This is a genomic window from Variovorax sp. GW823-FHT02B07 (genome assembly GCF_058797695.1).
Genome location: NZ_JBXAJX010000002.1, coordinates 780311 through 942031, shown reverse-complemented (window position 1 = coordinate 942031; position 161721 = coordinate 780311). Strand labels below are relative to the sequence as shown.

Below are 161721 nucleotides of genomic sequence, written 5' to 3'. Positions count from 1 at the left end.
CCGATTTCCTTTTTTCGAAGCTCTGGATCTTTGAGGTACTGAAAGATCTTTCCAAACTCGCGGATGTTCTTTTTGGACGTGGCCATGCTGCAAGCGGTCAAGAGTGGGGTTGAGGAAAGGAACAGCGCAGGAAGCGCAGTCAGAACGGATCGACGATTCATTGAGTAGGAGATCACTTGGGTCTGATTGCATCGAGCGGCGGTGGATATCCCATGGCGGGAAAGTGCTCGGCCAGGAAATACCAATCCGGCACCTCCCCCTTCTCTCCTGCAACACGACCAAGACCGGCCATCGTTCTCCCTGCGTTCGTGCTCACCACACTGATCGGGAAAACCCACGGATCTGTGCATTGCATGTCCTTGACCCAGTCTTCGTCTTCCTTCATCGGTTCTGGCTTTCGCAGACCCACCTCGCAAAAAGTCGCCTGGATGCGCCGAAATGCCGAATCGGCCGGCTTGCCCACCACACCTGTTGCAAAGGCTCTTGAGAGTGCCGCCATCCCTTCGTTGCTGACTGTCGCGCTGCCGGGAGAGCCTGGTTTGTCCAGATTGGTGTCAACGCGGTGCCATTTCTTGAGGCCGCTTCTTTCGTCGCCCTCAAACACCCACAGCGTCAAGCTTGCAATGCAGTTGAGCTTTTTCATCTGTCGACTCAGTCGAAGCGGAATCTGCGTGTTACCCATCGCGAACTGAGGAATATCGCCAAACTCAAGCGGCTTATCGATGTTGCCCTTCGCCGGCAGGCCGCTCATCACGTGCAGGTAGTCCAGCGCCACGCACAGCCTTGGCTTCTCGTTGTACGCCTTGCCGTCTTCGATGCGGCAGCGGTAGGTGCTGACCTGGCTGATATTGCCCGTGGCCGGCTCCAGCAAAGTGCCCGCAGGTGGCCGCCCTGTCCATGCGCTGAGCTCACCATCCAGGTTCTGATAGCCAATCGGGCCACCGCAACTGCTGACGATCAGGGCCGTCTGCGTATCGGCGGGCACGGTCTGCACCTTGTGAATCCCCGGGTCCGTGGCCGATACGACCTGGATGTAGGGCTTGGTATCCGGCCCGTCGCTTTGCCACTCGACCTGATAGACGCCGCTGCGATGGCTATGGCCTGACAAATGCCAGTCGACCTGTGCACCGCCCTTGGGTCTGCGCCGGCCCGCGCGCACGTAGTGTTCAAAGTAGTGGGCAAGCCCTCGCTCGCAGGTCCCCACATTGACGTGGTTGAAACCCGCGGGCTCATCTGGCAGGCCGGTAGCGCTGTTGTGCGGCCACAAGCGCGCTTTGACCAACTTCTTCTTCACATTGCTGTACGGCTGTGGCTCATCAAAGCTCACGATGGTGAAGTGGCTGGCTACCGTAAGGCTTGTTTTGCTGCCGGCAGCCTTGTACTTTTGAGCCTGGGAGAGCAACTCGAATTGCGCTGTGCTCCACGACTCTGTGGCGCGCGGCAAGATGCCCGCGCCTTGCCTGTCAACACCACCGAAGTCCTCCATATGTGGCAATTTGGCGGGATCGACCAGTTCGCCCAGATTCTTGAAGTTTTCGTCGGTGCCCCAACCCATCGGCGCAATGACCTGGAGGGTTCCTGCCGCACTGTCATCGTCGCTCTGGGCACCATAGGCGACCACCACATCGGCCAACGGCGTGAACAGCGCGTAGAACCAATCGAACTGACCACTGTGGAAATTGAATCCCGTCAGAGCCTGCCCGTAGGTTGGACCATATGCCAGGCAGGCTTCGTAGATGGTCATGTTGTGGTCACGACTCATCCCTTCATTGGCTTTGCCGCGGGTCCAGTCGCTGGCCGCTTCGATCTGCTTGCGGTGCTCTGCAAGTTCGCTGCCGTCCAGGGTGCCGCGTGCCGTCTTGAGCGCCTTCGAGAGACCTTCGTTGAGGCCACCCAGCCTGTCCTCGGCAGCGCGGGCGACCTGCTCGACACCTTCTACGCCCCGACCTGCCGCCTCGCTTGGAGAAACGCCGGTGGCTGACTTGAACCAGCCAGATACCTTGTCGACGACGGTCCCCGCTCGATCGCGCAAGGCACCGCCACTGCCAGTGACCGCGGCCCTGGCAATCTCGCTGCGTTTCGCGGGGTCGGCCGCGGTTTCCAGCACGCCGAGCTTGAATGCCCAGTTGGCCATGTCTCCGGCCTCCACCCGCGCACTGATGCCGTAGGGCACCTGGTACGCCTCATGGTTGCCGCTGGTCATGAAGATGGGCAGGCTGTACTTGCGGTACATCTCACGGACCAGGCTGAACACGAGCATGTCGTCCAGCCCGCGCGGGTACAGCCTCTTGCCGTTGGCCGGGTCATCGATGTTCGCCAGCAGGTTGAAGCTTTTCCATTGCTCGCCGATGGCCTTGTTGCCCGTCGCTTTTCCTGCAGCGACCTGCGCCGGGTTGAGGTTGCGGTTGAAATCGATCAGGTCGCCGGTGAGCAGCACCGCATCGGCCTTCTCGATCTTGTCGCCACCCAAAGCCATCTTCTCGAACAACGCGCGCAGCGCATCGAAGCTGTTGCACACCTTGGTGCCGACTGGCGTGTTCCATTTCACGTCGGCCACATCGCCTTCGAGCACCTGAGCCATGCTCTTGCCCATCGCGGTATGGCGAACATTCACGTGCACGTCGGACAGGTGGCCCAGCTTCAACGGACGCGCGGGCATGTACTTCACGGGGTGCCAGCTTTGCAGGCGTTTGCCTGCACCGGTTTTTTGCGGCGGCAACTGGTTGGCCGTGGTGCGGGCGCCCTTGGACAGGTCGAACTCGTGGAGGTTCGCGAAGTGAAAAGGGTCCTTGGTGGATTGCTCGCGCAGGAACTTGGCAATCATCAGGTCCTGCGGCTCGGCGTGCGTGGCGTTGGGCAGGAGCTGCTTGCCGGCGTCGTTGAGCTTGACCATCCAGGCAAAGCTCATGAAGCTGCCCGAATTGATGCCCTGGAACGGCGCGGCCTTCAGATCGATCTCGATCTCGTAGATGTCCCCGCCTTGCAGATCCTTGTAGACCTGGGCCGCCATCGGTGCGATGGTGGCAAAAGGCCGCCGATGGCGATCCTTGATGAGCACCCCCGCTCCGAAGAGGCCGACCCGCCAGGCCTTGATGTGCTGCGGAGCCGTTGCACAGGTATTGCCATCGCCAAACAGCGTGCCGGTGGTCGTGTCGGTCTGGGTGCCCTTCTCCTTGATGGAGTAAAGCCGCAAATGCCGGTCGACGAATACATGCAGGTTGGGTGCAGGCGCGGGGATGAGGCCGCCTGCACCCGAGGCCGCCTTCAAGCTCGACTCGCCGACGATGAAGATGCTGCACTTGGTCTGCCCTTCTTTGAGCAGCAACGGCGTTCCCAGGCTCGGATAAAGGATGAGCGCCGATTTGTCGACCGGGTCACTGCAATCACAAACGCCCGGGATGCGATTCTTGGCGGATTGCGCGTTGGCAGCGCTGCTGCCGAGGTTGGGAACGGTGGCCATGATTCAGCGAACTTCGGTGCGCGGGATGTGAAAGGGGTGTGCGGATACGGCAGCGAGACGTCGTTGACGCAGGGGTTCGAGCAGTGCGTGCGAATGCAGCGCAAGCACCTGCGGCGCCTCTTCGACCAGGTCTTGCCACACCGTGTTGTCGATGTCCGCGATGGCTGCACCGAGGCCTCGCTCGCCAGTGACCGCAGCGGCAAGGATGGGTTGCAGTGCCTGTGCATCGGCAATGTCGGGGTGCAGGCGCAACCCCATGGCCAGCAACATGTATTGATCGGCCCAGTCGTCCAAGCCAAGGCGCCGGGCATCGTCACGCAACTGATGCGCCAGGCGGTGTTGCAACGCCGGCGCCATGTGATCGAGTTCACCGGGCTCGATGTCGTTTTCACGCACGGAAGCGAGCATGGTTTCTGCCGTGTTGAGTTGGTCGAGTGCCAGCAGCAGCGTCTGGTCAAGCGGCAGCGGCTCGGCGCGCGGGGCTGCCCTGTTGAAACTGGGCCCCTGCATCAAGCGCGGTGAGAAATCGGCACGCCAGGCGGCCCACCAACGAAATGCCTGCATGAATTGCTGGCGATCCGCTGCGGGCCAGCAGCCGGGCATGTCCAGCCCGATGCGTGGGTCGAACCAGCGCAGCACCGCACCGCAGGGTTCATCGCCCTCGATCATCGGGTCCGGCGGAATCAGGCCCTCCAGCCAGCTTCTCATGTGGCTCGCCAGATCGCCCAAAGCGAGGGGTGAGGCCACCATGCTCAACGCATGATGAACGCCTGCATGCAGGGCCAGCGTCTCCAGCAGAGTGCCCGCAGGCTGTGCCGGAAACCGGATCAACCACGGCCCCTGATCGGCCAGTTCGGATTCGGGCGTGCCTTCGAACAAGCGCTCCACCTCCAGCCCATGCGTTTGGACACCGAGGGCAATGGCCCCGCGATCGGCCATCTCGCACTGGCCGAGTTCGACCAACGCATAGCGCGGCATGCTCGCACTGCAGGCCAGCAGCACCCCCATGTCATGCACCAGTGTCTGCGCGACTTCCTTGTTGAACACCACGGGCTCGTGCGGCTGCAGACCGCCGTCGACCGGCATCGCTTGTTGGGTTGGATACGCTGACACGGTCACTGTCGAGGTGCCACTGCGGCAGCGCGCGCTGCAGCCTTTGCCATGCACTCTTTGCACACGGCTTGAGGTAAACGCATCTCCGGCACCGGCAGGTTCTTAGGGCCCGTCGTGATGTGGGAAGCCGCGTGCTCGCGCCAGATGCCCGTGGTGCCGTTCTCGATGCCTGCTCCGTTCCAATGGGTGTAGCTGGCACCGCCGTTGATGATCACTTCTTCCTTGGCCGTGATCGTGATCTTGTTGGCTTCGGCCTTGACGTCCAGTTTGGCCAGGATGTTGATGTTGTCCTTCAGGGCCTGGATGTCGATGTCGGAATTGGCGGCGATGAGCCGCATGCCTTTCTCGAAGGCTGCGATGCGCACCGCGTCCTTGGCACTGACCAGCAAGCTCTTGCCCGCCGCAATGCTGGTGTGCGCCCCACTGGTGATCGCATGGTGCTCGGTGCTCACCAGGTGAATCGATCCGCCCGTGGTGGCCTCGATCCCCGAAGGGCTGGCCAGCACCACATGCGGCTCGTTGAGTTCGGGGAACTCGCCCTCGGCCTTGTTGCCCCCGCCAGAACCCTTGATCGCATCGTTCTGCGCCTTCAGGCTTTGGGTCACCTCGTCCTGGTCGCCGGCCTCGTGCGCCTTGGCCTGCTGCGCCGCTTCACTCAAGCCCTCGTGCAGTTCCCGCCCCTGGGTCAGGCGCTGCACCGTCTCGCCCATGTCGGTGATGTGGGCCTGCGCATTGGCGCGCGCCTCGGTGCTGATCAGGAGCCCGTCCTGGGCCCGGATGGCGCCGTGGCCGTCCGTGCGCAGCTCGAAGCCCTGGCCCCGGGCGTCCTTGCGCCCGGCGTTGTCTTCGACGCGCGTGATGTGCCCCAGGCTCAGGGAACTGCTGTCGTGGTCGCTCTTGAGCTGTGCCTGGATCTTGCCTTCGGTGTCGTCCAGCAGCAGGTGGTTGCTCTTGCCGCCGGCCTCGTTGCCGCTGGCGCCCGCGAGTTCACGGCTTCTGAGGCCCATGAGGGCCTTTTGCTCGGGCAGCTTCCACGGCGGCATGCGCTGCGCGTTGTAGACCACCCCCATGACGATCGGGTGGTCGGGGTTGCCGTCCAGGCATTGCACGATGACTTCCGAGCCGACGCGGGGCGTGGAGACGGCGCCCGTCTCTCCACCCGCCCAGGGGCTCATCACACGTACCCAGGCGGAGCTGCGTTCGTCGCTCTGGCCTTCGCGGTCCCAGTGAAATTGCACCCGGATGCGCCCGTACTCGTCCGTGTGGATGCTGCCCTCGGCAGACGGTCCCACCACGGTCGCCGTCTGTGGCGCCATGACGCGCTGCTCCACGCTGTGAAAGCCTCGACCGGGGCGCCAGGGAACGAAGCGGCGGCTGCAGACGAAACTGTTCCTGTACTCGGCCCGCGACCCCTTGGGTTTGCCCTCCGCGGTGGAGGGCTTCTGCAGGTAGTTGTTGCTCGCGCGATGCTCCACCGAAAGGACGAGGAATTCGCTTTCAGAGCTTTCGCCTTGCGTGCGTCCGAAGTGGTCGGTCAGCCGGAACCAGCGCCCGGGCAGCACGAATCGATTGTTGCCCTGCGCCTCAAAGCGCTTGGCCTTCGCCTCGATCTCGCCGATGCGCCGACGTGCCACACCTTCGCCTTCGAGCGACGTCTTGAAGTGACGCGCGCCACCGTACTCATGCACCTCCAACTGAGGCACGTCGCCCTGCTGGTTGTTGCTGGGCATAGAGGCATGCTGCGGACGCGCGTTCTTGAAGTCGAAGGCGCTGACGGCCGCTTGCGCCGAGACCAGCTCGCGCACGGCACTCCATTGGCCGATGCCATCTTCTTCTTGCGCACCACCTTCGTTCTGGAACCGGATCTCCGGCACCGAACCGTCCACGGCCTTGGCAAGCGTGCTGTCGTCGCACACATGCAGGGTGTGCCCTTCGGTCGAGTGCTCGTACCAATAGCTGTAGCCCGCCGCCTCCCAGCGCCGGTGCAGGTAGTTGTGGTCAGTCTCGCCGCCAGCCCCGCCGCCCTGCACGGCCATCGTGTGAGGTGTGTCGTCGCCGCGGACGAGCCACTCCCATCGGGGTAGCACGCCGTAGTCGCCGAAGATGGCCTCGGTCTGTGCGCGCAGCGTCTGGCGATGGAACAGGCGATTGTTCGCACGCAGCCGCAGGTACTTCAACCACGGGCCGAGCCGGGCTTCATAGAAGGCCAGGTTGCCGTCCGTGCGCACGAGCCGGAACTCGAAGACGATGCCGGTGAAATAGCGAAGCGTTCCGTCGGGGCGTACCAACTCGACGCAAAGCATCTTGCCCTGCAGGTCCTTGAGTGCCAGATCGGCATTGCTGCTCAGGAGCCCGACCGTGAAATCGAAGTCGCGCGACAGGCCTTCGGACGCAGAGAGTGTGTTGACCACGAGGTCGCCACCTGCGGGCTCCCCGCCCTGGGGGAACGACAGTCGCAGCAGCCGGTCGTGCTGCCGGTCGGCGACAAGCTCCGCGAGATGAGGGCTCGACGGGTCGCTCATCGGATGCGACCGTGCAAGAACAATCTCGCCACGATGTGGTTCACGCGGACTCCCCCTTTGATTCTTGTTTTCAAGAAAGGCGCGCAATCACCGCCTTTCGCAATTGCATCCAAATACATCAGGCACGCTCCCTACCTGATCATGTGAAGGTTAATTTTCTTTCTATTTGATCTCTATTTTCTCACGCGTGCCAGAGGAGTTTTCACAGGAGAACTGAGAGTAATCCATTCGTTTTCCAATCGAGCAACGGGCTGCCTCCGATTTAAATGACGCCTTGTTAAGGTGTGAGATCAAACCGGTGGCAATTCATGGGAGTGAAAAATAAATTGAGCCAAAAGTTCAAACTTTCTAATTCGCCGAATTTGTAAAAGCGGGGCGTGTTGGTAGCGACAGCTGTACACGACCTCGATGCGCACGAGAACGTGTTGCGCAAGGGGGCGCTCCACACTTTCAACGCGTTTTGCAATGCGAACTGCTGCCAGTGGCGCGCCGGCAAGCACGCAGGGGAAGGCCACCGAATACCCAGAACAGGTGAGTGTGCTTGTTTACATTTGTCGTAAGAATGAATACTTTCAATTCCCAGTAGCCGAAGAGCCGCAGAGCTTGGTCAGGGTGGGATCTGGACAGCATGGTCACTCTGACAAATGTCGTCGACTCATTCGGTTTCCGCCTGCCCCTGCCACCTTCAGGACATGGACCGCCAGCCGCGCAGAGGGTGGATGCGCCTGCTGCCCTGGCTGCGCCTGTACCGCTGCTCGAGCTGCAGCAGGATGCGGCTCCTGTCCAAGCAGAAGGTGGACAGCGCCCGCCTCCTGCACGCGGCCCAGGTGCGCGCACGCGGGGGCTGAGGGCGTCGGCCCCGATTTCCCTGCTATCATTTTTTCGTTCGCGCGCCCTGTGCGAACCGGGCCGAGGACGACCTCGGTCTTGCACCTCCACCTTGCAAGGGACGGCCCTTTCCTGACTTCTCGCGAAGTTTCGACATGGCCGCACTGCTCCCTTCCTGGCGCCTCGCTGCGCAACGCTTCTTCTCCCGTTTCCGCCTTCCTCGCGCTCGCGCCACCGTGCCGGATGCCTTCCGGTTGACGCTCGGCGCCGTGCGCCTGCACGTGCGCACGGGCGCGACCCGGCTGTCCTACCGCGCCGAATGCCCGCGCGCACCCACCGCATCGGGGGCCGCGCGATGAACGGTCTTGATCTGCACTGGCCCGCGCTGACCATGGCGGTGGCGCTGGCCTACGCTGCCTGGCATGCGCGCCGCGAAGGCTGCGAACCCCGCGACGTGAAGGCCCTGTGGGCCGCGAGCGGGCTGAGCCTCGCTGGCAGCGGCCTGCTGGCCCTGGCTTCCCTCTTGATGTCGGAGTGACAACGCCCATGACAACAACACCCTCCTCCACCCGCCTCGTGCCGCCCGCCACCTGGGCCCTGATCGCCGCCGCCTGGCTCGTGGTCGGCCTCTTCGTCGCCTTCGGTGACCGCTGGCTGGCCGCGCCGATCAGCCCCGTGGTGGCCGGCTGCGTGTTCCTGGCGCTGTTCGTCACCATCCTGGCCGCATCGTTCGGCGTGGTGCGCGAGGCAGACCACCTGGCGCACCAGCTGGGCGAGCCGTACGGCACGCTGATCCTGACGCTCTCGATCGTGTCGATCGAGGTGATCCTCATCGCCTCGGTGCTGCTGGGCCCGGGCGAGTTTCCGACCATCGGGCGCGACTCGATCTTCGCCGTGATGATGATCATCCTGAACCTCGTCATCGGCATCTGCCTGATCGCGGGCGCGGCGCGCCACGGCGACCAGGAATACAACGCGCAGGGCGCCGGCGCCTACCTGTCGATGATCGTGCTGCTGACCGGCACGGCGCTGGTGCTGCCCAACCACAGCTCGGGCGCGGGCGAGTTCACGCCGGTGCAGGCGATCGGCATGTCGGTGCTCACCGCCGTGCTGTACGGCGCGTTTCTCTGGATGCAGATGCGCAGCCACCAGCGCTTCTTCATCCAGCCGGCGCCGGGGCGGATGTCGGTGCGGGCGACCTCGCCCTCGCCTGCCGCGCAGGCGGAGCACGCCCGTCTGGACAAGCGCGCCGTGGTCGTTCGCTCGCTGCTGTTGCTCGCGATGATCCTGCCCATCGTGCTGCTCGCGCACTACCTCGCGGTGGTCACCGACTACGGCATTGCCGCGGCCGGCGCGCCCGCGGCCGTGGGCGGCGTGCTCATCGCCATCATCGTGTTCACGCCCGAGTCGATCACCGCCGTGCGCGCCGCGATGAACAACGAGATGCAGCGTGCCATCAACCTGTGCCTGGGCGCCTTCGTCTCCACCGTCGGGCTCACGGTGCCGGCCGTGCTGGTCATCGGGCTGGTCACGGGCAAGCAGGTGCTCATGGGCATCTCGGGCGCCGAAACCCTGCTGTTCGCGGTGACGGCGGTGCTGAGCCTGCTGAGCTTCAACGGGCAGCGCACGTCGCCGATCCAGGGGCTCATGCACCTGATGCTGTTTGCGGTGTACGGAATGCTGCTGTTCCTGCCCTGAGGCCGCGCAACGGGGTTACCCCGCGGCCTGCGCCTTCGCCAAGGCAGGCGGACGCCCCGTTGAGGTACCTCGCCCTCTCCGAGGCCTCCCCAACCGGCACCATGCTCTCTCGCCGCCCTGTGCAGCGGCCTCATTTATCCGCATGCAATCCAATGCAAATATAGTTACCAAATGTCAATGGAACGAGATTTCAATTGCATCTGAACACCAAAGTAGTAATGTGAACTCGTCACACGTTGTGGTCTCAGGCAAGAAAAATGTATTCCAAACTGTCACTGCCGAGCGCTCCCGCCCGTACCGCGATCCCTCGCGGTGCCTGACATGGTCCATGCACAGGATGCATCCCCATGCGAGTTCGCGGCTCCGCCCCCAGCATCGACGCCAGCCTGGCGGCGGATGCGCTCATGGTGGGACGCATGCGGCTCGTGCTGTCGATTTCGGCCCTGCTGGCGATCACGGTCGACGCCGCCGATAGCCGGCAGCAGGTCCCCGCAGCGGTCTGGCTGGCCTTCTTCGGTTACATCCTTCACAGCCTGCTGATCCACGTCTGCACGGCGATGGGGCGGCCCTACTTCCAGGGCCGAACCATCCACTGGTCCGACGTGCTGTGGTTCACGCTGATCATGGCGGTGACCGACGGCACCCACAGCCTGTTCTTCCTTTTCTACTTCTTCGCCATCCTCACATCGTCGTTCCGCTGGGGCTTCGAGGAAGGCGCCCGCGTGACGATCGCCTCGGTCGCCTCCTTCGCCGCCTGCGGACTGGCCACGGGCACGGACGACACGCCGCAGCTGCTGATGCGCACCGCCTTCCTCCTGGCGCTGGGGCACATGATCGTGTACTGGGGCGGCTCCAAGCTGGCGCTGCAACGACGCCTGGCGCTGCTGGGCGAGGTGAGCCAGCTGTCGAACCCGCGCTTCGGCGCCGGACGCACCATCGCCCGCACGATGGAGCGCACGCTGGCCTTCTTCCGGGCCAGCCACTGCATCCTGCTGACGCGCGACCGCGCCACCGGCACCTGGCTGTTGCGCACGCTGCGCGAGGACGACACCTGCGAGCAGGTGAGCATCGAGACCATCGGCCGCCTCGCGGAATCGCCGCTCATGGCCCTGGCGCCCGACAGCGTCGTGCTGAGCAACCGCCTGCCCTGGCCGCTGAACCACCTGCGCGCGCAGCACCGTGTCTTCGAAGCGGGCACTACCGCCTGGCGCAGCGCCGACGAAGCAGGCGCTGCGCACTGCACCACCATCGCCGCCCTGCTGGAGGCGCGGGCCTTCATCAGCGCGCCGCTGCCGATGCGCCTGGGCGAAGGCCGGGTGTTCATCTCGTCGCGCGACGGGCGGCTGGGCAAGTCCGACGCGCTGTTCCTCGCCCACCTCATGGAACAGATCTTCCCGGTCATCGAGACCATCGAGGTGCTCGATCGCATGGCCTCCGAAGCCGCGTCGACGGAGCGCCTGAAGATCGCGCTCGACCTGCACGACACCGCCATCCAGCCCTACATCGGCCTGCGCATGGGCCTGTGCGCGCTGCGCAAGCGGGCCGCCGCCGACAACCCGCTGCGCGAAGACCTGGACAAGCTCGCGGACGTGGCCGACGGCGTGATCGCCGACCTGCGCCGCTACGCCGGCGAAGTCAGGCACGGTGCGAACGACGACCCCGGCGGGCTGGTGCGGCCCCACCTGGAACGCCAGGCCGCGCGGATCAAGGGCCTGTACGGCATCGACATCGACATCGTGATGGCCGTCGACGGCCCGCTGCACCTGGACGACCGCGTGACCGCGGAGCTGCTGCAGATGGTGAGCGAAGGGCTGAACAACATCTGCAAGCACACCCATGCGCGCCACGGCAGCGTGCGCATCGACTGCAAGAACGGCCAGCTGGCGTTGTGCATCGAGAACGACCCCTGCCAGGAAAGCTTCACCGCCTTCCACCCCCGCTCCCTCACCGAGCGCGCCGCGGCCCTGGGTGGCCAGGCGCATGTCGACCGATGCGCGAATGGCGGCACGGCGGTGCGGATCGAAATCCCGATCTGACCGTACGCCGCAGACACAGGAAGGAGTCCGTCATGCAAACCCTCGACCATCCCGACCATCCCATTGCCGTGCTGCTCGTGGACGACCACAAGACCATGCTGTGGGGCCTGTCGAAGCTGATCGACGGCGAACAGCCGCGCATGAAGGTGGTCGGCACGGCCAGCTGTTGCGACGAAGCAGTGGCCACGGCGCAAAGCCTCGCACCCGATGTCATCGTGCTCGACCTCGACCTGGACGGCCACAGCGCGCTGGACATCCTGCCCCGGCTGCTGACCAACGAGGTGTCGCGCGTGATGGTGCTGACGGCCGAGAAAGAACAACGCACGCTCGACCTGGCCATACTGCGCGGCGCGCGCGGCGTGGTGGGCAAGGACGCGTCGGCGCAGCAGCTGCTCGACGCCATCGAGCGCGTTTTCCGTGGCGAACTGTGCGTCGACGCGCAGACCATGGGCCGCGTCTTCTCCGAACTCACGTCGGCCAGGAAGCCGCCGAAGGCCGACCCCGACACGGCGCGCCAGGCCACGCTGACGCACAAGGAGCGCGAGATCATCCGGATCGTCGCGACGGGCTGCGGCGCCTCCAACAAGGCGCTTGCCGAGCGCGCCTTCGTCACCGAGCACACGCTGCGCAATCACCTGTGCGCGATCTACCAGAAGCTGGGCGTCACGAACCGGCTCGAGCTGTACATCTACGCGATCAAGCACCAGCTCGACACGCTGGCGGCCTGATCCGCTGCAGCGGCGCACGCGGTGCGCCGCGTGCGCGCCCTCTCAAAGCTGCCCGCCGCTCAGCATCGGCCCGATCATCCGGACCACGCGGATCACCGCCGGCGTGAGGATCACGAGCGAGATGCACGGGAAGATGCACAGCACCAGCGGCAGCAGCATCTTGGTCGGCACCTTCGCCGCCAGCTCCTCGGCGCGCACCTGGCGCTTGTGGCGCAGGTCGTCCGAAAACACGCGCAGCGACTCTCCGATGCTGGTGCCGAAGCGGTCCGCCTGGGTCAGCATGGTGGCGAAGGTGCCTATTTCTTCCACGCCGGTGCGCAGCGCCAGGTTGCGCAACGACTTCTCGCGCGTGCCGCCGGCGCGCATTTCCAGGTTGGTCCAGTGCAGCTCCTGCGCGAGCGCCTGGCTCTTGATCTTGATTTCCTCGGTGACCTTGGCCAGCCCGGCGTCCAGCCCGAGCCCCGCCTCCACACACACCAGCATGAGGTCGGCGGCGTCGGGAAAGTTCTCGAAGATCTCGCGGCGCCGAGCGCGGATGCGCATGCGCAGCACCAGGTTGGGCAGGTAGCAGCCGGCCAGCGCGGCCAGCGCAAGCCACAGCAGCATCGTCATGCCGCCCTCCGACCCCGTCGCTTGCAACATGAGGAACGCGACGGCCGCAAAGCCCAGCGGCAGCAGCGTCTTCAGGCCGAAGTACATGAGGTACGCATCCGGATGGCGGATGCCGGCGTTCAGGAAGCGCACGCGCAGCGGCGACAGGTCGGCGTCGCCGGTCGGGGACGACAACTGCGCGAACGGGCCGACGAGCTTGACGGCCGTCTCGGTCCAGGCCGACTTGCCGGACGACGGCGCCACCGCCTGCAGCCGCTGCGCGGTGCGCGTCGGGGACAGCCACGCCGCCAGGCCGATGACCGCCAGCGACACGGACAGAAAAACCAGGATGGGAAACAGCATGGCCATGGCGCTTCTCCTTCAGACGTGGATCTTCACGATCTTGCGCAAGAGCACGATGCCCACCAGCATCAGCACCAGCATGTAACGCAGCACCGTCTGGCCGATCGGGTCGGTCCACAGCGGCGCCATGAATTCGGGATTGAAGATGTTCATGAGCCCCGCCAGGGCGAACGGCATGAGGCCCAGGATCCAGGCCGACAGCCGCCCTTCGGACGACAGCACCCGCACCCGCGCGAGCAGCTTGAAGCGCGCGCGGATGAGCCGGCTCAGGTTGCCCAGCACCTCCGTCAGGTTGCCGCCCGAATCGCGCTGGATCAGCACCGACACCACGAAGTAGCGCAGGTCGGTGAGCGGCACGCGCTCGCTGAGGTTGGTCAGCGCCTGCTGCAGCGAGACGCCGAAATTCACCTCGTCGGCCACCAGGCGGAACTCGCTGGCGATCGGCTCGGGCATTTCCTCGCCGATCATCTGCACGCCGCTGGCAAAGGAGTGGCCCGCGCGCAGCGCGCGCGTCACGAGATCCAGCGCGTCCGGCAGCTGCTTCTCGAGGCGCTCCAGCCGACGGCTGCGCTGATGCTGCAGGTACAGGACGGGAAGCACCGCCGCCACGGCCCCGGCCAGCAGCGCCAGCCACACGGGCTGGTGTGCGAGCCACACGGCGAAGAACGCGAACACGCCGAGCGCACCGCAGGCCAGCAAAAAGCTGGACACCGTCCAGTCCAGCCCTGCCTGCAGGATGAAGCGGTCCAGCCGGTGCGCCCGCGGCAGCGCCAGCAACTGGCGCTGCATCCAGGGCACGTCGCTGAGCATGCGTTCCTTGGCGAGATGGGCCTGCGGCGTGCGGTCGACCGCGGCGGACATCGCCTGCAGCCGCTTCTCGATCTTGCGCGCGTCGGGCCCCTTGTAGGACCGCCACAGCAGGTAGAGCCCCTCGATCATGAGCAGCGCGGTCACGAAGACCAGCACCGTGACCGTGATCAGCGTGTCACCACCCAGGTTGTCGAACATGGCGAGCTCCTATTCGTAGTGCTTTTCAGGATCGAAGATGCTGTCGGGCATCTCCACGCCGTACGCATGCAGCCGCTCCATGAACTTCGGCCGGACACCGGTCGCGTGGAAATGGCCGCGCACCTGGCCGTCGGGACCCATGCCCGTCTGGTGGAAGGTGAAGATCTCCTGCATGGTGACGATCTCGCCCTCCATGCCGGTGATCTCCTGGATGCTGGTGACCTTGCGCCGCCCGTCGACCAGCCGCAACACCTGGACCACCACCGTGATCGCCGAGGCGATCTGCTGGCGCACGGTGCGGTGCGGCAGGTTCAGGTTCGCCATGCCGATCATGTTTTCCAGCCGCGCCAGCGCATCGCGCGGCGAGTTGGCGTGGATGGTGGTCAGCGAGCCTTCGTGGCCCGTGTTCATGGCCTGCAGCATGTCGACCGCCTCGGCGCCGCGCACCTCGCCGATCACGATGCGGTCGGGCCGCATGCGCAGCGCATTGCGCACCAGCGCGCGCTGCGTGATCTCTCCCTTGCCTTCGATGTTCATCGGCCGCGTCTCCATGCGCGCGACGTGCGGCTGCTGCAGCTGGAGTTCGGCCGCATCCTCGATGGTGATGATGCGTTCGGTCTCCGGAATGAAGCCCGAGAGAATGTTCAGCAGCGTGGTCTTCCCTGCCCCGGTGCCGCCCGAGATCAGCATGTTGACCTTGGCCTGGGCCAGGCCCTCGAGCATCTGCGCCATCGGCGGCGTGAGCGACTTGAGATCGCCCACCAGGTTGGCCATGCGCAGCGGGATCTTTGCGAAGCGACGGATCGACATCATCGGCCCGTCGAGCGCTACCGGCGCGATGACGGCGTTGACCCGTGAACCGTCGGGAAGCCGCGCATCGACCATCGGGCTGGACTCGTCGATGCGACGCCCCACCAGCGAGACGATCTTGTCGATGATCCGCAGCAGGTGCTTCTCGTCGGTGAAGCTCACGTTGGTCAGCTCCAGCCGGCCGCGACGCTCCACGTAGATCTGGTCCGGCGAATTGACCAGGATGTCCGACACGGTCGGGTCGGCCATCAGCAGTTCGATCGGCCCGAAGCCCAGCATCTCGTGCTGGATGTCGCGGATCAGCGTGCGCCGCTCGATGTCGTTGAGCGCCTCGGGCTCTTCCTGCAGCAGCCGCCCGACCATGGTCGAGATTTCCTGCCGCAGGGCGTCGGGCTGGAGGGTTTCGAGCGCCGCCAGGTCGAAGCGGTCCAGCAGCTTCAGGTGCATGCGCTCCTTCAGCAGCTTGTAGGTGTCCGAGGCGAAAGGCGACGTGGTCAGCTCGAGGACCGGCCCCGCTGGCCCCGCCGGCCGCGCACCGGCATCGCTGTCGATCGCATTGAGTTGTTCCCTGAATGACATGTTGGCACCTCCGCCTGGGTATTGATGGGAATCCGCCCTGTCTCAGGCACGGCGGAACAGCCGCCCCATGAAGCCGGGCGTCGCCTCCGGCCGCGGGCTGAGCGTGTGGGCGATCTCGTCGAGGCGCTTGGCGAGTGCGCTGCCGCGCGACATCTCCGCCAGCGGCACACCGCGGTTGATGGAGGCGTCGACGTCCTTGCCGCCGTCCGGCACCGTCGTGAATGTCGCGCCGGGCAGCGACCGGCGCATGTCCGACAACCCGATCTCGCCGCCGCCGGTGCTGCGGTTCACCAGCAGCTCGACCTTGCCGGCGGCGTAGCCGAGCGACTTGAACACCTGCATCAGGCGCGTCACGTTGCGGATGTGCGGCAGGCTGGTCTGCATCACGGGAAAGATGCGCTCCGCGCGGTCGAGCACGCGCAGCGTGAGCGTGTCGATGCGCGTGCCGAGATCGAAGATCACGAAGTCGTACTGCGCGAGCGCCACCTGCAGGATCGCGTCGATGTGCTCGGCCTTGACGTCCATCGCGCGCGCCAGGTCTTCGGGCGCGGGCAGGATGCTGTAGCTGGGCGACACGCGCACCACGCTCGCCGCCAGCAGCGAGGCGTCGAGGCGCCCGATGTCGCGCGCCACGTCGGCCATCGTCGCTGTCGGGCGCAGGTCGCTCACATACGACAGCGCATCGCCGAACTGCAGGTTCAGGTCGATCAGCAGCACCGAGCGCTCGCGCGACAGCTGGTGCGCGACGTTGGTCGCGAGAAAGGTCGCCCCGCTGCCGCCCTTGCAGGGCATGAACGCCACCACCCGCCCGGGGCTGCGCGCCTGCGAGCCGGCCATCTTGAGCGCGATGCGATCGACGGCGGCCTCGAGCGCGGCGGTGTCGGCGGGCGACGGCAGCACCTCGCGCACGCCCGCGCGCATCGCGTGGATCAGGAACTCGGGCGTCTGCATCGCGCACAGCAGCACCACCGCCACCGTCGGATGCCTCAAGGTCAGGGCCTCCACCAGCGAGAGTTCCTGCGGGTCGCAGCACATGCCGTCGACCAGCAGCAGGTCGGGCGCGACCTTCTCGACGACCGCCTGCATCCGGCTCTTGCCGCCTTCGAAGAGCGACACGGCATGGCCGCGCGGCTCCAGCACCTTGCGCATGTCCTGCAGGTGGTTCGGATTGGGGGAAACGATGGCGATCTTCATGGTCGTGTCCGGTGTGCTGTTAGGAACAGATGGCCGCGCTGTTCGGATCCCTGCGCATGACCTCGCGCGGCAGATACGTGGAGAACCCAGGCATGGGGATCAGCGGCGCCGCGGCGCCCACGATGGGAGAAATCCACTGGTAGTTCAGGCCGGTGATGCCGACCGTGACACCCTGGCACGTGGCCGCCGTGCAGCCCGAAGGCTCCCACGTCACCGACACCGTGTTGATCTGTGGCAGCAGCGCCTGCATCCGAGCGAGCACCTGGGCCTGGTAGGCGGTGTCGTCGCACACCACCGCATACCGGGCTCCCGCGCGCGTTGCCTCCTGGGCCGCGCTCCACATGAACAGCATGCGCGAGAAGTCGACGATACCGAGCACGAGCATCAGGAAGATGAGCAGACCCAAGGCGAATTCGACGGTGGTCGCGCCCTTGACGTGGTGTCTCATGACGGAGCCCTCATGGTGGCGGTGATGTCGCTGAAGACGATGTTGCCGTTCGCTCCGGTGAGAACGACGCCCATCACCGAAGGGAACAGCGAATGAAAGGCGTAGCTGCTGACGCGCACCGTGACCGTGGTGATGATCGGGTTGGCTCCTGCTGCCTGCCAGGTGCAGCAGCTTCCGGCGGGCACGTTCGAAAGGCTCAGCCCGCGTGCCAGCGGTGTTCCGGTGCCGGCGATGTTGCCGTACACGATCAGGTTGCGCGCCTCGGCGATGTGCGTGCCGGGCGTCTGCACCGACAGGTAGCGCACCGCATCGCGGGTCGACTTGACGACCGTGTTGTACTCGTACACCGCACGGCCGAACTCTGTGGTGATGAAGGTCAGCAGCAGCAGCAGCGGCGTGATGAGCGCCAGCTCGATCAGCGCGGCGCCATGCTGGGTGCGATGGGAATTTTTCATGATGGTCACCTCACCAGGACCGGAACCAGCGGGCCTGCCGATCCACCGGCCAGCCCGCTGGTGGTGCAGGGGCTTGCGGCGGCTCCCGCGTTGCCGAGGAATTCCAGTTGCGTGTCGGTCATCGGAATGCTCAGCGGCTGCAACATCAGCATGCAGAGGTAGTCGATCACGTGGTTGCCGCCGTCGATGACCGGCACCGTGACGAAGCGGCGGTCCATGCCGTACTGCATGTGGCCTCCGGCCACGTTGCCGGGCGTGGCCAGCTTCTGGAAGCTGTTGAGCGACAACCCGGTGATCGACTCGCAGCTGTTCGCACCCTTCACCTTGGTGCCGGTGTCCGCGCAGGACGCGAAAGCGGCTCGCTTGGTCACAAAGTTCTGGGCGGTCGGGTCTGCGCCACCGCCTGGCGCGCCGGTGTAGGCATTGAACTGCGCGGGCCAGTTGAGCGAGGTGTAGGCATAGCCGGTGTAGTCGGGCCGATCCACGCTCGGATCGCCGCTGTTCTTGTAGATGCCGAAGCGGTAGTTCCAGGTGTCGGCCACCGAGGTCTGCACACCGGGGGTGCCGATCGTGTCGCCCACCCTGGCGCCGCAGCGACCGTTGAGTTCGGCTTCGGTTTCCGAGGCGCTGTTGCTGCCGTCGAGGTTGGCCCAGCCGATCTGGCCGCCCACGGCAGCGTTCTGCGCCATGATGAGCGTCACCCATTCGCCGACGACAAAGCCGTAGTTCGGCGCCGTGCCGCCCGGCTTCGGCTTCGCCGCGACCGGAATGGGGCATGCGGTCTGTGCGCTCGCCCGGGTGGCGACGGCGCTCGCCGCCACGCTGCGTGTCGCGGGGTTGCCGGCGGTGTCGCCCGAGAAGGCGCCGATGGCCTGCATCAGCCACATTCTGATGTTGGGCTGGCTGTGCGCGCACTGTGCGTAGACGGCCGCGGTGGGAACGCTCGTGGGCGCATAGGAAGCGTCGCGGAACGTGACTTCAGCGGCTGTGATCTGGCCCTGCCCGCCCCAGGTGGCCGACTGCATGTTCACCCCGTTCGCGTTGCCGGCCGTCTGGCCGGCGCTCTTGCCCCGCGTGATCGCCGAGCTCGTCTTGTCGAGCTCGCGCGCCGCGGCCAGCGCGCAACTGTCCACAGCTGTCTGCAGCTCGGTCCTGACGACGAACAAATGGCCGAAATCGAGCGCAATGCCCATGAAGCCGAGCAGGAACAACAGGAACAGCGCGGCCGTGACGATCATCGCGCCGCGCTGGCGGCGAGGGGTGCGGCGGGCTTTCATGATCGGACCTCTTGTTGGACGATGGAGAAGACGTTTCTGCCCTACACGCAGCCGGAGCCGCTCAGGCAGACGACGATCCGGGCGACGAGGGTTCCCAAATCCGCTGCGGTCACCAACGGCTGCAGCGCGAGCACCAATGCAATAGAGACGATGGCGATGATCAGCGCGTACTCCACGACATGGGCACCGCTTTCGTCCTTCAGGAATTTCTTGAACATGGTGATGACCTCGGCTCTTGTGAAGAAACAGTCGCGTGGAAACGGGTGAGAAGGTGGAGCGAAACGAGCCGGAGGGGCCCTCCCCGCTCCCCTCCCCGAACGCCACTTAGACGCAGGGGCCCGGCCCGTTCAGACACGTGTTGACGCGACCGATGAAGTTCGTGAAGGGCGCCCCGCTGGCAAGCAACTGCAGCGCAACAACCAGCGCAATGGAAACGACGGCGATGATCAGCGCGTACTCCACGACCTGAGCACCGCTTTCGTCTTTCAGAAATCTTTTGAACATGGTGATGACCTCGATTTGTGGTGAAAAAAGAGTCAGGTGGAAGCGCATGAACGGATGGAATGAAGCAGGCCGGAGGACCGGCCCCGCTCCCTCCCTGAACGCCATTTAGACGCAGGGGCCCGGCCCGTTCAGGCACGTGTTGACGCGACCGATGAAGTTCGTGAAGGTGGCCCCTGTGGTGAGCAACCTCAACGCGATGACCAGCGCGATCGAGACGACCGCGATGATCAGCGCGTACTCGACGACCTGTGCGCCTTCTTCCTCGAGCATGAAGCCGCGTGTCGATTGGCCGATGGCCTTAAGAAAGTTTTTCATGGTTCTTTCCTTTCAAGGTTTGAACAGTTGGAAATCGGGTTTGAAAAAGAGTGGTGGTGGAAAAATGTCATTGCAATTCGTCGCGTTCTCCTTTCCATGTGAAGACTCGAGTGGAATGAACCCGCCTCACGCGGCCTGTCACTTTCCCGAGCCGCCGCTCTGGCTGCCGATGCCGCCGCCGATGTTGATGACGTTGGTCACCGGCGGTGGCGTCTTGTAGGACTCCTGGTACTGCACCATCGCCTCGCGCGACGCACGGCCGTCCATGCCCGTGACCGGGTCGCCGTTCTTGCCGGCGTTCGGGTTCAGCGTCATCTTCTTTCTGGCATCGCGCACGGCTTCGCCGAAGCGCGCGTCGTAGTGGGGCGTGACGCTCGAGCAGCCTGCTGCCAGGAGGCATGCGAGCACGAGGGGGGTCGATCGGATGAACATGGCGGGGCTCCTCACGGGGTTTCGCTGGCCGGGGCGGCCGGGGCCGGGGTGCTGCTTTCGAGGGCGCCGTTGAGGTAGATCTCGGCGCGGCTGGGAAGCACGTGGTTATCGGTCGGCACACGCGGCGACTCGGCCAGCGGGCGCACCAGGCGCGGCGTGATGACGAACATCAGCTCGGTCTGCTCGTTCTGGAACTCGGTGCTGCGGAACAGCGCGCCCATCACCGGCACTTCGCCCAGGCCCGGATAGCGCTTGATCGCCTCCGTCGCGTTGCTCTTGATGAGCCCGGCAATGACGAAGCTCTGTCCGTCGTTGAGCTGCACCGTGGTGTCGGCGCGCCGCACCGTGAGCGAAGGCACGACGGACGTCACGCCCCCGACCGTGGTGAAGGGCGAGCCGGTCTGCGACAGGTCCGACACCTCGGACACCATCTTGAGATTGATGCGGTCGCCGTTGAGCACCGTCGGCATGAACTTCACGCCGATGCCGAACTCTTTTTCTTCCAGCGTGATGGTGCTCCCGATGCCGCTGCCACCGCTTTGCGCCACCGGGATGAAGATCTTTCCGCCCGACAGGAAGCTGGCCTGCTGGCCGCTGATGGCCATGATGTTGGGCTCGGCCAGGATGCGCACCAGGCCGTCGTCCTTCTGGCCGTCGATGGTCACCACGCCGCGGCCGATGCGCAGCGCCTCGACCAGGCCGCCGCCCGTGCTCAGGAAATTGGAGATCAGCGAGTAGTTGTGCAGGCCGCCGCCGCTCGTGCGCGAGTAGCCCACGCGCGAACCCAGCCGGTCGAGCAGCGTCTTGCTCACCTCGGCGATCTTCACCTCGAGCATCACCTGCTGGGGCGTCCCCACGCGCAGCAGGTTCACCACCTTCTTGCCGTCGGCGCCGTAGGCCGCGGCCAGGGCCATCACGTCGTCCAGCTTCAGCGCGTCGCTGATCTCGCCGGTGAGCACGATGGAGCGCTCGGCGCTGCGCACGCGGATGCGGCGCTCTTCGGGCATCAGCTCGGCCAGCTTGGCCTGCAGCGCCCCGGGATCGATGGTGACGATCACGTCCTTGATGTAGCAGGTGCCGTCGGCGCTTTGCAGCACGACGTTCATCGAGCCGGCCTGGCGGCCGCGGAAGAACAGGTCGGTCGGGCTCAGCAGCGTGACCTCGATGTCACCGACGCCATCGCTGCGGGGCTGGGGGGGCGCCGCCATGGCTGCCGCACCCTGCGCCGGCGCCACCGGCGCGGCCGCCTGGTTCTGGGGCTGGCCGCTGACCACGATGCGCACCACGCGCGCCTTCAACGGAATGACCACCGACTTGCCGAGCACGGCATAGGTCGGGTCGGAGTCCGGAATGATGGCGGTGCAGCGCCGGCTGGCCGGGGCCGCGGGTGCTGCCGCAACCGTTGCAGCTGCCGCAGCAGGCGCAGGCATGGCGGCGGCCGTGGTGGGGGCGGCTGCCACGACCTCCGCGGCCATGGCGGGGGTCGCCACTGTCGCGAGGGTCGCCAGCAGACGGGCGATGGTTGTTGTAAGTGGGCGCACTTGGTGTTCCTCCTGATGGACGATCAGAAACAGGTGAGCGAGCGGCCTGTGTGCTGGATCACTTCCACGCACTCGGAGGCTCGCGGCGTGGCGGGACCTGCCAGCCGCACCCGCGGGCGGGCCGGAGCCGCCGCGGTGGAGACCGGCACGATGTCCTTCTTCTCGCCGAACAGCTGCCCCTTGGTGATGCCCAGGGTGGCGACCGTGGTCTTGTCCATCTGGTTGCGCAGCACGAGCGACAGGGTGCCCACGCTGCGTGCCAGGTCGAGCTTCTCGGAGTCTTCGAGCGAAAGCTCGAGCGTCACCGCGCTCACGACCTTCGGCTTGGTGTCGTCGCGGTTGGCCTCCTGGGCCACCGCCAGCACCAGCACCTTCTCGAGCACGGTCTTGCTGATCTGCAGCGCGTCTTCGCCGCGCCCTTTGTCCTGCTGGGCGTTGACCATCACGTCGACGTAGTTGCCCGGCAGCGCGAAGCCCGCCACGCCGACCACGTCGTTGACGCGCACCGTCATGGCCCGCTTGCCGCTGGCGATCACTGCCGACAGCCCGCCCTGCGTGCCCACCGGCGCCAGCTTGCCCTCGATGAGCGCTTCGCCGCGCAGCACGCCGACCTTCACCACGCGGTCGTTCAGCGCCTTGATGTCGCTGAAGGAGCCGTTGGGCACCGAGCCGCTGGGCCAGTCGACCGTGGACAGCATCTGCGCGTTGACGCGGCTGCCCAGGTCGATGTCGACGGCGGCCACCACGACCTTGTTGGACGCGATGCCGCCTTGTCGCGAGATCCAGCCGGTCGCGTAGACCGCGGCCGCCAGCCCGAACAGCAGGGCCAGAAAGATCAGCCCGATCGCCTTGATGTTCTTCATACGAACCTCCGCCAGGGGTGAAACATGTAGGAGCTAGACAAAGCCCAGCTGGTGCGCCAGCACTTGGACCACCGTGCCCGCCGCAATGCAGACGCCGTAGGGCAACTTGCCCACAGACTGGCCCGCCTGCAGGCGCCCGTCGGGCCGCATGCCCGCGATGCTGGAAATGACCATGCCCTGCGCCGTGGCCTTGACGTTGCCAAGCATGTGGACCAGGCGGCGGCGATGGATCGCGAAGGCCAGCGCCGCGACGCCGCCCGCGATGAAAGTGAAGAGCAAGGCCATCAGCGTCTGCTGGGGCCCCAGGAAGGCCCCGGTCATCGCCATCAGCTTGACGTCGCCGGCGCCCATGATCCCGAGCGCATAGAACGGCAGCATCGCGGCGAAGCCCACGGCCAGGCCACCGAATGCACTCGCCGCGCCCGACGCCGGCGTGCGTGCCGCCATCGTTCCGTAGATGAGGGCGAAGCACGCGCCGCCGAAGGTCAGCCAGTTGGGAATGCGATAAGAGCGCCAGTCGCTGACAGCCGCCACGCCGAGCAGCGCGAAGAGCGCCAGCATGCGGATGTCGGTGGCCAGCATCGCGAGCAGTTCGAGAACAGCGTTGAATTCCTGCATGGCGGGCTCCCCGTGTTCAGGCACTGCGCCGCAGGGCGAGCACCAGCAAAATGGCCACGACCATCACCAGCGCACCGATCAGCGCAACCTCCATGAACGACATGCCGGCGTCTTCGCGCAGCAGGCTCAGGGCGGTTCTCGGCAGAACTTCGAGCGGTTCCATGCGGTGTCCCCGGTGATCGTGGCCGGCCGAAGCCGCTGGCCTTCCCGGCGTGGGAAGAAGCGTTCGGCATGGGGATGACTGTAGGAATCGCACCGCTTTCGCACATGAGCGGAGCGCCCTTTTCTGGGGGAGTCAGGTGTCCCGCGACGGCACGGGGACAGGCATGACAAAACGCCTACCCCGCAGGACAGGCGAAAGCGCGGGCGCGCTTCAGATCACCTGCGCGTCGCGCAGCGCCGCGAGCTGTGCCTCGCCCAGGCCCAGCCCGCCATACACCTCGGCGTTGTGCTGCCCCGTGCGCGGCCCCGTGGCGGCTGGCCGTACGCCTTCGCGCCCCACGAAGCGCGGCACCGCCGCCGGTGCCGGCACGGTGCCGAACTGTTCGTCGGGCACGTCGATGAAGGCGCCGCGTGCCTGCATGTGCGGGTCGGCCCGCAGGTCGGCGATCGAATACACCTTGCTGTAGGGCACGTCTTCGCGGTCCAGCCGCGCGGCCAGTTCCGCGAACGGCAGGCTGGCGCACCAGTCGGCAATGATGCGGTCCAGCGCCTCGAGGTGACGGATGCGCGCGGCGTTGTCGGCAAAACGCACGTCGGTGAGCAGGTCTTCTCGGTCGATCGCGCGGCAGATGCGCGCGAAGATCGGCCCGCCCGTGCCCACCAGCGTGAACCACACGCCGTCGGCCGCGCGGAACACGTTGGACGGCGCGGTGTAGGTGGCGCGCGAACCGGTTCGTTCGCGCACCACGCCTCCGATGCGATGCTCGGCCGCCAGCGGATCGAGCAGGCGCGACATCGCCTCCGTGGCCGACAGGTCGATCTCGGCGCCCCGTTGCTGCGCGAGCGGCAGCGCATTGCGCTCGGCCAGCGCGGTGCTGATAGCGAACGCACCAAAGAGGCCCGCCACCACGTCGCCCAGCGGATAGTTCATGTGCTGCGGCGGACCGCCGGGCTCGCCGGTCAGGTGCGTGAAGCCGCTCATCGCTTCGAAGATGCGCGCAAAGCCCGGCCGGCGCGCATACGGGCCGGTCTGGCCGAAGCCCGTGAGGCGCAGCACGATGAGGCGCGGGTTGGCCGCGTGCAGCGTGGCGATGTCCAGGCCCCACGCATCCAGCGTGCCGGTTCGGAAGTTTTCCACCAGCACGTCGAAGCCGGCGATGAGCCGCAGGAACAGCACGCGGCCCTCGGGCTTGCGCACGTCCAGCGAGATGCCCTTCTTGCCGCGGTTCGCGGTCTTCCAGAACAGCGGATGGCCCTCGTGCACCGGCGTGAGCCCGCGCAGCGGATCGCCGCCGCCCGGCAGTTCGAGCTTGACGACGTCGGCGCCCATGTCGCCGCACAGCGTGGCCGAGAACGGCGCCGCGAGCACGGTCGCCATGTCGAGAATGCGCACCCCGTGCAGGGGCGCGTGGTCGGCAGGCTGGCCCATCAGTTGCCCTTCAGGTCGACGCGCTTGAGCACCGGGTCCCACAGCTTGCGGTCGGCGGCGATGCGCTGGCCGTAGGCGGGCAGCGACGGATCGAGCGCGGCCGCGCCCAGCTTGGCCAGCTTGTCCTTCACCGCGGGCAAGGCCTTGGCCAGCGCTGCTCGCAGCGGACGCATGACAGCATCGGGCGTGCCCTTGGGCGCGACGATGCCCACCCACAGGCCGCTGTCGAAGCCCTGCAGGCCCAGCTCGGCGAAGGTGGGTACGTCGGGCGCCGAGGGCGAGCGCGTGCGGCCGGTCTGCGCCAGGATGCGGATCTGCCCGCTGCTCATGTAGGGCAGCGTGCCGCCGAGGTTGTTGCACATCACCGGGATGTGGCCCGCGATCAGGTCGTTCACCGCCGGCGCGTTCCCCTTGTAGGGCACGTGCTGCATCTTGATGCCCGCCTGGTGGTTGATCATTTCGCACACCAGGTGCGACGGCGTGCTCGGGCCTGCGGAGCCGAAGGCGAGCTGGCCCGGCTTGGCCTTGTCGGCGGCGATGAGCTCGGGCAGCTTCTGGTACGGCGTCTTCGCGTTGACCGCGATCACGTTGGGCAAGTCGGCCACCAGGCCCACGGGCACGAAGTCGTCCACCGGGTTCCAGGTGAGGCCCTTGTGCACGTAGGGCAGGAAGATGTTGGTCAGGCCCGCCATGAGCAGCGTGTAGCCGTCGGGCGCCGACTTGACCACGAGCTCCGAGCCGATGAGGCTGCCGGCGCCGGGCTTGTTCTCCACGATGACCGGCTGGCCCAGCGCGTGGCCCAGTTCCAGCGCCACCTCGCGCGCCACCAGGTCGGTGCTGCCGCCGGCGGGGAAAGGCACGACCAGCTTCACGGGGCGATCGGGGAAGGCAGCCATCGCCAGCGATCCGGCCAGGCCGAATGCAAGGCCGGCAGCCAGGTGTGAAATTTTCTTGATCAAGGACGTCATCGTCAGTCTCCAGTTTCTCTGTGTGTTCAGCGTGTCAGTGCGTGAGGAAGCGGCGCCCGAGCGTGGCGCGGTGCAGCTCGGAGGCGCCGTCGTAGATGCGAAACGGCCGCAGCTCGCGCACGATGAGGGCAATGGGCGCGTCTTCCGACATGCCCAGCGCACCGCACATCTGCGCCGCGCGGTCGGCCACGCGGTTCAGGGCTTCGGACACGAAGACCTTCGTCATCGCCGACTCGGTCTTCACCGACAGGCCCTCGTCCATGCGGCGCGCGCAGTCCAGGCTCATGAGCCGGCTGGCATGCAGGTCGATGTGGCAGTCGGCCACCATCGCCTGGACCTGCTGCAGGTCGGCCAACCGCTCGCCGAACGACGTGCGCTCGCACACGTAGGCCTGCGCGATCTCGAGCGCGCGCCGCGCGCGGCCCATGAGCCGCAGGCAGTGTGACAACCGCGCGGGCTCCAGCCGCTGCTGCGCCGCCACGAAGCCCGAGCCCACCTCGCCCAGCACCGCGTCGGCGCCCACGCGGCAGGCCGTGAAGCGCAGCTCGCCATGGCCGCCCACGGCGAAGGGGTCGATGGCGCGGATGGCACGCACCAGCGAAAGGCCCGGGTGGTCCATGCTCACGATGAACTGCGTGGGCCCCTCTTCCGTCTGCCCCAGCACGATGCAGAAGGCCGCGCCCACCGCACCGGTGATGAACCACTTGTGGCCGTCGATGACCCAGCCGTCCCCCTCGCGCCGCGCGGTGGTGCGCAGCATCGACGGGTCGGAGCCCGCGCCGGGCGCCGGCTCGGTCATCGCGAAGCACGAGCGGATGCGGCCCTCGGCCAAGGGCCTCAGGTAGCGCTGCTTCTGTGCGGGCGTGCCCTGGCGCAGCAGGCTGATCATGTTGGGCTGGTCGGGCGCCGCGCAGTTGAGCGCGGCCGGGCCCAGGTAGCTGCGACCGGCCTCCTCGAACACCGCCGCGCGCTCGACCCACGACAGGCCCAGCCCGCCCTCCTCCACCGGCATCTGCGGCAGGTACAGGCCCCGCTCGCGCGCAACCGGGCGCAGCTGCGACAGCGCCGCGTCCATCGCCCGCGGGTCGTGCACGTGGACCGTCGATTCGAGCGGGATGCAATGCCGCTCGACGAAGTCGCGCACCCGTGCCACAAGGTCCGTGCGCACGTTCATCGCGCGCCCGCCTCGCGCAGCGCCAGCTTGGCGATGTTGAGCTGGTGGATCTGGCTCGTGCCCTCGTACAGGCGGAACAGGCGCACGTCGCGGTAGTAGCGCTCGATGGGGCTGAAGTCGGCCACGTAGCCCGAGCCGCCGAACATCTGCACCGCGCGGTCGGCCACGCGGCCGCACATCTCCGATGCGAAGTACTTGCACATCGAAGCCGACATCGCCACGTCTTCGCCGCGATCGCGTGCACGCGCCGCCTCGAGGATCATCGAACGCGCCGCGTAGATCTCGGTGCGGCTGTCGGCGATCATGGCCTGCACCAGCTGGAAGTCGGCCACCGCCTGGCCGAACTGATGGCGGCTGCTGGTGTGCGCCATGGCCAGGTCCAGCATGCGGATCGCCGGGCCCGTGCACAGCGCCGCCAGGTGCAGGCGCTGCTTGTTGAGCACCTTCATCACCGTCTGGAAGCCCATGCCCTCGCGCCCGCCGATGAGCTGGTCGGCGTGCACGCGGCATTCGTCGAAATGCACGTCCGACACGAAGGAGCCGGCCTGGCCCATCATTCGGTAGGGCGCGCCTGTGGTCAGTCCCGGCCCGCGCTCGACCAGGAACGCCGACACGCCCTTGCTGCCCTTCGAGCCGTCTTCGGTGCGGGCGATGACGGTGAACACATCGGCCACCGGCGCGTTGGTGATGAAGCGCTTGCTGCCGTTGAGCACGTAGTGCTCGCCCTCGCGGCGCGCGGTGGTCTGCACGTTGCTCGCCTCCGAGCCCGCCTCGAGCTCCGTCAGCGCCAGGCAGCCGGTGAGCTCGCCCGTCGCCATGCGCGGCAGCCAGCGCTGCTTCTGCGCCTCGGTGCCGTCGGCCACCAGCGCTTCGGAGCCGATGCCCGTGTTGGTGCCCACACGGGCGCGCAGCGCCACCGACGACTGCGACAGCTCCATCGCGCACAGCACCAGCTCTTCGGTCGTGAGGCCCTGGCCGCCGTAGGCCTCGGGAATGCTCCAGCCGAAGTAGCCCTTGCGCCGCAGCTCGTCGACCACGTCGGGCGGGATGTCGTTGTCGCGGCTGACCTGGTCTTCCAGCGGATGCCAGCGTTCGCGAACGAAGGCGCGGATGTCGGCCCGCAGGGCCTCGAAGTGGGGGGTGTCTCGGATCATGGTGGCCGCGACTGTAGGAAGCAGGTCCACAATTGCCGGCACTGAATTTCAATTATTGAAACTGCGATTCACATCCATGCCCCGCCCTGTCCAGAATCGCCGCCAGCCCATGAAGCATTCCGACGACCTGCGCCGGGTGCGGGACGAAGACCCGTACATCGCCGGCACCCTGGCCAAGGGCCTGCTCATCCTGCAGACCTTTGTCGGCGACCCGCGCGCGCACGCCAACAGCGAGTTCGCGGCCAAGCTCGGCCTGTCGCGCCCCACCGTCTCGCGCCTGTGCCGCACCCTGCTCACCATGGGTTTCCTGGACCACGACGAACGCCTGGACCGCTACTTCATCGGCCCCGCCGCCGTGGCGCTGTGCTACCCCTACGTCATCAACACGCCGATGCTGGCCCTGCTGCGCCCGGCCATGCAGCAGCTGGCCGACCGCGTCGAGGGCGCGGTGTCGGTCGGCGTGACCAGCGACCTCGACGTGGTCTACCTGGAAACCTGCGCCCACGAGGGCGGCACCCTCAAGCGCCCCGGCGTGGGCGCCGTGCGCGGCATCGTCGAGACCGCCATGGGCCGCGCGTGGCTCGCGCAGCTGCCCGCGGGCGAACGCCAGGAGTTCCTTGCGCATGTGAAGCGCGAGCGGCCCGACGAGCACGCGCGTTGCCTCGAAGGCGTGCGCGAGAGCGTGGCGCACTACGGCAAGCGCGGCTTCGCCATCAACCTGGGCGATTCAGGCTTCGGCGTGCTCGCCGCGGGCGCCGCCGCACGCATCCGCTACGGGCCGCGCCGGTTGCTGTTCAACTGCGCGGTGCCAGGGTTTCGCTGGAAGAAGGCGCAGCTGCTGGACACGATCGGGCCGGGGTTGATGCAGCTGGTGGAGGCGGCGGATCGGCAGTCGGGGTTGCGGTGAGGGAGGCAGATTGCGGATCTCGGGATCGTGCGAGGGGGTTAATGTTCGGGGTTGACGGGGCGAGCCTGTAACGCTCTTCGTGTCGGAAAGGCATTGACGACCACCGCCTAGCAAGAGAACCTCCCCTTGTCACGCGCCGAGTTGCGCCTTAGGTCAGCTCAGCGGCGGACACTCGCATCTACGGCAGAACCGCACCGTGGCTCGACTAACCACACACGCCTCACCTGCTTGCCGTCTTTGCTTTCGTCAAGCACAGCCACCATATCAGCACCGCATCCAAGCATTCGCCGGACAACGCACACCCCTCGACGGAGTTACTCTGATTGAGGAACGGATGAATTGGCTGGACGCCTACCTCGAGGCGTTCCTACACCAGTGCTGTTTTGGCTCTACGGCGACGTGTGAGAACGGCTGCTACTGCTCTTGCTATATCTCGAGCGCGATGCTGATTGACCTCGGAAAGCACGGCCACCAGCGTCGATAACCGACCGCCACGCATTTCGAGCCTCTCGACAAGAGCACGCCTTTCGATGTCGGCCAGTTCGTTTAGGCGAAGGCCACGAACGGTTCGACGACCTTGCAGAGTACGGCCAGCAAATACCCAACCGCGCGCCAGTTCAATGTGGGTAGAGTAACCGTGAACGTACGGATTGACCCATCTAAAGTCGGCAGGAGAAGTAGGAAATGGAGCTCCCGCGTTCAACTGAAAATTCAGCGTCGGGGTCTGCGTAGTCGCAGGGTCCTTTGTCAACTTCTTGTAGCGCGTAGTCCAAGTGGAAAAATAGCCATTCTTTCTTATATTGCAGGTGCCACACGATAGCGCCAAGTTTCGGATTTCGAACCTGTGGTCCGCATGGGAAGCTTGGTCAACGAAATGCTCGAGATGCACTGCATAGTCGTCAAAAAGGAGACGCCGGCAGAAGCAGCAACGCCCCATCTGGCACGTGCGGAGCGCAATTTTGAGTTCGCTCTTGAAGGTCGTGACGACTTTCTTTCCAGAGTTCCAAGGCAATCCACGCAGTAAGACTGCCGTAGTGCCCGCTGGATATCCAGGGACTGGGTAAATGCGCTCAAACCCTACGTTCATCGAACCAACTCCTCCCCGAGTAGTGCGTCGATAACATCTATCAATGGATCGGTATCTGTGAGCGCATCTCGGATACTTCGAAGTTCTGGGATGAGCGCCTCGAAATCAGCGCTTTCGAAGTCGCCACGTTCGACAAGCGACACAGCATGCTGCACCGTGTCGACAACGACCTTGTTTCGACTAGAGCCGACTCCAAATTGATTTAACAAAAGTTCGTCAGAAGATGCTCCGTACGAAACGACACTGAGTTGTGGTACCTCACTGGTCATATCTACGACCGTGCTGCCCTGAAGGGCAGAGCCGACGATTAGCGGAGAGTGCGTGGAGATGATGACATGGCCTTCATTCATTACTTGTGAACACGCATCAAACACTGACCCCATTAGGTCTCGCTGCCATTGTGGATGTAGGCTGTTCTCAGGCTCATCCATGAGAAGGACTGAATCGTCATCTACCCCGAATCCAATCGCCAGAATGGTCGAGAACATATGGTATTCGCCGGAACTCAACTCAAGAGCCGAGAAATCCACGGCATATCGAACTGAGCGAACCTGAACTTCTTGTAACCGCAGAATACCCAGAAGCAGGCCGAGCCTAAGAACATTGGGCGCCGCATCCTTGCTGGTTGCACCGCTGTCTGAGAGAACAACGTCCATTCGACGGGTTCTCATAAGGAGATTTTGGAAGGCCTGAAAATCTTCAACAGAAAACTCTTTCAACAGCCACTGAGCCATCGCAAACGAGACATAAGGGAACTGTCTCTTGTTGTTGCGCACAGTGTCGGACTCGGGAGTAACGCGATTGAGCTGCATCCGCAAGTCTTGAAGCATAACCAGAGATTCGTTGCGCACCTCTCGGTAGATAAGTGTGTATCTTGACGAAGGAAAAACGCCCGCGTAGGCGTGAGCATCGGCGAAGAATCGCCACCGACAACGCTCAGCAGCTCTTGGCATCAAAGCGAACTCGAGCATCGTCTCAAGCGGCGCTTTACGGCTTAAAAGGTTGTTTGCCACCCGCTGACCGACATAGGTGTAGTGCGGCACATCGAATGGGCTGTGGCTTCCACCCGGAAGCTTCTTTTGCGGAAATCGGTCAGCAGCAGAACCTGAAAGACAAAAAACTTGATGGTGGAGCTGGTGGTTCCGCCCCACGCTGTCCTCAGACATATCTTTGAATAAATCCGGCGCCGGCGGCGAGACCAGAGTAGCGACAAGTTGCTTGAGGAGAGAACTCTTGTGTGAGCCATTTTGACCAGTAATTAGAGTAGTCTCATAGCGATCCATTGGGGGTCTATCCGGATGAAGCAACTCGACTCTTCCAAAACGGCGGTACGGGTCCTCAAAGTTCACCGCTTCAACTACTGCCATGCCATCCCTCCTCCAACGATCATGAATCGCTCTGCATTTTTTCAGAGGCTCACTGACGTGAGTCAGACCGACGTGGCCTGCTGCTCAAGAACGAGATAGTAGTTGGCCTTTAGTTCGGCCGAAAGATCTCGGTGACAGCAGCCGCTTGTTGTTCAGGGCTCTAATGTCGGCATCTAGCCCGAAACGGCGCGCAGGCAATTGACATGGAGGGGGCGAGTCCTTTCGATCCGTCCCTTCAACACGCGCTCTTGGAAATATCCACCCCCTCACTCCTTCTTCAGTTCCATCTGCCGCGCAATCTCTCCAAACCGCGCCAGGTCCGCCCGCGCCCGATCCACCGCCTCCCCAGGTGAACTGCCCATCGGCATCCACCCCGCATCAATCAACCTCTTCCGCGTCTCAGGCTGCGCCATGCCCTGAACGATCACCGCATGGAGCCTGTCGATGACGGCCTGCGGCGTGCCCTTGGGCGCGGCCAGTCCGAACCACCCCGAAGTCACGAACCCCGGCAACCCCGCCTCCTGCGCCGTGGGCACACCAGGCAGCGATTCGCTGCGCTCGCGCGTGGTGACGAACAGCGCGCGCACCTTGCCGGCCTGCACGTTCGCAACCTGCGCGGCGGCGTTGTCGATCATGGCGTCGATGTGCCCGCCGAGCAGGTCGGCGATGGCGCCCGTGCCGCCCTTGTAGGGAACGACGTTGGCCGAGATGCCGGCCTCCTTCATGAACATCATCTGCGTCAGGTGGGCCTGCGTGCCCACGCCTGCATTCGCGAACGAGACCTTGCCCGGGTTCGCCTTGGCATGGGCGATGAATTCCTTGAGGGTGCGTGCGGGAAAGTCCGGCCTTGTCACGACCACGAAGGGAATGTCGACCAGGATCGTGATGGGCGCCAGGTCTTCCACCGGCTTGTACTTCAGGTCGTACAGGTACGGATTGACCGCCATCGTTCCGCTGGCCATGAGCACCAGCGTGTGCCCGTCCGGGTTGGCGCGCACGGCCTGCTGCAGCGCCATCGATCCACCGGCGCCCGGCTTCGCGTCGACGATGACCGGCTGGCCGAGCGCCTTGGCCATGAGGTCGGCGATCTGGCGCGTCATGGCGTCGGTGGCGCCGCCGGCCGCGTAGGGAAAGACGATGGTGATCGGCTTGCTGGGATAAACCGGGCCGGCCGCTCGCACCGCGGTGGCAAGCGATACCGCACACACAGACACGGCAGCATTCAACACGAAAGTTCGGCGATGGATCGTCATGCGGGCATCTCAACGTATCTGAGCGGAAGAAGCAAGGATGTGGCCTGTTCGGCGACGCGCATCAGCGCGGGCACCATGTCGGGCTGGTACCAGTGTTCCTCGTGCAGCAGGTTCAACGAACCGAGGGTGCAGCCGTCGTGCCGGATCGGCACATTGATGGCAGACCGGCAGCCCAGCGCGTCGATCAGCGCATGGTCCGGGAACGCGCGACGGCAGTCTTCCTGATCAACGCAGATGCGCGCCCGGCCGCCCTGCACCACCTCGCGAAAGAAGTCGTTGTCATGGTGCAGTGGCTTGGTACCGCCGCACGGATAGGCCACCGGGTCGCTCGTGTACAGGCGCCGGGACGCCGCAAGGCCGGGGTCGACCACCAGCACGGTGAACAGCCGGTGCCCCGGAAACCGCCGCAGCGCGTGGTCCAGCGCCTCGAAAGAAACCTGCGCCATGTCACTCACTGTGCAATGCCCAGCCGATCGATGATGGGCCCCCAGGCGGCCGACTCGCGCTGCGTGAACTTCAAGACATCGGCCGGGGTCGACTTGACGCCGATCAGCATCTGGCCGGCCAGGCGTTCCTTCATCTCGGGCGTGTCCAGGGCCTTGTTGATCTCGGCGTTGAGCCGCGCGACCGCGTCGCCGGGTGCGCCTGCGCGCGCCACCAGGGAGTACCAGCCGGGCACTTCCATGTCGATGCCCAGCTCCTTGAACGTGGGCACGTCGGGCAGTTGCGGCAGTCGCCGCTCGCCGGTCACCGCCAGCGGCACCAGCTTGCCGCTCTTGACCAGCGGCACGACGCCGACGGGGACGGTCGTCATCACCGGCGTGTCGCCCGCCATCACGCTGGTCAGCGCGTTGGGGCCGCCGGCGCCGCTGATGGGCACGTGCTGCATCTGGATGCCGGTGCGCGACTTCAGCAGCTCGCTCGCGAGATGGGTGGAGTTGCCGATGCCAGCCGATGCAAAGCTGAGCCGCTGCGGCTCGGCCTTGGCCATCTTGATGAGGTCGGGCAGTGTTTTCACGCCCAGGCTCGGCGCCACGACGGTCACGAACGGCGTGTTGGCAATGACGGCGACACCAGTGAAGTCGCGCGCCGGCTGGTGCCCCAGCGACTTGTACAGGTGCGGGTTCCACGACATGTTCGAGACGCCGGCCAGGAACAGCGTGTAGCCGTCCGCGGGCTGCGAGAGCACATAGGCCGCAGCCAGCGTGCCGTTGGCGCCGGGCCGGTTCTCCACCACGACGCTCTGCCCGATGCTCTTGGCGAGCACATCGGCCAGCGTGCGCGCCAACGTGTCCGGCCCCGAGCCGGCCGGCTGCGGGACCACGAACTTGATCGGTTTGGAAGGAAAGCCCTGCGCGAAGGCGGGTGCGGCGAGCAGCGAAGCTGCAACAGCCAACGCGGAAAGCATGGTGCGGCGGGTGGTCATGGTGAAGTCAAGGTCGGTGGTTGCGAAAGGTGTGAGGCGTCTCAACCGACGGTGGCGTAGTCGAGCGACTTGGGCGTGGCGGTGAGCACGCGCGGCGTCGCGCCCACCACGACCGTGTCGTCGATGCGAAAGCCCCCCACGCCGTAGACGTACAGGCCGGGCTCGGCCGAATAGACCTCGTTGTCGCGCAGCGGACGCTGGCTGAAGGCCATGTCCTCCGGGTACTCGTGGTGCACGATGCCGATGGCGTGGCCCGTGCGATGGCGGATGCAGTCGGCAAAGCCGGCGCGCTCGATCACCGCCCGCGCCGCGGCGTCGATCGCGCACACGGGCCGGCCTGTCACGGCCGCGCCGATGGCCGCATCGGTCGCGTCGCGCGCGGCCGTCCACAGCGCCTGCTTCTGCTCGTCGGGGCGCCCGCAGAACCAGGTGCGCTCGTTCTCGATCGTCAGGCCGTTGAGCCGGGGAATCACGATGTTGACCAGCACGTCGCCTTCGCGGATGCGCGCGCCGCAGGAGGCACCGTCGCCATGCGGCGAGGCCGATGCCGGGCCGCTGAGCGTCCAGCAGCGCACGACCTCGAACTGCTCACCGGGGAAGCGCTCGGCAGCCTCCTGCACGAACAGGCTGGCCATGGCGCAGTCCATCTCCTGAACCAGGCGGCCGGGCTTGATCGCTTCGCGGTAGCGGTCCTGCAGCCAGTCCGTCAGCCCGGCCATGGCCTGCATGACGGCCAGCTCCTCGGCGTGCTTCTGCCAGCGCAGGCTGCGCACTTCCGCGGTGGCGACGCGCACGTCCAGGTCGGGCAGCAGGCGCTGCACGGCCGCCATCACGCCGCTGCCGGCATCCAGCGCGATGCGCGAGCGGCGCAGGCCGGCGCGGCTCAGGCGCTCGGCGAGGATCTCGGGGAGCTGCGACACGAGCGGCAGGCGGTTGCTCACCATCGGATGCTCGGCATAAAACGTCACGTCCGTGATCCACACCTTGTGCGCTTCCATCGAGAAGCGCATGTGGTTCGTCGACAGCTCGTTCATGACCAGGAAGCCCTCGCCCTGGCGCGGCACCACCGCGAAGATCGGCCGCTCCCAGGGCTGCACGTCGGTGTGGAAGTTGGTGGCGAACTGAAAGAAATCGGCGGTGGTGAACACCAGCGCATCGACGGCGAGTTCGTCCATCAACCGGACCATCTGGTCGTGGCGGTACCGCCAGACGGCTTGCGTCAGCTTGGGCATGTGTCGTTTCCTTGAAGGAGCCGGAGGCATCCGGCGGGTTGTCTGAACAGCTCGGGGGTGCGGGCTACAGCGCGCCGAACTCGACCACGCCGGCCTTCATCACCAGGGGAATGCGCTCGCCCTGCCCCAGCAGGCAATCGAGATTGCGCATCGGATCGCCATCGACCAGCAGCAGGTCGGCCAGCGCGCCCGGGATCAGCCGGCCGAGCCGGTCGCTCATGCCCAACACCTCTGCGCCGACGAGCGTGGCGCTGGCGATGATCTCGGCCGGCGACAGCACCTGCGCGCGCAGGCGGAACTCGTCGCTCTGCAGCCGATGCGACTCGCCCAGCAGGTCGGTGCCGAAGCCCATCTTCACGCCGGCCGACTTGTAGATCTCGAGCGAGCGCAGCCCGGCGCCGCGCACGTCTTCCACCTTGGCCACGCTGGCGGGTGGCAGCCCCAGCGCCGCGCCTTCGTTGGCGAGGGCGTCGTAGGTCACCAGCGTGGGCACCACATAGGCGCCGTGCTCGGCCATGAGCGCGGCGGTGGGTGCATCGACCAGATTGCCGTGCTCGATCGTGCGCACGCCGCAGCGCACCACGCGCTGGATTGCGGCCGGGGTGTAGGCGTGGGCCAGTACGTAGGTGTTGCGGGCCGCGGCCTCCCCGACGATGGCGCGGATCTCGTCCTCGCTGTAGCCCAGGGCATCGACCGGGTCGGTGGGCGACGCCACGCCGCCGCCGGCCATGATCTTGATCTGGTCCGCGCCCATCTGCAGTTCTTCGCGCACGGCCTTGCGCACGGCGTCCACGCCGTCGGCCACGCGGGCCAGCATGCCCACACGGGCGCAGTTGGGGCACACGGCGTTGGCCACCAGATAGTCGGAGCGCGCGCGGCCGTCGCCATGGCCGCCGGTCTGGCTCAGCGCGCGGCCCGAGACGAACAGGCGCGGCCCCTGCGCCAGCCCCGACTGCACTGCCTGCTTGAAGGCATCGCCCGCGCCGGCGGCGTCGCGAACGGTCGTGAAGCCGCGGCGCAGCATGCCGCGCAGGATCGGCAGACTGCGCAGCGTCGCCAACACATTGGGCATCAGCGCCTGGCGCTGCAGGTTCAGGTCGACGGCCACCACGTGCACGTGCAGGTCGATCAGGCCGGGCATCACGGTCTTGCCGGCGGCGTCGATGACCCGCGCATCGCGCGCCACGATCGGCCGGTCGGACACCTCGCGGATGGTGTCGCCCTCGATCAGGATGTCATGGCGGTCCTGCAGCTCGGGCTTCAGCGGATCGAGCAGACGGGCGTTCTTGACGAGGAGGGTCTGGGTCATGGGGTTTGTCTGCCGGGTTCCGGGGCATGGACGGTGAGGAATGACGGGATCGTAGGATCGCGTCACAATTCCGAAAAATTTATATGATGAATCCACTCCATTGACGGTGTGAATGGTTTCAGTAGCCTCCTCTTCTGCCCATGAACTACCGCAACGCCGATCTCAACCTGCTGAAGGTCTTCGAAGCCCTCATGAACGAAGGCAACGTGACGCGTGCCGCGTCCAAGCTGTCGCTCACGCAGCCCACGGTCAGCAACGCGTTGCGCCGGCTGCGCGAAACCTACGGCGACCCTCTGTTCGTGCGCAACGGCGCGGGCATCCGCCCGACGCGGCGCGCCACGGAGTTGTGGGCACCGCTGGCGCGGTCGCTGCGCACCATCCGGGGCACGCTCGAGGGCGAGAGCTTCGATGCCTCCCAAAGCGACGCACGCCTGACAGTCTCGATGACCGACTACGTGGCCTGCATCGTCGCCCCCCGCCTGCTCGAGCGGCTCGGCGAGCTCGCGCCAGGCATGCGCTTGCACACCCACCCCGGCACGGTGGTGGACTTCGGGCAGTCGCTGGACGACAACCGCGCCGACTTCGCCATCGGCGCCTACAACGACGACGTGCAGCGCCCCGGCTTCATGCGCTCACGCCGGCTGTGGTCGGTGGACTTCGCCTGCTTCATGCGCAACGACCATCCGCTGGCCAAGCTCGACAAAATTCCGCTGAAAAAATTCCTGGCCGCCCGCCACCTCGACGTGAGCCTGGCGGGCCGTGTCGGTGGCATCTACGACCGCGTGCTGCAAAGCCGCGGCCTGCAGCGCAACCTGGTCTCTACGGTGAGCCACTACTCCGCAGCCTACGAAGCCGTGCGCCGCTCCGACCTGATCGCCGTGCTGCCCTGGTCCGAGGGCCTGGAGACGATGCGCATGACGGGCCTGAAGCGCGTGGCCCCACCGCTGGCGGCGCCGCCGCGCACCGTCGAACTGGTCTGGCATGAACGGCACGAGACCTCGGCGCTGCACCAGTGGTTCATTGCCCTGGTGGTCGAGATGCTGGCGCGGGAACCGGCTGCGCGCCCTGCGCGGGCTAAGCCCGGAACCAGATCCTGAGCGTCACGTACATCGCATAGCCCAGGCCCAGGACGCACCACGCCAGGAAGAACAGGTTGGCCCAGTAGTCGCCCGCATGCGCCGCCAGCGTGTAGACCTGCCCCACGCAGCCCTTTCCGACGCAGGGCACCTCGCCCCGGACCAGGGCGCGCAGCATCGCGAAGAAGAGGTAGCAGGTCACGCCAGCGGTCAGCAGGAATCCGACGGGCCCGACGAGCCCCTGGGTGAGTTCGCCCTTCTCATCGCGATAGCCTTTGCGCAGCAGCTTCTGTCCGTACCGGTACCATGCATATCCGAGCAGGAGCATCAGGGCGTAGTAGAGGAAGGCGCGCATGGGTCCTGTGATCGTCGGGGTGTGGCGGGGGTGAGTGCTTCGGCAAGGATCGTAGCCGAGCAACTCACGCGCGCCACCCGCGCCCACTACCGCGCGCTGGCCACGATGGCGATGCCGCGAATCTGCCCGGCGCCGGGCGCGTCCACCGGCTTCGCGTAGCGCGACGGCGCAAAGCGGTGCAGCAGCTCGGCCTCGCGCAGGCGCGCCGCGTCCAGGTTCGCCAGCTTCACATGGCCGAAGCCGCGCACCGACAGCGGCAGTGCCGCGATGCGTGCGGCGGTCGGCTGGTTGTCGGGGGTCAGCGCGGTGGCCATCTCCTGCAGCAGGCGGTCGAAGTGATCGATCAGTGCGCGCTCGGTGCGGCGCTCCGCCGTGTGGCCGAACAGGTCGAAGGGCGTGCCGCGCAGGCGCTTGCCGTGGGCCAGCCACTTCATGGCCGGCAGCATCCATCCACCGAGGCGCACCTTGGCGGGCGCCTGCCCGCGCGCGGGGCGCGAGAGCAACGGCGGCGCCATGTGGAATTCGAGCTTCAGGTCGCCTTCGAACTGGTCCTTCAGCTTCTGCAGGAACGCGCCATCGGTGTACAGGCGCGCGACCTCGTACTCGTCCTTGTAGCTCATGAGCTTCAAGAGGCTGCGCGCCGCGTTGCGCGTGAAGGGCAGGCTCGCATCGCCATCCGGCATTGCGGATTCGACCGCCTGCAGTGCGCGAATGCGCTGCTCGAAGCGCGCGGCCCACGCGGCGTTCTGGTAGCCGGTGAGATGGCGGCGCGCATCAGCCAGCAGCGTTTCCAGCGGGCGGTCGTCGACCTGGTGCGCCGCCGCCTCGACCGGTGCCGCGCGCAGCTGGTCGAGCGCCGCCGGGTCGCCGGCCGCGAGCCGCCCCAGCGAGAACGCCGACTGGTTGGCCGCCACGGCCACGCCGTTGAGTTCGATCGCGTGCATGAGCGCTTCGAGGCTCAGCGGCACGAGGCCGCGCTGCCACGCATAGCCGGTGGCCACGATGTTCGCGGCCAGCGTGTCGCCCAGGAACTCCTCGGCCAGGCTCTGCGCATCGAAGGTCTCGACCTGTTCCTCGCCCGCGACGAAGCGCATCTTCTCCAGCAGCAGGTCGACATGCAGGTCGGCATCGGGGTTGCGCAGCGACTCGGCCACCGGAATCTCGTGGATGTTGGCGAGCACGCGCGTGCGCCCGTGCCGCACGGTCTGCAGCGCGTCGGCCGAGGCGCCCACCACCACGTCGCACGCGAGGATGGCGTCGGCCTGCTGCGTGTCGATGCGCACCTGGTTCAGCCGCTCGGGCGTGTCGGCCAGCCGCACGAAGCTCAACACCGAGCCGCCCTTCTGCGCGAAGCCCATGAAGTCGAGCACGCTGGCCGACTTGGCCTCGAGGTGCGCGGCCATCGCGATGACCGCGCCCACCGTCACCACGCCCGTGCCGCCCACGCCGGTCACGAGCAGGTCGTACGGGCCGGTCCATGCGTGCGGCGCGGGATGCGCGAGCGCGCCCACGCGGTGCAGGAAGGCATCGCGCCCGGCCGCGAGCGCCCCGCTCTTGCGGCGCAGCTTGCCGCCGGTGACGCCCACGAAGCTGGGGCAGAAGCCCTTGGCGCAGGAGTAGTCCTTGTTGCAGCTGGTCTGGTCGATCTTGCGCTTGCGGCCCATCGGCGTCTCGTGCGGCAGCACGGCCACGCAGTTGCTCTGCACGGTGCAGTCGCCGCAGCCTTCGCACACGGCCTCGTTGATGAACAGGCGCTTGGGCGGATCGGCCAGCTCGCCCTTCTTGCGGCGGCGGCGCTTCTCGGCGGCGCAGGTCTGCTCGTAGATGAGCACGGTCACGCCGGGCATCTCGCGCAGGCGGCGCTGTACCTCGTCGAGCGCGGCGCGGTCGTGGAACTCGGTGCCCGCCGGAAACTTGTTCTTGATGGCGTCGTAGTGATGGATGGCATCGCTCACGACCACCACCTTGGTGACACCCTCCGATTCCACCTGCCGCGCAATGGCGTCCACGCTGATGACGCCGTCGACCGGCTGGCCGCCGGTCATCGCGACCGCGTCGTTGAACAGGATCTTGTAGGTGAGCGTGGCCTTGGCCGCCACGGCCTGGCGGATCGCGAGGTAGCCCGAGTGGTAGTAGGTGCCGTCGCCCAGGTTCTGGAACACGTGCGGCGTCTTCGTGAACATCGCGTGCGAGATCCAGTCGACGCCCTCGCCGCCCATCTGGATCAGGCCCGCCGTGCTGCGGTCCATCCAGTTGGCCATGAAGTGGCAGCCGATACCCGCGCGCGCCGTCGAGCCTTCAGGCACCTTGGTGCTGGTGTTGTGCGGGCAGCCGGCGCAGAAGTACGGCAGGCGCTTGACCGCATCGCTCGCGTTGGCCAGCAGCTCGGGCGGCGTGAAGTCGCGCACATGCTGCAGGTGATCACCCAGGTCGTGGTTCTCCGGAAAGTGCGCGGCCAGCCAGTGTGCGACCAGCTCGATGAGGCGCGACGGCCGCAGCTCGCCGAGCGCCGACACCAGCGGCTGGCCCGCGTGGTCGTGCTTGCCCACGAGCACGGGGCGTGCCTCGAGCGGCGCGTTGTAGAAGATGTCGCGCAGCTGCGTCTCGACCACCGCGCCCTTCTCTTCCACGATGAGGATCTCGCCGAGCCCGCGCGCGAACTCCTTGAGGCGCGTCTGCTCGACCGGAAAGCTCAGGCCCACCTTGTACAGCCGCACACCGGCGCGCGCGAGCTGATCGGGCGAGAGTTCGAGCCGTCGCAGCACCTCCATCAGGTCGTGGTGCGCCTTGCCGCAGGTGACGATGCCCACCTTGGCATGCGGGCTCACGATGACGTGGCGGTCGATGCTGTTGCGTTGTGTGAAGGCGGCCACGGCCGCGAGCTTGTCTTCCAGCCGCGACTCGATGCGCAGCGACGGCAGGTCGGGCCAGCGGTAGTGCAGGCCGTCGGGCGGCGCGGCGTGGCCGGTGGCGGCGCGCACGGCGTCGGCGTCTTCCCAGGCGGCCACGCGCGCATTCACCGCATCGAGGTCGACCGTGCCCGCGCTCTCCACGATCTCGGACAGCGCCGCCATGCCGACCCACGCACCCGAGTAGCGCGACAGCTCGTAGCCGTACAGGCCGAACTCCAGGTACTCGGCCACGCTGGCGGGCTGCATCACGGGCATGCGCCAGGCCATGAAGGCGTGGTCGCTCTGGTGCGGCATCGACGACGACACGCAGCCGTGGTCGTCGCCCGCCACCACCAGCACGCCGCCGCGCGGCGACGAGCCATACGCATTGCCGTGCTTGAGCGCGTCGCCCGCGCGGTCCACGCCCGGGCCCTTGCCGTACCACATGGCGTACACGCCATCGACGGTGCGCTCGGGGTCCGATTCGACACGCTGCGTGCCCAGCACCTGCGTGGCGGCCAGTTCCTCGTTCACGGCGGGCACGAAGCGGATGCCGGTCTTCTTGAAGCGCTCGCCGGCCTTCCAGATGGCCTGGTCGACCATGCCCAGCGGCGAGCCGCGGTAGCCGCTGACGAAGCCCTGCGTGTGCAGGCCGCGTGCCGCGTCGCGCTGGCCCTGCATCGCCAGGATGCGGATCAACGCCTGCGTGCCGGTGAGGAAGACCGAGCCGGCATCGGCCCAGAGGTTGTCGGAAAGTTGGTAGTCGGGCCGTCGGAGTGCGGTCGCTTCAAGTGGGGCGTTCATGCCCGGAATTGTTCTGCGCCCCCCCAAGTAAGTGTTTCTTCAATACACTGGCGCAGACCCTTGTTTGAAGAAGAATTCACTCAAAAACCACGATGAACGTCGGTTCTGTTTCTCTTGACGAGCATTGCCTCAAGATTCTTTCTGCACTGCAGCATGACGGGCGGCAGACCGTGCAGCAGATTTCCGAGGCCGTGGGCCTGTCGCCCACGCCCTGCTGGAAGCGCATCAAGGACATGGAGGCGGCCGGCGTCATCCGCGGCTACACCGCGCTCGTCGATCCCGAACACGTGGGCCTGCACGTGTCGGCCGTGGCCGAGGTGAACCTCGACCGCCACAGCGAGGCGATGGTGCAACGCTTCGAAGAAGTCGTGGCCGCAAGCCCGCAGATCATCCGCTGCGTGTCGGCGACCGGGCCCGCGGACTACATCCTCAACGTGACCGTGCCCGACATGAAGCACTACGAGCGCTTCCTGCACGAGGTGCTGTTCAGCCTGCCCGGCGTGACGCACGTGCGCTCGAGCATCGTGCTGCGCGAGATCAAGTCGGAAACGGCATTGCCGCTGGGGCACCTGCTGGATGCGAAGGCCGGGCTGGCGGGGTCACGGCGGTCTCCGTGAGGCGTGGCGCAGCGCGCCTCTAGCGTTTGCGCCGGATGACGTACGCGTTCTGCGCCAGCTCGAAGCTGAGCGTCGGGTAGTAAGACATCGCGTCGGGCGCCGAGAGAAGGATCAGCGACACCTCGTCGCCGATGATCGCCTGCGTGCGCTGCACGAGTTTCCGGCCGATGCCATGGCCCTGGTACTTCTTGTCCACCGCCAGGTCCGACAGGTAGCAGCAGTACGCGTGGTCGGTCAGCGACCGCGACAGCCCCACCAGTTCGTTGTCGACCCAGGCAGACAGCAGGAGGCTGGGCGCGGCGAACATCCGCGCGATCCGGGCGAGATCGTTCGTGGGGCGCTTGATGCCGGAGCGGTCGAAGACGCGGGCGACGTCGACCGGGTCCAGGGGCACGTCCTGACGGTAGTCGATGGTGATGTGGTTCATGTGTTTCCTGGGTAGCGCCTGCGCCAGCGTCATTCCGTCTCGGAAGACCCGAGCTTCTTGAGTTCAGCGAACTTGGCCGCCATCGTCGGGTTGCCGCGCGTCAGCTTCTTGATCGTCACGTCCTGCGCCTTGTCGTTCGCAAGGCGAAGATTCCGGTCGGTGCCGAGCAGCGCTTCCTTCGTCTTCTGCAGGTGGTCGATCGACTTGTCGATCTCCGCGATCGCCTTCTGGAAGTGGCCGTGGGCCAGGTCGTAGTTCCTGCCGAAGGCGGCCTTGAAGGTCTCCAGCTCGGTCTCGAACTTCGTGATGTCGATGTTCTGCGCCTTGACCAGCGCCAGCTCCGACTTGTACTTGAGCGAGTTCATCGCCGCATTGCGCAGCAGCGTGATGATGGGCAGGAAGAACTGCGGACGCACGACATACATCTTCGGGTAGCGATGGAACACGTCGACGATCCCGGTGTTGTAGAGCTCGTTGTCGGGCTCGAGCAGCGACACCAGCACCGCGTACTCGCAGCCCTTCTCGGTGCGGTCCTTGTCGAGTTCCTTCAGGAAGTCTTCGTTCCTGTTCTTCGTGGCCGTGCGGTCGTTCTCGTTCTTCATCTCGAACATGATCGAGACGATCTCGGTGCCGGCCTCGTCCGCGTCGCGGAAGATGTAGTCGCCCTTGCTGCCCGTGCGCGCGTCGTTGTCCTTCTCGAAGTAGGCGCGGGGAAACGCCATCGACCGGATGCGGTTGAACTCGGTCTCGCAGTGCTGCTCCAGAGTTTCGCCCACCATCTTGGTCGACAGACGCGCCTTCATGTCGCGCAGCCGCTCGATCGCGTCGTCGCGGTCCTTGATCTGCGTTTCGTACTTGTCCTTGAGCGACTTCTCGGCGAGCTGCTTCTCGAGCTCCGCCCGCTCGAGGCCGCTCTTCCACTGGTCCCGCTCCTTCTCGACCACGCTGACGGCCTCGCTGATCGCGAGCTTCTTCGCCACCTCGATGGCATCGAGCCGGGCCTTCAGTTCCTGGATTTCCACGTCCTTCGCGGCGGCGCTCTTCTGCAGCTCGCCCACGTGCCGTGCTTCGGCAAGCGCGGTGGCGGCCAGCTTGTCCTGCTTGGCCTTTTCGAGCTCGTTCGCGAGCGCGTCGCGCTCCCGCTCCACGGCGCCCAGGGCCTCGCTCACGGCGAGCTTGCGCGCGACATCGCCGGCTTCGAGCTTCGCCCTGAGTTCCTGGATCTCGCCGTCCTTGGCGGCGGCGGCCTTCTGCAATTCGCCGGCGGCCCGGGTCTGGGCAAGTTCGACGGCGGCGCGCTTGTCGCGCTCGGCCAGTTCCAGCCGCTCGTGCAGCTGCTTCTCGAAATCGCCGTCGCGCACCTGCTTCAGGATGTCCGCGTAACCGGCTTCATCGATCTTGAATGCCTTGCTGCAATGGGGGCAGATGATTTCGTGCATGGCTATGTGCGCTCCACCGTCAGGGTGGGCGTCGACAGGAGAGGGAGTGCAGCGAAGCGCCGCGCCGTTCGGGCGAGATCGCGGGGAGTGATGCTGTTCATAGGGTCAGGGACATGGAGCCATCCGACTGTAGCCGGACAGGAAGCGCCGGCGAGCGGCAGGCGCTTGAAGACCGAGGCCGACGTCTGCGAGCGGGCGATCCGTTCTCGATCACGTTGCTAGAATCGCCGCTGCAAAAATCGACTCTGACCTGTTCAGAGCTCCATCCAGCCGTAAGCGTTTACGTCAACCAACGCATCACCAGTGGCACCCGCATGCCGACTGGCGGTGCGCGTGGGTCGCTTCGGTGCTCATCGTCCCGCCCATTCGACCGGCTGGTGCCGCCTTTGAAAACTCAAGGAGCGGCGCTCGATGACGAACGTCCAAACAAATTCTTCTTCCCTGCGCACGTTGGTCTGGATGACCCTCGCGCTTTTCCTCGCTTACCTGTCTGTCGCCATGTCGATGCCGGCCGTGACGCTCCACGTGTCACAGACATTGGGCATGGGCAACGTCGCGTCTGGCCTGGGCGTCGGCATTGCTTTCTTGTCCACCATCCTGAGTCGCGGCTGGGCGGGTCGGCTCGCTGACGAACGCGGCGGCAAGTTCGCCATGTTTTGGGGCCTTGTCCTTTATGCGGCGGCTTCGCTCCTGTGCTGGGCGTCCTCGCTGCCCGTGCTGGGCCATGGCGTCGGCGCGTACCTGGTTCTTCTGGTGGGGCGTCTCGTGCTGGGCCTCGGCGAAAGCTTCGCGCTCGTCGGCATGCTGGGCTGGGCCATGGCGGCCATGGGCCCCGCGCGGTCCGGGCAGGTCATGGCGCTCGTCGGCACCGGCATGTACGGCGCTTTCGCGGTAGGCGGCCCGCTGGGCCTCTGGCTGTTGGAACGGCTCGGCTTCGCCGGCCTGATGGCGGGCAGCATCGCCTTGCCGCTGGTCAGCGGCGCGATGCTGTGGTCCATCGCGCCCGCCATGTCGGCACAGGGGCGCCGCGCGCCGTTCTCCGATGTGCTGGGCCTCATCTGGAAGCAAGGCGCGGTCGTGGGCCTGCAAGGCGTCGGCTTCGCCGCCTTGGGCGCGTTCTTTCCCCTCTACTTCCTGGCCCATGGCTGGCAAGGTGCCGGCTACGGACTGACGTGCTTCGGCCTGGGCTTCGTTCTGGTGCGACTGCTGGCAGGTCGCTTGCCCGACCGCATCGGCGGCACCAAGGTCGCGCTGGTCTCCCTCGCGATCGAAGCCGTGGGTCAAGCGCTCCTGTGGCTGGCGCCCCATCCCGTCGTGGCGATGGTGGGCGCACTGCTGACCGGCATGGGGTGCTCGATGGTCTTCCCCGCCATGGGACTGGAGGCCGTCAAGCGCGTACCCGCCCACCTGCGCGGAACGGCCATCGGCGGCTTCGCGGCGTTCCAGGATCTGGCATACGGCGTCACAGGCCCGATGGCGGGGCTGATTGCCGACCACTACGGTCACTCGAGTGTGTTCCTGGTGGGGTTGATCGCGACGGTTGTGGGGATCGGGATGACGTGGCGGCTTGCGAGGGTGTCTCTCGCTGAGCGCGTATCGACCCCGGCCTGAGGCGGCAAGAGAGAGCCGCTTGGCTCCCTCTTCGGCAGTGGCGTCCGTCACCTGCGCACGAGTCGTTCAATCTGCGACGCGACGTCGTCCGGCGCAGCGTCGCTGCCGAAACGGGCACACGGCATCGCCATGAACTTTGGGAATCGCTCCCGTATCCGCCGCTCCTCGCTCGCGCTGTCACCGCGCAAATACGGCAGAGAAAGCTGGCGTCGCACGATCGCCTCCACGCATGCCTCGAGTTCGAAGGCTGGCAGCAGCAGCGAGGTCAGCGCGTCGGTCTCGATGGCGCAACGCAACGTGGGATACCCCTCCTCCACGTCTTCCGGATACGTGAGGAATCCGGACGAAAGCGCGAGAACGGTGGGACTGGTCAACGCAGATCGAACCTCCCGATAGACGGCCACGTTCCGCCTCGCATAGCCCAAGTAGCCAGACGCCTCGATGACGGCGTCGATGTTCCCTTCGCGGGACATGAAGTGCTGGTCGAGATCGACGAACGCCCAGCCCAGTCGGCGAGCCAGATACGGACCCACAGTGGTTTTCCCCGCCCCGCCGGGTCCGATGAGATGAAGGATCGTTGTCATGCGCCCCCGAGGTCGCTCTTCAAGCAAAGGACCGTCGATATTTGACGAGCCCACGCTTGATCGAGGCATCGAAGCCGCAGCGCTCGAAGAACCGATGGGCGTCCTCACGCTCCACCGAACTCAGCAACATGATCTTCGAGCAATCGCTCGCCGCGCAGAACGCCTCGACCTCCCGCATCAGCGCGGCCCCGACCCCTCGGTTGCGAGCGGCCGCGTCGACGACGATGTTCTCCACGACAGCGAATGGCTGTCGCCCGTACATCGCGTCTTCGCACAGCGAGACCAGCACCGTGGCGCACACCTGGCCATCGATCTCCGCAACAAGAAGCGCCGTCCTCGGGTCTTCGGACAACGCCTGCAGGCGTTCGGGCAGCACGCAGCGCGCCGTGTCTGCGACCAGTTGGCCGTAGAGCGCATCGATGCGCGCGGCGTCGTCGGACACCGCACGACGGACGCTGAGGGACGGGATGGGCATGCAGGCGGTCTCCGCAAAATGACGTCGGGTTCGGGCGAGGCCCGCTTCTGACTGGATTCTCCCGCAGCCCTACGCCTGCGAAGCGCGCGACGCCCACATAGACTGTGGAAATGTCCCAGCCCACCGCCGCCTTCAGCACGTCGTCCACCACCAACAACTACGCCGAGAAAACCGCCCGCCTGGTGCCAGGCCTGCAGGACCTGCAGACGATGGCAGCCCTGCTCGTCGCCGAGCGCGCGCCCGATTCGGCGAACGTGCTGGTCATCGGCGCCGGCGGCGGCATGGAGTTGAAGGTGCTCGCGCAGGCGCATCCCCGATGGCATTTCGTCGGTGTCGATCCGTCGCAGCCCATGCTCGACCTCGCCGCGGAAACGCTCGGTGCGCTCGCCGAGCGAGTCTCGCTGCACCATGGCTACACAGACACCGCGCCCGAAGGCCCGTTCGATGCGGCGACCTGTCTGTTGACGATGCACTTCCTGACGCTCGATGAACGCAGGTCGACGCTGATGGAAATTCGTCGCCGCCTGAAGCCCGGTGCGCCGTTCGTCATGGCGCATCTCAGTTTTCCCCAGTCCGATGAAGAACGAGAGCTGTGGCTCTCGCGCTATGTCGCCTTCGCGGCAGCTTCCGGCGTCGATCCGGACAACGCACGCAAGGCGGCCTCCGCGATCGGCTCGACGTTGACGCTGCTCAGCCCGGCGCAGGAAGAGGCACTGCTGGAGGAGACAGGCTTCACCAACGTCCGCCTGTTCTATGCGGGCATGGCATTCAGAGGCTGGGTCGTGCAAGCCGCCGCCTGACGGACTTCGGTCTTCTTACCGGGGATCGTTCTTGTACTTGAGCAGGATGCCGCGCAGGTCCCGCTGCACGTCCTTGAAGGCATTACCGACGACCCGTGCCATCTCCTTGGTCAGGTACGCCTGCAGCGCCACGTTCGTCTCCGCGGACACTGCGTTGTAGCGTCGGCCGGCCGTCGAAGCAAAGAAGGCGAGGGATGCCTCGAGTTCTTCCTCGGACAGCTTGGCCGCGTACTGCTCCGCAAAGAAGGCAGCGTACTTGTCGGCCGACACGGAATGACAGGCTTGCGCCTGGTACCTGGCATACAGCGCCACCACTTCGGGCCAATAGGCCGATTGGGGCGAGACGCCGCCGAAGAAGCCGGGCTCCGCTGAAAAGATCCGCTGCGGGTCCAAGTAGGAGCCCTCTGGCTTGCTGCAATGCGAGAGATAGTCTTCGGCGATCCGCCGTATCTGCATGAGCGTGGTGAGCTCCGTGGCCAGCGCGAGTTTCCGATCGCCTGGCGCCGAATGCGCGCCCGAGGGCAGGAGGATGGCGAGCGCAAGAAAGGCGGGGCCGAGTGGCTTCAGGAATGGGTGCATGACATCGCGGTGTTCTGTTGGCTGGGACACGGCAAGGAAAGCCCGTGTCTGCGACCGAATGTAGCCGCCCGCCGCATCGCTGCGCCGGCCGTGTGGCTCGCACTATCCCGTCGCCCGTCAGCGCGGCAGGTCCCGATCCCCTCGCGAAGCAGAAGCCCCCTCCTCCCCCACCTGCCGCCACGCAGGCGCCAACGCCTTGCGCGCCGCATTGAGCTCGGCCATCGAGATGTGCAGCTCCGCCATGGTCTGGACCAGCAGCTCGAGCAGCGCGGCGCGCTGGCGCAGTCGCACGGTCTCGGCGCGGCGCGCGCGTTGGGCCTGGCGCGCCGCGGCCTGGATGGCGCGGCCCGTGGGCGAGTCGTGCGAGGGATGGTGGTGGTCGTCCACGGACAGGCCGGATGCGGCGCGCATGGGCAGTGGCATCACGCGGCGGCGGGCACACCCTGGACGGCGGCGGTGGCAGCAGCAGCAGCGTCGGCATTCGCCGCGTCGCCGCGCGTCTCGGCGGCGGGGCCGTAGTTGCGCAGGTGCAGGAAGAACTCGCCCATCATCTGCATCCACAGGCGCACGGCAAACGCCAGGTAGGCGGGGCTGACGCCGCCGGCCACCACCACGTCCATCTCGAGCACGACGAAGTCGCCGTGCTGCGCCACGCGCGCAAAGCGCTTGCTGCGGTGCCAGGCGGCGAGCACGGCCTCGGGCAGTGTGCCGCCCTGCACGCGCAGCGGGCAGCTCAGGGTGAAGTCGGTGTACTGGGTGGTGGTGACGGCATTGCCCCACAGCACCTGGAAGCCGATGCCGTGGCTGGCGCTGTGCAGGCGCACCACGCCATCCTGTTCGATGGCGGTGACGGCGCCGCCGGCGGCCTTGATGGCGTCCGACACCTGCTCGGGCGTGACGGCGTCGAGCATGTCGAAAGGTACCGGCGTGGCGGCCTGGTCGTCGGCTTGCGGGGTCGTGGCGGTGGTGTTCATGGTGTGCTTCTTCTTTCTGAAAAGGGGGAATGGGTTCAGTTGGTTTTCTTGAGCGCGGCGTCGAGCGCGGCGCTGTCGATGCTCAGTTGCGCCGGCGGCGCCAGCTGGGCCATGTAGGCCTGCACCAGCTGCTGCTGCCGCTGCTGGCGCAGCGCGGCCTGCAGCTGCGGCTTCATCTCCTCCAGGGTGGCGGTGCGCGCGGGCTGGGTGTCGAGCAGCTTGACGATGTGAAAGCCGGCCTCGGCCTGCACCGGTTCGCTGACCTGGCCCTGCTTGAGCCTGGCCACGGTGTCGCGCAGCTCGGGCAGGATGCGCGCGAGCGGCAGCGTGTCGACCTCGCCGCCGCGCTCGGCGCTGCGGCGGTCCTGCGAGCTGGCGCGCGCCACGGCGGCGAAGTCGCCGCTGCGGGCCTGCTTGGCGAGGCGGTTGGCTTCGTCGCGCACCTTGGCGATGGCGGCCGGGTCGCGTTCGGGCGTGGCCAGGTAGATCTGCGCCACGCGGTAGGCGGCCGGCAGGTTGAAGCCGGTCTTGCCCTGGTCGTAGGCGGTCTTCACCTCGGCGTCCGACGGAAAGCCCGCGGGCACCTGGCTCACGGATTCGAGGTAGCTGGTGGCGACAATGCGCGCGGTGATCTCGCGCGTGGCGGCGTCGATCTTCGCCTTCACGTCGGGCCGGTCGGCCCAGCCCTTGGCGCGGGCGTCGCGCAGCAGCGCTTCGCTCACGAGGCGCTGGCGCAGCCAGCCGTCGAGGCCCGCGCGGTCGGCCTTGACGGCAGCGCGTTCGGCCTCGGGCAGGGTCTGCAGCAGCTTCTCGACCTCGTCGGGGCCGATGGTTACTTCGCCGATGCGCGCGACGACGGCGGGGCCGGGTGCAGCGGGTTGCTGCGCGGCGGCGACGCCGACCGACGAGACGAGCAGCACGCCGGCTGCCGCGCGCAGGCGGCGGCCGAGCCCGGCTGCGGGGGTGGCTTGTGCGGGGTTCATTGGGGCTTTCCTTCCGTGGCGGATGCAGCAGCCGCAGGCGCCGGCGCGCTCACGGCGCGCACGTCGAAGCGGCTCTCGTAGAGCTTGTCGCCGTACTGCTGCGCGATCTGTTCGTACTTGACGCGGCTTTGCGCCGCGAAGGGCTGGCGCGAGGCGAGCACGCTGCCCACGTCCATGGTTTCGTAGGCGCGCAGCACTTCCTGCCCGACGGCATACAGCTGCGTGTTCTTGGCCTCGCACTGCGTGAGCGCGGTGCGCTGCAGCGCGGCCTCGCCGGCCAGGCGCTGGCGCTCGGCCTCGGAAGCGCGCGCCATCTTCAGCAGCTCGTCGTAGGCGCCGCGGAACTGCGCGATCTGCGCACCCGCCTTTTCGCTCGCGGCCTGGGCCTGCTCGCGCAGCTGCGCGTTGCCGGCGCTGGCCTGGCCGCGCGCGTGGCGCTCGGACGCGAGCTGGGCCTGGCTGGCGGCCAGTTCCTTCTTCAGCGTCTCGAGCTCGGACGCGGCCGGCGCCGCGCCGGGTGCCGCGGGGGCCTTGCCCGCGGGCTGGCCGGCCTTGAGCGCGGCCAGCTCGTTCTGCGCCTGCTGCAGCTGGGTGGTGGTGGTGCGCAGCTGCGCGCGCAGCCGCTCCTCCATGCTCTGGCCCTGCGGCTGCTGGGCCTGGGCGACGCCGGCCGTGGCGGCCAGCGCGGCCAGGGCCAGCGCCGGGAAGATCGTTCGGGACACGGCGGACTCCTTCTTAGAAACGCGCATTGAATTCGAGCTGCAGGGTGTCGATCGACAGCGGCGGGCCGTAGACCTCCTTGGTCGAGATCCAGCGACCGGTGAACCACATGTTCTTGTCGATCGCGTACGAGCCGCCCAGGAAGTAGCCGCGCGCGTTGGTGCCGCCGCCGTGGAAGCTCGAATCGTTGTAGCCGTCGGGCATGGCGTCGGGCTCGATGCGCTTGTAGCCCGCAAGCACGTTCCAGTCGCCGCGCGCGGCCGGTGCCGGCTTGCCGTAGGTGGCCTGCAGCATGTAGGCGTTGCCGCCGCTCTTGAAGTCGGACTGGGTGGTGCCGCCGGTCGGGCCGAAGTTGTTCACGATGGCGCCGCGGATGCCGCCGCGCTTCCAGATGTCGTTGGCGTCATAGGCGGTGTTGCGCACGAAGTTGGCGTCCAGGCGCAGGTTGTTGCCGGCCACCTGGGTGTCCCAGCGCAGGTTCAGGTCGATCAGGCGGAACTTCGAGGCCAGGCCCACGTACTGCGGCTGCGGCGTGCCGGCCGGGTTGAGCGGGTCCAGCGAGATGTCGCGCAGCAGCATGAGCGTGTTGCCCTTCTGCATGAAGGCCGGGCGCGACCAGTCGGTGCTGCAGCCGTCGGCGCCCGCATACAGCGCGCAAGGCTCGGAGACCTGGCCGCTGACGTTGCGGAAGTTGTAGTACGCCAGCGCGCCGCGCACGCGGTTGTCTTCGTTGATCTTCCAGTCGGCGCCCACCTGCGCGCCGAGCAGCCACTTGTTCTCGCTCTTCATCTTGCGCTGGCTGCGCGTGGGCGAACCGTCCGCCGAGTACTCGAGCGGAATGAGGCCCAGCGTGCCGAACAGCGAGAGGTCGCGGTTCGCAGCGAGCTTCTTGTCGAACTGCGCGGCAATGCCGTCGAAGTTCAGGTCGCTCGAATACAGCAGGTCGGTCGACATGAAGGGGTTGGCAAACCGACCGCCGGTCACGGTGAGCCAGTCGGTCGGCTTGTGCGAGATCCACATCTGGTCGAGCCACACGCTCTTCTTGCCCAGGCCGCCGCCCAGCGTGGTGGTGGTCGAGACGGGGCTCTCGTCGCTGCCCGAGGCCAGGCGCACGCCGGCCTTGGTGTTCTCCGACAGGTCGGCCAGCAGGCCCACGCGTGCGCGGGCACGGAACAGGTTGCGGCGGTCCTGGCGCGTGTTCAGGATCGAGGGCAGCGACAGGTTGGTGTTCGGGTTGACGTCGTAGCCGCTGCCCTGGTTGAGCGAAGGCCAGTTGATCTCGATGTCGCTGTTGTTGCCGGCGTAGCTGCGCGATTCGTTGCGCACGCGCACGTCGCCTTCGAAGCGGATGCGCTTGCTCCACTCGGGCGTCTCGTTGGGCGCGGCCCAGCCTTCGTCCTTGGCCTGGGCCATGACCTGTGCCTTGACCTCGTCGCGGATCTGGTCGCGCACGGTCTGCGAGATGTAGGGCACGCGCACGTCGCCGGCTTCGAGGCGCATGCCGCCCGCGACGGTGGCAGATGCAGCGGTGGCCGAGGCCGTCGCCTGGCGCTGTGCCTGCTGCGCGGCGATGGCCTCGGTCTGGGCCTGGGCCAGCAGCGCTTCGCCCACGTCCTTGGCGAGCGTGCCGCTTTGAATGAGGCCACGGATCAGCTTGACCATGGCGGATTCGCCCGCGGGCGCGGCGGCGGTCTGGGCCATGGCGGTGCCGGCCGACAGCACGAAGGCGGAGGCCACGGCCGCCGCGAGCGCGCACTGGCGCAGGGCCGGCATCGCGCCCCGGCGCGGGAGGGTGTTGTGCAGGGTGTTCATCGCTTCGTTCACTGGAGGAAAGGAGTCGGGCCGGGCGTCGGCCGTACAGGTGTGGAAAGTCATGGCCGGCGGCCTTTCATCGACACGCGCATCGGAAAGCGCATCGAGGCCGGCGGACGTTCGTCGACGCGATCGAGCCCGCGCACCAGCGCCAGCACGGCCTCGTCGATGTCCTCGGTGCCGGTGCCGCGCACCAGCTGAGCGCGCGTGGTCTTGCCGTCGGCGCCGAGCCACAGGTCGATCTGGATGTCGTCGAACACCAGCTGGCGCGTGCGCGGATCGCGCGACAGCGCCTGCTGCAACATGCTCGACACGTAGCGCGCGTACGAGCCGCTGCCCAGGCCGCCGCCGGCGCCGGTGCCGCTCATGCCGCCGCCGCTGCCGGCCTGGATGCCGAAGGCGTCGTTGCCGGCCTGGCCGGCGCTGTCCATGGTCACCGGGTCGCCCAGGTCTTTCGAGGGGCTGGGCGGCGCGTCGTCCTTCGGCGCTTCCAGCGGCTCGACCGGCTTGGGCTCGGGCTCGACCACTTCGGGCTTGATCTTTTCCGGCTCGGGCTCGGGCAGCTTCTCGGGTTCGGGCGGCGGTGGCGGGGGCGGCGGCAGCATCAGCGTGGGCGCGTCGGCCACCACGCGCTTCTGGCTCGCGGTGTCGGACAGGAGCCGCCACACGAGCAGCGCCAGCGCCACGACGATCGCCAGGCCGATGACCACCCCGCCCCAGCGGCGCCACAGCGCGGCCGTTCCACCCGTGCCGCTGGAGCGCGGCGCGGGCGAGGCAGAAGAAATCGGGTCGCGAGGGTTCACGCTCCGGTCCTCACTTCTGCTTGCCGGTCACGAGGCCGATCTGGTTCAGCTCGATGCGGCGCAGCAGGTCGAGCACGTCGACCACCTTCGCGTACTGCACGCTGGCATCGCCGCGCACGATCACGGGAAAGTCGGGCGACAGCGCCTTCTCGGTGCGCAGGCGCTCCTCGAGCTCGGGCAGCGTGACCGGGTAGGCGTCCAGGAACACGTTGCCCGCGTTGTCGATCGTGATGGCCTTGGTCTTGGGCTTCTCCAGCGCCACCGAGGCGCTGGCCTTGGGCAGGTCGACCTTGATGCCCGGGATGCTGGCGTTGCTGGTGAGGATGAAGATCACCAGCACCACCAGCAGCACGTCGACGAAGGGCGTGATGTTGATGCCGCCCGTGCGCTTGCGCACGGCGAACTTCGCGGCTGTGTTTGCCATGGTGCGCGGTCCTCAGGCGCGGCGCGCCTGCACGGCCACCGGCAGCGAGCGGCCCTCGCCCTGCTCTTCGGCCAGGCGCGTGACGAACTCGTCGACGAACACGGCCATGTCGGCGCCGATGGCGTCCGAGCGCGAGGCCAGCCAGTTGTAGCCGAACAGCGCGGGGATCGCGACGCCCAGGCCGGCGGCGGTACACAGCAGCGCGGCGGCCATGCCGGGCGCCACCGAGTTGATGTCCACGGCGCCGGCCATGGCCGCCACCACGAACACCAGCATGATGCCGATCACGGTGCCGAAGAGGCCCACGTACGGTGCGCCTTCGATGGTGGTCGACAGCCAGTTCATGCGCTTGGACATGCGCTCGGTCTCGCGCACCATCACGCCGTCCATCGCGGCGCGGATGGCGCCGATGGTGGAGGCCGACACGGCGTTCAGGTCGTAGCCGCGGTCATGGCGGCGGCGCATCTCCTCGATGGCCACTTCGTACAGGCGCCACAGCGAGGAATCGGCACGCACTTCCTGCGGCACCGTGTTGTTGGTGGCCAGGCGGTCCAGCGGCGCACCGGCGGCTTCGCGGAAGTGCTCGATGAAGGTGGCGTTGGCGCGCGAGGTGGCGCCGAAGTTGCGGCCCTTGCCGATCATGATGGCCCACGACAGCGCCATCATCAGGCCCAGCAGGCCGACCACGATCCATGCGTCCAGCGGCATCGCGGCCAGGATGAAGCCGAAGTGGCTCTTGCCCGCCTGCTGCTCGTCGGGGCCGAAAGCGGCCAGGCGCGACTCGGCGCCTTGCGACACGGCATCGGCCAGCAGCAACGCGTCGGGGCGTGCGACCTTCGACAGGCGCACTTCGTCGATCGCGCCGGTGAACGGCGCAAAACCGGCGACGGGCGCAGCGCCCGGTGCAGCGGGCGCGGAAGGTGCAGCCGGTGCATCGGCACCAAGCGCGGCAGCGGTGTTCAGCGCGGGCAGCTTCGCGGCCAGCGACACGGCCGGACGGCCGCCCACGTACAGCGCGACGCTGTCACCCTCGGCCTTCACCGCCAGGTGCGACCACTGGCCGGCCTGCACCGGCTGGCCCGGCGTGCTGCGCTGACCGTTCACCTGCACGAAGGGCACGCCCTGGTCGATGCCGACCACGAGCTCGCCGGCGCCGTCGCGGCGCGCATAGATCGCCTGGCGCGCGCCGAGCGAATCGGGCTTGATCCAGGCCGAGAAGGTCAGCGTGCCGCCGGCCGTCACGGCCAGCGAGGGCGTGGCGGGCAGCATCAGCGCGCCGTTGCCGAGCTGGGCGCCCTTGCCGATGACCGTGCCTTCGACGGGCACCGCCGCGGTCTGGCCGTTGTTGCCGTAGGCGGTGGTGTCGCGCGGCGGCACCGCGCCTTCGGCGAAGTGGTAGACCAGCGTGTAGTCGGGGTCGAAGCTGCGCTGGCCGTTGCCCGAGGCCGGGGCCTTGGGGTTGCCGTAGTACATCCACAGCTTTTGCGGCGTGCCGGCCGAGACGTTGGGCACGTCGACCCAGATCAGCGCGATGCCCAGCAGCGGATCGAACTGCTCGATCTGGTGGTTGAGCACGGTCTTGTCGTCGCCCGCCACAAAGCGCAGGTCGGCGCCGGTCTCGCTCACGCCCTCGAACTTGAAGTTGCCCGTGTGCAGGCGCACCAGCACCGGCACGCGGCCGGCATCGCTGCCGATGGCGCCGGCCTGCGGGCCGCCGTCGATGGTGACGGGTTTGCGGTAGGCCCACTCGGCCTGCCACCAGGCATGGGCCAGGCCCGGCAGGAGCGTGCTCAGCAGCGTGAGCGCGATGAAAAGAAGTCGTCGCATGACAGGGTTCTCCGGAAAGCTCGTGGAATGAGAAAAAAATCGAAAGGAGGAAGAAAGGACGTCGCCGTCGTTCGTTCGGTCAGTAGCTCGCGGTGATGCTGAAATTCACCTGCGTGTCGTGCTTCTTGGTGCGCGGCCCGTCGACCAGCGGATAGCCGATGTCGACGCGGCCCGAGAAATACGTGCCCACCTTGAAGGTCGTGCCCACGCCCACCGAATACAGCGAGAAGCGGTCGGCCTGTTCGGGCAGCGGGCTCTTCAGGCGCAGCCGCGCGGCGTCGGCAAAGGCGTACACGCGCCAGTTCTCGACGGTGCTGCCCAGGAAGGCGAGCGGCTTGCTGCGCAGCTCGACCGAGCCGACCACGCCGTAGTCGCCGGTGGCTTCCGCCGAGAGGTAGCCGCGCACCGAGTTCATGCCGCCCGCGGCGATCTGCTCGCTCGAGACGAGCGGCGAATCGGTCATCTGCGCGTTGACGCGGAAGGCCACCTGCGTACCGCCCTCGAAGCTGTGCGCGCCGTTGAGGTCGGTCTTCAGCACCATGAAGCTGGGCGAGGCCTTGTAGCGCTTGTAGTCGAAGGCCGCCCAATCGCTGCCGTACTTGAACGAGCTGCTCGTGCCCGCCACCAGCGACACGCCCACGCCGTACTGGCTCTTGTCGGTCTGGCGGAAGCCCGAGTACGACAGCGTGATCGGCGCGTACTTGAGCGGCACGGTGTCGCCGCTGCCCTTGAGCGTCAGCGCTTCCTTGTTGTTCTTGAAGTCGACGCCCACGCTGAAGGCATGCCACCAGTTGCCGGTGTTGGGCACGGTGTAGGTGGCCTTCAGGCCGATCGAGTGGCCCTTGCCCAGCACGGTGGTGCCGCCCACGGTGGCCACGTTGCTGTCGGACACGAAGGCGTTGGCCTCCAGGCTCCAGTTCGTGCCCTTGAGCGGCGCGTTGTACGAGGCCGAGAACACCTGCGTCTGGTTCAGGTCCTGCGGCGCGCCGAAGAAGCTGATGGAGGCGCTGTGGCCCATCTGCCAGAGGTTGTCGTGGCCCAGCGAAGCACTGGCGCGCAGCTTGCGCGTGTCGGCGCTGTAGTCGTTGTTCAGGCCCACGCTGGCGCGCCACGGGCTCTGGTCCTCGACCTTCAGGTCGACGTCCATCGTGCCCGGCATGGTGCCGGGGCGCACCAGCGGCATCACCTGGCGCTTGGGGCTGCGGTTGAGCGCAGTGAGCTCGGCCTGGGCCTTGTTGAAGTCGGGCACGCCGCCCTCCTTCAGTGCCGGCACCTGGTCGCGCACGTCGAGCGGCGAGTTGTACTCGGCGCCCACCACGCGCACGCGGCCCACGCGGGTCTCGTTGACCTGCAAGAACACCACGCCCTGTGTGACCTGCTGTTCGGGCAGGTCGACGTACACCGACTGGTAGCCCGCCGCCTGGTAGGCCGCGAGCAGCGCGTCGCGCGCGCCCTCCACGTCCTTGAGCGTGCGCTCGGGGCCGAGGAAGGGCGTGACCGCCTTCTCGATGGCGCGGGCGTCCAGCACGGTGTTGCCGCGCACGATGTATTCGGCGATGTCGACCTTGCGGGCCGGTTCGGTGGCTGCGGGCGCGGCCGGTGGGGTGGCCGAGGTCGCGGCCGGCGTGGAGACAGCGGCAGGTGCTTGTGCGAACGCTGCCGCCGGGGCACCGATCGCCATCACCGCCAGCCACACCGCTCTCCAGCAGGTCGGTGGGGCGTTCTTCTTCATGTCATGCATTTACAGCTCGGTTCTCAAGGATGAAGCTCGCGTGGCAGCGGCTCATGGTGGAGAGCCTTCATGTCGCTGCTGCGTACCGATACCTAGACGCACGGCGTGCGCGGCGACTGTCGTTTGTCACGAAAACTTCATCAAGAAATCGGCACGAGGTCCGGCGCGACGGGTTTCGCGCACATAAGAAGAAGGGCCTCCGCATGGGAGGCCCTTCTGTTTTTTCCGCCTGCGCGGGTAGCGCAAAGGTTCAGCGCCTCAGCGTTTCAGCCCCCGCTGCTCGCCCGGCGTGAGCGACTGCATCTGCGCGGTCGTGAGCGCGCCCGCGCCGAGCACCTGCACCACGCCCTTGGGGTCGTAGGCCGCGCCGCTGCGCTCGCGGCCGGCGCCGCCACCGCCCTCGCCGCCCGCGGGTTCGTTGCCGAAGCCGAGCACGCGCACGGTAAACACCGAGGGCAGCGCCTGGCGCTGGGCCGCGCGGTCGCGCTGCACGGCGTCCTGCGCCGCGGTGGCGGCCTGCGAGGCGGCGGCGCTGGCGTTGGTGAGCGCGCCCACGTTCACCGCTGCCACCACCGGGACGCCGGTGGACTTGCCCTGCACCTGGATGTTCTCGGCATTGGCCACGCGCAGCGCCGCCAGGTTCACGTTGCCCGACACGCGGATGCCCGCCTCGCCGGCGTCGATGGTGCCCAGCGGCGCGATCAGGTCGATGTCGCCCGGCGGCACCTCGGGGATCGGGTTCAGCGTGGCGATGCCGGCGCCGGTGTTGGGCGTGGTCGGCGACAGGCTGACGTTGCCGGCGTCGTCGTACAGGCGCCGCTGCGGCGTGTAGACCACGGTCGACTTGGAGCCGCGACCGGCGTTGATGTCGCCCTGCGCCGACCAGGCCAGGATGCCGCCGCCGAAGGTGGTGAAGATGCGGCTCTGGCCCAGCAGGATGCTGTCCAGCGAATAAATCTGCACCTCGCCCGCGCCCTGCGTCAGCACGCCCGAGCCCTCGCCCGGCACGAAGCCGCCGTCCACGCCCACCAGCGTGCGCCCGCCCGGCACGAGGATGTTCACGTTGCCGCCGAAGTTGGTGTGGATGCCGGCATCGAGCGCGTCGTACACGCCGATGTCGCTGGGCCGGCCGGCGGCCGTCCAGGCATCGCGCCGCAGGTAGCTCTTGCCGGCCTGCGGGCGCTTGGTGAACGGGTCCGAGCTGCTCGCGTAGTAGTTGGCGCTGCTGAACATGGTCAGGTCGCCCTGGTAGCGGCGCGCGCTGCCGTCGGCGCCCTGCGCGGGGAACAGCGTGGCGATGGCCTCGCGCCCGCGCAGGTAGCTGCCCCGGCGCGGGCCGCCCTCCTCGTTGTACTCGCGCCCGCCGGCGCGCAGCTCGGCGAAGTACACGTTGCGCAGGTACACCTGCTGCTGCTCGGGCGGCAGCGCGGCGAAGAAGGCCTGCGCGTCCATGGTGGCGGCGTCGAAGTGGCGGCCCTGGCTGTTGCGCCCGCCGAAGCGCTCGCGCAGCCAGTTCACCAGGTGCAGGCCTTCGGCCAGGCCGAACTCGCGCACCAGGTCGCGGCGCGTGCTGCCGCCGCCTTCGCTGCGCTGGCCGTCGATCTCGGCCTGCTTGCGCCGCAGGTAGGCATCGGCACCGGCCTCGTCGCCGCCGTAGCCGAACTGCTGCGACAGCCAGCCGGCCAGCGTGAGCTCGCCGCCATAGCTGTACAGCGCGGTGCCGGGCTGGTCGGCGAAGGGCTGGCCGCTGGCGGCACGGCGCTTGGGGTCGAGATAACGCGCGGCGAAGCCGGCCCAGTCCGGCCCGTCGCGGCCCACGCCCACCGCCACCGAGATGCCGGCGCCGCTGCTGCGGTCGCCCGGCTTCACGTTGACGATGGCGCCCAGGCTCTTGAGCTCGCCCTTGTCGGCCATGTACAGCTCGCGCCCGGCGCTCAGTACCAGCTCGCCGGGGCCGGCGATGTGGAAGCTGCTGTTGCGGATGTCGCGCCCGGCCTCCACCACCGACACGTCGTCGGCGTGGCGGTGCACGATCAGGTTGCCGCGCGCCGAGGCGGCGTTCAGCGTCTGCGGCTGCGGCGGCAGTTCCGGCCGGCCGGGGAAGTCGCGCCCGCGCCAGCCCGCGCCCTCCGACGGCACCAGATCGACCTCGCCCAGCGCGGTGCCGGCGCCGACGATGTCGCGCCCGGCGCGGATCGCCACCGGGCCCGCCCCTTCGTACCAGAGCCCGTTCGGCGTCGCCACGCCGGTGTTGGAGCCGCGGTAGACGATCGAGCCGGTGCGCAGGCCCACGATGTCGCCCTCCAGCGCATAGAAGCGCGACGGCGGCTGGCCCGCCGGCGCCACGTCGGCCACGCTGGGCGAGGTGAGCGTGAACAGCGGAAAGCGCAGCCACGAATTCTGGCCGTCCAGTGCAATGGAGGGCAGCAGCGCGTCGGCGGCCGTGTTGTGGATCAGCTCGCGGCCGTACCAGAGTTCGCCGCCCAGCGCGGCGAAGCCCGGCTGGAACGGGTCCACCAGCCGCGACGGATCGGCGCCCGAGGGCGTGATGGTGTAGCCCGCCGCGTGAATGGAGTCGCGCGCCAGCAGCTCCAGCTGCGCGGTGCGCTTCACCGCGTACTGCGGGCCGACCGGCGACGGCGCCAGCGTGAGGCTCCAGGGCGACAGCACCGGCCCGTTGCTCGATTCGTCGCGCACGCCCGAGCTCGCGCTGCCGTAGTACAGGCTGCCGCTGGCCGCCAGCGCGCGCAGCACCGCCGGGTAGACGAAGCGGCCGTCGGTCGCCTGGTGGTTGGTGCGATCGCCCAGGTCGGTCCAGCCCAGCGTCGGCGTGAGGTTGCCGCCGGCGCTGAAGAGGTCGATCGCGGTCGACGGCGTCCACAGCGAGAACCAGGTCCAGCCTTCGCCCGGGTGCTGCGTGCCGTTGGCGCTGAAGGGCGTGCCGTGCGTGAGCGTGGGCACGCGCCCCGGATCGGCCACGCCGCCCAGCACCAGGTCGCCGCGCGCGTCGAGCCGCACGCCGGCATCGCCGGGAATCAGCACCGGGCCGCCCGAGGCGATCGACGAGCCCGCGACGTAGGGGCTGAGCGCGCGCGAGTCCTTCGGGCCGGGGGTGCCGAAGTCCAGCTCGATGCCGCCCACCGCGCCGCTTTCCAGCCGCAGCGCGCCGCGCAGGTTGGCGAAGACCCCGTTCAGGTCCAGCCGCATGCGGTCGTAGCGCTGGAGGCTGCCGGCCTGCCAGGTGGTGCTGGCGGGCACGGCGCGCACCTCGGGCGCCGGGTTCAGCGTGCCGCCGATGCGCACGTCCAGGTCGCCGCCGCCGGTCAGCAGCAGCTCGCCCGCGCGCGTCACGCGGCCGGTGCTGCCCACGGCGAGATGCAGGCCCTGGCTGCGCGCCACGTAGGTGGCGCTGTGGTCGCCCATCTGCTCCATCATCCCGGCGTTGCCGCCGGTCTCGAACACCAGGTTGCCGCCGCCCAGCGTGCCGATGCCGGTGAAGCCGATCAGGTAGGGCCAGAGGCCGCCGAGGTCGTAGGTCGTGCCTTCGTGGCCCGCGACGTAGCTGCCGAAGTTGATCCACCACGCGGTGGGCACGCCCTCGGCGCCCGGCACCACGCTGCCGGTGCCCTGGCGCCACAGCCAGTTGCCGAGCATGGCGCTGGGCATCTGCTTGCGGAAGATGCCCAGTTCGTCGGTCGTGCGGCGCATGTTGCCGCGCACGCCGATGGTGTCGCCGCGCGCATCGCCCTGCACGCGCATGCGCAGGTTGCCGCCGTGGTCGGGGTACCAGGCGCGGTACAGGCTCTGGCTGTCGACGAACTGCTCGAAGATGTCGTAGCCGCCGTTGAGCACCGTGCCTTGCGGACCCTTGGCGCGCGGCAGGTGGAAGTCGGCGTCGTCGGCGCGCGCCGCGGCGCGGGTGCCGGCGGTGTAGATGCCGTAGGGCGAGCGCTGCGTGAAGTCGTTGCCGGCCAGCAGGTCCAGGTCGCCGGTGCCGGTGCGCACCACGCTGAACAGCGGCTGGCGCACGGGGTAGGACTTGAAGTCCCAGACCTCGGGGGTCTCGGAGACCAGGTCGCAATAGCCGATGTCGCACATGCCCCAGGACACCTCCTCCGGCGTGAGGATGCTGCCCAAGCTGCCCCAGCCTTCGTCGGCCGCCTGCTGGTTCCAGGACCACACCTTGCCGCCGGAGACCAGCTGCTTCGTGAAGGCGTTGCCGTAGTGCGTGTCGGCCAGCAGCAGGTCGCGCTGCGGCCCGCGCGGCTGCAGCGCGCGGCTGTCGGCGGCCTGCGTGTCGGCGCCGGCCACCAGGCGCATCGACCACGACTGCGAGCCCTCGGCCAGCATCGGCGCGATGGCGAAGTTGCGGCCCTGGTTGCCGTCGCCATCGGCCAGGCGCAGCCGCACCGACGCCGCGCCGCCGGGCAGCACGACCACCGTCTCGGCCGGGATGACGGCGCCGCGCTGCAGCGGCACCTCGCGCGCCAGCACCGGGCCGTTGTAGCGGTAGAACGGCGGCTGGTTGACGTCCAGCACGGCGCCGTCGGGGAACGGCAGCGGCACGCCGACCGGCCACAGCATCGGGCCGACCTTGGCCGCGCCCGCCAGCCGCACGCCGGGGTCCAGCTGCATGTTCGCGCCCAGCACGAGCGGCTGCGCCAGCACGGTGCCGGCCGCATGAAGGACCTGGCCGGACGCATCGCGCACCGCACCGCCGAGCACGGTGCCCGCGGGCAGCGTGTAGCCCTCGGTGAGCACCGCGCGCACCGGCAGCACGGTGCCGGCGGCCAGGCTCATGGCCTTGAGCGGCGCCTGGAAGTTGAGCGCACGACCGGGCTGCAGGAAGGTGTTCTCGGCCAGCGTGACGGCGCCGCCGCGCGGCACCACCACGTCGCCGCCGAAGGGCACGCGCCCTTTCAGCAGCACCCAGCCGTCGTCGTCGCGCGTGGCCGGCAGCGCCGAGGTGTCGAAGCCGTCGTTGATGCTGCCGTGGATCTTCAGGTTGCCGCCCGCGCGCATCACCAGTGCGCCGGCCTCGCCCGAGCCGTAGACGCCGGTGCGCTGCGTGCGCGCGTTGAGGCTGTCGTAGCGGAAGGCCGAGAGGTCGAGGTCGCCGTCGATCTGCAGGTCGCCGTCGGGCGTGCGGCTCACGATCTGCACGCCGGGGCGCAGGTGGAAGGCATCGCCGTACGCGCGCAGGCCGGCCAGCCGGCCGTCGACCAGTGCGCTGTTGGCCAGCACGTTGCGCATGAAGGCCGTGCTGTCCTCGTGCTTGGCCTGCAGGTAGGCCTGGTCGATGCGCTGGTAGGGCCGCCCGCTGATGTCCGGGTCGGTGCCCGTGGGCGCGTCGTCGTAGCGGAAGAAGCCGTTGACGGTGATCGTGCGCGCGCCCTCGATGCGCTGCGTGCCGCCGGCGTCGATGTCGATGTCGTTGCCGCGCGCGCCGCCCAGGCGCGGCGCGTTGAGTTCCACCGTGCCGAAGGCGCGCGGCGTGCCGTCGGTGCCGGCGCGCAGGTCCATGCGCGCGCCGTTCTCCAGCACGAGGCGGCCCTTGCCGCTGTCGATCTCGATGGTGGCGCGGTTGGGCGCCTCGATGGCCTGCCCGTAGCTGTCCACGCGCAGCCGCGTGCCGTGCGCGTCGAGCAGCGCGTTGCCGGCAATGGTGACGCCGTCGCGCGCCGCCAGCCGGATGCTGCCTACCTGCACCCCACCGGCGTTCACGGTGCCGGCCACGGTGAGGTGGCCGCCGTCGACCGAGAGGTTGATCTCGCGCGCCTTCAGCTCGTCGCCCACCACCAGGTCGCCCTGCTTGAGCTGGAAGCTGCGCTCGCCGACCACGCCGCCGTCGGTCAGGCGGCGGTTCAGGCCGGCGAAGTCGGCCAGGCGCTGTGCGCGCACGTCGATGCGCCCCGCCGCGTAGGGCACCACCGTGCCGCCCGCGTCGTACTCGCCGCTGCTGCCGCCCGCGATGCGGCCCAGCAGCTCGACCTGGCCGGCGCCCGCGCCGAGCGCGGTGACGGCCAGCCGGCCGGCGCGGTTGTTCTGCGCCGAGAGGTCGATCTGCGCGCCCGCGGCCTGGCGCACGTTGCCCGTGCGGCTTTCGATTTCCACGTCGCCGCCCCAGCTGTACTTGTCGACGTCGAAGAAGCGCAGGCGCCGGCCGGCCAAGTCCAGCCGCGCGCCGTCGTGCAGCTGCACATCGCCGTCGGCGCGCAGCACCAGCTTGCCGCTGGGCAGCACCACGGCGGTGTCGAGCGTCACGCTGCGTCCGTCGATGGCGATCTCGGCGCCCAGCGCGCGCGACGCCTCGGCGTCGGTCATCGTGCCCGGCTGCATGCCTTGCGGCGCGGCCACGCGCACGTCGCCGCCGACGGTGTAGCGCATCACCGAGCCGGCCTCGCCGGTCAACAGCGGCGTGTCGATGCGCAGCGCGCCGCCCGTGCGCACGTAGCCCTTGGCCGCCTCGTCCCACGCGCCCTGCGACTGGTAGACCGAGAGCGAGCCCTTCTGCCGCGCCGTGACCTGTTCGCTCGCGTTGAGTTGCACCTCGCCGAAGCCCAGCACCAGCCGGTCCATGTCGTGCACGGTGTCCACGCGCATGTCGCGCGCGGCGCCCAGTTCGATGCGCCGGGCGTCGATCTGCAGCCGGCCGCTGCCGGTGCCCGCGCCGCCGGTGGCCACCAGGCCGGGCGGCGTGCGGGTGCCGTTCCACACCAGCACGTCGGTGTGGATGCGCGCCACGCTGTCGGCATCGCCCCAGCCGTAGATCGCAGGCGTGGTCAGCATCAGGCGCGAAATCGTCGACTGGCCGGTGGCGGGGTCGATGGTCGACAGCTGCGTGGAGCCGAAGAAGTTGACCGCGTCGCGCACGGTGAACACCAGGTTCTCCAGCGCCGGCGCGCCGGTGCTGGTGTCGCCGCGCAGCAGGCGGTCGAGCACGGACTGGTTCAGCGTCAGGCCCGGCGGCAGCGCGCCGCGCGCGGCGGCGTCGCGCAGCGCGCGTTCGCCGCCGACGTTGATGCCGCCCAGTGCCAGCACCAGGTTGCGCGTGCCGTAGCGCGTGCTTTCGCCCAGCGTGAAGGCCTGATCGGTGGCGGCGGTGATGGTGCCTTCGGAATACAGCCGCGCGCCAGCGCTGCAGTTGCCGCTGGGGGCGCACACGCCGATGTCGATGCGGCCGGGGCCCGTTTGGCCGCCGCTCGATGCAGACGGCGGCTGGATGTCGATCCAGCCGTTGGACACCGCCAGCACGCTGCGCAAGCCCGGCTCGTAGATGTAGCCACGGCGCGAGTCCCAGGCCGCCGGCCCGCGGCCCAGCGTGTCGATGCCGGCACCGGACTCGACGGTGATGCCCGAGTCGCGGCGGTCGGTGACCAGGAACACCTCGCCCGCGCGCAGCACCGCGCCCTCGCGCAGCACGATGCCCTCGGCGGCGCTGCTGAAGCCCAGGCGGTTGGCGTCCCTCAGCCGATCGGCCGCGGTAGCGTCCTGCACGAAGGTGCCCGCCGGCGCGCCGCCGATGGCCAGCTGCGCGGCGCCGATGGCGTTGAGGTCGCGCGCATGCAGCGAGGTGCCCTTGAAGTCCGGCGTGGGCGCGGCGCCGTCGCCCAGCACCTCGAAGGAGCGCGCCGTTCCGCCGATCACCAGCGCCGTGCCGCCCATGCCGTCGCCCACCGTGGCGTAGCGCGCGGTGCCGGCGAAGCGCAGCGCGGGTTCGCCGGGCATCTCGCCCGCCGAGCCCTTCAGGCCGAACTGGAAGCGCAGCGCCTTGGCGTCGCGTTCCAGCAGCGGGCGCGGCACGCCGTCGCGCAGCGCCTGCGCCACGGCGAAGTCGGCGTAGCCGGTCTCGTTGTACTGCGCGTAGGTGCGCAGCACGTCGCCCGGCGTGAACACCGCCTGCAGCGGCAGCGCATCCTGGATGCCGGTGCCGGCCACGCCCAATTGCGCGGGCGCGGTGTAGGAGCCGTTGCGCATCGCCGTCGCGCTGCCCGGCGCGCCGACCTGCGTGGCCAGCCCGTTGAGCTCGACGCGGAAGGCGCCGGGCAGCAGCGCGTAGGTAGAGGGCATCAGCGTGTAGCGGCCCGGCGGCAGGCCGGGCACGCCGGCGCCGACGGTGATCTGCCGGCCCACTGCCGGATCGCTCGCGCCCTTCTCTGCGCCGAGCGGCGCCTGCAGCGGCTGCACGCCCGGCACGATGGCATAGACCGGGTTGGTGGCCAGGCCGGGCAGCACGAAGCCCTTGCGCTGCGCGCCCACCTGCACCAGCGGGTGCATGCGCGCGTCGGTGGAACCGCCGCGTCCGGCCAGGAAGGCGGTGCCGGTGAGCGTGCCGCCGCCCGACATGTCGAGCACCGCGCCCTCGCGCACGTCCACCGCGTGGCCGGACAGCGTGATGGCCGGGCCGACGCCGGGCACGCGGTAGGCCACGTCCTTGCCGTTGAAGAGATAGGTCAGTCCGTCCTGCGTGCCGCCGTAGGGCATCAGCAGCCCGTCGGCGCTGACCGAGGTCAGGCTGCCCGCATGCAGCTGCACGGTGCTGGTGGAGGTGTCGCCGAAGACGCTGCCCAGCGCGATGCCGCCCAGCGGCGCGCGCAGCACGCCGCGCTGCTCGATGTGGGCGGCGTGGAAGGTGAGCGAACCGAAGGCCGACTGCGGCATGGCCGGCGTGTCGCCCACGCGCTCGATCACCAGCCGGCGGTTCATGTCCATCTCGGCCTGGCGGGTGCCCCACTTGTCGATGACGTTGCGCTGGCCGACCTGCACCAGCCCGCTGTCGCCGGTGGCCGGATAGATCTGCGCCGCCGCCAGCGTGAGGTCGCCCGGCACGTAGAACCTGGCGTTGTTCGAGAAGCGCAGGTCGCCGCTGCTGCGCAGCAGCGTGCGGTCGAAGGCGTTGCGCTCCACGACCAGGTCCTCGGGCACGTTGCGCACGATGGTGCCGCGCACGCCCTGCTGCACCATGCCCGCCAGGTCGATGAGCTGCGCGTCCAGCCGCAGAGAACTGCCGGCCGACACCAGCGGCACGCCCAGCGTGCCGGCCCCTCCGCCCGCGTTGCGCGAGCCGAGCACCGGGTTGGGCAGGATGTAGTCGTCGATCTGGGTGCGCCCGCTGGCGGCCAGGCGGATGTAAGGCGCCGCCAGTGCCACACGCGCATCGGGCGCGGACGCATCCGCCAGGGCCAGCGCGGTGGTGGTCAGGCGCAGGCTCTGGCCCAGCGAGAGATCGACGCTGCCGTCGAAGGACAGCATGCCGTGGCTGAGCAGTGACAGGTTGTCGAAGCCGCCGTCGTGGATGCGGTCGACGCCGATGCGCGCCGTGCCGTAGGCCAGCGCGCCGTGCGCCTGGCCGGGGCGCAGGCCGGCGGCGTCGGCCACCGCGCTGCGGCCCTGCACCTGCGCCAGCAGCATCTCGCGCGGCACGCGCACCGCGTCGTCGACGTTCTCGCCCTTCAGGTTGTAGCGCGCCACCGTGCCGTAGATGGGCGTGTCCAGGTTCAGCGCCAGCATGCCGCCGGCCGCGCCCGCGCCACCCGCCGCGGCGCGCATGTCGCCGTCCAGGAACAGGCCGCGGAAGGAACTCAGCGCGATGGTGCCGCCGTGGCTGGCGACCTCGGTGGCGCCACGGCCCGGCAGGTCGAGCGTCGCCGACGTGCCCGAGGCCTCCAGCCGCGCGCCGGGGCGCAGCACCACGAAGGCATCGGCCGCGTCCACCTGCGTGGCATCGAGCACATGGCGCGCGCCGATCTCGATGGTGCCGCCGTTGGCCACCTGGCCGTAGCGGTGGCCGCGCGCGTCGGTGGCCACCACCGGGCGCGCGGCGACGTCGATCAGCGCGTGCTCGCCGATCCAGTACGAGCGTGCGTTGGGCATGCCGTCGGCCAGGTTGCGCGCGTTGCCCATGCCGTGCTCGCCCGGCAGCAGCGCGACGCGCCCGCCCCAGGCCGAGAGCGTGCCATCGACCGTGATCTGGTCGTTGCCGCGCAGCGTGAGCGTGCGGCCGGGGTCGAGCGCGATGTGGGCGCCCTCGCCCACCACCAGCGGCGCGCGCTGGTAGCGCGTGCCGGCCTCCAGCGTCAGGTCGGCGCCGGCGCGCTGGGTGAGCTTCTGCTTCACCGGATCGTCCTGGTACACCGGCGGCATCCACAGCGGCAGCGCGGTGGACGGGTCGGCGCCGGTGGGCGCGAGCGCGCCCGCGACGGGGTCGAAGCGCTGCACCGGCATGCGCACCTCCACGCGCGCGCCGTCGGCCACGGCCACGCCGTCCTGGCCGCGCACCGTGTACTGCGCGAAGCCGCTCTGAAACAGGTCGGTGTCCAGGCGCAGCAGCGGCTGCACCGCGACCGCGCGCGGCAGCGCGGTGCCGGCGACGATCGGCGTGCCCGCGGGCATCACCGTGTCGGCGGCGACCACCGTGCCGGCCTTGTATGACGTGGTCTTGGGCGGGATCGGCAGGCCCGAGGGGAACACGTCCCTGGGCAGCACGTAGCCCTGGGCCAGCAGGGTGATGGCCGCCAGCACGCTGCCGGCCGGGACCGTCTGGCCCGGCTCGTAGCCCTTGCCGTCGAGCAGGAACGCCTGCGTGCCCGGCGGCACCACCCAGTCGGCGCCGGTGATGACGGTGCGCGCGTTGCTGACGCCGGGTTGCACGCTCTCCTTGAGCGCCTCGCCCGGCAGCGCGCGCGACACCGTGACGGCGAAGTCCATCGGAATCTCGCTGCCGGCCGCGATCACGTAGTCGCCGGCCAGCCGCAGGTGCACGGTGCTGCGGCGCCCCGCCGCAAGCTGCCCGTCGCCGCCCGCGGGCAACTCGCCGATACCGATGGCCGCGCCGTTGGCCAGCGTCAGCTTGCCGCCGCCCTTCACGCCATGGCCGCGCACTTCGCCGTCCATGCGCAGCGTGCCCGGGCCCGCGCCTTCGTTGCCGGGCTGGGCCGCCATCAGCGTCACGTCGCCGCCACGGCCGCCGCGCAGTTCATTGCCGGCCAGCAGCGCCGCGCCGCCCGACACATCGACCACGCTGCGCGCGCCGAGCACCACGTCGCCGGTGCTGCGCAGCGTGACCTGCCCGCCGTCCACGTAAGGCAGGCCCTCGATGCGATCGGGCGACTGCGCGATGTGGCTCCACAGCCCGCGCGCATCCAGCCGCACGCCCTCGCCCACCGTCACGCGCGGCGCGTAGCCGATCGGCAGCACGTCGGCGATGGAGATGTCGACCCAGCTGCCGCCGTTGACGCTGGCGAAGCGGCTGACCAGGTCGCCCAGCGCGATGCTGCCGCCGCGCGCGACCAGGTCGGCGTCCACCGTCACCGTGGGTGCGTGCAGCGCGATGCTGCCGCCGGGCGCGACCGCGAGCGCGGACGTCACGGCCACCGTGTCGTTCGCATAGGCGACGACGCCGCCCAGGCGCTGGCGCTGCAGCCACTGGCTGTCGATGCGCACATGGCCCGTGAGGTCCTTCGGCAGCGCCTCGCCGGCGGCCAGTGCATCGGCCAGCGAGGCGGGCGAGATCGGCGCGTCGGCGAAGGTGACGCGGTCGACCCGCGCGGACGGGTTGTCGCGCAGCAGGCCGGTGGCGGCGTCGTAGACCGGCGCCACGCCGCCGATGACCAGGCGCCCGGCCAGCGGTGCCGCGGCCTGCAGCTGGCGATAGCTGTCCAGGCCCGCATCGCGCTTGCGCTGCTGGCGATCGCCCTGGAACACGGTGGCGTCGATGTCGCCCTCGAGCACCGCGGCGCGGGTGCCGACCTGCACCTGGCCGGCATCGCGGCCCACGGTGTAGCCGTTTTCCAGCCGCTCGCGCGGCGCGATCAACGGGTTGTAGAAGTAGCCGGTGGTGGTCTTGCCCCAGCGCGCGTGTTCGTCCTCGAAGCCGCGATAGAGGCCGGTGTAGACGATGTCGGCCGGCGCGGTCGACAGGTTGTACAGGCGCCCGTCGGGGCCCTTGAGCCAGCTCTGCTGCAGCCGGCCGGTCTGCACGTCGAGCGTGCCGCCGGCCACGTTGATGCGCGAGCCGCGCTGCGTGACCAGCTCGCCGCCCGCGAAGGCCACCGTGCCGCCCGACGCGGCCCATTCGCCGACGGTATGGCCGTCGGTGTTGAGGTAGCCGCCGACCTCCAGCAGGCCGCCGCCGGTGTACCAGCGCTCGCCGGCGTAGCCGTTGACGCCGGCCGCCACGCGCACGAGGTCGCGGCGGTCGATCCACATGTCCAGGTTGTTCAGCCGCTTGCCGTCGCGGTTGAGCGGCGCGTCGCGCTGCTCGTTGCCCTGCACGTTGATCTTCACGTTGTTCGACGCCATGGCCACGCCGACGCCGACCGCGCCCGCCACGTCGATGGCGGCGCCGCTGGCCACGCGCGTGCGGCGCTCGGCGCGCGCCTGCACCTGGCCGCCGGTGGCCAGGGTGAGCGAGCCGCCGTCGAAGTCGATGTCGCCGGCCGAGTCGATCTTCACCAGCGACTGGTCGCGGCGGTTGTAGCCGCCGTCGCTCAGGCGCATCGAGTCCTTCAGCAGGGTGTCGCGCTGCACGTCGAGCGCGGTGGCGCCGTCGTTCTCCAGCACGATCGCGCTGGTGCTCTGCGGCGCCAGCGTGACGCGCGCCTCGCCGGCCTCGCCGACCGCCCGCAGGTGCAGCGTGCCGCGCGTGTTGACCGAGCTGCTGGACAGCAGCACGCCCTGCTGCTCCACGGTCTTGCCGACCAGGGTCACGTCGCCGGTCGGCGCGGCGATCAGGCCGGTGTTGCGCACGCGGCCGGCGGCGCTGCCGGCCAGGCGCAGCGGATCGACCTCGTTGCCGCGCGTGCTCGAGTCGCTGTTGCCGTCGGTGCCCATGCCCTTGCGGATCACGAAGGCGTCGCCGGCGGCCAGCACGGTCTGGCCGTTGGCGGTCGCGATGCTGCCGTGGTTGTGCGCCTCGCGCCCGGCCAGCAGCACGTAGCCGCCGCCCTCGGTCACGCTGGTGGGCCGGCGCGTGGCGATGCGCGCGCCGGGCTCCACCACCACGTCGGCGGTGGCCGCACCGTGCGTGGCGCCGGTGGCGTGGAGCACCAGGTCGTTGGCCAGCACCGGCACCTGGGTGCTGCCGCGCGTTTCGCTGTACAGGCCCCGCTTGAACTGCGCGTCGCTCATGCCCACGGCCGCGGCCACGAGGTTGCGCGTGTCGACCTGGCTGCTGCCGCTGAACACGATGCCGTTGCGGCTCACGACCATCACCGTGCCGTCGGCCTGGATCTGCCCCTGGATCTGCGAGGGTCGCGCCTTGGGATCGTTCACGCGGTTGAGCACCGACCAGCTGGCCTGCTGGTCGAACTTCACCGTGGTGTTGCGCCCGACGTTGAAGGTCTCCCAGTTGAGGATCGCCTTGTCGGCCGTCTGCTCGACCGTGACCACGGTGCGGCCCGCGGCCTGGCGCTGCGAATCGGGCGTGAGCGGGCGCGCGTTGTGCCAGCCGGCGGTGAGCGAATTCGTGTCGACCTTCAGGCCGCCTTCGGCCAGGCCGTCGGGCACCGACGGGTCGTGCTGCGCGGCGGCGCGCGCCGCGGCCTGCGCCGACTGCTGCGCCGCGATGGCGCGCGCCGCCAGGTTCAGGTTGCCGAGGGACTGCTGCAGCTGTTCGCTGGCACGCTGCTGCTGCGCCTGCGGCCCGCCGAGCATCGCGGCGGGCAGGCCGTTGGGCAGGCGGCCGGTGGCGAGCGCGGTGCTCTGCGCCATGTTCTTCTGCGCCATCCACGCGCCGCTGAACGCCTGCTGCGCCTGCGCCCCGTCGAACGCGGCGCCGCCGGCCAGCAGCAGCGCGATGGCGCGCACCAGCGGCGTGAGCCGGACCTGCGCGAATGCGGCGGACGAATAAGAAGAAGAGGACGCGTTCGGCGGATTGCGCCGGGACACCGTGCGGCGGCTGCTGCGTTGCATGCGGACTTCCATGGGTTCGTGTTTCGTTGCTCGATCGGGGCCACGAAGCGCAAGGGCCCGTGGACTACGGAGCTATGACAGCGAAGGTCCGGCGCGACTGCACCATGTCACGAAATCTTCACGAACGCGCGGGTCGGCACGCTGCTGGGCACCTCAAGCGCTGGCGGCGCCCAGCAGCACGATGCCGCCGGGCAGCTGCGTGAGTTCGGCGCCGTACACGTCGCGCACGAGGAAGGCCACGTCGTCCAGCCGGTCGATGGAGAAGCTGGCCTGCACGCGGCTGCGGCCCAGCGCCTCGTTCGTGAGGATGAGCCGGCCGTGGCGGTAGCGGTTGACCTCGGCCACCACTTCGGACAGCGGCACCTGGTCGAACACCAGCTGGCGCCGGCGCCAGGCGACGACGGGGCCGGTGTCCACGCCGGTGACGACGCCGAGCCCCGCGGGGCCGTAGCGCAGCTGCCGGCCTTCGTCGAGCCGCGCCTGCTGCGTGCCCTGCGCCACATCGACCTGGCCTGCCAGGCAGGTCACGCAGACCTCGCCGTCGAGGTGGCGGATGTTGAAACGCGCGCGCACGGCCGACACCGTGCCGCCGCCCGCCGCGACCGTGACGCGCGCCGAGGCCGGGCCGCCGGCGAGCACCTCGGCTTCGCCGGACACCAGTTCGATGGCCTCGCCCGCGCTCTCCGTCGCGCCGCGGCGCAGGTTGATGCGCGTCTGCGTGTTCATCTGCAGCACCACGCCCTCACCCATGGCGACCTCGCGCTGCTCGCCGGTGGCGGTGCGGTAGTCGTCGCCCCATTCGGCGACCGAGGGCCACAGCGCCAGCGGCGGCGACACCGCGAGGTAGGCGACCGACGCCGCGACCGCACCGCCCAGGAAGGCGCGGCGTCCGGGCACCGGCAGGCGGCGGTGGGCCGCCTCGCGCGCTTCCTGCTGGCGCACGCGCTGCGCGGCCGGCGCCATGGCCTGCCACACCTGGCGCGCCTGCACGAAGGCCTGCGCGTGCGCGCGGCTGCGCGCGCACCAGCGCCGGAAGGCCTGGGCGTCGTCTTCGGTGGCCTGTTGCGAGCCGAGCCGCACCACCCAGGCTTGCGCTTCGCGTTGCAGGGTTTGCTTCATGGCCTCGGTCGCCTGGGGTTCTTCAGCGGTCATCATGGGGAGACTGTTTTCCGGCGCCAGGACCGAAGCGCTGGATGAAATCCCGGCCGAGCCGCTCGCAGCAGTGTTCCAGGCCGGCGCGCAATTCCTTCTCGACGGTGCGCGCCGACACGCCGTAGCGCGCCGCGATGTCCTTGTGCGGCATTTCGTCGACGCGCGCGGCCAGCACGATGGCGCGGCGGCGGCGCGGCAGCTCGGCCAGCGCGCGCTCGAGCGCCTCGAGTTCGTTGCGCGCCTCGGCGCCGCGCGCGGGGTCGGCGGCCTCGTCGGCCATGTCGTACAGCGCCTCGACCTCGCCCACACTCAGCAGCCGCGCGTTGCTCTTGCGCTGGTCTTCCGCCACGTTGAGCGCAATGCGGAACAGGTAGGCCGAGGGATAGCGCACGGCGCTGCGCACGGTCGAGTTCTCCACGCGCAGGTAAGCCTCCTGCAGCGCGTCGTTGGCGAGGTCTTCCGAACCGAGGCGGTGGTGCAGGTGCTTGCGGAACTGCGCATAGCGCGCGAGGAACAGCGCGCGCAGCGAGGCCTTGATCGATTCGGACATGTGCCTCAGCCTGCGCGCGCGCGCAGGTACGGCCGGCAGTCGCGCGCCGGGTCGGGGCGCGGGGTCAGCAGCAGCGTGACGGGCTGCGGCAGCGCGGCCGGCGGCGGCGTGTCCAGCCCGAGCGCGCGCAGGCTGGCGAGCACCGTGGCATCGCGCGCCGGCACGCCGCTGCCTTCGAGCAGGCGGGCCTCGGTGACGGCGCCCGCCGGGTCGATCCACAACTGGACCGCGAGCCGGTAGCGGCCAAAGGCGTCGGGCTGCGCGATGCACAGCACGCGCGTGACCGCGCCCTGCAGGACCGCAGCGTAGGCCTGCAAGGCCGGGACGTTGCCGGCCGGGGCGGCGCCCGCCGGCGCGCGTTCGTCGGGGACGGCGGTCGCCGGCTGTGCCGGCACGAGCGTGAACGCGCTGGCGCCGGTGTAGCGCGCCACCAGCCCGGTGCCCACGAGCATCCGCTGCAGCGCGTCGCGCGGTGCGAAGTCGCCCTGCACCGGCGACGCCTCGCGGCCGTCGGTGAGGCGGCTGGTGACGAGCACCGAATGCCCGGTGAGGCGCCCGAAGACGGCGAGGGAGCGTGCCAGCGGCTGCGCCGGCAGGTCGAAATGCAGCGCCGGCGCGTCGCTCGCCATGTCGTCGGCTGCCGCGGCGTGGGCGGCGCACATCACCAGCGCCATGACCAGGCACCAGGACAGTGTCAGGCCACCGCCCGATGCGGAAGTACGTGTCATGTGACGGAGGATCAACAGCAGCAACGAAGGGTCTGAAAAGCGGCCGTCCGCCGTGCGGCCCGGGTGAGCGTGCGGGCGAGACTAGCGACCGTGCATGACCGACATGTGACGTTTCGTTCACACTTCCGAGCTCGCGAGATTCCGTCTTCTTCCTGACTTGCACGGGGCCCAGACTGCCCGGTTGGCCGTGATCGCGGCACGGCGTTTCTTCTTCTTTTTTCCTGGGGTGCAACGATGCGCGTCGGTGTGTGGCTGTTCGGCGTGATGCTCTCGGTGATCGGCACTGGCGCGGCGGCGCAGACGCCGCCCTCCGGTGGCGGCGAGGCCGACGGCAGCTGCGTCGAGGTGGTGGTGAACGGCGAGCGCACGCCCGCCTACGACTGCCTGACCCGCAAGCTCGCGCCCACGATGCCGGCACGCGCGCCGGACGACGCGGCGCCCGGGCTGGCCTCGGAAGCGATCACGCAGCGGCCGGGCAATCAGTTGGGCTTGTTCAACCGCGCGGCGACCGGGCATCGCATGGGCAACACCTTCGGCACCTCGGTGTATCCGCAGCGTCCGCCGCCGGCGGTGTACACCTCGCCGCTGCTGCCGGCGCGGCCCTGAGCGGCGGCATGCGGGAAAAGTGGCCGGGCGTTCAGAGTTGCTGGGTCACCAGCACCACGAACCCGGCCAGCGAAATGGCGGCGCCCATGGCTTTCCTGAAGGTCTTCAACATGTCGTGTGCTCCATCGGTGAGATCCGTGAGCCTCGATGGTGCGCCGCTTGCGGGTGCAGCGGGTTTGGCAATCCCGATGGCCGGGATAGAAAAACTTCAACCGCGAGTGCGGCGGGTGCGGATGAACCCGGTCAGCTCGCCCGTGCGCCGGTCCGGGCTTCGGCGAGCGACAGGCGCTCGCGGGCGAACTGGCTGGCCCGCAGGCGCACGCGCGCGAGCGCGGCGTCCAGCGAGGGCTGCTGCATGAAGACGAGCACGCCGCGCTTGAGCCCGCGCAGGCGGAGTTCGGCCACGCCGGCATAGCGGCCGCCGGTGGTCTGGCGGATGTCGATCTCGCTGGACCAACCGTCGGAAAGTTCGACGAAAAGATGTTGCTGTGTGGCGCTCATGTCAGTGAGGAGCTTAGGGCTACTGCCGGCGCCGCCCTAGGACATAGTTCCTAGGTATTAGCATTTAATTTCGTTTAATAACAATTTCACGCGCTTCGCGCAAAGGGACACCATGTGTGAACATCCGCATGACTTTCGGCACTCGCGCCGAAACAGCGTGCCATCTAGGATGGAGCGGCCGTGATCCGTCTCCCTCTTTCTGCGCATCCTCCCGACCGGCCTGCCCCGCAGGTCGACACCGTCCGCCCCGATTTCCGCGCCGCCGCATGAAGGACGAGATCCACTCCGCCGAGCACCTCTACACCATCGAAGTCGAGGGCCGCAACGTCACGGTGCGCGACGTGATGGTGGCGGCATTCACCTACCGCATCAAACTCGAGGAACTGCTCGGCTCGCCCCGGCAGGTCGCGCACTGCTACCGGCTCTGGCGCCGGCTCGAGCGGCTCGACGAGCCCCCCATGACCCGCCTGGACATCAAGTACGCCACCGCGTGGCGCGACGCGCATGCGCAGGCCTGGCAGGTGGCGCAGGTGTTTCTCACCGACCCGCACACCAAGACCTTCGTGCTGCGGCTCGCCGCGCCCTAGCGGAGCGCGTCAGCGCATGTGCGCCATGTCGCGGATGTCGGAGCGCAGCGCGCTGCGGTCGGCGCCCACGAGCGGCAGGTTGACCAGCAATTCGAGCCGGCGGCGCAGCGAATACAGCACCTGCAGCGCGCCATGCGCCGCGTCGTCCGGGCCGGTGTTGGCGCCGGCCACGTCGGGGTAAGGCCACAGGGCCGCATCGGGCTGGCCGGGCCAGCGCGGTTGCAGCGGTTCGAGCGCGGGGTCGAGCGTGATGACGACGTCTGCGTTGTGCGATCCCGCGCGCGCCAGCAGGTCCCAGCTGCGCGGCGGCGAGGTCGGCAAGGCCATGCCGGCGCTGCCCAGCGCCTCGACGGCCGCGGGGTGCACGTCCGCCGCCAGCCGCCCCGGCTGCCCGCACGAGCGCACCGAAAAGCGCTTCGCATCGAGGTGGGCAAGACAGGCCTCGGCCAGCACGCTGCGCAGCGAATTGCGCCGCGAGACAAAGACAACCTCGATCCGTTTCTGCATGGTCGAACGACTATAGCCACGCCGTGTGGCAGGTGGGTGCCGAAGCACAGGGACCCTTTTGCAGACGCCTGTTTACCCCGGACCTGCAGACATGACAAATAAGTGTAAACACTCGTAAACCTTGCGGGATGGGTCGGCGTTAGAACCGCATGACAACCGACCCCTCCCTCGTTGTGCTTGCTTTCCTGGTCGGTCTTGCCGCGGGCGTGACGCTCATGAGCATGCTGGCGGTCCTGCGTTCCGACCAGGACATGCCGCACTCCGAGCACACCCGGCTGTAAGGCAGACCGCGGGCATCGCCTGCCGGCACGTGGCCGGCCGGCGCAAGCGGGCGCGCTTGTTCAGAACCCCGACTGCTCGATCAGCACCGAGGTCGCCGCATGGACCCAGCGGCGGGCCAGGCTCTCGCGGGTGCCTTCGAAATGCGCGCGCACCTCGCGCACCCCGTCGACCGGCGCGTCGTCTTCGCCCTCCACCGTCACACGAAACCAGGCTTCGGCCGGACGCAGGTCTTTCTTCTGCGCGGTCGGGTTGAGCGCGATCGGGCCGCCGTGGTCCTGCGCCAGCAGCAGGTGCGGCAGCCGGCGCACCGGGCTGTTGTCGATGGCGCGCACCAGCCCTTCGAGCTTGCGCGTGCGGCCCTTGACGAGGATCACCGCGCGGCTGCCGGCCGCCAGGCGCTGGCGGTCGTGCTCGGGCACCAGCGCTTCCACGCGCCAGCGCCGGCCGTCGACCACCAGCGCCATGAGCTGCGACGGCGCCACCCACGTGCCGGACTGCAGCAGCGGATCGACGTCGCGCATCGTGCCGCCGTGCGCCGCCACGAGCCGCAGGCGCAGCAGCTCGGCGTCGCGCGCGCGCCGCTCGGTGTCCCAGCGGCTGGCCTGCTGTTCGGCCAGCACCTGCTGCGCCGCCGGGCGTTCTTCCAGGCCCATGGCGCCGCGCGCCGCACGCGCGTAGGCGCTGGACATCACGCGCGCTTTCTCGCGCTCCTCGGTCTGGCCCGGCGCTTCGAGCGTGACCAGCGACTGCCCCGCCGCCACGGCCGCGCCGTCGTTCGCTTCCATCGCTGCCAGCCGCGCCGCATAGGGCGAGAACACGGGCTGCTCGACGCCGGCGCGGAGCACGCCCGGCGCCGAGATACCGCCGTGCCACGGCACCAGCAGCACCGCTGCCACGAGTGCGAGCAACAACGCCGCCACGACGCGCCGCCGCGGCTTGATCTCGTCGCGCCGCGCGTGCCACACGCGCAGCTCCGCCATCACCGGCCGCACGACAAAGACGCCCATCTCGACGATGAAGAGGAACACGCCCAGCGCCTTGAAGAACGCGTGATACACCACGACCGCGATGCCGATGAACAGCACCAGCCGGTAGGCCCAGGTCGCGAACGCGAACGCGATGAGAAAACGCCGAAAGCCCGGCGTGAGCGTCTCGGGCGACGGGTCGTTGAAGCCCAGCAGCCAGCGCCGCAGCGCGCGCTTGGCCTGCTGTCCCGCGCGCTCGTGCAACCCCGGAAAATCCAGCGCATCGGTCAGCATGTAGTAGCCGTCGAAGCGCATGAAGGGGCTGGCGTTCACCGCGAGCGTCAGCACCCAGGCCGTGGTCGCCAGGAAGAACAGCGCGTTGCGCAGGTCGCCGTCGGGCATGAAGGCCCACAGCAGCGTCGACCACGCGGCCAGCACCAGCTCGGCGCAGATGCCGGCCGACGCGATGGCCAGGCGATGTTGCGAGCGCGCCAGCTTCCAGCTCTCGCCGGTGTCGGTGTAGGCCATCGGCCACATCACCAGCAGCGCGACGCCCATGTGCCCCACGCGCACGCCGTGGCGCGTGGACATGAGCGCGTGCCCCATCTCGTGCAGCAGCTTCGACACCACGAGTGCGCCCGCAAAACCCAGCACGCCCTCCCAGCTGATGGCGCCGCGCAGCTGGGCCGCCACCGTGTCCCACTGCCGCGCGGCAAGCAGCACGCCGACGCCGGCGGCGAGCGCGCTGAGCGCCACGAACCAGCGGCTGTAGAGCCACTCGACCCAGGGCAGCATCTTCTCGAGCAGCCGCGCCGGCCGCACCAGCGGAATGCGCACGAACAGGTAGTTGTTGAGCAGCCAGCGCCAGGCCGGCATCGGCGGCTTGCGGCGCACGGTGCGCAGCAGCTGGTGCTGTTCGAGAAAGCCCTGGAAACGCGCCACGTCGTCGGCGTCGGGCGCCAGCGGGGTGTCGCGTTCGATCGCCTGCGCGATGCGCGCGGCGTCGGCCATCGGCCAGCGCTGCAGGATCTCGAACTCGAGCCAGCCGATGCGAAAGAACAGGTTGCGCACCGGGTCGCACACGTGCCAGGCCGGCGAGCCGTCGCCGTTGGCGCCGGCCGGGTGGATCTGCAGTTCCTCGCGCAGCGCCGGCCAGGGCGGCGGCGCTGCAGCGCCCGCGGAGGCGCCACGGCCTGCGGGCGCCGTGCCGCTCAGCATCCGCACCACTCCCGCGCCGCCGCGAACGGCCGGCGCAGCAGCAGGTAGCCGAGCACGGTCCACTCGCCCGACACGCGCGCCGTGCCGCGCAGGCCGATGCGCGCCACGCCCGAGGGCTCGCTCAAGTGGCCGCGCAGCTGGTAGCTGGCCACGCCGTTGGGCGCCTCGACCGCCTGGTAGCCGGCGTGGTCGAGCCGGGCCGACACCGGGTCCAGCGGCGCCACGCGCAGGAACAGGGTCATGGGCGCGCCCGGCGCCAGGTTGACCGCCTCGCTCACCGGCGCCCAGGCCTGCACGCCGAGCACGGCCGGGTCGGCCAGCAGCCCGACGCGCTCGCCGGTCTGCACCGGGCGGCCGGCCCAGTCGTCGGGGTCGGAGTACACGAACACGCCCGCGGCCGGCGCCTTGATCTGCAGCTGCGCCACTTCGCGCTGCAGCGCGCCCACCTCCACCTCGCGCTCGCGCAGCTTGCCTTCGGCCAGGCTCAGCTCGGCCTTGGCCGATTGCGATTCGATGGCCCGCTGCGAGGCCTGGTGCAGCTCCAGCCGCGCGGTCGACAGCGCCGCGCGCGCCACGGCCAGCCGGTTGTCCAGCGTGGTGTCGTCGAGCTCGGCGATGGTCTGGTCGGCCACCACCGGCGTGTTGGGCGGCACGGTCATGCGACGGATCACGCCGTCGCGCGGCGAGGCGATCACCTGGCTGCGCGTGGAGATCACCTCGGCCTGCAGCAGCGCGTATTCGCGCACCGGCACCAGCAGCGCGAGCGGCAGCAGCGCCAGCGCCCAGCGCAGCGGCTTGCGCGCCCACGCTTCGTGCAGCAGCGTGCCGATGGAGCGGCGGCGCCCGGTCAGCGCCCACCACGCATGGCCGTACATCGCGGCGGCCTGCAGCAGCAAGAACTCGGGCGCCTTGGCGTCGAACTCGGTGGGCCACGGCGCCTCGCGCGCCAGGAACAGCGCGGCGCGCGCGCGGCCGTCGGGGTCGGCCATGGGCAGCACCCACACCTGGTCGGGCAGCCAGTCGGCCCATGAGGCGGCGAGCGCCGGCGGCAGCATCCCGGGCGACAGCGCCAGCACGCGCGCGACGGCCGGCAACTCGTCCAGCCGCGGCTTCAGGTGGTCGGCCACCGAGGCCAGCCACAGCGCATAGGGCGAGTCGGACTCCACATCGGCCAGCCCCGAATGCGCCACCAGCCGCGTGCGGCGCGCGCCGAAGAAGCCGACCAGCGCGGCCTGCCGGTACGGCGCGATCGCGTGGGTCTCGTTGCAGATCAGAAAGGCCAGGTCGGCCGGGCGCTGCGCCGCGCGCACCTTCGCGGCCAGCGCATGGAACGCGAGATCGGTCACGACGCTCCGCCCTTGCCGCGCGCGGCGCTCATCCCCTGCCGACCGGCGCGCGCACCTGCCCGCTCATGCCCGGCAGCACCTGGCCGGCCGCGTCGCCCGCGAGTTCGGCCTCGATCTCGATGGTCTGGCTCACCGCGTCCACGCGGCCCGACACGCGCGTGACCTTCAACACCACCGCAGCGCCGGTCTCGTCGACCGTGGCGTCCAGGCGCTGGCCGGTCTTCAGCCACGCGAGCCATTGCGAGGGCACGTTCATGCGCGCCTTCAGCGGGCCATTGCCGACCAGCTCGACCACCGGCGCGCCGGGGTTCACGCCCTGCCCCACCTTCACATGCACGCGCGCCACCTTGCCGGCGAACGGCGCCACGAAATTGCACTGCGCGATCTGCGCGTCGAAGATGCGGACCTGGCTCTGCGCCTTGTTCACGTTGGCTGCCGCCAGCTCGACCTCGATCTCGGCCGCCGACTGCAGGCCCTGCAGCTTCAGCTTGCCCACGTACTGCACCTTGGCGGCCTCGTGCTCGGCCCGCGCGGCGGCGCGGCGCGCCTGGATCTCGTCGCATTCGTAGGCGGCCAGCACCTGGCCCGCGCGCACCGTGTCGCCCAGGCTCACCGGCACCTTCGCGAAGCGGCCCGGGGCCGAGGCCGAGAGCACGCTTTCCTGCGCGGCCACCACGAGAAAACGCACCGGCGCCAGGTTGCCCGGCGCACCCGCCGGGGCGGCGCGCGGCGCGGGTGCCGGTTGGGCCCCGGCCTGCAGGGCACCGCCCAGCGCGCAGGCCAGGAGCACGCCGATGCGAAGCACGGAGAAGGACGACGGTTTCAAGGGCGGGCTCGCTTTCACTTCTGCGTCACCGTGGCGCCCGTGCGCGCGAGGCGACGCACGTCCGTGATCACCGACAGCGTCGCCGCCTCGGCGAAGGCGCTCACGGCGCTTTCGGTCGTCACGGCCGGCACGTAGCTGGCGTAGTTCTGCGACAGCAGCTCGCGCCCGCCCGGCTCGGCCAGCGTGAGCCGCCACTGGGCGCGCGTGGTGCCGCGCTGCTGCGGCACGTGGCGCTGGAAGGCCAGCGTGAGCACCAGTGCATCGGCCGACCCCGAGGACACCAGCTCGTTGCGCGTGACGATGCGCTCGACCGCGCCGCGCACCGCCGCTTCGCTCACGCCCGACGGCAGGTCGCGCACGCGCACGGTCACCGGCCGGTTGCGCACCGGGATCAGCGCCGCTTCGAGGAACACCGCCTTCTCGCCTTCGGCCATGCTCTGCTCGATGGCCTTGGCGACGGTCTTGATGTCGGTGCTGGCCACGGTGGCCGGCATCAGGTCGATGCCGACCGAGTTGAGCACCCGGCCGTACGAGGTCTGCGTGGCCGCATAGGCCGTGGCCAGCTGGAAGCGCGACACCAGCGCGCGCGCATCGACGCGCAGTGCCTCGAGTTCGCTCTCGAGCTGGTTGCTGGCGCCGGCGCGCGCCACGCTGGCCATGCGTTGGTCGACGCGGCTGGATTCGGCCGCCAGTTCCTGGTCGACCACCGCCAGCTTGTAGCGCTCGGCCGACACGCGCACCTGCGTGACCACCGCCATGGTCAGCGCCAGGCGGCGGGCTTCGTCGGTCTTCTTGCGCGCGTCGTTGGTGCGGTTGATGGCCGGGATGGCCGCCAGCCGGAACAGGTCCATCGACAGGCTCACGCCCGCGTCGCTCCAGTTGCTGTTGTAGAGGAAGGAGTTGGAGTCGTAGCGCGCCCCGGCGTACAGGTTCAGGCTGGGAAACAGCGAGGCGATCTGCTTCTTGGTCTCGGCGATGCCGATGCGCGCCTTGTAGTCTTCCTCGCGCAGCTCGGCGCGGTTTTCCAGCGCGGCGACCTCGAGCTTGTCGATGTCCAGCGTGACCGGCGCGCGGCCGTCCTGCGGCCCTTCGACCAGCGTGAAGTCGACGCCCGGCGGCAGGCTCATGAGCGCGGCCAGCTCGCGCTTGGCGAACTGCATTTCCTGGCGCTTGGCGTTGACCAGCGACATCGCGTCGAGCAGCGCGCGCTGGTAGGCCAGGCCCTGCGCGGGCGGCAGCACGCCGGCACGCTCGGCCTCGCGCGACTTCTTCAATGCGTCTTCGATGCGCACGGCCAGCCGGTCGGCGTCGCCGATGAGCTGCTGCGCGCCGATGGCGCGCCAGTAGGCGCTGCGCACGTCCTGCGCGATGTTCTGCAGGATCTTGCGGCGGCGCTCTTCGGCGATGTTGACCTCGTCGGCCGCCTGCTTGGCGCGGAAGTAGCTGATGCCGAAGTCGAGCGCGTTCCACGACAGCGTGGCGCGGCCGTAGTAGTGCGAGCGCTGCTCCGAGGTCGAGGGCCGCAGGCTCACCACGCGGTCTTCGATGCCGATGCTGGTGCCGCCCGAGTCGTTGCTGCGATCGTTGTAGCCGGCGTCCGCCACCAGCTTGGGCAGCATGTCGGCGGCCGACACATCGAGCAGGCCGCGCGCCAGGGCCGACTCCATGAGCTTCAGGCGGTAGTCGGCGTTGTACTTGAGCGCGCGCGCCAGCACCTCGGAATACGTCATGGGCGTGGCGACCGCGGCCTGGTCCTTGTAGAGCTGCTTCTGGTCGTGGCGCACGCGCACCACGATCTCGTCGCGCGTGAGCTGCACGGGCGTCATGCTGCAGCCGGCCAGCATCAGCGCGGCCGCGGCGGCAGTCCACGACAGGGGGAAACGGAAGGTCGACGCGGGTTGCTTGTGAATGTCGGTCATGGTGCTCGATGGATAGGACATGGTTCGATGGCTCCGGCGTTTTTCTCTGCGTCGATCAACTCGTGGGCACGCGCACGGTGGGCGTGGCGCGCTGCGGATGCCGCAGCAGCTCGCGCACCGCGTCGCGCTCCGCGGCGGCCGCGGCCACGCGGCTGGAGAACGAGCGCGCCGTGTCGGTGGCCACCGGCGCGGCGGCACCGGCTGCCGGTGCCACATCGGCCTGCGCCGCCTCGGTGGACGGATGCGCCGCATCGGCGCGCGGCACCACGATGCGCCCACCTTCGCGTGTGGGCGCTTCGGGCGGCGGCTGTTGCGGCACCGAGAAGCTGTCGAAGTCGCCGAACAGCGGGCTCGCGCCGTCGACCAGCTTGCCGGCCGTGACGCCGCGCAGCGCGAGCGTCTGCTCCACGTCGCGCACCATGCGCAGCGAGAAGGCCACGCCGTCGCGGCTCACGTGCTCGGCGTAGTCCACGCCCTGCGGCTCGCCCCACAGGTCGGTGGGACGGTCCTCGCCGAAGAGGCGGTCGCCGCCCAGCGCGCGCGCGGCGATCGCGCCCGACAGCATCTGGCTCAGGCGCTGCGATTCCTGCACCGCGATCTGCACGAACAGCGCCGGCGTCATCGACTGGTCGATGCGGCGGCTGGGGTCGCCGAAGTCCGCCGGGAACACCTGGTCGCCCGTGAGCGGCCGGTGCTGCGAGGTGCCGTTGATCGTGACGACCAGCTTCGCCGTGCTGGTGCTGCCGTCGGCGTCGGTGATGACGTAGTCGAACACCTCGGTCAGCGTCTGGCCGTCTCCCAGCGAGGCCACGCGCACGTTGCTGGCGTTCACCGAATAGCTGTAGCTGCCGTCGGCGTTCAGGCGCAGGTTGCCGTAGCGCCCTGCCGTCGATCCGCCGATGGTGCCGGCCACGCCTTCGAAAGAGACGCCCGTGACCGGCGTCGGCGTGCCGTCCGCGCCGAGGCGGTCGGCCACGTCGTTCGCGCCCATGCCGTCCCCGCCGAACACGTTGCCGGTGGCCGTGGCGCCGGGCCGCGTGGTGCCGATCGAGGTGGCGTCGTTGCGTGCCGTGGGCACGTCGTCGATCACCAGCACGCGCAGCGTGCCCTGCGTGGTATCGCCGTCGCGGTCGGTCACCTGCAGCGCGATGTCGTCGGTGACCTGCCCGCCCGCGTGGCTCTGCGCGGCGCCCAGCACGTAGGTGTAGCGCACGGTGCCCGTGGCCGCGTCGAAGCCGGTGAGCGTGATGCGCCCGCGGTCGGTGGCGATGGTGACCGGGCTCGTGCCGAGCGCGGCCAGCTGCGCCGGCGTGAGCGTGGTGCCGTGCACCGCGATGCTGCCCAGCCCGTCGGGCGCCGTGACGAAGAAGCTGCCCGAGACCGTCTCGCTCGCGTCGCCCGGCTCGACCAGGCCGCGCTCGTACACGGTGGCCTGCCCGGCCGTGTCGGGGCCGTTGTTGTCGCCGATCACCAGCGTCACGCCGTCGTTCGCACCGTGGATGGTGAGGGTCAGCGTGGCGGTGCTGGTGTCGCCGTCGTTGTCGGTGATCGTGTAGGTCACCACCTCGGTCAGCGTGTCGCCCACGACCAGCGCCTGCACGCGCGGGTCGCCGTTGTTCAACGTGTAGGTGTAGCTGCCGTCGGCGTTCAGCACGATGCGCCCGTAGGTGGTGGCGATGGACGTGCCCACCGTGCCAGCCACGCCGCCGAAGCTCACGCCCGTCACCGGCACGCCGTTGGCGTCGTCGGCGCCAAGGGTGTCGTTGGCCTTCACGTTGCCGCCCACCGTGTTCGGCGCGCCGTCCTCGGTGATGGCGTTGGTGTCGTTCACGGCCTCGGGCACGTCGTCCACGATGCGCACGGTGAGCGTGCCCGTGGCCGTGTCGCCGCCGGCGTCGGTCACCACCAGCTTGATGTCTTCCGTGCTTTCGGTGGCGTTCGGCTGCGGCACCTGTGCGTCCAGCGTGTAGGTGTAGGTCAGTTCGCCCGTCGTCGGCACGCCGCCCACCGAGCTGGTGGGCGTGAAGCCGGTGAGCACCAGCGTGCCGCGCGGCGTGTCGATGGTGACCGGCGTCGTGCCCAGGTTCGCCAGCTCGGCCAGCGTCAGCGGGCGCCCGCCCACGGTGACGCTTTGCATGCCGTCGCTCGCCGAGACCACGATCGTGCCGGTGGTGGTCTCGCGGGTGTCGGGGCCGCCGATGCCGTCGACGAGCCCGCGCTCGTGCACCTCCGCCTGCCCCGTGGCCGCGCCGTTGCCGTCCACCGCGCCGATGGCCGGGTCGCCGTCCAGGCGGCCGTGGATGGTGATCGTCAGCGTGGCGGTGCTGGTGTCGCCGTCGGCATCGGTGATCGTGTAGCGCACCGTCTCGGTCAGCTGCTCGTTGGTCTTGAGCGCGTTGACGGCGGCGTTGTCGTTGTCCAGCGTGTAGGTGTAGCTGCCGTCGGCGTTCAGCACGATGGCGCCGTACGTGGTCGTGAGCGACACGCCCACCGTGCCGGCCGCGCCGCCGAAGCTCACGCCCGTCACCGGCACGCCGTTGCCGTTGTCCGCGCCGTCGCGGTCGTTGGCCTTCACGTTGCCGCTCACCGTGTCCGGCACCGCGTCCTCGGTGATGGCGGCCGTGTCGTCGGTGGCCTGCGGCGTGTCGTTGATGATGAGCACGGTGAGCGTGCCGTTGGCCACGTCGCCGTCGCGGTCGGTCACCGACAGCGGGATCTGCTCGGTCACTTCGGTCAGCACACCGCCGGAGCGATGGCTCTGCGCAGCGCCCAGCGTGTAGGTGTAGCTGACCGCGCCGCCGGTCACGATGCCGTTGGACAGCGTGGTGCCGCTGAAGCCCGTCAGCTGGATCTGGCCGTCGGGCGTGGTGATCGTGATCGGCGCGCCCGGCGTGAGCGCCTGCAGCTGCGCCAGCGTCACCACCGTGCCGCCGACGTTGATGCTGGCCACGCCGTCCGCCGCGGTGATGTTGAAGCTGCTGGCGGCGCGCTCGCCCGTGTCGGTGATGCTCACCAGGCCCGACTCGAACACCGTGACCTGCCCGGTCGCCGCGCCGTTGGCGTCGGTGACGGCGATGCCCGGCAGGTCGTTGGCGCCGCGGATGGTGATCGTGAGCGTGGCGGTGCTGGTGTCGCCGTCGGCATCGGTGATCGTGTAGCGCACCTGCTCGGTCAGCATCTCGCCCACCGACAGCGCCTGCACGCGCGGGTCGGCGTTGTTCAGCGTGTAGGTGTAGCTGCCGTCGGCGTTCAGCACGATCGACCCGTAGGTCGTGGTGATCGACGCACCCACCGTGCCGGCCGCGCCGCCGAAGCTCACGCCGGTCACCGGCGCCACGTTGCGGTCGTCCGCGCCGATGGTGTCGTTGGTCGCCACGTTGCCCGACACCGTGTTCGGCGCGGCGTCTTCGGTGATGGCGGCCGCGTCGTCGGTGGCCTGCGGCACGTCGTCCACGATGCGCACGGTGAGCGTGCCCGTGGCCGTGGCGCCGCCGGCGTCGGTCACCTGCAGGGCGATGGCTTCCGTGCTCTCGGTCGCGCCCGGCTGCGGCACCTGCGCGCGCAGCGTGTAGGTGTAGGCCAGGTTGCCCGCCGTGGGCACGCCGCCCACCGAGGTGGTGGCCGTGAAGCCCGTCAGCGTGAGCGTGCCCAGCGGCGTCGTGATGACGACCGGCGTGGTGCCCAGGTTGGCCAGCTCGGCCAGCGTCAGCGTGCGACCGCCCACGGTGACGGTCTGCAGGCCATCGGCCGCCGACACCGTGACGACGCCACTGCCGTTCTCGCGCGCATCGGGACCGGCCGGGCCGTCGACCAGCCCGCGCTCGTGGACCTCGGTCTGGCCCGTGGCCACGCCGTTGCCGTCCACCGGCACGATCTCGGGGCTCGCGTCGGAGTGGCCGTGGATGGTGATCGTCAGCGTGGTGGTCGAGGTGTCGCCGTCCGCGTCGGTGAGGGTGTAGCTCACCGTGTCCGTGAGCGTCTCGCCGTCTTTCAGCGCGTTGACGCGCGGGTCGGTGTTGTCCAGCGTGTAGCTGTAGCTGCCGTCGGCGTTCAGCACGATGGCACCGTATTCCGTGTCCAGCGCGCTGCCGACCGTGCCGGCCGTGCCGCCGAAGCTCACGCCCGTCACCGGCACGGCCGTGTCCGCGCCCTCACGGTCGTTGGTCTTCACGTTGCCGGTCACGGGGTTCGGCGCGGTGTCTTCCGTGACGCTGTTCGTGTCGGGGTTCGCGGTGGGCACGTCGTTCACGATCAGCACCGTGAGCGTGCCGCTGGCCACGTCGCCGTCGCGGTCGGTCACGCTCAGCGCCACCGCCTCGGTCACTTCGCCCGCGCTGTGGTTCTGCGCCGAGGTCAGCGTGTAGGTGTAGCTGACCGTGCCGCCGGTCACGACGCCGTTGGGCAGCGTGGTGCCGCTGAAGCCCGTGAGGCGGATCTGGCCGTCGGGCGTGTTGATCGTGATCGGCGCGCCCGGCGTGAGGGCCTGCAGCTGCGCCAGCGTCACCACCGTGCCGCCGACGTTGATGCTCGCCACGCCGTCGGCCGCCGTGATGTTGAAGCCCGCGCCCGCCGTCTCGCTGGTGTCGCCCACGCTCGTCAGGCCCGACTCGTGCACCGTCACCTGGCCGGTCGCGTTGCCGTTGGCGTCGGTCACCGTGATGCCCGGCACGTCGTTGCTGGCGCCGCGGATCGTGATGGTGATCTGCGCGATGTCGGTGCCGCCTGCGCCGTCGGAGATGGCGTAGGTGAAGAGGTCGGTGAGCGTCTCGCCGGCGATCAGCGCCTGCACGCGCGGGTCGGTGTTGTCCAGCGTGTAGGTGTAGCTGCCGTCGGCGTTCAGCACGATGCTGCCGTGGGTGCCGGTCAGCGGGCTGCCCAGCGTGCCGGCCGTGCCGGCGCCGGCCTCGGGGCCGGTGCGGATGCCGGTGACCGTGAGCGTGGTGCTGTCGGGGTCGTGGTCGGCCTCGCCGGGAATGCGCCCGCTGATGACGTTGCTGCCGACCGACACCGTGTCTTCGTCGATGCTGTGCGTGTCGTCGACCGCGGTCGGCGGGTCGTTCACGGCGGTGATCGTGAGCGTGCCGGTGAGCACGTTGCTGTTCAGCGGCAGCGGGCCGCCCGCGTTGCCGCCGGGCTGCACGTTGTTGCCGTCGTTGAGCACGATGGTGTAGACGCGCTCGTTGTCGGTGCCAAAGGCGGTCGGGTTGTCGCTGCTGCTGCGGTAGGACAGCTGGTCGAGCACCGCCCGCACCTCGGCCACGGTGGTGTCGGCGTCGAACTGCACCACCAGTGGCGCGCCGTTGCCGCCCGAGACGCTGACCCCCGGGGGCAGCGCGCCGTTGATGAACAGCTGGTCGCCCGGCTGGTAGCCGTCCAGGCTCACGGTGAGCGAGCCCGCGCCGAACACGCCCGCGGCCAGGCCGGGCGTGGTCGCCAGGTCGAGGTCGCCGACGGTGCCGCCGCTGACCAGCGCCACGGGCGGAATGCTGACGCCGGTGCCGGTCTGGTTGTTCTCCACCGCGGTCGCGCCGGTGGTGCCGCCGATCACCGGCGCGTCGTTGCGCGGCGCGATGGTGGTCGACACGTTGCGCAGCACCGACCACTGGCTGGTGGCGTCGTTGACGGTGGCGCTGATGTCGCCGCTGCCCGCCGCCACCGGCGCATCGGACACGCGCACGACCAGCCCGCCGGGCGTGCCGTTGAAATCGGCCGCCGGCACGAAGCGCAGCTGCGCGCTGGTGGGCAGCAGCAAGGCGCTGGTGTCGGACGCGCCCGTCGGCACGGCGAGCCAGTCGGTGCCGTTCAGGCTGTACTCCCACGCGCCCTGCGCGGCGTTGGCGTTGTTGCCCACGATGGCGATGCCGCCGAACGAGGTCGATGCATCGCCGCCGCCGCTGATGGACGTCTGGTTGTCGGTCGCGTCGCCGTAGCCGCCGCCCAGCAGCGTGTCGACGCGCACGCCGGCACCCGTCACGTCCTCGACGCCGGCGGGCACGGTCGCATCGGTCGCCGTCGGCCGGTCGTTCACGTTGATCACCGTGGTGCTGAGCACAATGGTGCCGGCGCTGTAGACGGTGGTGCCGCCATTGCGGGCACCGGACGTGTCGACCTGGCTGCCCGAGGTGGGGTCGGCGGTGGCGCTGTCGTTGTTGGTGTCGGTCTCGACCAGCCGCACGGTCAGCGTGGTGGGCGTGCCGTGGAAGTTGGCGGCCGGCACGAAGCGCAGCTGCGCGTCGGCGGCCAGCACCAGGGCCGTGCCGTCGGTGCGTGCGCCGACGGGAATCCAGGTGCTGCCGTTGTCCAGCGAGTACTGCCAGGCCCCCTGCGCGGGGTCCGGGACGTGGCCCGTGATCGCGACGCCGAAGAAGGTGTCGGACGAACTGCCGCCGGTGCCACCGTTGCCGCTGTTGTCGATCAGGTCGGCGGCGTCGTCGAAGTGCGAGCCGAACAGGGTGCCCACGGGGGTGCCGGCCGCGTTGTTGCCCACGTCCTCGGTGACGTTCGGCAGCGTCTGGGTGGTGCCGCCCACCACCACCGGCGCGTCGTTGACCGGCGCCACCGTGAAGACGAAGGTGCGCGTGGTGACCAGGCGGTTGCCGACCCCGTCCGCGTAGGCGAAGGTGCCGGTCGTGCTGTTGTCGCCGGGTGCCAGGACGCCCGGACGCCCGCCGGTGTGGCCCTCGTCGTTGACCACCACGGTCACGGTGAAGGCGCCGTTCCAGTCGGCCGGCAGCGCGGCGCCGGGGGCGTCGGGCAGCGCGATCGAGATGGCGTTGATGCGGCTGTTGATCTGCGCCAGCGTGCCGGTGATGGTGATGCTGGCGCCGCCCAACGGGCCGACCGAGCCGCCGCTGCCGCCCACGCCGTTGATGACGAAGCCCGGGGGCACCGACACCGTGGCTGTCAGCACGTCGGTGGCGGCCGCGTCCTGGTCGGTGACCGTGAGGCCGGTCAGCGTGACGCTGCCGTTGCCTTCGTCCACCGTCGGGTTGCCGGCCGCGATGTGGGCCGGGTCGTTGATCGACGACGGGAACAGCGTGCGGTAGGCCGAGGCCACGTTGGCCGTCAGCCCCGCGGGGATCAGCGCGTAGGGGTTGACGTTGGTGGTGGGCACCGCCACCGTGCCGCCGTTCGCGTTGTTGTTCTCGCCGCCGTTGGCGCCGCCCGCCAGCGCGCCGCTGCTGTTCTCGCGCAGGCGGTCGTCCACGATGACCTGCACGCGGTAGGTCTGGTCGGTGTTGGCCAGGCTGCCGCCCAGCGCCACCTGCAGGCCGTCGAGGTAGGCCTGCACCTGCGCGCGCGTGCCGCGGATGACGAGCGCGCTGCCGGTGCCGTCGTAGGTGCTGTCGATGGTCACGCCCGAGCCGGCTGCATTGCTCGAGGTGATGGTGATGGCGTCGCTGCCGCCGTCCGTGTACTGCGCCGCGCCCAGCGGCACGCCCGTGCCGTTGGTGATGCGCACGGTGACCTGCAGGAAATCGGCTTCGCCGGGCGCGATGCCGCCGCCGTCGCCGTCGATGTCCAGGTCGCGCACGACGAAGCCCGGCACGGCCGACGGCGCGTTGCCGCCCGTCAGGTACAGCGGCGTGTTCGGGTTGGTGCCCGGCGTGAGCCCGGCCGTCGGCGCGTCGTTGACGGCCACGATGGTCAGCGCCATCGTCATGTCGGGCGGGTTGTTCGACACGCTGCCACCGCCGGTGTCGCCGCCGATCTGAGAGCCGGTGTCGTCGAAGGAGACGGTGAGCGTCACGTCGCCGGCGTCGGCGCCGTTGAGGTCGTGGTTGACGTGGGTGGCGCTGCGGTAGGTCAGGCCCGTGGCGGCGCCGCTGGTGATCAGCTCCTGGATGTCGCTGGCGCGGCCGGTGAGCGTGAGTGCGCCGGTGTTGTCGCCGGCGATGGTCACGACGCGCCCGCTGGGCAGCGTGAAGCTCGTCTGCCCGCCGGTGCCGCCGATGCCCAGCGTGCCGTTGGGCACGGTCAGCCGCAGCGTGATGGGCGTGCCGAAGGCCGCTGATTCGGGGTCAGACACCACGAAGCCCGCGCCGATGTAGGTCGGCTGGTCTTCATAGACCGTGTGCACGGGCGGCACGACCAGCACGCCCGGGTCGTTCTCGCTGGACGCGCGCACCAGCACCGAGGCCGCCGCGATGTTGCCCGTGATGTCGCCGGTGGTAGGCACCGCGTCGGCGTACCAGTCGTACTCGGTGGTCGGGATCGTGATGTTCGGCCCGCCCGGCACGCTCGGCTCGTTCTGCGGGCCGCCGTTGGCGCCGGGCTGCAGCACGCCGGTGGCGGTGTCGCGCAGGCGGTCGTCCACGATCACCTGCAGCCGGTAGGCCTGGTCGCGGTCGGTGTCGAAGGTGAGCGTGAGGCCCGCCAGCGCGGCGTTCACCTGCGCGCGCGTGCCGCGCAGCGTGAGGAAGTCGCCGCTGCCGTTCTTGTCGGCGTCGACGGTCACGCCGCCCATCGAGGTCGAGCCGATGGTGGCGCCCGCGTATGCCGCGGCATTCAACGGGTTGCCGTTGGCGTCCAGCAGCCGCACCGTCACCTGGACGAAGTCGGTCTCGCCCTGGATCACCGCATCCAGGTCGGTGTCGCCGACATTGAAGCCAGGCACGGGGTTGTGCGCCGGGTTGCTGCTGTCGATGTCGATGGGCCCGGCCGGCGCGGTCACCGTGGGCGCGTCGTTCAGCGGCGTGACGTAGATCCAGAACTGGCCGCCGGCCTGTTCCTTGTCGCCGTCGCTCAGCGTGAAGGTGAAGCGGTCGCTCGGCGGATCGCCGTTGGCTTCGGTGTGGCCGTCGGATTCGTCGCCCGAATTGAAATAGTAGATGCGCCCGGCGTTCACGTCGGCCTGCGTGAACGAGGAGCCCACGCCCAGCGCCACGAAGTTGACGCCGTCGGTCGAGTACATGACGCGCCCGTGCGTGGTGACGGAGGTGATCGTGTACTGCAGCTGCGTGAGCGTGCTGTCGGGGTCGAAGGCCCTGAGCATGCCCGGCGTGATCTGGCCGCGCCCGCCCTCGGCCACGGTCAGCGGCTGGTTGGCGGTGCCGGGCGGGTCGGGCTGCGTCGGGTCGGGTGCAATCACCGGCGCGTCGTTGACGTTGGTGATCTGGATGCCGACGGTGACGGGGTTCGACGCGGCACCCCAGCGGTCCACGGCATGCACGTTGAACTGGGTGGTGCGCACCTCGGAACCGTCGCTCACGAAGCGCAGGCCCGTGGTGCCGGCGCTGCCGGTGATGAGCGAGGCGTCGATGCGCTGCCCCACGGCCACGGCCACCCAGGCGGCGCCGTTCCAGTACTGCAGCTGGCCGCCGGTGGGCAGGCTGTCGAACTCGAACTGCATCGCGCCCGGCCCGCTGCCGGCGTTGTTGAAGGCGTAGTTCGGGTCGCCGTTCAGCAGCGTGGGCGAGCCTTCGAGGTAGCTTTCGCTCGCGGCATCGTCGGCATCGACCACGCGGATCTGGCCGGTCGTGAGGTAGGCGGTCTCGCCTTCGCGGATGACCGTGTTCGACGAACCGGTGGCCACGGGCACGTCGTTGACCGGCGTGATGAAGAACGAGAAGCTGGTGTTCCAGACGTTGCGCACGCCGCCGACGGCGACGCCGGCCGTCACCGAGAGCGACACGGCCGATTCGAAGTCTTCCACGTCGCCGTCGTGCTGGAAGCGGATGCGCCCGGCGTTCAGGTCTTCCTGCGTGAAGGTCTCGTAGGTGTCGATGTCGACCCAGGCCGCACCGTCGAAGCGCTGCAGCACGCCGTTGCGCACGGGCCCCGTGGTGCCGGTGTAGTCGGTGACGGTGTAGATCACCTGCGACGGCGGCACGCCTTCGACCACGTAGCTCAGGCCCGGCACGGTGTTGAAGTCGGAGCCGGTGCCGCCCAGCACCACCGAGCCGCCTTCGCTGAGCGTGCCGCGCGTGGCGCCGTTCTGGTCGGTGCCCGCGTGGTTCGAGCCCGAGGTGGTGACGGTGCCGTCGATGGTCTGCAGCGGATCGCCGTTGCCCGCCGGGGTTTCGACGAGGTTGATCGTGAACTCGTAGGTCTTCAGCGTGCCGTCGGGGTTGCGGTCGGCGCCCTCGCGGATCACGGTGTTGCCGTTGGCGTCCCAGGTGGGCCCCAGCGTGTTGTCGACCACCTGGAAGCTGAAGGTGTCGGTGTCGCCCGCCGCCGCGCCCTGCGTCTGCACGTACTGCACGCGGCCCGAGCGCACGTCTTCCATGGTGAAGGTGCCGCCCGGCGGCAGGATCTTTCCGTCCAGCAGCAGGTAGCCCTGGTTCAGGCCGTTCATCGAGGTGACGGCGAAGGTCAGGTTGTCGTCGCTCGAGTCGACGTCGGTCGCGCCGAGCATGCCGGGCGTGAGCGTGACGGTGTAGCCGCCGCCCGCCGGATCGACGCTCGCCTCGAGCGTGCTGCCGGGGTCGAGCACCGGGTCGTCGTTGGCCGGGCGCACGTTGATGGCGATGGTGCCCGAGGTGGACGACGGCGTGCCCGTGCCGCCGCCGGCGTCGCTCACCGTGACGCCGAAGCCGTCGGTGAACGGGTAGCTCTGTCCGTTGTTGTCGCGCTGGCCGTTGTTGCCGTAGGTGAGGCCGCCGCGGTCGTCGTAGCCGAACACGAAGCCGGCGTCGATGTCGGCCTGCGTGATCGCGCGGTTGGTGACGTTCTGGGGCACGCCGCCGATCAGCACCGTGCCCGTGAAGTACAGCGTGCCGTCGGTGGGCAGGCTGGTCAGCCGCACCGTGAGGTCGCCGCTGGCGTCGTCGCCGCCGCCATCGGCGACGATGAAGTTGCCCACGACCGAGGCCGGGTTGCCGCTGGGGTCGATGGCGTTGGGAGGCTGCCCTTCGAACACGCTGCCCCCGCCCGAGACCACCGGCGGCTGGTTCAGCGGCGTGACGTTCAGCGTGATGGTGGCGTGGTCGGAGCCGGCCAGCGGCGTGGCGCCGTCGTTGACCACGATGACGAAGCTGTCGTCCAGGTTCTGGTCCGCGCCGGTGGCCGTGTGCACATAGGCGACGCGGCCCGCGAGCACGTCGGCCTGCGTGAAGACCGAGCCCACGCCGATGCGTTCGCCGTTGAGCGTGAGGTAGCCGTGCGTGGTGTTGGTCGCGATGCCGTAGACGATCTGGCCGGTGTTCTGCGAGCCGATCGTCACCTCGGGGTCGATGGCGTCGAGCGTGGTGCCAGTCAGCAGCGTGGTGCCGCCCTCGGAGACCGTCTGTGCCGCGTCGGCCACCGTGGTCGGGTCGTTCGACGGCGTGATCGTCACGTCGAGCGCGCGGTTGGCGGTGAGCGCCGGCGTTTCCGAATCGGTGATCGACACCAGGATGCGCGTGGAGGCCGTGGCGTTGCCCAGTTCGGTGTCGGCGGCGGTGAACACCAGCTGGTTGATCCAGGCGTTGGCATCGGCCACGCTGCCGACGAAGCGGTAGCCGCCGGGCACGGTGGTGACGCCGCTCATGCTGGCGCTGGACAGCGCGCCCAGCGCGGGGTTCTCGACGGTCACGTCGACCGTGACATTGCCCGCGCCGTCGTCGGTGAGCGTCCAGCCGCTGAGCGTGGCGCGGTCGGCGCCCGGCGCGTTGAGCGCGCTGGGTTCGCTGACCGTGATGCGCGGCGTGGTCGTCGAAACGGTCGGCGCGGCCAGCAGGCCGTCGTAGTCGGTGGCGGCGAAGGCGCGCGACTCGATGAGGCCCGTTGCGACCTCGAGCGACCAGTCGCCCTGGCGCGAGGCCGCGCCGGTGGCGTCGCTCGACGCCGCCACGTCGGCGCCCGTGGCGCGGCCCAGGGCCTGCACGAAGCGTTGCCCGTCGGCGCCCACGTCGCACCCGTAGAGCAGGATGTCGCCGTCCGCACCCAGGCTCGCGCCGATCGCCTGCCAGGCGCCGGCCGAGCGCGCCAGGCCGGCGACGTCGAGGGTTTCGTTGCCCAGCGTGATCTCGCCCGTGCTGCCGTGGCTGAGGATGTGCAGCGCCGTGAGGCCGCTGCGCCCTTCGAGCGCCTGGCGCAGCTGTTCGACGCCGGACGAGCCGGTGTCCAGCAGGATCAGGCCGGCGCCCTGCGGCACCGAAGCCGCGAGCTGCTGCCAATTGGCAACGTTCTTGTCGACCACGTAGACCTCGCCGGACGAGGCCGGGGCCGGGCCGGGCGCGGATCGCGCCTGCGCTTCGGGCGTGCTTTCGCGCCCATGCGGCACGGCAACGGGCGCCGCCGCGTCGGCGGCATGCGGCGCATCCCCGTGCGGGCCCTGCGGCGCGTCCGCCGGTGCCGCCGCGGCGGCCTCCACAAAAGCGGCGCCATCAAATAGCTGCCGGCTTTCCAGCGCAAATCGATGCGCGCGTGGGCGAAGGAATTGGGGCGATTGAGACCTTGGCATGGCTCAAAGTGTGACGACAAATATGCAAATGTGTCCACTATTAACGTTCTATCTTTTCGAGCCAATCCCGTCAAAAAATCGCAAAAACAACGGCTTCCTTTGCTTTTCTCATCAATTTGAAATTAATTGTTACCCGCTCATAGCGATCCATTCGCCGGCTCATATGTGAGGCATATCCATCGCCGTATTCCTCTCCGTACAAGGCGACCTTCCCTCGGCAGCCAGGCCGTCGAAGCCTTTGCGAATTTCACCAGATTGAATTACCCGATCTATTTCCAATTTTCAACTACGGGATTCCGTAGAAAATCGGGGCGGGAATTCCCTATTCCTTGATGGCAAAGAACTCGGTCGTCATGAATGGCGCGCCAACACCTCAATTCATCGCAATCGATTCACAACTGAAAGAGCATGTGCATGCGATCCTGCAATGAGAACCTTTGCCATAAGAATTAATTGATGCAATGCACAACCCAAGGGTCCGGCCGCAATTCGATCGACCGGGAACCGGGCCCCGTCCGGCCATGTCCCGCCGGCTGCCGCGCAACGCGAGGAGCGGGTCTGCGGCACGGGGTTGTAACCATGTGCGTGACCGCCGAAGAGACACGGCAGGCCGCTCGGTCGACTCCGGAAATGGACCGCAGCGCGCCTTCAGGAAACTTCGCGCGGCCTCGTCGCTTCGATGTAATTCGAAAGAATCAACAACATCCGCTTGCAGATGCGAGACCGGTCGAGCCCCCGGTTCGACGGGCCATCGCGCCCCCTGCGTACGCCTGCGCACCTTCGAATGCTTAACCCGGCAATATTTAACGATTCAAGATAATTGTTACGTTTTTGGAGCATCTGCAGCCCCCCGATTCCTGCCTTCGCGGGGGTCTGTTGCACAGGGCGCGGTGATACTGTTCCGGCCCCGAATCTTGCGTTCCTGGTGTGCGCACTGCGCGCCGGAGGACACGAGGCGTGGCACATCATCCAACTCGCTCATGTAAGAAAAAATGAACAAACTGCTCGCACTCATCTTCGTGGCTGCCGCCATCACCGCTTGCTCGAAGCAAGAGTCCACGCCCGCAGCGCCGGCCGCTCCCGCAGCACCTGCTGCCACCGCACCGGCCACGCCGGCACCCGCACCGGCCGCCAGCGCACCGGCTGCTGCAGCGCCTGCAGCCACCACGACGGCATCGGCCGACGTGCCCAAGGAATGCCAGGAGTACCTGGACAAGGTGAGCGCCTGCGTGGGCAAGCAAAGCGGCGCCGCCGCCGACGCGCTCAAGGGCAGCCTCGAGCAGACCAAGGCCACCTGGGCCAGCTACGGCGCCAACGCCGCCCAACTCGGCGCCGCCTGCAAGGCCGCTTCCGACGCCTTCGCCGCACAAGCCACGGCCATGAAGTGCTGATGCACTGAGTCGCTGACGCCGGCGAGCTTGCCCTCGCCGTGCGACGCGACACACACCTCCTCGTCCTCGACGAGGAGGCGCCGCCCCCACAATAACGGTCGGCGCAAAACGGTCCCTGTCAGACCGCAAGAATCCTTCCCATGACAGACCTCCTCACCAACCTCACCTGGCACGCCCTCTCAGGCCCGCATGCGTCTTTTGCCGCCGGCACATCGACCGCACGCCGCTACGCCACAGGCTTCTCTCCCATCGTCGGTTTTGCCGACGCATTGCACCCCGACCTCGACGCGCTCCTGCCTTTCTGCACGCCGGACGAGCACTTCTATGCCATCGGCTGGTCGGGCACTGCGCCGTCCACCTGGCAGGTCGACATGGAGTCGGTCATCGTGAAGATGATCTGGGACGCGCCTGTGCCCGTGGCCGATACGCTTCCTGATGTGGTCCGGCTGGGCACCGCGGATGTCGAACAGGTGCTCGCCCTGGCCGCCCTCACCCGCCCCGGACCGTTCTCCACGCGCACCATCGAACTCGGTGAGTACGTCGGCTGCTTCGACGCCGACGGCCGGCTCGTCGCAATGGCCGGCGAGCGCATGGCCGCCGGCACGCTGCGCGAGATCAGCGGTGTCTGCACGCACCCTGATGCGCAAGGCAAGGGCTACGCGAAGCGGCTGGTCACGCGCTTGGTGGCGCAGCAGATGCAGCGCGGCGAAGTACCGGTGCTGCATGTGATGCAGGGCAACGCGGGCGCGCGGCGCATCTATGAGCGCATGGGTTTTCGCGTGCACAGCGAACCGGTGGTTCGCGTGATCTCGCGGCGCTGAACAGCGCCGCGCCTGCTGCCTGAATCAGGCCGCAGCCACCCCACGTTCGCTCGTGATCTCGGCACCTTCGCGCATCGTCTTCGTGACCGGCGTGTTGGCCACCACCTCGAGCAGCCGGCTCCACTGTGCATCGGTCAGCGGTGCGCTGGCGTGCAGCACGCGGTGGATGTGCGCCTTGCCGTCCGCGTCTTTCGAAAAACTCAGCTCGGCCTTGAACTCGCCCAACTCCCAGCCCTTGCGCTGGGCGTACATCCGCAGCGTGATCGCGGTGCAGGCGGACAGCGCGGCCAGGTAGTAGTCATAGGGCGCCGGCCCCGCGCCCTGCCCGCCCAGCGACGCCGGCTCGTCCGCCACGAGCTGGAACTTGCCGACCTGGATGCGGTGGTTGAAATTGACGTCGGTGGAGACGATCGTTGCGGTGTGGCCCATGGGTGTGCTCCTGTTGACAAGCAAGCATTCTGGCGCGCTCAGCGGTCCAGCACCGCGTGCGGCCAACGCCCCGCGTCCACGCGCTCCTGCACCACGGCGCGCAGGATGTCGATGAGCACTTCCGTCGCGCGCGACGGCGGCCGGTCGGAGGCGCGGGCCAGCACGCGGCGCAGCCGCAGCCCCTCGATGGGAATCGCGACAAGCCGGCCGGCCTCGATCTCGTCCTGCACCACCGCCGCGAAGTGGACCGTGAGGCCCAGGCCCTCTTCCACCAGGCGGGCCGCCACGCTCAAAGTCTCGACCTCGACCACCGGGTTCAGCACCACCCCCGCGCGCGCCGCCGCCGCTTCGAGCTCGAGCCGCACGCCCGACTTGGACACGCCCGTCATCACCAGCGGCAGGCCGGCCAGCCGGGGCAGCTTGATCTTCGTCATGCGCATCAGCCGCGTGTCGTCGGTGCGGCCGATGAGGCACAGCGATTCGGTCATGAGCGGCGTGGCCAGCACGTTGGCCAGCTGCATCGGGCCGTTGAGGATCGCGACGTCGACGGCCCCCTGCTCCAGCATGCCCAGCAGCGACTGCGAGAAGCCCTCGACGATGCGCAGCCGCACATCGGGGAACTGCTCGCGCACCGCGCGCGCCAGCGGCACCGCAAGCAGCAGCGCGAGCGCGGGCGAAAGGCCGATGGCCACGGGCCCGCGCGGATCGCGCTGGCGGGCCGTCATGTCCTGCTTCATCTGCTCGGCATAGCGCAGCAGGAACGACGCGCGCTCCATGAGGAACACGGCCTCCTCGGTCGGCGTCGCGCCGCGCGCGTGCCGCTCGAACAGGCGCACGCCCAGCTCTTCCTCGAGCAGGCGGATCTGCCGGCTCAGCGCCGGCTGCGCCACATGCAGCACGGCGGAGGCGCGGCCGTAGTGCTGCTGCGTGGCGAGCACCACGAAATACCGAAGCTGTCTGAGGTCCATGCGGGGATTCCAGGTCGTTGCCACAAGAGCGGCCGAGGGTCACCGGACACCTCATACCGAAATGTTATCGAATCGCTCGAAAAATGGTAATGGACGCATGAAAGACCGTTGCCTACAGTGGGCCTCGCAGAACGTAAACCGCTGCTTTTTCGACGAATCCGAACCTCATCGCATCAAGGAATAGACATGGACCCCACCCTCCAGGAAATGGAATCCACCCGCATCGCCCGCTGGGGCAAGGTCGCGCCCTACGGCGAGACCTTCATCGAGAGCCGGCTGCCGGGGATGAAGAAAAACATCTACAAGATCATGAACCGCGGCGTCCTGGAGAACAAAGGCGTCCAGCCGGCAATTCCAGGCAACCACCGCTTCGGCGTGACCTTCATCGAAATCCCGGTTGGCCAGGGTGCCAGCCTTCACGCACACAAGACCGAGGAAGTCTTCTGTCCGCTGAACGGGCAGATGGAGGTCATCTGGGGCGAGAAGGGCCAGTACTCCGTGATGCTCAACCAGTGGGACGTGATCTCGTGCCCCATCGGCGTGATGCGCGGTTTCCGCAATCCGAACGATCACGCGCTGGTGGTGTATTCGGTCGTCGGTGGAACCGACGAAGAATGCGGACGCATCGCCTGGCACGAGGATGTCGTCAGGGCTGCAGAGGCCACCGGCCTGGTCTACGGAACCGACGGCTACATCAAGGAGACGGTGCCAGAAACAAAGTAGTCGCCGCGCCGACCGCCCGAACTGCGCAAGGCTCATAGGCACCACCCGAGGAGACAAAAAATGACGATCCCCCACGACTTCCAGGCCGCACGCCGCATGCCGACATGCGGCGTGGCCCACGGCATGAGCCGGCGACACGCCCTCGCCGCGACGCTCGCGGCGCTGGGCGCCGGCCTTGTCCGCGCCCAGCCGGCCTGGAGCCCCAAGGCCCCCGTGCGCATCGTCGTTCCCTTCGCCGCCGGCGGCACCTCGGACATCATCGCGCGCATCGTGGCCGTGCGGCTCGCACAAGCGCTGGGCCAGCCCGTGCTCGTCGACAACCGCGTGGGCGCCGGCGGCAACATCGGCATCGCCTCGGTGGCGCGCGCCGCGCCCGACGGCCAGACGCTGCTGCTGGTGTCGTCCGCCTTCGTGACCAACCCGGCCCTGTTCGCCGACAAGCCCCCGTATGACCCGCTGCGCCAGTTCGCACCGGTGTCGCTCGCCGTCAGCTCACCCGACGTGATCGTGGTGCCGGCCGCGAGCCCGCTCACCAGCCTGTCGGCCCTGATCGACGCCGCCAAGCGCCGGCCGGGCGCGCTCACCTACTCGACGCCCGGCAAGGGCAACAGCGTGCACCTGGGCGGTGAGTTGCTGTGGCAGCGCGCCGGCATCGAGCTGCTGCACGTGCCTTACAACGGCGCGGCCCCCGCCGTGCAGGCCGTGCTCGGCGGACAGGTCGATTGCGCATTGACCGCACTGCCGGCGGCCAAGGCCCACATCGCGGCGGGCACGCTGCGCGTGCTGGCCGTCGGCAGTCGCGCGCGCTGGGCCGAGCTGCCGCAGGTACCGACGGTGGCGGAGTCGGGCTTCGCCGGCTACCGCTCCGAGACCATGCAGGCCCTGTTCGCGCCGGCGGGCACACCCACGGCCGCCATCGAGCGGCTGCACACCGAGGTGCGGCGCATCCTGGCGCTCGATGAGGTGCAGCGCCAGACGCGCGACCTCGGCTTCGAGACGGTCGCGAGCCTGCCCGCCGACCTCGCCGCGCGCGTCGCCGAAGACGTGCCGCGCTGGACCGCCGTCGCCACCCGCGCGCGCATCCGCGCCGACTAACCGGCGCCACGCCCCTTCATCCACAGCGGTGCGCCGATGCGTGCCGGGCCGCGCCGTGCCGTGCCGATTTCGTTTTCTTCACTCTCCAGGACTTCCATGATTTCTGTCGCCGAGACCCCCACGGACACCGAGGCACCGCCCGCTCCCCGCTCAATCCCCGCCAATGCCCAGGCGCTGCTGCAGGCCGTGCTGGACGCCAACCAGGGCACGCGCGACGCGCGCACCCGCACCGTGCTCGACGCGATGATCCGCCACCTGCACGCCTTCGCCTCGGAAGTGACGCTGACCTATGAAGAGCTCTTCAAGGGCCTGGACTTCATGGTGCGCATCGGCCAGGCCACGGGCCCGCGCAAGCACGAAGGCATCCTGCTCGCCGACATCCTCGGCATGGCCACACTGGTGCTGCTGATGGACGCCAAGGCCGTGCTCGCCGCGGGCGGCACCGAGCCGGCGCTCATCGGTCCCTTCTGGCGCGCGAACCAGCCGGTGCGGCCCAACGGCGTGCGCATTGCGACCGACGACACCGCAGGCGAAACGCTGCACGTGAAAGGTCGCGTGCTGTCGCTGGACGGCACGCCCATCGCAGGCGCCCGCATCGAGACCTGGCAGGCCGCGCCCAGTGGCTTGTATGAGAACCAGGACCCGGAGCAGGAAGACATGAACCTGCGCGCCGTCTTCGAGACCGACGCCGACGGCCGCTTCTGGTTCGAGAGCGTGCAGCCCTCGGGCTACGGCGTGCCCACCGACGGCCCCTGCGGCGAACTGCTCGCACTGCAGAACCGCAGCCACATGCGACCGGCGCACCTGCACTTCATCGCCATCGCGCCCGGGCACAAGGTGCTGACGACGCAGATCTTCGATGCACGCGATCCGTACGCCTACAGCGACGCGGCCTTCGGCGCGGTCGGCTCGCTGCTGCGCGACTTCGAGCCCGACAGCGCGGGCCACTTCCACCTCGACTTCGAGCTGCGGCTGGAGGCCGGCGAAACGCGCCTGCCCACGCCGCCGCTGCCCTGAACGCGCACACACACGCATTTCCTTCCCTTCACTTCGCACCACGAGACATCGCACCATGAGCACACCACCGCGCGCCCTTCGCCTCAGCGCCAAGGCCCCGAGCCCCGAGGCACTTAACCCCGACCTGGTCGACATCGCACAGCCCGAGACACCGGCCGGCTGCGCCATCGTCGAAGTCCTTGCCGCGGCGATCAACCCGAGCGACGTCAAGGCGGCGCTCGGCCTGATGCCGTACGCCATCTGGCCCCGCACGCCGGGCCGCGACTACGCCGGACGCGTGGTCGCCGGCCCGTCGGAATGGATCGGCCGCGCCGTCTGGGGCACCGGCGGCGACCTCGGCATCACGCGCGACGGCACGCATGCGCGCTACCTCGTGCTGCCCGTGGCGGCACTCGTCGCCAAGCCCGAGCGCATCGCCATGGCCTCGGCGGCCACGGTGGGCGTGCCCTTCGTGACGGCCTACGAAGGCCTGCGCCGGGCCCACCTCGCAGGCCCCGGCCAGACCGTGCTGGTGCTGGGCTCGAACGGCAAGGTCGGGCAGGCCACCGTGCAGCTGGCCACGCGGGCCGGCGCGCGCGTGATCGGCGTCGAACGCGGCGCCACCCGGTACACAGGCCATGCGAGCGCGCAGGTCGAGGTGATCGACGGCACGCGCGACGACATCGCGCAGACCGTGCTGTCGATGACCGATGGCAAAGGCGTGGACATTGCCTACAACACCGTCGGCTCGCCCTACTTCGCGGCGGCGCTCGGCGCACTCAAGGTGGGCGGCACGCAGATCCTGATCTCCACACCCGACCGCAACGTGCCCTTCGACATCATGGCCTTCTACCGCCGCGATCTGCACATGCTCGGCGTGGACAGCCTGAAGCTCACGGCCAGCCAGTGCGCGGATGTGTTTCGCACGCTGCTTCCCGGCTTCGAGGACGGCAGCCTGCAGGGCTTCGACGTGAACGACGGCTCGGTGCTGCCGCTGGACCGCGCGCGCCAGGCCTACCTGCAGGTGCTCGAAGGCTCGATGGAGCGGCTGGTTCTGGCGCCCTGAGCGCATCCAGGGCGCCCTGTCCCGCGCATCACTTCGGGGCCTGCCCGCAGGCAGGCCCTTCCCCACGAACAACAAGGAGACAACGATGGACACCCATCGCAGGACATTGCTTCGCCTCACGGCAGCCGCAGGCGGCATCGCCACCCTTCCCGCCACGCTCTTCGCGCAGCCCGCCTACCCGAGCCAGCCCGTGAAGCTGGTCATTCCCTTCACCGCCGGATCGACCACCGACGTGGTCGGCCGCATCGTCGGCGAGCGGCTGCAGCAATCCCTCGGCCAGCCCTGCGTGGTCGACAACCGGCCCGGTGCGGGCGGTACGCTGGGCGCCAGCGCGGTGGTCAATGCCGCGGCCGACGGTCACACGGTGCTGATCCACTCGACCGGCCATGTGGCCAACGCCGCGCTCTACCCCGGACTCAAGTACGACACGCTGAACGACTTCACACCGGTCACCATGCTGGCATCGATGCCCAACGTGCTGGTCGTTCCGCCGGACCGCGGCTTCACTTCGCTGCAGGACCTCGTGCGCAAGGTGAAGGCCGGCCCCCAGAAGTTCGTGTACGGCTCTTCGGGCAGCGGCAGCGCCTCGCACATCGCAGGCGAGAAGTTCCGCATCGCGACCGGCATCGAGGTCGCGCACATCCCGTACCGGGGCACGCCGCAGGCGCTCACCGATCTCATGGGCGGGCGGCTCGACTGGTTCCTGGCCCCGCTGGCGCTGGCCGCCCCGCTGGTGCAAGGCGGCAAGCTCGCAGCGCTGGCCATCGGCGCACCGAAGCGTTCGCCACTGCTGCCGCAGGTGCCGACCACCGCCGAAAGCGGCTTCGGCGATGCGGACCACCTGTTCTGGGTCGGCATGTTCGTGGCCGCCAGGACGCCGGAGCGCACCGTGGCGCACCTGCATGCCGAGACCGTGCGCGCCCTGAAGACCAGCGAGGTGCGCGCGCGCCTGGACAAGCTCGGCGCCGACGCCGCACCGATGCCGCAGCAGGCCTTTGCGCAGCAGGTGCGCGAAGAGATCGTGGCGACCACCGCGCTCATCCGGCGCGCCGGCATCCGCATCGACAGCTGATCACCCCTCGACCGCTGCGCTTCGAAAGAAAAACATGAGACAACCACACAAACTTCTGCTTGCCCTCGCGGCCACGGGCGCGCTCGGCGCCGCGCACGGCCAATCGTCCGTCACGGTGTTCGGCAGCATCGACCTGAACTTCACCTACTCGAAGGCAGGCAACGCCTCGACCAAGGCCATGGACCAGGGCGGCTACCTGCTGCCCAGCCGCCTGGGCTTTCGGGGCGTGGAAGACCTGGGCGGCGGACTCGCGGCCGGCTTCTGGCTCGAGACCGCCGTGCTGCCCGACACCGGCGAGACGCAGGGCGGCTTCGGCCGGCGCTCCACCGTGAGCCTGATGAGCAAGGACCTCGGCGAGCTGCGCCTGGGCCGCGACTACACGCCCACGTTCTGGAACGTGTCGAGCTTCTCGCCGTTCGGCACGGTCGGCGTGGGAGGCAGCAGCAACATCGTCGAAGGCTGGCCGCTCGGCCTGGGCCGCGCCCGCACGCAGGCTCGCGCCAGCAACTCGGCCGGCTACTTTCTGCCGCGCGGCCTCGGCGGCCTGTACGGGCAGTTCATGTTCGCAGCGGCTGAAGGCACGCAGGGCGCCGGCTACCGCGGCGGGCGGCTGGGCTACGAGTCGGGCCCGCTCAACGTGGCCGCCGCTTACGGCCAGACCGCCATCGGCGTCGACGACTACCGCACGGTGACCGTCGGCGGCAGCTACGACTTCGGCGTCGTCAAGGCCTATGCCAACTACCTGCGCCATCGGCTGGGACGCGAGCGGCAGACGAACGCGCTGATCGGCGCATCGGTTCCCGTCGGCGCGGGGCAGATCCGCGTGTCGTTCGCGCGCTCCGAGCGCTCCGGCCCGGGCCTCGAGACCGACGGCACCGCGCGCCAGTTCGCCATCGGCTACGCGCACCACCTGAGCAAGCGCACGACGCTGTACAGCGCCTACTCGCGCATCAGCAACCGCGGCAATGCCGCCTATGTGGTGGCCGATTCGTCGCCGGCCGGTGTGCCGGGCCAGCGCTCGTCGGGCATTCAGCTCGGCGTGAACCACGCCTTCTGAACGCAGCCCATGAAACGACCGATACGACAACGGCTCGTCGCGGCCGCCGTGGCGGCGCTCGCGCTGCTGTGGCTGCCCGTGGCGCAGGCGGCCGACACGCTGCTGCTCAACGGCGAGCTCCTCACGATGGACCCGGCGAAGCCCCGCGCGCAGGCGCTCGCGGTGCGCGGCAACCGCATCATCGCGGTGGGCTCGAACACCGCCATCCGCAAACTGCGCACCGCGCACACCCGCGTCATCGACCTGGGCGGCAAGACGGTGATCCCTGGCCTCATCGATGCGCACATCCACGCCATCCGCGGCGGCCAGGGTTTCACCTTCGAGAGCTACTGGTACGAACAGACCACGCTGTCTGGCGCGCTCGACCAGCTCGCGCAAGAGGCTGCGAAGCGCGGGCCCGGCCGATGGGTCGCGGTGATGGGCGCGTGGCATCCGGCGCAGTTCGCCGAGCAGCGCGCGCCGACGCCGCAGGACCTGAGCACCGCACTGCCCCACAACCCGGCCTACGTGCAGTACCTGTACGACTACGCCGTCGTCAACAACCAGGCGATCGACGTGCTGGGGCTGGACACCGGCGCCGCGTTGCCGCCCGGCATCACGGTGGAGCGCGATGCGCAAGGCCGTGCCACCGGCAAGCTGTTCGGCGGCATCGGGCCCTTCTCCGCGCTGTTCGCACGCATCAGCGCGCGCCCCGAAGCCGAGAACCGCGCCAGCCTGCAGGCCTTCTTCAGCGAGCTCAACCGCCTGGGCGTGACCGGCGTCGTCGATCCGGCCGCGGGCGACCACGCCATCTACGGCCCGCTGTTCACGCTGTGGCGCGACAAGGCGCTGACCGTGCGCGTCGCCTACCGCGCCTCGGCCCTGGCGCCCGGCAACGAAACCGCCTGGTTCCAGACCAGCCTGGCCTACCTGCCGCCGCTGTTCGGCGACGACATGCTGCGCTTTCTCGGCGTGGGCGAAGTGCTGGCCTTCGGCATGAACGATGGCGTGCGCATGAGCGCGGGCTTCAACCCGCCGCAGTCGGCGCGCGACGAGCTGGCCCGGGCCGCGCTGTTCGCGGCAGAGCGCCGCTATCCGCTGGAGATCCACGCCTACACCGAAGACGGCGCGAAGGCCATCCTCGATGTGCTCGAGAAGGTCGCGCAGACGCGTCCCTTCAAGGACCTGCGATGGGCCATCACGCACATCAACACGGGCTCCGAACCGACCTTCGAACGCATGCGCAAGCTGGGCATGGCGTACACGGTGCAGATGGGTCCGTACTTCGAGGCGCCGGCAATCCAGGAAGCCCACGGCGCCGAGGCTGCGCAGGCATCGCCGCCCACGCGCCTGGCGCTGCAAAAGGGCCTGATGGTGGCCGGCGGCACCGACTCCACGCGCGTCGGCGTGATCAACGTGTGGCGCGCCATCGAGTACCACGTGACGGGCCGCGCCGTCGGCGGTGCCGTGCAGCGCCGCGCCGACCACCTGCTCACGCGCGAGGAAGCCTTGCGGCTGTACACGGCCAACGCCGCGTGGCTCACCTTCAGCGAGCCGCATCGCGGTTCGTTGACGGCCGGCAAGCTCGCGGACTTCGCGGTGCTCGACGCGCCCTTCCTCACCGTGGCGCCCGACGACATCCACAAGATCCGCTCCGTGCTGACCTTCGTCGACGGCAAGCCCGTGCACGTGGCGCCGCGCCACGGTGCCGCCTTGCCGCCGCGCACCGATGCGCGCGTGCTGAAGGCCATCGGCCACGCGCACGACCACGGCGACGAAGCCGAAGGCGTTCCAGCTCGCCATTGACCGGTTGCCCTCGGAGCGCATGGCCGGCCGCGCCTCAGTTCTGCGCCGAGATCTTCTCGTCGCGGACCACCTGGGTCCAGCGCGTCACTTCCTTCGCGACGAAGGCCTGCGCCTCGGCCGGCGTGGTGGACCACGCATCGGCTGCCTGCAGCCGCAGGCCTTCGGCCACCTCGGGGCGCTTGAGCGTGACGCGCACCATCTCGGCGAGCTTCGCGACGATGGCCGGCGGCAGGTTCTTCGGCGCGCCCAGTGCGTACCAGGCGGTCACGTCGAAATCGGGCAGCACGGTTTCGGCGATCGTCGGCACGTCGGGGTACAGCGCGAAACGCTGGCGCGAGGTCACGGCCAGCGGCCTGACCTTGCCGCTGTCGATGTAGGCGCTCATGCCGGCCATCGACGTGACGATGATCGGCACCTCGCCGCTCACGACCGCCAGCGCGGTGGCGCTGCCGCCACGGTAGGGCACGTGGTTGAAGCGCACGCCCGCCCGCGACTGCAGCAGCGCCGCGGCCAGGTGCATGCCGCTGCCATTGCCGCCCGAGCCGTAGTCGATGGTGCCGGGCGCGGCCTTGGCCTTCTTCATCAGTTCCTGCACCGTCGCGAACTTGGCGTTGGGGTTCGCGATGATCGCGAACGGGCTCTGCGCCACCATGGAGATCATGGTGAAGTCGTTCACCGCGTCGTACGGCAGCGCGCCGTACAGGCTGGGCGCCGCCGCATGGCCGGAGGCCATGAGAAAGAGCGTGTAGCCGTCGGGTGCACTGCGCGCCACGTAGCGCGCGGCCATCGTGCCGCCCGCGCCCGGCTTCGCCTCGACGATGGCCGACTGCTTGAAGTGCTCGTGGAACTGCGCGGCCAGCAGGCGCGCCAGGTGGTCGATGGGACCGCCGGGCGCGAAGCCGTGCACGATGCGCACCGGCCGGTTCGGCCAGGTGTCGGTGGCCTGCGCATGCGAAGCCACGGCGCCAAGTTGCAGCGCGGCGAACGCGAAGAGTCTCAGTATTTTTTTCATGATGGGGTCTGCGAAGGCGGGCGTGCGGCAATGCCTCAGACGAACCTGATGCTGGCGGCCTGGGCCCCCACGCGCTCTTGCGCTTGCACCAGCCGGGCCTTGAGGTTCGCCCAATCGACACCGAGCATCTTGCCGTGCCGCTTGCGCGCCTTGCCGGCGATCCACACGCTGTCGACATCGGGCGTGCCCGCGAAGGTGACGACGCGGTCCGCCAGGCTGCCGGCCATGCCGAAGCCGATGCGGTCGGTGCTCAGCAGCACGAGGTCGGCGCGCTTGCCGACGGTGATGGTGCCCGTCACGCCGCCCAGTCGCACGGCCTGCGCGCCCATCGAGGTGGCGAAGTCCAGAATGTCTTCCGACGTATACCGGCCGACGTACCCGCGGCACTCGGGGTCGAGGTACAGGCTCCAGAACGTGGCGCGGATGTGCTCGAAGTAATCGCCCGTGAGCGCCAGCGAGATGTCGATGCCCATGCCCGTGGGCACGCCGGCCGCGCGCGCACGCCCGTGCACCGACGGGCCCTTGCTCGGCGACATCACGTACGGGAACTCCCCCATCGCGGTCGCGCAGATCATGCCGCCGGTGTCGCGCAGCATCTTCAGCTCGTCCGACGTGAGCCGGTTGGCGTGGGTGGCCTGGTAGTCGGGGCCGAGCAGGCCGGCTTCGTGCAGGTCGGGCATGCCCGAATCGCGGTGGCCCATCACGCCCGGGGCGTGCGGCTGCTCGGGCTTGTGGATGTGGGCCGCGAGCATCTTCACGCCCATGCCGCGCGCACGCGTCCATTCCTTGCGGATGTCCTCGATGCGGCTGCCGTTGTTGCCACTGGGTGCCAGGCCGAGCTGCAGCAGCGCCGTGCTGTCGGAGAACAGCTCCTTCTGCAGCCGCTCGGCGGTCTTCCAGTGCGACTCGTTGGTCATGGCGATGCGCTCGCCGTCGGCCTTGGCCAGCGACACGGTATCGCCCGGCTTGTACGAAGACGACACGCCGAGCTGGAACGCGAACCAGCCGGCAATGCCGGAGTCGCGCAGGCCCTGCGCGGCGGCCATGGCTCGGTCTTCGCTGGGCTGGCCGTGCGCGTAGTCGAGCACGGTGGTCACGCCGGAGTCGATGGCCTGCAGGCCGCCGATCAGTTCCGCGAGGTAGTTGTCCTCGGGCGTCATCGAGACGATGGTGCGCATCTTCCACTGCTGGTAGTACGGCGCGTACTCGGCCGGGCGCGTCTTGACCAGACGGCCCATGTCGATGATTTCCCAGACGTGGCGGTGGCCGTCGATCAGGCCCGGCATGAGCACCATGCCTTTCGCATCGATGACCTCGGCGTCGGGTGGCGCCTGCAGGTTCGGGCCGACGGCGGCGATGCGATCGCCGTCGATCAGCAGGTCACTGCCGTGCAGGTCTCCGAGCTTGGGGTCTCGCGTCAGGATGCTGGCGTTCTTGATCAGGGTGTGCGTCATGTCTCACTCGGGGTTTCAAAGGGTCCGAGGATGTTGACGATTTCGTTTCGATCAATAAACGGCGTCCAAAGAAAGAAATGATTTCTTGGCAGGAAAAAATCTAGGCCGCTGCCGCCGCGTCTTCGGCTTCGAGCTGCCACTGGCTGTCGGCCGCAAAGCTGCGCGCCACGAAGTTCACGAACTCGCGCACCTTCGGCGAGGGCCGGCGCGGCTGCGGGAACACAGCGAACAGCGTGCGCGGTTCGGGCATCACGCCGGGCAGCACGGTGTGCAGGTTGCCGTCGGCGAGATGGCCCGTCACGAGGAACGCGGGCAACAGGCCGATGCCCGCGCCGGCCAGCAGCGCCTCGCGCAGCACCAGGCTGTTGTTGCAGCGGCAGTTGCCGCCCACGCGCACCATGCGTTCGCTGCCGGCCTCGGTGAAGCGCCACTCGTCGGGCGTCTGGCCGCGCGTGTAGACCAGGCAGTTGTGACGCACGAGGTCCGCCAACGTATCGGGCGCGCCGCGTGCCTCCAGGTAGGCCGGCGCAGCGACCAGCATGCGCGGCATCTTCGCGATGGCGCGGGTGGCACCGGTCGCGTCCTTCACGTGGTCGGCGATGAACAGCGCCACATCGACGCCCTCCTCCGCCGGATCGACGAAGCGGTCGTTGAGCGTCATGTCGATCGTCACCTCGGGGAAGCCGGCCAGGAAATCCGCCACCGTGCGGCCCAGGTGCGCCGTGCCGAGCGACACCGGCGCGCGCACTTTCAGCAGCCCGCGCGGCGTGGTCTGCAGCTGGCCGGCGGACTTCTCGGCCTCTTCCACGTCGTCGAGGATGCGCACGCACTTGTCGTAGTAGCTGCGCCCGGCGTCGGTGAGGTTGATGCGCCGCGTGGTGCGCGCCAAGAGCGGCGTGCCGATGTGGTTTTCGAGCGCCGCCACGTACTTGCTCACCGAGGCGTTGGACATGCGCATCTGCTCGGCGGCGACCGTGAAACTGCCGCGCTCGACCACCTTGCGGAACACACACATGGCCGTGAGGCGGTCCATATTCTTTCCTCTCAGGAAAACAGTTTTTTCTTCGGGCGATGTTTATTGTCAAAAATGAAAATGTCAACATCCTCGGACTCTTACAACCACGGAACGAGACATGACCCCACCCAAGATCGCCCCGCCCTCGGGCTCGGCGCCACCGGCCGGATTGACCCGCAAGGCTTTCCTCGGACTGTCGGCCGGCGCTGCCGCCGCAGCGGCCTTTGCGCCGCAGGCGATGGCGCAAACGCCGAAGCCCGCTGCGTCGCCACGCGGCCCCGCGCGACGTACGCTGATCCGCGGCGCCGACCTGCTCACGATGGACCCGCTGAACAAGGAGCTGCAGGCGACCGACGTGCTGGTCGAGAACGGCAAGATCGCCGCCATCGGCAAGCGCCTGCCCGCCGGCGATGCCGAGGTGATCGAGGCGCGCGGCATGATCCTGATGCCCGGCATGATCGACGGCCACCGCCACATGTGGCATGGCCTGGATGCAGGGCGCATCGTCAAGGCCGAACCCAATGCCTACGCCAAGGGCTACATCGGCTGGCAGCGGCGCACCATGGCCTGCATGACGCCCGAGGACAACTACCTTGCGGAACTGATCGGCGGCCTGCAGGCCATCGACGCGGGCGTGACCACCGTGCTCGACTACGCGCACGGCCAGCCCACCGAAGAAAAAGCGCTGGCCGCCGCGCGCGGCGTCAAGGACTCGGGCGTGGCTGGCTGGTTCACCTTCCAGCTCGGGCGCGCAACCGCCTTCGGGCCGGGCTCGACGATCTCGACGGCGCGCGTGCATGCCGACCTCAACACGACCACCGAAACCAACTGGAAGACCGTCGAGCGGCTGCAGAAGGAGCTGTTCTCCGACAGCAACGGCCTGCTGCAACTGGGCCTGGCGCCCTCGAACGCCACCGGCCGCCCCGTGGCCGAGGTGCGCAAGGAATGGGAGCGCGCCCGCGCCACCGGCGTGAAGATGATTGCCGCGCACGTGCACAAGACGGCGCAGCCGCAGCCCGCCGGCACCATCGGCCACCGCGGCTCCGGCATCGTCGACCTGCACGAGGCGGGCCTGCTCGGGCCCGACTACCACGCCTCGCACGGCAACCGTCTCACCGACGATGAGCTCAAGATGCTGCGCGACACCGGCGGCATGCTCTGCGCCACGGTGGTCGGCGAGTTCCCCTACATGATGACGCCGCACCTCATGGCCTCCGCGCACGGCCGCGCGCGCCACGCCGGCGTGGCCACCGGCATCGGCATCGACGTGAACTCGGTGCTGCAGCAGGACTACTTCGAGCACGTGCGCTGCGCGTTCCTCAGCCTCTTTCTCGAGCCGGAAGGCCGCGAGATCGTGCGCGACTACAAGTCGGAAGACACGCTCGACTTCGCCACCGCGCTCGGCGCCAAAGCCGTGCGGCTGGGCGATGTCACGGGCAGCCTCACGGTCGGCAAGCGCGCCGACCTGGTGCTGCTGCGCACCGACCGCATCGGCTTCGCCATGCTGGGCAGCCTGGCCGACCGGGTGATGAACTTCGCATCGCAGGCCGACATCGACAGCGTGTGGGTCGCCGGCACCGCGCGCAAGCGGCACGGGAAGATGCTCGGCGTCGACTGGGCGAAGCTCAAGGCCCAGCAGGTGGCGGCGCAGCAGCGCATCGGGCCGCAGCAGGCCAGCATCACCTTCACGACCTAGCGCACAGCGCCGGCCTGCTCGGCCTGCAAGCGCCGCGATGCCCTCGTCGCGCGCGCCCTCGTCATCTCCGCTCACTCAACACCTCCGTGCAGCCCGCTCCCGGGCTGTCGTGGCGCCGCTCGTCCTGCGCCTTCCCACTTTCTGGATTCCACGCGATGAACAAATCCCTGATTGCACTGGCTGCCGTCTCCCTGGCCGGTGCCGCTTCGGCCCAATCCTCGGTCACCGTCTTCGGCGTGATCGATGCGATGGTCAGCAGTTATTCGAACCGCTCGGAAGACCCGCGCGGCCTCACGCCCGCCGTCACCGTGCGCCGCGCCGCCCTCGGCCACTCGGGCTACAACACCAGCCGCCTGGGCTTTCGCGGCACCGAAGACCTCGGCGGCGGCCTGGCCGCCAGCTTCTGGCTCGAGGCCCCGATCACCAACGACGACGGCGCCATGGGCATCGCGAACTTCTCGCGCCGCTCGACCGTGAGCCTCTCGGGCGGCTTCGGCGAGATCCGCCTGGGCCGCGACTTCACGCCGACCTTCTGGAACGACACCCTGTTCGACCCGATCAACACCAACGGCGCCGGCGGCAACCTGATCCTCGCGGCCAACACGGCCTTCGCGGGCAACGCGAACTACGTGCGGGCGAGCAATTCCATCGGCTACTTCCTGCCGCCGAACCTCGGTGGCTTTCACGGGCAGCTGCAGTACGCACTGCACGAGCGCGACAGCTACGCCCCCGGCACCGCGACGCCACCGGGCGTGAACCCCGTCACCGGCGCGCGCAACCCCGGTGCGGTCGCGCCTTCTCGCGCAGGCCGCTACATCGGCGGGCGCCTGGGTTACGCGAGCGGACCGTTGCAACTGGCCGTGGCCTATGGCGACAGCACGGTCGCCGACAACTACTACGCAGGCAGCACCGACTCGGTGAAGACGATGAACCTCGGCGCCTCGTACCACTTCGGCAGCGTCAAGCTCTTCGGCGAGTGGTCGCGCTCGCGGCACGCGCGCGACCTGGCGCAGCCCGCGCTCGGCGGCGGCCTGCGCAAGGTCGACCTCGAGGGCTACGTCGTCGGCGTCACCGTGCCCGTCGGCGCCGGGCTGATCCGCGCCGCGTACTCGCACGTCACCTACGACCAGGACAACACCGGCGCACCGTTCGGCGCAGCAAAGAACCCGAAGGCCGGCAAGCTGGCACTGGGCTACGTGCACAACCTGTCCAAGCGCACCGCGCTGTACGCGACCGTGGGCCATGTGCGCAACAAGAACGGCGCGGCGCTCACCACCGGCGGGCCGGCTTTCGTGCAGACCGCGGGGCTCACGCCGAAGACCTCCACCGGCTACGACTTCGGCATTCGCCACGCCTTCTAGCGGGGGATCGGGGCGCCTCGGAACCGGCACCGCGAGCGCCCTAAGACATCAGCGCCAACGGGGTTGATCCAGACGCTCATAATGCTCGCCGGGCGGCCATGCCAGGGGTCGCCAGCCACCCGGCACAAGCGGGTGCGCCGCCTTCCTGCCTGGCATCGACGGAACGACACCATGAGCGCTTTGCACATGTTTCTACCGGTCTCCGAGCCCGCGCGCAGCGAGGCGCTGGCGCTTTTCATCAAGACACACCACGTGCCCCGCCACCTCGTGAGAGGCACCTCGCGCAAGATGCCGGACGACTGCGGTCCCCCCGCGCCGGTTCGCACCTCGCAGGAACAACCGCAGGCCGCATCCGCCCAGCCATCGGCCGCATCGGCCTAGGGCGGGCAGACCGCAAGGAAGACAGCCCTCGCCGCGCCGGCCGCGCGCGGCGCGTGTTCGTGCGCCCTTCTTGGCTCGCCTCCGGTGGCCGCTGGACATCGCGTGCCACATCGCCGCGAGGCAGCCCATCTTTCCATTCGCCTACACCGAAAACCCGGGATAAAACCCATCTTCATCGGTCACACTGGCGACATCGACAAAAGAATGCGCGAGTTGTCGCGACATACTGCACGAATGCAAAAAAATCACATGAAAACGAGCCGCCTCACGATGCGCTCGTTCCGCAGCCAGCCATGACGGAGTTGAGGGTCAGCTGGGAGCACACGTTCCCCGACGACGGGACGAAGCTGGTCATCCATTCGAACTGGGTTTCCAACACCCCCGCCACGCAGGCCTACCTCGAGGCCTTGGTCGCGCGGGTCGGGCAGATGGACCCGGCGCCTCACTGCGTTTTCGAGAAGCGCCAGGCCGTCCCGTCGCGCTCGTTGCCGCCGGACCTCGGCACCTTCACCTCGGCCGAGTTCTGGCAGGTGGCCGAGCTGCTGCACCTGCAGGCCACCCCCTCCCTCGCCGCCGCGCGGCTGGTGCTGGTCGAGGGCATGCGCCCGGCCAAGGCGGCGAGGCAGCTCAACACGAGCCCGCAGGCGTTGACGAACACGCTGCGCAAGATCCGCACGGAGCGCGCGACCTCCTCGCGGCTGGGCAGGCTGCCCGCCGACCGGCCGCCATCCGAAGACACAGCGCCGCAGGAGCCCTGAGCGGCCGACCGGCGCACCCTCCCCGGCTTGCATCGGCACGGTCAATCCCGTACGCTGGCCCGGCGTCGATGCGCAGCACCCGAGCCCTTGCGGGCCGCCGGGCCGGCCTTGCGGACGCGCAAAGGAGTCCCGCCATGCCAAGCCGATCGAACGGCCTCGCGGCCGAAATGGAAGCAGTGCGAACACTGGCGCTGGTGGGCCCGGCGGCCGCTGGCAAGACCTCCCTGGCCGAGGCCCTGTTGTTCAAGGCGGGCGCCGTCGGCGCGTGCGGCAGCGTCGAGCGCGGCAGCACCGTCAGCGACCACGACCCGCTCGAGCGCCGCATGCTGCATTCGCTCAACGCCTCGGTGATGCACCTCACGCACGCCGGCACGCGCATCCACCTCATCGACACGCCCGGCGGCCCCGACTTTCTCGGCCAGAGCCTGCCGGCGCTGGAGGCGGTCGAGACGGTGGCGGTGGTCATCAATGCCGCCACCGGCATCGAGCCGATGGCGGTGCGCATGATGGATTACGCGGCCTCGCGCCACCTCGCCCGCATGATCATCGTCAACAAGATCGACTCGCAGGGCGTCTCGCTGTCGGGCCTGCTGGCCGACATCCAGGCCACCTTCGGCCGCGAATGCCTGCCGCTGAACGTGCCCGACGGGGTTAACCGGCAGGTGATCGACTGCTTCTTCAACCGCTTCGGACGCTCCGACTTCGGGCCCGTCGAAGCGGCGCACCGCGCGCTGGTGGAACAGGTGGTCGAGGTCGACGCGGCCTTCGTCGACCGCTACCTCGAGGAAGGCGACGTCGACCCGTCGGAGCTGCACGCGCCGCTCGAGCAGGCGCTGCGCGAAGGTCATCTGATTCCGGTGTGCTTCACCTCGTCGCGCAGCGGCGCCGGCGTGGCCGAGCTGCTGGACGTGATCGTCAAGCTCCTGCCCGACCCGACCGAGGCCAACCCGCCGGAGTTCCTCGTCGGCGAAGGCGCGCAGGCCCAGCCCATGCAGGCCCGGCCCGACCCGTCGCTGCACGTGCTGGCGCATGTGTTCAAGGTCACGATCGACCCCTATGTCGGCAAGATGGGCATCTTCCGCGTGCACCAGGGCACGGTCACGCGCGACAGCCAGCTCTACATCGGCGACGGCCGCAAGCCGTTCAAGGTCGGGCATCTGTTCATGCTCCAGGGCAAGGACCACGTCGAGGTGTCGCACGCGGTGCCGGGCGACATCGTGGCGGTGGCCAAGGTCGACGAGATCCATTTCGATGCCGTGCTGCACGATGCGGCCGAAGACAGCCATGTGCACCTCGCGCCGCTGCCGTTCCCGGTGCCGGTGTACGGCCTGGCCGTGGAGCCCAAGCGCCATGGCGACGAGCAGCGCGCCTGGGAAATCCTCGGCAAGCTCGCGGCCGAAGACCCGTGCCTGCGCATCGAGCATGTGGCCGCGACCAACGAGACGGTGCTCTACGGCCTCGGCGAGCTGCACCTGCGCCTCGTGCTCGAGCGCCTGCGCGAGGTGTACCGCTTCGAGGTCCAGACGCGGCCGCCGCGCATCGCCTACCGCGAGACCGTGACCGCGCCGGCCGAGGGCCACCACCGCCACAAGAAGCAGACCGGCGGCGCCGGCCAGTTCGCCGAAGTCTTCCTGCGCATCGAACCGCTGGCGCGCGGCGCGGGTTTCGAGTTCGCGGACGAAGTCCGGGGCGGCGCCATTCCGAACCAGTTCATCCCCGCGGTCGAGAAAGGCGTGCGCGAGGTGCTGGCCTACGGCGCGATCGCCGGCTACCCCGTGGTCGACGTGCGCGTGGTGGTCTACGACGGCAAGCACCACAGCGTGGACAGCAAGGACATCGCCTTCGCGACCGCCGGCCGCAAGGCCTTCATGGCGGCGATCCGCGAGGCGCAACCGGCCGTGCTCGAGCCGATCGTGCAGATCGAGATCGCCGTGCCCGAGCATGCCGTGGGCGACGTCACGAGCGACCTGTCGTCGCGGCGCGGCCTGGTCACCGGCACGTCGGGCCTGGGGGCCGGCACGGTGGCCATCGGCGGACAGGTGCCCGAGGTCGAGCTGGCCAACTACCAGTCACGCCTCAATGCGATGACCAGCGGCCAGGGGCGCTACACCATCGCGTTGTCGCACTACGAGGCCGTGCCGCCGACCGTGCAGCGCACGCTGATGGGGCAGTACCGGGTGCGCGACGACGACTAGGAGTGCACCGGGAGCATGACGCTGCCATGGCCTAATGGCCGGCATCCGCCATTCATCCCGCACGGGCTCCCCGATGAAGAAACTGCTGCCGCTGGTCCTGTCCACCCTGTTCGCCCTGCCCGCCTCCCAGGCCCACGCCGCACCGCGCCAGCCGTACACCCCGGACCAGGCGCGGGCGCTGCTCGCGCAACTCGGTGCCCACGTGATGGTCATCAATTCCGACCAGACCCTGATCAGGAAAAAGCCGGCGAGCGCGTTCGACGTGCTGACCTACTACCCGCTGCCCAAGGCCAAGGTCGACGAATACAAGCGCAACGGCCACATCGTCAACACGAACGACGACATCGCCGACGCTGCCACCTACCGGATCAAGGACTACGCGCTGACCAACGAGAAGAACGAAAAGCTGCGCCTGAAGGACGACGGCGGCGCGCCGTCGCTGCAGGACTTCTCGCTCTGGACCTACGACAACGCCCTGAGCAGCCAGCGGGGCTTCTACGTGAAGCTGGACAAGCCCTTTGAGCGCGTCAAGGGGCACCTCACGGTGGTGTTCGAGATGCCCGGAAACATCCGGCACGAGACGCGGGTGCCGGTCGACCTGTCCATCACCGACAAGGACCCGCGGCCCGGCACCTGATCCTGCGGTCGCTTCACGGCGATCCTGGCTCGAAGAGCTCGCGCTGCGACGTCGTCAAGGCCGCGAAGCTTTCTCCCATGGGCTGAAGAATGGCATCGGCGATCGGCTGCAATTGCCGGGTGAGGTAGTGCTCGTAGTCGATGCGCGAATGGCGGGTTTCCAACGGCTCCGGCCCGTTGCGGGTCATGACGTACTGGATCCAGCCGCCCTTCTGATACTGCTGGGTCCGACCGACCCGGGCGTTGTGCTCGTCGGCGATGCGCGCGGCCCGCACCTGCGGCGGCACGTTGACCAGATAGTCGTCGAGCCGATGGCGCAGGCGCTTGCGGTAGATGAGCAGGTCGTCCTTGGCGCCTGCCAGCGTCGCCTTCGCATAGTCGGTCACGAACGCCTTATAGGGCTCGCCCTGGAAGATGCGCGACAGCAGGCCCTCCTGGAACTGGCGCGCCAGCGGGGTCCAGTCGCTGCGCGCCATCTCCAGGCCGCGGTACACCATCTCCTCCTTGCCCGCGGCATCCACGCTAAGTCCGGCGTAGCGCTTCTTGCTGCCCACCTCCGAGCCGCGGATGGTGGGCATGAAGAACTTCTTGTAGTGCGTGTCGACCTCGATCTCGAGAAAGCTCTCCAGGCCCTGCTCCTCGCGCAGCGTGCGCGCCCACCATTCGTTGATGTCGGCCGCGAGGCGGGCCGCGACGGCGTGCGCCTCCTCGTTGGTGTGGGTACGCCGGAGCCAGATGAAGATCGAGTCGGTGTCGCCATAGATCGCCTCGTAGCCCCGCTGCTCCACGAACTCGCGCGTGAGCTTCATCATCTCGTGCCCGCGCAGGGTCACGGCGGACACCAGCTTCGGGTTGAAGAACCGGCACTCGGAGGCGCCCAGCACGCCGGCGAAGGAGTTCATGAGCAGCTTCAGCGCCTGCGACAGCGGCTCGTTCTTCGCCCGCTTGGCTTCGTCCCGCGCGTGCCATAGCGTGGTCACGATCTGCGGCAGGCAGTGCCTGTCGCGCGAGAAGACGGTCTCCTGCGGTCCGTGGATGAGCCCGGTCGCATCGCTCGCGTTCAAGCCTTCGACCAAGCCCACCGGATCGACCAGGAAGGTGCGGATGATCGAGGGGTAGAGGCTCTTGTAGTCCAGCACCACGACGGAGTCGTAGAAGCCCGGCTTCGAGTCCATCACGTAGCCGCCCGGGTAGGCCTTGCTCGCGATCTCGCCCACGTTCGGCGCCACGTAGCCCAGGCGGTGCATCCGCGGCAGGTAGTGGTGGCTGAACGCGGCGATGGAGCCGCCGAAGTGGTCGGCCTGCAGGCCGGTGACCTGGGCGCGCTCCATCATGAACTGCAGCAGCTTCGCCTTCTCGAAGATGCGCAGGACCAGCTCGCAGTCGCGGATGTTGTACAGCGCGAGCGCGGGCTTGTCGTTCTGGTAGCGCCGCTCGATCTCCGCCATCTTGTCGTACTCGTCGCCGATGGCCTTGCCTTCGCCCAGCAGCGTCTGCGAGACGTTCTCGAGGCTGAACGACGGAAAGCTCCACACCGCGGCCCGGAGCGCCTCGATGCCATCGAGGACGATCCGCCCCGGCGTGGGCGCGAACAGGTAGCCCTGCTTGCCCGGGTGCGTGCGCCATTCGATGGGCCGGCGCTCCCGCCCCAGCAGCAGCGGCACGCCGCAGTCGTTGGCGGTCTTCTGCAGCACGCGCAGGTCGAACTGGACCACGTTCCAGCCGATGAGGACGTCGGGGTCGTTGCGCTCGAACCAGTCGTTGAGCTGCTCGATCATCGCCTTGCGACTCGGGCAGTAGACGAGCGAGAAATCCATGGGGTCGCCCGGCTCGGGCGGCGGCTCGCCGAGCATGAAGACGATGCGCTCCGGCGTGCCGTCCAGCGCAATGGAGTAGAGCCCTTCATGCTGGCTCGTCTCGATGTCCAGCGACACGACCTTGAGTACCGGCCGGAATTCAGGCGCTGGGCTGAGCTTGCAGTCGACGAGCGTGGCGCCCTCGGCGCGCCCGCCTTCCACCCGCACGCCGGCGGTGATAAAGCGCTCCATCAGGTAGCGGTCGTGCGGGCGCACATCGGCTTCGAGCAAGGGGATGCCCTGCGCCTGCAGGGCGCGCGCCAACCGGCCGATCTGGCGAAAGTGCGTCGCATAGACGCCGAGGACGGCTTCCTGCTGGAAACTCTGGAGCTCGAGCTCACGCAACTGCACGCCCGGCATGGCCGCGAGGTGGACTTCCACCGCCGCTCGGTGCCGGGCGGCGACGAACGCGACGCTGCTGCGGGAAGTCAGCACCACTTTCCTCGGCCCTGCCTCGGTGGCCAGCCAGTACTCGATCTCGGTGCCGGTCGGTGCATCACGCCAGTGGCGCGTGAGGATGAAGCCCTGGAGGTCGGTGGAGGTCACGGGCGCTGGGCGATTCGGGTGGGGCGGGAAGGCGGACGGGGAATCGGAGGATTCTCCCCCGGCCCGGCCCGGCCAGCTGGCGCCCGATGATCGCAACCCGTCCGAGCGGGGCTACCGGATTGAACAGATGCGCTGACCGTGCCGAATCGCCTTCCCCCGTTCTCGCCCCGAGCCTCAAGTTCGGCGCTGTGGGGTTCCGGTAACGATGATCGGATCGACGGGATCCATGCGGACGGCAGCGCGCGGGAAGTCGAAAAGCTCCTCAGGATTGGCGGCAAGGATCCTCTCGATGGCGCTTGCATCGTGGTCAAACCAGGTCGCCAGAGCATTGAGCAAGACGCCGGCGTCCTGCTCAACCGAGAAGCCCACATGGGGCCAGTCGGTTCCCCAGACCATGCGAGTTGGCGCTTCCGAGTACAAGCGCTGGGCGCGGCGGGCGATGCGAGGATCTCGAAGGTTGGCCGACAGGCGATAGCCGATCAGCTTGACCCACACACGGCCCGTTGAGAGCAGCGACGACAAGACGCGCTCAGCCTCGCCGGACTGCGCCCCCAAGGACAACCCACCGAGATGGTCGACGACCAGCGTGCAGGGCAACTGCTCCAGCGTTGACTTGAGCGAGGGCCACCGATCCTCCCTGGGAAGAATCTCGGCATGCCAACCACGGTCCGCCAGCTTCGGCGCCAGGACCTTCAGGTCATTGAGATCGACGGTACCGCCAAGCTGGCCCGACATGATGAATCGCATTCCCCTGACGCCCGTGGCGTGCCAGGCATCGAGTTGCGCATCGGTCGTTTCCGCATCACCCACCACGACGCCACGCAGCACCTGCGGCTCAGCGCGCAGCGCTTGCTCGACGGCGCGGTTGTCCTTGCCATACACGCTGGCTTGAACGACCACCGATCGCTCGAACTTGATCGATCGGCGCAAGCGGCGCAGTTCCGCCGGCGGTGCCGGTGCGGGCTCGTAGCTCGCGTCCGGCACCGTGTTCAAGAAATCTTCAGGCGTGACATGGCAATGAGAATCGCACGCCCGCGCGGGGACCTGAAAGTCGGGGGCCGCATAGTTCTCCGGCGGCGGCAGGCAGGCTGCTGTCAATTGCATCGTTCTTCTCCAGACACAGTGAGCGGTTTCCAGGAAATCAAAGGCATTCGCTCGCCGCCGAACGCTTGTCGATGACAACGTCGGTGAGCGCCTTGCGATGCAGGTAGCAGTGCACGTTGCGCACGACGGTTTCAACCCGGCGCGTTTCCAGTGCATCCGTCCATCCCGCGGCATGCGGCGTCATCACCAGGTTGTCCAACGTCTCGAACGCCAGGCTGCCGGGCGCGCCCACCATCGAAGACGGCGGCGGATACGTGTACCAGGTGTCAACGATGGCACCACGAATTTCGCGCCGTTGAAGCGCTCCAAAGAGTGACGCCTCGTTGACGACTGGCCCGCGTGCAACGTTGATGAGGATGGCGTTCGACTTCATGCGAGACAGCTCATCCTTGTCGATCAGGTTCAGCGTTTCTGCGCCACCCGGTACACACAGAAGAACATAGTCGCTCTGCGCAAGGAGGGTCGGCAGAGCCTCCATGCCGCGCCACCAGTGCAGCTCGCGGGAGACGCCGGGCGATCGACTCACGGCGATCGCCTGCATTCGAAACGCAGTGGCCAATTGAGCGACACGCTGGCCGATTCTTCCGTAGCCCACCAAGCCGATGGTCTTGCCTTGCAACTCGCCGTGCTTGCGACCGACAACGGAGCCACCGCCCCAGGTCCATCGGTGCTGCCGCAATTCGGCATCCATCTCCCGGAACGGAATCTCGGCGTTCAAGATGGCGCCCATCACGTACTCGGCAATGGGATCGCTGCCGTTGCTGACGTTGCAGACCACCGAGTTGGCTGGCACCCACTCGGAGCGCAACCAGTCGACACCCGAGAACGGGAGAATGGTCAGGCCGAGCCGGCGGCTGGCGGCGAAGGTCGCTTCGACACCGAGGCCTTGTGCGTGTCGCGCCCATTCGGCAGATCCGATCAGGATTTCGGCCACGGCTGCCTTGCGCGTCAAGCCTTCCGTGCCCTCCTCGGCGCACCATGACTCGGCAACCCAACCGGGACCGAGACAGGCCAGCAGAGGTTCCTTGAAGACCTGGCTGTAGCGCCCAGCCAGTAGCAGCGTGCGAGGTGTTGGTGTCATGGCCTTCATACCTTTGGGATACCCAGTCGATCGACCAACTGCTTGTAGAGCGCAATGTCGGCAGCGATCAACGCCTTGGTCTGCGCTGCGGTGCGATAGACGTAGCCGAGGTCTCGCTCGCGGAGCCAATCCTGCGTCGATCGCAGCCTGGCGGCCTTCGCCAGCACCGTGGCGTAGTAGTCAACCACATGATCCGGAGTGCCTGCAGCTACCGCAGCGACGATCCAGGATTCACCGGTATAGCCCCTGACACCGAGTTGCGCGGTCGTCGGCACACCCGGGAGCGAGGCGAGCGGCTGGCTTGCACCAAGCACAAGACCTCGCAATTTTCCCGACCGGATGAGGGCATGGGCTGCCGACACATCCAGCATTCCAACGTCGACGGCGTTTGCCAACAAGGCGGAGGCCACCTCACTGCCACCCTTGTACGGAATGGCCGTCATCTTCATGCCCACTGTCTCGTTGAGCCATTCGGCTTGCAGCTGCAAGGCCGTGGAGCCGGTGCCCAGGTTCAGGGTCCTGGGATGAGCCTGTGCTTTCAGGACCAGGTCTTCGAAGCTCTTGATTCCCGAGGATGCCCCCGTCACAAGCACAACGGGCCCCGTTGCCAGGACGCCCACTGGTACGAAGTCCGTCAGGGGATCGTAGGGCAAGCTCTTGGCGATGGCGGCGTTCACTGCAAGCGTCGACGAACTCCCGATCAGCAGTGAATATCCGTCGCGCGCAGATGCGAGCACGTTCTGTGCACCGATCAGGCCACTTGCGCCAGGCCTGTTGTCAGGAACCACCGGCTGACCCGAGAGTTCTGCCAGAGCCTTGGCATACAGGCGGCCGACGAGATCGGCGGCGCCCGATGGAGGAAATGGAATGACCATGCGAATGGGCCGCACGGGAAAGGCATCGCTCTGCGCCGACGCCGCCCATGCACCTGCAGTCCACACCGCCAGACCGGCGGTCACGAGCTGCATGGCGGATCGCCGACTCAGGTGGGTCGAGCGATCAGGAGCCACTGGATGTCTCTCGGTAAGTGTTCGATTCATATCGTGTCCCGTGAATGTTCAATGCGCCCTGCACTGACAGATCAAGCGAAGGTCCAGGCTCCGCAACGCTGCGGGCCTGATGTAGAAGGCGTTCAACGGCCCTGAAACACCGGAACGCGGCGTTGTGCGGCAGCCCTCACGCCCTCCAGAAAGTCGGGATGCCGAAACTGCTCGAGTTGAACCGCGCACTCATGGCGATTCACTTGCATCACGTGGTCCGCGAATCCCGCTCGCAACGTGCGCCTCGTGCTTTGGACGGCACCGGGCGCCGAGCGCGCGATCGCTTCCGCCATGACCAGTGCCGTGGCAAACGGGTCTTGATCCTCCGAAAGAGCGTCGATCAACCCCAGCGCCAATGCCTGTTGCGCACTGACCCGCTCGCCCGTGTAGAGCATCCAGGCTGCCTTTTGCGCCCCCACGATGCGCGGCAAGGTGAGGCTGATTCCGAAACCGGGATGAATGCCCAGTCGGTTGAAGTTGGCGCTGAACCGGGACTGGGGCGATCCCACGCGGAAGTCGGCGACCAGGGCAAGCCCCAATCCGGCACCGATGGCAGCGCCCTGTATCGCCGCAACGATGGGTTTCCGGTTCGAAAAAAGCCGCATGGCCTGCGCGTAGAACGGCGACGGGTCGAGCGCCGTGCTGTTTTCGGTTTGATCGAAATTCGCTCCAGCGCAAAACACGCTGCCGCCACTGCGCAGAACGATCGAGCGGCAATCCTCGACAGCATCGAGATGCTCGAAACTGTCGGCCAATTCCTTGACGAGCTCGACGTCGACGAAATTGTGCGGGGGATTGTTGATTTCGAGCACGGCAACATGCCCTGTGAGTTCACAGCTGACACGACAAGCATTCATGAAAAGTACCCTCGAGTGCTATTGCGCGGAAACTTCATGACGCCACAGTGCGTGCTCGTCGTGCAGCCGTCGGCGCTGAACCTTGTTCACTCCGGTGTCGCGAGGGAGGCTCGCGATCTGGATGATTTCAACGGGCCGCATGATGCTCGGCAGACGCTGAATTGCCGCGAGCGTCTTCTCCAGGTCAATTCGAGGATCTGCAATCCACAAGACGACGCGTTGACCGCTCACCGCGTCCGCTCTCGACCAGATCGCGAACTCGGACAACTCCGCTTCTCTTTCCAAAGAACGTTCCACGAAATCGATCGGAACGTATTCGCCGTTGACTCGAATGGATTCGCTCATCCGCTCGATGAAGACAAGGTTTCCAAGGTGGTCAACGCGGCCTCGGTCGCCCGTGTGAAACCAGCTGTCGGCATCCGTCGAGGGGTCCAACATTCCGTCGCGAAGGTAGCCAGAAAACAGCGTGTCCGCCTCCCGCGCTCTGACATGGATTTCACCCTCTTCGGATATCTTGAATTCGGCGTCGAAACGCACGCGCCCGGCGTAGTGGGTAGGGCCTTCTTCCGCCAATGAGCGGTCGCCTGCACGGACATGCCATGTATGACAAAGCCCACCGGCTTCGGTGGACCCATACGCCGTGATTCCAATGGGGATTCCGAACATGCCCAGGAATTCGCTGATGGCGCCAAACACCACGCGCACCTGATGGCCCGCGCTTGCGTCGACATCCGCTTCCTTCATCAGCATCTGAAGGGGCGTGACATGCAGAACGAGTGCGGTCGCGCCGATCTGCTTCACGGTGCTCCAGAAGTTCTGTGCGGCAAAACGCTGTGTCCCCAGAACGCCCGCGCCTGCAGTCCAGGCCGCCACGACACCGTAGCCCAGAGGGTTGATATGGAACATCGGCATCGGCGCAAAGACAACGTCATTGCGAACGTAGCCGAGAGAGTCGGCGATGAAGCGGCCCAGCCTGATGAAATAAGAGTGGCTCAGTGCGCAAAACTTGGGGCGACCCGAGGTGCCCGAGGTATGCATATAGCACGCGATCTCCGAGCCGTCGCAGGCCAGCCCCGTCAAGAGCGCATCGCCCTCGACCGGCACACCTGGTTCGACCGATCTTGGGACCTCGGCACTCTTTACAGCCAAATGACCGGACCACGCGTTCCGTGCATCAATAGAAGCCCAGTTCGGATGAATGGGTGCGCGGTACGTGTCATCGAAAAATGCAACGGCATCTGGATTCAGATCGAGCAGCATTTCCCTGATCAGGTCTTGAGGGTAGTGCGGATTGATGAGTGCCGTACGGATGCCGTGCAACTGGCAAGCCATCCAGAAGATCAAGTAGTGCTCGCTGGTGACCCCAACAAAAGCGACTGTTTGCCCCTTGAGGATGGCGCCAGACATTGACGCGCAAAGCGCCTGCGCCGTCTTGAAAGCATCTGCCATGGGGGCCGACACCTTGTCCGTGCCGAACACCGCTTCAGGCGATCGTCGAACTGCGTCCTGGATCAAGAGCGCCAGATTGCGGATATTTTGATTGAGCATTGCTTGGGTTCTCTGCAGAATATTTGAAGCATTTCGCCACCCCTCTCTTCTTCAGAAGAAGATGGGCAGCGACCTTTTTGTCAGTCGACCGATTTGCAGGATTTTTTAATCAGCCCAACTCCATTCGGCCAATGTATTTACCAATCGTGTTCTTCAATATTTCCACCGACCCTCCTCCGATCTCCGCAACCTTGGCATCACGCCAATAGCGATTGAAAGGCGAATTCACAGCCGTTCCGTATGCGCCGCAAACCTGAATAGCCTGGGACGTCACCCGATTGGCAACGGAACAGCAAAACAGCTTTGCTTCGCTGGCGTAGCGCTCGGGCTCGCGCTGCGCCTCCAATGCGTCAGCCGCCGAGTACAGCAACAGGCGGGCTGCGTCGATGTCCGTGAGCATTTCTGCGAAATACCATTGGATTCCTTGAAAATCGAAGACCGATTGCCCGAAGGCCTTTCGGTTTTTGACGTAGGCAAGGGATTCATCAAATGCCGCACGCGCCATGCCGATGACCATGGCCGCGTTGAGCGTGCGTGAATAGTTCAGGTTGCGCAGCACGACTTTCAGGCCGCCACCCGGCTCGCCCAGAAGGTATTCATAGGGCAACCGAACGTTCTCGAGTTTGAGTTCCACGTGTGGCCCATTTCGCCCGCCAAAGGTCTCGCTCCTCTCGCCAACGAAGGTGCTTACGCCAGGTATTTCTCGCGGAACTGCAAAAACCCCCAGTCCTTTCTCGGTTTGGGCCAGGATGATGAACAGATCGGCACCACTCCCCGATGTAATGAATGATTTTTGACCGGACAGGATCCAGTGATCATTTTCGAGCACCGCTTTGGTGTCCAAGGAACGGATGTCGCTGCCATGATTTTGCTCAGTCAGTGCATACGCTGCTGTCAGGCCCTGGGAAAATTTCGGCAAGAATTCTCTTTTCAACTTTTCATTTCCAGATCGCAAAATTGCGTTCTGCGCCTGAAAGTTCGAATTCAATGAAATCCCGACCGAGGCGCTGGCGGCACCGATTTCCTCGAAAAACGAAACCACTCGCCGGAATGAGCATCCGCCACCCCCATATTCTTTGGGGACGATCAGCGCATTCAGACCCTGTTTGGCCGCTTGCTCCACAACATCGGAAGGGTATGCATCATTCCGATCGAGTTGAGCCGCAGCGGGCTTCGCGTAGGTTTCGGCAAAGGCGCGAAATTCATTCACGGCCTGTGCAGGTTCAAATTCCGTCCACAGCGGCATCTTTCGTCTCCTATCTTGTCAATCAAGGGGTAAAGTTTTTGATTCCGTATCAACCAGAAATCGGCGGGCTGTAATTCGCTCGGCCCGTACGGTGGAAATTGAGAGCAACTCGCGCACGGTTGCATCGCGTGGCCGGCGGATTCAGCCTGGAGAGAGCTCGGCGCAGAAGCGCTGGATGCGCTTGCAGGCTTCGACCAGGCTCTGCGTACTCGCGGCGTACGAAACGCGGAAGTGACCGGGCATGCCGAATGCGCTTCCATGCACAACGCTGACGCCTTCTGCGGCAAGAAGCTCCAGCGCGAATGTCGCGTCGTCCTGAATCGGCTTGCCGCTGGGCGCTCGTTTCCCGAAGGTTCCGGCGCACGATGGAAATACATAGAAGGCGCCCTCTGGCCGTGCGCATGCGAGGCCAACGCAGGCATCGAGTTGGTCGACGACCAGGTCTCGGCGTTGCTTGAAGACTTCGCGCCTCGCCGCGAGAAAATCTTGTGGGCCTTGCAGCGCCGCCACAGCCGCCCATTGCGCGACGGAACTGGCGGCGGATGTCACCTGCCCCTGGACCACGTCCATCGCCTTGATCAAGGAGGCCGGCCCGGCGCCATAGCCGATGCGCCACCCCGTCATCGCATAGGCTTTCGAAACGCCATTGACGATCAACGTCCGCTCCCGCAGCCGCGGCTCGACGCCCGCAATGGTTGCGAACTCGAACGCGTCGTACACCAGGTGCTCGTAGATGTCGTCGCTCATGACCCACACGTGCTCATGACGCAGCAGGACCTCTGCGAGCGCACGAAGTTCATCGCGCGAATAGGCTGCGCCGGAGGGGTTCCCTGGCGAGTTGAGAACCACCCATTTCGTTTGGGGAGTGATGTGCCGCTCGAGCGCTTCCGGTGTCAGCTTCAGGCCGTTGGCGGCGGTCGTCTGCGCAATGACGGAGGTCGCTCCGCACATGGCCACGAGCTCCGGATACGAGACCCAGTAGGGCGCGGGAATCAGCACCTCGTCGTGCTCGTTGAGCGTGGCCATGAAAGCATTCGCGATGACCTGCTTGCCGCCATTGCTGATGATGATTTCATCGCGCGTGTAGACAACACCGTTCTCCCGCCGGAACTTCTCGACGACGGCATCACGCAACTCGGGAATGCCATGGGTCGGCGTGTACCTGGTCTTGCCGCCAGTGAGTGCGCGGATGGCAGCCACCTGAACATGCTCGGGTGTCTCGAAGTCGGGCTCGCCCGTGCTGAGCGCAATCACGTCGCGGCCTTGCGCTGCGAGCTCACGAGCCCGCTGCGTGGCGGCAATGGTGCTCGACGGTTTGATGCGAGCCAGAGACTTGGAAAGAAAATTGGACATGACGACTCCTGTGCAGCTACGCACAATCGGCTTGATCGGAATGCGGACGGGACTCAGGGGCGCCGAACTTCGGCGATGAATTTCCGGGCGCGGGGGTGTTGTGGATTGGCGAAGAATTGATCGGGAGCGGCACGCTCGACGATCGCCCCCGCGTCCATGAACAGGATTCGGTCGGCCACTTCTTTCGCGAAACCCATCTCGTGGGTCACGCACATCATGGTCATGCCATCCAAGGCCAGCTGCTTCATCACTGCCAGGACCTCACCCACCATCTCAGGGTCCAGCGCGCTCGTGGGCTCATCGAAAAGCATCACCGGCGGACGCATCGCGAGCGCTCTGGCAATCGCCACACGCTGCTGCTGGCCTCCCGAGAGCTGTGGCGGGTAGGCATCCGCCTTGTGCGCCAAGCCAACCTTCACCAGCAACTCCATTGCGCGCTCGCGCGCCTCGCTCTGGCTCACCTTCGCCACCGTCATGGGCGCCAGCTCGAGATTGCGCATGACACTCAAATGGGGGAAGAGATTGAAGCTCTGGAAGACGAAGCCAATGCGACTGCGCAAGCTGTTCACGTCAGTCTTCGGGTTGTGCACGTCTTCGCCGTTGACCATGACGCGGCCCTTCGAAATCGGCTCCAGCCGATTGACTGTGCGGATCAACGTGGACTTGCCGGAACCCGAGGGCCCGCACACCACCACCACCTCGCCTTGCTTGACGGTTTCGTTGATCTGGTTGAGGGCTTGATAGCCGCCGTAGAACTTGTCCACGTTGTCGAAGGTGATCATGTCGTGGCCTCTTTGGACACCAGGCGCTGGAGGGGGGTCGGCACGTCGGGCGTGCAGCGTGCTTGGTTCAACTTCTTCTCCAACCGGGAGACAGCCAATCCCAGCGCCCAGCAGAGGACGAAATAGGTGATGGCCAGAATCAAATACACCTGAAATGGGCGGGTGAGCAGTTGGGCGTTGATCTGGTAGGCCGAGTAGGTCAGTTCGCCGACGCTGATGATGTAGCCGAGCGACGTGTTCTTGATCAGGTTGATCAACTGGTTCAGGATGCTCGGAATCATGTTGACGAGTGCCTGCGGCAGGATCACCTTGCGCATCGTTGCAAAGTAGGTCATTCCCAACGATCGAGCGGCCTCGACCTGGCCCTTGGAGACGGCCACGATGCCCGCCTTCACGACCTCCCCCATGAAGGCGATCTCGTAGACGACAAGGGCGACGATCAAGGTGGTGATCCCGGAGATGCTGTGCCCCACGACCATCGGCACGATGAAGTAGGCCCAGAAGATCAGCATCAGGACAGGCAGGCCGCGCACGGCATAAACGACAGCGGTCGCCGGGTACTGAACGGCCTTGATGGAGGACGTCCGGGCCACCCCCATCACGATGGCGAGGGGAAACGAAAGCAGCAGCCCGGACACGGCGAGAAACAGCGTGAGCGCCAAGCCGCCAACGGGGCCATTCGGGAACTGGCCGACCAGGAGCAGAAGGCCATAGTCACGAAGGATGTCGATCATCGGACACCTCGCAGCGGATCCAGGCGAACGCTCCAGGCGTGGCCGATGCCCATCAGCGCGAACGAACAGACCCAGTAGAAGATCGACGCGATGGCGTAGACCTCGAAGGTGCGAAAACTCTCGCTCTCGATCTGGTGGGCCGCATAGGTCAGTTCGGCGAGGCCGATCGCCATGGCCAAGCTCGTTGCCTTGAACAGCCCGAGGGACTGGTTGGTCAAGGGCGGCACTGCGACGCGAAGTGCCTGCGGAAGAACGACGAAGCGCATCGCCTTGGCGTAGGACAAGCCCAGAGCTCGCGCTGCCTCCATCTGCGTGGGCGACAGGGACCGCACACCACTGCGCAGATCCTCCGACATGAAGGCCGCCGCGTTCAGCGTCAGCGCGATCCAGACGAAGATGAATTCGCTCCCATGGGCGTTGATCCACGCCTGCCAGGCCTCAGGCAACACCTGAGGCACGCCGAAGTACCAGATGAAGATCTGGACCAGGCCAGGCACGTTCCGGTGATAGCCAACGAACCCTTTGGAGACGGCCTGGAGTCCGGTCAAACCAGACTGCCGCATGGAAACGACGACAAGTGCCAGCAGGAGGCCCGACACCCATGCAGCGGCGAAGAGCACGAGTGTGTTGCATGCGCCGGCGATCAACCAGTCCAGATAGCGGCCGTTCAACACGGCCCCGAATTTCAGATCAAGCATGGATGCGCTCGTGGCTCTGATTTGCGAACTTGATCAGAATGCACTGAGGGGCGTCAGCTTCTTCTCGCGAGCGATCTTCAGCTTCGTGTCGGGCCCGAACCACTTGCGCCACAACGCGTCGAGTTCTCCAGACGACTCCATGTCGCGCAATGCCTTGTTCACCGCATCGAGCAGTTCGCTCTCGCCCTTCTTCACACCCAGGCCCGTGGGCTCGTAGACGAGGGACTCGTCGAGGAAGCGGAATTTGCCCGAACTTTCGTGGAGCAGTCGCGCGCCGGGTGCTTGAGAAATGGCATATGCCTGAACCTTTCCCTGTGCGAGTGCCAGAAAGGCCATGGTGCCGTCCTGGTAGGTCACCACTTCGGAACCCGCAAGCTTGTTGCGAGCGTTGAGCTCCGAGGTCGAGCCCTTGTTGGCGGCGATCTTCTTCCCGGCAAGGTCGGCGAACGTCTGGATGGGCGAATTGCTCGCCACGATGATCTTCAAGGGCAGCTGATAGTAGATGTCCGAAAAGGCGATCTGCTCGGCACGCTCCTTCGTGTAGCCCAGGGAGGCCGCCACCACATCCACACGCCCCAGCGCCAACTCGGGAATGCGGGCTTCGACGGAAATCGGGCGGTGCTCCAGTTCAACGTGGAGGTGCTTTGCGAGGCTCTTGCACGTATCCACGTCGAAGCCGACGTACTCGCGGGTGGCAGGGTTCTGAAACGCAAGGGGTTCCGCCCCCGTCAGCGTGGCGCACACCAGCCTGGAGCGCGCCTTGATGTCGCTGAGACGATCGGCCTGTGCCGTGGTGGCGCAGACGCAAAGAGCGACGGCGATGACGCGAGTGAAAGTCAATCGGAACATGAGCGCAACTCCTGAAGCGGCTTGATGCCAGAGGCCTAGAAATGAGGTGGAAGCCCGCATTCTGGAGACTTTGAAAAATTAAAAAAAACGATTTATTTTTATAGAATTGCATCTGTTTTACACATATACCAAGGGGGAACCCGCAGTGCATGAAGTCCCACCGGCAGAACGAACATGATCTCGTTCAAGCAACTTGAAGCGATCTATTGGGTGGTCAAGCTTGGCGGCTTCTCGCAGGCCGCCGAGAAGCTTCACACCACGCAGTCGGCGATCTCGCGGCGAGTCCAGGAACTGGAGAGCCTCCTGGACACTTCACTGTTCGACCGCTCTTCACGCGCGGCCCGATTGACGGAGAAGGGGCAGCAGACCTTTGCAATCGCAAAGCGGCTTCTTGCCCAGCGCGACGAAGCGATGGAGCAGCTTGCACAGGCACAGGTGGTCGAGCGCAGGCTGCGGATCGGCCTGACCGAACTCACCGCAATGACCTGGTTCCCGCGGCTGGTGGGCATGATGCAGGTCCATCACCCCCGCGTTGTCCTGGAGCCCGACGTCGACGGCAGCGTGACCATTCGCAAGAGACTCCTGGCCGACGAGATCGATCTGGCGATCGTTCCCGACGCGGAAGACGACAGCCGGATCACCAAGAAAGCCATCGGCAAGGTGGTCAGTGCCTGGATGTGCAAGCCCGGCCTGCTGCCTGCGGACAGGACGTTGCGCCTCCACGAGCTGGCCTCGCATCGAATCCTGACCCAGGGCAGCCGCTCGGGGGCAGGCCTCGCCTCGGAGAACTGGTTCAAGTCTTTCGGCCTCACGCCGAAGCAATCGCTACCCAGCAACAGCATCATTGCCATCATCGGCATGACCGTGGCCGGAATCGGGATCAGTCCCCTTCCTCGCGATTGCCTCGCCCCCATGGTCGACCTGGGCTTGCTGCAACCCCTCAAGGTCACGCCCGCAATCCCCGACATCACCTACGTCGCAATGAGCAGGAGCGAGCAGCGAAGCACGTTGATCGACTCCACGGTGCTGCTTGCACAGGAGTGCTGCGACTTCACGCAGGTTTTCCAACCCGGCGCCATCCCCGCCGACGCCCCGGCACCCCCCAGCTATTGATCGGACTTCGGGAAGCCGCGGCCATGCTGGGCACCGACGACGAGCAGGCCATCCAGCAGAACTTCGAGCGCATGCGCTTTCGCCCCGGGCGGGACCGCATCGCCTGCCCCTTGCTCGTGCTGCACGGCGGTGCCGATCCACTGGTTCGAATGGAAGACCAGCAACCCTTCCTGGACGCCGTGACGAACTCCGACGTCACCTTGCGCGTGTGGGACGACGGCGAGCACACGATCTACAACCATGCGGCGCAGCGGACTGCCTTCGTGGCGGACTGGTTTGCCCAGCGGCTCGCGCCGGGTTGACGCTTCGCCCCGGCCCCTCAAAGCACCGCAGCCTCATCCCCCTGCGCACCATCGTCCAGCACCGGCACCTCGCTGGCCACCAGCGGCTTGCCGATGGGCGCGCCGGCCTTCCCCACCTGGACCGCCGCCATGTCGGCATCGTTGGGGTACTGCCCCGCAATCCAGTAGTCGAACACCCGCCGGACGATCGGTGCCGCGTGCGCCGCACCGAAGCCCGCGTTCTCGACGATCGCGGCCACCGCGATGGTCGGGTCTTCGGCCGGGGCGAATGCCATGTACAGCGCGTGGTCGCGCTGGCGCGCCTCCAGGGCCTTGCCGCTCGCGCGCGCCTTCGGGCTCAGGCCCACGGCCTGCGAGGTGCCGGTCTTGCCGGCCGAGGTGTACGCGGCGCCCGCGAACACGCGCGTGCCGGTGCCGCCCTTGGTGACCGCCACCATCGCGTCGCGCACCACCTCGGCGTGCTTGCGCGCATAGCCCAGGTCCTGGGCTGGGGGTTGGACCTGCCGCACCACCTCGCCGGTCGCCGTGTCGCGGATGGCCCGCACCAGGTGCGGCTGGTAGCGCACGCCGCCGTTGGCCAGCGTGGCATTGGCCGAGGCCAGCTGCAGCATCGTGAAGCTGTTGTAGCCCTGGCCGATGCCCAGCGAAATCGTCTCGCCCGGGTGCCAGGTCTTCATGTCGGCGCGCCGGTAGGCCGCGCGCTTCCACGCCCTGCTGGGCAGCACGCCGCGCGACTCGCCCTGCAGGTCGATGCCGGTGAACTGCCCGAAGCCCAGGGGCGCCATGAAGTCGTGGATCAGGTCCACGCCCATCTCGGCGGCCAGCGAATAGAAGTACGTGTTGCTCGAAAACTGGATGGCGCGGTGCATGTCGACACCGCCCAGTCCGCCCCGGTGGCTGCGGAAAGTGCGCCCGCCGAAGTTGTAGAAGCCCGGGTCGTTCTCCACCTTGTCCGCGCTGCGCTTGCCGGTCTGCAGCGCCGCCATCGCCATGAAGGGCTTGTAGGTGGAGCCCGGCGGGTAGGTGCCGCGCAGCGCGCGGTTCAGCAGCGGATTGTCGGGCGACTCGGTCAGCGCCTTCCAGTTCTCCGTGTCGATGCCCTCGACGAACAGGTTGGGATCGAAGGTGGGCTTGCTCACGAAGGCCAGCACCTCGCCGGTCTTCGGGTCGATGGCCACTAGCGCGCCCCGGCGTTCGCCGAACATGTCTTCCACGAGCTTTTGCAGCTTGATGTCGAGCGACAGCATCACCGTCTGCCCCGGCCTGGCGGGGTGGCGCGACAGGCGGCGCACCGCGTGCCCGCCGGCCGAGGTTTCCATCTGCTCCACGCCGGTCTGGCCGTGCAGCGCCTTTTCGTAGCTCTGCTCGATGCCGACCTTGCCGATGTAGTCGGTGCCCCGGTAGTTGGCGCGCTCGTCTTCCTCCCAGTCGTCCATCGCGGTCTTCTCGCGCTGGTTGATGCGGCCGATGTAGCCGATCACGTGCGCGCCCACCTCGCCGTGCGGGTAGGTGCGAAACAGCCGCGCCCGGATTTCCACGCCGGGGAAGCGGTAGCGCTGCGCCGCGAAACGCGCCACCTCTTCGTCGCTCAGGCGGGTGCGGATGGGCAGGGAGTCGAAGCTGCGCGAATCCTCGCGCAGGCGCTGGAAGCGGCGGCGGTCCCTGGGCGTCACTTCGAGCAGCTCGCCCAGCTCGTCGATGACGGTGGCGATGTCGCTCACCTTCGACGGCGTGATCTCCAGCGTGTAGGCCGCGTAGTTGGACGCCAGCACCACGCCGTTGCGGTCCAGAATCTGCCCGCGGTTGGGCACCACGGGGACGATCGCGGTGCGATTGCTCTCGGCCCGGTCCGCCAGCGTTTCATGGCGCACCACCTGCAGGTAGACCAGCCGCGCGCCGATCAATCCGAATCCGAACAACACCGCACAACCGACCACCACCACGCGGCGGCGAAAAAGAGCGAGCTCGGCGGCGGCATTGCGGATTTCATTCATCGGGCGAAACGGGGGGAAAGAAGCGGAGAAGCCAGATAGGAGGCCCTGCTCGCCCGAAGGTTCCGCGTCGGCGGTCGACGAGACGCGATCGTCCGCTCAGGCCCACGCCTCTTCGGCACCGATGCGAACCTGGCGGGTCGGCACCACCTGCTTGAGGCCGTACCCCGTGCGCTCGTCCCCTTCGGAGATCAGCCGCACCATGGCCTCGCGCAGCGCGGGGCACACGCCTGTGCCTGCGTGCAGGTCGCGAAAGAAGCGCATCGTGGCGCCCGCCACCACCTCGGCCATCTGCACGCCGGCCGCTTCGTGCGACTGCCTGAAATCGAGGGCGGCCACGTCCTCGAAGCGGTGGTCGGACGGAGGCGTGCACAGCAGTTCCATCGCACTCTCCGGTCCTTCGGCGGCGGCCCTCCCCTGCCCCAGGATGCGCTGCACCTCGAAATTCTGGTCGTGCACCAGCCGGACATCGGCCAGGCAGTGCCGGTAGTAGAGGTCGATCCGGGCGTAGATGCGCATGAACGACGCCAGGTTCGGCAGCGTCCAGGCCTGCGTCGAAGCCGTGTTGAGTTCGGGAGGCGGAAGAAACTCCAGCCAGGGCTGGTGCTGGGCCCCACTCAGCGCGTGGTACTCGGTGTTCGCCGCTTCGACGATGCGACCGAACCCCTTGGCGACCTGCGCCGCGGCCTCTTCCTCCTCGGCGGTTTGCGTGGCCAGCTCGCGCAGGCTGGCAAAGGATGCGTGAAGTGTTCCAGCCTCCGGCGTCAGGCAGGACGCGACGAAGCTGTCCAGCACCTGCGCATCGGCATGGACGTGCAGGAAATCCGCGACGGCGTTCCTGAGGAAGTCGAGCCGCATCGACTCGGGGTAGCCAAGGCAGGACGGCAGCAGCTGGAACGACGTGATGCAGCTGCAGATGAAGTAGCGCTTGTCGACCAGCTCGACAAAAAGCGGGGCCCGCCGGTCGAGCAAGGCGTGGATCACCGCCGCGGAGAACTCCGGCCTGGATGCCAGCGATCGGGCACCGGGTTCGCCCGAAGGAATGCGATGGCGATCGCGCAACGACTGGAGGCGCGCATCCCACTCCTCTTCGTCCTGCAGCCCGACGCCCGCCAATGCAAAGTAGGGCTGCCGCTTGAAGTCGTAGCCCGTGCCGCTGCCGACCATGTCGCCACTGTGGCCGCTTTCGTCGATGTAGATGGTGGTCATGGCGCGGGGCGAACGCCTCGCGTCGGGTCCCCCTTCGGCCTTGCGAGGCGGTGCGGGACGGCGGCGGGGCGAAGCACCTCCAGTTCTTCATCGACGCCGAGCCGATCGCTCAGGACGAAGCGCAGTTCGCGCAAGGGTGCTTTGTAGGTCGCAGGAGGTGACATGCAAGAATGACGAGTGCGCGCGTTGGCCTTGGATTGAAGTGAGGTTCGGGGCTCGCGGCCACCGGCTGCCTTGGGTTGAAAGAAGTCTAGGAAATCGACCGGGCAGGCATGTTCAGTTTTCGGGACGCGCCCCGAGGCCTTGATTTCCCTCTGCAACGAGGCCCTCCTCCTTGCGTGCGCCGTCCCGGTGTTCGCTTTTCAGCCATGACGACCGCCCTCAAACCCCGACGCAAGCCCTCCCAGTCACGCGCATGGATGACCTCCATCGCCATCCAAGACGCCTTCGTGCTCCTGCTGCTGGAAAAGGGCTACGAGAAGACGTCGATGCGCGACATCGCCAACGTGGCCGGCGTCAGCGTCGGGAGCGTCTACCAGTACTTCCCCGGCAAGGAAGCGGTCGCGGCCATGACCGTGCGCACCTGGGTGCGCAAGCTCTCGACGGCGCTGTCGAGCGCGGTGGACGACGTCGTCCAGGCGGAAGGCCAACGCACGCTGAGCGAGATCACGCGTCTGCTGGCGCAGACCCAGGTGCACACGATGCTCGAGGGCGGCGGGCGCTGGCGGGTGCTGAGCTCCATCGAGCGCCGCGTCTCGCCGCAGCTCGTCTACAACCGCCTGTACCAGCACAACGTCAACCTCTTCGGCAAGGCACTGACGTGCGCGGTGGACTGGCCCGAAGGGCTGCACGATGCGCGCGTGGCCTTCGGCGCCTACACCGTCGTCGATGCTTTGGTGAAGCAGACGCTGCTGGTGAGCGCCGTGTTGCCGAGCGCGGACGTCATGGTTCAGGAGGTCCTGCTTGCATTGGACGGGTATCTGCAAGCCGTGCGCCAAAGCCACGCGCGCCAGGAATGAGCGCTGGCCCGAATATGCGAGTGGGGGTGCCCAAGCCGGTCAGTGCGGCCATGCTCATGCAGGCCGTCTCCGAATTGATGAGTACAGACGTCACCTCGCAGTTCAATGCGACGACCACGCCAAGGGTCGCGATGTCACCGCCACCATCCGCCATCGTCCCACAGGCCTGAATCCTCGATCGCCTGTCGCGCGAGCTTGTGCTCGCGGGCGCTTTTCAACCCCACCATCAGGCGCTTCAGGGGGCCGGGCTGACGCAGGAGACTCTGGATGTCACCGTGCACCAGCATTGGCATCTGAAACATGGCCAGGCTTTCGAGCGCCGGTGCAGAGGCCACCCAGCTCAGGTCCTTCAGCCCCACGTTGTTGAGGACGATCAGCGCCAGATCCTCGAGCGCAGCCAACGAGGGCAAGCTGGCAAGGTGTGGCTGATCTTGCGCGGTCAACCTTTGCAGCGTCTCCAGTTGGCTGACGACCGACAGGTCCGACAAATCCTTGATCCGCAGCAGTGCCAGGTGTCTCAGGGCGTTCAGGCCCGCAAGCGTGTCCAGGTTCTGCGCGCTTCCGAATCCCAGTTGAAGCGTATGCAGGTGGGGCAGATGCCGTAGAAAGACCAGGTTCGACAGAGGCATCCCCATGAGGGACACCTCATTCAAGGTCGACAGCTTTCCAATCACCTCGAGGCCTCGCGTGTGGCCGGCAACAACGAGTTGTCTCAGATGGGAAAAGCGCTCCAGCCCGAAAAGATCGGTCTTCTTCGTTTTCGTCTTGCCGATTCTGAGTCTTTGCAGGTCTGTGGGCACTGCGTTCAACACATCCAGCGAATCTGCTTCGTACACATCAAAGACGAACTCCTTCAGCTTCGGCAAGGCCTCTACCGCATGCGCATTGCTGACGCGAGTGAGGCAGTCAAGGCTCAACCTTTCGACATGGGGCATGAGCCTCAGGCAAGAAAGATCGCACACACGCGCGTAGCTTCCATACATCCGCCATGTGATGTCCGGCCGATCCCTGAAGAGATCTTCGTTCAGGATTTCCAGCAGCGAAGGCGGTACCTCCTGTGCGGCGGCAAATTGCAGGATGGACACCTCGCCGTTTGCGGCCAGTTGTCGGACCTGTTTTCTTGTCCAATCAAGCTTCAGTTCGATTCGTTCCGACATGGGATTGACGTTTTCAATGGATCAAAAGCCGGTGAGTGACCGGCATGCGCTGCTGACGACGATTCAGCGCCGCACTGACCGGCCGCGCCCGATGCCGTAGTACGCGATGCCGGCGGCTTCGACTTCGGCGGCGTCGTAGAGGTTGCGGCCGTCGAAGATCGCGGGCGCCTTCAATGTGCTGGCGATGCGCGCCAGGTCGGGGCGGCGGAACACGGGCCATTCGGTCACGAGCGCCAGCACGTCGGCGCCCTGCAATGCGTCTTCGGGCGTGTCGCACCAGCGCACGTCGCCGCGCTCGCCGACGATGGCGCGCGCGTTCGGCATCGCCGCCGGGTCGTGCACCTGCACGTGCGCGCCCGCCGCCCACAGGCGCTCCAGCAGCACGAGGCTCGGCGCATCGCGCATGTCGTCGGTGTCGGGCTTGAAGGCCAGGCCCCAGAGCGCGATGGTCTTGTTCGCGATGCGGCCTTCGAAGTGATGCGTCATCAGGTCGAAGAGGCGCCCCTTCTGCTCGTGGTTCGCGGTCTCGACGGCCGCGAGGATGCGCAGCGGCTGCCCCTCGCGATCGGCGGCATGCCGCAGCGCTCGCACGTCCTTCGCCAGGCACGAGCCACCATAGCCTGCACCCGCTTGCAGGAAGTCGGGGCCGATGCGCCGGTCCGAGCCGATGCCGCGGCGCACCATCTCGATGTCGGCGCCCGCATGCTCGGCCACGCGCGCCATCTCGTTCATGAAGCTGATGCGGGTCGCGAGCATCGCGTTGGCGGCGTACTTGGTGAGCTCGGCGGAGCGCCGGTCCATCACCAGCAGCTGCTTCGCCGGGTCGCGCACGAAGGGTTCGTAGAGCCGTGTCAGTAGGTCGATGGCCGCGGGGTCGGTCGCACCGATCACCACACGGTCGGGCTGGCGGCAATCGCGCACGGCCGAGCCCTCGCGCAGGAACTCGGGGTTCACGGCCACCGCGACGCGATGTGCCGCACCGCGCTGCGAAAGCGCCGCGCGCAGCACGGCCTCGACCTGCTCCGCGGTGCCGACCGGTGCGGTGGACTTGCAGACGACCACGGCATCGCGGTCCCGGTGCTGCCCGATGCTGCGGGCCACGGCCATCACATGCCGCAGGTCGACATCGCCTTGCGCGTCGGCCGGCGTGTTGACCACGATGAAGAGCACGTCGCCATGCAGGCTCGCCGCGCGCTCGTCGGCCGTGAAGCGCAGCTTCCCCGTCGAGAGGCCTGCGGCCACCAGCGCCTCCAGCCCCGGCTCGTGCAGCGGCATCCGACCCTGCTGCAGCCCCTCGATGCGGCCGGCATCGGCGTCCGCGCACAGCACCTCGTGCCCCGCTTCGGCCATGCAGGCGGCGAAGCTGAGGCCCACATAACCGGCGCCGAAGATGGCGAGCCTCATGCGCAGCGCCCTCCCCCAAGGCACTGGCAGCGGCGGCGGTTGTGAGATAAAAGCAGGATGCAAGCCTTCAAAACAATGTCCCGACAGGAAAATTCGATGATGCCCGATCACGTTGCCGCGCGTTGCGCGCTGGTCCTGGAGACCAACAACCTGCGCGGCGGAGCGGATGCCGAAGCCGCCGCGAGCACCAGCCTGCAGCGACTGGTCGCCCTGTTGGCGAAGCAGCAGTTGCCGCTGACGACCCTGGCCCAGGTGGTCATCACGCACGACGGCCTGAGCGCCGCATCGTGCGAGGCCGTCACGGCGCTGGCGGGCCGCCCCATCGATTTCGTGCGCATCGATGCCGCCACCGGCTACTACGACGCCAAGAACGTCGGCTTCGCGGCCACCGATGCGGCGCGCTGCGACCACGTGGTATTCGCCGATGCCGATTGCCTGCCCGACGACGACTGGCTGCTGCAGATGCTCACGCCCTTCACGCGCGGCGCCGATGCGCCCGCGGTGGTGGCCGGCCGTACGAGCTACGCGGCCAACATCGTGGGCACCGCGCTCACGACCATCGACTTCATGTACTTCCCCAACGCCGACCACGCGGGCGCGACGAGCAACTTCTACGCGAACAACGTGGCCTTTCGCCGCGACGTGTTCGAGCAGCACAGCTACCAGGCGCTCGACGGCGTGTACCGCGCGCACTGCCAGGTGCTGGGCATGCGGCTGAAGGCGGCCAACGTTCCCATCCACTACGCGGCCGCGGCCCACACCGAGCACCGCCTGCCCGACACGCGCGCCGAAGCGCTCAAGCTGCGCTGGATGCGCGGGCAGGACACGTATTCGCTCACGCCGCACCTCCTGCGCAGCTATGTGTCGGCGCGCTGGCAGTGGCTCGCGAAGAGCGGGCCGATCGGGCCGCTGTGCGTGCTGTTCACGCGGCTGGGCTTCAGCGTGCGCGCGCTCAACCACCAGGACCTGCCGCCCCTGCGCGGCCTGCGCTGGCTCGCGGGCGTGGCGCTGATCGTGGGCTTCTCGGCCATCGACATGCTGGGCGCCTTCGCGCGCGGCATCGGCCTGCACACGACGGGCCGCACGAACGCGGATGCACAGGCGCTTTCCTACCATCGCCCGACATGAACAAGAAAAACATCCTCATCGGCCTTCTCGTGCTGGCCGGTGCATGCGCCGCGGCGGGCGCCGCCGACTTCACCGGGCGCGGCGTCTTCAACTTCAAGTCCGACAGCGGCTGCCCCTTCTCCGCCCTCGCAGGCCCTGCGAACGAGTGCAACCGCCTCGCGCTCGACGATGCCGACACGCGCGTCACACTCGACAGCGCAGCGCACACTCTGCGCTTTGCGAACCCACGCACCTACGGCCAGAAGACCGTCGTGGGCGATGTACTGCTGCAAGGCTCCGGCCAGTCGCGCCACAGTGGCCAGCGCGTGCCGTTGACCTTCCATGCGCTGCTGAGCCGCTCGGGCAACGACTGGTCGGTGAGCAGCCATGCGCACTCGCCCGTCGGCGGCGAGTTCAGCGACATCCGCATCGACCCGTACCAGGTCGTGGTGATCGAAGGCGGCGCTGAGCGCGTGGTGCTCACGCCGGCGCAGATCGCCGAGACGCTCGCCAGGCCTTCGATCGCCGCGCGGCTCGCCAACGAATTCGTGCAGGTGCGGGACAACCGCAAAGGCGGCGCCACCGATGCGGACATCACCGTCGGCCTGGGGTTGAGCCGCGCCTCCAAGTCGGTGGCGCGCGCGCATTTCCACGCGCCGGGGGCCAAGGGCAGCGAGCTGTCCGAAGCGATGCGGCAAGGCGACTGGTCGCTCGAGCTGCAGGCGTTGAGCGGACAGATTCCGCGCCAGGTGGTGCAGCGCGACCTGTTTCTCTATGGCCTCGAATCGCAATCGCTGCTGCTGCCGCTGATGCAGCGTGGCTTCCACAAGAACGAGAAGCTGGTGCTCGGTGCCGCGGGCGGCAAGGGCTACGTGCGCTACGACGGCCAGCAGCGCGAGTTCGCCGGTGCCGATGCATCGGCGCGCGCCTTCCTCCAAGGCAGTTTCATCGGCCTCGTGCTCGGTTGGCAGCAACTGCAGCCGCAGACCCCGGTGGCCAAAAAACCCGATGGACGCTGACACCGCCCCGGCGAACGCGGCATTCGACTGCCTCGCACCGCCGCAACTGCGTGGCTGGCCGGCGCTGCAGGCCCGGCTGGTGCATCACATCAAGCGCGCCGCCTTGCGCCAGATGCATGCGAGCCGCGCCGGCGAAGTGATGTTGCTGCGCCTGTATCTGGTCGGCGAGGAATCGTCCGAGCAGGCGCTGCAGCGCGAGCTGCGCACCAGTGCGCCCGAATGGCTTACACGCCAGCTCGACCAGCACCTGGCCGACGAGCAACTGCATGCGCGGCTTTTCGCCGACGCCATCGTCGCGCGCGGCGGCACGGCGCAGGCGGCCGCATCACCGGAAGCGGCGCCGCAGCCCGACTGGCTGAGCCAACGCAAGCTCGCGCGCTGGCAGCGCCTCATCCAGCGCCATGCACCGCACTTCGCGCACGGTGGCCTCGTGCCGGCGTATGCGATCGGCCTCGCCGCCGAGCAGATGGCCTCGCGCATCCTGCAGCGCCACTGCGCGCTGATCGGCCCGCGGCATGCGCTGCACCCGCTGCTCACGCGCGTGCTGGCCGACGAAGACCGCCACATCCGCCTGTGCAGCCACACGCTGCAGCGCTGCGTGGCGCCGCACGAAGAAGCAAGGCTCGCACAGCTGATGCGCGAGGTGCGCGACACCGAGCGCGGCTTCGGCATCACCGGCGCGCTGGGCATGTACCTCGCGGGCGTGGCCTTGCGCCTGCGCCCCGGCCGTGCGCGGCCGGTGGCGGCCTGAGTCCGTCGATGCCGCCGCGCATCGTCTACCTCGCGACTGCGGACGCGCGCGGCCACCTGATGCGCGCGCAGCTGCTCACGCATTCGCTGCGCGCCGCGGGCGCGAACGTGCAGGTGCTCACCACCTCCGATGAAGGCGCGCGTTTTCTTGCCGGCTTCGGCATCGAGGCGCCGGTGCTCTCGCGCCATTACGCGGTGCAGTTCGACCGCGAGCAGAACATGCTGCGCCGCGAAACCGACCGCAACGTGGCGCACTACGTGTTCCGCCCGGAGCGCATGCTGCGCGACATCCTTCGGCTGCGCGCGTGGTTCCGCGATGCGGACCTGGTGGTGAACGACTCCTTCCACCCCGCGCTGCTGTTCATGGGGTGGATGCCGGTCTGGCGGCGCAAGGTGGTGCATGTGTACGGCGCGAGCCTGCGGCATGCGCTGCAGACCAACTTCAGCGGGCGCATGCCGGCGTGGATGGCGAATAGCTTCGGCCGCATCGTCGCGTGGCAGATCGACCGCAGCCGCGCGCGCATCGCGCACGATTTCGCCTACGGCGAGCCGCAGGCCGACGGACGCTGCGGTCACCGGCTCGCTACGCCGGTGGCCGTAGTGGGCGCCGACACGGACTCGCACGACGACTTCGCGCCGCAGGCCGCCGTGTACCTCAACCCGCATTTCAAGGAAGCCGCACTGGCCGACGGCCTGGAGCGCGGGCTGGCCGAGGCGCGCGCGCCGGCGCACCTCGTCGGCGAAGGCTATGCACAGCGCGCGGGCTGGCACGCGCAGGACGAGCACTGGATCGAGCGGGCCGCGCGCAGCGCCTTCATCGTCTCGGCGCCCGGCATGGCGGCGCTGTCGGTCGCGGCGGTGTACCGCAAGCCGATCCTGCTGCTCCTGACCGACCAACCCGAGCAGGCGATCAATGCGCAGCGCGCCGCGCAAATGGGCCTGCACCATCGCATCGTGGTGTGGCAGGGCCGCACCGAGGATTTCGCGCGGGCCGTGACGACGGCTGCCCACGAACTGATCGCGCTGGCCGACGACGGCAGCGGTCCGCAAGCGGCGCAGAAAGGCCGCGAGGCCGCCATGACCCGACTGCAGCACTGGACGGTGCTGCTCCACGGCCTCGCGGCTGCGCCGCCTGTTCGATGAATGAAGCACGGAGGCAGCTGCGCCCCTCGATGCAGAAACGCCTCGACGGAAATTGTCGGGTTCAGGGACTCAATGTCCTCTGGATTCAACGGGGGATGAGGATCGACGTTGCTGTATCAGCATCGCCGTCATGCCGCCTGTGACGATGACAAGCCCCGCAATGGCTGTGGCGCTGGGCCGCTCGTCAAGAACCAGCAGGGCCAGCAGCGTCGCTGCGCCGGGAACGAGTGCAGCGAACGTGGCACCGACAGCTGCGCCCAGAATCTGCACCGACTTGCTGAAAAAGAACAAGGCCACCGTGGAGACCATGACCCCCTGATAGAACGCCTGCACGCCGATGTCGCCCAGCGGCGCTTGCAACAGGTGCAGCCCGCGCGTCGCGAGGTAGGCGGGCAGGTAGATGATCATCGAGAACACCGAAACGATGGCGGTGGCGTGCAGCGCCGATGCAGAGAACTGCTTGGACGAGACCGTGTAGATGGCCCACAGCAGCCCGCCCAGCAGGAAGATCAGGTAGGCCCACGGCGAGGAGCGGACGGCGCTGAAATTGTGGAAGCCGACCAACGCGACCCCGAGGATGATCAGCGCAATGCCCGCCGTCTCCCTGCGCGAGAGCCTGGCGCCGAGTCCCCAGGCACTGATGAGCGCCGAGAACAGGATCATGCTGCCAGGCGTGACCACGGCGAACTGCTCCACCGGCGCCATGCCCAGGCCGAAGGCGACCACCAGCATGTAGGGCGCGCCAATGCCGGCGGTCATGAGCGCGATGGATGTCCAGCGCAGCCCCATGAGGCCTCGTTGCACGAGAAACGGCAGCAGCATCACGCCCGAGACCGTGTACCGGATGCAGGTGATGTCGTAGACGTCCAGTGCCGTGTGAGTCAGCCCGAAGCGAGTCACGACCGGAAAGGCGCCCCAGATCAGGGCCGAAGCGAGTCCGAACAGCACACCCACCCATCGACGATCGATGCCGAGCTGGGAAACTGGCGGTGAGGCAGAAAGCCGAGTCATCGATTGGGGTTCCTTCAGAACGATGGAAGTTTCTTGCCTGGCGCCGCGGGCATCGCCTGCGTGGCGGACGGACTATCATTGACAGTATTGTCAAGTTTGACGCTGTTGTCAAAAATAGAAAGCGCGAGGATTTCTCATGGCAGGAGTCAGGCAGTTCGATGAGGCCAAGGTGCTGGACGCGGTGCTGGACGTGTTCTGGCAAAAAGGCTGGCGGGCCACGTCCATGGCCGATCTGGCAGAGGCCGCCGATGTGCAGCGCGGGTCGCTCTATCACGCCTATGGCGGCAAGGAGGAGCTGTTCTTGCTGGCCTTCGAGGCGTACGCCACCAGGTTTCTGGACAACGCGCGCACAGCCCTCGACAAACCCCGTGCAGAGACGGCGTTGCGCGCCTTCTTCAAGGTCGCGATCGCCAACATGACGCAGGGCGTACCGCCTCGGGGCTGTCTCACCACGAAGACGGCAACGGAGGTCGATGGTGCAGGCCCGCGCATCCAGGAGCGGCTGCGTCAGTTGCTCGACGAGCTCCAGGGCGTCGTCTCAGCCGCCATGTCGAAGGGGGATATGTCGACACAGCTGTCGCTGTCCCCCAAGGAAACCGCGCAGGTTGTCATCACATTCACCCGAGGCCTGGCAGTGATGGAGCGGGTTTATCAGAACGCGCCGTCTCTTCATCGGATGGCCGACGCGGTGATCAAGGCCTTGGTTCCGAATGTGAAGCGCCGAACGAGCTGACGCCGTTGCACGGAGCCGCCGGGTGCGGGCGTCGACCGGAAAGGCTCAGCGGTTCGAGCATCGCCTGACTCCGCGCGAACAAACGGTCATGCGCTGGATGGCTGCCGGAAAGCGACCGGCGGAAGCCTGCATCCAGCATGGGCCTTTCCGAACGCAACATCGAGAATCACCTGCGGCGTGTCCGCCGACGACAGCCGAAGCCTGAAGGGGGAAAAGGCGCGCCGCTGGCCAGGCACTTGGCCCGCGAGGCGCTCACTGTCATCATCCGCTTCGCGGGCCCGGCGCCTTGGCGGCTGCGGCCATTCGGACACCCGAATGAGAGGAGTCAGCGATGGCAACCTACAGGAGCGCATTGCCGCAGCTCGGCGATGATTTCTTCATGACCGACGGCGGCATCGAGACCACCCTGATCTTTCTGGAGGGGCAGGAACTTCCCGACTTTGCCGCCTTTCACCTGCTCCGGACGCCGGAAGGCGAAAGAGTGCTGCGGAAGTATTTCCGGACCTACGCGGCGCTGGCCAGAAGCTTCGACGTCGGGCTGATTCTGGAAACGGCAACCTGGCGGTCCAATCCAGACTGGGGGAACAGGCTGGGCTACGGCCCCGAGGAGCTCGCGGCGGTCGACCGGCAGCTGGTGGGTCTGCTGGAGGACATCCGCGATGCCTACCAGACCCGCCGGACGCCGATCGTCATCAGCGGATGCCTTGGACCTCGCGGCGACGGCTATGTCCCTGACCGTGCCATGTCGGTGCGCGAAGCGCAGGACTACCATCGTGCGCAGGTCGAGACCTTCGCCGGCACCGCGGCCGACCTGGTGACCGCCATCACCATGAACTACGTCGAAGAGGCGTCGGGGATCGCGCTGGCCGCGAAGCAGGCGAACATGCCCGTCGTCATTTCCTTCACGGTGGAGACCGATGGCAGGCTGCCGACGGGGCAGTCCCTGGCGGACGCCATCCAGCAGGTGGACGGCGCCACCGCGGGTTATCCGGCCTACTTCATGATCAACTGCGCCCACCCCAGCCACTTCCAGCAGGTGGTGCATGGCGACGCGCCGTGGGCTGGGCGGATTCGCGGTCTGCGCGCGAACGCCTCCAGGATGAGCCATGCCGAGTTGAACGAGGCGCCCGAATTGGATGCGGGCGACCCGGTGGAGTTGGGGCATGCCTATGCCGCGCTCAAGATGCACCGGTTGAAGCGCCTCAATGTCATGGGCGGCTGCTGCGGCACCGACGACCGCCACGTCAAACAGCTTGCAATGGCCTGCCTGCCCTTGTTCCGGGGCGTGGTCTAGCCGTTCACCCAGGGTTTGCACCTGCCCGCCCATCCGGCGATTCAGACGGCCCTTGCGTCTCCGATCCGGATCGTCGGCCGGTCGCGCCACGCGCCGATGCATCAAGCCTCGTGAAATCAACGTCAGCGCGGGCTCAGCCCCCTCTTGATGCTGGGAGCCGTGTGCACAGCTACGTCCGCTTCGCAGCTCTTGCGGTGCATGTCCAGTTTGTCCAGAGATAGTGGGCCTGGCCTGTAGCGCCGCCAAGTGTCCGACCGCCGTACTTCGCACCGTCGCCTCAGTCCCCATGCGCTGAAGCCGACGAACAGTGATCCATTGCGGCCGGCCTGGCGTAGGAAGAAGAGACTCTCCTCCTGCCCCCACCGCCATGCCCCAAGCCTCGAGCACCTCCACTGCCATCCATTGGGTTGAACAAGGCCTGGTGCCCGACGGCGCCGTTCGGCTGGGCGTGCGGCGGCTGCTGCGCCAGCGCCTGGTCGAGCTGGACAGCGGCGACCCGGAAGCCGTCGCCCTGCGTTCGGAGGCATTTTTCGACGGACTGCAGGAGGCACCGTTGGCCCTGCTGCCCGAAAAAGCCAACGAGCAGCACTACGAGTTGCCCGCCGAGTTCTTCACAGGCGTGCTGGGCCCCCACCGGAAGTACAGCTGCTGCTGGTGGCCTGAAGGAGTGCAGACGCTCGAGCAGGCCGAGGCGGCGGCACTGGCCGAGACCTGCGCCCGCGCCGGCCTGGAAGACGGGCTGCGCATTCTGGAGCTGGGCTGCGGCTGGGGCTCGCTGAGCCTGTGGATGGCCGAACACTTCCCACGCTCCCGCATCACGGCGGTCTCCAATTCGCACTCGCAGCGGCTGTTCATTACGGCCGAGGCCGCCACACGCGGCCTGGACAACCTCGAGGTGATCACCTGCGACTTCAATGATTTCGAGACCGGCGAGCGCTTCGACCGGGTGGTGTCGGTGGAGATGTTCGAGCACCTGCGCAACTGGCCGCGCGCCTTTTCGCACGTGGCCCGCTGGTTGAAACCGCAGGGGCGGTTCTTCATGCACGTCTTCGTTCACCGCGAAGCGCCCTACCCGTTCGAGGAGCGCGATGCCAGCGACTGGATGAGCCGCCACTTTTTCTCCGGCGGCATGATGCCGAGCGACGATCTTGCCCTGCGCTGCCAGGACGACTTGCGCCTGCTGCACCGCTGGCGCTGGGATGGCCGCCACTACGCGCAGACCTCGGCCGCCTGGCTGGCGCGCATGGACGCCCGGCGGGTCACCCTCATGCCCCTGCTGGCCGCCGTCTACGGAGAGCGCGACGCGCCGGTGTGGTGGACCCGCTGGCGGCTCTTCTTCATTTCGGTGGAAGAGCTGTTCGGCTACGCCGAGGGCGGCCAGTGGTGGGTCGGTCACTACCTGTTCGAGAAACGGTGATGCTGTCGCTCGCATGCCTGGGTCTGGCGATCGCCCTCGGCCTGGCGTTGCCGGTCTGGGTGTTCAGCGTCGTGGTGCGCGACGCCAGCCTGGCGGACCGGATCTGGCCCCTGATGATCGCGGCGCCGGCCCTGGCCTACGCCGGTGCCCATGCCCACGCGCTAGACGCCCGCAGCGTCTGGATGCTCGGGCTGCTGCTGATATGGGCTTGCCGGCTGGCGCTGCACATCGGGCGTCGCAACTGGGGCCACGGCGAAGACCGCCGCTACCAAGCCATGCGTGCGCGCAACGAACCACACTTCGGCCTGAAAAGCCTTTACCTCGTGTTCGGGCTCCAGGCGGTGTTGGCATGGATCGTCGGTTGGCCGCTGCTGGCCGCGTTCGCGCACCCGTCGCCCCTGTCCTGGCTGGACGTGCTGGCCCTGCTGCTGGCCGGCGGCGGTGTGGTCTTCGAGGCCGTGGCCGATGCCCAGCTCGCCCGCTTCCTGCGCGGCCCGCGCCGCGAGGATGCGGTGATGGACCGCGGCCTCTGGGCTTGGTCGCGCCACCCCAACTACTTCGGAGAGGCCTGCGTTTGGTGGGGCCTCGGGTTGGCAGCGCTGTCAGCGGGCGGATGGGCGGCGGCGTGGTGCCTGGTGTCTCCGCTGCTGATGACCGTCCTGCTGCTCAAGGTGTCGGGCGTGGCGCTGCTGGAGCACGACATTGCCGAGCGCCGGCCCGCCTATCGCAGCTACGCGGCACGCACCAGTGCCTTCATCCCCTGGCCGCCGCGGCGCGGCGCCCGTCCATGAAGCACTGGGCCTTGGGGCTGATGCTGGCACTGGCGACCTGCCTGGCCGTGGCACAGGAAGGTGACGAGGAAGCGGGCGAATGGCACTTCACCGCCATGCTCGATAGCAAGCCGATCGGGACCCATCGCTTTGTCGTCGGCGGCACGGCGGCGACGCGCAGCGTCGACAGTCGTGCCCTGTTCACCGTGCGCATGCTCGGCATCCCGGTCTACCGCTACCGGCACCAGGCCGAGGAGCGCTGGGCCGGAGACTGCCTGCGTGAGCTGCGCGCCGAGACCGACGACGACGGCACCCGCCAGCAGATCGCGCAGCGCTTCGACGGCGACTGCCCGATGAGCTTTGCCTACTGGAATCCCCGGTTGGTGAAACAACAGCGCCTGATCGATCCCCAAACGGGCAAGGTCGAGCCGGTCCGCTTCGAGCCGCTGCCCGATGCGACCCTCGAGGTCCGCGGTCAGCCCGTGCGGGCGCGCGGCTGGCGACTGCAGGCGGCGCAGCAGCGCATCCGCATCTGGTATGCCGCCGACAGCGGACGCTGGATCGGGCTCGACGCTGACACCAAGGGCGATCGCCAACTGAGCTACCGACTGACCTCTCCTGCACGGAGCACCCCATGAAGCCATCCCCGCGTACCTTGCTCGCTGCCTACCTGTGGGCGCTCGTGTGTTTTCTGGTGCTGGACGCCGTCTGGCTGTCGGTCATGGGACCGCGCCTGTACCAGCCCGCGCTCGGTGCGCTGATGGCGCCGCAGGTGGACTGGACGGCGGCGGCGCTGTTCTATGCGCTCTACCTGGTCGGCCTGGTCGTCTTGGCGATCGCGCCGGCACTGGAGGCTGGCGAGCCCGCCGTGGCGTTGCGTCGCGGCGCGCTGCTCGGGCTCGTGGCCTACGCGACCTATGACCTGACGAACCAGGCCACGCTGCGCGACTGGCCCTGGGTCGTCACGGCCGCTGACCTGGCATGGGGCACGGCCGTGAGCGGCGTGTCGGCGTGGGTCGCGGCGCGCCTCACATCCCGACCAGCGCGCCGAAGAAGCGTGCAATAGCCCCGTCGAAGCGCAGCCGGCCGTCCAGCGAGGCGAGGCAGATGCACTCGCTGCCGTCCTGGACCACCGGCTGGTGGTTGATCTCGGCATCGGCCGCATCGAAATCGCCGGGGCCGAACAAGGCCCGGCCATCGTGGAAGCGGCCGTGCAGCACCTGGGTGAACTCCTGCCCCTGGTGCGTGTGCTGCGGCAGGTACTTGCCGGCCGCGATGCGCAGAAGAAAGACGTTGGCCTCCGGGGCCTCGGGCACGGTCACACGGCTCCAGCGCATGCCGGGGCCGATCCAGCGCCAGGGCGTGGCACTGCAATGAGCGAGCGCGCGCGGCCAGCGCGCACCGGGCGGCAGCGGTGGGGGCGCGCTGACCCGCACGGGGGCGGGTTCAGCGCCTTCGTGCGCATCGATCCGGGCCCAGGTGCGCGACAGCGCGTCATCGGCAAGCGGGACCGCTTCCAGGTCATCGAGCAGGATGCCGCCCACGGCATCGAGTGCGCGCGCGCGCTCGCGGCACAGCGGGCACAGTTCCAGGTGGCTGGCCAGGACCAGTCGCATGCCAGCCGGCAAGTGGCCGGAGGATCCGGCCAGCAGCAGGTCGTCGTCGGGGTGGTGTCGGATGTCCATCGTCAATGTTCCAGCAGGCGGCGCAGTTGGGCGACCGCCAGGCGCACGCGCGACTTCACCGTGCCCAGCGGAATGCACAGCTGGGCCGCGATGCGGGCATGCGGCGCGTCTTCAAAATAGGAAAGGTGCAGCACCTGCTGCTGCTCGGGCGGAAGCTGGCGCAGCGCGCCGCGCAGCCGTTCGTTCAGGCGCGCGTCGTGCAGCTGGTCTTCGACAGCCGGCTCATCCGACAGGAGCAGGTCGAAGTCGACTGCGTCTTCAGACGACTGCACACCCTGGCGCCGCCGCAGCGCGTCCACGCGCAGGTTCCGCGCGATGGCGAAGATCCAGGTCGTGGCGGCCGCCCGGGCCGGATCGAACAGCGCGGCCTTGCGCCAGACGGTGACCAGGGCTTCCTGGGCCAGCTCCTCGGCCTGGATGGCCGGGCTGCCGCTGTGCATCAGGTAGTGCTTGATGCGCGGCGCGAAATGCGAGAACAGCTGCGCGAACGCGTCCCGGTCCTGTCGCTGCGCCACAGCCACCATCGCCTGGGCCCAGAGATCGTCGGCGCGGGGAGACGGCTGGGAATCGGGGGAGACAACGGTCAAGATGGACGCTCGGCGACTGCGGGGCACCGGAGTGCCCGCACTGGGGTTGGACGGATCGGGAGCAACGGCCATGTCCTGTCATACGCAAAGGAGCGGCATTCGGATCATCGCAGCGACACGCGGGCAATCCAAATGGCCGTTTTCTGCGTACAGGGCAGCAAGACTCGCCAAAGGCTCCCCATGCTGCCCCTTCTCGCCCCGCCTGTCGCCTTGCCGATGCCTGCTTCGGTGCCCGGCGGCCAGCGCATCGCCGTCGTCGGCACCGGCATCTCGGGCCTGTCCTGCGCCTGGCTGCTGTCCCAGCGCCACGAGGTCACGGTGTTCGAGAGCGAGCCTCGGCTGGGCGGCCACAGCCATACCGTGGACGCGCCAGGCCGGGAAGGCCCGGTGCCGGTGGACACCGGCTTCATCGTCTACAACGAGCCCGCGTACCCGAACCTCACCGCGTTGTTCCAGCACCTGGCCGTGCCGACCGCGGCCTCGGACATGTCGTTCGCAGTGAGCCTGGACGCTGGCGGGCTCGAATACGCCGGCACCGACCTGCGCGGCTTGTTCGCGCAAAAGCGCAACCTGGCGCGCCCCCGCTTCTGGGCCATGCTGCGCGACCTGCTGCGGTTCTACCGCGAGGCGCCGCGCGATGCGCAGCTCGCAGGCGACCAGGCGCTCGACGACTACCTGGATGCCCACGGCTATGGCCGCGCGTTTCGCGACGACCATCTCTACCCCATGGCTGCGGCCATCTGGTCCACGCCAGCGGCGCAGGTGGGTCGCTATCCGGTTGCCGCCTTTGTGCGGTTCTGCGAGAACCATGGGCTTCTGCAGATCAGCGGCCGCCCCATCTGGCGCACCGTGGTGGGCGGCAGCCGCGAATACGTACAGCGCCTCAGCCAGCCTATCGCCGACCGCATCCAGCTGGACCAGGCCGTGCTCGAACTGCATCGCGAGCCGGCGGGTGTGCGGCTTCGCACCAGCGCTGGCTGGTGGCCCGAACGCTTCGACCAGGTGGTCCTGGCCACCCATGCGGACCGCTCGCTGGCGCTGCTTGACGCGCCCACCGGTGCCGAGCGTGCCCTGCTCGGTGCCCTGCCCTACAGCCGCAACCTGGCCGTGCTGCACCGCGACCCGGCCCTGATGCCGGCGCGGCGCGCCGTGTGGTCGAGCTGGAACTACCTCGGCACGCGCGGCAGCGGGGCGGCCCCGACGGTGACCTACTGGATGAACCGCCTGCAGCCCCACCTGCCGCAGGGCGCGGCGGCCGAGCCGCTGTTCCTGACCCTGAACCCGGCGATCGACCCACGGCCCGAGCACCTGATCCGCACCGAGGTCTACGACCACCCGCTGTTCGATGCCGCGGCCATGGCCGCGCAGCGCCAGCTGTGGCAGCTGCAGGGCCAGCGCCGCACCTGGTTCTGCGGCGCCTACTTCGGCGCCGGCTTCCACGAGGACGGATTGCAGGCCGGCCTGGCCGTCGCCGAAGCGCTCGGCGGCGTGCGCCGGCCCTGGCGCGTGGCGCAGGAGTCCGGACGCATCCACCTGCCGCAAGGCGCACAGACCGTCGCATCATGAATGCGCACGGAGGCTCGGCACTCTACATCGGGCGCGTCATGCACCAGCGGCTGCGGCCGAAGCGGCACCGGCTGAGCTACCGGGTCTACAACCTGCTGATCGACATCGACGAACTGCCGCAGTTGCACGCCCGGTTGCGCTGCTTCTCGGTGGACCGGTTCAACCTGTTCAGCTTCCATGCCGCCGACCATGGCGACGGCTCGGGCCGCGACCTGCGGGCCCAGGTGGAGGAGCGGCTGCGCGAGGCCGGCCTTCCGACCGGCGGCGCGATCCGGCTGCTGACCATGCCGCGGCTGCTCGGCCATGTGTTCAACCCGCTCAGCGTCTGGTTCTGCCATGCACCCGGCGGCGCGCTGCAGGCGCTGCTGTACGAGGTCAACAACACCTTCGGGCAGCGGCACAGCTACCTGATCCCCGTCGCTGACGACGGCGCGCCCATCGTCGAGCAGCACTGCGACAAGCAGATGTACGTCTCCCCCTTCAACGGCATGGACCTGCACTACCGCTTTCGCATCGCACCGCCGGGCGAGGCGGTCTCGGTCGGCATCAGCGTGCACGACGCGGCTGGCGCCGTGCTCAACGCGCGGCTCGACGGCCAACGCGCCCCCCTGAGCGACCTGGCGCTGCTGCGCGTGTTCATCACGCATCCGTTGCTGACCCTCAAGGTGGTGGCCGCCATCCACTGGCAGGCCCTGCGCCTGTGGATCAAGCGCGTGCCGCTGCATCCGCGACCGGCTGCCCCCGACCACGACCTCACCATCGTTCCTTCGAACAAGACCCCATGAGCCTGACCACACCTTCCGCACCCGCGCTCGATGCCGCGCCGGTCTTCTCGCCGCTGCGCCGGCTGCTGGCCCGCACGCGTTTCGGCCGGCTGTCCTTGAGCCTTCCGGGCGGCCGGTGCATCGAGGTGGCCGGCCGCGAACCCGGGCCGCACGCGAGCCTGCGCCTGCTGAGCTGGCGCCCTCTGCTGCGCCTGGCGCTGCAAGGCGATCTGGGCCTGGCCCTGTCGTTCCGCGATGGCGAGTGGGAAAGTCCGGACCTGCTGGCCTTGTTCGAATTCGGCCTGGCCAACGAGTCGGCCTGGGGATCGCTGCTCAAGGGGCGCGGGCTGGCGCGCTGGGCGGCGCGGCTGCGGCACCTGACCCACGGCAACAGCCGGCGCGGAAGCCGGCACAACATCGCGTTCCACTATGACCTGGGCAACGCGTTCTACCGGCACTGGCTGGACGACAGCATGCTGTACTCGAGCGCGATGTTCAACGATGCCAACGACGACACGCTGGAAGCCGCCCAGGCGCGCCGCCTCGCTGCCATCGCCGACATGCTCGACACCCCGCAAGGGGGCGACGTGCTCGAGATCGGCTGCGGCTGGGGAACGCTGGCCGCGAGCCTGGCCCGCCGGCACGAAGCGCGCATCACCGGCGTCACGCTGTCGAGCGAGCAACTGGCCTTCGCCCGCGAACGCGCGCAGGACTGGGGCGTGGCCGACCGGGTCGACCTGCGGCTGCAGGACTACCGCGACGTGCAGGGCCGGTTCGACCGCATCGTGTCCATCGAGATGATCGAGGCCGTCGGCGAGGCCTACTGGCCCACCTACTTCGCCACCTTGCGCGAGCGCCTCAAGCCCGGTGGCGTGGTGGTGCTGCAGGCGATCACGATCGCCGATGCGCAGTTCGACAGCTACCGCCAGGGGACCGATTTCATCCAGCACTGCATCTTTCCCGGCGGCATGCTGCCCAGTCCACGCGTGCTGCGGGAACAGGCGCAACGCGCAGGGTTGGTGATCGAGGCTTCCCGCTGCTTCGGCAAGGACTACGCGCGAACCCTGGCAGAGTGGCGTCGCCGGTTCCTCGCCGCCTGGCCGCAGATCGAGCCACTCGGCTTCGACGCCGCGTTCAAGCGCTTGTGGACCTACTACCTCTCCTACTGCGAGGCCGGCTTCCGCGCGGGGCTCGTCGACGTCGGCCTCTACCGGTTGCGCGTGGCTGAAGCCGCACCCGGCTGATCAGCCCGCGCCGCGCTCTTCCTTCCTCTTGGCAGGGTGACCCGCCGCGGTACTACCTGATTCAGCGGGAAAGAAGTGAGCCTGGTGGAATTCTGCACGCCCTACCGCTGCCGCAGTTCGGGTGACCGCCGGGGACGCCAAATTCATGCTTGTGACACGAGCGGGAGAAGTTGAACACCCAGTTATCTGCTGTTGAGAGCGCGCCGAAAGCGGTAGAAGCGTGCTGGGCGCAATCCGGCAGCTCATCCTTGCGAGGGGCTGCTATGCAACGATTTCCGCCGCCGGACTCGGGGCCGCCCATGTCTGCTTTAAGGACGATCCCGGCAGGCAAGCCCGTAGAACGGCCTGTCGTAGACCGCATTGGAACTCCCTTTGACCTGAAATTCCCTATGCGATCGCAGCAACTGCCGCCTGCTCGCTCGGCAATGCACAACTCGATGCACTGAGCGCTCGCGGCGGCGCGCCGATGATCCCGGCCATCGTCGCCGGCTTGAGCCGAAAGCTGGAGAAAAGTCGTTTCGTCCCCCACAGCTCGCGAAGATTGTTGCGGGATTCATGGCCGCATATCCGACCCGGGCAGCCGGAATTCGGATGCATCAACCATTGCGCATGAGAAGCTCGGTGAGCTTCATCACTTTGAGAGTGCAATGGTCAAAAAGACAACTGAACAGAAAGCTGCAGAGGCGCTTCGTTACATCGCTGCCAGTGGAGCGGCCAATGCGGTTGAGCTCGAGCCCTTCTTGACTGATCCCAATCAGGCCATACGCGCCGTGGCGGCCATGAACCCGGATGCAGACGAAGAGATCCTGGATCGTTTTGCGAATGACAAGTTCTGGGGCGTCCGCATGGAAGTGGTGCGCAATGCCAATGTCAGCCAGGCCACGTTGCGCAGGCTGCTGGAGTCCGACACGCGCAAACGCGGCGTGGTGCACCACGCCGCGCGCGAGAAGCTGGAAGAGCGCGGTGTCGCATTTGGTGCTGATGGCATGCCGGAAGACGCGGCGTAGAGAACGAAGTCGCATTTCCTGAGCGTCATTTGATCGGGTCGCTTTCGATCTCGATCACTGCAGCCGGCGTTCGTGAGGGGTCCTGTTATTGGCGCTCCGGCCTCTTGTTTCGGACGAGCAGTGCCATGGCCGCCAGCGCGACCGGAACATTCGAATCACGTATCTCAGTGCTGCCCCCCAACCAGACGCTTGTCTGTCAGCTGGCCCGTCAACCCGCGGACCTGGGCGCCGGCTTTGCCTTGAGGCCCGCCTCGATGAAGTTCACCAGGTAGTCGACACCGGCCTCCATGCTGGTCTGCTGCAACTTCTCGGGCCACAGCGCCTGCACCCGCGTGTGCGTGCTGTGCGCATAGAAGAATGCGCCGTAGACGAAGATGACGCGCCAGTAGAACTCTTCGCTGCTCAAGTGAGGAAGCTCGTGGCTTACGACATCCACGAAGCGGCGCGCGAAATCGTCCACGATGGATGCTGTCAGCGCATGCACTTCATCGGCAGGGTCCATCAACATGCGGCCGTAGAACGCACGGAACGACTCGCGCTCCTGGACACTGGCTCCCGCGACAAGCAGTGAGGGCGCCATGGACGCCCGCAGGATGTCTCGCAACGGGACCTTCCGACCCTCGAATGCGTCCAGGCGCTCCTTGCGCTCCTTCATCACCGGCCCCAGGCGGCGCTCCAGCACGGCCTTGCACAGCGCCTGCTTCGATCCCCAGTAGTAGTGGAAGGCTCCCAGGTTGGCGTTGGCCCGCTCCGCGATCGCTCGCATGCTGGTGCCCCCGTAGCCATGTGCAGCAAACAGGGCCTCGGCGGCGTCGAGGATCTGGTTTGCGGTGGTGTCGGAAAGCGCCTGCCGCTTCGAAGAGACGGCGGTTTTCGCTGCGGTGGGCTTGGGCATGAGGGAAGTGGCGAGGTATTGAAGTTCGTTGACAGCCAATCCTTGAAATCATACAGTTGTATACTTATACGCACGTATGACTTAAAGGAGACTTCATGAGATTGATCGATCTGTCCTCGACGCTGGACCCGCACGACCGCGATCTGCTTCCTCCCGCCATGGCCGCCGCCGCGGGCGTGGTGGCGCCCCGGGTGGACTATTCCCACCCGGCGACGCCGGACGGCCGCGACCGCTTCTGCCACTTCTTCGGCTGCAGCCACGACGACTTGCCCGACGGCGAGGGTTGGGGTTCGGAGGTGCTCAACGATATGTCGTCGCATTGCGGCACGCACGTGGACGCACCGCTGCACAGCGGATCGACCTGCGAGGGGCGAACCTCACGCACCATCGACCAGGTCGAACTGAACGAGCTCTTCTGCCCCGGCAAGGTGCTCGATGTGCGCCCTTGGGCACAGCCTGGGCAGGCCATCCCCGTCGATGCGCTTCGCCAGGCGTTGTCCGCAGTGGGCGAGCCCATCCGTCCCGGGGACGCCGTGTTGATCCGAACCGGGCAAGAGCGATATCGCCTGGGCGAGCCGGCCTTCTTTCAGTACCCGGGGATGAGCCGCGAAGGCACGCTGTTCCTGTCGGAGCAAGGCGCCACCGTGCTCGGCACCGATGCGGTCGGCTGGGACCGTCCCTTCGCCGTGATGGCCCAGGCCTTCAAGGAAACGGGCGACAAGCAGCAGCTGTGGGACGGCCACAAGGCGATCCGCGAGAAGGAGGCCTTCATCGTCCAGCAACTGTGCAACCTCGGTGCCCTGCCGCTTCGCGGCTTCCACGTGGGCTTCTTCCCGTTGAAGCTGGCGCGCGCCAGCGCCGCCCCCGCCCGCGCCGTGGCCTTCCTGTCCAACTGAGGAGCGACTTCAATGCGTATCGTGACTTTTGTGCGTGAGGGCTTTGACGCACCTCGCCTCGGTGCCCTCATCGGCGTCGACGGCGTGCTGGACCTCACGGCTCGCCACCCTGGCGAAGAGGCCTTCGGCTCTGCGTTGGCTTTCCTGCGCGCAGGCCCTGCATCCTGGGACCTTGCGCGTGCGCAGATCGCCAAGCACGGCGGCGCTGCAGAGTCCCTGGCCGGCGCCGCGTTGCTTCCCCCGCTGCCCAATCCGCCGCTGATCCGGGACTGGGGAACCATGATCGAGCACCCCAGGTTCTTCCTGCGGCGACGCGCCGAGCAACTGGCCGCCCGAACAGCCGACCCGGAGGCCGCCATGGCCGCCGCACAAGCCGATGGCTCGCTCGAGTTGCCCCCGAACTGGTTCACCGTGCCTCGCTTCTACACCGGCAATCCGCTCAACATGACCGGGCCGGATGCCGAGATTGCCTGGCCGGGTTTCGCCGAATCGCTGGACTATGAACTCGAACTGGCCGTCGTCATCGGCGTGGGTGGCAAGGACATCCCCGTGTCGCGAGCACGCGACCACATCTTCGGGGTCACGCTGTTCAACGACTTCACCGCGCGGGATACGCAAGTGGCTGAGGGCAGCCCGGCTGGCAAGAGCAAGGACTTCGACGGCGCCTATGCCATCGGCCCCTGCATCGCCACGCTGGACGAGATCCCCGACCTCTACCAGCTGCAGGTGCAGTCGATGCTCAATGGCGTCGTCCAGACCACCCGCAGCACCGCCGACATGCAGCTGACCTTCGAGGACATCGTGAGCTATGCCAGTCGCTCGTGCACGCTGCACCCTGGCGAACTCTTCGCCTCGGGCACCTTCGAAGGTGGCTGCGGCGTGGAGACCGGCCGGCTGCTGCGCGATGGCGATGTCATCGAGCTCGAAGCGCATGGCATCGGTACGCTGCGCAACCGGATCCGCCGCACGGCAGCGCCCGCCGCGGCAGCGAAGGCCTGAGATGACGGTTCCGCTGTACATCGTGGGCGTGGGCAGCACGCCCACGGGCCGCTTCGCGGACGTTGCGCTGCGCACGATGGCCCGCCAGGCCATCGATCTCGCCCTGGCCGACGCCGGCGCGACGACCGATCAGGTGGGTGCCGCGTTCTTCGCCAACGTCGGCCAGTCGCTGCTGCAGGGGCAGCACATGATCGGTGGTCAGGTGGCGCTGCGCGAGGCAGGATTGGATGGCATTCCGATCATCAACGTCGAGAACGCATGTGCCAGTGCGTCGACCGCCTTCTACCTCGCCTGCGCGCATCTGCGTGCAGGGTTGTGTGACGTCGCATTGGCGGTGGGAGCGGAGAAGCTGTCGCACCCGGACAAAGCCCGCACCTTTTCCATCTTCGATGGCGCCCATGACGCCGAAAGGCCTGAAGCACTGCTGCGCTTTCTTGCACAACAAGCTGGTGAGGACCCCACACAAGCCCCCGTCGCACAGCAACGCAGCGTCTTCATGGACATCTATGCGGCCCTGGCTCGCGCGCACATGGCGCGCCACGGCACCACGCAGCGGCAGCTGGCCCATGTGGCCGCCAAGAACCACAGCCACTCCGTGCACAACCCGTTGGCCCAGCATCGCGTCGCGATGTCGGTCGACGAGGTGCTCGCGGCGCGCGCCATCACCTGGCCCCTGACTCTGCCGATGTGCGCGCCGATCGGCGATGGCGCGGCTGCGGCGGTGATCGTGCGCGAGGACGCCCTGGAGCGCTTCGATGCGAAGCGTGCGGTGCGCGTGCGGGCCAGTGTTCTCGTCAGCGGATCGGACCGCGTCGATGGACGCGAGACGCCCATCAGCCGCCGCGCCGCACTGCGTGCCTACGCAGATGCCGGCGTGGGGCCCGAAGACATCGACGTGAGCGAGGTCCATGACGCCACGGCCTTCGGAGAAATCGTCCAGTGCGAACACCTGGGCTTGTGCGAGCCCGGCCAGGGTGGATGGCTCGCGGAGCATGGTCACACCGCACTGGGCGGCCGCCGGCCCGTCAACCCCTCGGGGGGACTGGAGTCGAAGGGGCATCCCATCGGCGCCACCGGCCTGATGCAGATCCATGAGCTCGTCCTGCAATTGCGCGGCGAGGCCGGCGGGCGACAGGTGGCCAATGCGCGCCTGGCCCTTGCTGAGAACGGCGGCGGCTTCCTGGGCCACGAGGAAGCGGCCGCAACCATCACCATTCTTGAACGGGCTGCACAACGCACATGAAGCACGCCACCATGTATTCCAGACGCACTCTCCTCGGGCAATCGATCGCCCTGGGCTTGTCCGGCCTTGCCGGCAACGCTGCCAGGGCTGCCGCCGCGGCCTGGCCGTCCAAACCGATCCAGGTCATCGTGCCCGCAACCACCGGCAGCGCACCCGAGATCGTGGCTCGTCTGATCGCCGAAGCTTTGTCGACACGCCTGTCGAACCCCGTCTATGTGGAAGGCATGCCGGGGGCCTCGGGGATCATCGGCACCGACAAGGCGCTCAAGGCGCCCGCCGACGGGCACACGCTGCTCTACGCCATGAACCAGGTGGCGACGATGAACCCGCACCTCTACCCGCGGCTGCCCTACAACCCGGCCAGGGACATGGCGCCGATCAGCCTGGTCGCGCGCGGCGGGTACGTGCTGCTCGCCCACAGCGGCCTGCCGGCCTCCGACCTCCCGTCGCTGATCGCCCTGGCGAAGCGCGAGCCCGGCAAGCTGGCCTATGCCTCCACGGGCAATGGCAGTGCCTTCCACCTGGGCATGGAACTCATCAAGGCGCAGTGCGGCATCGATCTATTGCATGTGCCCTACCGCAGTGGCGCCAATGCCAACACCGAGCTGATGGCGGGGCGCGTGCAAGTCCGGCTGGAGCCCCAGGCCTCGGCGCTGGCGCTGGTTCGCGGCGGTCGCGTCAAGGCCTTGGCGGTGACCACACCCGCGCGACTCTCCATCCTGCCGCAGGTGCCGACGGTCCGGGAGACCCTGCCCGGATTCGAGCTGAGCGGCTGGAACGCCCTGTGGGCACCGGCGGGCACGCCCGCGCCGGTCATCGTGCGACTCAACGCCGAGGTGCAGGAGATTCTGAAGAGCGACGCATTCCGAAGCCATCTGCTGCAACTCGGCCTGACACCCGAGGGCTCGACGCCGGCCGAACTGGCTGCGCTGACGGCGCAAGAGACGGCGCAATGGAAGGCCCTGATCGACAAGACGGGCATCAAGGCAGACTGACATGACGGATTTCAAGAACCTGGCCGATCTCGTCGGCCACCATGCGCGCACGCGTCCCCATGCGATCGCCCTCACGTTCGAGGCGGGCCCGGCCTTGCCCGAGCAGCACCGCAGCTTCCTGCAACTGCACGAGAACGGCCTGGCGCTGGCCCGGGCTCTGCAAGGCCTGGGCATCCGACGTGGCGACGCCATCGCGCTGGTGATGGCGAACCACCCCGAGTTCGTCGAAGCCATGGTGGCGGCCGCGCACCTCGGGGCGGTGCTGGTACCGATCGATGCGCGGGCGCAAGGCGACAGGCTCGCCGCACTGATCGATCGCACGCACTGCGTGGGTGTGATCGCGGCGGACTATGCCGCCGCTGCGGTCGCGCAGATTCGATCGCGCGCCACCCACCTGCGCTGGGTCGTGCGTGTGGTCTCGGGCGAACTTGCGGCAGATGCGCCGCGCGCCTGCGAAGCGCTGGACTACGCGCAACTGCTGGCCCGCCACACACAGGCAGACCTCCCCTCGGCGCACTTCACGCCCGTCGATCCCGATGACCCCATGCAGATTCTCTTCACCTCCGGCACGACCGGAGAGCCGAAGGGGATCGTGATCACCCACCGCCGCTTCGTCGACACGGCGGCACTTGCGGCGTCCGCCTTCGGCTACACCGACGACGATCGCCTCTACTCCGGCCTGTCGCTGACGCACGCCAATGCCCAGTTGGTCACGCTGGGTGCAGCCCTGAGGCTCGGGATCGCCTGTGTCATGTCGCGCCGCTTCACCAAGTCGCGGTTGTGGGAGATCGTGCGTCGACACCGGTGCACCGCCTTCACCCTGCTGGGCGGCATGACCACCGCTGTCTATTGCGAGCCGCCGTCGCCCAGCGACCGGGATCATGTCGTGCGCTTCGTCGTCGCCGCGGGCATGCCGCAGGCCATCTGGCGTGACTTCGAGCAGCGCTTCGGCGTCCATGTTCTGGAGTTCTACGGCACCGCCGAAGGCGGGCTGACGGTCAACCCTTTCGGGAAAGGTCCGGTCGGCAGTATCGGCCGCCCGCACCCGGCGTTCGCCGTCCGCATCGTCGCCGAAGACGGCAGCGATGCGCCTGCGGGCACGCCGGGCGAACTGGCGTTCCGGCCGGCCAGCGGCGCGCCCTTCGACATCGCGTACTTCGAAGACCCGCAGGCCTCGCAGACCAAAGGCAAGGATGGTTGGCTCTGGACCGGCGACATCGTGCGCGCCGATGCGCACGGCTGGCTCTACTTCGAGCACCGCCGCGGCCATGGCATTCGCCGCAACGGCGAATTCATCGACCCGGCTCAGATCGAGAAGGCCATCGCGGACACCGGACTGGTCCGCGATGCGTTTGTGTTCGGCACGGCAGCGGCCTCGGGGGCGCCTGGCGAACGCGATGTCGTCGCAGCCGTTGTCCCGCATCGCGCCGAGCTGGACCTTTCGGTACTCCATGCGCGTTTGCGCGAGACGCTGTCGAAGAACGCCCTTCCCGGGCGGCTGATGGCCATCGAAGCGATCCCCAAGACCG

130 protein-coding genes (1 of these 130 running past the window's edge) are annotated in these 161721 nt (G+C 68.0%); 50 read left to right on the top strand and 80 right to left on the bottom strand.

Annotated features, from left to right (window positions below):
• Positions 1-172: 172 nt before the first annotated feature.
• From AC1RGU_RS15435 to AC1RGU_RS15425, 3 genes are read right to left on the bottom strand one after another with little or no spacing between them, the layout of a single operon-like run.
• Positions 173-3460: a metallophosphoesterase gene (locus tag AC1RGU_RS15435; RefSeq protein WP_492696777.1), complete on the bottom strand. Its 3288-nt coding sequence runs from the start codon at positions 3458-3460 to the stop codon at positions 173-175.
• A 3-nt stretch (positions 3461-3463) separates the two neighbouring features.
• Entirely contained in the window at positions 3464-4546 is a 1083-nt protein-coding gene (locus AC1RGU_RS15430; RefSeq protein WP_492696776.1) for a DUF4123 domain-containing protein, read from the bottom strand.
• 29 nt (positions 4547-4575) lie between these two features.
• Positions 4576-7095, bottom strand: coding sequence for a type VI secretion system Vgr family protein (locus AC1RGU_RS15425; protein ID WP_492696775.1), 2520 nt, complete (start codon positions 7093-7095; stop codon positions 4576-4578).
• A gap of 983 nt (positions 7096-8078) precedes the next feature.
• Here AC1RGU_RS15425 and AC1RGU_RS15420 point away from each other — a divergent pair.
• The 5 genes from AC1RGU_RS15420 (at position 8079) to AC1RGU_RS15400 (ending at position 12385) form a co-directional block, all read left to right on the top strand.
• Positions 8079-8282, top strand: a complete 204-nt coding sequence (locus AC1RGU_RS15420) for a hypothetical protein (protein ID WP_095947072.1) — start codon at positions 8079-8081, stop codon at positions 8280-8282.
• Positions 8279-8461, top strand: a complete 183-nt coding sequence (locus AC1RGU_RS15415) for a hypothetical protein (protein ID WP_095745833.1) — start codon at positions 8279-8281, stop codon at positions 8459-8461. Before AC1RGU_RS15420 ends, AC1RGU_RS15415 begins: the two co-directional genes overlap by 4 nt.
• An 8-nt stretch (positions 8462-8469) precedes the next feature.
• Positions 8470-9621 (top strand): calcium:cation antiporter, encoded by a 1152-nt coding sequence (locus AC1RGU_RS15410; RefSeq protein ID WP_492696774.1) that lies wholly within the window; start codon positions 8470-8472, stop codon positions 9619-9621.
• Positions 9622-9968: 347 nt separating this feature from the next.
• Positions 9969-11657, top strand: a complete 1689-nt coding sequence (locus AC1RGU_RS15405; RefSeq protein WP_492696773.1) for a sensor histidine kinase — start codon at positions 9969-9971, stop codon at positions 11655-11657.
• Between the two features lie 32 nt (positions 11658-11689).
• Entirely contained in the window at positions 11690-12385 is a 696-nt protein-coding gene (locus tag AC1RGU_RS15400) for a response regulator (RefSeq protein ID WP_095745836.1), read from the top strand.
• Between the two features lie 42 nt (positions 12386-12427).
• Here AC1RGU_RS15400 and AC1RGU_RS15395 read toward each other — a convergent pair whose 3' ends face one another.
• The 19 genes from AC1RGU_RS15395 to AC1RGU_RS15305 form a co-directional block, all read right to left on the bottom strand.
• Entirely contained in the window at positions 12428-13345 is a 918-nt protein-coding gene (locus AC1RGU_RS15395; protein ID WP_095947068.1) for a type II secretion system F family protein, read from the bottom strand.
• Positions 13346-13357: 12 nt separating this feature from the next.
• Positions 13358-14347, bottom strand: coding sequence for a type II secretion system F family protein (locus AC1RGU_RS15390; protein WP_095947067.1), 990 nt, complete (start codon positions 14345-14347; stop codon positions 13358-13360).
• A gap of 9 nt (positions 14348-14356) precedes the next feature.
• Entirely contained in the window at positions 14357-15736 is a 1380-nt protein-coding gene (locus AC1RGU_RS15385) for a TadA family conjugal transfer-associated ATPase (protein ID WP_492696772.1), read from the bottom strand.
• 42 nt (positions 15737-15778) lie between these two features.
• Positions 15779-16930, bottom strand: coding sequence for a CpaE/TadZ family protein (locus AC1RGU_RS15380; protein WP_492696771.1), 1152 nt, complete (start codon positions 16928-16930; stop codon positions 15779-15781).
• 19 nt (positions 16931-16949) lie between these two features.
• Positions 16950-17378 carry a TadE/TadG family type IV pilus assembly protein gene (locus tag AC1RGU_RS15375; protein ID WP_095947064.1) on the bottom strand — a complete coding sequence of 143 codons (429 nt, stop codon included), beginning with the start codon at positions 17376-17378 and terminating at the stop codon, positions 16950-16952.
• The gene (locus AC1RGU_RS15370) at positions 17375-17833 is read right to left on the bottom strand and encodes a TadE/TadG family type IV pilus assembly protein (protein WP_492696770.1); all 459 of its coding nucleotides are present in this window, start codon (positions 17831-17833) and stop codon (positions 17375-17377) included. Before AC1RGU_RS15370 ends, AC1RGU_RS15375 begins: the two co-directional genes overlap by 4 nt.
• Before the next feature lie 5 nt (positions 17834-17838).
• On the bottom strand, positions 17839-19110 hold the full coding sequence (locus tag AC1RGU_RS15365; protein ID WP_492696769.1) for a pilus assembly protein TadG-related protein: 1272 nt from the start codon (positions 19108-19110) through the stop codon (positions 17839-17841).
• A 41-nt stretch (positions 19111-19151) separates the two neighbouring features.
• The gene (locus AC1RGU_RS15360) at positions 19152-19328 is read right to left on the bottom strand and encodes a Flp family type IVb pilin (RefSeq protein ID WP_095947062.1); all 177 of its coding nucleotides are present in this window, start codon (positions 19326-19328) and stop codon (positions 19152-19154) included.
• Positions 19329-19434: 106 nt separating this feature from the next.
• Positions 19435-19614 (bottom strand): Flp family type IVb pilin, encoded by a 180-nt coding sequence (locus AC1RGU_RS15355; RefSeq protein ID WP_095947267.1) that lies wholly within the window; start codon positions 19612-19614, stop codon positions 19435-19437.
• Between the two features lie 105 nt (positions 19615-19719).
• Positions 19720-19929, bottom strand: a complete 210-nt coding sequence (locus AC1RGU_RS15350) for a Flp family type IVb pilin (protein WP_095947061.1) — start codon at positions 19927-19929, stop codon at positions 19720-19722.
• A 138-nt stretch (positions 19930-20067) separates the two neighbouring features.
• Positions 20068-20361, bottom strand: a complete 294-nt coding sequence (locus tag AC1RGU_RS15345) for a hypothetical protein (protein ID WP_095947060.1) — start codon at positions 20359-20361, stop codon at positions 20068-20070.
• Between the two features lie 11 nt (positions 20362-20372).
• Positions 20373-21836: a type II and III secretion system protein family protein gene (locus AC1RGU_RS15340; protein ID WP_492697095.1), complete on the bottom strand. Its 1464-nt coding sequence runs from the start codon at positions 21834-21836 to the stop codon at positions 20373-20375.
• Positions 21837-21925: 89 nt separating this feature from the next.
• Positions 21926-22765, bottom strand: coding sequence for a Flp pilus assembly protein CpaB (gene cpaB, locus AC1RGU_RS15335; protein WP_492696767.1), 840 nt, complete (start codon positions 22763-22765; stop codon positions 21926-21928).
• A gap of 33 nt (positions 22766-22798) precedes the next feature.
• On the bottom strand, positions 22799-23383 hold the full coding sequence (locus tag AC1RGU_RS15330) for an A24 family peptidase (RefSeq protein ID WP_492696766.1): 585 nt from the start codon (positions 23381-23383) through the stop codon (positions 22799-22801).
• A gap of 16 nt (positions 23384-23399) precedes the next feature.
• The gene (locus tag AC1RGU_RS15325) at positions 23400-23546 is read right to left on the bottom strand and encodes a hypothetical protein (RefSeq protein ID WP_167395048.1); all 147 of its coding nucleotides are present in this window, start codon (positions 23544-23546) and stop codon (positions 23400-23402) included.
• A gap of 210 nt (positions 23547-23756) precedes the next feature.
• Positions 23757-24974, bottom strand: a complete 1218-nt coding sequence (locus AC1RGU_RS15320) for a CaiB/BaiF CoA transferase family protein (protein ID WP_492696765.1) — start codon at positions 24972-24974, stop codon at positions 23757-23759.
• On the bottom strand, positions 24974-25942 hold the full coding sequence (locus tag AC1RGU_RS15315) for a Bug family tripartite tricarboxylate transporter substrate binding protein (protein WP_492696764.1): 969 nt from the start codon (positions 25940-25942) through the stop codon (positions 24974-24976). The genes AC1RGU_RS15320 and AC1RGU_RS15315 overlap by 1 nt, the downstream gene beginning before the upstream one ends.
• 34 nt (positions 25943-25976) lie before the next feature.
• The gene (locus AC1RGU_RS15310; protein WP_492696763.1) at positions 25977-27116 is read right to left on the bottom strand and encodes an acyl-CoA dehydrogenase family protein; all 1140 of its coding nucleotides are present in this window, start codon (positions 27114-27116) and stop codon (positions 25977-25979) included.
• The gene (locus tag AC1RGU_RS15305) at positions 27113-28270 is read right to left on the bottom strand and encodes an acyl-CoA dehydrogenase family protein (RefSeq protein WP_492696762.1); all 1158 of its coding nucleotides are present in this window, start codon (positions 28268-28270) and stop codon (positions 27113-27115) included. The genes AC1RGU_RS15310 and AC1RGU_RS15305 overlap by 4 nt, the downstream gene beginning before the upstream one ends.
• A gap of 109 nt (positions 28271-28379) precedes the next feature.
• Between AC1RGU_RS15305 and AC1RGU_RS15300 the strand changes: the two genes are divergently transcribed.
• Complete coding sequence (locus tag AC1RGU_RS15300) at positions 28380-29177, top strand: IclR family transcriptional regulator (protein WP_492696761.1); 798 nt, start codon at positions 28380-28382, stop codon at positions 29175-29177.
• Between the two features lie 1083 nt (positions 29178-30260).
• On the opposite strand, the gene AC1RGU_RS15295 is transcribed toward AC1RGU_RS15300, so the two are convergent.
• The 6 genes from AC1RGU_RS15295 to AC1RGU_RS15270 all read right to left on the bottom strand — a co-directional run bounded on the left by AC1RGU_RS15295 (position 30261) and on the right by AC1RGU_RS15270 (position 36851).
• The gene (locus AC1RGU_RS15295) at positions 30261-31547 is read right to left on the bottom strand and encodes an AAA family ATPase (protein WP_492696760.1); all 1287 of its coding nucleotides are present in this window, start codon (positions 31545-31547) and stop codon (positions 30261-30263) included.
• Between the two features lie 350 nt (positions 31548-31897).
• A complete protein-coding gene (locus tag AC1RGU_RS15290; RefSeq protein WP_492696759.1) occupies positions 31898-32812 on the bottom strand; it encodes a tripartite tricarboxylate transporter substrate binding protein in 915 nt (304 codons plus the stop codon).
• A 68-nt stretch (positions 32813-32880) separates the two neighbouring features.
• Positions 32881-33330, bottom strand: a complete 450-nt coding sequence (locus AC1RGU_RS15285; RefSeq protein WP_492696758.1) for a GAF domain-containing protein — start codon at positions 33328-33330, stop codon at positions 32881-32883.
• 5 nt (positions 33331-33335) lie between these two features.
• Positions 33336-34310 (bottom strand): Bug family tripartite tricarboxylate transporter substrate binding protein, encoded by a 975-nt coding sequence (locus tag AC1RGU_RS15280; RefSeq protein ID WP_492696757.1) that lies wholly within the window; start codon positions 34308-34310, stop codon positions 33336-33338.
• 41 nt (positions 34311-34351) lie between these two features.
• Positions 34352-35542: a M24 family metallopeptidase gene (locus tag AC1RGU_RS15275; protein ID WP_492696756.1), complete on the bottom strand. Its 1191-nt coding sequence runs from the start codon at positions 35540-35542 to the stop codon at positions 34352-34354.
• Between the two features lie 64 nt (positions 35543-35606).
• Positions 35607-36851, bottom strand: coding sequence for a metal-dependent hydrolase family protein (locus AC1RGU_RS15270; protein WP_492696755.1), 1245 nt, complete (start codon positions 36849-36851; stop codon positions 35607-35609).
• A 140-nt stretch (positions 36852-36991) separates the two neighbouring features.
• Here AC1RGU_RS15270 and AC1RGU_RS15265 point away from each other — a divergent pair, with 140 nt between their 5' ends.
• Positions 36992-37948 (top strand): LysR family transcriptional regulator, encoded by a 957-nt coding sequence (locus tag AC1RGU_RS15265; RefSeq protein ID WP_492696754.1) that lies wholly within the window; start codon positions 36992-36994, stop codon positions 37946-37948.
• Here the strand turns inward: AC1RGU_RS15265 and AC1RGU_RS15260 are convergent.
• Complete coding sequence (locus AC1RGU_RS15260) at positions 37926-38282, bottom strand: hypothetical protein (RefSeq protein ID WP_159271376.1); 357 nt, start codon at positions 38280-38282, stop codon at positions 37926-37928. The genes AC1RGU_RS15265 and AC1RGU_RS15260 overlap by 23 nt on opposite strands.
• Before the next feature lie 86 nt (positions 38283-38368).
• On the bottom strand, positions 38369-41977 hold the full coding sequence (locus AC1RGU_RS15255; protein WP_492696753.1) for an indolepyruvate ferredoxin oxidoreductase family protein: 3609 nt from the start codon (positions 41975-41977) through the stop codon (positions 38369-38371).
• Between the two features lie 92 nt (positions 41978-42069).
• Between AC1RGU_RS15255 and AC1RGU_RS15250 the strand changes: the two genes are divergently transcribed.
• Positions 42070-42594, top strand: coding sequence for an Lrp/AsnC family transcriptional regulator (locus tag AC1RGU_RS15250; RefSeq protein ID WP_369629300.1), 525 nt, complete (start codon positions 42070-42072; stop codon positions 42592-42594).
• Positions 42595-42613: 19 nt separating this feature from the next.
• Here AC1RGU_RS15250 and AC1RGU_RS15245 read toward each other — a convergent pair whose 3' ends face one another.
• Entirely contained in the window at positions 42614-43021 is a 408-nt protein-coding gene (locus AC1RGU_RS15245; RefSeq protein ID WP_492696752.1) for a GNAT family N-acetyltransferase, read from the bottom strand.
• 29 nt (positions 43022-43050) lie between these two features.
• The gene (locus tag AC1RGU_RS15240) at positions 43051-44460 is read right to left on the bottom strand and encodes a DUF2130 domain-containing protein (RefSeq protein WP_492696751.1); all 1410 of its coding nucleotides are present in this window, start codon (positions 44458-44460) and stop codon (positions 43051-43053) included.
• 411 nt (positions 44461-44871) lie between these two features.
• Between AC1RGU_RS15240 and AC1RGU_RS15235 the strand changes: the two genes are divergently transcribed.
• Entirely contained in the window at positions 44872-46071 is a 1200-nt protein-coding gene (locus AC1RGU_RS15235) for an arabinose transporter (RefSeq protein ID WP_492696750.1), read from the top strand.
• Between the two features lie 47 nt (positions 46072-46118).
• Here the strand turns inward: AC1RGU_RS15235 and AC1RGU_RS15230 are convergent, their stop codons facing one another.
• Entirely contained in the window at positions 46119-46655 is a 537-nt protein-coding gene (locus AC1RGU_RS15230) for a shikimate kinase (RefSeq protein ID WP_492696749.1), read from the bottom strand.
• Positions 46656-46674: 19 nt separating this feature from the next.
• Positions 46675-47130, bottom strand: a complete 456-nt coding sequence (locus AC1RGU_RS15225) for a GNAT family N-acetyltransferase (RefSeq protein WP_492696748.1) — start codon at positions 47128-47130, stop codon at positions 46675-46677.
• 110 nt (positions 47131-47240) lie between these two features.
• On the opposite strand from AC1RGU_RS15225, the gene AC1RGU_RS15220 reads away from it, so the two are divergent.
• Positions 47241-47930, top strand: coding sequence for a class I SAM-dependent methyltransferase (locus AC1RGU_RS15220; RefSeq protein WP_492696747.1), 690 nt, complete (start codon positions 47241-47243; stop codon positions 47928-47930).
• 15 nt (positions 47931-47945) lie between these two features.
• On the opposite strand, the gene AC1RGU_RS15215 is transcribed toward AC1RGU_RS15220, so the two are convergent.
• The 14 genes from AC1RGU_RS15215 to AC1RGU_RS15150 form a co-directional block, all read right to left on the bottom strand.
• Positions 47946-48509: a DUF2059 domain-containing protein gene (locus tag AC1RGU_RS15215; RefSeq protein WP_307585301.1), complete on the bottom strand. Its 564-nt coding sequence runs from the start codon at positions 48507-48509 to the stop codon at positions 47946-47948.
• Between the two features lie 117 nt (positions 48510-48626).
• Complete coding sequence (locus AC1RGU_RS15210; RefSeq protein WP_307585303.1) at positions 48627-48920, bottom strand: hypothetical protein; 294 nt, start codon at positions 48918-48920, stop codon at positions 48627-48629.
• A gap of 11 nt (positions 48921-48931) precedes the next feature.
• Complete coding sequence (locus AC1RGU_RS15205) at positions 48932-49483, bottom strand: YbjN domain-containing protein (protein ID WP_492696746.1); 552 nt, start codon at positions 49481-49483, stop codon at positions 48932-48934.
• A 35-nt stretch (positions 49484-49518) separates the two neighbouring features.
• A complete protein-coding gene (locus AC1RGU_RS15200; protein WP_492696745.1) occupies positions 49519-50466 on the bottom strand; it encodes a peptidylprolyl isomerase in 948 nt (315 codons plus the stop codon).
• Positions 50463-51188, bottom strand: a complete 726-nt coding sequence (locus AC1RGU_RS15195; protein WP_307585309.1) for a hypothetical protein — start codon at positions 51186-51188, stop codon at positions 50463-50465. The genes AC1RGU_RS15200 and AC1RGU_RS15195 overlap by 4 nt, the downstream gene beginning before the upstream one ends.
• Before the next feature lie 13 nt (positions 51189-51201).
• Positions 51202-53061: a putative porin gene (locus tag AC1RGU_RS15190; protein ID WP_492696744.1), complete on the bottom strand. Its 1860-nt coding sequence runs from the start codon at positions 53059-53061 to the stop codon at positions 51202-51204.
• Positions 53058-53801, bottom strand: a complete 744-nt coding sequence (locus tag AC1RGU_RS15185) for an energy transducer TonB (protein WP_260684867.1) — start codon at positions 53799-53801, stop codon at positions 53058-53060. The genes AC1RGU_RS15190 and AC1RGU_RS15185 overlap by 4 nt, the downstream gene beginning before the upstream one ends.
• 10 nt (positions 53802-53811) lie before the next feature.
• Positions 53812-54225: an ExbD/TolR family protein gene (locus tag AC1RGU_RS15180; RefSeq protein ID WP_062474100.1), complete on the bottom strand. Its 414-nt coding sequence runs from the start codon at positions 54223-54225 to the stop codon at positions 53812-53814.
• Between the two features lie 12 nt (positions 54226-54237).
• On the bottom strand, positions 54238-56052 hold the full coding sequence (locus tag AC1RGU_RS15175; protein ID WP_492696743.1) for a DUF2341 domain-containing protein: 1815 nt from the start codon (positions 56050-56052) through the stop codon (positions 54238-54240).
• Between the two features lie 79 nt (positions 56053-56131).
• The gene (locus AC1RGU_RS15170; protein ID WP_492696742.1) at positions 56132-57784 is read right to left on the bottom strand and encodes a ShlB/FhaC/HecB family hemolysin secretion/activation protein; all 1653 of its coding nucleotides are present in this window, start codon (positions 57782-57784) and stop codon (positions 56132-56134) included.
• A gap of 258 nt (positions 57785-58042) precedes the next feature.
• The gene (locus AC1RGU_RS15165; RefSeq protein WP_492696741.1) at positions 58043-71695 is read right to left on the bottom strand and encodes a filamentous hemagglutinin family protein; all 13653 of its coding nucleotides are present in this window, start codon (positions 71693-71695) and stop codon (positions 58043-58045) included.
• A gap of 153 nt (positions 71696-71848) precedes the next feature.
• Positions 71849-72814: a FecR family protein gene (locus AC1RGU_RS15160; RefSeq protein ID WP_492696740.1), complete on the bottom strand. Its 966-nt coding sequence runs from the start codon at positions 72812-72814 to the stop codon at positions 71849-71851.
• A gap of 22 nt (positions 72815-72836) precedes the next feature.
• A complete protein-coding gene (locus AC1RGU_RS15155; protein ID WP_070061200.1) occupies positions 72837-73397 on the bottom strand; it encodes an RNA polymerase sigma factor in 561 nt (186 codons plus the stop codon).
• Between the two features lie 5 nt (positions 73398-73402).
• Positions 73403-74125: a secretin and TonB N-terminal domain-containing protein gene (locus tag AC1RGU_RS15150; protein WP_492696739.1), complete on the bottom strand. Its 723-nt coding sequence runs from the start codon at positions 74123-74125 to the stop codon at positions 73403-73405.
• A 234-nt stretch (positions 74126-74359) separates the two neighbouring features.
• Between AC1RGU_RS15150 and AC1RGU_RS15145 the strand changes: the two genes are divergently transcribed.
• Positions 74360-74731, top strand: a complete 372-nt coding sequence (locus tag AC1RGU_RS15145; protein WP_492696738.1) for a hypothetical protein — start codon at positions 74360-74362, stop codon at positions 74729-74731.
• 243 nt (positions 74732-74974) lie between these two features.
• Here AC1RGU_RS15145 and AC1RGU_RS15140 read toward each other — a convergent pair whose 3' ends face one another.
• Positions 74975-75232 (bottom strand): hypothetical protein, encoded by a 258-nt coding sequence (locus tag AC1RGU_RS15140; protein ID WP_095947032.1) that lies wholly within the window; start codon positions 75230-75232, stop codon positions 74975-74977.
• A gap of 266 nt (positions 75233-75498) precedes the next feature.
• Here AC1RGU_RS15140 and AC1RGU_RS15135 point away from each other — a divergent pair, with 266 nt between their 5' ends.
• Positions 75499-75819 carry a hypothetical protein gene (locus AC1RGU_RS15135; protein WP_062482657.1) on the top strand — a complete coding sequence of 107 codons (321 nt, stop codon included), beginning with the start codon at positions 75499-75501 and terminating at the stop codon, positions 75817-75819.
• A 9-nt stretch (positions 75820-75828) separates the two neighbouring features.
• Here the strand turns inward: AC1RGU_RS15135 and AC1RGU_RS15130 are convergent, their stop codons facing one another.
• Positions 75829-76326 (bottom strand): arsenate-mycothiol transferase ArsC, encoded by a 498-nt coding sequence (locus AC1RGU_RS15130; protein WP_062482660.1) that lies wholly within the window; start codon positions 76324-76326, stop codon positions 75829-75831.
• Positions 76327-76475: 149 nt separating this feature from the next.
• Here AC1RGU_RS15130 and AC1RGU_RS15125 point away from each other — a divergent pair, with 149 nt between their 5' ends.
• A complete protein-coding gene (locus AC1RGU_RS15125) occupies positions 76476-76607 on the top strand; it encodes a hypothetical protein (protein WP_255221250.1) in 132 nt (43 codons plus the stop codon).
• 60 nt (positions 76608-76667) lie between these two features.
• On the opposite strand, the gene AC1RGU_RS15120 is transcribed toward AC1RGU_RS15125, so the two are convergent.
• The 5 genes from AC1RGU_RS15120 to AC1RGU_RS15100 are packed head-to-tail and all read right to left on the bottom strand — an operon-like array spanning position 76668 to position 95177.
• Positions 76668-78791 (bottom strand): site-2 protease family protein, encoded by a 2124-nt coding sequence (locus tag AC1RGU_RS15120; RefSeq protein WP_492696737.1) that lies wholly within the window; start codon positions 78789-78791, stop codon positions 76668-76670.
• Positions 78785-80137 carry an efflux RND transporter periplasmic adaptor subunit gene (locus AC1RGU_RS15115; protein WP_492696736.1) on the bottom strand — a complete coding sequence of 451 codons (1353 nt, stop codon included), beginning with the start codon at positions 80135-80137 and terminating at the stop codon, positions 78785-78787. Before AC1RGU_RS15115 ends, AC1RGU_RS15120 begins: the two co-directional genes overlap by 7 nt.
• A 28-nt stretch (positions 80138-80165) precedes the next feature.
• Positions 80166-80963, bottom strand: coding sequence for an efflux RND transporter periplasmic adaptor subunit (locus AC1RGU_RS15110; RefSeq protein WP_492696735.1), 798 nt, complete (start codon positions 80961-80963; stop codon positions 80166-80168).
• 14 nt (positions 80964-80977) lie between these two features.
• Positions 80978-82903 carry a TolC family protein gene (locus tag AC1RGU_RS15105; RefSeq protein ID WP_492696734.1) on the bottom strand — a complete coding sequence of 642 codons (1926 nt, stop codon included), beginning with the start codon at positions 82901-82903 and terminating at the stop codon, positions 80978-80980.
• Between the two features lie 34 nt (positions 82904-82937).
• Positions 82938-95177: a cadherin-like domain-containing protein gene (locus AC1RGU_RS15100; RefSeq protein WP_492696733.1), complete on the bottom strand. Its 12240-nt coding sequence runs from the start codon at positions 95175-95177 to the stop codon at positions 82938-82940.
• 1082 nt (positions 95178-96259) lie between these two features.
• On the opposite strand from AC1RGU_RS15100, the gene AC1RGU_RS15095 reads away from it, so the two are divergent.
• The gene (locus AC1RGU_RS15095; protein ID WP_062472018.1) at positions 96260-96658 is read left to right on the top strand and encodes a hypothetical protein; all 399 of its coding nucleotides are present in this window, start codon (positions 96260-96262) and stop codon (positions 96656-96658) included.
• Between the two features lie 140 nt (positions 96659-96798).
• On the top strand, positions 96799-97479 hold the full coding sequence (locus AC1RGU_RS15090; RefSeq protein WP_492696732.1) for a GNAT family N-acetyltransferase: 681 nt from the start codon (positions 96799-96801) through the stop codon (positions 97477-97479).
• Between the two features lie 24 nt (positions 97480-97503).
• Here AC1RGU_RS15090 and AC1RGU_RS15085 read toward each other — a convergent pair whose 3' ends face one another.
• Positions 97504-97908: an OsmC family protein gene (locus tag AC1RGU_RS15085; protein WP_492696731.1), complete on the bottom strand. Its 405-nt coding sequence runs from the start codon at positions 97906-97908 to the stop codon at positions 97504-97506.
• A gap of 38 nt (positions 97909-97946) precedes the next feature.
• Positions 97947-98876: a LysR family transcriptional regulator gene (locus tag AC1RGU_RS15080; protein WP_062472012.1), complete on the bottom strand. Its 930-nt coding sequence runs from the start codon at positions 98874-98876 to the stop codon at positions 97947-97949.
• A gap of 186 nt (positions 98877-99062) precedes the next feature.
• Here AC1RGU_RS15080 and AC1RGU_RS15075 point away from each other — a divergent pair, with 186 nt between their 5' ends.
• The 7 genes from AC1RGU_RS15075 (at position 99063) to AC1RGU_RS15045 (ending at position 106670) form a co-directional block, all read left to right on the top strand.
• Positions 99063-99599: a cupin domain-containing protein gene (locus tag AC1RGU_RS15075; protein WP_070061211.1), complete on the top strand. Its 537-nt coding sequence runs from the start codon at positions 99063-99065 to the stop codon at positions 99597-99599.
• Between the two features lie 60 nt (positions 99600-99659).
• On the top strand, positions 99660-100694 hold the full coding sequence (locus AC1RGU_RS15070; protein WP_492696730.1) for a tripartite tricarboxylate transporter substrate binding protein: 1035 nt from the start codon (positions 99660-99662) through the stop codon (positions 100692-100694).
• Between the two features lie 96 nt (positions 100695-100790).
• The gene (locus AC1RGU_RS15065) at positions 100791-101711 is read left to right on the top strand and encodes a dioxygenase family protein (RefSeq protein ID WP_492696729.1); all 921 of its coding nucleotides are present in this window, start codon (positions 100791-100793) and stop codon (positions 101709-101711) included.
• A 55-nt stretch (positions 101712-101766) separates the two neighbouring features.
• Entirely contained in the window at positions 101767-102756 is a 990-nt protein-coding gene (locus AC1RGU_RS15060; RefSeq protein ID WP_492696728.1) for a quinone oxidoreductase family protein, read from the top strand.
• Between the two features lie 85 nt (positions 102757-102841).
• On the top strand, positions 102842-103828 hold the full coding sequence (locus tag AC1RGU_RS15055) for a Bug family tripartite tricarboxylate transporter substrate binding protein (protein ID WP_492696727.1): 987 nt from the start codon (positions 102842-102844) through the stop codon (positions 103826-103828).
• Between the two features lie 34 nt (positions 103829-103862).
• Positions 103863-104885: a porin gene (locus AC1RGU_RS15050; RefSeq protein WP_369629325.1), complete on the top strand. Its 1023-nt coding sequence runs from the start codon at positions 103863-103865 to the stop codon at positions 104883-104885.
• A 9-nt stretch (positions 104886-104894) separates the two neighbouring features.
• Positions 104895-106670, top strand: a complete 1776-nt coding sequence (locus AC1RGU_RS15045; protein ID WP_492696726.1) for an amidohydrolase — start codon at positions 104895-104897, stop codon at positions 106668-106670.
• 34 nt (positions 106671-106704) lie between these two features.
• Here the strand turns inward: AC1RGU_RS15045 and AC1RGU_RS15040 are convergent, their stop codons facing one another.
• The 3 genes from AC1RGU_RS15040 to AC1RGU_RS15030 form a co-directional block, all read right to left on the bottom strand.
• Positions 106705-107682, bottom strand: coding sequence for a Bug family tripartite tricarboxylate transporter substrate binding protein (locus tag AC1RGU_RS15040; RefSeq protein ID WP_492696725.1), 978 nt, complete (start codon positions 107680-107682; stop codon positions 106705-106707).
• Positions 107683-107717: 35 nt separating this feature from the next.
• Complete coding sequence (locus AC1RGU_RS15035) at positions 107718-109136, bottom strand: amidohydrolase family protein (RefSeq protein ID WP_492696724.1); 1419 nt, start codon at positions 109134-109136, stop codon at positions 107718-107720.
• 100 nt (positions 109137-109236) lie between these two features.
• Positions 109237-110169, bottom strand: coding sequence for a LysR family transcriptional regulator (locus AC1RGU_RS15030; protein ID WP_492696723.1), 933 nt, complete (start codon positions 110167-110169; stop codon positions 109237-109239).
• Between the two features lie 100 nt (positions 110170-110269).
• On the opposite strand from AC1RGU_RS15030, the gene AC1RGU_RS15025 reads away from it, so the two are divergent.
• The 6 genes from AC1RGU_RS15025 to AC1RGU_RS15000 all read left to right on the top strand — a co-directional run bounded on the left by AC1RGU_RS15025 (position 110270) and on the right by AC1RGU_RS15000 (position 117179).
• Positions 110270-111847: an amidohydrolase family protein gene (locus AC1RGU_RS15025; protein ID WP_492696722.1), complete on the top strand. Its 1578-nt coding sequence runs from the start codon at positions 110270-110272 to the stop codon at positions 111845-111847.
• A gap of 155 nt (positions 111848-112002) precedes the next feature.
• Positions 112003-113208, top strand: coding sequence for a porin (locus AC1RGU_RS15020; protein WP_492696721.1), 1206 nt, complete (start codon positions 112003-112005; stop codon positions 113206-113208).
• A gap of 171 nt (positions 113209-113379) precedes the next feature.
• A complete protein-coding gene (locus AC1RGU_RS15015) occupies positions 113380-113589 on the top strand; it encodes a hypothetical protein (protein ID WP_139702348.1) in 210 nt (69 codons plus the stop codon).
• 293 nt (positions 113590-113882) lie between these two features.
• On the top strand, positions 113883-114347 hold the full coding sequence (locus AC1RGU_RS15010) for a hypothetical protein (protein WP_492696720.1): 465 nt from the start codon (positions 113883-113885) through the stop codon (positions 114345-114347).
• Positions 114348-114481: 134 nt separating this feature from the next.
• A complete protein-coding gene (gene fusA / locus AC1RGU_RS15005; protein WP_492696719.1) occupies positions 114482-116542 on the top strand; it encodes an elongation factor G in 2061 nt (686 codons plus the stop codon).
• Between the two features lie 73 nt (positions 116543-116615).
• Positions 116616-117179, top strand: a complete 564-nt coding sequence (locus AC1RGU_RS15000) for a hypothetical protein (protein WP_492696718.1) — start codon at positions 116616-116618, stop codon at positions 117177-117179.
• Positions 117180-117192: 13 nt separating this feature from the next.
• On the opposite strand, the gene AC1RGU_RS14995 is transcribed toward AC1RGU_RS15000, so the two are convergent.
• The 12 genes from AC1RGU_RS14995 to AC1RGU_RS14940 all read right to left on the bottom strand — a co-directional run bounded on the left by AC1RGU_RS14995 (position 117193) and on the right by AC1RGU_RS14940 (position 130872).
• Positions 117193-119580 carry a DNA polymerase II gene (locus tag AC1RGU_RS14995; protein WP_492696717.1) on the bottom strand — a complete coding sequence of 796 codons (2388 nt, stop codon included), beginning with the start codon at positions 119578-119580 and terminating at the stop codon, positions 117193-117195.
• Between the two features lie 174 nt (positions 119581-119754).
• Positions 119755-120684: an amidohydrolase family protein gene (locus AC1RGU_RS14990; protein WP_492696716.1), complete on the bottom strand. Its 930-nt coding sequence runs from the start codon at positions 120682-120684 to the stop codon at positions 119755-119757.
• Positions 120685-120721: 37 nt separating this feature from the next.
• The gene (locus AC1RGU_RS14985; RefSeq protein WP_492739301.1) at positions 120722-121774 is read right to left on the bottom strand and encodes an NAD(P)-dependent oxidoreductase; all 1053 of its coding nucleotides are present in this window, start codon (positions 121772-121774) and stop codon (positions 120722-120724) included.
• A complete protein-coding gene (locus AC1RGU_RS14980; protein ID WP_492696714.1) occupies positions 121771-122733 on the bottom strand; it encodes a Bug family tripartite tricarboxylate transporter substrate binding protein in 963 nt (320 codons plus the stop codon). The genes AC1RGU_RS14985 and AC1RGU_RS14980 overlap by 4 nt, the downstream gene beginning before the upstream one ends.
• Before the next feature lie 164 nt (positions 122734-122897).
• Entirely contained in the window at positions 122898-123617 is a 720-nt protein-coding gene (locus AC1RGU_RS14975; RefSeq protein ID WP_492696713.1) for an enoyl-CoA hydratase/isomerase family protein, read from the bottom strand.
• Between the two features lie 63 nt (positions 123618-123680).
• Positions 123681-125210: a class I adenylate-forming enzyme family protein gene (locus tag AC1RGU_RS14970; protein ID WP_492696712.1), complete on the bottom strand. Its 1530-nt coding sequence runs from the start codon at positions 125208-125210 to the stop codon at positions 123681-123683.
• Positions 125211-125319: 109 nt separating this feature from the next.
• Complete coding sequence (locus AC1RGU_RS14965; protein ID WP_492696711.1) at positions 125320-126456, bottom strand: acyl-CoA dehydrogenase family protein; 1137 nt, start codon at positions 126454-126456, stop codon at positions 125320-125322.
• Positions 126457-126597: 141 nt separating this feature from the next.
• Complete coding sequence (locus AC1RGU_RS14960) at positions 126598-127809, bottom strand: pyridoxal phosphate-dependent aminotransferase (RefSeq protein WP_492696710.1); 1212 nt, start codon at positions 127807-127809, stop codon at positions 126598-126600.
• Positions 127810-127862: 53 nt separating this feature from the next.
• Entirely contained in the window at positions 127863-128591 is a 729-nt protein-coding gene (locus AC1RGU_RS14955; RefSeq protein ID WP_159276218.1) for an amino acid ABC transporter ATP-binding protein, read from the bottom strand.
• Positions 128588-129325 carry an amino acid ABC transporter permease gene (locus AC1RGU_RS14950; protein ID WP_492696709.1) on the bottom strand — a complete coding sequence of 246 codons (738 nt, stop codon included), beginning with the start codon at positions 129323-129325 and terminating at the stop codon, positions 128588-128590. The genes AC1RGU_RS14955 and AC1RGU_RS14950 overlap by 4 nt, the downstream gene beginning before the upstream one ends.
• A complete protein-coding gene (locus tag AC1RGU_RS14945) occupies positions 129322-130023 on the bottom strand; it encodes an amino acid ABC transporter permease (protein WP_492696708.1) in 702 nt (233 codons plus the stop codon). The genes AC1RGU_RS14950 and AC1RGU_RS14945 overlap by 4 nt, the downstream gene beginning before the upstream one ends.
• Before the next feature lie 33 nt (positions 130024-130056).
• Positions 130057-130872, bottom strand: coding sequence for an ABC transporter substrate-binding protein (locus tag AC1RGU_RS14940; protein WP_492696707.1), 816 nt, complete (start codon positions 130870-130872; stop codon positions 130057-130059).
• 174 nt (positions 130873-131046) lie between these two features.
• Between AC1RGU_RS14940 and AC1RGU_RS14935 the strand changes: the two genes are divergently transcribed.
• Positions 131047-131985, top strand: a complete 939-nt coding sequence (locus AC1RGU_RS14935; RefSeq protein ID WP_492696706.1) for a LysR family transcriptional regulator — start codon at positions 131047-131049, stop codon at positions 131983-131985.
• 23 nt (positions 131986-132008) lie between these two features.
• The gene (locus tag AC1RGU_RS14930; protein ID WP_492696705.1) at positions 132009-132287 is read left to right on the top strand and encodes an alpha/beta hydrolase; all 279 of its coding nucleotides are present in this window, start codon (positions 132009-132011) and stop codon (positions 132285-132287) included.
• 17 nt (positions 132288-132304) lie between these two features.
• On the opposite strand, the gene mrdA is transcribed toward AC1RGU_RS14930, so the two are convergent.
• Both mrdA and AC1RGU_RS14920 read right to left on the bottom strand, forming a co-directional pair.
• On the bottom strand, positions 132305-134281 hold the full coding sequence (gene mrdA, locus AC1RGU_RS14925) for a penicillin-binding protein 2 (protein WP_492696704.1): 1977 nt from the start codon (positions 134279-134281) through the stop codon (positions 132305-132307).
• Between the two features lie 96 nt (positions 134282-134377).
• Positions 134378-135487 (bottom strand): DUF3800 domain-containing protein, encoded by a 1110-nt coding sequence (locus AC1RGU_RS14920; protein ID WP_492696703.1) that lies wholly within the window; start codon positions 135485-135487, stop codon positions 134378-134380.
• A 368-nt stretch (positions 135488-135855) separates the two neighbouring features.
• Here AC1RGU_RS14920 and AC1RGU_RS14915 point away from each other — a divergent pair, with 368 nt between their 5' ends.
• Complete coding sequence (locus AC1RGU_RS14915) at positions 135856-136506, top strand: TetR/AcrR family transcriptional regulator (RefSeq protein ID WP_492696702.1); 651 nt, start codon at positions 135856-135858, stop codon at positions 136504-136506.
• 134 nt (positions 136507-136640) lie between these two features.
• Here the strand turns inward: AC1RGU_RS14915 and AC1RGU_RS14910 are convergent, their stop codons facing one another.
• Both AC1RGU_RS14910 and AC1RGU_RS14905 read right to left on the bottom strand, forming a co-directional pair.
• Positions 136641-137663 carry a leucine-rich repeat domain-containing protein gene (locus AC1RGU_RS14910; protein ID WP_492696701.1) on the bottom strand — a complete coding sequence of 341 codons (1023 nt, stop codon included), beginning with the start codon at positions 137661-137663 and terminating at the stop codon, positions 136641-136643.
• A gap of 63 nt (positions 137664-137726) precedes the next feature.
• Entirely contained in the window at positions 137727-139067 is a 1341-nt protein-coding gene (locus AC1RGU_RS14905) for a UDP-glucose dehydrogenase family protein (RefSeq protein ID WP_492696700.1), read from the bottom strand.
• A gap of 96 nt (positions 139068-139163) precedes the next feature.
• Between AC1RGU_RS14905 and AC1RGU_RS14900 the strand changes: the two genes are divergently transcribed.
• The 4 genes from AC1RGU_RS14900 to AC1RGU_RS14885 are packed head-to-tail and all read left to right on the top strand — an operon-like array spanning position 139164 to position 143086.
• Positions 139164-140195: a glycosyltransferase family 2 protein gene (locus AC1RGU_RS14900; RefSeq protein ID WP_492696699.1), complete on the top strand. Its 1032-nt coding sequence runs from the start codon at positions 139164-139166 to the stop codon at positions 140193-140195.
• The gene (locus AC1RGU_RS14895) at positions 140192-141193 is read left to right on the top strand and encodes a hypothetical protein (RefSeq protein WP_492696698.1); all 1002 of its coding nucleotides are present in this window, start codon (positions 140192-140194) and stop codon (positions 141191-141193) included. Before AC1RGU_RS14900 ends, AC1RGU_RS14895 begins: the two co-directional genes overlap by 4 nt.
• Complete coding sequence (locus tag AC1RGU_RS14890) at positions 141183-141944, top strand: hypothetical protein (RefSeq protein WP_492696697.1); 762 nt, start codon at positions 141183-141185, stop codon at positions 141942-141944. Before AC1RGU_RS14895 ends, AC1RGU_RS14890 begins: the two co-directional genes overlap by 11 nt.
• A gap of 8 nt (positions 141945-141952) precedes the next feature.
• Positions 141953-143086, top strand: coding sequence for a glycosyltransferase family protein (locus AC1RGU_RS14885; protein ID WP_492696696.1), 1134 nt, complete (start codon positions 141953-141955; stop codon positions 143084-143086).
• A gap of 69 nt (positions 143087-143155) precedes the next feature.
• Here AC1RGU_RS14885 and AC1RGU_RS14880 read toward each other — a convergent pair whose 3' ends face one another.
• On the bottom strand, positions 143156-144097 hold the full coding sequence (locus AC1RGU_RS14880) for a DMT family transporter (RefSeq protein ID WP_492696695.1): 942 nt from the start codon (positions 144095-144097) through the stop codon (positions 143156-143158).
• 136 nt (positions 144098-144233) lie between these two features.
• Here AC1RGU_RS14880 and AC1RGU_RS14875 point away from each other — a divergent pair, with 136 nt between their 5' ends.
• The 6 genes from AC1RGU_RS14875 (at position 144234) to AC1RGU_RS14850 (ending at position 149377) form a co-directional block, all read left to right on the top strand.
• Positions 144234-144830 (top strand): TetR/AcrR family transcriptional regulator, encoded by a 597-nt coding sequence (locus tag AC1RGU_RS14875; protein WP_492696694.1) that lies wholly within the window; start codon positions 144234-144236, stop codon positions 144828-144830.
• Between the two features lie 331 nt (positions 144831-145161).
• On the top strand, positions 145162-146124 hold the full coding sequence (locus AC1RGU_RS14870) for a homocysteine S-methyltransferase family protein (RefSeq protein WP_492696693.1): 963 nt from the start codon (positions 145162-145164) through the stop codon (positions 146122-146124).
• A gap of 367 nt (positions 146125-146491) precedes the next feature.
• Positions 146492-147541, top strand: a complete 1050-nt coding sequence (locus tag AC1RGU_RS14865; protein ID WP_492696692.1) for an SAM-dependent methyltransferase — start codon at positions 146492-146494, stop codon at positions 147539-147541.
• On the top strand, positions 147541-148332 hold the full coding sequence (locus AC1RGU_RS14860) for a DUF1295 domain-containing protein (RefSeq protein WP_492697093.1): 792 nt from the start codon (positions 147541-147543) through the stop codon (positions 148330-148332). Before AC1RGU_RS14865 ends, AC1RGU_RS14860 begins: the two co-directional genes overlap by 1 nt.
• Entirely contained in the window at positions 148329-148949 is a 621-nt protein-coding gene (locus AC1RGU_RS14855) for a DUF6134 family protein (protein ID WP_492696691.1), read from the top strand. The genes AC1RGU_RS14860 and AC1RGU_RS14855 overlap by 4 nt, the downstream gene beginning before the upstream one ends.
• On the top strand, positions 148946-149377 hold the full coding sequence (locus AC1RGU_RS14850) for a DUF2177 family protein (RefSeq protein WP_492696690.1): 432 nt from the start codon (positions 148946-148948) through the stop codon (positions 149375-149377). The genes AC1RGU_RS14855 and AC1RGU_RS14850 overlap by 4 nt, the downstream gene beginning before the upstream one ends.
• On the opposite strand, the gene AC1RGU_RS14845 is transcribed toward AC1RGU_RS14850, so the two are convergent.
• Positions 149340-149996 (bottom strand): ChrR family anti-sigma-E factor, encoded by a 657-nt coding sequence (locus tag AC1RGU_RS14845; RefSeq protein ID WP_492696689.1) that lies wholly within the window; start codon positions 149994-149996, stop codon positions 149340-149342. The two genes, AC1RGU_RS14850 and AC1RGU_RS14845, sit on opposite strands and share 38 nt — an antisense overlap.
• A 2-nt stretch (positions 149997-149998) precedes the next feature.
• On the bottom strand, positions 149999-150583 hold the full coding sequence (locus AC1RGU_RS14840) for a sigma-70 family RNA polymerase sigma factor (protein ID WP_492696688.1): 585 nt from the start codon (positions 150581-150583) through the stop codon (positions 149999-150001).
• Between the two features lie 180 nt (positions 150584-150763).
• On the opposite strand from AC1RGU_RS14840, the gene AC1RGU_RS14835 reads away from it, so the two are divergent.
• From AC1RGU_RS14835 to AC1RGU_RS14820, 4 genes are all read left to right on the top strand, one after another.
• Complete coding sequence (locus AC1RGU_RS14835) at positions 150764-152149, top strand: NAD(P)/FAD-dependent oxidoreductase (RefSeq protein ID WP_492696687.1); 1386 nt, start codon at positions 150764-150766, stop codon at positions 152147-152149.
• On the top strand, positions 152146-152934 hold the full coding sequence (locus AC1RGU_RS14830) for a DUF1365 domain-containing protein (protein ID WP_492696686.1): 789 nt from the start codon (positions 152146-152148) through the stop codon (positions 152932-152934). The genes AC1RGU_RS14835 and AC1RGU_RS14830 overlap by 4 nt, the downstream gene beginning before the upstream one ends.
• Complete coding sequence (locus AC1RGU_RS14825) at positions 152931-154157, top strand: class I SAM-dependent methyltransferase (protein WP_492696685.1); 1227 nt, start codon at positions 152931-152933, stop codon at positions 154155-154157. The genes AC1RGU_RS14830 and AC1RGU_RS14825 overlap by 4 nt, the downstream gene beginning before the upstream one ends.
• Positions 154158-154804: 647 nt before the next feature.
• The gene (locus AC1RGU_RS14820; protein WP_159271265.1) at positions 154805-155164 is read left to right on the top strand and encodes a hypothetical protein; all 360 of its coding nucleotides are present in this window, start codon (positions 154805-154807) and stop codon (positions 155162-155164) included.
• A gap of 208 nt (positions 155165-155372) precedes the next feature.
• Here AC1RGU_RS14820 and AC1RGU_RS14815 read toward each other — a convergent pair whose 3' ends face one another.
• Positions 155373-156059: a TetR/AcrR family transcriptional regulator gene (locus tag AC1RGU_RS14815; protein ID WP_492684219.1), complete on the bottom strand. Its 687-nt coding sequence runs from the start codon at positions 156057-156059 to the stop codon at positions 155373-155375.
• A 101-nt stretch (positions 156060-156160) separates the two neighbouring features.
• Between AC1RGU_RS14815 and AC1RGU_RS14810 the strand changes: the two genes are divergently transcribed.
• The 5 genes in view from AC1RGU_RS14810 to AC1RGU_RS14790 are tightly spaced (at most 12 nt apart) and all read left to right on the top strand, a layout consistent with a single transcriptional unit that may run on beyond the window.
• The gene (locus AC1RGU_RS14810; protein ID WP_062469561.1) at positions 156161-156955 is read left to right on the top strand and encodes a cyclase family protein; all 795 of its coding nucleotides are present in this window, start codon (positions 156161-156163) and stop codon (positions 156953-156955) included.
• 12 nt (positions 156956-156967) lie between these two features.
• Positions 156968-157954: a fumarylacetoacetate hydrolase family protein gene (locus AC1RGU_RS14805; RefSeq protein ID WP_492696684.1), complete on the top strand. Its 987-nt coding sequence runs from the start codon at positions 156968-156970 to the stop codon at positions 157952-157954.
• A gap of 1 nt (position 157955) precedes the next feature.
• Positions 157956-159197, top strand: a complete 1242-nt coding sequence (locus tag AC1RGU_RS14800; protein ID WP_492696683.1) for a thiolase family protein — start codon at positions 157956-157958, stop codon at positions 159195-159197.
• A complete protein-coding gene (locus AC1RGU_RS14795; RefSeq protein ID WP_492696682.1) occupies positions 159194-160192 on the top strand; it encodes a Bug family tripartite tricarboxylate transporter substrate binding protein in 999 nt (332 codons plus the stop codon). Before AC1RGU_RS14800 ends, AC1RGU_RS14795 begins: the two co-directional genes overlap by 4 nt.
• 1 nt (position 160193) lies before the next feature.
• Positions 160194-161721: the 5' portion of an AMP-binding protein gene (locus AC1RGU_RS14790; RefSeq protein WP_492696681.1), read on the top strand. The gene runs 86 nt beyond the window's last position; the window shows 1528 of its 1614 coding nt (coding positions 1-1528); its start codon is at positions 160194-160196; its stop codon lies off the right edge, out of view.

Bases quoted from the DNA above. Each gene is read 5' to 3' on its own strand.
- AC1RGU_RS15435 (WP_492696777.1), bottom strand. From the start codon at position 3,460: ATGGCCACCGTTCCCAACCTCGGCAGCAGCGCTGCCAACGCGCAATCC.
- AC1RGU_RS15430 (WP_492696776.1), bottom strand. From the start codon at position 4,546: ATGCCGGTCGACGGCGGTCTGCAGCCGCACGAGCCCGTGGTGTTCAAC.
- AC1RGU_RS15425 (WP_492696775.1), bottom strand. From the start codon at position 7,095: ATGAGCGACCCGTCGAGCCCTCATCTCGCGGAGCTTGTCGCCGACCGG.
- AC1RGU_RS15420 (WP_095947072.1), top strand. From the start codon at position 8,079: ATGGCCGCACTGCTCCCTTCCTGGCGCCTCGCTGCGCAACGCTTCTTC.
- AC1RGU_RS15415 (WP_095745833.1), top strand. From the start codon at position 8,279: ATGAACGGTCTTGATCTGCACTGGCCCGCGCTGACCATGGCGGTGGCG.
- AC1RGU_RS15410 (WP_492696774.1), top strand. From the start codon at position 8,470: ATGACAACAACACCCTCCTCCACCCGCCTCGTGCCGCCCGCCACCTGG.
- AC1RGU_RS15405 (WP_492696773.1), top strand. From the start codon at position 9,969: ATGCGAGTTCGCGGCTCCGCCCCCAGCATCGACGCCAGCCTGGCGGCG.
- AC1RGU_RS15400 (WP_095745836.1), top strand. From the start codon at position 11,690: ATGCAAACCCTCGACCATCCCGACCATCCCATTGCCGTGCTGCTCGTG.
- AC1RGU_RS15395 (WP_095947068.1), bottom strand. From the start codon at position 13,345: ATGGCCATGCTGTTTCCCATCCTGGTTTTTCTGTCCGTGTCGCTGGCG.
- AC1RGU_RS15390 (WP_095947067.1), bottom strand. From the start codon at position 14,347: ATGTTCGACAACCTGGGTGGTGACACGCTGATCACGGTCACGGTGCTG.
- AC1RGU_RS15385 (WP_492696772.1), bottom strand. From the start codon at position 15,736: ATGTCATTCAGGGAACAACTCAATGCGATCGACAGCGATGCCGGTGCG.
- AC1RGU_RS15380 (WP_492696771.1), bottom strand. From the start codon at position 16,930: ATGAAGATCGCCATCGTTTCCCCCAATCCGAACCACCTGCAGGACATG.
- AC1RGU_RS15375 (WP_095947064.1), bottom strand. From the start codon at position 17,378: ATGAGACACCACGTCAAGGGCGCGACCACCGTCGAATTCGCCTTGGGT.
- AC1RGU_RS15370 (WP_492696770.1), bottom strand. From the start codon at position 17,833: ATGAAAAATTCCCATCGCACCCAGCATGGCGCCGCGCTGATCGAGCTG.
- AC1RGU_RS15365 (WP_492696769.1), bottom strand. From the start codon at position 19,110: ATGAAAGCCCGCCGCACCCCTCGCCGCCAGCGCGGCGCGATGATCGTC.
- AC1RGU_RS15360 (WP_095947062.1), bottom strand. From the start codon at position 19,328: ATGTTCAAGAAATTCCTGAAGGACGAAAGCGGTGCCCATGTCGTGGAG.
- AC1RGU_RS15355 (WP_095947267.1), bottom strand. From the start codon at position 19,614: ATGTTCAAAAGATTTCTGAAAGACGAAAGCGGTGCTCAGGTCGTGGAG.
- AC1RGU_RS15350 (WP_095947061.1), bottom strand. From the start codon at position 19,929: ATGAAAAACTTTCTTAAGGCCATCGGCCAATCGACACGCGGCTTCATG.
- AC1RGU_RS15345 (WP_095947060.1), bottom strand. From the start codon at position 20,361: ATGTTCATCCGATCGACCCCCCTCGTGCTCGCATGCCTCCTGGCAGCA.
- AC1RGU_RS15340 (WP_492697095.1), bottom strand. From the start codon at position 21,836: ATGGCCGCGGAGGTCGTGGCAGCCGCCCCCACCACGGCCGCCGCCATG.
- cpaB (WP_492696767.1), bottom strand. From the start codon at position 22,765: ATGAAGAACATCAAGGCGATCGGGCTGATCTTTCTGGCCCTGCTGTTC.
- AC1RGU_RS15330 (WP_492696766.1), bottom strand. From the start codon at position 23,383: ATGCAGGAATTCAACGCTGTTCTCGAACTGCTCGCGATGCTGGCCACC.
- AC1RGU_RS15325 (WP_167395048.1), bottom strand. From the start codon at position 23,546: ATGGAACCGCTCGAAGTTCTGCCGAGAACCGCCCTGAGCCTGCTGCGC.
- AC1RGU_RS15320 (WP_492696765.1), bottom strand. From the start codon at position 24,974: ATGGGCCAGCCTGCCGACCACGCGCCCCTGCACGGGGTGCGCATTCTC.
- AC1RGU_RS15315 (WP_492696764.1), bottom strand. From the start codon at position 25,942: ATGACGTCCTTGATCAAGAAAATTTCACACCTGGCTGCCGGCCTTGCA.
- AC1RGU_RS15310 (WP_492696763.1), bottom strand. From the start codon at position 27,116: ATGAACGTGCGCACGGACCTTGTGGCACGGGTGCGCGACTTCGTCGAG.
- AC1RGU_RS15305 (WP_492696762.1), bottom strand. From the start codon at position 28,270: ATGATCCGAGACACCCCCCACTTCGAGGCCCTGCGGGCCGACATCCGC.
- AC1RGU_RS15300 (WP_492696761.1), top strand. From the start codon at position 28,380: ATGAAGCATTCCGACGACCTGCGCCGGGTGCGGGACGAAGACCCGTAC.
- AC1RGU_RS15295 (WP_492696760.1), bottom strand. From the start codon at position 31,547: ATGGATCGCTATGAGACTACTCTAATTACTGGTCAAAATGGCTCACAC.
- AC1RGU_RS15285 (WP_492696758.1), bottom strand. From the start codon at position 33,330: ATGGCGCAGGTTTCTTTCGAGGCGCTGGACCACGCGCTGCGGCGGTTT.
- AC1RGU_RS15280 (WP_492696757.1), bottom strand. From the start codon at position 34,310: ATGACCACCCGCCGCACCATGCTTTCCGCGTTGGCTGTTGCAGCTTCG.
- AC1RGU_RS15275 (WP_492696756.1), bottom strand. From the start codon at position 35,542: ATGCCCAAGCTGACGCAAGCCGTCTGGCGGTACCGCCACGACCAGATG.
- AC1RGU_RS15270 (WP_492696755.1), bottom strand. From the start codon at position 36,851: ATGACCCAGACCCTCCTCGTCAAGAACGCCCGTCTGCTCGATCCGCTG.
- AC1RGU_RS15265 (WP_492696754.1), top strand. From the start codon at position 36,992: ATGAACTACCGCAACGCCGATCTCAACCTGCTGAAGGTCTTCGAAGCC.
- AC1RGU_RS15260 (WP_159271376.1), bottom strand. From the start codon at position 38,282: ATGCGCGCCTTCCTCTACTACGCCCTGATGCTCCTGCTCGGATATGCA.
- AC1RGU_RS15255 (WP_492696753.1), bottom strand. From the start codon at position 41,977: ATGAACGCCCCACTTGAAGCGACCGCACTCCGACGGCCCGACTACCAA.
- AC1RGU_RS15250 (WP_369629300.1), top strand. From the start codon at position 42,070: ATGAACGTCGGTTCTGTTTCTCTTGACGAGCATTGCCTCAAGATTCTT.
- AC1RGU_RS15245 (WP_492696752.1), bottom strand. From the start codon at position 43,021: ATGAACCACATCACCATCGACTACCGTCAGGACGTGCCCCTGGACCCG.
- AC1RGU_RS15240 (WP_492696751.1), bottom strand. From the start codon at position 44,460: ATGCACGAAATCATCTGCCCCCATTGCAGCAAGGCATTCAAGATCGAT.
- AC1RGU_RS15235 (WP_492696750.1), top strand. From the start codon at position 44,872: ATGACGAACGTCCAAACAAATTCTTCTTCCCTGCGCACGTTGGTCTGG.
- AC1RGU_RS15230 (WP_492696749.1), bottom strand. From the start codon at position 46,655: ATGACAACGATCCTTCATCTCATCGGACCCGGCGGGGCGGGGAAAACC.
- AC1RGU_RS15225 (WP_492696748.1), bottom strand. From the start codon at position 47,130: ATGCCCATCCCGTCCCTCAGCGTCCGTCGTGCGGTGTCCGACGACGCC.
- AC1RGU_RS15220 (WP_492696747.1), top strand. From the start codon at position 47,241: ATGTCCCAGCCCACCGCCGCCTTCAGCACGTCGTCCACCACCAACAAC.
- AC1RGU_RS15215 (WP_307585301.1), bottom strand. From the start codon at position 48,509: ATGCACCCATTCCTGAAGCCACTCGGCCCCGCCTTTCTTGCGCTCGCC.
- AC1RGU_RS15210 (WP_307585303.1), bottom strand. From the start codon at position 48,920: ATGCGCGCCGCATCCGGCCTGTCCGTGGACGACCACCACCATCCCTCG.
- AC1RGU_RS15205 (WP_492696746.1), bottom strand. From the start codon at position 49,483: ATGAACACCACCGCCACGACCCCGCAAGCCGACGACCAGGCCGCCACG.
- AC1RGU_RS15200 (WP_492696745.1), bottom strand. From the start codon at position 50,466: ATGAACCCCGCACAAGCCACCCCCGCAGCCGGGCTCGGCCGCCGCCTG.
- AC1RGU_RS15190 (WP_492696744.1), bottom strand. From the start codon at position 53,061: ATGACTTTCCACACCTGTACGGCCGACGCCCGGCCCGACTCCTTTCCT.
- AC1RGU_RS15180 (WP_062474100.1), bottom strand. From the start codon at position 54,225: ATGGCAAACACAGCCGCGAAGTTCGCCGTGCGCAAGCGCACGGGCGGC.
- AC1RGU_RS15175 (WP_492696743.1), bottom strand. From the start codon at position 56,052: ATGCGACGACTTCTTTTCATCGCGCTCACGCTGCTGAGCACGCTCCTG.
- AC1RGU_RS15170 (WP_492696742.1), bottom strand. From the start codon at position 57,784: ATGAAGAAGAACGCCCCACCGACCTGCTGGAGAGCGGTGTGGCTGGCG.
- AC1RGU_RS15165 (WP_492696741.1), bottom strand. From the start codon at position 71,695: ATGCAACGCAGCAGCCGCCGCACGGTGTCCCGGCGCAATCCGCCGAAC.
- AC1RGU_RS15160 (WP_492696740.1), bottom strand. From the start codon at position 72,814: ATGAAGCAAACCCTGCAACGCGAAGCGCAAGCCTGGGTGGTGCGGCTC.
- AC1RGU_RS15155 (WP_070061200.1), bottom strand. From the start codon at position 73,397: ATGTCCGAATCGATCAAGGCCTCGCTGCGCGCGCTGTTCCTCGCGCGC.
- AC1RGU_RS15150 (WP_492696739.1), bottom strand. From the start codon at position 74,125: ATGACACGTACTTCCGCATCGGGCGGTGGCCTGACACTGTCCTGGTGC.
- AC1RGU_RS15145 (WP_492696738.1), top strand. From the start codon at position 74,360: ATGCGCGTCGGTGTGTGGCTGTTCGGCGTGATGCTCTCGGTGATCGGC.
- AC1RGU_RS15140 (WP_095947032.1), bottom strand. From the start codon at position 75,232: ATGAGCGCCACACAGCAACATCTTTTCGTCGAACTTTCCGACGGTTGG.
- AC1RGU_RS15135 (WP_062482657.1), top strand. From the start codon at position 75,499: ATGAAGGACGAGATCCACTCCGCCGAGCACCTCTACACCATCGAAGTC.
- AC1RGU_RS15130 (WP_062482660.1), bottom strand. From the start codon at position 76,326: ATGCAGAAACGGATCGAGGTTGTCTTTGTCTCGCGGCGCAATTCGCTG.
- AC1RGU_RS15125 (WP_255221250.1), top strand. From the start codon at position 76,476: ATGACAACCGACCCCTCCCTCGTTGTGCTTGCTTTCCTGGTCGGTCTT.
- AC1RGU_RS15120 (WP_492696737.1), bottom strand. From the start codon at position 78,791: ATGCTGAGCGGCACGGCGCCCGCAGGCCGTGGCGCCTCCGCGGGCGCT.
- AC1RGU_RS15105 (WP_492696734.1), bottom strand. From the start codon at position 82,903: ATGTCCTATCCATCGAGCACCATGACCGACATTCACAAGCAACCCGCG.
- AC1RGU_RS15095 (WP_062472018.1), top strand. From the start codon at position 96,260: ATGAACAAACTGCTCGCACTCATCTTCGTGGCTGCCGCCATCACCGCT.
- AC1RGU_RS15090 (WP_492696732.1), top strand. From the start codon at position 96,799: ATGACAGACCTCCTCACCAACCTCACCTGGCACGCCCTCTCAGGCCCG.
- AC1RGU_RS15085 (WP_492696731.1), bottom strand. From the start codon at position 97,908: ATGGGCCACACCGCAACGATCGTCTCCACCGACGTCAATTTCAACCAC.
- AC1RGU_RS15080 (WP_062472012.1), bottom strand. From the start codon at position 98,876: ATGGACCTCAGACAGCTTCGGTATTTCGTGGTGCTCGCCACGCAGCAG.
- AC1RGU_RS15075 (WP_070061211.1), top strand. From the start codon at position 99,063: ATGGACCCCACCCTCCAGGAAATGGAATCCACCCGCATCGCCCGCTGG.
- AC1RGU_RS15070 (WP_492696730.1), top strand. From the start codon at position 99,660: ATGACGATCCCCCACGACTTCCAGGCCGCACGCCGCATGCCGACATGC.
- AC1RGU_RS15065 (WP_492696729.1), top strand. From the start codon at position 100,791: ATGATTTCTGTCGCCGAGACCCCCACGGACACCGAGGCACCGCCCGCT.
- AC1RGU_RS15060 (WP_492696728.1), top strand. From the start codon at position 101,767: ATGAGCACACCACCGCGCGCCCTTCGCCTCAGCGCCAAGGCCCCGAGC.
- AC1RGU_RS15055 (WP_492696727.1), top strand. From the start codon at position 102,842: ATGGACACCCATCGCAGGACATTGCTTCGCCTCACGGCAGCCGCAGGC.
- AC1RGU_RS15050 (WP_369629325.1), top strand. From the start codon at position 103,863: ATGAGACAACCACACAAACTTCTGCTTGCCCTCGCGGCCACGGGCGCG.
- AC1RGU_RS15045 (WP_492696726.1), top strand. From the start codon at position 104,895: ATGAAACGACCGATACGACAACGGCTCGTCGCGGCCGCCGTGGCGGCG.
- AC1RGU_RS15040 (WP_492696725.1), bottom strand. From the start codon at position 107,682: ATGAAAAAAATACTGAGACTCTTCGCGTTCGCCGCGCTGCAACTTGGC.
- AC1RGU_RS15035 (WP_492696724.1), bottom strand. From the start codon at position 109,136: ATGACGCACACCCTGATCAAGAACGCCAGCATCCTGACGCGAGACCCC.
- AC1RGU_RS15030 (WP_492696723.1), bottom strand. From the start codon at position 110,169: ATGGACCGCCTCACGGCCATGTGTGTGTTCCGCAAGGTGGTCGAGCGC.
- AC1RGU_RS15025 (WP_492696722.1), top strand. From the start codon at position 110,270: ATGACCCCACCCAAGATCGCCCCGCCCTCGGGCTCGGCGCCACCGGCC.
- AC1RGU_RS15020 (WP_492696721.1), top strand. From the start codon at position 112,003: ATGAACAAATCCCTGATTGCACTGGCTGCCGTCTCCCTGGCCGGTGCC.
- AC1RGU_RS15015 (WP_139702348.1), top strand. From the start codon at position 113,380: ATGAGCGCTTTGCACATGTTTCTACCGGTCTCCGAGCCCGCGCGCAGC.
- AC1RGU_RS15010 (WP_492696720.1), top strand. From the start codon at position 113,883: ATGACGGAGTTGAGGGTCAGCTGGGAGCACACGTTCCCCGACGACGGG.
- fusA (WP_492696719.1), top strand. From the start codon at position 114,482: ATGCCAAGCCGATCGAACGGCCTCGCGGCCGAAATGGAAGCAGTGCGA.
- AC1RGU_RS15000 (WP_492696718.1), top strand. From the start codon at position 116,616: ATGAAGAAACTGCTGCCGCTGGTCCTGTCCACCCTGTTCGCCCTGCCC.
- AC1RGU_RS14990 (WP_492696716.1), bottom strand. From the start codon at position 120,684: ATGCAATTGACAGCAGCCTGCCTGCCGCCGCCGGAGAACTATGCGGCC.
- AC1RGU_RS14985 (WP_492739301.1), bottom strand. From the start codon at position 121,774: ATGAAGGCCATGACACCAACACCTCGCACGCTGCTACTGGCTGGGCGC.
- AC1RGU_RS14980 (WP_492696714.1), bottom strand. From the start codon at position 122,733: ATGCAGCTCGTGACCGCCGGTCTGGCGGTGTGGACTGCAGGTGCATGG.
- AC1RGU_RS14970 (WP_492696712.1), bottom strand. From the start codon at position 125,210: ATGCTCAATCAAAATATCCGCAATCTGGCGCTCTTGATCCAGGACGCA.
- AC1RGU_RS14965 (WP_492696711.1), bottom strand. From the start codon at position 126,456: ATGCCGCTGTGGACGGAATTTGAACCTGCACAGGCCGTGAATGAATTT.
- AC1RGU_RS14960 (WP_492696710.1), bottom strand. From the start codon at position 127,809: ATGTCCAATTTTCTTTCCAAGTCTCTGGCTCGCATCAAACCGTCGAGC.
- AC1RGU_RS14955 (WP_159276218.1), bottom strand. From the start codon at position 128,591: ATGATCACCTTCGACAACGTGGACAAGTTCTACGGCGGCTATCAAGCC.
- AC1RGU_RS14950 (WP_492696709.1), bottom strand. From the start codon at position 129,325: ATGATCGACATCCTTCGTGACTATGGCCTTCTGCTCCTGGTCGGCCAG.
- AC1RGU_RS14945 (WP_492696708.1), bottom strand. From the start codon at position 130,023: ATGCTTGATCTGAAATTCGGGGCCGTGTTGAACGGCCGCTATCTGGAC.
- AC1RGU_RS14940 (WP_492696707.1), bottom strand. From the start codon at position 130,872: ATGTTCCGATTGACTTTCACTCGCGTCATCGCCGTCGCTCTTTGCGTC.
- AC1RGU_RS14935 (WP_492696706.1), top strand. From the start codon at position 131,047: ATGATCTCGTTCAAGCAACTTGAAGCGATCTATTGGGTGGTCAAGCTT.
- AC1RGU_RS14930 (WP_492696705.1), top strand. From the start codon at position 132,009: ATGCTGGGCACCGACGACGAGCAGGCCATCCAGCAGAACTTCGAGCGC.
- mrdA (WP_492696704.1), bottom strand. From the start codon at position 134,281: ATGAATGAAATCCGCAATGCCGCCGCCGAGCTCGCTCTTTTTCGCCGC.
- AC1RGU_RS14920 (WP_492696703.1), bottom strand. From the start codon at position 135,487: ATGACCACCATCTACATCGACGAAAGCGGCCACAGTGGCGACATGGTC.
- AC1RGU_RS14915 (WP_492696702.1), top strand. From the start codon at position 135,856: ATGACGACCGCCCTCAAACCCCGACGCAAGCCCTCCCAGTCACGCGCA.
- AC1RGU_RS14910 (WP_492696701.1), bottom strand. From the start codon at position 137,663: ATGTCGGAACGAATCGAACTGAAGCTTGATTGGACAAGAAAACAGGTC.
- AC1RGU_RS14905 (WP_492696700.1), bottom strand. From the start codon at position 139,067: ATGAGGCTCGCCATCTTCGGCGCCGGTTATGTGGGCCTCAGCTTCGCC.
- AC1RGU_RS14900 (WP_492696699.1), top strand. From the start codon at position 139,164: ATGATGCCCGATCACGTTGCCGCGCGTTGCGCGCTGGTCCTGGAGACC.
- AC1RGU_RS14895 (WP_492696698.1), top strand. From the start codon at position 140,192: ATGAACAAGAAAAACATCCTCATCGGCCTTCTCGTGCTGGCCGGTGCA.
- AC1RGU_RS14890 (WP_492696697.1), top strand. From the start codon at position 141,183: ATGGACGCTGACACCGCCCCGGCGAACGCGGCATTCGACTGCCTCGCA.
- AC1RGU_RS14885 (WP_492696696.1), top strand. From the start codon at position 141,953: ATGCCGCCGCGCATCGTCTACCTCGCGACTGCGGACGCGCGCGGCCAC.
- AC1RGU_RS14880 (WP_492696695.1), bottom strand. From the start codon at position 144,097: ATGACTCGGCTTTCTGCCTCACCGCCAGTTTCCCAGCTCGGCATCGAT.
- AC1RGU_RS14875 (WP_492696694.1), top strand. From the start codon at position 144,234: ATGGCAGGAGTCAGGCAGTTCGATGAGGCCAAGGTGCTGGACGCGGTG.
- AC1RGU_RS14870 (WP_492696693.1), top strand. From the start codon at position 145,162: ATGGCAACCTACAGGAGCGCATTGCCGCAGCTCGGCGATGATTTCTTC.
- AC1RGU_RS14865 (WP_492696692.1), top strand. From the start codon at position 146,492: ATGCCCCAAGCCTCGAGCACCTCCACTGCCATCCATTGGGTTGAACAA.
- AC1RGU_RS14860 (WP_492697093.1), top strand. From the start codon at position 147,541: ATGCTGTCGCTCGCATGCCTGGGTCTGGCGATCGCCCTCGGCCTGGCG.
- AC1RGU_RS14855 (WP_492696691.1), top strand. From the start codon at position 148,329: ATGAAGCACTGGGCCTTGGGGCTGATGCTGGCACTGGCGACCTGCCTG.
- AC1RGU_RS14850 (WP_492696690.1), top strand. From the start codon at position 148,946: ATGAAGCCATCCCCGCGTACCTTGCTCGCTGCCTACCTGTGGGCGCTC.
- AC1RGU_RS14845 (WP_492696689.1), bottom strand. From the start codon at position 149,996: ATGGACATCCGACACCACCCCGACGACGACCTGCTGCTGGCCGGATCC.
- AC1RGU_RS14835 (WP_492696687.1), top strand. From the start codon at position 150,764: ATGCTGCCCCTTCTCGCCCCGCCTGTCGCCTTGCCGATGCCTGCTTCG.
- AC1RGU_RS14830 (WP_492696686.1), top strand. From the start codon at position 152,146: ATGAATGCGCACGGAGGCTCGGCACTCTACATCGGGCGCGTCATGCAC.
- AC1RGU_RS14825 (WP_492696685.1), top strand. From the start codon at position 152,931: ATGAGCCTGACCACACCTTCCGCACCCGCGCTCGATGCCGCGCCGGTC.
- AC1RGU_RS14820 (WP_159271265.1), top strand. From the start codon at position 154,805: ATGGTCAAAAAGACAACTGAACAGAAAGCTGCAGAGGCGCTTCGTTAC.
- AC1RGU_RS14815 (WP_492684219.1), bottom strand. From the start codon at position 156,059: ATGCCCAAGCCCACCGCAGCGAAAACCGCCGTCTCTTCGAAGCGGCAG.
- AC1RGU_RS14805 (WP_492696684.1), top strand. From the start codon at position 156,968: ATGCGTATCGTGACTTTTGTGCGTGAGGGCTTTGACGCACCTCGCCTC.
- AC1RGU_RS14800 (WP_492696683.1), top strand. From the start codon at position 157,956: ATGACGGTTCCGCTGTACATCGTGGGCGTGGGCAGCACGCCCACGGGC.
- AC1RGU_RS14795 (WP_492696682.1), top strand. From the start codon at position 159,194: ATGAAGCACGCCACCATGTATTCCAGACGCACTCTCCTCGGGCAATCG.